Consider the following 181,285-nt stretch of genomic DNA (forward strand, 5'->3'; position numbering starts at 1 on the left):
CGACCGTCCACAGGCTTGGCCCCGTTCAAGGCCCCGCGAGCGGCGATGCTGTGACATAAATATGCCATCCCTTGCAAACGTAAACACATTCAGCCAACGATCGCGGCGCTTTGTGAGCGGTCGTCAAGCTCACCAGAGGAATCGCAATGACAGTTTCACTTCACGTCAGGAAAAGCCTCCAGAAGGGTATTCTGGCCCTCGGGGTCGCCCTGCCCCTCGCGACGGGCGCCGCCCTCGCCCAGACCGGCACTCCGGCTCCGGCGACGCCCGCGGCCCCGGCTGCGCCCGCCGCCGCGCCAGCCGACCCGGCCAAGGTCATCGCCCGGGTCAACGGCATCGCCATCACGGAGGGCGACCTGGCGGTCGCGGCCGCCGATCCGGCCCTGCAGCTCCCCAACATTCCGGAAGCCCAGAAGCGCGACATGCTGACCGGCTACCTCATCGACCTGAAGCTCGGCGCCAAGGCGGCCGAGGCCGCCAAGGTCGGCGACAGCGCGGATTTCGCCCGCAAGCTCGCCTACAACCGGGACAAGGCCCTGCTCGACCAGTACCTGGAGCAGGAGGCCCAGAAGGCCGTCACCCCGGAGGCCGCCCGCAAGCTCTATGACGAGACCGCCAAGAGCGTGACGCCCGAGGAGGAGGTGCGCGCCCGCCACATCCTCGTCGACAGCGAGGAAGAGGCCAAGAAGGCTGCAGCCCGCGTAAAGGGCGGCGAGGACTTCGCCAAGGTGGCCGGCGAGCTCTCCAAGGACCCGGGCTCCAAGACCGATGGCGGCGATCTCGGCTTCTTCACCAGGGACCGGATGGTCGAGCCCTTCGCGGAGGCCGCCTTCAAGCTCCAGCCCGGCCAGGTCTCCGACCCGGTGAAGTCCCAGTTCGGCTGGCACGTCATCAAGGTCGAGGAGAAGCGCACCAAGCCGGTGCCGTCCTTCGACGAGATGAAGGACCAGGTGAACGCCTATCTCGAGCGCAAGGCCCAGCAGGACCTGATCATGGGCCTGCGCAAGGAGGCCAAGATCGAGCGCCTCGACGACAAGGGCAACCTGGTCGAGCAGAAGCCGCAGCAGCAGTAAGGTTCCGCATCAGCGGACACGAAAAGGGCGGCCCGGAGCCGCCCTTTTTGTTGAGTGTCATTCGCGGCGGGAGGTTGCGCAAGCCACCAGAGGGGAAGGGAATCCATCAGAGCCACGCGAGAGGGTGGATCCCCATCCCGCGCCTGACCGCGCCGGGGATGACATCGACTCACCAAGCCGATGTCACTTGTTCGTCCGGCCCATCCGGTTGGGATCGACGCCGCCCTCGCGGGTGGTCTGGTTCTCCACGTCGCCCTGGAAGGTCGAGCCGCCGTCGAGGTCGCGCGGGTCTTCGCCCGTCATGGTGGTGCCCTTGGAGCGGCCGATGCCGGGATCGACGTCGAGGTCGCTGCGCGGACGTTCCTCGGGTTTGGTCTTCGGATGCTTAGCCGTCATGAAAATCTCCGTCGTTGAATGGTGGGTCAACGGAGCCGGGAATCCCTCGTTCCAAGCTTGGGCGGGCATTCCCGGCCATGCGCGGGCTTGACAAAAAGCCTTAAAAAACCACAGGTCGCATTTCCTATCGGCATTCCGACCAGCTCCCCCGGGTTCTCCATGTCCAAGACCGTCTCGCCGCTCGCGCCCAAGGCCTATCCGACGCTGCCGCCCATCGAAGGCGTGAGGATCGCGACCGCGGAGGCCGGCATCCGATACAAGAACCGGACCGACGTTCTCTACGTGACGCTCGCCAAGGACACGACGGTGGCGGGCGTGTTCACCCGCTCCAAATGCCCCTCGGCTCCGGTCGACTGGTGCCGCAAGAACCTCGCGAAGGGCACGGCGCGGGCCCTCGTGGTCAATTCCGGCAACGCCAATGCCTTCACGGGCAAGAAGGGCGCCGAGGCCGTGAAGATGACCGCCGACTTCGCGGCCGCCGCCGCGGGCTGCCGCGCGTCGCAGGTCTTCATCGCCTCGACCGGCGTGATCGGCGAGCCGCTCGACGCCGCGAAGTTCGAGGGCGTGCTGGAGGCCTGCGAGAAGAAGGCCAAGCCCACCGCCTGGGTCGATGCCGCCAAGGCCATCATGACCACCGACACCTTCCCTAAGGTGGCGACCCGCACCGCCACCATCGGCGGCGTCGAGGTGACGATCAACGGCATCGCCAAGGGCGCCGGCATGATCGCGCCCGACATGGCCACGATGTTGTCCTTCATCTTCACCGATGCGCCGATTGCCGCGCCGGTGCTGCAGGCGCTGCTCAAGAAGGGCGCCGACAAGAGCTTCAACTGCGTGACGGTGGACAGCGACACCTCGACCTCCGACACGCTCCTGTTCTTCGCCACCGGCGCGGCCGCCCGGAACGGCGCACCCTCGATCACCCTGCCGAGCGACCGCCGCCTCAAGGAATTCCGCCAGGCTCTGGAGAGCCTGCTCTGCGACCTCGCCCAGCAGGTCGCCCGCGACGGCGAAGGTGCGCGCAAGTTCGTGACCGTGAAGGTGACCGGCGCCACCGGGGCTACCTCGGCGAAGCGCATCGCCATGGCGATCGCCAATTCACCGCTGGTGAAGACCGCAGTGGCCGGCGAGGACGCCAACTGGGGCCGCGTCGTCATGGCGGTCGGCAAGGCCGGCGAACCGGCCGAGCGCGACAAGCTCGCCATTTGGTTCGGCGACATCCGCGTCGCCGTGAAGGGTGCGCGCGACCCCGCGTACGACGAGGCGAAGACCACCGCCTACATGAAGGGCGACGAGATCACCATCCGGGTCGATCTCGGCCTCGGCCGCGGTGAGGCCACCGCGTGGACCTGCGACCTCACCAAGGCCTATGTGGAGATCAACGGCGACTACCGGAGCTGATCCGGTCGGCGCTCACGGGACGACCGTGACCTTGCGCTTGAAGACCACGCGCATCGGGCCGCCATGCCGGCCCGTCCCGATGAACGCGTAGGAGAACTCGTCCGGCCCCTGATAGCCCGGCTTGGCGACGTAGTAGGGCGTGAGCCCCCGGACCCCGGCCATGCCGACCTTCGGCTTCTGGACGATGACGGCCTCGTCGATTGCCCCCTCGATGCCGTTGAGGCCGAAGCCGCAGCCCTTGCCGGCCTTGACCGTCATCTCGCCTTCCACCTCCGAGAGATAGCCGTTGATGTAGGTCGGCGGGACGATGCAGTCGGCGGCATTCGCTTCGCTTCCGGCCAGAAGCCAGGCCGCCAGGCCGGCTCCGACGATGAGACCGATCTTCGTCATGGGACACTCCTTTGCATGGTTCAGCTTGGCGATATCAGTATCGCAACGATGTAACATGTAAAGGAAGTCCGGTCCGGCAATGGACGGGCCTTCATGACCGGGCCGGCCCGTGCTAGAGCGCACATGCTCTCCTGGTCACCGGCAAGGAGCGCCTCGACATTTCCGCCACGCCGAACGGTCAACTGGACGCGCAGACGTGCCCCCTCTCAAGCTCACCCTCGTGGTCGCCGTCGCCTTGGTGGACCAGGACAACCGCATCCTCCTGGCTCAGAGGCCCGAAGGGAAGCAGCTCGCAGGCCTTTGGGAGTTTCCCGGCGGCAAGGTCGAGCCAGGCGAGCGGCCGGAGGAGACTCTCATCCGGGAGCTGCACGAGGAGCTCGGCATCACCGTCAAGGAGCCGTGCCTCGCCCCTCTCACCTTCGCGAGCCACGCCTACGAGAACTTCCACCTCCTCATGCCGCTCTACGTCTGCCGCCGCTGGGACGGGTTCGTGCAGCCGCGCGAGGGACAGGCCCTGAAATGGGTGAAGCCGCAGGAGCTGCGCAGCTATCCCATGCCGCCCGCCGACGAGCCGCTCATCCCGTTCCTTCTCGATCTCCTCGCCTGAGCCCGTCGATGACCACCGCGCAGAGGGAAGCCGCCGCACTTCCCGTGGCCCCGTCCCACGCCTTCCTGGCGACGAATCTCCTCGTCTGCTCGATGCTGTGGTCCACCTCGTTTCTGTTCATCAAGCTGAGCGGCGACATCAACCCGTTCGTGCTCGCGGCCATGCGCGGGCTGGTGGGCGCCACTGTCCTCGCCTCGTGGTTCGCAGTGCAGGGCAAGCAGATCCGCCCTCAAGGCGGCGAGCTGCGGCACTGGATCGTCCTCGGAACCCTGAACGGCTGGCTTCCGAACGTGCTCGTGGCCCATGCGCTCACCCGGATCGGCACGGCGCCCGCGGCCATGATCCAGGCTTCCGGACCGCTGCTCGTCGCGGTGCTGTCGCACCTGCTCTTCGTCGACGAGCGCCTGACCCTCAGACGTTTCGCGGGAGTGCTCGTCGGCTTGGCCGGCATGGGCATCCTCATCGGGCCTGCGGCGCTGCCGGACAGCGGCATCAGCCCCTGGGGCGTCATGCTTATGATGGCGACCGCGCTCAGCTATGCCAGCGCGAACCTCTACGTGCGCACCATCCGGCACGCGGAGCCGGCGCGCCTCGCGCTCGGCCAGCAGATCTGCTCGGGCTTTCCGGCTACGGTGCTGGCGCTGACGCTCGCCGGCCCCGCGGCCTTCGCGGTGGTGCCCGAGAGTGCGGCGCCGCTCCTGGCGCTGGGCATCATCTCGACAGCGCTGCCGATCCTGCTGTTCATGCGCCTCATCCGCCGCGCCGGCCCGACCCGCGCCTCGATGGTCGGCTATCTCCAGCCGGTCTGGACCACGGCCCTGGCGGTCCTGTTCCTCGGCGAGCAGATCGGCGGCCGCGAGATGATCGGCGGCGGCGTGGTACTGACGGGCGTCGCCCTCGTGTCCTTGAGCGGGCGCTTCAGGCGCAAGGCCTGAGCCAAGGCCGCGCCCTTTGGACGCTCCCGCGCCGCCACGCTGGGACGATCCGCGCCTCCGGGCGTTGATGGGGCTGTCGCCAGGAGGCTCTTCATGGATCGCCGGGATTTCAACAATGCGCTGACCGTCGCCGGCTTTGCGGGCGGCGTGGTGGCGCTCGGGGTGCTGATCACCGTGATGCTGGCCTTCGGCTGACGCAAGCCGTTCGGACCTCACGCGAGCGCGCCAAGCGCCGCGCGGATGGTCTCCGGAATCTCGACCGGGCGCTGCGTCGCGCGGTCCACATAGACGTGCACGAAATACCCTTGCGCGGCCGCCTGCTCGTCGCCGGCGCGGAAGATGCCGATCTCGTAACGCACCGAGGAGCGCCCGAGGCGGGAGACCGCGATTCCCGCTTCCAGGGCTTCCGGAAACGAGACGCTTTCGTAATAGGTGCAGCCCGTCTCCACCACGAGCCCGATCACGGGGCTCGCTTGGAAGTCGAGCAGGCCCTTCTCCATGAGCCAGCCGTTCACGGCCGTGTCGAAATACGAGTAGTACTGAACGTTGTTCACGTGCCCATAGGCGTCGTTGTCCATCCAGCGCGTCGCGATAGGGCGAAACAGCCGGAAGGCGGAGCGTGCGAGGCGGGCGGGTCTCTCGGGCATGGAGCTTCCTACCATGCGGCCTCGTAGACCGACCGCGCGTCCTCGAGCGCGAGCGGACGCGGATTGTTCACGAGAAGCCGCGTCTGGCGCATGGCGTCCTCGGCCATCATCGGCAAGGCCTCCTGCGGGATCCCCACGTCGCGCAGCCGCGACGGCAGGCCGAGCCTGGCGCTCAGGGCCGCCAAGGCATCGGCAAACCCCTCCCCTGTGGCCTTACCTTCCATGTCCGGGAAGGCATGCGGCGCGAGTTCCGCATAGTCCGCCTCGCAGGCGCTCGCGTTGAAGCGCAGCACGTGCGGCAGCACGAGCGCGTTGGACAGGCCGTGCGGCACGGCGAAATGGCCGCCGACCGGATAGGCGAGCGCGTGCACCGCCGCCACCGGCGAGTTGGCGAAGGCCTGTCCCGCCAGCATGGAGCCAATGAGCATCGCCTCGCGCGCGTCGCGGTCATCCCCATGATGAACCGCGCGCTCGATGTTGCGGCCGAGAAGCCGCAGCGCCTCCCTGGCCAGAGCGCGCGACACGGGATTGTTGTTGGGGCTCGTCGACGTGTAGGACTCGATCGCATGCACCATCGCGTCGATGCCGGTCGCGGCGGTCACGTGGGGCGGCAGGCCCAGGGTCAGATCGGGATCGAGAAGCGCGATGTCCGGAATGATCAGGGGCGACACCACGCCCTTCTTCTCGTGCGCGCCCGTGGTCACGATGGAGACCGGCGTCACCTCCGATCCGGTGCCGGCGGTGGTGGGCACGGCCAGAAGGGGAAGGCGCGGCCCCTTGGCCACGCCGACACCGTAGACATTGTCGAGGGTCTCGCCGCTCCTCGCGAGCAGCGCCACCAGCTTCGCCACGTCGATGGAGGATCCGCCGCCGAAGCCGATCACCGCATCGGCCCTGAAGGCGCGCGCCCGCTCCACGGCCTCCAGCACCACGTGCTCCGGCGGATCGGCCACGACGCCGTCGAACACGTCGACCGCGAGGCCGGCCTGCGCCAGCGCGTGCAGCGCCGGCGCCACCAGGCCGGCCTTCACGAGACCGGCGTCGGTAACGAACGCGATCCGCGCTCCGAGACGCACCGCGGCGATCTCACCGAGGCGTACGGCCGCGCCCGAGGCGACAATGATGGAAGGAGCGGTGTTGAACGTGAAGGCTGACATGGGTCCTCCTCGGATGCCGAGATTGACCGCTGCGAGCCGGGACGGCAAGCATCCCCGTCGGCGAAGGTGGGGACAGGCGCCGGACTGCGGCGCCTGTCCCGGTCATTTTGTCAGAGCAGGAAGTCGTCCTTCGCCAGAAGGCGGGTCGAGCCCTGGAGGAGGACCTCGAAATCCGCCGTCAGGTTTCCGTCCACATCCGCCTGGACGATGGTGTTGCCGAGACCGTCCAGTTCGAACCGCAGCTGACCGGCCCCCGTGAAGGCCGCCGAACCGATGAACGCGAAGGCCTGATTGCCGTCCACGAGCGTGTTGGCGTCGATGCTGTGCATGTCGATCACGTCGGCGGAGGTGAAATCGCGGATGGTGTCCCGGGTGGCGTCACCCGCGGGGCTCTCTGCAACCGATCGGAAAAGAAACGCGTCATGTCCGCTATCCCCCATGAGGATGTCAGCGCCATTACCGCCGTGAAGGACGTCGTCGCCGTGCCCCCCCTTCAGTGTATCGTTCCCGTCGCGGCCAGAAAGCCTGTTGTCTCCGGATCCGCCGGCAAGATAATTGCCAAGACTGTTGCCGCTTCCACTTAGATCGAGCGTGCTGCTCAGGATTAGTTTCTCCGCACCAGCCATCTCCGCCCGATTGGACAGGCTGAAGCTCACGGTGCTGTAGACGCGGTCGATGCCGCCCGCTTCGCTTGTATCCGTCTCGATGATCCGATCCCGCCGGTCGTCGACCCGGTAGACATCGTTGCCGGCTCCGCCATCCATTCTATCGATGCCGGAAGAACCATCGAGGTAGTCGTTCCCGGCTCCGCCCAGGAGATAATCCGAGCCCGTCTCCCCGAAAAGGCGGTCGGCGCCATCGCCGCCTTGGATGCGATCATTCCCGACGCCGCCATAGACCCGGTCGTTTCCGGCCTGCCCGACGAGGACGTCGTTCACGAACATCTGGTCCAGGCGGTTGAACAGCGGCACCTCGTTGAAGGTCACGCCGTCCGGCAGATGCGCCGCCAGGTTGATGCCGACGGTATGCAGAGCCGAGGCCACGAGGGTGTTGCTGTTGGCGCCCCGGCCGGTGTCGAAGCCGAAGGAATCGACGCCATAGAGGAGATCGGCCTTGTCGACGTTGACGGCGTGCTGAACCATGAGCTGCCATACGGCCTCGGGATCGCGCCCGCCGAGGTTGAGGTCCGTATGATTCCGCTGCTCCGGCGTGGCCGAGCCTCGCGCGTCGGCGGATCTGGCGAGCGGGATGTCGGCCTGCGTGACCAGGGTTGCATCGCCTCCGGCATCGCCGCGGATGACCCGCTCGTCGATGACCCGTCCGGCATCGTCCGTGACGGTCTTCACGAGGTAGAGGTGCTGATAGGGCGTTACGAAGCCGCGCAGGGCCACGGTTTTCGATTCGATTGCGATCGTGGTGGGCAAGGACCTCTCCTAACGTCAAGGCACGGTTTCCGGGTACCTCCAACGAGCAGGACGTGAGTAAGTTCCCATCCACGACGGAGCTCCGGCCCAGGATGCCGGCGCCTTGCCGATCCTCGTCACGTTCCGAGAAGGATGCGCTAGTCGGGGAATTCCTCGATCGCATCGACCTTCGCGGGATAGAAAGCCAAGTGCCCGGCGATCTCGACCACGGCCGGGAAAGGCCGCTCGTAGCTCCAGGCCGCATTCTCCCGCACCAGCCCGCCGGCGGTCGCCGTGAAGTAGGACGCGTCTCCCTTGTAGGGGCAGTGCGTCTGGTGGTCCGTGGGCTCCATCAGGTCCATCCGGACGTCCTTGCGCGGGATGTATTGAACGGGCGGGAGCGTCGCCTCCCTCAGAGTCAGGGCTTCCGTCGTCTCGGCCACGATGAAGCCGCCGAGCACGACCCGGACGCGATGCGGGTTTTTCTCGATCGTGATCGGATGGTTGGGTCCGGGCTCTTTCATGGCGACACCTGCTCAATAGGCATAAACAGAAGATAGAGCGGCATGCCTTTCGCCCAAGAGGAGGTGGCAACCACTACTCCGCCTCCGGCTCCTTCGGGGCCGGGACGGGGGTCTCCGGCACCCCGAGGGCATCGGCGAGGCGCATCTTGGCCGAACCCGGCCGCAGGGGCTTCTGCTGGCTCTCGTGCGGCACCCAGCCGGAGAGCCAGACGATCTCGAAGGTGGCGGGAAGCCGCCCGTCCGGATCGGCGAAGCGCTCGGCATAGATCTGCGCCGCCCGGAGCAGGGTGGTGCGCCGCAAGGGAGTCCTGCGTCGATCGTTGAGGGCATTCGAGAAGCCCATCAGCCGGAGATCCCGCATGAGCGCAAAGGGATCCCCATAGCGCACCCGCACCACCTCCGAATCGGCCACCGGCAGGGCTAAGCCCGCCCGCTGCAGCAGCCCGCCGAGGTCGCGCACGTCCGCGAAGGGAGCCACCCGGGGGCTGACGCCGCCTTCCAGCTCGGACTCGGCCTGGGTGAAGGCCTGGCGCAGCTCCGTGAGGGTCGCCCCGCCGAGCACCGCCCCGAGGAAGAGCCCGTCGGGCTTGAGCGCCCGGCGGATCTGCACGAGGGTGCCAGGCAGGTCGTTGACGCTCTGGAGGGCCAGGAGCGAGACCGCGAGATCGAAGCGCCCGCCGGCGAAAGGCAGGCGCTCCTCGTCACCCAGGATGGCTCCTGGCTCGGGCAGCGATGCCAGACGCACCACCTGCTCCGCCCGGCCGGACCGGCGCAGCGCCTCGGCGACCGCAGGCGTCGGCGTTCCGACGTCGAGGGCGAGCGGGAACGCCCGCAGGACCGTGGAGAGGCGCTCCTCCAGGTCGCCGACCGCGCGCTCGAGCAGGAAATCGGCATAGCCGGCCTTCAGCGCGCGGGCGAGGCGGCGGCGGACGAGGGGACGGTCGAAGACGAGAGGTGCGCTCATGAGCGCCCGATATGGCGTGAAAATGCCCGAGAACCAAGGGCCAATCGTCCTCTCCGAACGGAGAGATGCGGGAGGGCGGGGGCGGCGCTAAGCTCGGCGCATGACAGGATGGCTCGATCGACGCCGGGTGGGCGCCGCCCTCAGCCGGGTCTCCGGCTTCCTGCTCGGCCTCCTCTACCCGCCGACCTGCATCGCCTGCCAGGCGGCCACGGGCGAGCCGCATGCGCTGTGCGCCGCCTGCTGGTCCGGTATCCGCTTCATCGAGCGGCCCTTTTGCGAACGGCTCGGAACGCCCTTCGCGGTCGATCTCGGCCAGCCGCTCCTCTCGCCTGCCGCCATCGCCGATCCGCCGGTCTTCGGCCGCGCCCGGGCGGCGGCGGAATACGACGGCACGGCGAGCCTCCTCGTGCACCGGCTCAAGTACGACGACCGGCCTGAGCTCGCCCGGGCGCTGGGGACCATGATGGCCCGGGCCGGCGCGGAGGTGCTGGCCGACGCCGACGTGATCGTGCCGGTGCCCCTCCACCGCTGGCGCCTGTGGCGGCGGCGGTTCAACCAGGCCATGGCGCTCGCCGCCAGGGTCTCGGCGGCGAGCGGCGTGCCCTGCGACCCGTTCCTGCTCGCCCGCGTGAAGCGAACCCGCCGGCAGGTCGGCCTCACCCGGACCCAGCGGCAGGAGAACCTGCAGGGCGCCTTCCGGGTCCCACCCGAGGCCAAAGCGCGGCTGAAGGGCAAACGCGTCCTCCTCGTTGACGACGTGCTCACCACGGGCGCCACCGCGAACGCCGCCTCGCGCGCGCTCCTGCGCGGCGGTGCGGCCTCAGTGGATATTCTCGCCTTCGCCCGCGTTGTGACAGAGGCCTGACCAATCCTATATGTCACTCTCTTGCCTGACGGAGACCTGTCCGAGATGCCCGACATCACGATCTACACGAAAAGCTGGTGCCCCTACTGCGCCGCCGCCAAGAAGCTGCTCGAGGAGAAAGGCGCCGCCTTCACCGAGATCGACATCGAGGCGAAGCCCGAGAAGCGCGCGGAGATGATCCAGAAGGCCGGCGGCCGCTCCACCGTGCCGCAGATCTTCATCGGCGGCCGGCACGTGGGCGGCTGCGACGACCTCTACGCCATGGATGACAGGGGCCAGCTCGAGCCGCTATTAGAAGCTTGAGACCAACCCGCGAGAACCCGATGACCTCGATCCGCTTCAAAGCCGCCTGCGTCCAGATGCGCTCCGGGCGCGACCCGCTCAAGAACCGCGACGCTGCGGCGGCTCTCGTGCGCGAGGCCGCAGCGCAAGGGGCCGATTTCGTCCAGACGCCGGAGATGACCTCGCTGGTGTGCCGGGACCGGGCCGAGCTGTTCGACAAGGTCGGGCCGGAGGAGCAGGACCCGACACTCGCCGCTCTGCGCGAGGTGGCGCGGGAGCGGGGCGTCGTGGTGCATCTGGGTTCGATCGCCGTGAAGGACGGCGACAAGGTCGCCAACCGCGCCTTCCTGATCGGCCAGGACGGCGGGATCGTCGCCTCCTACGACAAGATTCACCTCTACGACGTGGATCTTCCCAACGGCGAGAGCTGGCGCGAATCGGCCACCTATACGGGCGGCGACCGCGCGGTGCTGGCTGAGACCCCCTGGGGGTGGCTTGGGCTGACGATCTGCTACGACGTGCGCTTCGCGGCGCTCTACAAGGCGCTGGCCGAAAACGGCGCCTCGTTCCTGTCGGCCCCGGCCGCCTTCACGAAGCAGACCGGCGAGGCGCACTGGCACGTGCTGCACCGGGCGCGCGCCATCGAGACCGGCTCCTTCATGATCTCGGCCGCCCAAGGCGGCCTGCACGAGGACGGCCGAGAGACCTACGGCCATTCCCTCATCGTCGATCCCTGGGGCCGGGTGCTGGCGGAGGGCGGCACCGAGCCGGGCGTGATCCTGGCCGAGATCGACACCGGCCTCGTGGCGGAAGCCCGCGGCCGCATCCCGACCCTCAAGAACGCCAGGGGCTTCCAGGTGGAGGCGGTTGCCGCCACGGCGCCCGCGAAGGCCGCATCGGCCTGACGGCGCGGCGACGCCCGCGAACCTTGGCATCACGCGATCCCATTCCCATCTCACAGCCATGATCAAGTACGCCCTGGCCTGCGAGCAGGCCCACGAGTTCGAAAGCTGGTTTCCGTCGAGCGACGCCTATGAGGCGCAGCGCAAGCGCGGCTTCGTGACCTGCCCGTACTGCAACTCTTCCAAGGTGGACAAGCAGATCATGGCTCCCCGGATCGCCCGCACCGACAAGGAGCCTGCTCCCGCGCCGCAGCCGCAGCCCGTGGCGGCCTTCTCCGAGAAGGAGCGGGAACTCCGCGCCATGATCCGGGCTGTGCGCGAGCACGTGATGCAGAACGCCGAGAACGTCGGCCGCGGCTTCGCCGAGGAGGCGCGCAAGATGCATTACGGCGAGGCCGAGGAACGCTCGATCTACGGCGAGGCCGACGGGACCGAGGTCCGCTCCCTGCTGGAGGAGGGAATCGGCATCCTGCCCCTGCCCGTCCTGCCGGACGACCGGAACTAGCCGGCTCGACCTTTTTGCCGGATGCCCCATTTCAACCCGCACGAGCAGGCGGGGCATCTTCCTTGGCGGTCTATTTCACGAGCGACACCCATTTCGGCGATCCGCGCGTGCTGCGCATCGACAAGCGCCCGTTCAAGACGATCTCCGAGCACGACGAGGCGCTGATCGCCCGCTGGAACGAGACCGTCGGGCCCGACGACGAGGTCTGGCACCTCGGCGACTTCGCCCTGCATGTGCGGCCGGAGCGGATCGACGAGTTGCTCGGCCTCCTCCACGGGCGCAAGCACCTGATCACCGGAAACAACGACGGGCCGGCGACGCTGGCGGCGAAGGGCTGGGAAAGCGTGCAGGCCTACGCCGAGGTCAAGGTCGACGACCATGCCCTGGTGCTCTGCCACTACGCCTTCCGCACCTGGAAGAACATGGGCCGCGGCTGGCTCGACCTGCACGGCCACTCCCACGGCAAGCTCAAGCGCCAGACAAGGCAGTTCGACGTGGGCGTCGATGCCTGGGACTACCGGCCGGTCACCTTGGAGCAGCTTCTAAGTTCCTCCCGGATTCGTCATCGGACAGCTCACGCTTGAGCCTTCCGTCCGTGAACCGCGCGCCCTATGACCCGTTCTCTTCTAAAGGAGACGGGAATGGATCAGGGGCGGGGCGAGGCCGGAGCGATCACCAGGACGGGGCGCATCTCGCTGATGCGGCGGTTCTTCGACAGCGAGGCTTCGGGCGGCATGATCCTCATGGGCGTGACGGTGGTGGCGCTCGCCGTCGCCAACTCGCCCGCGGCCGGGCTCTATTTCGGCGTGCTCAAGACCTACGTGCTGGGCCTCTCCATCCTGCACTGGATCAACGACGCCCTCATGGCCGTGTTCTTCCTGCTGGTCGGGCTCGAGATCAAGCGCGAGTTCCTGGACGGACAGCTCTCCACCTGGCCGCGGCGGGTCCTGCCCGGCATCGCGGCCTTCGGCGGCATGCTAGTGCCGGCGCTGGTCTACGTGGCCGTGACCTGGAACGAGCCGACGCTCCTGCGCGGCTGGGCGATTCCCGCCGCCACCGACATCGCCTTCGCGCTCGGCGTCCTGGCGATCCTCGGGACGCGGGTGCCGACCTCCCTCAAGATCTTCCTCACGGCTCTGGCGATCCTCGACGATCTCGGGGCGATCGTGATCATCGCGCTCTTCTATACGGGAGACCTCGCCCTGCCGATGCTGGGGCTCGCCGCCTTGAGCCTCGCGGTGCTCGTCGCCCTCAACCGCTTCGGGGTCACGGCGCTCACGCCCTATCTGGCGGTCGGCGCCCTCCTCTGGTTCTTCGTGCTGAAATCGGGCATCCACGCGACGCTGGCCGGTGTTGCGCTTGCCTTGACGATCCCGCTCCAGGCCGAGCCGAAGAAAACGAGGGCGGAGGATTCCCCGCTCCACGTCCTGGAGCATGCCCTCCAGCCCTGGGTCGCCTACGCGATCATCCCGATCTTCGGCTTCGCCAATGCGGGCGTGTCCTTCGCGGGGCTCTCGGTCGACGCGATCCTGGCTCCTCTGCCCCTCGGCATCGCCCTGGGACTGTTCCTCGGCAAGCAGATCGGCGTCTTTGCCTTCTCGGAGCTCGCCATCCGGCTCGGCCTCGCGGACGTGCCGGCGGGCGCCACGCGCCTGCAATGCTACGGGGTGGCGCTCCTGTGCGGCATCGGCTTCACCATGAGCCTGTTCATCGGGGCGCTCGCCTTCCCCAACAATCCGGATCTGATCGACGCCACCAAGATCGGCGTCCTCACCGGATCCCTGCTCTCGGCGCTGGTCGGCTTCCTGATCCTGCGGGTCGCCCCCCGGGAGCAGACCCCGGCCTATCGGGCGGCAGCCAGCAGCATGTAGTTGACCGCCATGTCGGACGAGAGAGCCCACTCGCCGCGGAGCGGATTGTAGACCACGCCGGTCGTGTCCGCGACCCGGAAGCCCGCCGCCTCGATGGCGGCGGTCAGTTCGTCCGGGGTCACGAACTTGTCCCATTCGTGAGTGCCCTTCGGCAGCCAGCCGAGCACGTACTCAGCCCCCACGATCGCGAGCGCGAAGGAGCGCAGGGTCCGGTTGAGGGTCGCCATAGCGAGCGCGCCGCCGGGCTTCACCGCCTTTACGCAGGCGTCCACGAAGGCCTGCACGTCGGCCACATGCTCCACCACCTCCATGGCGAGCACCATGTCGAAGGTCTCCCCCCGGTCCACCACCGCCTCGACAGTCTCGTTGCGGTAGTCGATGCCGAGGCCGCTGCGTTCCGCGTGGAGCCGGGCGACCGAGACGTTGGTGGGGGCGGGATCGAGCCCCGTCACGGTGGCGCCGAGCCGGGCGAGCGGCTCGGACAGGACGCCGCCGCCGCAGCCCACGTCGAGGATCGTGAGCCCCTCCAGCGACCGGGGCGAGCGCGGGTCGCGCCCGAACCGGCGGCAGGCCTCGTCCCGGACATAGGCCAGCCGGATCGGGTTGAACTTGTGCAGGACCCGCATCGGCCCCTTCGGGTCCCACCACGTCTCGGCGATTCCCTCGAAGCGGGCGACCTCGGCCGGGTCGATGGTGGTCGATGCGCCCTCGGACATCGGATACTCCTGTTGCCCCCTCGCAATGGAGGGGGCGTGTGCAATTCTGCGCGTTGACAGCGCGCGGCCCCGCCGTCATGTATACGCGCCTTTTCGCGCCGCGAAGGGGCAAAATTTCCCTCTTTCACGGCCTTTTCGCCCATGCCCCGTCTCGTCATGAAGTTCGGCGGTACGTCCGTCGCCACGGTTGAACGCATCCGCAATGTGGCGCGGCACGTCAAACGCGAGGTCGAGGCCGGCTACGACGTGGCCGTGGTGGTCTCCGCCATGTCGGGCAAGACCAACGAGCTCGTCGGCTGGGTCAAGGAGGCCTCGGCGCTCTACGATTCGAAGGAATACGACACGGTCGTGGCCTCGGGCGAGCAGGTGACCTCGGGGCTGCTCGCCGTCGCGCTCCAGGAAATGGGCCTCAAGGCCCGCTCGTGGCAGGGCTGGCAGATCCCGATCATGACGTCGGACGCCCACGGCTCCGCCCGGATCGCCGCCATCGACGGCACCGGCATCCTCCAGGGCTTTTCCAAGGATCGCGAGATCGCCGTGGTGTCGGGCTTCCAGGGCGTGCACCAGCCCACGGGGCGCATCACGACGCTCGGCCGCGGCGGCTCGGACACCAGCGCCGTTGCGCTCGCGGCCGCCATCCAGGCGGAGCGCTGCGACATCTATACCGACGTGGACGGCGTCTACACCACCGATCCCCGAATCGTGTCCAAGGCCCGGCGCCTGGATAAGGTATCCTACGAGGAAATGCTGGAAATGGCCTCGCTCGGGGCCAAGGTGCTTCAGGTCCGCTCGGTCGAGCTCGCCATGATGCACCGGGTGCCGACCTACGTGCGCTCCAGCTTCGACGACCCTGCCGACCCGAAGCTCGGCACCCTGATCTGCGACGAGGAAGACATCATGGAACAGCAGGTTGTGACGGGCATCGCCTATTCCCGCGACGAAGCCCAGATCACGTTACGGAACGTCGCGGACAAGCCCGGCATCGCCGCCTCGATCTTCGTGCCGCTGGCCGAAGCCAACGTGAACGTGGACATGATCATCCAGGTCGTGTCGGACGACACCACCACGACGGACATCACCTTCACGGTCCCGGCCGCAGACTACGAGCGGGCCTGTTCGGTGCTCAACCAGCACAAGGACGATATCCAGTTCCGGGACCTCCAGGGCGCCACCGACGTGGTGAAGGTCTCGGCCATCGGGGTCGGCATGAGAAGCCACGCCGGCGTCGCCGCCAAGGCCTTCAAGGCCCTGGCCGACAAGGGCATCAACATCCGGGCCATTACAACTTCCGAGATCAAATTCTCGGTCCTGATCGACTCGGCGTACACGGAGCTTGCCGTGCGCACGCTCCACTCGCTATACGGCCTTGATCAAGCCTGATTGACGTGTCGTCGATGAGGCTGCGACACTGAACGCTCAGCCGGCGGTTGTTCCGCCGGCCACATAGGACGGGAACCGATAAGCTCATGCCTACCGCTCCCGGCGGTCCGCGCCTCCTGCTGCGCCGCCTCCGCGAGATCATGGCGGAGCCGGTCGGCGCGCAAGACCGTCTCGACAAGATCGTCATTCTGATCGCCGCGAACATGGTGGCGGAGGTCTGCTCCGTCTACGTGATGCGCGGCGACGGCGTGCTCGAGCTCTTCGCCACCGAGGGCCTCAACCGCGAGGCGGTGCACCTCACGACCATGCGGGCGGGCGAAGGCCTCGTGGGTCTCATCGCCTCGACCGCCGAGCCGCTCGCCCTCTCGGACGCCCAGAGCCACCCGTCCTTCTCCTACAAGCCTGAGACGGGCGAGGAGATCTACCACGCCTTCCTGGGCGTGCCGCTCCTGCGCGCCGGCAACACGCTGGGCGTCCTGGTCGTCCAGAACCGCACCTACCGGGTCTACACGGAAGAAGAGATCGAGGCGCTCCAGACCACCGCCATGGTGCTGGCCGAGATGCTCGCCTCGGGCGAGCTCCAGGCGCTGGCCCCGGTGGATACGGGAATCGCCCTGCGCCGCCCCGTGCACCAGAAGGGGGTCGCCCTCGCGGACGGCGTCGGCCTCGGCTACGTGGTCCTGCACGAGCCGCGGGTGGTGGTGAAGAACCTGATCGCCGAGAACGTCGAGGCCGAGCTGAGCCGCCTCGAGGAGGCCATCCTGGAGGTGCGCACCTCCATCGACGAGCTGATCGAGCGCGGCGACGTGGCCCATCACGGGGAGCACCGGGAGGTCCTGGAGACCTTTCGCATGTTCGCCCACGACCAGGGCTGGCTGCGGCGCATGCGCGAGGCGGTCGCCTCGGGCCTCACGGCCGAGGCCGCCGTGGAACGGGTGCAGTCCGACAACCGCGCCCGCATGATGCGCCAGACCGACCCGTACCTGCGCGAGCGCCTGCACGACCTCGACGATCTGGCGAACCGCCTGCTCCACCGCCTCGTCGGGCGCAACCTGGTGGTCGGCACCAGCTCCCTGCCCGACAATGCCATCCTGGTCGCCCGCTCCATGGGACCGGCGGCGCTCCTCGATTACGACCGCTCCCGCCTGCGCGGCCTCGTGCTGGAGGAGGGCGGGCCCACCAGCCACATCGCCATCGTGGCGCGGGCGCTGGGCATCCCGGCGGTCGGCGAGATGGAGAACGTCACCGCCCTGACCGAGCAGGGCGACGCCATCATCGTGGACGGCGCCGCGGGCGAGGTGCAGATCCGGCCGAGCCCGGACGTCGAGGCGGCCTATGCCGAGAAGGCGCGCCTGCGGGCCAAGCGCCAGGAGCAGTACCTCAAGCTCCGCGACGTGCCGGCCGTCACCAAGGACGGCGTCGCGGTGAACCTCCAGCTCAATGCCGGCCTTCTGGTCGACCTGCCGCATCTCGCCGAAACCGGCGCCAGCGGGGTCGGCCTGTTCCGGACCGAGCTGCAGTTCATGATCGCCGAGCGCATGCCCTCGGCGAGCGAGCAGCAGGCCCTCTACAGCGCCGTCTTCGCGGCCGCCGAGGAGCGGCCGGTCACCTTCCGGACCCTGGACATCGGCGGCGACAAGATCCTGCCCTACATGCAGGCCGTGGAGGAGGAGAACCCGGCGCTGGGCTGGCGCGCGATCCGCATCGGCCTCGACCGGCCGGGCCTTCTGCGGGCCCAGGTGCGGGCGCTCCTGAAAGCGGCCGGCGGCCGGCCCCTGAAGATCATGTTCCCGATGGTGGCCACCTGCGACGAGTTCGTCCGGGCAAGAAGCCTCGTGGAGCGGGAGCGGGCGCATCTCTCCCATCACGGGCACCCCCTGCCCTCCGACCTGAAGCTCGGGGTGATGCTGGAGGTCCCGTCCCTCCTGTTCCAGCTCAAGGAAATCTGCGCGCTCGCCGACTTCGTCTCCATCGGGTCGAACGACCTGATGCAGTTCCTGTTCGCCATCGACCGGGAGAACCGCCGGGTCGCGGACCGCTTCGACCCCTTGAGCGCCCCCATGCTGCGGGCCCTCAAGATGGTGGCCGACGAGGCGCTGGCCTCCGGCTGCCAGGCGACGATCTGCGGCGAGATCGGCGGCCGTCCCCTGGAGGCCATGGCCCTGATCGGCCTCGGCTTCCGGTCGCTCTCCATGTCCCCGGCTGCCATCGGCCCGGTCAAGGCCATGCTGCTCGAGCTCCATGCCGGCGGCGTCGCCGACCTGATCGCCCAGGAGCTCGAACATGCCGGGGGCGGCGAAACGCTGCGTCCCAAGCTCCTTCGCTTTGCGGAAAGCCATGGTATTCCGGTCTGATGTCGATCGCTCCTCCGTCTGAACGCCTGAACGCCATCCTGGCCCGCCACGAGATCATCACGGCGACCCTCAATGCCGGCCCGGATCCGGAAACCTTCGTGTCCCTGTCCCGGGAGCTCGCCGAGCTCGACGACGTGGTGGCGGCGATCCGGTCCTACCAGTCCGCCGAGGAGAACCTGAAAGGGCTCGAGGCGCTGCTGGAGGATTCGAAGACCGACCCCGAGATGCGGGCCCTGGCCGAGGAGGAGCTTCCCCAGGCCCGCGAGGAGGTCGAGAAGGCCGCGCAGGCCATGCGCATTATCCTGCTGCCCAAGGACGAGGCGGACGAGAAGAGCGCGATCCTCGAGATCCGCGCCGGCACCGGCGGCGACGAGGCCGCCCTCTTCGCCGGCGACCTGCTGCGTATGTACACCCGCTACGCGGACCTGAAGGGCTGGAAGGTCGAGGTCGTGTCCGCGAGCGAGGGCACGGCCGGCGGCTACAAGGAGGTCGTGGCCGAGGTGAAGGGCCGGGGCGTCTTCGCGCGCCTGAAGTTCGAGAGCGGGGTCCACCGGGTGCAGCGCGTGCCGGATACGGAAACGCAAGGGCGCATCCACACCTCCGCCGCCACCGTGGCGGTGCTCCCGGAGGCCGAGGACGTCGACATCGACATCAACGACGCGGACCTGAAGATCGACACGATGCGGGCGCAGGGCGCGGGCGGCCAGCACGTGAACAAGACCGAATCGGCGATCCGCATCACCCACATCCCGACCGGCACGGTGGTCTTCGTCCAGGACGAGCGCTCCCAGCACAAGAACCGCGCCCGGGCGCTCGCCCTCCTGCGCGCCCGCCTCTACGACGCGGAGCGCACCGCCAAGGACGCCGCCCGTGCGGCCGACCGCAAGGCCCAGGTCGGCTCCGGCGACCGCTCCGAGCGCATCCGCACCTACAACTTCCCGCAGGGGCGGGTCACCGACCACCGGATCAACCTGACCCTCTACAAGCTCGAGGAGGTGATCAGCGGCAATGCTCTGGACGAACTGATCGACGCCCTCATCACGGAGCACCAAGCCGCCCAGCTCGCCGCCCAGGACGAGGCCGCATGATCGAGGGGTTGAGCCACATCACCCTCATCACCTGCGACCTCGACCGCATGAGCGCCATCGTGACCCAGGTGCTCGATGGCCGGGAGGTTTATTCCTCGGGCGACGACACCTTCTCGGTCGCGCGGGAAAAATTCTTCCTGGTCGGGGGCCACTGGGTCGCCGTCATGGAGGGCGAGAGCCTGACGACCCGCACCTACAACCATATCGCCTTCAAGATCCCGCCCGGAACGGTGGAGGAATACCGCCGGCGCGCCGAAGCGCTGGGGCTGGACATCCGCGAGTCCCGCCCACGGGTCGAGGGCGAGGGCGAATCCCTCTACTTCTACGACCACGACAACCACCTCTTCGAGCTTCATACCGGCACCCTGGAGGAGCGCCTGGAGCGCTACCGCCGCGGCAGGCTGCCTGAGCGGCCGATGACCACCCGCGAGCAGGCGCTGCGCGACCTTCGCCGGACCCTCACCGAGGCCGGGTTCGAGACGGCCGGGCTCGATGCCCGCCTGCTGCTGATTGCGGCCCTGGGGATTTCCCCGACCGATCTCATCACCCGCCCCGATGCCGCCTTGAGCCCGGCGGAAGCCGGGCGGCTGGCAGAGTTCGCCCGTCGCCGCCTCGCCCACGAGCCGGTGGCCCGGATCGTCGGGGAGAGGGAGTTCTGGGGCCTGCCGTTCCGGCTCTCTCCCGAGACCCTGGTGCCCAGGCCGGACACCGAGACGGTGATCGAGACCGCCCTTGCGCTGATCCCGGACCGGCAGGCGCCGCTCACGATGGCGGATTTCGGCACCGGATCGGGATGCATCCTGACCGCCCTGCTCCACGAGCTGCCCAGCGCCCGGGGGCTCGGGATCGACCGCTCCCTGGACGCCCTGTGGACCGCCCGCCTCAACGCCTACATGAACGGCGTCGGCGACCGCAGCCTCTTCGTGGCCTCGGACTGGGCGAGTGCCGTCCGGGGCCCCTTCGATCTCGTGGCCTCGAACCCGCCCTACATCGCCTCGCCGGAGATTCCGGGGCTCGACCGGGAGGTGCGCGAGCACGATCCCCTGCTCGCCCTCGACGGCGGCCCGGACGGGCTCGATGCCTACCGGATCCTGCTGTCCGAAGCCGGGCGGCTCCTGAAGCCCGGCGGGCTGATGGTGCTGGAAATCGGCTACGACCAGGCCGAGGCCCTGCGGCATCTGGCGCGGGACAGGGGCCTTGAAGTTTTGAGGGTTGCCCACGATCTTTCAGGAAACCCGCGATGCGTCGCGTTGGCCCGCCCTTAAACGGACATGGTTTCAGGGCACAAGGATTCCTCTCCGAGAGTGAGAAAACCTGAAATACCGCTTGTTGGACCAGGCAGAACCCGCTAGATTCGGGTCAGAGATCGTCCTCGGTCTAAAGAAAGCGGTAGCTCCCTTAGCGAGGAGCATGCCGACAGACCAAACGATATCCATCGCGCAGGCAGGGGCTTTTTTGAACAGCCTGGCGCGATCACTTGAACCCGACACTGAAGGATGGCCAAGGCTCGACGGGTCGTGGCCGAACGACAGACGGTTGCCACGCGAACGGTGGGCGGTAAGCCCGTTCGGTGAAAATTAGGCTTGCATCGCGTGGGCTCGAAGAACCAGCGAGGGTCGTAGACCAGAATGAGACCAGGACAGAACAGGCGTATGCGCGGTCGCAGCCGCAACAACAACAAGGGCCCCAACCCTTTGACGCGCAGCTATGAGTCGAACGGCCCGGACGTGAAGATCCGCGGTACGGCTCAACATATTGCCGAGAAGTACAGCCAGCTCGCCCGCGATGCGCAGGCCAGCGGCGACCCGGTTGCGGCCGAGAACTACTTCCAGCACGCCGAACATTACTACCGCATCATTGCGGCCGCCCAGGAGCAGCTGCGCGAGCAGTACGGCTACCAGCAGCGTCCCTTCGACGAGGAAGGCGACGAGGACGGCTTCGGCCAGGGTGACCGGTCCGGCTATGCCGGCGGTGAAGACGGCGATCTCGGCTCCCAGCCGCAGCCCTTCGAGGCGCGGCAGGACGGCGAGCGCCTCGCCCGCTTCGACCGGGGCGACCGGCAGGATCGCCAAGATCGCCAAGACCGTGGCGAGCGGCAGGACCGCGGCGATCGCCAGGATCGTGGGGACCGCCAGGACCGAGGCAACCGTCGCGACCGCTTCGGGCGCGACCGTGACCGCGGCCCGCGTCAGGATTACGGGCGCGACGAGCAGCCCCGTCAGGATTTCGACCGTCCCGACCGTGAGGACCGCCAGGACCGTGGCGAACGCCAGGAGCGTGGTGAGCGCCAGGAGCGCGGCGAGCGTTTCGACCGCGGCGACCGTCCCGAGCGGAACGACCGCCAGGATCGCGGCGGCCGCGGCGAGTTCCGCCGCGAGCGTCGCCGTGACGAGGCCGAGGCTTCCGATGCCGCGGCCCTGCCGGCCTTCCTGACCAATCCGGTCCGGGCCACGCCCGCCCCGGTCGTGGCCGAGGAGCCGGCTCCCGCGCCGGTTCCGCAGGAAGCCGCCAACGACGAGGCCGAGGCTCCGCGCCCCCGCCGCCGTCGCCGCACCCGGCAGGAGATCGAGGCCGCCAACGCCGCCCAGATGGAGGCGAGCTTCGAGCCGGCCGAGGTCAAGACCGACGCGGCCGAGTAAGGCAGAGCGATACCGGAGTCAGAAGGGAGGGCCTCGCCCTCCCTTTTTGCGTTACTAGTAGCTAGTCCAGCGCCAAGGCCGCCTGTTCGGGTTCCAGGCTGTCGTCCAGAGCGAGGGAGCCGCCGGACAGGACTTCCGCGTAGATGCCGCAGTCGAAATGCCCGTAGGCCTCCATTAGGCTCTTTGGGATCTGCAGGTCGCGGATGCCGGTCGCCGGGTCCACGTTGGTGGCGGCGCAGCGCTCGATGCGCTTCGTCACCTTGAGCCGCACGCCCGAGGGCGCGGTCAGGACCTTCCCGACGAGGTCGAACTCCGCCCAAGGAGCGAGCCCTTCTAAATGGACGTTGCCGCGAAACCGCAGGGGATCGACCGGCGCGCCGACCACGTTCTCCAGCGCCCGCACGCTGGCGACGTTGATCAGGGACACGTAGCCCCGCCGGGAATCGGTGAAGCGGAAGCCCTCCGGCGCGGAGAGCACCTTCGGCGGCCCGCGCAACTCCTTCGGCATGAAGCGGCGCAAGAACGCCTCGGTGGCGAGCCGTCCCTCCGGGGTCGAGAGGTCGCCCCGCGCCACTTCGCGCCCGCCCTCCTCGATGAACAGGGTGGTGATCGAATCCACGTAGCGGGTCTTGAGCCGCGCCAAGCTCTCGTTCCGCATCAGCATCAGGAACTTGATCTTGGGCTGGTGCTGCGGGTCGGCCGGATCGAAGCCCGCCGGGCCGTTCTCGACTGCGAAGAGCCGGTCGCCCGGGAAGTAGCCGCCGCGGGTCAGGGCGGCGGTCTCGAGGAACTCGGGCGAGAGGCCCTTGACGGGATAGCGCTGGAGGGAGGCGATGCGGATGCTCATGCCCCATCGATAGAAGCCGGTTGGGCTGCCGGCAAGGGCCAAGCTCTCAAGAGAAAAGCCCCGCCGGCGTCGGCGGGGCTTTTGAAGGGTATCGCCGTCCGGATCAGGAGGCGTCGCCGGAGCGGGCCACCTTGGTGCGCTTGAGCTCGGGCGTGAAATAGCCTTCACGGGCCGGGATGTGATCCTCGTTCGAGCTGTGGTCGCGCATGCCCTCGTTCGCGGTCCGATGCGGCGGGATGTGCGCGCCGGTCTCGGCCTCCTGCTTCATGCGCAGGGCCTTCTCGGCGTTCGCCTTCAGCTCCTCGCGCGCCTTGTCGGCACGGCGCTTCCTGGGGTTGAGGCGGGAGAAGATATCGGAAAGTGCCATTTCTTTTTACTCCTTTGCGCGCGAGAGCACGTCGTCGTCTTCGTCGGGGCTCCGGTGAGTCGGGGGAGCATCGACATGGGCGGGGTCCACGGGGATGTCCCGGGAGGTGGCGATGGTGCCGGTCGAATCGCCGATGTCGCGGCTCGCTTCGGCCTGCTGGTGGGTCTGGTCCATGGGGTTACGCACCCGGGCGTTCTCGGTGGTGTCGCCGAAGGTGTCGCCCTCCAGCCGGGTGCCGAAGGTTCGCGGCCGTGCGGAGGTGTCGTCCGCATCGGCGAGCGTTCCCGTGGGCCGCCGGTAATAGGATTCGGGCGTCTCGGACGGGCGGCCCTCGCCGAAGGTTTCGGGCGTCACGGCGGGCTCGCGCTCGACCGGGCTCTCCGGCACGGCCATGCCGAGCTCGGAATTCCGGGCGAGGTCGGCCCTGGCCTTCTCGTCCTCTGAGCGCGGATCGCGTGGCATGGGAACCTCCTTGAAACTCACCGGGTCAATGCCAGCACGGCGGGCAGGTTCCCCCTCTTGTTGTGGCAGATTGGTGACACCACCTAAGCCTCAGCGGATGCTTCCGAGCGGAGGTCCGACATCACAGGGCTCGCGCGTGCCTCTTGGAGGGCGGGCGGACCCGAGGAGGGATGACAGATGAATTTCGAGAAATACACCGAGCGCGCGCGCGGCTTCGTGCAGGCGGCCCAGAACCTCGCCATGCGCGAAGGCCACCCGCAGCTTGCCCCCGGGCATGTGCTGAAAGTTCTGCTGGACGATCCGGAAGGCCTCTGCGCCGGTCTCATCGACCGCGCCGGCGGCCGCTCGCGCGAGGCGCATGCGGCGGTCGAGCAGTGGCTCGCCAAGCAGCCCAAGGTATCGGGAGCGGCCTCGCAGCCGCAGGCGACCCGCGAGCTGATGCGCTTCTTCGACACTGCCGAAAAGATGGCCGAGAAGGCCGGCGATTCCTACGTCACCGTCGAGCGGATGCTGCTCGCGCTCGCGGTCGAGAAGGACACCGAAGCGGGCAAGATTCTGGCCCAGGCCGGTGTGACGGCCCAAGGTCTGAATGCCGCCGTCAACGCCCTGCGCAAGGGCCGCACCGCCGACAACGCGACGGCGGAGAACGCCTACGACGCGCTCAAGAAATACGCCCGCGACCTGACTGAGGCGGCGCGCGACGGCAAGCTCGACCCGGTCATCGGCCGCGACGAGGAGATCCGCCGCACGATCCAGGTGCTGTCGCGGCGCACCAAGAACAACCCCGTGCTGATCGGCGAGCCCGGCGTCGGCAAGACCGCCATCGTCGAAGGCCTCGCGCTGCGCATCGTCAACGGCGACGTGCCGGAAAGCCTGAAGGACAAGCAGCTGCTCGCCCTCGACATGGGCGCGCTGATCGCCGGCGCGAAGTATCGCGGCGAGTTCGAGGAGCGCCTGAAGGCGGTGCTCAACGAGGTCACGGCGGCCGAGGGCGGCATCATCCTGTTCATCGACGAGATGCACACCCTGGTCGGCGCCGGCAAGGCGGACGGCGCGATGGACGCGTCGAACCTCCTCAAGCCCGCGCTTGCCCGCGGCGAGCTGCACTGCGTCGGCGCGACCACGCTCGACGAGTACCGCAAGCACGTGGAGAAGGACGCGGCGCTCGCCCGCAGATTCCAGCCGGTCTTCGTGAGCGAGCCCACGGTGGAGGACACCGTGTCGATCCTGCGCGGCCTGAAGGAGAAGTACGAGCAGCATCACGGCGTGCGCATCACCGACAGCGCGCTCGTCGCCGCCGCGACCCTGTCGAACCGCTACATCACCGACCGGTTCCTGCCCGACAAGGCGATCGACCTCGTCGACGAGGCCTCGTCGCGCCTGCGCATGCAGGTCGACTCGAAGCCGGAAGAGCTCGACAACATCGACCGCGAGATCGTGCGCCTGAAGATCGAGCAGGAGGCCCTCAAGAAGGAGACCGACTCCGCCTCGAAGGACCGCCTCGCCCGGCTCGAGAAGGAGCTCGCCGACCTCGAGGAGCAGTCCGCCGCCATCACGGCGCGCTGGAAGGCCGAGAAGGACAAGCTCGGCACCGCCGCGGAGCTGAAGAAGAAGCTCGACGAGGCGCGCACGCAACTGGCGAACGCGCAGCGCGCGGGCGACTGGGCCAAGGCGGGCGAGCTCTCCTACGGCATCATTCCGGGCCTGGAGAAGCAGCTCTCCGAAGTGGAGGCGCGCGAGGACGGCGCCGGCGGCATGATGGAGGAGGCGGTGACGCCCGACCACGTGGCGCAGGTCGTGTCGCGCTGGACCGGCGTGCCCGTCGACAAGATGCTGGAAGGCGAGCGCGAGAAGCTGCTCCACATGGAGGAGGAACTCGCCAAGCGCGTCGTCGGCCAGAGCGAAGCGGTGGAAGCGGTCTCGACCGCCGTGCGCCGCGCGCGTGCGGGCCTTCAGGACCCGAACCGGCCCATGGGCTCGTTCATGTTCCTCGGCCCGACAGGCGTCGGCAAGACGGAGCTGACGAAGGCGCTCGCGGGCTTCCTGTTCGACGACGAGACGGCGCTGATCCGCCTCGACATGTCGGAATACATGGAGAAGCACTCGGTCGCCCGGCTCATCGGCGCGCCTCCCGGCTATGTGGGCTACGAGGAGGGCGGCGCGCTGACCGAAGCCGTCCGCCGCCGGCCCTACCAGGTGGTTTTGTTCGACGAGATCGAGAAGGCGCATCCGGACGTGTTCAATGTCCTCTTGCAGGTGCTCGACGACGGACGCCTCACGGATGGCCAAGGCCGCACCGTGGACTTCCGCAACACGCTCATCATCATGACGTCGAATCTCGGGGCCGAATTCCTGGTCAACCAGGGCGAGGGCCACGACACCGACGAGGTGCGCGACGAGGTGATGGCGGTGGTGCGCTCGCACTTCCGGCCCGAGTTCCTCAACCGCGTGGACGAGATCATCCTGTTCCACCGGCTGCAGCGGAGCGAGATGGGCGCCATCGTCGATATCCAGATGAAGCGCCTGCAGAAGCTGCTGGACGAGCGCAAGATCACGCTGCAACTCGACTCGGAGGCGCGCGACTGGCTTAGCCAGAAGGGCTACGACCCGGCCTACGGGGCGCGTCCCTTGAAGCGCGTGATCCAGAAGAACGTGCAGGACCCGCTCGCCGAGATGATCCTCGCCGGCGAGGTCAAGGACGGCGAGACCGTGCCGGTCCATGCCGGCCCCATGGGCCTGATGATCGGCGACGTCGCAGTCGGCAGCGAGCGCCCGCCGCAGGGCGTGCGGTTGAACTGAGGCTGGCTCAGGTCAGTAAGATGAAACGAGCCCCGCGGGAGACCGCGGGGTTTTTATATGGCCAACTCTGTCTTTTGCTTTTCTAACAACGCGGTAATTGTATCTGCCGCCAAGTAGCTAAGCTGCTTCAAATTTGGCTGCTCATCCCAAGCATCACTAACTACATCATTAGGGTCAACATGATTAGCGATAGACGCTCGTAATACGACCAAATCGCGAATGAGACGGACTATAAGCAACGCACAACGAGCTATAAATAAGCCTCGAATTGATAGTTTTACATCCAACTCTTTGACACTTGGAAGCTCAAGCACAAAGCTTTCAAACTTGTCGAGAGAATGAACTATGCCAGATACAGTGCTATGGTTTAGGTCCCGCACCTCCGTATGATGCGCAAAAATATTACGTATACGCCTAACTAAATTAAGGTTTGAATATGTTTCTGGTGAAATCCAATAAAGCATGGCTGCGAACGTAATACGGCTATGAGCCGTCGAGAGCATAGCCGATCCTTCAAATACACTTGCCAACCCACCCTTGATATTAGGGTTAAGAAATTTCTGCAGATAGAAAATCAAAGTGTCGTCCATAAGCGCGAATAGCAATATTGCAGCAGAACGATCGGTCTCAGTTTGAATTTCCTCCAGCACACGAGCAATTTTCCCGTGCTGAATTTCCATGGCTCGAACTTCTTCCCGCACTCGATTTAGCTGCACTCCGTAAATTGCTTTAGCTACTTTTGTTGTGAGTTCTTCGCGCTCTTGCATAGTGCAACTCTAGCCCACTCAGCATATTTCACGAGTCATACACTTACTGGTTCATGAACCACAACTAATACGGCGGTCTGCTCACCGAAATAACAGAAGATTGCATCATTCCCGCCCCACCAGCTCCCGCGGCGGGTTCGTCCACTCGAGCGGCTTCGGCTCGCTCCCGTGGCGGAGGACGTGCCATTGGCCGCTGGCGTCCTGCACCACGCCGTAGAAGAGAAGGCTCTTCACCTCCGGGCGCGGACGCCGCATCGCAAGCGCGATGTCGCGCAGGCCCCGCATCACCAACCACGTCACGCCGAGCAGCATCACCGGAACGGCGATCAGCCACAGCACTTGCACCAACTCCGACGCGGTGTGGAACTTATTCAGCAGGTCGGCCCACACGGAATAGGGCTGGTCCATGGCGAAACCCTCCTCTCCGGTTCGAGCCGCCGGTGAGCACAATAACAAAATACATATTATAGTTGATAAACTTCGTCCGACGAACAGCCCACTTCCCTTGTGCATGGATATGCGCAAGCTCGTCGGACAGAACTTCGCCCGCATCAGGCGCGAAAAGGGGCTTACCCAGGAGCAGATCGAGGAACGCTCCGGGTTCAGCCAGCAATATCTCAGCGGGCTCGAACGGGGCCGTCGCAATCCGACGGTCGTGACTCTCTACGAGCTGGCCCAGGCGCTCGGCGTCAGCCACCTCGATCTTCTGAAACCGGGCAGCACGAATTGAGACGCCGCCCCGCAACGCGGACGACGCCCTCCGTGTCATTCCCGGCCGGAAGCGGCGGAGCCGCTGGAGGGGAAGGGAATCCAGGCACTTGCGGCAGACTGGAGAGTGGATCCCCTTCCCTCGCCGGGGATGACAAGGGCGAGAATCCCTTCCCGCACTTCGTGCGCCGGGGATGACACTGCTACGGCCGCGAACTAGCAGGCCGTGGGGTCGAGGTCGGTCCAGTCGGGGTTCGACCGTTCGATCAGCCTGATCTTCCAGGCCCGGTTCCAGCCCTTCAACTGCTTCTCCCGCGCGATGGCCTCGGTCACATCGGCATAGCGCTCCACGTAGACCAACGTCGTCACGCGGTATCGCCGGGTGAAGCCCGGAACCGCGAGCGCCTTGTGCTGCTCCATGCGCTGCGGGAGGTTGCCGGTCACGCCGATGTAGAGCGTCCCGTTCTTCCGAGACGCCAGGATGTAGACCGCATATCGCTCCTGCATGGCCGCTTGCCCCCAGTGCGGCGGATCATGAGAAGATCCGCGGGTCCGCGCAATCGTGCCGCTGGGGCATGAATCCCTTCCCCCGCCCATGGCTCGCCGAGGATGACACCCGCTTGTCATTCCCGGCCGGAGCGCAGCGAAGGGGAAGGGAAGCCATAACGCCGGGCGGAAGAGTCGATCCCCTTTTCGCGCTGACGCGCGCCGGGGATGACACCGTCGTGCCGGCAATGGGCGGCTGCGACAATGTTCCTGATTTGTTCTTGACACTCGGGCCAAGCTAGGCTATATCGTGTCTGTCCGGTTCACCGAGGGGCGCGCTCGCGAGGCGTCGTGATCTGTGGGACCGGTCACGGTCCCGCGGCAGCCGCGACGCAACGGCTGTCGGCGGGAGGCCCAGGCACCAGCCTCGGGACCGGAGCCGGTCGCAGACCCGGCCGCCCATGGGGCGGCGTTCGTCTGCGGCGCCTCTCGGCCCAGCGCCGCCTGTCCGCCTGAAAAGAACCGTGCGCGAGGGGCCATCCGGCTCTTCCACCTCACCACCACCTTTCGAGCCGGATCGCCTCTCGCGCCCCCTCGATCATCTCAGGCTCGGCGCCAATCGGCCCCGGGCCCGCAGGCGCACGCTCTTTGCCAGCCTCACTCCTGTCATCCCCGGCGCACGAAGTGCGGGAAGGGGATCCACTCTCCCGCTCAGCGCCATGGCTTCCCTTCCCCTCCGCTACGCTCCGGCCGGGAATGACAAGCGGGTGTCATTCCCGGCGCGATCCCACAGTCGCGGCCCTCTACGAGCGGGCGCAGGCGCTCGGCGTCACTCATCGCGATCTGCTGAAACCGGGCAGCTCGACTCAAAAATTCCGCCCACCCTCACAGTCAGGCGCCCTGGCCTCACACCACGTGAAAATCGCTCAACGCGACCTTCGCCTTGTTGGTCAGGACCGCGATCTTGACCTGGGCGGCGGAGCCGGTGCCGTCCGGGTCGTAGTACAGGCTGCCCGTCGCCTTGTCGTAGATGACGCGGTCCTGCCGGTCGGCGGCGTGCTTGCCGAGGTGGAAGGCGTCGGCCTTGAGCCTGCCGTTCGGGCCGATCTTCGTGAAGACCGCGTTGTCGAACCAGAACGTGTCGTCGGCCGACTTGAAGTCGAGGATCCTGTCGGCGTCGGACTTGGACTTCACCGCCGCGTCGAACGCGAAGATGTCCCGGCCGGATCCGCCCGTCATGGTGTCGGCGAGTGCGCCGCCGTGGAGCCGGTCGTTGCCGGGGCCGCCGTTGAGCACGTCCCGTCCGTCCAGCCCGAAGAGCAGGTTCTGACCGGCATTGCCCGTGAGGGACTGGTCGATCTCGTTCCCGGTGAGGTTCAGCGAAGCGCTGCCGTCGGCAATCATGGCCTCGATGCTCGATCCCGCCGAGAGGGTGAAGCCGGAGCTCGTGCGAACGGTGTCGAAGCCGGCGCCGGGAAACTCGAACACCTGATCGGACGCGTCGACGATGTACGTATCGTCGCCGGCCCCGCCCGTCAGCGAGTCCGCGCCGCCGAGGCCGTCGAGCACGTTGCGGCCGGCATTGCCCACCAGGCTGTTGGCGAGCTCGTTGCCGGTAAGGTTGAGGGCGTCGGTTCCCGCATCCGAGGCGGTCCGGAGGACCTCGACCGACTGGCCCGCGCCGAGGGCGAAGCTGACGCTCGTCAGGATCGTGTCGGTGCCTTCGTCCACGGACTCGAGCACCACGTCGCCGGCATTGTCGACTCGATAGACGTCGTTGCCGCCGTGGCCGATCATCCGGTCGGCGCCTCCCTTGCCGTCGAACGAGTCCGGCCCGCCGCTCCCGCGGAGGATGTCGTTGCCGGCATTGCCGTTGATGAAGAAGATCGGCGCGGTGTAGTCGTTGTTGGTCGTATGAGACAGCAGGTAGTCGGCCGTGAGGCTCGCCCCGGACGTCATCGGCACCGCGCTCTGTCCGGTCAGCGAGAAGGTCACACGGGCCAGCGTTTCGAAGCTGCCGCTTGCATTCAGGAGAGACATGCCGGTGATGTTGCCGCCGATGTCGAATGCCCCAACCGGAACCGTGGCGGCCGCAAAGCCCGAGCCGGAGAAGTTGACCTGGTAGGCCTGCGGACCTGGGACGCCCGCGACGAGAGGCTGATAGGCAATGGATCCGAACGTCGGACTGAGACCATATCCATACACGCGAATAGGTCCTTCAGTCCCGGGAAACAGCAGCCCCGTGTCGAGGCCGTTGGGATCGTCGATGGTGATCGTGAAAGTCGACATCGCAGCATGCTCCCTCTGGTGTCGTCGGAAGCCCCGATGGTCTCTTGTCGTGAACGATCCGTCGTCATGTCAGGCGCGGATGTCCCGTTCCTGGCGGGAACAGGCCGACATTATACGCGCGAAGAGAGGTCAAGTACCGGGCGAAAGGGGAGTATCGGCCGAAGAAGCCGTGCGCGACGGGCGCCCCTTGCGATCCCTCGGCCGTCGCAGTATGTCGCGCCGCCGGGCCTTAAAGCCCGACGGCGCGCTTCCGTCGTCCGTCAGTCTGGGTCAGGCTTCCTGCTTCTCGGGCTCGAAGCCCGGATCGTAATGCGGGCCCGCCATGGTGCCGTCGGCGGCCATGCCAACGATGCCGTGCGACATGTCCTTGATGGCGAGGAACATCACGTCCTCGTCCGGCAGGGCCACGGTGGCGTGCACCTTCTCGGCCGGGAAGTAGATGAGCGTGCCGGGCCCGACGATGCGCTCCTCCTCGCCCTCGATGTGCACGCGCAGCCGGCCCTGGAGCACGTAGTTCCACTGCTCGTTCGGGTGCTTGTGCGGACGGGCCCCGGTGCCGCGGGGCTTGAGCATCAGGCCGACCTGGATGCGGTCGCCTTCGATCACCGGGCCGTGCGCCGTGGAATAGCCGGTGCCGGCATCGATCTTGGTCATGTCGGAAAGCGCGAACAGATACCCGTCGTCGCCCGCCCTCACGGCTCCGGCCGTCTTGGTCTTGCCTGTCATGGTCGTTGTCCCCTGGAGAAAGAAAGATGCGGACCGGAGGCGCTCATGAGCCCGCCTCCGGTCCGCCTGCCCCCGCGCCCTCCTCGGGCGCGTCGTCGGCCATGGCAAGGACGGCGCTCAGCAGCGCCTCCACCCGCTCGCGCGTGAGGTTGCGCGTGATGAACACGAGCCGCGTGGTGCGGTCCTCGCCTGGCCATGCCTTCAGCTCCTCGGGCTGGTGCGCGAGGTGCTGCACGAAGTGAACCACTACGGGGCCTTGCCGCCCCGCGACGTTGACGAACCCCTTCACCCGCAGGAGATCCGGCCCGCGCAGGCTCGCCAGCGTGTCGAAGGCGTGCGCGAACACCGTCCACGGCAGCGGCCGGTCGATGGTGATCACGAAGGTCTTGTAGGGCTGCCGGTGCGTCGGTGCAGATGCCGGCGTCTCGCACAGGAAGGCCGAGCGCCGCGCGGCCTCCCGCAGGCCATCGGCCTCGCCGAGCACGAAGGCCGGATCGACCACGCCTGCTTTGGCCTCCTCCACCGGCGCCAGCGGCGCGAGCTCGGCGAGCCGCGCGCGCAGCGCATCGCGCTCCTCCGGCGCCGCGAGATCGGTCTTGGTGAGGACGATCCGGTCGGCGAGGGCCACCTGCTTGGCCCATTCGTCCGCATGCCCCGCGGTGGCGAGCGCGGTCGCGGCGTCCACCACGGTGACGAGTCCTTCGAGCGCGTAGTGGAGATCGAGGGTGCGGTCGGTCGCGAGCGTCTGCAGGATCGGGCTCGGATCGGCGAGGCCCGAGGTCTCGATGATGACGCGCCTGAAGTCGGGGATCGCTCCCCGCATACGTTCCGCGAAGAGATCGCGCAGGGTCATCTGCAGGTCGGTCCCGCTCAGGCAGCACAGGCAGCCGTTGCCGAGCAGCATGGTGCGCTCGCTGCTCTCGCGCAGGAGCGCATCGTCGATGCCGACCTCGCCGAACTCGTTGACGATGAGCGCCGTGCCGGCGCCCTCGGGACTCTCGAGCAGCGCCTTGATCAGGGTGCTCTTGCCCGCCCCGAGAAAGCCCGTGATCACCGTCACCGGCAGCTTGCCGGCGCCGGGGCGGGAGAGCTGGCGCCCGAAGGGCTGGGCGCCATGGCCGAACAGCTGGTCCACGCGCTTAAAATTCCATCTCGAGGATGTAGAGACCGCCCGTGTGCCGGTCCATGGTGTAGACGATGCCGCGTTCGTCGACGAACACATCGTTGAGCTGGATCGTGCCCTTGGGCGCGAGCGCCGGCGCGGCCGGCACGTAATAGCCGATCTCCCGCGGCTGGTACGGATCCGAGATGTCGTAGGCGCGCACGCCCGCATTGAAGAAGGTACCAACGATCACCAGGTCCGAAACCCACGAGGTCGGGAGGGGAATGTTCTCGTGCACATTGTGGGCGCCGAAGCGTCCGCCGCGGCGGCCGAACACGTCGACCGGCGGCGCCGGCAGCGTCGAGATCGGCACCGGGTTCCCCTCGTTGCGGGCGTCCAGCACCCAGACGAGCTTGGGCCAGTCGGCCATGTCGTCGAGCACGCACTCGTCCGTGACGATGTAAAGGTTGCGGTCGAAGAGCGGCAGCAGCGTGTGGGTGAAGCCGAAATAGGGCGGCGAGTTGTCCCAGCGCGACACCATCTTCGGGTTGGCCTTGTCGGAGATATCGAGCACGATCGCGCCCGCGTCGATGTAGCCGATATAGGCCCGGTCCGGCCGTTGCGGATAGACGTTGGTGTTGTGGGCGCGGAAGCCGAAATCCGCCTTCGCCTCGTGGCGCACCGGTGGCGGCTCCGCATCGCCCTCGCGGGTGCCGGGCAGCCACCAGCGCCCGGCCTCCTTGGGGTTCGTCGGGTCGCGCACGTCGAAGATCCGGTAGATCTGGTCGTCGAGCTGGTTGCGCGGCTGGAAGTCGGGCGCACCCGCCGACATGTGGATGTATTCGCCGTCCACGAACCAGAGCTGGTGCACGCCGCGCGAGTAGGGCCCGGAGCAGTCGACGAACGAGAGGGAGCGCGGGTTCTCCGGCACCGAGATGTCGAACAGCTCGAAGCCTGCGCCCTTCTGGCCAGGCTGCTTGGTCTGGTAGGCGACCGCCATGATGTCGCCGACGATTTCCAGGGAGTTGGAGCGCAGGTAAAGCTCGGGCAGCTCGGTCTGCACCACGAGGCGCGGGTTCTTCAGGTCGCTGACGTCGACGCCCGTGAAGTTCTTGGGCGCGTTCTCGTGCGCCATCCACATGATGCGGCGGCCGTCCTTGGTGAGCTGGATCGACATTCCCTCGCCCATGCCCCCGAAGCCTCCAAGCTCGTGGTGGGCGATGAGCTTGAAGTTCCAGGCCATCTCCTGGGACCCGACGGGCTTTACGGCTTTGTTCATGATGTTCTCGTCATTCGGGATGCGGGGATCGGGGATACGGCGCGAAGCGCGTGAGCCTAGCTCGCCAGCGCCATGGCTTCGCGCGCGAGCTGCTCTTCGAGGAATGGGGTGGACCGGACGAGGACGAGGCGCGTCGGCACGCCCTTTTCGGCCTCGAGCTCGTAGCGCGCGCCCTTCGGGATCTCGATGATGCCGCCCGGCGCCACGTCCGCCGTCTCGTTGCCGACAGTCGCTGTGAGGCCGCCTTCGAGGAGATAGATGAAGTGCTCGTGCTCCGCGCCCGCGGATTGCTCGGCATATCCGTTCGGCAGCTCGTAGAAGCCGAAGGCGCAGAGCTGCCCCTCGATCCACTCGCGGCGGCTGCCCGCGCTGAAGGGCTGCTGGAGCGAGGTCAGGATCGGGTAGTAACAGTTCGGCACGCCATCGACGATCATCTCCGACACCGCGTCTGTCTGGCCGCCCTCGCCCTTGCGGTCCTTGATCTCTCCGCGGTCGAACTTCTCGTTCACCTCCTCGACCGACATGGCCTTGTCCGGCCGCGCCTCGTCAGCCGCGATGCCGACCACCGACCAGGTCTGGTCCTTGATGTAGAGATAGGCGCAGGGGCCGTCCTCCGTCGCCTTGAGCGAGTGTCCCACGTTCGGCGGGATGAGGATGAAGGTGCCTGGAGGAACGATCTTCCGGTCCTTGCCGATGACCGCGTTCACGGTTCCGGTGAGCGTGAAGATCAGGAGTTCGTTCGGGTGATAGTGCAGCTCGGAGCCGGTGCCGGCCTTCTTCTGATTCAGGCAGAAGTAAAGGTACTTCCCCTCGATCAGAGGAGCGACGGCGCTCGACAGATGCGGCGTGAGCCGCACGGCTTCGACGGTTTCAAAGCGGTGGAACGGCAAATCTCTGCTCCCTGGCGTTGGTTCTTGTCGGGACCGGGCTCCGTCGAACCCGGCCCTTTGGCGGCTTGCTGGCGCTCATCCCTCTTCCTGGAAGGCGAGATCGCGCTTGGTGCGGATTGCCGGGGCGATCATGACGATCAGCAGCAGGACCGACATGATCAGGAAGGTGAGGCTAATGGCGCGGTCGACGAAGACCACCGGGCTTCCATGCGAGATGAGCAGCGCGCGACGGAGGTTCTCCTCGATCATAGGCCCGAGGATGAAGCCCAGCAGGAGCGGCGCGGGCTCGCATTTCAGCCTGTAGAACACGAAGCCCATGAGCCCGAAGAAGGTCGCGACGATCACGTCGAGCGCGCTGCTCTTGAGGCTGTAGACGCCGATGCAGCAGATCAGGAGGATCGCCGGATAAAGCATTCGGTACGGCACCGAGAGCAGCTTCACCCAGATCCCGATCAGCGGGAGGTTGAGGATGACCAGCATGGCGTTGCCGATCCACATGCTCGCAATCAAGCCCCAGAAGAGCTGGGCGTTGTTGTTGAGGAGCTGCGGTCCGGGCGACAGGCCCTGCATCATGAGGGCGCCGATCATCAGCGCCATGACGGCGCTCGAAGGCAGGCCCAGGGTGAGCATGGGAATGAAGGCCGTCTGAGCGGCGGCGTTGTTGGCGGCCTCGGGCCCGGCCACGCCCTCGATCGCGCCCTTGCCGAACTCGCCCGGCTTGCGCGAGATCTTCTTCTCGAGCGCATATGCCGAGAAGGACGAGAGCACCGGGCCGCCGCCCGGCAGCATGCCGAGGCAGGAGCCGAGCGCGGTGCCGCGAAGGGCGGGCGCCAGAAAGGATCGGATCTCCGCCCAGCTCGGCCACAGGCCGCGCACCTCGCTCAGGACGCCGTTCGTCTCGTCCTTGCGGCTGAGGTTGCCGATCGTCTCGCCGAGGCCGAACATGCCCATGGCGATGACCGCGAAGTCGATTCCGTCCGAGAACTCCGCGACCCCGAACGTGAAGCGCGGCGTGCCGGTGTTCACGTCCGTTCCCATCGTGCCGAGCAGCACCCCGAGAAGGATCATGCCGATCGCCTTGACGACGGAACCGTTGGCTAGGATGACCGCCGCGATCAGGCCGAACACCATGAGCGAGAAGTAGTCGGCGGGCCCGAACTTCAGGGCGACCTCGGCCAGGGCCGGCGCCATGACTGCGATGAGAACCGTCGCGAGCGTGCCGGCGATGAAGGACGACAGCGCTGCGGTGGCAAGCGCGAGGCCGGCCTTGCCGCGACGGGCCATCTGGTAGCCGTCGATCGCCGTCACGACGGACGAACTCTCGCCCGGCAGGTTGACGAGGATTGCGGTCGTCGAACCGCCATAGGCTGCGCCGTAATAGATGCCCGCCAGCATGATGAGGGCGGCTTCGGGCGGCAGCGTGAAGGTGATGGGAAGAAGAATGGAGATCGTCGCGACCGGTCCGAGCCCCGGCAGCACGCCGATCGTCGTACCGAGCAGCACGCCGAGGAACCCGTACATGAGGTTGACGGGCGCGAGGGCGGTTGAGAAGCCGAGGGCGAGATTGTTGAGGAGTTCCATGCCGGCCGTCCTTACCAGAAGCGCGTATGCGGCAGGTTGAGCCCGAGCGCGTAGGCGAACAGGAGAATGCAGGCGGCGACGAGGGTCACGGCCAGCACGGTAACCTCGACGACCTTGAACTCACGGCCGGCCAGCCGTGCCCCGAAGACGAGAACGATGCCGGCGACCGCCAGGCCGAGACTTTCAATCGCGAGGCCGAAGAACAGGGTGCTCGCGAGCACGAGCAGCAGCGGACGCAGGTCGACGATGCCGACGCTCTCGGTCTGCGACAGGAGCGATCGTGCGACCAGGACTGCGCCGAGAATTCCCAGCATGACGCTGACGATCAGGGGAAAGAAGCCCGGCCCCATGCGCGAGGCCGTGCCGAGCGAGTAGCTCGTGCCGATGATGGTTACGGCGCCGATGCTGACTCCGAGAAACAGAATCCCCGTGAGTATGTCGGTCGACATACGAATGTTCATGATTGATCCTCCCGTCACTTCGCCGCCGATTCACGGGGCAGGAATGCATCGCGGGAACGGAGGCGTGCCCCGTTCCCGCAGATCGCTCATCGGATCAGTCGGCCTTGATGCCGGCCTTCTCGATGATGTCGGACCATTGCTGGCTGTCGGCCTTGATGTATTCCATGAACTCCTCCGGAGAGGCGCTGGAGACGGCGATCACGCCCGCGGATGCCATGCGTTCGCGGATGGTGGGGTCCCTCATCGTTTCGACGATCGCCGCATGAACCTTGTCGATTATCGGCTTCGGGGTGCCGGCCGGCGCGAGGACGCCCTGCCATGACGAGCTCGGACGATTGGTCAGGCCCTGCTCCATCATCGTGGGGACTTCCGGGAGGGACGCGACCCGTTCCTTGGTGGTCGCGGCCAAAGCCTTCAGGCGACCCGCCTTGACGTTGTTGATGGCCGTCGCGATCGTCACGAACATGACGTCCACGTGCCCGCCCATCACGTCCGCTGCGGCCGGGCCCGCACCGCCCTTGTAGGGAATGTGCGTCATCTTCAGCCCCTGCGCGTATTGAAGCGCCTCCATCTCGAGCCGGTTCACGCTGCCCGTGCCCGGGGACGCGAAGTTGATCTTACCGGGATTGGCCTTCACGTATTCGACGAATTCCTTCGCGTTCTTGGCCGGGAAATCGGGGCGTGCGATCATCAGGCCGGGCGTGTCGGCGACGATCGAGATCGGGATGAAGTCCTTGAGCGGCTTCACCGTCAGGTTTGGGAACAGGTGCGGGTTGATCGAAACCGTTCCCACGTTTCCGAGATAGAGCGTGTAGCCGTCCGGCTTGGCACGCGCGGCCATCTCCATGCCGATATTGCCTGCGGCGCCGTCGCGGTTGACGACGACGATCTGCTGTCCGAGATGCTCCGACAGCTTGTTCTGCATCAGGCGCGCGGCGAAGTCGGATGCGCCGCCGGGAGCGAACGGAACGACCAGCTGGATCGGCTGGTTCGGGTAGTTCGAGGCATCCTGCGCCGTCGCTGCGCCGGAGAGCGTCAGACCGCTCCCGAGCGCGAGCCCGCCGCAGATCAGACCCAGTACGAATGGGCGTCTTGTAATCATTCCTTCCTCCCTTGGTCATCTCGGTGTTTTGTTTTGCGTGACCTGTGCTTCTTGCTTGTCGGCCGACCGGCCCGAATCGAACTCCCCTTGCGACTTGGATCGACCACTTTTCGACGTCTCCGGTCTTCGCGAGCGGCTCGATCAGCGCTGCGGCTCAGCCCCTCCTTTGAGCGCCGGCCGAGGCGCCTCCGACTTGGCGTTTGTACCGGCTTTCATGATCGATCCGGCATCGGTTGCAGGCGCAAGGTGAGCCGGGCGACGGGCCGGAGATGCCCTGGACTGTGAGCACATCCGCCGGCGAGAAAACGGTAGCCACCTGGATCCATCGAACTCGTCTCCACTTGGACTTTCGAAGCTTGAAAGGCCGTGACGAGGGCTGTTGACTGAACGTAACAGCGGGTCCGAATTTAAAGAAAATAATATCTTTTTCTGCCGGGCATCAGATGACGTAATGCGTCTGTAAGATGCGTCCGGCAACCCTTGGTTGCTTTCGGAGCCTCCGCCCTGCTGCGGCGGAGCCTTCGACAGCCTCGGACGCGTGCGATCCGGCCCGTGGTTCGATCGGACCATATCCCTCTTCAGGGCTAAGCCGCACGATCGGCGGCCGTGCTATGAATTTCCGTGTGCTGGGGCGCACGGCGGCCGGTTCGGATCGGCGTAGAGGTGAAGAAACACGAAATCACCCCAGCAGGGGAACACCGAGGAGGATTGACGATGAAGGCATCGACCCTGAGCTTTCGACTGGCCGTATTGTTCGTGGTTGCCGGCATGGCGATGGGCATCGGCATGGCTGCTTCCCAGGACCATTCCATCATGCCGGCGCATGCGCACCTGAACCTGCTCGGATGGGTGTCGCTGTTCCTGTTCGGCATCTACTACGAGCGCCGTCCCGCACTCGACGCGAGTCGGCTTGCCATGGTCCAGGTCTGGCTGTGGTCGGCCGGGACCGTGCTGCTGACGATCGCCGTCGCGGCGATCCACCTCGGCTACACGGCGGCGGATCCGGTCGCGGCGCTCGCGTCCCTGGTGGTTCTCGCGGCGATGCTGCTGTTCGGCTACATGGTGTTCCGCCTGCCGTCCGTCTCGTCGGAGCCGACGCCTCACATCGCTCCGGCGGAGTGAGGGCATCCCGCCGACGACGGATCCGATCATCGTCCGGTCGGGGCAGGGCTCAGGCGCCCTGCCCTACTCTTTCCGGCCATCCCCTTGCGGCAAGCGGGCCTGCGGCGCCGTCACCGACTGCCTGAGAGCCAGGATCCAGTCGGCCATCGCCTGCCAGCTCTCCCGGGACTTGGCGCGCTCTGCGGCCAGCCGCTTCTCCTCCCGCCGGTCCCTCTCGTCCGTCCATTCGGACGCCGCGTTCAAGACACGGCGGAAGTACGATGCGGGAGCGCCCGCTCCTGCGAGCGCAGGTCCCTGCTCTCCCCGGCTGCGGCCCATCCAGACCCCGAACACGCGCTTTTCCGCAAAGCCGACGAACCAGGCATCCGCGTTTTCGGACGACGTTCCGGTTTTCCCGTAAGCCGGCCAGCGCTTCAGCGCGGCAGCCCGGCCGGTCCCGTTGCGCACGACCTCCCTGAGAAGGACCTGTGCCTGCTCGACGCAGCGTTCCGGAATGATCCGCGTCCGCCATGCGGTGAGAAAATCCGCCCGGATCTCGCCGCGTCCATCGACGACCGCTAGAATGCCGGAGGGCTTCACCTCATAACCGCCATTCGCCACAGCCGCATAGGCGCCCGTCATGGTCATGACGTTGGTGGAGTACGAGCCGAGGACCATGCTGAGATCCGTCTTGGGGCCCGGATCGATTCCGAGCCGCCGGCTGACATCCGCGACTTTGTCCAAGCCGACCTCCTGCGCCAGCTGCACGGCAGCGGCATTGCGCGAGGTCGCGAACGCATCCTTCAGCGCCATCCGGCCGCCGTAACCGAGCGGGCCGTTCGAAGGCCAGTTCCCCGCGACCGGTTGATCGAGCACCCTGCTCTCCGGCGTCTTCCCGCTTTCGCAGGCGGTGATCGCCAACGGCAGCTTGGCCGTGGAGCCCGCCTGGACGCTGGCCTTGACGGCGTTGTTGAACTGCCGCGTGGACCAGTCCACCGATCCGACCATCGCCTCGACGCGTCCGTTGGGAGCCATCATGACGGCGCCGGCGTCGTATTCCGGCGGGACGGCGCCCTCCTTGCGCAGGTCCGCGAGATGGCGCTCGGCGAAGGACTGGAGCCGGGGGTTGAGCGTCACGAAGAAGCGCACCGTCTCGCCCGGCCGCACGTAGTCGGCGCCCCAGCTCTGCACCACCCATTCGGTGAAGGCCTGCGGCTGGATCCTGAACTCCGGCAGCATGCCGGGACGCGCGCCGGCCTGCGCAGCCTGCCGACGTTCCTTCTCGGTGATCTTGCCCTGCTCCGCCATGAGCTTGAGAACGAGCAGCGCCCGTTCATGCGCCCGCTGGCGGGTCTTCTCTTTCAGCGGATTGAACCGGGCCGGCGCCTGCACCATGCCGGCCAGAAGCGCCGCCTCGTAGAGGGTCAGGTCCTTGGGCTCCTTCCGGAAGTAATGCCGGCTCGCCCGGTAGAGCCCGACGATCTCGCGGCCGCCGAACTCGATCTGGTTCAGGTAGCCGGCGAGGAGTTCCTCCTTGCCGATGGCCTCGTCGAAGGGGCCGGCGTGCCAGAGCTCCGCGCCCTTGCGCTCGAGCCGGCTGAGCACGTCGGCCTGCCGGAGGTCGTGGAACACCAGGTTCTTCAGAAGCTGCATCGGGATCGTGCTGCCGCCGCGGCTGAGACCGCCTTTCAGAACCGCCAAGAGCGACACGAGGTCGATGCCGCGATGGTCGAAGTAGCGCTTGTCCTCGACCGCGATGATCGCCTTCTTCATCACGTCGGGGATTTCGGACGGCGTAAGCGCCACCGGGCAGCGGCAATAGGCGTCCCAGCCGGTCGCGGTGCGCGTGACCATCACCTGTGCGGAACTGACGAGGAGGCGGAGGGAGCGAGGCTTGAGGTCCCAGAAGTATTTCGGCTCTTCCGTCTGCGCCTTCGGGGCGTTCGTGCCGACCGCCATGAAGAGCAACGCAAACAGGATAGCAAAGAGGCGGGTCATTTTCGGCCCTATGGCGCGCCGAATCATTCAGCGCAGAGATCTCCAGAAAACAGGAGAATAATGGCCGAATGTAGCGCTTGCGCAGAGACGCGCTTTACTGACGTTCCTTCATGACGGAGGAAGGACCGCCAAAGCTGAGCAGTAAAAATCCGGACTTCTGTTGCCCGATGCTGGACGCGAGCGTTTTCCGACAAAGAAAAAGCCGCGTGCAGTTTTTCCTGCATCTGCGGCTTTTTGCCCGCACAGCCCCCATGTACGGAAGTTACAGCAATTTGTTATTTGGGAAACGGCCAAGCTGCCGCCCCGTTTGTTGAGATGCTCTGTAGACTGATTTGCCGCCCGAACGAATTACGTAGGAATACCTACTGCGCCGCCAAGCTTTGCCAGTGCCGAAGCGCCGCAGGACAGGGACAATGAGCCCAAGAATGCGCATCATGGACTGCCCGCTCTTCCATGGCGGGAGATCTCCGGCGACGGGAGAGTCAAGAGCCTCCTTGCGCCGAGCCGGGGCGGCGCTTGTGTTTCTTAACCAGTTGCTCCCCAATAATGCCGCTCTGTGACCTGCCGGAACAAGAATGACCCACGTTGGAACCTACAACCCCGTTCTTGTTGCCCTTTCGCTGCTGATTGCGACCCTCGCTTCCTATACGGCGCTCGATCTCGCCGGACGCATCCGGGCGTCGGGTGGGCGGGTCAAGCGCGCATGGCTTGCGACGGCGGCCGTGGCGATGGGCGGCGGCATGTGGGCCATGCACTTCATCGCCATGCTGGCCCTGACCTTGCCGGACGTGAAGGTGACCTACGAGATCGGCCCCACGATCCTGTCCTTTCTGCTGCCGATCGTCGTCACCGGCCTCAGCATTCATCTGCTGAGCCGGACCGATGCCGGCCCGGTTCCGCTCGTGCTCAGCGGCATCCTGATGGGGCTTGGCATGGCGGCGATGCATTACACCGGCATGGCCGCCATGGAGATGGGGGTCGACATCAGCTACGAGCGCTTCTGGGTCGCCGTCTCCATCCTGATCGCTGTCGGCGCTTCGACCACCGCGCTCTGGCTCGCCTTCCGCAATGTGGGCTTCGTCCAGAAGCTTCTGGCCGCCCCGGTCATGGGGGTCGCCAGCGCGGGCCTGCACTACTCCGCCATGCAGGGAGCGATCTTCACCACGCAAGGGCCGGTCCGGCCGGATGACGGCCACATCAGCCTCAGTCCGATGGTTCTGGCCCTGGCCGTCTCGGTCACGACGCTGCTGATCCTCTTCCTGGCTCTGATATCGGCCATGTTCGACCGCCGTTTCGCCCAGCTTGCGAAGCGCGAGGCGATGACCCTGCGCGAAAGCGAGGAGCGGTTCCGCAACCTCTACAACAAAACCCCTCTCCCTCTTCACTCGCTCAATTCCCAAGGCGTCATCGAATATGTCAGCGATGCGTGGCTCGAGCTCCTGGGCTATCGCCGGGCCGAGGTAGAGGGCCGCCCCATCACCGATTTCATGACGGCGGACGCGATCAAGAAGCGGGAGACCGTCTGGTCGAACCTGTTCAGGACCGGCGAGGCGAAGGATATCGAGTACCGCCTGGTCACCAAGGACGGCCGCATTCTCGACGTGCTGATGTCCGGCCGGGTGCAGCGCGACGAGGACGGACAGTTTAGCCACGTCTTCGGCGGCGTGATCGACGTCACTGCCCGGAATCAGGCGTCCGAGGCGCTTCGGGCGAGCGAGGAGCGATTGCGCCTCGCCCTTCATGCAGGCCGCATGTTCGCCTGGGAGCACGACCTCGCGACGGATTTCATCACGCGATCCCAGCATTCGATGGATCTGCTCGGCATCGGATCGGGGCCGTTGTCGGACTTCCTCGAAAGAGTGCACCCCGAGGATCAGCCGCTGCGCCAGCGATTCCTCCACCAGATCTACCAGAAGGGTTCGGAAACCGCCGAGTTCCGCTACATCCTGCCTGACGGAAAGGTGCTGTGGCTGGGATCGCGCGCCGAGAAGGCGAGCCCCACCCGCGTGGTCGGCGTGACCTTCGACATCACGGACCGCAAGATGGCGGAGGAGGAGGTCTGGCGGGTCGCCAATCACGACGTGCTCACCAGCCTGCCCAATCGAGCCCTGTTCCAGGAGCGTCTCGCCCAGGCGCTTGCAGACGCCCAGCAAAGCGGAACGAGCGTCAGCCTTCTTCTGATCGACCTGGATGACTTCAAGGACGTCAACGATACCCTGGGCCACGACGCGGGCGATGCCCTGCTGCGGGAAATGGCGCTGCGGCTGGCGGTGCTCGCGGGCGAGCACGACACGGTCGCAAGGATCGGCGGCGATGAGTTCGCCGTGGTGCTGGTTCAGCCTCGGACGCTCGAAGGAGCAACCGCCTTCGCTGAAACGGTGACGGCGCGGCTGCGCCAGCCCTTCGCCTATGCGGGCCGCACGGTCATCAGCAGAGCGAGCGTCGGCGTCGCACGGTACCCGGACCACGACCGGACGCCCGTCGAGCTGATGAAGGATGCCGATATTGCGCTCTATCAGGCCAAGGCCGATGGTCGCAATCGCGTCGTCACCTACTCGCCTAGCCTGAGGACGATGATCGAGCAGCGCGTCTCTCTCGGCAAGGAACTTCGCCAAGCGATTCTTCTGGGCCAGATCGTTCCGTTCTACCAGCCCAAGGTCTGCCTCGCGTCCGGCCGGGTGATCGGCCTGGAGGCTCTCGCCCGCTGGCAGCATCCGAGTCGAGGCCTCCTGACGCCCGGAGGATACTTCGGCGCCTCGTTCGACGATCCGGAGATCGCGGCCGATATCGGGGAGCAGCTGATGTCGGCCGTGGCAGCCGACATGCGCCAGTGGCTCGACAAGGGCCTTCGCGTCGGGCGCGTCGCCGTCAATCTGTCCTCGGCCGAATTCGGTCAGCCGCGCCTCGCCGACCGGATCTCCGACGTTCTCGACCGGCATCGCATTCCGCCGGAAAACTTCGAAGTCGAAGTGACCGAGACGGTCCTTCTAGGGAGAAGCTCCGATGTGGTTGCCGCGACCCTTCGCCAGCTTCACGAGCGGGGCATCCTCGTGGCGCTCGACGATTTCGGAACGGGCTACGCGTCGCTGACCCACCTGAAGCAGTTTCCAGTCGGGCACGTCAAAATCGACCGCAGCTTCATCGTGAACCTCGAGCAGGATGCGGGAGACGAGGCGATCGTCGCCGCCATCATCGCGCTGGGCCGGAATCTCGGGATGCGGATCACCGCGGAGGGCGTGGAAACGGAAGGCCAGGCGAAGCGTCTCCTCGCCTTGGGCTGCGACAACGCGCAAGGCTTTCTTTTCGCGGAGCCTGTCCCCGGATACCGCGCGGCGGAGCTTCTCCCGCTGCGAGAGATTCATCCCGCACTTTGAGAGGCACGCGTCCGGGAAGCGGCACCGGCACTCCGACGCGGATCAGCGCTTGGTCCGTTTGATGCTTCCGGTCGTCGTGACGTCGCCGGTGTTCGCCGCCAGCTTGCTCTTCGATTCAAGGCCGGCCGTGCTCCATGCGGTGTTCACGCCGGGATGCAGATTGGCAACGAGCTTGCGCGTCTCCTTCGACAGGGATTTTCCGGCCTGCGACAGAGGCGTGAAATCCGCAAGCTTGTGACGCTCTCCGGGCTTGCCGGTGAACACCCGCAGCCCATCGGGAAACATCACCATGTCGCCAGGACGCAGGGTGCTGTCGGCCATGAGAGCGGGAACGGGATTGTCGATCTCGCCTGGCGCCTTCGGCTTGTCCGGCATCTTGATGGCGATCGGTTCGGCAGGAGCGGGTTTCGGACGCACAGGCTTCGGCCGGGGCTGGGTGAAGGCCGGCACGGACTCCTCGAAAGGACGGTAGGCTGGCGCCGGTGCGGAGGGCGGGGCGAACAGGCGCAGGAATCCGAAGAGGCCCTCGGCATGGGCCGGCACCGTCACGATCCCAGCTGCAAGGATCATGCCCGCCGATAGGAGACGCCGACGCATCACCTGTCTCAAGATCTTCCGCATCGCTCGTCTCCCGTGTTTTCGAGCAACGTGGCTAAGCTGCGCGGGTTCCCGCCCCTGCACCCCGCAAATTCGGAGTATGTGAACGTGCTGCGGCCAACCCGCCTCCGGCTTTCGGATGACGCCTCGGGCACCCAAGTACGGCGGTGCTTCGGCATGTCGACCGGAAACGATCCGTTTGCTGACAGTGCAGACATCCGCCGGAAAATGCTCGCTCCGAACGGCAGCGCGTCGCGCCGAGCCGAACGGGTACGCCGCCATGCTCCAGGATCCGTCCGGCCTCGCGGACGAACCAAACCTCGCCTGCGAACGTTCGGCTCTCACACTCACGCAGGAGAGAAATCGTCATGTCGCGCCGTCTTGTCGTCGCCGGTCTTGCCGCCGCCATCAGTCTTCCGGCCTTCGCCCAGGGGGTTCAGCAGAACCAGGCCATCCCCTATCAGGTGAATCCACAACCCGCGGAAACGCAGACCAACCAGTCCCTCGGCACCAATGCGCAGCAGCGCGAGCAGCGGACCCAGCAGGGCGGCGCGCCGCAGGATACGCAGACGCCCAATCGCCAGGGCCAGGCCAGCGCGCCGGCGGCGCAAGGCCAGCAGGCCTCGCAGGCCGACCGGCAGTATATCCAGCAGGTTCTGGCGGTGAGCACCGTGTCGCTCCAGCAGGCGAACTTCGCGCTCACCAAGGCGCAGAATCCGCGTGTGAAGCAGTTCGCGGAATTCGAGATCGGCGAGCAGAACACCATCCAGGACGTTCTTCACTCCTTCGCCGACCCTGCAGCGACCGCATCGACCACTCGGGGTGCGCAGCAGGCGGCCTCGACGGCACCCGAACTGCCGCCGCAGGACGCAGCCGCGATGGAGAAGCTGTCCAAGGCTCAGGGCGGCCCCGCATTCGATCGCGACTTCGTGGCCATGCAGATCGAAGGGCACCGGAAGCTGCTCTCGCTTCAGGAGCAGTATCTCAAGGCGAATTCCGGGAATCGGGAATCCGTGAATCTCGCGAAGCTCGCCCGCGGACAGGTCCAGGAACACCTGGCGCTGCTGCAGTCGATCGAGCAGGAGCTTGGCCGATAAGTCATCAGTCCCGGCGCCCCGTTGCAGGCACGCGGCGCCGGAACCCCCTTTCCGGACGAGGCGTTGGCCTTCCGAGTTGCGGGCATCAGGCCCGCCCTACCAAGAGAGGAAACCCGATGGCGCAGGACAAGCGGGGCCGTCCCCCGGAACCCGATGTGGACGAGGTCATGAACGAGGTGCAGGCCGAGGAAACGGGCGACGATTTCGTCGCCGGTCCAACTGCCCGCAACGATGTCGGCAACACCAAGCGTGCTGCCGCCAAGGCCACCGGCATCATGGGCGCCTCGAAGAAGCTCGATCCCGATCTCGACATCAGCCGCATCGACGACGGACGGGTGACGAGCGGATCGGCGGCCGGCATTCACTCCTTCAAGGAGGTCCCGCCCGAGGACGGCGCCGGCGACACCCGCATGACCCTCTCCAACGCGGAGATCGCCGAGGGCGTGCCGACCACCGCCAACAAGAGCCCGGCGCAGCGGGCAGCCCGCACGGATGCTCCCGCCGGCCCGAGCGGCATGAGCGGCGGAGCAGCCTCCCGCGCCCGGGTTCCGGCTCCCGGCAACGCGGTCGACGTTCCCAAGGGCACACTGGTGCGAGGGCATCCGACGGCGAGCCAGTCGGGCGGTAAGTCCACTTCCTCGACCGGCGACGAGAAGCCGCCGAAACGTTCCGCTCGGGCCGGCGGTCCGCAGACAGAGCGGCCGCTGTCGAAAGGCGGCACCGAGGAGCGGTAAGCTCAGATCTTTCCAAGTAACGAGAGCGGGAGGCACGGCGCCTCCCGCTCTGCTTCTCATGCATGCTGCGCATGCGAGCCCGTCCTGGCCAGCATGCCTCCGCCGATCTCCGGATGACACCGGACCACCTCTGCCTTTATGCATCGTTCAGCCGCGTCAACGGCGACGCAACAAAGGTTACGAGGAAACAGCCATGGACAGAAGAAAAGTACTCAAGGGGGCAGGTCTGGCGGCAGCCGCCGGGATGGTCGGCTCGCCCGCCATCGCGCAATCCCAGCCGGAGATCCGCTGGCGCATGGCCTCGGCCTATCCGAAGAGCCTCGACACCCTCTACGGCGCCGGCGAGATGATCTCCAAGCGCGTGGCTGCCGCCACCGACAACAAGTTCCAGATCCAGGTCTTCGCCGCAGGCGAACTCGTCGGCGCGCTCCAGACCCTGGACGCGACGCAGAACGGCACGGTCGAGTGCTCCTACACCCTGTCGAGCTTCTTCATCGGCAAGGACCCGACCTTCATGTTCGACACCTCCGTGCCGTGGGGCATGAACGTGCGCCAGCACAATGCCTGGATGTACTACGGCGGCGGTCTCGACCTCGTTCGCGAGTTCATGAAGGACTACAGCGTCTATCCGATCCCGGCGGGCCAGACCGGCGCCCAGATGGGCGGCTGGTTCCGGAAGGAGATCAAATCCATCGAGGACCTGAAGGGCCTCAAGATGCGTATCGCCGGCATGGGCGGTCAGATCATGGCGAAGCTCGGCGTGGTGCCGCAGGTGCTGGCCGCTGGCGACATCTACCCGGCGCTCGAGCGCGGCACCCTCGACGCGGTCGAGTTCTCCGGCCCGCACGACGACGAGAAGCTCGGCTTCGTGAAGGTCGCCCAATACTACTATTACCCGGGCTTCTGGGAAGGCGGCGCGCAGCCCTCGCTCTATGTGAACATGGACAAGTGGAACTCCCTGCCGGACAACTACAAGGCCATTCTGGAAGCCGCCTGCGCGGAGGCCAACGCCATGTGCGTGGCCAAGTACGACGCGCAGAACGCGGAGGCGATCCGCCGTCTCGTCGGACAGGGCGTGCAACTGCGCCCCTTCCCGAAGGACGTGATGGAGCAGAGCTACAAGGAAGCCTTCCGGCTCTACAGCGAACTCGCCGCTTCGAATCCGAAGTTCAAGAAGGTGTACGATTCCTGGAGCGCGTTCCGCGAGAAGGAGCTGACCTGGTTCCGCATCGCCGAGCTGCCGTTCGACTATTTCGTCAATTCCCAGCCGGTCCAGCGCTGACCGGCACGGAGGCGGCGCGGATCACGCGCCGCCTCTTTCAGCTTGGCCTGGATCGCAGGCCGTCCTGATGCGTTGTCTCTGCGACAGGGGAATGTGGATCCCCGAAACGGAGCACGATATGCAGGACAAGCACAGCAAGCAGGAAAAGGCCCAGGTCAAGTCCGGTAAGAAGGACGAGAAGCTGCCGGAGAATTCCAAGAAGGCCCTCGACGAGAAGCTCGACGAAGGCGTGGAGGAAACCTTCCCGGCCAGCGATCCGGTCTCCGTCAAGATCACCAAGTAAGTGCGCCTCCCTTCGGCAGGCCCCGGAAGCGACGTGCACCGGGGCTCATCCGCTTTCGTCAGCTGCGGCTCGCAACCGCCACCCCGAGCGCCGCCAAGCCCATCCCGATCATCTGCACGAGGTTCAGGGTCTCGCCGAACAGCGCGAAGGCCATAAGCGCGGCGACCGGTGGCACCAGGTAGAGCAGCGTCGCGACGCCCACGACGGCGCCCCGGCGGATCAGGAAGAGCAGCAGCCCGATGGCTCCGATCGACAGGCCGAACACCGCCCAGGCCAGCGCCCCCAGGACGGGCAGCGTGAACTCGATCTCGCCCGTCTCCGTCAGCAGGACGAGCGGCAGCGTGACGGCGGCGGCGCCCATGAACTGCACGGCCGCATTGACCCGCAGGTCGAGCGCGCCGCCGGTGCGTTTCTGCCAGATCGTCCCGAGGGTGATAGACAGCATGCCCAGCAGGCAGATGAAGAGCGCGAACGGCGGCACGCCACCGTCGCCGAGCTTCGGCAGCACCACGAGGGAAGCCCCCATGAAGCCGATGCCGATCCCGGTCCAGCGCCGCACGGACACCGCCTCGCCCAGGAGCGGGCCCGCGAGCAGCCCGGTCACGAGGGGCTGGAGCCCCGCCACGAGGGCGGAGATGCCGGCCGGCAGGCCATGCTTTACGGACCAGAACACGCCGCCGAGATAGAAGCCGTGGAGAAGGACGCCGGCCACAAGCCCGTTTCGCCATTCCTGCCACGTCCGGGGCCAGGGGGCGCGGGCCGCCAGGACGAGAAGGACCAGAACCAGAATGGCGAGCAGATAGCGGACGAAAAGAAAGGTCAGCGGCTCCGCATGGGGCGCCACGATCCGGGCGACGATGAAGCCGGTCGCCCAGATCAGGACGAAGAGCGGCGGCGCAAGACGGGCGAGGAGGGACGCATGGGGCATCGTGAGGATCCGGGTGCCCCACGCGAGTAGCCGACCCGCCTCGCAACTGCAATCGCCGCCGAGGGAAATCGCCGGACGGGGCTTTGAGCTTTGCCGTGCGGCGCCTAGAACTCATGAGGGGCGTCCGGGAACTTCTCTTGTCCAGGTCGGTCTTCGCGCCATCTCCAGCCGCTCGGAGAAATGACTGTTGAACCGTCTGCGCCTCTATCTCGAGATCCTCGCCATCACGGCCAGCCGTTTCGTGCTGCACGACGCCTGGGCGATCGCAAGCCACATCGCGCTGTCGGTCCTCACCTCCATGTTTCCGTTCCTGATCCTGATGACGGCGCTGGCGGGTCTGTTCGGCACCGGATCCCTGGCCGACGAGGCCGCCGACATCATCCTGGAGGCCTGGCCGAAGGAGGTCGCGGGGCCGATCGCCGGCGAGGTCCACCACATCCTGACCGGACGGCGCAGCGACGTCCTGACGATCGGCCTCGTCCTTGCTCTCTACTTCGCGTCGAGCGGCGTCGAGAGCCTTCGGGTGGGCCTCAACCGCGCCTACGGGGTGCGCGAGACGCGGGCCTGGTGGCTGACCCGGCTCGAATCCATCGCCTTCGTGATCGGCGGCGCGCTCGTGATGCTGGCGCTGGCCTTCCTCGTGGTGCTCGGCCCCTTCGTGTGGCGCGGGATCCTCTACTGGGTGCCGGCCCTCGCCCGGTTCGGCAACATCATCGATTTCCTCAGGCTCGCAGTCGCGACCGTCGTCATCGTTGCGGGGCTCCTGATCGCCCACAAGCTCGTGCCCGCCGGCCGAAGAAGCTTCCGCTCGGTGCTGCCCGGGGTCGGCGTGACGCTGCTGCTCTGGCTCCTCGGCGGCGTCGGATTCGGGTGGTATCTCGACTCGTTTCCCGGCGCTTATGCCTCGACCTATGGCGGGCTCGCCACCGCCATGGTGGCGCTCATCTTCCTCTACACCCTCGGGGCGATCTTCCTGTTCGGCGGCGAGCTCAACGGCACGATCATCCTGGCCAAGCGCCGGCGCCTCAACACGGAGCCGAAGCCTCCCCTGACAGACGTGATCGCCATGCCCTGACATGAAGACGGCCGGGCGGATGCCCGGCCGCTCCTCGATCAATCAGGCTGACGTCAGCCCACGATGCGGTACTTCACGAAACCTTCCGGTGCATCGCCCATCTTCTCGACCTTGATCCCGGCCGGCTGGTAGGCGGCGGCGTTCGGACCGGTCGTGAAGGTCGTGGTGACGCTGGCGGGCGGTGTCACGAGGGACCAGGAGCCATCCGCCTTCGGGGCCACTTCCTTGCGCTCGATGATGAAGCGCATGATGGCGTCGCGGGTCAGGTCCGGCGCATCGAGCACGATGGTCGTGCCGTCGTTGCCCGGAAAATTGCCGCCGCCGCCGGCGCGGTAGTTGTTGGTGGCCACGATGAAGACCTGATCGTCCGTCACGGGCTTGCCGTTATAGGTCAGGTCCTTGATGCGGCGCGCATTGGCGTCGACGAGCTTGCCGTCATTGTCGTAGCGCGAGGCCTGCGTCGGGTCGATCTTGTACTGGACGCCCGCGATCACGTCGAAATTGTAAGCCGGGAACTTCGAATTGATCAGCTCCTGCTCGCCGCCCTTGGCCGGATCGATCTGGTTGTAGATGCCCGCCGAGCGCTCGAGCCACTCGCGCACCTGGGCGCCCGTCACCTTCACGGCCCGGATCGTGTTCGGGTAGATGTAGATGTCGGCCATGTCCTTGATGGCGAGCGGACCGGGCTTGATCTCGGTGAAATAGTTCGGGCCGCCGCGGCCGCCCGCCTTGAAGGGCGCCGCCGCCGACAGGAGCGGCAGATCCTTGTACTGGGTGGTCTTGAGGAGATCCGCCACGTACCAGGCCTGCGCCTCGGCCACGAGCTTCACCGACGCGTCGTCGGCGACGAGCGAGTAATAGGAGTGGATCGGCACCGCCGTGCTGCCGACCGGCTCGCGGACGTATTTGAGGGTCGCATCGTGGTCGGCCTGCACGGCCGCCACCACGGCCGCCTCGGATCCGACCTTCGCCACCACCTTGCGGTCGACGCGGTCGTAGATCGGGCGCGCCTCGGTGCGGAAGTTCGCGACCTTCCAGGCGTTGCCTTCCTTGGTGAGCTCAAGGTCGACGATGCCCAGGTGACTGCCCCAGAAGCCGGCCATGACGGCGGGCTTGCCGTGGAGCGTGCCGGCCTTCACGTCGACGCCCTCGATGTTGTTGAACTCCTTGCCGCCCGGGAACACGAAGTGCTGGTGCCCGGTGAGGATCACGTCGATGCCGTCGACCTTGGCGAGATGGAGCGCCGCGTTCTCCTCGCCGCCCTTGCGCTCGCCGCCCGCGATGCCGGAATGGCAGAGCGCCACGACGATGTCGGCGCCCGCCTTCTTGAGCTCCGGCACATGCTTGTTGGCCGCATCCACGATATCGATGGTGGTGACCTTGCCGTCGAGATTGGCCTTGTCCCACTGCACGATCTGCGGCGGCACGAAGCCGATCACGCCGACCTTCAGGGTCTGCTTGGCGCCGCTCTCGTCCGTCACCTCGCGGTCGAGGACCAGCCAGGGCTTCTGAAGCGGAGTGCCGTCGGCCTTGATGGCATTGGCGCAGACGAGCGGGAATTTGGCCGCCCCAAGGGAGTTCTGCAGGAAATCGAGGCCGTAGTTGAACTCGTGGTTGCCCAGGGTGCCGCAATCGTAGTCGAGCACGTTCATGGCGGCCACGATGGGATGAACGTCGCCCTTCTTCATGCCCTTGCGATAGGCCACATAGTCGCCGAGCGGCGAACCCTGGATGATGTCGCCGTTGTCGAAGAGCAGGCTGTTCTTGGCCTCGGACCGCGCCGCCTTCACGAGGGTGGCGGTGCGCGCCAGCCCCACCGTGTCGTCGGCTGCGTCACGGTAGTAGTCGTAGGGCATGATGTTCACGTGGAGATCCGTGGTCTCCATGACGCGCAGCTTGACGACCGGGCCGGCGGCCCATCCGAGCTGAGGCATTCCCGTGAGGGCGGCGGCCGCCACGCCGGTCTGAAGGATCCGGCGGCGGGTGAAGGTCGACGTCATGCTGACATTCCTTGATGTGAAACAGCGTTCGCGTAGCAGAGAACAACACAACTTTTACGATAAGGGAAGATGAGCCGGCTAACCCGCCTTCAGGGCCTCGTCGAGATCCCGGAACAGGTCCTCGACGTCCTCGATTCCGGTAGAGAGGCGCAGCAGGTCCGGCGGGCACGGGGTGCCCGGGCCCTCGATCGAGGCGCGGTGCTCGATGAGGCTCTCGACCCCGCCGAGGGACGTCGCGCGCTTGAAGAGGCGCACCCGCGCCGCCGTGCGGATCGCCGCCGCCTCTCCTTCCATGACTTGGATCGACAGCATGTAGCCGAAGCCGCCCTCCATCTGCCGGGTCGCGATGTCGTGGCCCGGATGCTGCGGCAGGCCGGGATAGAGCACGCGGGCGACCTTCGAATGGGCGGAGAGGCGCTCGGCCAGGGTCATGGCGCTCCTAGCCTGCGCGGCTGCACGCAGGTGCAGGGTCCGCATGCCGCGCATGAGCAGGTAGGCCTCGAAGGGGCCGAGGATGGCGCCCTGCATCTTGCGGATCGACGCGACCTTCTCCCAGAACGCATCCGCCTTGGCGCCCGCGAGCACGCCCGCCACCACGTCCGAATGCCCGTTGAGCACCTTGGTGGCCGCATGCATGACGATGTCGGCCCCGAGCGTCAGGGGCCGGGTGTGGATCGGCGAGGCCGTGGTGGAATCGACCGCGAGCCGTGCGCCTGCCGCGTGGGCGATCTCGGCCGCTGCGGCGATGTCCGTGATGGTCCAGAGCGGGTTCGACGGGGTCTCGACCCAGACCAGCTTGGTGCGGCCCGGGATCACGGCGCCGCGCAGGGCGTCGAGGTCGTCCGTCTCGACGAAGTCGACCGCGAGGCCCCAGCGCACCGCCTCGGTCATGAGCCAGCTGCGCAGGGCCCAGTACATCACCTTGGACGCCACGATGTGGTCGCCCGGGTTGAGGGCCTGGAACACGGCGGTTGCGGCCGCCATGCCGGAGGAGAACAGCAGCGCCCCGGCCCCGGCCTCCTCGAGCATCGCGAGCACGCCCTCGGCCTCGCGGATCGTGGCGTTGTCGGGACGGCCATAGACGTAGCCGGACGAATAGGCGTTGTCCTCGTCGCGGATGTAGGTGGTCGCCACATGGATCGGCGGCACCACCGCCTTCGTGATCGGGTCCACATGGCCCATGGCCTGCGCGGCGAGACTGCGTTTGGACCATTGCAGGCGATCGGACGACATGGGAACCTCCGGGAGCGGGGTGGGTTTGGGATGAGAACAGCGAAGCTCATCCATTAAAGGGAATTGCGGAATGATGCATCCAGGCCAATCGACTTTGGCCGGTCGGCCGACGCCACCTTTACAGCGTTTTCTGATCGCGGTCCTGCCGGTCGTGGCGGTGAGCGTCGCCGGGAGCCTCGTGACCACGCCGAACATCCCGACCTGGTATGCGGGCCTGGCGAAGCCGGGCTTCACGCCGCCGAACTGGCTCTTCGGTCCGGTCTGGACCGCGCTCTACATCATGATGGCCTACGCGGTCTGGCGCATCCTGTCGCTGCCCAAGGAGCGCCCCGGCCGCACGGCCGCCGTCACGGCCTTCTTCGTGCAGCTTGCGCTCAACTGCCTCTGGTCGTTCGCGTTCTTCGGCGCGCACAGCCCGGCGGCAGGGCTCGTCGTCATCGCGGCCCTGATCGTGGCGATCCTGGCGACCATCCGGGCCTTCTGGCCGCTCGACCGGATCGCCGCCTGGCTGCTGGTCCCCTATCTCGCCTGGGTGACCTACGCGACCGCCCTGAATGCGGCGATCTGGCACCTCAACGGATAGGGTTCCGGCCGCGCCCGACCCTTAGGGCTTGTCGAACAGGTCCGGGTCCTGGTTGCCGTGATCGACCACGCCCACGAAGGGCAGCTGGCGGTAGGAATGGGCCACGTCCATGCCGTAGCCGACCACGAACAGGTCCGGGCAGGTGAAGCCGACATAGTCGGCGTGGATGCTCACCGCCCGCTTGCCGGGCTTTTCCAGCAGGACCGCCGTGGAGACGCGCTTGGCACCCCGGGCCATCAGCAGGTCCTTGGCGAAGGTCACGGTGCGGCCCGATTCGAGGATGTCGTCCACGAGCAGCACGTCGCGGCCGCGCACGTCGCTCTCCACGTCCCGCAGGATCGTGACCTGGCCGGACGAGACCGTGCCGTCCAGGTAGCTCGACAGGTGCACGAACTCGACCTGGGGCGCGAGGCCGACGCGGTGCAGCGCCCGGATCAGGTCGGCCGCGAACATGAAGCTGCCCTTCAGGACGGCGACCACGAGAAGATTCTCAGGTCTGGCGTTCGCGATCTGCTGGGCCAGCTCCTCGATACGCTTGGCGATGGTGTTTTCGTCGAAGAGAACCCGGATGCGGGGGTTAGCAGTCATCGTCGGTCCGTCCAGAAAAATGAGCAGGGCTTCGACATGCAGGCCCTGCGAAGTCGTCCCTCTTCACGACCATGCCGCGGACCGGAAGTCAAACGGACTTAACGCCTCTCCGGCCGAATGGCGCGGGAAACGCGCCGTGCCGATTCACTCCCTGATAACCATTCCATAGGATCGTGGGCGCGTCCCGCCGTCGCGGGCTGGCGGCCCGGATTCGTTGGCGCGTCAGGGACGGAGGCGATAAGCATTGCGAATCGAAGCGCGGTGGAACCCGGCCCGCCGCAGGTTTTCACCCCAGCAGGAATGGCTCAGGAGCGCGTGAAGGCGTTTTACGACAGCGAGTTCGACGAGGGCATGGCGCCGTCCGTGCATTTCGAGAATGTGGGCGTGCGCTACGGCATGGGCCCCGAGGTCCTGCGCGACCTCACCTTCTCTATCGAGCCCCACTCGTTTCAGTTCCTCACCGGCCCGTCGGGCGCGGGCAAGACCACCCTGCTGCGCCTGATCCTGCTCTCGGTCAAACCGACCCGCGGCCTGATCTCGCTGTTCGGGGAGGACGTCTCCAAGATCTCGAAGGACGAGCTCACTGACCTGCGCCGCCGCATGGGCGTGGTGTTCCAGGACTTCCGCCTGCTCGACCACCTGACCACCTACGAGAACGTGGCCCTCCCCCTGAGGGTGCAGGGCAAGGAGGAGGCGAGCTACCGCAACGAGGTGGTGGAGCTCCTGCGCTGGGTTGGCCTGGGCGACCGCATGCACATGCTGCCGCCGGTGCTCTCCGGCGGCGAGAAGCAGCGCGCCGCCATCGCCCGCGCGCTGATCGTGCGCCCCGACCTGCTGCTGGCCGACGAGCCGACCGGCAATGTGGACCCGTCGCTGGCCCGCCGGCTCTTGCGGCTCTTCATCGAGCTGAACCGCCTCGGCACCTCGGTGGTGATCGCCACCCACGATTTCAGCCTCATGGACCAGCTCAACGTCCGCCGCCTCGTGCTCGGGGACGGCCGGCTCCACATCGACGAGTGAGCCGATGAGCGACCTTCCCGCACCGCGCTCGTCAAGAGCCCAGGCGCCGGAGCAGGGCCAGCGCGCCCTGCCCGCCTCGCTCCGGCGCAACGCACCCCTGGTGCCGGTGGATTCGGCCGGCGGCCGGGCGCTCGCGGCCGTCATCGCCATCCTGGCCTTCCTGGCGGCGCTCTGCGCCGGCGGCGCGGAGCTGATCGCGACGAGTTCCCAGCAATGGCGCTCGGACATCGCCCGCGAGGTCACGATCCAGGTCAGGCCCAACGCCCAGCGGTCGATCCAGGCCGACGTGGACAAGGCGGTCGCCCTCGCGCGGCAGACGCCGGGGGTCGAGGAGGCGCAGGCCTTCTCCCGCGAGGAATCCGAGCGCCTGCTGGAGCCCTGGCTCGGCACGGGCCTCGACTTCAACGACCTGCCGATCCCCCGCCTGATCGTGCTCAAGCTGCAAAGCGACGCCAAGCCCGATTTCGAGCCCCTGCGCCAGGCCCTGAGGCAGCAGGTGCCGGGCGCGAGCCTCGACGACCACGCCCTCTGGGTGTCCAGGCTCTCGACCATGGCGAACACCATCATCGGCATCGGGATCGGCCTCGTGGTGCTCGTCCTCGTGGCGGCGGGCCTTGCCGTCACCTTCGCGACTCGCGGGGCGATGGCCGGCAACCGGGAGGTGGTGGAGGTGCTCCATTTCGTGGGCGCGAACGACGATTTCATCGCCCGGGAGTTCCAGCGCCGCTTCTTCAAGCTCGGCCTACGCGGCAGCATGGCCGGGGCCGGTGCGGCCCTGGTCCTGACCATCATTCTCGGCTTCGTCACGCGCTCCTGGCGGGCGAGCCCGGCCGGAGACCAGATCGAGGCGCTCTTCGGCTCCTTCAGCATCGGCTGGCGCGGCTACGCGATCGTGGTCCTGATCGCGCTCGCGGTCGCGCTGATCACGGGAATCGTGTCGCGGCTCACGGTGAGACGCTTTCTTAACGGAAATGGTTGAGGATGATGGTTACCGGTGGATAAAACGGGTTGCCTCTCCATTGCCGCATTCTGCATTATCCTCAACCGTGATGACCTCGCGAACGCAGAGTTGGGCGACGCTGAGCGCCAGAGAGACGGGTGAAGCCTTGGGCTGGGGCTGGAGTATGTCGGGATCGACCGCTCCCGCCAGGCGTTCAAGGGTCATGCGTGTGCTCGGTTGGGCGTTCTACACGGCTGCGGCCGGCATCATCCTTGGGTTCCTGGGCTTTCTCTGCTTCGTCTACTCCCTTGACCGCTTCGAGCAGAAGCCGGAAACACGCGCGGACGGCATCGTCGCCATGACGGGCGGCGCCCAGCGGATCGGCGACGCCATCGACCTGCTCGCCAAGGGCTATGCCAAGCGGCTGCTGATTTCCGGCGTGAACGAGAAGACGAGCCGCGAGGAGATCGCCCGCCTCAATCCCGGCCAGCGCCGCCTCTTCGACTGCTGCGTGGACCTGGACTACCGGGCGCGCAACACCATCGGCAATGCCATCGAGACCCGGCGCTGGGCCGAGCGGAACCAGTTCGACGCCCTGATCGTGGTGACGTCGAACTACCACATGCCGCGCACCCTCGTGGAGCTCGAGCACACGCTGCCGAACCTGCAGAAGATCCCCTATCCGGTCGCCGCGACCATCGATCCGCACGACTGGTGGCGCAATGCCTCCACGGCCCGGGTCCTCGGCATCGAGTACCTGAAGTTCCTGGCGGTCTGGGTGCGGACCCGCTTCGAGGACGATCCGGAGCGCTCCCCGGTCGTCCAGATCATGAACCGGCCGATCCAGCACGTGTCCGCCGAGACGCAATGGCGTTGATGACGCCCGCCTGACCGGCGCCTTATCGGATCAGGTCGCTATTTTTGGCGACAAACCGCATTCCCGTCGCTGGAAAATGCTCTACAAGGTTGGCGGCCACGGAGCCTGAAGGCTCCGCTTTTTCCTTTTTTCCATCGAAGCCATGCTCGTTCTCCGTTCCCTGCTGTTCAACGTCGCGTTCTATGTGAACCTGGTCTTCTGGCTGATCATCCTGCTCCCCTGGATGCTGGTGCCGCGCAAAACCTTCCTGGGCGGCGTGAAGCTCTGGGCGCGTTCGTCGCTCTGGCTCCTTAGGGTGATCGCCGGAACGAAGATCGAGGTGCGGGGGCGGGAGAAGATCCCGGCCGGCGGCTTCCTCGCGGCCGCCAAGCACCAGTCGCTCTGGGAGACCTTCGCGCTGGTGCCCTTCTTCGATGACCCGGCCTTCATCCTGAAACGGGAGCTCATGTGGATCCCGTTCTTCGGCTGGTACGCCTGGAAGGGCGGCTCGGTGCCGGTCAACCGCAAGGCGGGCTCGCAGGCCCTAATCCAGATGACGGCCCAAGCCCGGGAAGAGGCCAAGCACGGGCGCCAGATCGTCATTTTCCCCGAAGGGACGCGCCGCCCCGCGGGAGCGCCGCCGGCTTACAAGTTCGGCGTGGCCCACCTCTACCAGAACCTGGGCGTCGCCTGCCTGCCGATCGCCTTGAACTCCGGCCTCTACTGGCCGCGCCGCCGCTTCATCCGCCGTCCCGGCACGATCCGGGTCGAAATCCTGGATCCGATTCCCCCGGGCCTGCCGCGCGACGTCTTCTTCCGACAGATGCAGGACGCCATCGAGACCGCGTCCGACAGGCTGCTGGCCGAGGGCTGCGCCGAACTCGGCCTGGAGATTCGGCCGGAAACCGCTTCCAGCTTGTCCAAAGCCTGACATCACAACAGTTTGACGCGTCCTTGACGTTTTGCCTCAGGCTCCTTACATTAGGAACAAATGGCGAACAAGCGTACCATATCATGGTCGATGGCCATGCGGGATCTCCGTCAAGATCGGACGCGGAGGGCTGACGTGCGTGAGGAAAGTTTGCGGGCCACGGCGGGTCTCCACTCGGCACCGGCCCTGAGTTCATGGCGCGGACGCTCCGGGCGGCGCTACATCGTCGGCATCCATCCCTTTACCGAAACGGAAGTTCTGAGCGTCACCAATGCGGTCATCCTGGCCGTGCGCCGGGACGAGACCGGCACCGCCCAGGTGGTCGACGTGGCGACGGCCGGATCGCACCCGAGCCAGCAGGCGAGAGCCCGCTGGTTCGCCAAGGTCGTGACGCGGGGCGCCACCGAGATGCATGTGCACCGCCTTGCCGACAGCGATACCCGCCGCCAGGCCATCGTCGAGGATCTGCGCGAGGACGAAAGCCGCGCGTCCTAAGACAGCGACGCGGTAATGCGCTCCAGCAGCGGGTCGACAATCCCCATTCCCAATAGATGCTCGTGGGTCGAGCGCACGTAATCGGGATTGGCGCCCGAGACGCCCTGTCCCTGCCGGACGAGCCGCAGGACCTCGTCGAAGGAGAGCCGCCCGGCATATTGCGGATGCTTGCGATCCGCCACATAGGCGAGCGCGCTGACGGTCTCGTCCGCTCCGACCCGCACCGGAAGGCGGCGCTCCAGGTAGACGGCGGTGGCCTGCTCCCGCTCCCTCAGGTAATGGACCGTGGCCTCGATCTCGTGTGCGGCGACCCGGAACGCGACGCCGTGGCAACGCCCGCCGCGATCGAGCCCCAGGACCAGACCCGGATTGTCGGGCGTACCCCGATGAACATGGGAGAAGATGCAGAGCGAGCGGTGGTAGCCGAACAGGTGCGCGTGGCGGCGCTCGAGGTAGGGAAAACCGGGCCGCCACATGAGCGAGCCGTAGCCGAAAACCCACAGATCGTCGGGATTGTCCATATCAGCCCATGCGCCCGAACCTTGCCTGCTTCGGGCGCTAGCAGGTAGCAAGGGCCGACACAACAGGAGAAACATGGATGGATGAAGCCGCACCCGCCGGAACCGCACGCTACAGCCGTTTCTGGCTCTATACGCCCTTCGTCCTGTTGCTCCTGATCGCGGTCGCCTGGAGCGCGGCCTGGTTCGTGATCCGCAGCCGGGCGAGCGAGGCCGTGGATGCCTGGTTCGCGACGGAAGCCCGCGCCGGGCGGCAATGGACCTGCCAGGATCGCAGCATAGGCGGCTACCCGTTCCGGATCGAGTTGATCTGCAACAGCCTCAGCCTGAAGCAGGGCGCCGTGACGGCCTCCCTCGGTCGGGTCGAATCGGTGGCCCAGGTCTATCAGCCGCGCTTCATCATCACGGAGATCGAGGGTCCGCTGAAGGTCACGGACGGGCAGGTCACCGTTCAGGGTTCGTGGGATCTCCTGCAGACGAGCTTCCATGCGGAACAGAACGGCTTCCGGCGCCTGTCCCTGGTGGCCGAGGCGCCGCGCGTCACGGTCTCGGGACTGGCTCCCGGCGAGATCGCGACCTCGGGCCAGCATCTGGAGCTGCATGTGAGGCCCAATCCCTCCCGCAGCGCCGAGAAGGCCTATGATGCGGCCCTTTCGGTCAAGCAGACCACCATTCCGGTGCTCGATGCCCTGGTGGGAGGCTCCGAACGCACGGACATCGATTCCGACCTCACGGTCACGCAGGCGGAGGGCTTTCGCGGACGGCCAATCGCCGAGGAGTTGGAACGCTGGCGCAGCGCCGGCGGCAAGCTCGACGTGCTGATGCTGTCGCTGGCGAAGGGTTCGCGGCGCGCCGAGGCCAAGGGCGAATTGCGGCTCGACGAGATGCACCGGCCGGCCGGTCAGCTCAGCCTCGCGGCAGCGGGCCTCGACGGGCTTCTGGACAACGTGATGGGCCGCCGCAACGGGGCGCTCCTGAGCGCGCTCCTGGGCCAGGGCGGAGGTGCCCCGGGTCAGCAGGCCAACGGCCGCCCCGCCCTCTCGCCCCTCCCGCCGGTCCGGCTGGAGAACGGACGCCTCGCCTTCGGTCCGTTCGTCATTCCCAACATCACCCTGCCGGCGATCTACTGATCGCCGCGGCGGCGCCCGAAATCCGGATCCGGCGCATCCTGGCCTTCCGAGATGATGCCGCGCCGGATCGCCCGGGTGCGGGTGAAGAGCTCGAAGAGCTTGTCGCCCTCGCCCCAGCGGATGGCGCGGGCGAGATACGCGATGTCCTCGTTGAGGCGGCCCAGCATCTCCAGCACCGCCTCCCTGTTGTGGAGGAAGATGTCGCGCCACATCGTCGGGTCGGAGGCGGCGATGCGGGTGAAGTCGCGGAAGCCGCCGGCCGAGAACTTGATCACCTCGGACTGGGTCACGGTTTCCAGGTCGGCGGCCGTTCCGACAATGTTGTAGGCGATCAGGTGCGGCACGTGGCTCGTGATGGCGAGCACGAGGTCGTGGTGCTGCGCGCTCATGATCTCCACGTTCGAGCCCATGGACGCCCAGAACTCGCGCACCCGCTCCACCGCCGCCTCGTCCGCGCCGTCGGGCGGGGTTAGGATGCACCAGCGATTGTGGAACAGGGTCGAGAAGCCCGCGTCCGGCCCCGAATGCTCCGTGCCGGCGACCGGGTGGGCCGGAACGAAATGGACGCCCTCGGGCAGATGCGGCTCGACCTGCGCGAGCACGGATTTCTTCACCGAGCCGACGTCGGAAACAATGGAGCCGGGCTTGAGGCCCGGCCTCATGGCCTCCGCGACGGACCCGCATGCTCCCACCGGAACGCAAAGGATGACGAGATCCGCATCCTTCACGCCGGCCGCGGCATCCGCCGTCACTTCGTCGGCAATGCCGAGTTCTCGCACGCGGGCGAGGGTCTCCTCGCTGCGGTCGACCGCCACGATCGTGCCCGCCAGTTGGAGATGCCTCGCGGCGCGGGCGATCGACGACCCGATCAACCCGAGGCCGATCAGGGCGACGCGCCCGAAGAGCGGCGTCGCCCGCGGTGGACCGAGGCGCTCAGGCATGGGACGTCCGGCCGCTCAGGAAGTCGCGCAGGGCCTCGACCACGAGGCGGTTCGCCTCCTCGTCGCCGATCGTCAGGCGCAAGGCATCCGGCAGGCCGTAGGCATCGATCCGGCGCAGGATCAGGCCGCGGCCGGTCAGGAAGGCGTCCGCCTCCTTCGAGGTTTTGCCGGCTTCATTGGGGAAGTGGATCAGCAGGAAGTTGCCGACGCTCGGGGTGACCTTCAGGCCCAGCGCCTCGATCTCCTTCGTGAGCCAGGCGAGCCACTGCTCGTTGTGGGCGATGGCCCTGCCCACATGGGCGTCGTCCTGGATCGCCGCGATCCCGGCCGCCATGGCCGGGCCGTTGATGTTGAACGGGCCGCGGATGCGGTTGACCGCGTCGATGATGTGGGCCGGTCCCACCATCCAGCCGAGGCGGAGATTGGCGAGGCCGTAGATCTTCGAGAAGGTGCGGGTCATCACCACGTTCTCGGCGGTGGCGACGAGCTCGAGCCCCGACTCGTAGTCGTTGCGGCGGACGTATTCCGCATAGGCCGCGTCCAGCACGAGCACCACGTGAGGTGGCAGCCCCGCATGCAGGCGCTTGACCTCGTTGAACGGCAGGTAGGTGCCGGTCGGGTTGTTGGGATTGGCCAGAAACACGATCTTGGTCTTGGGCGTCACGCGCGCGAGGATCGCGTCCACATCGGCATGGTAGTCCTTCTCGGGCGCCACCACGGGCACGCCGCCCGCCGCCAGGATGGCGATCTTGTAGACGAGGAATCCGTGCTCCGAGAAGAGGCCCTCGTCGCCCGGCCCCACATAGGTGTTGGTGATCAGGGACAGGAGCTCGTCGGAGCCCGCGCCGCAGATGATGCGGGCCGGGTCGAGGCCGTACTTCGCCCCGATCGCCTCGCGCAGGGCGGTGGCGGAACCGTCGGGATAGAGCTCGAAATGGTCCATCGCCCGGACGGCTTCCATCGCCTTCGGCGAGGGGCCGAGGGGGGTCTCGTTGGACGAGAGCTTGTGGATCTTCACGACCCCGGCTCCGGCCTTGCTCTTGCCGGGCACATAGGCCTCGATCTGCATCACGCCGGGACGGGGTTCGGGACGGGCGGCCATATCTCTAAGGTTCCTGCAAAGGGAAGGACATATCGGGAAGGCTCTAGCGCAGCTCGGCGCTCATTTCACGCGGAAACGTTCGGCGTGGATGCCGACTTCGGCCAATTGCGACAGGCTTGCGCCGGCGCCGGTCAGGGCCTCGTGCAGGCGCGCGGCCTCGATGGTGCCGGGCACGGCGATGAGTTCGGAGAGCCCGTTGGCGTCGGCGGCGCTCGCCACCACCTCGCCCCCAAGCGCCGCCACCGCCTCGTTGGCGCCCCGGTGCCAGCGCTCGAACTGAGCCGCATAGAGCACCACGTCGCGCAGCGACGTGTCGGCGAGGGGCTTCGAGATCACGAAGACCGGCGTGCCGGCTGGGTGGTCCGGCCGCTCGATGAAGGGCAGGCGGGCGATGATCTTGGGCCGGTCCCGGTCGGCGAGCGTCCGCCACCAGGCGCCGCTGGTCGCCCCCTGGTCGATGCGGAAGATGCCGAGATCCCCGCGCGACGAGGCCACCGCCTCGATAACGGCTGCGGCGCTCGGGTGCATCAGGTAGGGCACCGTGAAGCCGAAATGGAACCGGGCCGAGTCGCGCATAGGCGCGTCGCCCGCCGAGACGTCCGCATGAACGGAATACGGCGCCTGTACATAGGTGAAGGTCGCGATGATGACGCGCCAGATGCTCTCCACCGTGTCGAGGGGCAGGAGGCCCTGGTGGCGCTCCGCAAGAGCCCTCATCATGGAGGCCTCGCGGCCCGGCCGGAAGGCGGAGCCGGATTCGGAGGTCTTCTTCACCGAGATGAGGCGATCGATGATGGTGCCGCGCTCCATGAGGAGCCGATGCATGGACTCGTCGATACGGTCGATTTCCTGGCGCAGCTCGGCGAGGGACGGAACGGGCGCTTCAGCGGACATGGGCAGCGATCCTGAACAGGGGTGCCCTTCTTTCGCAGCACCCGACCTCTCTGCCAAGTCTTCCGTGAGGCTTTATGTTCGTTGACGGCCCGGCCCGGGCGAACTACCGGTGTTCGGCAGATCGAACGCGTTCGTCAGTTTCCATGTCCAGCATCTCTCTTCCCCCGGAGCCGCGCAGCCAGGTCGACGATCCGTCGAGCCTCGTGGCGCGTTTCGGCGCGGACGAGCCTCTCATGATGGACGCGGGCATTCCGCTCGGACCTTGGCAGATCGCATACCAGACCTACGGCCGGCTCAACGCCGACAAAACCAACGCGGTCCTGATCTGCCATGCTCTCACCGGCGACCAGCACGTGGCGAACGTGAGCCCCGTGACCGGCAAGCCGGGCTGGTGGACCACCATGGTTGGGCCGGGCAAGCCCGTGGACACCGACCGATTCTTCGTGATCTGCGCCAACGTGATCGGCGGCTGCATGGGAACGACGGGCCCGGCCTCCACCGATCCGGCGACCGGCCGGCCCTACGCCCTCGACTTTCCGGTCGTGACCATCCGGGACATGGTGCGGGCCCAGGCCGCGCTCATCGACCGCCTCGGCATCGAGACCCTGTTCTGCGTCGTCGGCGGCTCCATGGGGGGCATGCAGGTGCTCCAATGGGCCGCGAGCTATCCCGACCGGGTGTTCTCCGCCCTGCCGATCGCCACCGCGGCGCGGCACTCGGCGCAGAACATCGCCTTCCACGAAGTCGGACGCCAGGCCGTCATGGCCGATCCCGACTGGCGCGGAGGCCGGTATCTCGTGGAGGGCACACGGCCCGCGAAGGGCCTCGCGGTCGCCCGCATGGGCGCGCACATCACGTATCTGTCCGAGATGGCCCTGCACCGGAAGTTCGGCCGCAACTACCAGGACCGCAATGCCCCGACCTTCTCGTTCGATGCGGATTTCCAGATCGAGAGCTACCTGCGCTACCAGGGGGTCTCGTTCGTGGAGCGCTTCGATGCCAACTCCTACCTCTACGTCACGCGCGCCATGGACTATTTCGACCTGGCGGCCGAGCACGGCGGCAGCCTGGCCAAGGCCTTCAAGGGGTCGGCCACCCGGTTCTGCGTGATCTCCTTCACGTCCGACTGGCTCTTCCCGACCTCCGATTCCCGCGCCATCGTCCATGCGCTCAATGCGGCCGCTGCATCCGTGGGCTTCGTCGAGGTCGAGAGCGACAAGGGCCACGACGCCTTCCTGCTCGACGAACCTGAGATGTTCGCCGCCGCCAAGGGCTTCATCGACGCGGCCGCGCGGGTCCGGGGGATCGCATGACGGCCACCGCCCTCCTCACTCCCACCGAGGATCATGCCGGCCACCGCCTCGACTTCCTGCTCGTCACCGACATGGTGGAGCCGGGCTCCCGCGTGCTCGACGTCGGCTGCGGCGATGGTTCGCTCCTGGCGCTGCTGCGCGATCGCAGGGGGGTCGACGGGCGCGGCATCGAGCTCTCCCGGGAGGGCGTGAACACGTGCCTGGCGAAAGGCCTCCCGGTGATCCAGGGCGACGCGGACACGGACCTTTCCGACTACCCGGACGATGCCTTCGACTACGTCATCCTGTCCCAGACCATCCAGGCGACCCGCCAGCCCAAGGTCGTGCTGGAAAACCTGCTGCGCATCGGCCGGCGCGCCATCGTGTCGTTCCCTAATTTCGGACACTGGAGCGTGCGTCTCGACCTCTTCCTGCGGGGCCGCATGCCGGTGACCCGGAACATGCCCTATTCCTGGTACGACACCCCCAACATCCATTTCTGCACCATCCGCGACTTCGTCGAGCTCTGCGGCGAGGTCGGGGCCGAGATGGAGAAGGCGGTGGCTCTCGACGCGGGCGGAAGCCCCGTGCGGGTGACCCTGCCGTGGTGGGCCTGGAACCTGCTCGGCCAGCAGGGCGTCTTCCTGCTCAAGCGGCGGTAAGCAGCCAGCCGACTCCCTCCGGAAAGGCGCTTGACCTTCCCACCGTAGGAAGGTCCATGAAGGTCGGGACCTGACAGAATGAGGGTACCGACCATGTATGTCATTCACGTTCCCGACATGAAATGCGGCGGCTGTCTTGGTGCCGTGACGCGAGCGATCCGAACCGTCGACGAAGCCGCCCGGGTGGAGGCTGATCTGGAGCGGCGCGAGATCAGGGTGTCGTCCGGCGAGACCGAAGCGGCGATCCTGCAGGTGGTGCGCGAAGCCGGCTATCAGGCCGAGCCGACATCGGCCCCCGCTCTTTAGGAGCGCCGGCCCTTGTTCTCGAAATCCTGGAGAGTTCCGATGACAATTCGCCTTCTGGCCCTCATGGCCGCAATCGCCGCTCCGTCGCTCGCCGCCGCCCAAGGCGCCCACCACGGCGGGCATTCGGGCCATTCCATGCCGGCCCCTTCAGCTCCGGCGGCCGATACGCCGGCTACGAAGGCCTACCGCGATGCGAATGCCAAGATGCACCGCAACATGGACATCCCGTTCTCGAACGACGCCGACGTCGATTTCGTGCGCGGGATGATTCCTCACCATCAAGGAGCCATCGACATGGCGAAGGTGCTCCTGGAGCACGGCAAGGACGAGCAGGCCCGCAAATGGGCCGCCGACGTGATCCGCGAACAGGAGCGGGAAATCGCCGAAATGCAGGCCTGGCTCAAGAAGCGGGGCCTCTGAACCTCTCCCGGCGATCGCCTCAGCGGTCGCCGGACGACAGGGGATGCAGGTCCCGCACCATGCTCTTCAGGCGCTCGTCGAGGACATGGGTATAGATCTGCGTCGTCGAGATGTCGGAATGGCCGAGAAGCTCCTGCACGATGCGCAGGTCCGCGCCGTTCTGGAGCAGATGGCTCGCGAAGGCGTGTCGCAGCACGTGCGGGCTGACCTTGTCGGACCGGAGTCCGGCCGCGCCGGCAACCGCCTTCAGATCCCGGGCAAAGGCCTGGCGCGTCAGGTGGCCGCTCTCGCTGTCGGCCGGAAAGAGCCAGGGCCCCATCGTCTTCCCCTGCTGCTCCAGCGCCGCCAGATAGGCGGCGGCCGCCTCCTTGGCGGCATCCGTCAGCGGAACCAGGCGCTCCTTCGCGCCCTTGCCGCGCACGACGAGGAAGCGCTCCCGGGTCTTGGCCGCGCTGCGGGGCAGCGCGATGAGCTCAGAGACGCGCAGGCCGGTGGCGTAGAGGAGTTCGAGCAGGCAGGCCATTCGCAGGGCCTTGAGGCGCTCGCCCGGCGCGGCCTCCGGATTAGCGGCGCCCTCATGGGCCACCTGGAGGAGCTTGTCGACCTGATCGACCGACAGGACCTTGGGCAGCGCACGGCCCCGCTTCGGCGCCGAGACCGCCGCGGTCGGATCGGCCGGGGCATAGCCTTCCACGTAAAGGAACTTGTGGAACTGGCGCACGGCGGAGAGCCGGCGCGCCGCCGAGGTGGCCTTGAGGCCCCGCTCCTCGAGGCTCGCCATGAAGCCGCGCACCGTCGTGGAGCTCGCCACATCGGGGGAGGCTCCAGCCTCGGTCAGGTAGGCCAGGTAATCCTCGAGATCGCGCCGATAGGCATCGAGCGTGTTCTTCGAGGCGCCGCGCTCGGCGGCGAGCATGTCGAGGAAGAGGCTGGCGTGGCGGGCGCCGCTCATGAGGAGGCGGGCAGGCGATTGCTCGGGATCGGGACCGTGATCTCCCGCGGCTGCGGCTCGACGAGGGTTGCCAAGGCGAACATGGCCGCAAAACCGAGACCGGCCAGAACGGCGACGACGATGAGGAACCGGAAGAGTGTCGGCACTGGGACGGAAGCCTTTCGAAACGCTTCCCGGTACAACCATGCATGGGCCCTGAAGGCAAGCCCTTCCCCAGCGCAAGTTCCGGTGGGTGCTTAGGATAACGCCCTTGTGACACGGCCCCGACGCCATGCTAGGACTGACGCATGAACAATATCAGCCGCTTCAATTCGCTCGATGAAGACGGCGGGCAGGACACAGGAAGCCGTGGCGGCCATCCGATCAGCCGCCGGCTCGGCGTGCGATCCATCGTGCTCGTCGGCCTCATGGGCGCCGGGAAAAGTACCGTGGGCCGCAGGCTTGCGCAGAAACTCGGCCTGCCGTTCCGCGACGCCGACAACGAGATCGAGGCTGCGGCCGGGATGTCGATCCCGGACATTTTCGCGATCCACGGCGAGGCGCATTTCCGGGACGGCGAGCGGCGCGTGATCGCCCGGCTCCTGCAGGAGGGGCCGATGGTGCTCGCCACCGGCGGCGGCGCCTTCATGAACGAGGAGACCCGCGTCCGGGTCGCCGAGAACGGCATCTCGATCTGGCTCCGGGCCGATCTCGACGTGCTGATGCGCCGTGTGCGCAAGCGCGCCACCCGCCCCCTGCTCCAGAACCCGGATCCGGAGGGCACCATGCGCCAGCTCATGGACAAGCGCCATCCGGTCTATGCCCAGGCCAACCTGACGGTGGAGTCCCACGAGGGGCCCCACGACCGGGTCGTGGCCGAGATCATCAAGGCCCTCTCCGAGTGGCTCGACAAAGACGGGAGATCCCCCATTGAACGGCGCAGCGGCCAGAATGCCTGAGGCATCCGCCATCACGGTTCCGGTGCCTCTCGGCGACAGGGCCTACGACATCCATGTCGGGCGTGGCCTCCTGGGCGAGGCGGGACGACGCATCGCGGCGCTCGGCGCCCGCGCGGCCGCCATCGTGACGGACGAGAACGTCGGTCCCCTCTACGCTGCCGCGCTCGCGGCCTCCCTCGAGCAGAACGGGCTGCGCACCGCCACCATCGCCCTGCCGCCGGGCGAGGCGACGAAATCCTACGCCTCCCTCGAACGGGTCTGCGACGCGGTTCTCGCGGCGAAGATCGAGCGGGGTGATCTCGTGGTGGCCCTGGGCGGCGGCGTCGTCGGCGACCTCGCCGGCTTCGCGGCGGCGGTCGTGCGCCGGGGCGTGCGCTTCGTCCAGATCCCCACCACCCTCCTGTCGCAGGTCGACTCTTCCGTTGGCGGCAAGACGGGCATCAATTCCCGCCACGGCAAGAACCTCGTCGGGGCGTTCCACCAGCCGAGCCTTGTCCTCGCCGACACGGGGCTGCTGGACAGCCTGCCCCTTCGCGAGATGCGCGCCGGCTATGCCGAGGTGGTGAAATACGGCCTGATCGACGATCCGGCCTTCTTCGACTGGTGCGAGAAGAACTGGCGTGGCGTCTTCGCCGGCGGCCCCGAGCGGGACGAGGCCGTGGCGCAGAGCTGCCGGTCCAAGGCGGCCGTCGTAGTCCGCGACGAGCGGGAGGACGGGGACCGGGCGCTGCTCAATCTCGGCCATACCTTCGGCCATGCGCTGGAGCGCATCACCCGCTACGACTCCGCGCGCCTCGTTCATGGGGAGGGCGTCGCCATAGGGCTCGCCCAGGCCTTCCGCTTCTCGGCGGCGCTGGGCCTGTGCGACGAGGCGGATGCCCGCCGGGTCGAGGCGCATCTTGCCGCTGTGGGCCTTCCGACACGCCTGAGCCAGGTTCCCGGCGGGTACGGAACCGTCGACGACATTCTTGAAGCCATGGCGCAGGACAAGAAGGTGAAGGGCGGCGCCCTCACCTTCATCCTGGTCCGCGGCATCGGGCAGAGCTTCATCGCCCGCGACGTCCCGGTCGACCGCGTCCGCGCCTTCCTGCAGGATGAGATCACCCCGTCACGACCATGATTGAAGATTCCTCCGCCGATCTCTGGTTTGCCGCTCTCGTGGTGGTCTTCTGCCTGCTCCTGTCTGCCTTCTTCTCGGCCAGCGAGACGGCGTTCACGGGCGCATCCCGCTCCCGCATGCTGGTCCTGGAAAAGGGCGGCGACACCCGCGCAAAGCTGGTGAACCGCCTGCTCCAGATGCGCGAGCGCTTCATCGGCACGGTCCTGATCGGCAACAACATCGTCAATATCGGCGTCTCGGCCTTCGCCACCAGCGTGCTCGTGGCCCTGTTCGGCGACGGAGGCGCGCTCTACGCCACCATCATCATGTCGGTGCTCGTCATCATCTTCGCGGAGGTGATGCCGAAGACGATCGCGATCTCGTCTCCCGATACGGTGTCGCTCGCCATGTCGCGGCCGATGACCTGGGTCGTGGCCGTCATCGGGCCGCTAGCGCTCGCCATCGAGCGGCTCGTGCGCCTCATGCTGCTGCCCTTCGGCATCCGCATCGGCGAGAACACCCCGATCCTCTCGGCCTCGGAGGAGATCCGCGGCCAGCTCGACCTCCTTCACAAGGAAGGCGGCGTCGCCAAGATCGAGCGCGATATGCTCGGCGGCCTCCTCGACCTCGAAGACCTGACCGTCTCCGAGGTGATGGTCCATCGCACCAAGATGCGCACCATCAACGCCGACCTCTCGTCGGAGGAGATCGTGCGCGAGGTCCTGTCCTCGCCCTATACGCGCATGCCGCTCTGGCGCGGCAGCCAGGAGAACATCGTCGGCGTCCTGCACGCCAAGGACCTGCTGCGCGCGCTCGACGCGGTCGGCGGCGACGCCAGCGCCCTGAAGGTCGAGGCCATCGCGCTGGAAACCTGGTTCGTGCCGGACACGACCTCGCTCCGCGACCAGCTGAAGGCGTTCCTCGCCAAGAAGACCCACTTCGCCCTCGTGGTCGACGAGTACGGCGAGGTGATGGGCCTCGTGACCCTCGAGGATATCCTCGAGGAGATCGTCGGCGACATCAAGGACGAGCACGACCTGTCGGTGCAGGGCGTTCGTCCGCAGCCGAACGGGTCGGTGAACGTGGACGGATCGGTGCCGATCCGCGATCTCAACCGGGCCATGGACTGGAACCTGCCCGACGAGGAGGCCACCACCATTGCGGGCCTCGTGATCCATGAGGCGCAGGCCATTCCCGACACGGGCCAGATCTTCACCTTCCACGGCTTCCGGTTCCAGGTGCTGCGCAAGTCGCGCAACCGGATCACGGCGCTCAGGATCACGCCGCTGGCGATCGCCCGGAAGCTGGATGAGGCTCAGCTTTCAGGAAAGCGGCGAGCGCCGCGTTGACGGCCGGCGCCTCCTCGAGCTGCACCCAGTGGGAGGCGCGGTCGAACCCGAGGAACTGACCCTCGTCGCAGAGCGACAGGCTCTCGTCCGCCAGCCCCTTCTCGAGGAAGCGGTCGCGCAGCCCCCAGATGACGAGCGCGGGGACATGCACGCGCGGGTCGTCGAGCTGCGACCTGAGGGGAAGAGCCCGGTACCAGTTGAGCATGGCCGTCAGGGCTCCCGGCTCCGCCCAGGCCTGCCGGTAGCGCTCCAGATCATCCGGCGAGAAGACGTTCTGCTGGCTGCTCCCGGTCAGGGCCTGCCGCATCACCGTATAATCGGCAGCCGACAGAACCGCCTCCGGCATGAAGGGCAGCTGGAAGAAGCCGGCATAGAGGCTGCGCATCATCTGGGTCGGGTGACGGAGCATGTAGGCGCCGACCACTTCGGGGTGGGGCGCATTGATGATGCCGAGCCGCTCCACCCGCTCCGGGTTGCGGCTCGCGGCCTGCCAGGCGACGAGCCCGCCGAAATCGTGCCCGACGAGACGGGTCCGCGTCGACCCGAGGGCCTCGGCCAATGCCAGGACGTCCGTGGCTAGGACGTCGAGATCGTAGGCGCGGGATCCGAGGGGCTTGGCACTGAGGTTGTAGCCGCGCTGGTCCGGCGCGACGACGCGAAAGCCCGCATCCGCCAGCGGGCCGATCTGGTGGCGCCAGCCCCACCAGAAGTCCGGAAAGCCGTGCAGGAGGATGACGAGGGGGGCTTCCTCATCGCCGGCTTCGACATAGTGGATCAGGACGCCGTTCACCTTGCGCTGCGATGCGCTCGCGGATCCCGACCAGCCGGGGATCGACAGTTTCTGGGACGCCTTGGCCATCGGTCACCTCGCGGGACGGGGTTCAGGCCTGCTCGGCAGGCACCAGTGTGGGCTTACGGACCCGTTTGGGCTTCTCCTCCGACGCCATGAACTGCGCCTTCGCGAGCTCCGCGAAACGGCCGCCCCGCGCCACGAGCTCGTCGAAGGTGCCGGTCTCGATGATGCGGCCCTGGTCGAACACGAGGATGCGGTCGGCGTTGCGGATCGTCGCGAGCCGGTGGGCGATCACGAAGGTCGTGCGGCCCTGCATGACCTCGTCGAGAGCCTTCTGGAGCTTCTGTTCCGTCGCAGCGTCGAGCGCGCTCGTCGCCTCGTCGAGGATCAGGATTGGCGGGTTCTTGAGAAGCGCGCGGGCGACGGAAAGGCGCTGGCGTTCGCCGCCGGAGAGGGAACGCCCGCGCTCGCCGATGACCGTGTCGAGCCCGTCCGCCTGCCGGGTGATGAACTCGATCGCTTGGGCGCGTTCGAGCGCCTGGATCATCTCCTCGTCCGTGGCGTCGGGCCGTCCGACCTGGAGGTTCTCCCGGATCGAGCGTGCGAACAGCATCGGCTCCTGGAACACGACGCCGATGTTGCGGCGTAGCGACGAGAGCGTCACGTCGCGGATGTCGTCGCTGTCGATGCGGATGCAGCCCGATTGCGGGTCGAAGGCGCGGTGCAGCAGCCCCAGGGTGGTGGACTTGCCGGAGCCGGTGGAGCCGACGAGCGCCACGTTCTCGCCGGGACGCACCGTGAAGGTCACGTCCTGCACGGCGGAGCGCTTGCCGTCATAGGAGAAGCTGACGTTCTCGAACGCGACGGAGCCGGCGAAGCGCTCGACGTTCTTGGCGTTGGGCTTGTCGTGGACGGCCGGCGCCGTATCGAGGATCTCGAAGAATTCCCGCATCTTCGGCGCCTGCATGAAGAGCTGGTTGATGAAGCTCACGGCCTGCTCCAGCCGCCCGATTAGCATGGTGGCCATGCTCATGAACATCACCACCTCGCCGATGGTGGCGAGCCCGCTGAGGTGGAGCCACGTGCCGACGAGAAAGATTGCCGTGACCGTGATGGTGGCCGAGGCGCGGGACGCCACCGAGGCAAGCGCCCACCAGGACAGGACCGGGTTCTGCGCCTGGAGGAGCTGGTTGATGATGATGCGCAACGAGCGCGTCTCCGCCTCCACGCGGGTGAAGGACTGGATCACCGGCACGTTGCCGAGGGCGTCGGAGGCGTGCTCCGCCAGATTCGAGTGATAGCGCTCCACCGAGCCCTGCAGGCTCTCGGTCTTGCGCAGCACGATGGTGGTCAGGATCGTGAAAACGATGACGAGCGCCACGAGCAGCAGGCCCAGGCGCCAGTTGAGAAAAACGGTCAGCGGCAGCAGCACCACGAGGGCCACCAGGGCCGCCATGTGCTCGCGGAAGAAGCCCAGCCAAAGCCAGGACATGCCGTTCGACCCTTCGAGCATCACCTTCAGGACGCGGCCCGAATGGGTCGAGGTGTGGAACGCGAGCGGCAGCTCGAGCACGTGCTCGAAGTAATTGGCCACCACCGCCAGCCGGCGGCGGTGGGCGAGCCTGTCGGCGTGAAGCGCCACGAGGGCGCCGGCTCCGATCGAGAAGAACCCGAAGGCGATCCAGGCGACGATCAGGGGCGTCAGGGTCCCGAAGGTGATCGGCGGCGCCCCGGGGATCTGCGCCCGGGTCAGAACGTCGATGATGCGCCCGAAAAGGATCGGCTCGGCGAAGGCCGAGATGGCGAGCGCCACGTTGGCGACCGCCAGGATGGCCCCGACGCGAAGATCGGAACCGAGCTGGCCCAGAACGCGGGCATAGAGACGGATCAGCCACATGGGGACGCTTGCCTCGAGACGATATACGGAATAACGGCGCAGCTCGGGTTCCGTTCAGCCGCGCCCGATGCCGCGGGCCCGGTCCATGAGGTCGGCGATGACGTCAAGGGCGCCTCAGCGGTCCGCCGCGACCGCCAGCACCCAGTAGACCTTGTATTTCGAGTTCGGCCGGTAGGCCGTCGCGATCCCAATCCGGGTCGCCCGGGAATCGAGGAGCACCTGGTTGTGCTGAGGGCTCTCCCGCCAGCCGGAAAAGGCTTCCGCCACCGTGTGGTAGCCGGCCGACACATTGGCGGCCGGCGCCTTGAACCCGGCCGAGGCCAGACGCGCCTTGAAGGCATCGGCGGAGCTCGGCCGGTCGGCGGCCGCCATGGCCTTCGCCTCGGCTTCCGCGGCCGCCTGCAGGTCGGGGTCGATCGCGAGCGGCCCCAATCCCTTGTTGCGCCGGTAGACGCTGACCATGTCGCGCGCCGCAGCCGAGTCCACGACCGCGTCGGCGCTCGCCATGGAGAGGTAGAAGCTCGGGGTCTGGCTGACCGCGGGACGGCGGGACTCGCTTTGGCACGCGGCCAGCGCGAGCGCCGGAAGCACAAGGAGGGCATGATGTTTCATGCCGGCGATTTATCCTTGAGAAGGGTTAAGGCTTCGTCCTCACCCTGCTCCGCCGGAGCCGGCTTCTCGGCCGCCTCTTCGGGTTCCCTCGCGGAGGAGGCCGGTTCCGGCGGCGGAGCTCCGATCTTCCGCAGCTTCCGGAAGATCTCGAAATAGAGATCGCTCGACACGCGGCCCGCCGCGTCGATGTCGTCGACGAAGCAGACGAGGTCGAAATCGATCGTGTTCTCGGTGGCCTTCTTGAAGAACACCCGGGGCGTCGGCTCGCTCATGACCTCACGGTGCGCCAGCGCCGCCTTGCGCATGATCTCCGCCACCTGATCCGGATCGGTGGCGCGGGGCACCGGGATCGAGACCAGCACGCGGCCGACCCGGTCGTTGCGGACCCGGTTGCGGACGATGCCGGAGATCAGGTTCGAGTTCGGCACGATGAGGGTCGAGCGGTCGCCGGTCTGGATCTCGGTCGAGCGCACGTTGATCCGTCGCACATAGCCCTCACCGTCGCCCACCACCACGAGGTCGCCCACGCGGATCGGCCGTTCCCAGAGCAGGATGAGGCCGGAGATGAAGTTGTTGACGATTGACTGAAGGCCGAAACCGATACCGACCGACAGGGCGCCGGCCACGATGGTGACCCGCTCCAGGCTCAGGCCCAGATAGGTGAAGGCGATCACCGCGGCCGAGATGATACCCACATAGCCGGCGGCCGTGCGAATCGAGTTGCGCAGGCCCGCATCCAGCTCGGTCGCCGGCAGGAAGGTGTTGTCGAGCCAGCGCTGGATTACCCTTGTCAGGGTAAACCCGGCCGTGAAGAGCAGGGCCGCGATCAGGATCGACGACAGGGAGATCGTGACGTCGCCGACCGTGAACCCGAAGAAGATGGCGCGCAGCGACCCCATGAGGTCGGTCGATTCGATGCCCCAGGGTGCCAGCACCAGCAGGATCGCCATGATGATGAGGCACAGGCGCGCAACGCCGCTCGCCAGCACGCCGATCTGCTCCAGGGAGCGGCGGCGCAGGCCCGTATTGGCCTGAAGGGTCGTGGCGAGCCGGCTCGGCCCGCGCAAGGACCCGCCGATGAACTCGTCCGCCAGGGCGATCGTGAGGATCAGGAGGGCGATGATGATGGAGATCCACACGGCCTGATCGACCATGAAGGAGGCGAGCGCCACGTAGCCGCCGAGCACGCTGCCGACGACGATCGCGACCGCAAGCCAACCGACCGTGCGGATCGGGCCGCCGATATCCACCTCCGGCGCCACGTAGGGCCCGAGGCAGGCCTCCTCCTGGGTCGCCCTAGCGGCGAAACGGCGGAGCAGCTCGGCGAAGAGGAGGGCCGACACTAGGGCAAAGACCGCGCGGGTGATGACCGTGATCGGCAGGGCCGCGGCGATCGCCTGGTTGAACGACTCCAGCACCTTGCCGGCCACCATGATGGTCGCCAGCGTGACGGAGAAATTCATGATGCGGTCGGCGGAGGCGTTCGAGACGGAGATGAGCCGCCATGAGGCGTGGTCCGGGGCCAGGATGGCGTCGATCAGAGCCCGCACGAAGGCGATGAAGGCGATGCCGCGCAGGAGCGCCCCCACCACCAGCTCCAGCCGGGACGGGAAGATGTTGGAGGAATCGAACGCGATCCAGACGATCCAGCTGCCGGCGATGGCCGGAACCGCCCCGAGGAGGAGCACTCCGAGGGCCGCAAGGAGCCGGCTGCGGCGGGCCGGATCGGTCAGCGCCGGATCACGGCGCACCACACGGGGCGCCAGCGAGCGCCGGCCCACATAGAGCGCGATGCCGATGCCGATCGCGAGGCCGAGCACGAGCAGGACGCCGAGCGTCGTGTTGCGCTCCAGCTGACTGAGCGTGTCGGACAGGGTGGTGCGCTGCGCGCGCAGCTCCCGTGGAATGGCCTGGAGAGCATCGAGCCACAGGTCCGGGCTGAGAAGCCCCTCCGTGCGCGCAAAAAGGGCCCGGGTGAAGCCGCTCCGGCGCTGATCGCTGATCTTGGCGATCAGCTGCTCGGCCTGAACGAGCCGGGCGCGGCCGAGGCGCTGCGTCTCGTCGAACTCGGCGACGGCCGCTTCGCGCTCCGCCCGGTCCCGGGCCACGTCGGCGCTTTCCTCCGGCTGCCCGTCCTTGGGTTTCGGGCCCAGCTGGCTGAGACGCGCCTTGCTGGCTTCGAGCTTCGGGGCCTGCTCGTCGATGACGGCGCGGATGTCGGCGATGATCGGCTCGATCTGCTGCCGGAGATTCTGGAGATCCGCATCGGGCAGGACACGGCCTTCGAGCGCCCGCTCCTTCTGGTCGAGATCGGCCTTGTAGCCGTCGAGCTTCGCCCGGGCGGCCTTCGTGTCCGCAGACAACGGTGGCGGCGGAGCCTCGGCGGGCGCCGGCGCCGGTGCGGCGGCCTGGGGAGGCGACGGGGGCGTCTGCGGCTGCGCCTGGGCCGATGGCTGCGCCGGAGCGGGAGCCGGGTTCTGCTGCGCGAGCGCCCATCCGCCCGCCGCCATGCCGACCGAGACCAAGACGGCTCCGAGGAGCCGCCGCATGCCAGTATTCGTCATCCCATCCGCCTTGTTGCCGTTCGTCGAGGGCCGGTTATGCGAATCAATGAGGCGAAAACTCGCCGCCCGCCGGACGCAAGGCAAGAAAAAGCCGGGAGGGATGAACAACATCCTTCCCGGCCTGTCCTTAGGTAAACCGTTGGATCGAGGGACTTACTGCTTCGGAGCGTTCGTCGTGGTGCCCGTGGCCGAGGGATCGGCCGGCACCGGATAGGCCGGATTGGCCGGCGACGTCCGGTCGGTCGGGTTGGAGGAGCCGGACGGGGATCCCGTCACCGCCTCCCGCGAGGCATTCTGGCTTGGGCTATCGGGCGAGGTCGCGCCGACCCAGATCATGTAACCCGCAATGGCGACCGCAAGCAGGGCGAGAGCCCCGATGAGAACGCCGAGAACCGGGCGACCGGACGGCCCCTGCCGGGAGCGATCGTCGGGAATGAGTTTTGCCATCGTGGGCCTCATGAAAAGTGCTGGAGTGAACGAGCCTCGAGGCTCGGCTGTGTGAGGGCAACGCCAGACCGGAAGGCGGGTTCCTGCCGCCGTGCGGAACGATCCCGGACCGGTCCCGCCGATAATTCGCCGTCGGCGCGCCTAGCTTCTGGATCCAACCCCGCTCTTGGCCGTTGTTGCAAAACGGGTCTCATAAACGATGTTCAGGGACGAGCGGCCGATGGTTCGAACGATCCGTCAGGGGCAGGCGCGGCGCGATGATGCAGCCTCGGCATCAGTGCGTTATCCATGGCGTTCAGCCATGTTTTCGCCTTTTTGCACGCCCTTGGGTAATCCCTGATTCAAGGAGTTGTCATGCAAGACAATCGCATCAGTCTGGACGGGACATGGGAATTTTTGCATGTCGCGGACGACCGTCTATCGGGGCCAGCAGAAGTTCGCCAGATCACCGTTCCCAGCCCATGGCAGGCGCAGTTCTCGGATCTGCGCATGCGGGCGGGCATCGGCATCTACCGGCGGACCATCGAGATCGCCGAGGAGTGGCTCCACGACAGCATATGGCTGCGCTTCGGAGCGGTCTTCCACAATTCGCGCGTGTTCATCAACGGCGAGCAGGTCGGGACGAACGAGGGCGGCTTCCTGCCCTTCTCGTTCGACGTCACCTCCTATCTCAAGGCCGGAGCCAACGAGATCAAGGTGCGGGTCGATTCGCCCACTGACAATCCCGCCGAGTTCCCGGATTCGCCCTTCGCCGAGATCCCCTTCGGTAAGCAGAGCTGGTACGGCCCGCTCTCGGGCATCTGGCAGTCGGTGTTCCTCGAGCGGCGCATCTCGGACCATATGAACCGGGTCCGCCTCGTGCCTAAGCGGGACACCGGCGTCGTCACGTCGGGCGTGTTCTTCGCGCGACCCCTCACGGCTGCGACGCAGATCCGCATCGAGGTGCGCGACCCGTCCGGCGAGGTGGTGCTCGACGAGATCCATGAAACGCAGGTCGGCGTGACCAGCATGCCGTTCGAGTTCACGGTCGCCGACGTGCAATCCTGGTCGCCGGACCAGCCGAACCTCTACCGCATCCGCCTGGAACTCATCCGCGACGGCGAAGTGAAGGACGAGATCGGAGACCATTTCGGCTTCCGCACCATCGAGACCCGCAACGGCGCGTTCTACCTGAACGGCGAGCCGCTCTACCTGCGCGCCGCGCTCGACCAGGACTACTACCCTGACACGATCTGCACCGTGCCGTCGGTGGAGTTCCTGGAAGACCAGTTCCGCAAGGCCAAGGAACTCGGCCTCAACTGCCTGCGCTGCCACATCAAGGCGGCCGATCCGCGCTACTACGAGGTGGCCGACCGGATGGGCATGCTGATCTGGACCGAGCTGCCGAACGGCGGGATGACCACCGACCGCTCGCGCGGCCGCAAGGAAAAGCTCCTCAAGGGCATCGTCGACCGCGACTGCAACCATCCGTCGATCATCATCTGGACGATCATCAACGAGAACTGGGGCGTCGACCTCGTCAACGACTCCGACCACCGCGAGTGGCTGAAGCGGACCTTCGCGTGGCTGAAGGCCTATGATCCGACCCGGCTCGTGGTCGACAACTCGCCGCTGGCGCCGAGCTTTCACGTTGAGACGGACATTGCGGACTATCACTTCTACGCCGCCATTCCGGACCATCGCGACGCGTGGGACCGCTTCGTCGACGAATTGTCCGCACGCTCGTCCTGGCTCTACTCGCCGCATGGCGACGCGGTGATCACCGGCCGCGAGCCGCTGATGTGCTCGGAGTTCGGCAATTGGGGCCTGCCTTATCCGAAGGATCTGCGCGACGCGAAGGGCGAGGAGCCCTGGTGGTTCGAGACGGGACACGACTGGGGCGAGGGCGTGATGTACGCCCACGGGGTCGAGAACCGCTTCTCGGACTGGAGCCTGGACCGGGTGTTCGGCGACCTGCGCCGCTTCGTGATCGCCGCGCAGTGGCAACAGTTCCGCGCGCTGAAATACGAGATCGAGGCGATGCGCCGGAAGCCGAACCTGGCCGGCTACGTGATCACGGAGCTGCACGACTGCCACTGGGAGTCGAACGGCCTCCTCGACATGCGACGCAATCCGCGCGTGTTCCACGAGCTCTTCCACATCATCAATTCGGACACGGTGATCGTGCCCAAATGGGAGCGCGTGTCGTACTGGGCCGGCGAGACGGCCGGTCTGCAGCTCTCAGTGGCGCACGGTGCCGGGCCGGTCCTGGAGGATTGCCGCCTCGAGATCTCGCTCTGCAACGAGACGCAGACGTTGTCCCTGCCGCGGATCGAGGCCCCGTTCGTGCTCGATCTCGGGCGGATCGAGCTGAAGATGCCGGAGCTCGACGAGTCTGCCCAGCGCCGGATCAATTTCGACCTGCGCGCCCCGGACGGACGCCTGATCGCCCACAATCACGTGGACGTCGCCATCCATCCGAAGCGGGGCAGGCCCGCGCATGCGCGCCAGATGGTCTGGTCGCCGGACGAGGACATCCGCGAGCGCCTCTCGGCTCTGGGCTATACCCAGGCGAGAGGCCTCGAGGAGGCGACGCTGATCGTGGCGCAGAACCACGACAAGGCGATCGCCGACCGGGTGCGCCAAGGCGCCAATCTTCTGCTCCTGGCAGAGGGCGAGATGAGCCTTTACCCGTTCTTCCCGCACTGGCAGGCCGTGCGCGTGCAGAGCCGCTCGGGCACCCTCTGGGCAGGCGACTGGGCCTCGTCCTTCGCGTGGCTGAGGCGCACCAACAACTTTGCGCGCTTCCCGAGCGGTCCGCTGCTCGACGAGACCATGGACCGCGTCCTGCCCGAGCACGTTATTGCGAACTGCAACCTGCTCGACTTCCAGGCCCGCGTGTTCGCAGGCCTCGTGGTCGGCTGGATCCACAAGCCGGTGGCGCTGGGCGTCGAACGCTCCTATGGGCGCGGCCGCCTCGTCGCCTCGACCTTCCGGCTCTTCCGGGATGAGCCGATGGCCGATCCGACCGCCACGATGCTGCTCGACAGCCTCGTCGAGCTTGCGGTGGAATCCCGCGCCTCGCGTCTGGAAGAGGCCGTGAGGGCTGCGGAAGCCGCAGCCTGACCTTGCCGTCGGCACGAGCAAGACAAAAAAGGGCGGCGAGGAAAACCTCGCCGCCCTTCGCTTATGATCCGGGGTGAACCTACTCGGCCGCCACGCTAAGCGTGTCCTCGGCCGACCAGCTGATCTCGCTGTCGTTGAAGAAGCGGTCGAACGCGCTGTCGAAGGACGGCAGGAGAAGACCGCGCTCGCTGTCGAGCGCCGTGTTGACGATGCCGCCCTCGTCGTTTTGCGTGACGAGATCCGGATCGTAGCCCGCCCGCTCCGCCGCCATCCTGGCGAAATCGTACCAGGAGACCGCTCCCGTATTGGCCAGGTGCCAGAGCCCCGTCGCGCCGTCGATCAGAAGATTGAGCACCTCGTGCACCAGGTCCGGCACGTAAGTCGGCGAGACGAGGTCGGCGCGGGCGTCGACGATGTCGCCTCTCGACAGGGTATTCAGCACGTTCCAGACGAAATTGTATCTGTCCCACGGCCCGAAGAAGGCGCTGGTACGGACCACCAGGGCCCCGTCATGAGCGGACAGGACACGGCGCTCGGCCTCGACCTTGCTGGCTCCGTAGACCCCTGAGGGACTCACGTCGTCGCCTTCGGTGTAGGGTCTGTCGAGAGTGCCGTCGAAGACGAGGTCGGACGAGAACGCCACCAGCGGAATGCCGAACTCCGCGCAGATACGCGCAAGATTCTCCGCGCCGACGGCATTCTCCCGGAAGCAGCGCTCAGGCTCCTCCTCGGCCTGCGCGGGGCGGACATAGCCGGCCGCATTGACGACGGCCCATGGCTTCTCGCAGGCAATCACCTCTCTCACGATAGTGGGGTCGCAGATATCCATATCGTGACGCGACAGGAGAACGTGATCGAGGCCACGGATGTCGCAGATGCGCGAGAAGGCGCGCCCCAGGGTTCCGGTCGCCCCGGTGATGAGGAGCTGCCGCGGCGAACCGACGAGGCGGCAGGCGTTGGAACGCCTGGCCGGCGGACGATAGAAACGGATGTCGCGCTTCCACCAGCCGGCCCGGTCGAGAACCGGATGATCGTAAGCTCCCTGCTTCGCGAGCGCCTCCGCCGCCTGGGCGAGCGCAGTGCGCCGCGGCTCCGGCCCGCGGACGTCGTAGGGCCCGGGTTCGTAGATGCCGTTGCGCTGTGTGAGAAGCGTGTTCCAGTCCACGGTCCCGAACAGGGACCACACCGTGACGGCGCGGATGTCGGCCCCTTCGTTCCGCAGCTGGTTCGCGCCGTTCCAGATCTCGACGAGCCAGCGCAGCTGCTCGTCGCGCGTGCAGCCATGGTGGGCTTCCGTGACGGCGACGGGCCGCCGGTAGCGCTCCCAGGTCTCCCGAAGGCGGGCGACCGGCCCAAGCTCGGCAGCCGGCAGCGGCATGCGGACCGCCTCCGCATCCGCGTAGCGGTCACGGCCGTTGCCGCCCCAGTGGTGTTCCGGATAGCGGTTGAGGTTCTGGTCGAGATACCGCTCGCTGGTCAGGTAGTGGTTGATGCCGATGATGTCCGGCGCCGCATCGGCCTCGAGGAAGAGATTGAGGTTGTCCTCGCTGACGCCGTGGTCGCGGAGGATGCGCCACCAGGGATGATGGCGGTCGACCATCCCGCACAGGAGATCAAAGGTGAGCCACCGGCGCTGGTTCTCGTGCTCGGCTTGATAGGCGAGCGCCGGCGTCGAGAACGTTTTGCCCATGTCGTCCGTCTGGACGAGCTGCGCATCCGGCCGGATGCGCCGGATCGCGCGCATGGCCAGGACCGTCGCCTTGCACTCGTTGACCAAGGCAGTGAGAAACGGGCCGTAACCGGTCCCGTGAGGATACCAATGGCCGTAGAGCCCCGAGAAGCGGGCGGTGGTCAGAGGTTCGTTGACCGGAGTGTAGAGGTCGAGATGCGGATAGCGCTCGGCCACGTTCCGCGCATGGCGGGCGAGCAGCTCCGGCCAAGCCGGATCGAGCATATCGGTATAGCCTGGGCCGCTGCCATGGTGACAGAGGCCAGCGATGGCCCGGATGCCGAGTTGCTGCATCCGGGCGACACGCTCGTCATGCCAGGAGAAATCCGCCTCGTCCGGGGATACGGGAGAGATCGTCTCCCACAGGATCGGATAGCGGAGGGTTCGGATCCCGAGATCCGCGATCCGGTCGAGATCCTCGATCCGGTCGCGGTGTCCCGTTTCCAAGCTTTGGTCCCGGAAGTCGTCGCCGATTCTGGCGACCGTACATTCCAGTCCCCCCCAAAGCTCAAGCGGATGATTCATTCCCAACCCCGTGCTATGTCAACAGACTTACGAGAACTGTACTTAGCGCGGATTTGTTCGATACTTTTTTCAATTATGAAGCCAGAGCGGCCGATGAGGGCATGACTTTGACGTCCGCCGTATCGGCTCCCTGGGGAAGCGCCTCATTGATCCGCCGGAACGTGGCAAGGGCCTGACCGACGATCTGGTCCATGTTGTAGTAGCGATAGGTCGCCAGCCGACCCACGAACCAGACGTCCGGAGTCGACAGAGCCAGGCGCTCGTACTTCTTGAACAGCTCCTGGTTCTCCGGCTTCGGGATCGGGTAGTAGGGATCGCCTTCGGCGGAGGGATACTCGTAGGTCAGGGCGGTCTTTACGTGCTCCTGACCGGTGAGATGCTTGTACTCGGTGACGCGCGTGTAGTCGTTCGTCTGCGGGTAGTTCACCACGCCGACAGGCTGATGCCAGGGCTTTTCGAGCGTGACGTGCTCGAAGCGCAGGGACCGGTACGGCAGCTTCCCGAACCGGAAATCGAAATACTCGTCGATCGGACCCGTATAGATCACACGTCGATGCGGCACCACGTGCCTCACGTCCTCGTAGTCGGTCTGCGTCATCACGTGAATGTTCGGATGGCTCACCATCTTCTCGAACATGCGCGTGTAGCCATGCTTGGGCATGAACTGGAACTCGTCCGTGAAGTAGCGGTCGTCCCGGTTCGTGCGGGTGGGCACGCGCGACGTGACCGACTTGTCGAGCTCCGACGGGTCGAGGCCCCATTGCTTGCGGGTGTAGCCACGGAAGAACTTCTCGTAGAGCTCGCGCCCGACGGTCGAGACCACCACGTCCTCGGAGGTCTTGATCTCCCCGACCTTCTCGGCCCGTGCTGCAAACCAGTCCTGCAGCTCCTCGGAAGTGAGGTTGAGGCCGTAGAGCTTGTTGACGGTGTCGAGGTTGATCGGGATCGGCACCTGCATGCCGTCCACCTCCGCCAGGACCCGGTGCTCATAGAAGCGCCATTCGGTGAAGCGGGAGAGATGGTCGAAGATCTGCTTCGAGTTGGTGTGGAAGATGTGAGGGCCGTATTGGTGGATCAGCAGCCCCTCGTCGTCGTAGCGGTCATAGGCGTTGCCGCCGATATGCGGCCGCCTGTCGATCAGAAGGACGCGTTCGTTGCGCTCGCTCGCCAGACGCTCCGCGAGCACGCTGCCCGCAAAGCCAGCGCCGACAATCATCCAGTCGTACATTCGGTTACTCCGCAGGGGTGGTGGCGTAGATCGGCAGAGCCGACGCGGGACGATCCGTGGCGGCATCGCCGGTCACATCCAGCATAAGCTTGTGCATGGATGCCCAGGTCTTGTCCCAGGACCCTTGCGCCAGGTAGCGATCGACCTTGGCGAGCCAGTTCTCCTTCGGCCGCGACAGTATGAACTCTGCCTTCTCGACGACATCCTGGGCGGTCCGGGCAATTTCCACGAGCCCCTTTTCCCCGTAAGGCCGCACCACGTCGGTGATGGGGGTCGAGATGACGGGCACGCCGGCCGCCAGGAACTCGGGAGTCTTCGTCGGGCTGATGAACTTCGTGGCCTCGTTGAGGGCGAACGGCATGAAGCCGATGGTCCATCCCGACAGGTACTGCGGCAGCTCGTTGTAGGACTTGCCGCCGAGCCAGTGGATGTTGGGCCGCTGCGGCAGCGTCGCCGGATCGATCTTCACCACCGGCCCGATCATCACGAACTGCCAGTCGGGGCGCAGATCGGCCGCCTGGCCGACGAGGTCCACGTCCATCCGCTCGTCGATGACGCCGAAGAAGCCGAGACGCGGGAAGGGAATATGGGCCTGATCCTGCGGATCCTGCTTCACGCCGCGGGCCTTCGAGAAATGCGCGAACTCGATGGATGACGGAAAGGCGTGCACGCTGTGATGACGGTTGCGCTTGGCCTCGTAGAGGCTCATGCCGCCGGTGAAGACGAGATCCGCACGCCCGAACAGGCTCGCCTCAAGATCGAGAAGCTCCTGCGATGCACCGCGGAAGAGCGAAAGCTCGTCCATATTGTCGTAGATGCACATATCGCATTCAAGATCGCTCGTGAAGGCGAGCGCCATCGGCGTGTAGTACCAGAAGACGCGCGGCGAGAGCGCCTCACGGCCGATCAGCGCCTCGATGAGGTCGTGCTGCTCGGCGATGACGTCCTCATGAGAAAGCCCCTCGGGCAGCATCGGCACCGCGATCGTAACGCCCTGCGGCCGATCGCTCACATCCATGTGCGCGCTGATGCCCGGCTTGAAGATCGGCTCCTCGATCACGAGGACGTCGTAGTGGTTTGCTGCACGGCTCAGGAGATGCTGCGGGCGCTGCCAGACGAAATCCCATCGCAAATGGGAGAAACAGACGAGGAGAGGCTTCTTAGAGTCGCCTTTGAAGGGCGAACGTAGGGCATGCGACTGCGTCATCAAACGCTCATGCATAGCGCGATCCTCAGGTACAGATGTGTTGTCACGATCGGACGGAAAACCACGGTCCGGGGCGATGAATTTGATTAGTTTCATGAATCGGACCGGCGAAGGGTCGCGGTCGCAATCGACTATTCAACGCAGAGGATGCAATTTGGTTCCATCTGCGCTCAAGTTCTTGAACGTTTGTTCATCGCCAATAGGCTTGATCACTTCTTTTCCAGCATCAATGTGCCCTGCTTCTGGATGAAGTTCTTTGCCTTTTCGGCAACCATCGCCAAAAGCCACGGCAATTGCACCTCGACCCGCACCTGTTCTTCGAACACTTCGAGATGGCCGTTGACGGTCTGTCCCATAGCGCCGACGCGGAAATCCATCCGGTCTCCGGTCCAGGTCTCGTCCACCGCAGCGACCTTGTCGCCGAACTGGGACTTGAGGCGCGTCACGCCGCCCTGCAGCCGGCGCAAGGCCTCTGCTTTTCCGAGGTTGTGGGGGATGGACACGACAAGGGGTTTCGACATCAGCACCTTCCGCTTCTTGCCGGAACAAGCGAGGCGATGCGGTTCAGGTTCCGCATCAGAGCATCTCGACCTTGATGGCCCGGACCACGATGGTCTCCTGCCGGAAACGGCGCTCGAGCTCAGCCCGATAGTTTTCCCACCAGCCCTGGTCGATTTCCCGGGCCATGACCTCGAAGACGACGATGTCGTCGTGGGATGTGTGCCCGCCCTCCTTCCACACGCCTTCCGCGGGCGCCCGGGTGAAGCTGGTGATGCCGCCGAACCGCTCGGAGAGTTCGGTGCGGACGCGCCCATAGGCTGCGCCGTCGAAGCGGCGTCCGGCATTGTCCGACAGAGGCAGAAGGATTTGAACCAGATGCATGATGTTCGCCCAGCCCGGGACAGACGTCCCTTCTGCTAGGGTTCTAGCGCAGCATGCCGCAACGGCGAGAGGCACAGCGCCGCCCCTATCGAGCGGACGGCCTGGCGCGACCGTTCCTCAGGCGTGCTGGACGGCGAACAGGTCGCGATCCGATGCCGGCAGGCTGTCGTCGACCATGTAACGGCTGGTGGGCTTGGAAATGCGCCAAGGGCGCGCCGTGGAGGCATGGATCGCCTCGGACGGCCGCAGGCGGCGAGCCGTGCCGTCGGCCTGGATCTCGTCGATCACCACGAAGCCGAAAATGGTGAGCCGGGTCGCCATGACCTTCGTGGCTCTGTCCTCCGCCGGGATCGGCAGCGAGCCTGCGGCATAGACCGCATCCATGAGGCTCCGCTGATCGCGGCGCGGCGAAGCCGACGAGCGTGCTCCCGGAAAGCGGATGACGTTCGCCGCTTCAGACGATCTCGATTCCATAATACGCAACCCTTGGTCCCGAATCAGGCCAAGGATCGCGGCAAGGGATTAAGAAGCGCCTAACCCTGACTTTATTTCCTAGTCGAGCTGGTGCAGGGACACGTAAGCCGTCCCGGTCGAGGTCAGGCCCAGCGCCTGGGCCGGGCCCTTGGCGAGGTCGATGATGCGCCGGTGCGCGAAAGGACCGCGGTCATTCACCCGGACCACGACGGAACGCCCGTTGGCCTCGTTGACGACCCGCAGCTTCGTTCCGAACGGCAGGGAGCGATGCGCCGCCGTCATGTCGGACGAGTCGAACCGCTCCCCGCTCGCAGTGCGCCGGCCATGGAAGCCCGGCCCGTACCAGGATGCCGTCCCCCGCTGAAGTTCTTTGCCCGCTGCGAGGCTATTCTGTGAGATGGAACCGGTTTCCGTTGGGTCCGATGTAGTGTTACAGGCAGCAACGAACAGAATAGGCACCACAAGTGATGCCCGGGTGAGGATCTTGTTCAAGGATGTTCTCCCCTTGTCTTGTGCTTGTCAGTCAAGCTGCCTGATAACAAGGCAAGAATAAGGCGGACCGATTTTCTCCTTATTTCATATACTTTTTCGCCAACCGGATAGTCTTACATTTATGGCGGGTTTATTGCCAAGCTTGTACGATAATAGCCTACGGCCAAGTTTGTTCCGTTCGGTCAGAATATTTTCTTCCGAGTCGCTCGGAGAACATACGGCTCTGGTCGTCGGGCGAGACTGATCTAATTCAGACCAGGCAGCGGGTTCGGACCGTCCGAAGCTGCACAAGGGGCCGCCATTTCATGTCTCATCCATCAGCGTCATCAGGGGTCGCGATCGTCGGCGCGGGACCGGGCGGCTTGGCAGCCGCCATGCTTCTGGCGAGGGAGGGCATTCCGGTCACGATCTTCGAGCAGGAGGCCGCGGTCGGCGGACGGACCCGTACGATCACCGCACCGGGCGGCTACAAATTCGACATCGGCCCGACCTTCTTCCTCTACCCGCGCGTCCTGAAGGACATCTTCGAGGCCTGCGGCGAGCGGCTGGAGGATCACGTCGCACTCGAGCGGCTCGACCCTCAGTACCATCTCGTGTTCGAGGGCGGCGGCGAGATCCGGGCCACGGCGGATCTCCCTCGTCTCGAGCAGGAGATCGGTCGTATCGCGCCCGGAGACGCGAAGAACGTCGGGCGCTTCCTCGACGATAACCGGGCCAAGCTCGAATCCTTCCGGCCCGTGCTCGAGCAGGCCTTTTCGAGCCCGGCGGACCTGGTGTCTCCGGCGATGCTGGCGGCCCTGCCGAAGCTGCGCCCCTTCTCGAGCGTGGACGGCGACCTGCGGCGCTACTTCGCCGACCCACGGGTCCGGCTCGCCTTCTCGTTCCAGACGAAGTACCTGGGCATGTCGCCCTTCCAGTGCCCGAGCCTGTTCACGATCCTGTCGTTCCTAGAATATGAGCACGGTGTCTACCACCCGATCGGCGGTTGCGGCGCCGTGTCCGAGGCGATGGCGGCCGTCGCACGCAAGATGGGCGTCGACATCCGCCTGAACACGCCGGTGGATCGCATCCTCTACGAGAACGGCGAAGCGGTCGGGGTCGAGGCCGGGGGCGAGCGCTTCGCGGCAGGCTCGGTGGTGGTGAACGGGGATTTCGGCCACGCCATGCGTCGCCTCGTTCCCGAAGCCATGCGCCCCCGCTGGCGCGACCGCAAGCTCGATGGCGCCAAGCTCTCGTGCTCGACCTTCATGCTCTATCTCGGCATCGAGGGCGATGTCGGGGATCTCGCCCATCACACGATCTTCCTGGCGCGCGATTATGAGCGCAACATCCGGGAAATCACGGAAGGCGTCCTGTCCGAGGAGCCCTCGGTCTACGTGCAGCACGCGGGTGCGACCGATCCGTCCCTGGCGCCGGCCGGCCACACGAGCCTCTACGTTCTGGTGCCGGTGCCGAACCTGCGTTGCAAGATCGACTGGACGCGCGAAGCGCCGCGCTACCGCAGGCTCGTGCTCGATCGCCTAAAGCAGTTTGGTCTTGGCGATATCGAAAGCCGCATCCGCTTCGAACGCATGGTGACGCCTCGGCACTGGCAGGACGAGTTCGCGGTCTTCGAGGGCGCGACCTTCAACCTCGCGCACAACCTCACGCAGATGCTCTACTTCCGTCCGCACAACCGCTTCGGCCGCAACGTCTACCTCGTCGGCGGCGGCACGCATCCCGGCAGCGGCCTGCCGGTGATCTACGAGGGAGCGCGCATCACGACCCGCCTGCTGCTGGAAGACCGGGAGCGCCTCCGCGCCGGCCGCCGCGAGCGCAAGCCGGCCATGTCCCCCGTCGGCGAAGCCACCACCTGAGAAGGACCCAGTCATGAAGCGCCTCCGTCTCGCGGGACTGGCCCTCCTCGCATCGGTGCCTGCTCACGCGGCAACCCTGATCATCAGGGCCGAGGGCGTTCAGTCCTCGGACAACATGATCTATGCCGGCATCTGCGACACGAGCTTCGACGAGGCGACCTGTCCGTACAAGGATCGCGCCGCCGCGCGCCCCGGCACGGTCGAGATGCGCCTGAGGAACGTGAAGCCCGGCGCTTACTCCATCGCGGTGTTCCACGACCGCAACGGGAACGGAAAGCTCGACCGCAACTTCATCGGCCTGCCGAGCGAGCCTTACGGGTTCTCGAACGATGTCGGCCGGCGCGGCCCGCCGAGCTTCGAGGGAGCCCGGATCGTGGTGCACGAGCCCACCACGACGATCGTCATTCCAATCCGCTAGGCGCACCATGCTGTGGCACGCCTATGCCCTCCTGTCCCATGGCGGAGACCGCATCGGGCTTCGCTTCGGCGGGATTCACGGCAGGCCGCGCCTATGCCGCCATCCGGACGACGTGCTCCGGATCTTCGATCAGGCCGACGAAGCGGTCTGGTCGGCCAATGCCCTCTCGGCCTGCGCCGAGAGCGGCCTTGTAGGGCTGCTCGCGGAGGCGCGAAGTCTGGAGGACATCGCCGTCCGGCTCTCCATGCCGCCGCCGCTCGCCCGGAGCCTCGTGGAGATTCTGGAGAGCTTCGGCCTCGTCGTCCGGGAGGACGGCCGCATCCGCGCGGCTCCTGCCCTCCTGCCCTACACGACCCTCGAAGGCGCAAGGGCTTTCCGGGCCGCCCTGCGCGCCCCGCTCCTGCAGGCGGAGGACTTCCGCACCCGCGCTGCAGGGGGCGGATTGGACCTCGAGGGCTGGACCCACACGGATCGGGAAATCATCGAGGCCCAGGGCTCCCTGACGGCCCTGTGGGCCCGTCAGGCCGTCCCGAAGCTGAAATTCCTGCCGGGCCTCGCGGCCCACCTCGACGCGCCCGATGCCGCGCTTCTGGATGTCGGGGCCGGCGCGGCCGGCCTGAGCATCGCCCTGTGCAGGGCCTTCCCCCATCTGACGGCGGTCGCCCTCGAGCCGGCGCCCGCTCCGGCCGCCATCGGCGACGAGCGCATCCGGGATGCGGGCCTGGAGGATCGCATCGCGCTACGCCGCCAGCGGGTCGAGCACCTGGATGATCGTGAATGCTTCGATCTCGCCTTCCTGCCGCAGATGTTCCTGCCGGACGCGATCATGGAGGAGACGGTGAACCGGATCTTCCGCGCCCTGCGTCCGGGAGGCTGGCTTCTGACCGCGGTCCTGACCCGCGACGGGCCCGGGGTCGCGGCCGCCGTCAGCCGTCTCAAGAACCTGCTGTGGGGCGGCAACACGAGGGGTATGGACGAAATGCGAAAACGGCTGCAGGCCGCAGGGTTCGACCCGGTCATCAGGGCGCCGGGCGCCCGCTCCATGCGCATGATCTGCGCCCGCCGCCCGATCGCGGGGACTTCCGCTTGAACTGGACCATGCCTCTCCTACAACCAAATCGAGGAATTCACGCCATGCATCAGGGGACTTGCAAAATGCGCGGACGTCGTCAGGCTGGTCGCATCCGTGGAGGACGTCCGTGAGCGCTCAAGAGACTTCGGTCGCCGTCATCGGCGGAGGTTTGGGGGGATTGGCGGCGGCCTGCGTGGCGGCGGCACGCGGCCATCGGGTGACCCTCTACGATAAGAACCCGTGGCTCGGCGGCAAGGCCGCCGTGCTGCACGAGGACGGCTTCCGCTTCGACATGGGACCGACGATCCTCACCGTCCCGCGCGTCCTCGAACGCATCTTCGCCGAGGCGGGGCGCAACCTGTCCGACTATCTCGACCTCGTGCGGCTCGATCCGCAATGGCGCTGCTTCTTCGACGACGGCACGCGCATCGACCTCCTGGAGAACGTCGACGCCATGGCGGACGCCATGGACCGCTTCGCCCCAGGCAAGAAAGCCGGCGACGGCTACCGGCGCTTCCAGGAATTGTCCGAGAACCTGCACCACATCTCGAACCGCTTCTTCTTCTGGAAGCCGGTCGAGGATCTCTTCGACACGATCAACATCCGCGCCAATATGAACCCTGCGACCTTGAGGGACGTCCTGTCCCTGCGCATGGGCTCGTCCGTGGCGGGCACGATCCGCTCGAAGGTGAAGGACGACCGGCTCGCGCAGATGCTCGACCACTTCACCCAGTATGTGGGGTCGTCGCCCTACGGATCGCCGGCCGTGCTCTGCGCCATCGCGCACATGCAGGCGGCGGACGGCGTCTGGTACCCCATGGGCGGCACCCGCGCGGTGGCCGAGGCGCTGATGAAGCTCGCCACCGAGCTCGGCGCGACCTTCCGGCCGGAAAGCGACGTGCGCTCCCTCAGGATCGAGAACGGCGCCATAACCGGCCTCGTGACGTCCAATGGCGAGGTGGCGAGCTACGACAACGTCATCTCCAACATGGACTCGATCCGCACCTACCAGGAGCTCGTCGGCGGCGAGGTGGGCGAGCACTACGCCAAGAAGGACTTCGAGCCGGCCTGCTCGGGCGTCGTGCTCTATCTCGGCCTCAACAGGCGCTACGACCATCTCCTCCATCACGACTTCGTGTTCTCCCGCGACCCGGAAGAGGAGTTCGACTTCATCTACCGGAAAGGCGAGCCAGCGCCGGACCCGACCTGCTACATCGCGGCGCCCTCGTCGACGGACCCGAGCGTCGCGCCCGAGGGCGGCGAGGCCCTCTACGTCCTCGTGCACACGCCCTATCTGCGCCCGCACCACGACTGGTCGCAGATGTTCCCCGCCTACCGGCAGGTCATCATCGACAAGCTGAAACGCACGGCCGGCATGGAGGACATCGAGAGCCGCATCGTCGTCGAGCGGCATCTCACGCCCCAGGACATCCACGACCGCTACAAGGTGCTGAACGGCGCCATCTACGGGCTCGCGAGCCACGGCAAGTTCATGGGCGCCTTCAAGCCGGGCAACCGCAGTCGCCAGGTGCGCGGCCTCTATCTCGCCGGCGGCGCCGCCCATCCGGGACCCGGCATGCCGATGGTGATGATGTCGGGTTGGATCGCAGCCGACGCTCTGGATCAGGACGCGCGCGGCGAGAACATGCGGAAAGTGTCCTGATGCAGGAACAGGGCAGAGCCGCCGCACGTCACGTGCCTCGGGTGCACGCGGGAGCATCCCCCGTCGCGCGCCGCTCCGCCCTGATCCATCGCTTCATGCTGTCCTATTTCGAGCGCTACTTCACCCGCCACATGAACGCCCTGCGGATTGCGCATTGGGGTATGCCGCCGTCCGTTCCGGGCGGTCCTCTCATCGTCTATTCCAATCATCCGGCCTGGTGGGACGCGGCCGTCTACATCCTCGCGGCCGACCGGTTCTTCCCGGCCTATGAAAGCTATGCGCCGATAGACGCTGCGATGCTCAAGCAATACGGCGTGTTCGGCCGCATCGGCGCCTTCGGAGTCGATCTCGACACGCCCCGCGGCGCAGCCGCCTTCCTGGCCTCGAGCCGCGAGATCCTGGCTTCGCCGAAGCGGGCGCTCTGGATCACCGCGCAGGGCCGGTTCAGCGACGTGCGCGAGCGACCGCTCGGCCTGAAACCCGGGATCGCTCGCCTCGCGGAGCTCGCGCCGGACTGCACGATCGTTCCGCTGGCGATTGAATACGGGTTCTGGGTCGAGCGCGGCGCCGAGGCCTTCATCGGGTTCGGCTCACCGATCGCCGGCCGCACGCTGCTCGACAGCACGCGCCCGGAGCGGCTGGGCCTGCTCGAGCGGAATCTCGCCACGGCTCTCGATCGGCTGAGCGCCGATGTCCGGAGCCGCGAGCCCGGCCTCTTCCGAACCGTGATCGAGGGACGCTCCGGCGTCGGCGGCGTCTACGACGGATGGCGCCGGGCGATGGCCGCCATGCGGGGACGCCGGTTCGATCCCTCCCATGAGGGTCAGCGGACATGACGGTGACGATCATCGGCCTCGTCCTTCTGGCCCTCGCGGCCTTCCCGGCAATCCTCGCCCTGATGAATCTCGCGGTCCTGCGCTCGACGCAACGGCGCCATCCGGACGGTGAAACGCTCGTCTCCATCCTGATCCCGGCCCGCAACGAGGCGGCGAACATCGGTGCGGCCCTCGACTGCGCTCTTGCGAGCATGGGCGTCCCGGTCGAGATCATCGTGATGGACGACGGCTCGACGGACTCAACCGCCGAAATCGTGCGCACCTACGCGGCCCGCGATCCACGCGTGAGGCTGCTCACCGCGCCGCCGCTGGAGGACGGCTGGACCGGGAAGGTCCATGCCTGCCATCATCTCGCGCAGGCCGCCCGCGGCACGCATTTCCTGTTCACCGATGCCGATGTGCGGCTTGCGCCTCAGGCGGCGGCAGCGCTGGCAGGCCACGCGCAGGCGAGCGACGCGAAGCTGGTGAGCGCGGTCCCGCGGCAGGTCATGACCACGCTCGGCGAGATGCTGATCGTGCCGACGATCAATGTTCTGCTCCTCGGCTACCTGCCCATGGGGTTCATGCGCCTGTCACGGGATCCGGGCCTTGGCGCGGCTTGCGGCCAGCTTATCCTGGTCGAAGCCGAGGCCTATCGGGAGACGGGCGGCCATGGGTCGATCCGCGCCCTGATCCATGACGGCATCCAGCTCGCCCGGCTCTTCCGGCGCAAAGGCTTCATGACCGACCTCGTGCCGGGCGAGCGGCTCGCCTCCTGCCGCATGTACGGGAGCTTCGGCGAAGCTTGGGTGGGATTTGCCAAGAACGCCCACGAGGGCATGGCGACGCCGGTGGGGCTTCCGATCTGGACCATCCTGCTGCTCGGCGGGCATGTGCTGCCCTTTGCGCTTCTCCCGTTCGTGCCGACGGTCCCGATCCTTCTCGCTGCCTTCCTCTCACTGTCCACTCGCGCCATCGTGACCGTGTCGACGCGCGAGAATCCGTTGTCCATTCCGCTGCATCCTTTCACCATCCTGGTCGGCCTCGCGATCCAATGGAGCGTCCTCCTGGGGATCGGTACGGCCCGACGGGCCGGATGGAAGGGCCGGCTCTATCCGGTAGGGTGATGCACATGCAGGGGCTCAGCGCACAGGCGACGAAGCGTCCTCAGGACGAGAACTTCCCCGTCGCATCGCTCGTGCTCTCGCGCCGGCACCGGGATGCGGTGCTCTCCTTCTATCGTTTCGCCCGCATGGCCGACGACATCGCCGATGCCCCCGCTATGTCGCCGGCCGAGAAGCTCGCCCGCCTCGATGCGCTCGAGCAGGCGCTCGTGCTGGGCGACGAGACCGTCCCTCAGGCCGCAAGGCTGAATGCGGCCGACGCGCGCCATGGCGCCGGCCTTGCCGAGGCCCGCCAGCTCCTCCGCGCATTCCGGCAGGACGTCGTCAAGGCGCGCTATCTCGACTGGGCCGAGCTCGAGGCCTATTGCACCCTCTCGGCCAATCCGGTCGGGCGTTTCCTGCTCCGCCTCCACGGCGAAAGCGACGCCGCCCATGGTCCGGCCGATGCACTGTGCACCGCGCTCCAGATCCTCAACCACATTCAGGATTGCGCACGCGACAGGACGCAGCTCGACCGCATCTACATTCCCCTCGGATGGCTCGACCCGGCCGGAGGCGAGCACGCCTTCTTCGAGCCGTCGCAGGCGAAGGCCCGCCGCGGCGTTCTCGATGCGATGCTCGACCGGGTCGACGACTGGATCGACCGCGCCCGGGCGCTGCCCGAGCGCCTGCAGGATCGACGCCTGCGCGCGCAAAGCATCGCGACGATCTCCCTCGCGCTCGCCTTGAGCCGGCGGCTGCGCCGGCACGATCCGGTCGAGGCGCGCGTGGCGATCAGCAAGACGGACGCCGCGCGCGCCTTCATCGGCGGATTGGCGAAGGCGCCTCGTCGGCCCATCGATCAGGACGCACGCATCGCGGCGGCGGTCGTCAATCGCTCGGGCTCCTCGTTCTGGCTCGGCATGCAGAGCCTGACGCAGGAGCGCCGCCGCGCGATCCATGCGGTCTATGCCTTCTGCCGCGCGGTCGACGACATCGCCGACGGTGCCGCACCCTCGTTCGAGAAGCGACGTTTCCTGGCCGAATGGAGACGCGAGATCGATCGCCTGCACCGGGCGCCGCAGACGCCGATCGGACGCGAGCTCGCGCGCGCGTCGATCCGCTACAAGCTGCCGCTTTCGGAATGCCACGCGCTCATCGACGGGGTCGAGACCGACTGCGCCGAACGGGTCCGCATCTCGGACGACCGCGCACTGGATCTCTACGCCCGCCGGGTCGCCGGATCGGTGGGCGCCCTGTCGATCCGCATCTTCGGAGCTCCCGCGGCTCATGACTTCGCCATCGGACTCGGACGGACCCTGCAACTCGTCAACATCCTGCGCGATGTGGACGAGGATGCGGCCTGCGAGCGGGTCTACGTTCCGCTCTCCCGACTAGCCCAGGCCGGCCTTCAGGACGCGCCCGCCTCGATCCTGGTCGCCGATCCGCGCTTCGCGGGCCTCTGCGAGGCGCTGGCCGCGGAAGCGCGCGCCGGCTTCGCGGCTGCCGACGACGCCCTGAAGCGGCTCGACCGCGCGGCCCTGAAACCGGCCATCCTGATGATGGAAAGCTATCGCCGCATCCTCGACCACCTCGAGGTGCGAGGCTGGGGCGCACGGCAGGGCAGGCTCCATCTGACGGCGGGAGACCGCTTCCAACTCTTCACCATGGCCATGAGGGCTGCATGATGGCTCGGCGCACGCATATCGTCGGTGCGGGACTTGCAGGACTGAGCGCGGCGCTCGCCGTGACGGCGGCCAGCGGCGAGGCTCTCCTCTACGAGGCTGCGCCGCACGCGGGCGGGCGCTGCCGGACCCTGTCTCCGGCCAAGGGCTTCTGCCACGACAACGGCACCCATGTGCTGTTCACGGCCAACCGGCGCACCATGGCCCTCCTCAACGCGGTCGGCGCGCGGCATCGCTGGGTCGAGCCCGAGCCTGCGGGACTTCCGGTCCACAATGCCCGCACGGGGCAGACCCGGTGCGTCGGGCTGTCCCCGTGGTCATGGCTTGCGCCGTCGCGCCGGCCCGAAGGGTTCAGCCTCCTCGACCTCGGCAGCCTCTTCCGCCTCGCTTTTTCGAAGGCCGACCGACCTGTCGCCGATCTGTTCGACCGGCGACCGATCATGGAGAGCCTGATCGAACCGCTCACGGTCGCCGTCCTCAACACGCCCGTCAGGCTGGCCTCGTCGCAGCGGCTCGGCTGCGCGGTGCGGCGTCTGCTCAGGCCGGGCTCCGGCCACCTTCTCGTGGCCAGGCAGGGACTGAGCGCGGATCTCGTCGAGCCCGCCCTGCGCACGCTTCAGGCGCGGGGAGCTTCCATCCTCAACGGCCAGCGCCTGCGGGCGGTTCTGACCAACCACGGCCGCGCCATCGGCCTCGCCCTGTCCGACCGCACGGTTGCCTTGGGGCCCGAGGACCAGGTGATCCTGGCCTTGCCCCCCTGGGAGGTCGCGCGGCTGCTGCCGGAGCTTCCCGTGCCCGAGCGGTTCGAGGCCATTCTCAACGTGCATTACCGCATCCATGGCCTCGCCGTCCCCCGCTTCATCGGCTGCGTCGGCACGCTCGCACAATGGGTCCTCGTCCGAGACGACCATGTGAGCGTCACCGTGTCGGCGGCCGGCGCCGTGATCGACCGGGACGGCGACGAGCTGGCGGACCGGATCTGGCGCGAGATTGCGCCGATCCTGCGCGCCCTCGGGCTCGATGCCGATGCGGCCCGCCGGCCCGAGACGCGGGTCGTGAAGGAGAAGCGCGCCACGATCCGGCAGGCGGCGCTGCCCCTGCCCCAGCCGCCGCTTCTCCCGCTCGGGAACGTGGCCCTGGCGGGCGACTGGATCGGCTCCCTACCGGCCACCATCGAAAGCGCCGTCGTGTCCGGGGAGCAGGCGGTGGCCGCCCTCGACCACGCCCGGCGTGCGCGCCTGCCGGCGGCGATCCCCCATTCCCTCAAGGTAGAGGATGCGGCATGAACCGCGAACATGCTCCCCTGACGGTGCTGCTGCCGTCGCCTCGCGGCTTCTGCGCCGGCGTCGAGCGGGCGATCCAGGCCGTCGAGGATGCGCTGATCCAAACGGGAAAGCCCGTCTATGTGCGGCACGAGATCGTGCATAACGGCCGCGTCGTCGACAACCTCAAGCGCAAGGGCGCGATCTTCGTGAAGGAGCTGTCGGACATCCCGGACGGCGCGGTCGCGATCTTCAGCGCGCATGGCGTTCCGGAGGCGGTGGAGCACGAGGCGGCGCGCCGCGGACTCGCGGTGCTCGATGCGACATGCCCCCTCGTGCGCCGCGTCCACGTCGAGGGCCAACGCCATGCGAAGGCCGGCCGGGAGGTCATCCTGATCGGGCATCGGGAGCATGTGGAGGTCGTCGGCACCCTGGGCCGCATCGACGGCACCGTCCATGTCATCGCGACGACCGCGGAGGCGCTCTCGATCCGCATTCACGATCCGGACTCCGTCGCATACATCACGCAGACGACCCTGTCGGTGGACGACACCCGCGAGATCATCGCGGTGCTCAAGCAGCGGTTTCCGGCGATCCAGGGCCCCGACACGAAGACGATCTGCTACGCGACCCAGAACCGCCAGCTCGCCGTGCGCGTGATCGCCAAGCGGGCCGAGCGCGTGATCGTCTGTGGCGCGCGCAATTCCTCGAACACGAACCGCCTCTGCGAGGTGGCCGAGAGCGAGGGCCGGCAGGCCCTGCTCATGCAGGACCCGCGCGACCTGACCCTTTCGTTCGTCGACGGCGTTGCGGTGATCGGCCTCACGGCCGGAGCCTCCGCGCCCGAGAGCCTCGTGCAGGAGGCGCTGGTGCAGCTCACCCGCTGGCGGCGCGTCACCGTCGAGGAGGTGCGCGTCACCGAGGAAGGCACCCGCTTCGCGCCCGTCGACCTCTCGCAGATCGTCCCCTGGCTCGCCGACGCATCCTGATCGCTCATCCGCGACGCGACATCCTGCTGCAATGAACAGGACCGGCGCCGGCGAGTTGTCCCGTGCAATGCGGAGACACCATGGCACCCCGGACGAGACGACAGCAGGAACCCGAGGCTCATCCCTCCCACACCATCAGAACCGCGGGCCGGCTGGGCGAGAGCGCACTCGCCATCCTGCGGAAGGCCCGGGAAACCAGGTCCGGAGTTCTGGTCGTCACCGCGAACGAGCGCCGGGCGAACGCCCTGGTACGGATTCTCGGCGATTTCGCGCCGGACCTCGGCGTCCTGCTGCTCCCGGGCTGGGACTGCCTGCCTTATGACCGTGCGTCTCCCTCGCGCCGGGTGATGGGCCGCCGTCTGGCGGTGCTCCGGGCGCTCGCATCGGGTGAGCACCCCTGCCCGATCGTGGTGACGACGGCGGCGGGCCTTCTCCAGCGGGTGCCGCCGAAGGACGGTCTCGCCCGCGCCGAGCTCGTCCTGAAGCCGGGCGACGTCTTCGAGCGGGAGCGGCTCGAGCGCCAGCTCCGTCGAATGGGCTATGTCTTCGACGAACGCGTGGACGAGCCGGGCGAGGCGGCGCTCCGCGGCCAGGTGATCGACCTCTATCCGGCCGGAACGGAGCGGCCGGTCCGGGTCGAGCACGACGACGGGAGGATCGTCGCGCTGCGTCCCTTCGATCCGGCGAGCCAACTCGCCGACGGCGAATGCGCGGACCTGCGGCTCCTCCCTGCTTCGGAGCATTTCAGCCCGGACGATGGCGAGCCTGCGCCGCGCGCTCCCGGATCGGAGCATCGGCTGCCTGATCATTTCGACGCGCTCGACAGCCTCCCTGCCCTGATGGCCCGGTCGGCCGTCCTGCTCGATGCAGGAGCCGAGGCGCGCATGGCGACCTCCTGGGAGCAGATCCGCGACGCGCATGAGAGCCGCACCCGGCTGCGCCCGGAACGGGCGGAAGGCGAGCGGCCGCTCGCGCCCGACAGGCTCTATCTGACGCAGGCCGAATGGGCGGATCATCTCGGCGCCGTCGACGTCACCCGCATCGAAGCCCATCCGGACGATCCCGAACTCGCGCCGCCGCCGGTCTTCGCCACCGGCACCCGCCCGTTCCGGCGCTTCGCCGACTACGTCGCGGAGGAAACCTCCCGGGGCTTCCGGGTCGTTCTGGCCGGCGCAGGCCCGGCCGATCTGCGCCCGCTCCTGCGGGCGCTGGACGAGGAGGCCGCCCCTCCGGTCGAAACCGTTTCCGACTGGAGCCGCGTCGAGGCGGCCGACCGCGGATGCGTCCTGGCCCTCGAGACGGCTCTCGATCGGGGATTTCGCGACATCGATGCCCGGATCACGGTCATCGCGGCCGCGGACGTGTTGGGAAGCCGTGCCCGCACCGCCACGGGCGCAACCGCAAGGCCGGTCGACCTTGCCGGGACCGAGCTCGAATTCCGGGTCGGCGACGTGGTGATCCACCAAGACCACGGCCTGGGCGTCCTCTTAGGGATCGAGACGGTCGAAACCGACGGCGCCACGACGGACCTCCTGCGCCTGTCCTATGCGGAGGACGCAACCCTGATGGTGCCGGTCGACGAGATGGACAGGATCTGGCGCTACGGCGCGTCCGCCGACGCGGTCGGTCTCGACAGGCTCGACGGGGAGGCCTGGGAGAAGCGGCGCGCGAAGGTCGAGGCGGAGGTCGCCGAAAGCGCGGTCTGTCTCGTCGAAACCGTGAGGGCCCGTGAGGTCGCCGAAGCCCCGAAGCTCGTGCCGCCGCGCGCCGCCTATGAACGTTTCGCAGCCCGGTTTCCTTTCACGGAGACGCCTGATCAGGCGTCCGCCATCGCGGCGGTCCTGGCCGATCTCGCCTCGGGGCGGCCCATGAACCGCCTCGTCTGCGGCGATGTGGGCTTCGGCAAGACAGAGGTCGCGCTTCGCGCCGCTGCGGCCGCAGCGCTCTCCGGAGGGCAGGTGGCGGTCGTCGCGCCGACGACGGTGCTGGTGCGCCAGCACGTGCAGACCTTCGAGCGCCGCTTCGAGGGGCTGGGGATCAAGGTCGGCCATCTCTCCCGCCTCGTCTCGCCGGCGGAGGCCAAGGCCGTGAAGGCCGGCCTCGCCGACGGCTCGATCCGTGTCGTCATCGGCACGCATGCTCTGGCCGGGCGGGGCGTGCGCTTCGCCGATCTCGGCCTCGTGGTGATCGACGAGGAGCAGCGCTTCGGTGCGGCCCACAAGGCGAAGCTCAGATCCCTGGCCGAGGAGGCGCACGTCCTCACCCTGACGGCCACGCCGATTCCGCGCACGCTGCAAGCGGCTCTCGTGGGCCTTCAGGATCTCAGCGTGATCGCGACGCCGCCCTCGCAGCGGCAGCCCATCCGCACCTTCACGATCCCGTTCGACGACGCCACCGTGCGCGAAGCCCTCATGCGCGAGAAGGCCCGCGGAGGACAAAGCTTCTTCGTGTGCCCGCGCATCGAGGATATCGCCCCCATGGCCGAGCGCCTGAAGGAACTCGTGCCGGAGCTCGAGACGGTGGTCATCCACGGCGCAATGCCTGCCGACGCCATCGACAAGGCCATGGTGGGCTTCGCGGACGGACAGGGCGACGTGCTGCTCGCCACCAACATCATCGAGAGCGGCCTGGACGTTCCGGGCGCGAACACCATGCTGATCTGGCGCCCCGACCGCTTCGGCCTGGCGCAGCTCCACCAGCTGCGCGGCCGCGTCGGGCGCGGGCGAATCCGGGGCATCGCCTATCTGCTCACGGATCCTGCTCACAAGCTGGCGCGTGGGACACGCAAGCGCCTCGAAACCCTGGAGAGCCTCGACCGCCTGGGTGCGGGCTTCGCGATCAGCGCCCGCGACCTCGACCAGCGCGGCGCGGGCGATCTCTTCGGCGAGGAGCAGGCCGGGCACATGAAGCTGATCGGCGTCTCGCTCTATCAGCACCTCCTGACGCGCGCGCTGGCGGCAGCCCGCGGCGAGGCGCAGGCTGAGCAGGCCCCGCCCGAGATCAACATCGACGCGCCGGGGCATATCCCGGCCGACTACGTCCCGGAGCCGGAGGTGCGGATCAATCTCTATGCGCGTCTCGCGCGCCTGGAGGACGAGGAGGAGGTCGACGCCATCGAGGAGGAGATCCGCAACCGGTTCGGCCCCCCTCCGCCGCCGGTCGATCGCCTCGTGGCTCTCGCGCGGCTGCGCGAGCAATGCCGGGCTCAAGCGGTCGCCCGCATCGATGCCGGCCCGCAGGCCATCGCCCTGAGCTTCACGGGCGAGGCCGACCGAAGCTCCGTCGAGCGCGCCGTCGCCCGCTCGGACGGCGCGCTCGAATGGCGGAAGGACCGCCTCGTCTGGAGCAAGACCTCAGGCTCGCCGGAGGAGCGGCTGGAGCAGGCGTCCAAGCTCCTGCGGTTCCTTGCGAAGGCCGAGCGCCCCCGCTGAAGCCCTCAGGCTTCGGCCGGCAGCGACACGAGGCCGAGACGCTCGCGGCGCAGCCAGCGCCAGAGCATCAGGGCCGCCACGACGCCGAGGCCCGTGGCGAGGCCGATCCAGATGCCGACGCCGCGCAGGCTCGTGCCGAACGCGAGCGCGACGCCGAGCGGGAGGCCGACGCCCCAATAGCCGAAGGCGGCGTAGATCATCGGCACGCGGGTGTCCTGAAGGCCGCGCAGCATGCCCGCGCCCACCGCCTGGGCCCCGTCGGCGAGCTGGAAGATCGCCGCCATCACCAGGAACGACAGGGCGAACTGGACGACCGGCGCGTTCTTAGGGTCGCTCAGGTCAAGGAAAGCGCCCAGCAGCAGGTGCGGGGCGAACAGCATCAGCAGCGCCGTGAACCCCATGAAGCCGACGCCGAGGGCGAAGGCCGTCCACCCGGCGCGGGCGACGCCCTCGGGATCCTGCGCCCCGAAGGCGCGGCCGACCCGCACGGTCACCGCCTGGCTGAAGCCGAACGGGACCATGAAGCAGAAGGAGGCGATCTGCAGGGCGATGGCGTGCGCCGCGAGTTCGTTCGCCCCGATGCGCCCCATGAAGAGGGCCGCCGCATTGAAGATCGTGACCTCGAAGGCGAGCGTCAGGCCGATCGGGACGCCGATGCGCCACAGGGTGCGGTAGCGCGGCCAGTCGGCCCGCCAGAAACGCCCGAACAGGTGATAGCGCCTGAGCTGCCGGTCGAGGCTGATCACGACGGCGAGGCTCAGGAACATGAACGTGCTGGAGATCACCGTGCCGTAGCCGGCGCCTACGAGCCCGAGGCGCGGCAGGCCGAACGTGCCGAACATCAGGCAATAGGCCGCCCCGAGATTGACCGGCACCGCCAGCACGCCGATCACCAGCGCCCAGCCGGGCCGCTCCAGGGCCGAGAGGAACGAGCGCAGGACGAGGTAGAACAGGAAGGGCAGCAGGCTCCATTGCAAGGCGCGCATGTACTCGCCCGCATCCCGCGCCAGGTTCGGCTCCTGCCCCATCGCAAGCAGGAGCGCGCCGCCGTTCCAGGACACGATCCAGATCGGGATCGCCACCGTGATGGCCGCCCAGAACCCCTGCCGGACGGTGCGGCGCACCTCGCGCACGGAATGGCGCCGGCGACCCAGCTCCTCGGCGATCAGCGGCGAGGTGGCGCTCACCAGGCCGATGCCGAAGATCAGGAAGGCGAAGTAGAGATTCGTCCCCAGGGCGCCGGCCGCGAGCGCGTCCGAGCCGAGCCAGCCCATCAGGATGACGTCGGACGTCATCAGGGCGTTCTGCGCCACGTTGGTGAGGATCAGAGGCCAGCCGAGGGCCAGGGTGGCGCGCAGTTCGGCGGCCCAGGCGGCGCGTTCGGTCGAGGAGGTGTTCGCGATCATGGTGCCGGGCTTTTATCCCGAAGCGCGCCCCGAAGGCCACACCTGCGCGCCCAAGTTGCACAGCATTGCGCCCATGCGGAACTTGGCCGGGGCGCGTTTGTTCATCAGAACACGCGCGTTTCGGAGATCCTCATGGCGCAACTTGCGCTTCCCACCTCAATCGAGTTCGCCATGCCGCCCGTCCTGCACAACGGGCAGGACCGCATGCGCACGGTCGGCATCGAGGTGGAGTTCGTGGGGCCGACAGCAGAGCAGACGATTCTCGCCCTCCAGGAAAAGCTGGGAGGCCAGATCACCGAGGACGATCCCCATTCCTTCGTGTTGCAGGACTCGACGCTCGGCGACATGAGCGTCGAGCTGGACAGCCGCATCCTGCATCCCGGCAAGGGCGACAAGAGCCACGGCCGGGTTCTGCCGCGCATCGCCGCCTGGTTCGGCTTCGCGGCCCGGCATCTAGTGCCGTGCGAGCTCGTCTCGGCGCCGGTTCCGCTCGACCGGCTGCACGAGCTCGACCGGGTGCTGACGGTCCTGCGGGAGCTGGGCGCGAAGGGGACGCAGGACGGGCCGTTCTATGCCTTCGGGCTCCACTTCAACCCCGAGATCCCGCGCCAGGACGCCGAGACAGTCACGGCCTTCATGAAGAGCTTCGTGCTGCTCAATCCCTGGCTCCGCCGCGAGGTCGCGCCCGATGCCACCCGGGACCTCCTCGGCTTCGCCGACCCGTTCCCGCCCGACTACGTCCGCAAGGTCGCCTCGCCGGACTACTGGCCTGACGTCGCCACCTTCATCGACGATTACCTGGCGGCCAACCCCACCCGGAACCGGGATCTCGATCTCCTGCCCCTGCTGCATCACCTCGATGCCGCGCGGGTGCGGGCGGCGCTGCCGCACGAGAAGATCAACGGGCGCCCGACCTTCCATTACCGGCTGCCCGACGCCCGCGTGAGCGATCCCGGCTGGAGCATCGCGCCCGAATGGAACCGCTGGGTCGCGGTCGAAAGGCTCGCGGCCGACCGGGAGCGCCTCGATGCGGTCGGGGCCGCCTATCTTGCCTTCGAGGGCGAGGACAAGAGCTGGGCCAACGTGGTCGAGCAGGTCGTGCAGTCATGACCAGACCCCTGATCGGCGTCACCACCTCCCGGCGCGGCGGATGGCGGAGCTATCTCATGCACCGCCTGGCCCTGATGCGGGCGGGCGCGCGCAGCGTGCGGCTCACGCCGGGCGATCCTCTGCCGAAGGAGCCGCTGCAGGGGCTCGTCATCGGCGGAGGGGACGATATCGGGGCGGAGATCTATGGCGGGCAGGTCCTGCCGGACGTGCGGATCGATCCGGACCGGGACAAGCTAGAGCTCGGCCTGCTGCGCGCAGCGCTCCCCATGGGGCTGCCGGTGCTGGGCATCTGCCGCGGCTCCCAGATGATCAACGTGGCGCTCGGCGGCACCCTGCACACGGACATCTACGAGGTCTATGTCCAGGCGCCGAAGATGCGCACCGTCCTCCCGCGCAAGAGCGTGTCGATCATGCCGGATACGGCGCTCGACAGGATCCTGCGCTGCAATCCCTGCCAGGTGAATGCGCTCCATCACCAATCCGTCGACAGGCTCGGAGAGGGCCTGCGGATCGCCGCCCAGGACGAAATCGGCATCGTGCAGGCGGTCGAAAGCGAAACGGCGCCGTTCCTGCTCGGCGTGCAGTGGCATCCGGAGCTGCTGGTCTGGAAGAAGCCGCAGCAGCGCCTGTTCGCGGCCCTGGCTGAGGCCTCGCGAGAGGCTCATGCTCCCCTCGAGGCGGCCCTCATCTGACGCGGATCAGGACGATTGCCGGGACAGGCGCGGGAAGAGCGGCACGACGTTGCTCTCGTGCCCCGCAGGCTTCAGGTGGCGCTGGATCGCCGCATGGAGGTCGCGGCTGACGATCGGCTTCTGAAGGAGCGGATATTCCCCCTCGGCCTCGCTCACGGCCGGGTTGCCGGTGATCAGCAGCACGGGCAGGTCCGGGAAGATCTGACGGATCTCGCGGGCCAGCATGGGGCCGTTCATGGTGCCCGGCATGGAGACGTCGGTCAGGACGAGGGCCGGCCTGCGGGCCTGGAGGCTCTTCATGGCCTGCTTGGCGTTGGTCGCCACGCGGGTCACGTAGCCGGTCTCCTCGAGCATGGCCTGGAGGGCCAGCGCCACCTCGACCTCGTCGTCGACCACGAGGACCTCCGTGTCCCGGCGCACCGCCTCGCTCTCGTCGTCCGCTTCGGGCAGCGCGCCCGGCACGACCGCGGCGAGGGTCTGCGCCCGCGGCAGGTAGAGGGCGATGGCGGTTCCGGTCTCGGTGTTGCGCACCTCGGCCGCGCCGCCCAGGGGCTTCAGGAACTGCAGGCTCCGGCTCAGCCGCTGCCAGGAGGACAGGTCCATGTCCGAGAGGCTGAAGGCCTGCTCGGTGTTGATGCCGGGGCGATGGGCCGTCCCGTCGGGAGCCGCGCTGGCGATCACGAGCTTGACGAAGTCCCCTCCGAGATTGATGTCGGTGAGCGACCCCTTCGGCACCTGCACGTTGTGCGCCTCGAGGGTGATGACCCCACCCTGCTCCAGGCTGTCCCGCGCGTAGGCGCTGAGGCTGACGATAGCGGTCTCGAGCTCGTTCTGTCCCGTCTCCACAGGCCACAGGCCCTCTTCCAGCGAGAGGCGCAGCTCCACGGTGTCGCGCAAGAGCGAGCGGCTCATCAGGCCCGCGATGGAGCCGAGCCGCTCCGCGAGGTCGATCGGCTCGACCCGCGCATGGTCGCGGGCGAAGGCGGCCGAACGGGCGATCAGCTCGGCCGCCTGATCGGACGCCACCAGGGCCGACAGGAGCTTGCGCTGCAGGGCCGGCTGGTCCTTCATCTGCCGCGCCACGGAATCCACGTTGGCGCTGATCACCATGAGCTTGTTGTTGAGGTCGTGCACGATGCCGTCGCGCAGCCGCTCGAAGGCCTCGAGCTTCTGAGTCCGGCGCAGGTCCTGCTCGTCCGCCGCAGGATCGGCCTCACGGGCGGGGGCCGGCCCGGGAAACTCGGCCCCGGTCGGTGCCTGCTGGCCGGCGGGTTTCGCGAACCGGAGGTAGCGGCGATCGCGCTTCGGGTGCTGGTCGCGCAGATGCTGGGCGGTCTGCCAGGCGCCGAACAGGAAGCACCCGACGGCGACGCAGCCGAACAGGATGGCCGAGCCCAGGATCAGGTCCGCCCGCCGGCTGAACGCCGCTCCCGCCAGGGCAAGGCCCGCCAGGAACAGGATTCCGGCCGAAGCCGCGAGGGAGAATTTCAATGGAAACGGCAGGCGCTGCATCGTGCTCTTCGAACAATCGGTTGACCTGGCGCCCTCGAGACGCCACTTCCCACCCCTGTTCTGTGTAGCACGATCAAGGCCGAAACGAGATCCGGCCGCGATAAAGTTTTCGTGCCGGTTGAGGAGATGATGGTGCGGCTTTCTTGTCTTTCGGGTGTGGGACCCCTGTCCCTGGCGTGCGGATTGTTCTTCGGCGGCCTCACGGCAGCGGGTGCGCAGGCCGACGTGGAGCGCCGGGTCGAGGACCTCCTGTCCCGCATGACTCTGGAGGAGAAGCTCGGGCAGCTGAACCTGATCTCCCATGGCCCCCCGCTGCGCTGGGAGGACATCGCCGAGGGCAAGGCCGGAGCCCTGCTCAACTTCAACAGCGCCCAGGACGTGGCCCGCGCCCAGGCCCTGGCGCGCCAGTCCCGCCTGAAGATCCCGCCGATCTTCGGCCTCGACGTGCTGCACGGCTTCAGGACGCAGTTCCCGATCCCGCTCGGGGAGGCGGCTGCCTTCAACCCGGACCTGTCGCGCCTCGCCTCCGAATGGGCCGCCAAGGAGGCCTCCTACGTGGGCGTGCAATGGACCTTCGCACCCATGGCCGACCTCTCGCGCGACAGCCGCTGGGGCCGCATGGTCGAGGGCTTCGGCGAGGATCCCTATCTCGGATCGGTGCTGACGGCCGCCAGGGTGGAGGGCTTCCGCACGGGAGGCCTGGCCACCGCCACCAAGCATTTCGCCGGTTACGGCGCGCCGCAGGGCGGGCGCGACTACGACACCACGTACATTCCGCCGGCCGAGATGTACGACACCTATCTGCCGCCTTTCCGGGCGGCCGTGAAGGCGGGTTCCGTGAGCTTCATGGCGGCCTTCAACGCCCTCAACGGCACGCCCTCCACCGCGAGCCCCTGGCTTCAGACAGACGTGCTGCGCAATCAATGGGGCTTCGACGGCTTCGTCACCTCCGACTGGGCCGGCATCCATGAGCTGATCGGCCACGGGGTGGCGGCCGACGGCGCGGAAGCGGCCCGCAAGGCGATCCTGGCCGGCGTCGACATGGACATGATGGGCCAGCTCTACATCAAGCACCTCCCCGACGAGGTGCGCGCCGGCCGGGTTCCCGAGCAGGTGGTGACCGAGGCGGCGCGGCGGGTCCTGCGAACCAAGATGCGCCTGGGGCTCTTCGACCAGCCCGACATCGACCCGACCCACGTCGATTCCGTGTTCCCGTCGCCTGAATCGCGCAAGGCGGCCCGCGAAGTCGCCCAGGACACCCTGGTGCTGCTCCAGAACCGGGACAACGTGCTGCCGGTCGCGCCGGGCGTTCGCACGATCGCCGTGGTCGGACCCCTGGCCGATTCTCCGCGCGACCAGCTCGGCCCCCATGCGGCGCGCGGCCATGACTCGGACAGCGTGACGATCCTGCAGGGGCTGCGCCAGCGGGCGGAAGCCGCCGGACTCCGGGTCGAGCATGCACCCGCCTGCGACCAGTTCTGCCGCAACACGGACAAGCTCCCGGCAGCCCTGGAGGCCGCCCGCAAGTCCGATCTCGTGGTCGCGGTGTTCGGCGAACCGCAGGAGCTCTCGGGCGAGGCCGCCTCTCGCACCAACCTCGCGCTGAACGGCCGGCAGGCCGAGGTGCTGGAGGCGCTCGCCGCCACCGGCAAGCCGGTCGCCCTCGTGATCATCGGCGGCCGACCGCTGGTGCTGGGCACGCTCGCGGAGAAAATCCCGTCCATCGTCATGGCCTGGTATCCCGGCACCGAGGGCGGCACGGCGGTGGCCGACGTGCTGTTCGGCGACGCCAATCCGAGCGCGAAGCTGCCCGTGACCTGGCCCCGCGCCACCGGCCAGGTGCCGATCTACTACAACCGCCTGCCCACGGGCCGGCCGACGCTCCCCAACAACCGCTTCACGCTGCAATACATCGACGAGGCGATCACGCCGCTTTACCCGTTCGGCTGGGGCCTCAGCTACACGACATTCGCGTACAAGGACCCGGCCATCGCCGGCACGCGGCTGTCGCCCGGCGACAACCTCGACGTCTCGGTGACGGTCACCAACACGGGCACGCGCCCGGGCAAGGAGGTGGTGCAGCTCTACATGCGCGATCCGGTGGCGAGCCGCAGCCGGCCGCTGCGCCAGCTGAAGGCCTTCGAGAAGGTCGCCCTTGATGCGGGCGAATCGCGGCAGGTCAGGCTGAGGGTTCCGGTCGAGGAGCTCGGCTTCCATCTCGACGACGGCACCTACGTGGTCGAAGCCGGCGACATCGAGGTGTTCGTGGGCGGCAATTCGCTCGCTCCCTCCGTCGGCAAGGTCGTGGTCGCAGAGCCGATCCGCATCCCGCCCACGGAGCAGCGCGCCTCTGCCTCGCCGGGCGTGGTGCGCTGATCGGCCGGCGCTTCAACGGAACGCAAGAACCGCGGCGGCGCACAGGCCGAGCACGCCGAGCGCCGCCACCAGGAATATGACGTCCGCTCCCGCGAAGCCCGGTGCGTTCATCACCGTGCGCGGCCCGCGGGGCGAGAGGCCGCGCGCCTCCAGCGCGATGGCCGTGCGGCCCGCACGACGAACCGCGAAGGCGAGCAACGGAATCACGAGACCGACGATCTCGCCTGGTCCGGGCACCCGCCGGAGCCGACGTCCCGCTTTCATGGCGCGGGCAAACCGCATCTGCTGTGCCTCGGACGCGAGATCCGGCACGAGCTGCAAGGCTGCGAACAGCGAATAGCCGATCCGCGGCGGCAGCCGTGCATGGACCATCAGGGCGCGGATGAACGCCCCTGGGTCGGTGGTGAGCGTGAAGAAGGCCGAAATCATCCCGCATGCGAGGGCGCGCAGGAACAGGGTGAGCCCCGCCGACAATGCCGACGTGCTGAAGAGGGCCTCCCCAGCCATGCGGGAGGCGAACTCGCTTTCCTGCCGGAACAGCAGGCTGGTGGTCAGAAAGCCCATCCCGAACAGGCAGAACGGGACCATCAGAGCCAGCAGGAGAAGTGGCGACGTGCGGTTGAGGGCAACGAGCACGGCGGCGATCACGACGATCAGGGCGATCTGGAAGCGCGCATCGAAGACCAGGATCGATGCCGCGAGCCAGACGGCGCAGGCGACGAGCTTGCTGAGCGGATTGAGGGCCTTCAGCATGCCGCCGCCCGTCGAAGCCAGCGCATGGCCGGTGCGCAGGAGGGTTCGGCGAGGCCGGCGCGCGCGAGAAGCGGCGCATCGCTCATCAGCTCTCCGGTCGGTGCATCGGCCAGGATCGCGCCTTCGCCGACGACGATCGCACGTGGGCAGAGGCGCAGGGCGAGATCCATGTCGTGCGTGATCACCGCGATGGCGCGCCCCTTCCGGCTCAGCGCCCCCACCCTCTCCACCAGGTCCGAGGCGCTGCGGGCGTCGAGCCCGGCGGTCGGCTCGTCCAGGACGAGGAGCGGCCAGCGGTCCGATGCGGTCAGCGACGCGAGCGCCAGCCTCCGCTTCTGGCCCTGGGACAGTTCGAACGGATGCCGGTTCTCGAACCCAGCGAGATCCCACGACGCCAAGATATCGGCCACCCGAGGTGACGACCGGTCGGCGCCTGACTTCGGAAGGGCCGCCAGGATCTCGTCGCGCACCGTTCCGGCGGTGAACTGGTTTTCCGGCCGCTGGAACGCATAGCCGCCGGGCGCGCCGGTTCTCCGTCCCGATTTCAGCGGCAGCAGGCCCGACAGGCAGAGGCCGAGCGTCGACTTTCCGGCACCGTTCGCACCGAGGATGCCGACGACCTCGCCGGCGCGGATTGCCAGGTCGATTCCGCGCAGGACCGTGGGCCCGAGGAACGGCGCGCAATCGGCCTTCATGAGCCGTGCGACGACGGGCGGGTCGTGCGCGGCCGCCACGGCAGGCGCAGCACATGCCACCACGAAGGCTTTGACGGACGGCCGGGCTTTTCGGACATCGTCCTGGTTTGCCGTGTCGGGGTCCACATGCGCCAGGGCTTCCTCCACGGAGAGCGGCGCGACCGGCGGCGCCATGCCGGCCTCGGCCAGGCGCGCGTCGAGCAGGCTCGCGGCAGGACGCCAGATACCGAGCTCCGCAAGATGCTCGCGCTTCTCGCGAAAGATCGTTCGCGGTTCGCCATCGGCGATGACCGTGCCGCTGCGGTCCAGCACGACCATGCGGTCGATGGCCTGGATGAGGCCGTCGAGACGATGATCGACGATGAGGACGCTGCGGCTGCCGTCGTGCTCCGTCAGCAGCGCATGCAGGCGGTTTGCGGCCTGCGGCGCAAGATGGGCCGTGGGCTCGTCCGCGATGAACAGAGGCGGATTCTGCACCAGGGTGGCCGCGAGAGCGACAAGCTGCTTCTCGCCCCCGGACAGGCTGGACGACGGGCGACTGCGCCAGCCCTCGGGGATGCCGACGCGCTGCATCGCGTCGGCGATGCGCTCTGCGATGCCGTCCTCCGGCAGGGCCTGGTTCTCAAGCGCGAAGCCGATCTCGTCCTCCACGCGCATGCCGCAGAGCGTCTGGTCCGCATCCTGGAAGTACTGCGCCACCTCCGGCGCCCAGCCCCAGGGCTTTCGGGTCGCGACATCTGCCCCGAAGAGGCGGACGTCGCCTTCGACGACGGCCGGGATGCTCTCCGGGATGAGGCCGGTCAGGGTGAGAAGCAGCGTGGACTTTCCAGAGCCGGAGGGCCCGAGGAGGAGGACGCGCTCCCCGGGACGGACCGACAGGCTGGCAGGCCCGACCGCGGCGCTCCTGACGAAGGGGTAGCGAACCGAAACCCCACGCCATTCCGCCGCTTCAGGCAAGTGCGGAGCGCTTCTCATGATCGATGGCGAGTCCCGCGAGCGCGCCGGTCCTGTAGAGCGCCTCGACGATCAGTTGACCGAGCCATCCGCCGAGCAGAGCGCCGCTCAGGCAGCGCAGGACGAACATGGCGACGAGGATGCCGGGCTGAAGCGAGCCGTAATCGAAGCGGATCCACGTATACGCGAAGGAGAAGAGCGCGGCGCCGATGCCCGCCGCCATCAGCACCGGCAGGGAGTAGTTGCGCCACCGGGTTGTAGCGAAGACGAGCTCCGCGCCCGCACCCTGAACCGCGCCGGTCACGAGGAGCAGAAGGCCCGCCGGGCTGCCGAGAAGGATCTGCACGCCTGCGGTCAGCACTTCCGCCGCGAACGCGACGCCGGGCTTGCGGACGATGGCGGCGGCCACGATGGAGGCGACGAACCAGAAGCCCATCACCACGTCCATCGTCAGCGAACCGAAGACCGCCTGGGCGATCAGCCAGACCTGCACCCAGCCGAGATAGAGAACGCCGAAAACGGCGCCGAGAACGGTGACGATGAGGGTCTCCCTCAATGTCCAGCCACGGGTGTCGGACATGTATGCCTCCATGATGAGGAGTTGCGATCGGAAAAGGTCAGAGAGCGGTCGGGCTATTGGCCGAAACCTTGAGATCGAGGGCGACATGGCCCTGGGGTGCGCCGAAGCGCAGGAAGGCTTCGCTCAGCGTTGCGAAGACGGGACCGGCATCGCCGCGCAGCTTGGTGCAGAAGTTCTTCGACCGGTCGAAGACGCCGGATTTCTTCAGGAATTCGATGCAGCCGTAGATCTCGTCCATGTGGTGGCCGCTGCCGAGCGGATAGAGCGAGAACTGGGCGGCGACGATCCGGCCGGTGCGGGGCGCAGCCTCGACATGCGCGACGGCCGCAGCCACTCGCTCCTCGAGCGGTCGATCATGCCTGGAATCGGCAATGGGCGTGCAGATCGGATCGTCCGGTTCGCCGGGACAGCCGCGAGAGACGGTGGCGGCCAGTACGCAGTGAACGCCGCGACCGGCGGCCGCCACGAAGAGATCGCGCATGGCCGGGAAGAGCTGATCGGGCGGGCCCACGATCAGCGTCGAGACGTCGTCGGTCTCGATCCGGAAATTGGGTCGATAGGGATCGAGCGCGCCGATGGCGCTGAGGATAATGCCGACGAAATCGTCGGACATGGGATAAAGGGAAACCTGTGCGCCGGAAAACATCGTGTCCTCGCTCCGCTGGCATTACCCAGATCAGCTTGAGGGTCCGACGGCTTCGCGCCGTCATCTCAGCCCCGGCAATACGGAGCACCCCTGTCGATGCGGAAATCTCTAGCACCTCTCCATAGGTCAACGCAACAGCACCCGGCGCGCATCGCGCCGGGCGTTGTCGATCATCCTCGTCACGTGCGGCTCGGGATCTTGAGCCCGCGCTGCACCGCCGGGCGGGCAAGGCCGCGTTCGAGCCAGGCCGGCACATGGGTGAGGCTGTCGAACGCCACCAGCTCGCGTGCCTCGTAGAAGCCGATCAGGTTGCGCACCCAACCGAGCATCGAGATGTCCGCGATCGTGTATTCGTCGCCCATGATCCATTCGCGGTCGGCGAGACGTCCTTCGATCACGCCGAGCAGGCGCTGCGACTCCGCGCGGAAGCGTTCGAGCGGACGCTTGTCCTCGATCTCGCGGCCGGCGAACTTGTGGAAGAAGCCCACCTGCCCGAACATCGGCCCCATGGCGGCCGTCTGGAAGATCAGCCACTGGAGGGTCTCGTAGCGCCGCGCCGGATCCGACGGCAGCAGCTTGCCGGTCTTCTCCGCCAGATAGAGCAGGATCGCACTCGATTCGAACAGCGCGAGGGGCGTGCCGCCCGGCCCGTCCGGATCGAGGATCGCCGGGATCTTACCGTTCGGGTTCAGCGACAGGAATTCCGGCGTCCAGCTCTCGTTCTTGCCGATGTCGACCAGGTGCGGCTCATAGGGCAGTCCGGTCTCCTCGAGCATGATCGACACCTTGACCCCGTTCGGGGTCGGCAGGGAGTAGAGTTGGAGCCGGTCCGGATGCTGCGCGGGCCAGCGGGTCGTGATCGGAAAGGCCGAGAGGTCGGGCATGGATCGTCCTGCCATGGGATGAGGAATGGCACTCTGGCCCGCGGGGCCCAAGAGCGCAACCGGCCGAGCAGCACCGGCGCGCCTGCGCGGGGCATGGATCCGAGGAGAAAGCAGAAAGCTGGCGATCCCGGGAAGACTCGAACTTCCGACCTTCGGTTTAGGAAACCGCTGCTCTGTCCTGCTGAGCTACGGGACCGCTCGGAGTGAGGAGTATCATATTTCGCCGGGAGGTAAATGGGTGACGGAGCCGCGTCTCTCGACCGGGCATGGCGGTTTGCGTCTTTATGGCTATGCTTCCGGCTCCGGAGGGCCTGGGCGATGGGACATGGGGGCGCGGTCTGGCTGGCTTTCATCTTGATGATCATGCCGGCAGCCGGCCAGGAGGGGCCGCGCCCGCCGGCGCCGTGCACCGGTGCGACGGCCATGGGGGCCGACCGGCTCCGGGAGGTCACGCCCGAGGGTGACCTCGTACTCGAGACGGCGGGGCGGGCGAGGCTCGCCGGTGTGCGCCTTCCGGACGATGGCTCGCTCCGAGCCGAAGCCTTCGCGCTGCTGCGATCGGCGGCCGGTCGTCCGGTCGTCGTGGAGGGGCGGCCGGAGCGCGACCGCTGGTCCCGGATTCCGGTCGTGATTCGCCCCGACGAGCCCTCCCCCTCGGCCGATTTCGCCTACGCTCTCGTCGAGGCCGGGCTCGCCGTCGTCGACCCTGCCTCCTCCATCCCCTTCTGCCGCACGGATTTGCTGCTCTTGGAGCAGGAGGCGCGAAAGCGAAGCCTTGGTGTCTGGGGGGATGACCGGTATAAGCCAATCGAGGCCGGAGACGCCGAACGCCTGCGGACCTCGGTCGGCAGGTTCGTTCTGGTGGAAGGACGCGTCCGCAGCATTGGCGAGCGGTCACAGCGAGTTTATTTGAATTTTGGGGAGCATTGGGCAGAGGATTTCACGATCGTCATACCAAGGCAAACATGGAAGCTGATGGGGGAGCGCGGCCTCGACGCGGCGGCGCTGAAAGGGCAACGGATCCGGGCCCGAGGCATTTTGGAGCCTTGGCAAGGAACGTCCCTCACTCTTCTCATGCCTGAGATGATCGAACGCCTCGCAGGCTCACGCCTGCCACGCTGAGAGAGCATGAGCGAAACACGTCACTCCATCGGGTCTCGAATCGTCGGCAGCGTCCTTCTCGCGTCCCTGCTGTCGGGCTGCGCCGCCCTCGGTCTCGGAACGGCCTCCCTGCCGCCCGACGCCCCGCGGGTGCTCGGCCCCGACCGGGGCCGCGACCGCGACCACGAGCGCCTCGTCGCCGCCTTCGGGGGCGAGATCCGGGCTCCCCAGGCGCAGCGCCTGCTGACCGAAATCACCAACCGCCTCGTCATGGCGACCGACAGGCCCGACGAGTCGTACCAGGTCACGATCCTCAACTCCCCGCTGGTGAACGCCTTCGCGCTGCCGAACGGGCGCCTCTACGTCACCCGCGGCCTGCTGGCTCTTGCCAACGACAGCTCCGAGGTGGCGGCGGTGCTCTCGCACGAGATCGCCCACGTCACCTTGCGTCATGCCTCCCAGCGCAACGAGCTCCAGGCCCGCTCGGCCCTGATCAAGCGGGTGACCGAGAACGTGCTGAACGACGCCGAGCAGGCGGCCGTGGTGCAGGACCAGGCCCGCTCCTCGCTGGCGAGCTTCTCGCGCTCGCAGGAGCTCGAGGCCGACCAGACCGGCGTCAAGGTGCTGGCCCGGGCCGGGTTCGACCCCTATGGGGCTCCGCGCTTCCTCACGGCCCTGGACAAGGCCTCCAGCGGCCCCAGGACGGACGGCGCCGAGATGACGGCCTCCCATCCCAGCACGGGCGAACGGGTCTCGCGGGCCCTGCAGGCGGCACGCCGCGCCGCGGCGCCGGGCACCGAGGACCGGGGTCGGCTCGCCTATATGTCGATCATCGACGGCATCCCTTATGGGGACGATCCGGCCGACGGCGTGGTGAAGGGCCGCCGCTTCAGCCATGCGCGCCTCGGCGTCGCCTTCGAGGCCCCCGAAGGTTTCACTCTGGAGAACACGTCCCAAGCGGTTCTCGGCTCATCCGCCGACGGCGGACGGCGGCTCCTGTTCGACGCGGCCGACACCCCCAACGGCCAGAGCCTGGAAGAGGTGCTGCGCTCGACCTGGAGCGACACGATCGAGCCCGGCAGCCTGGAGACCACCACCGTCAACGGATTGCCCGTCGCCACGGCCACGTCCATCGGGAAGGAATGGTCGTTCCGCCTTTCGGCCATCCGGATCGGCAACACGACCTACCGGCTGATCATGGCGGTGCGCAGCGGCTCCGGGGATCTGGAGAGCATGTTCCAGCGCACCCTCGCGACGGTGCGGCAGGTCCAGCCGGACGAGGCGCGCCGGATCCGGCCGCTCAAGCTTCAGGTGGTGACAGCGCAGGAAGGCGACACGCCGCAGCGCCTCGCCGAGCGCATGCCGATCGACCGGGCGCTCGACCGCTTCCTGCTGCTCAACGGTCTGGAACGGAACGCCCCCTTGAAGGTCGGGGAGCGCTACAAGATCGTGGTGGAATAGGCGGCTACGAGCCGCCTACACGAATGCTCCCGAAGCCTGAGGGTACTTCTCCATCAGGGCGCGCTTGAGCTTTTCCAGGGCGCGGTTCTCGATCTGGCGCACGCGCTCCTTGGAGATGCCGAGCCGGTCGCCGAGGAATTCGAGAGTCACTTGCTCCTCGTCCAGCCGGCGCGCGCGCAGGATGCGCAATTCACGCTCGTTGAGGACCTCGAGGGCCTGCTTGAGCCAGAGGACCCGGCGCTCCGTGTCGATCACGTCGCTGACGCTCTCGTCCGGCAGGGGGCTGTTGTCCACGAGGAATTCGACACGCTCGGCCGAGTTCGACGAGTCCGCATCGAGGACCGGGGCATTGAGGGAGGTGTCCGGCGCCGAGAGGCGGGCGTCCATGAGGGCTACGTCGGCGCTGGAGACGCCGATCGCTTCGGCGATCTTCGCATGCACGTCCGATGCAATCCGCTCCTCGCCGCCGCGGGTCAGGCGGGCGCGCAGGCGCCGCAGGTTGAAGAAAAGCGCCTTCTGGGCGGAACTCGTGCCGCCGCGGACGATTGACCAGTTGCGAAGGATATAGTCCTGAACCGAGGCGCGGATCCACCAGGTCGCATAGGTCGAGAAGCGCACTTCGCGTTCCGGCTCGAAGCGGGCGGCGGCCTCGAGAAGCCCCACATGGCCTTCCTGGACCAGATCCGCCATCGGCAGACCGTAGTGACGGAACCGGGCCGCCAGCGCGATCACGAGACGCATGTGCGCGGCCGTCAATTGGTGAAGCGCAGTCTCGTCCCGTTGTTCTTTCCAGCGCACGGCAAGCAGATGCTCTTCTTCCCTTTCGAGAAAAGGAGCATTCATGGCGGCGCGAACGAACCGGCGACGAACCCCTGAGATTTCTCCCATCGTGTCCTCCCTTGGCAGAGACACAACGAGCGACGCCGGAAAAAGTTCAGCCGGGGACTGCTAAGTTCGCAAAAATAGATTCGAGCCCGTTGATGACAAGGCCCTGATTAAGAAAAAAGCCCGGCGCAGGGCCGGGCTTTTTTGAAGGAATTCCGATGGCCCGGGATCAGGCGGCCTCTTCCTGGAGGTCCTCGCCGTCCGTCTCGCCTTCCCCATCGGCACCCTTGGCGCGGCGCGGCGACTTGGCGAGGCTCTGCTCGATGAGCTTCAGGGCTTCCGTGTCGGTGATCTTGTTGACGGCCGCGATCTCGCGAACCACCCGGTCGAGGGCGGACTCGTAGAGCTGGCGCTCGCTGTAGGACTGCTCTGGCTGGGCCTCGGAGCGGTACAGGTCGCGCACGACCTCGGTCACGGCGATCAGGTCGCCGGAATTGATCTTGGCTTCATATTCCTGCGCGCGGCGCGACCACATGGTGCGCTTGATGCGGGCGCGACCGGTCAGAACGTCCAGGGCCTTCTGCACCAGCGCCGGCTCGGCGAGCTTGCGCATGCCCACGCTCGAGGCTTTCGCGGTCGGAACGCGCAGGACCATCTTGTCCTTGTCGAAGGAGACCACGAAAAGCTCGAGTTTAAAGCCCGCGATTTCCTGCTCTTCCACGGCGGTGATGCGGCCGACGCCGTGAGCGGGATAGACGATAGCTTCGCCGGCTTTGAAACCCAGGCGCTGGGTGGACTTCTTGGCGGTCGTCATGCGAGAGAGGCCTCCTTGCATGGTCCTCGCGGGAAGCGAGGGCGCTTTGGATTCCATCGGGCAGGGCCCCGGAGGAACAAAATGAACAGTGACGGAACTTGACTGTTCCGCTCGACTCCCTGATTAAGTCAGTAGCTAGCAAACGCCCACAACCCATGACATAAGGCAGTTGCCTAACCTTAAGTCATCGGTTGCATGTCATTGTTTCATCGTGTGATCAGCCTACCTGCGAGGTCGGCGCACGGAACGGGCGCATGCGACGGCATTGACGAGACCCTATCACAGTCGCGCCCGAAAAGCAAAAATATTTCAGAAATCAATGTTAAGAAGGTGAAATCCTGCTCAAGCTCGCAGGATCAATCACCCTCGCCCGGGTTGGGGGTGAAGAACTTCTCGTACTTGCCGGGCACGCCGTCGAACTCCTTGGCGTCCGGCGGAGCATCCTTCTTCTGCGTGATGTTCGGCCAGCTGCGCGCCATGTCGGCATTGAGCTTCAGCCACTGCTCGAGCCCCGGCTCGGCATCGGGCTTGATGGCCTCGGCCGGGCATTCGGGCTCGCACACGCCGCAGTCGATGCACTCGTCGGGATGGATGACGAGCATGTTCTCGCCCTCGTAGAAACAGTCGACCGGACAGACTTCGACGCAGTCCATGTATTTGCACTTGATGCAATTTTCCGTGACGACGTAGGTCATGAACGGTCCTTTGAGAGGGTCGGTTCTAAAAACAAAAAGGCCTAAAGTCGCTCTAGCGACTGTCGTCGCCGCTGACAAGCGTCTCCACCCCCGGCTCGAGGCTCATGTAGAGCAGCCTTGCTTCCGGCGCAGGGCCCCGGCGTTCGCCGAGCGCCTCGACGCGGACCACGAGGGTGGACCGGGCGAGCGCCAGCGTGATCACGTCACCCACCGCGATGGCCTTGGCGGCATTCTCGGCGCGCTGTCCGTTGACCCTGACGAAGCCGCTCGCGACGAGCTTCGCCGCGAGCGTGCGGGACTTCGCGAAGCGCGCGAACCAGAGCCACTTGTCGAGCCGCTGCCGGTCCTCACGCATCGCAGGTCATCGCCTCACTTCTTGCTGTCCTCGAGCTGGGCCTTGAGGGCCATGAGCTTGGCGAAGGGCGAGTTCGGATCGGGCTGCTTCTCGCGCCGCTCGTGACCGCCGTCGCGGCGGCCTTCGTGGCGCTTGTCCGGGCGGGGGCCGCGACGCTCGTCGTGGCGTCCCGGACGGGGTCCGCGGTCCTGCTGCGGACGGCCGCCCTCTCCCTGCGCCTCGCGACGGTGGTCGGGCCGGCGATCCGGACGGGGCCCCTGGCGGTTGGGGCGCTCGCCCGCCTCGCCCTGAGCCTCGCCGCGGGGACGGCGGTCCTGGCGCTCGCCTCGGTGGGGACGGCCGCGGCCGTGACGGGCCTGCCCGCCCTCGTGGTGACGCCGACCCTGGCGCCAGACCTCGATCGTCTCGGGCTCCGCCGGAGCCTCATCGGAAGAAACCTCTGCTGCTGCCTCCTGACCCTCCGCCGGAGCGGCGCCCTCGTGCGCGACCTCCACGGCCTCGTTGACCGTGGCGGTGCCTTCGGGCGCCTCCGCGGCCACGGCCCCGACCTCCTGGGTCAGGACGGGCGCCTCGGGAGCCGCGCCGGCAGGCGCCTCCGAAGCAGCCTCGGCCTCAACGGGAGCGGCCTCGCCGGGTTCGGAATCCGCGGCCGGAGCCTCGGGCGCCGGAGCCGCCGCCTCCGTCGGAGCGGCGGCCGCGAGCGGCACCGTGATGGCCGGGCCTGGACGGCGATCGGCCACGTAGCCGAGCGACTTGAGGATCATGGCGAAATCCTCGCCGGCGCAGCCGACGAGCGACGTCATGGCGACCGTGGGGACGAAGCCCTCCCCGTCGGCGGCGCCGGCAGGCGGCTCGCCGGGGGTCACGCCCGGACGGTAGGTGATGGCGGGACGGATCAGGTCTGCGAGGCGCTCCAGGATGTCGACGCGCACGGCCCTGCCGCCGCAGACCCGGAAGCCGGCGGCGCGGTAGAGGCCGGAGGCGATCTCGGCATCGACCGGGATCGAGGTGCGTCCCGACTGGGCCAGATGGGCGATCTCGTCGATGCCCTTCTGGTCGAGGCCGCCGTTCTGCAGCGCCCAGAGCTGCGCCGCGAGGGTGCGAGGCGCGGGCTTCAGTAGGGCCGGGAGATAGAGGTGATAGGCGCCAAAGCGGACGCCGGCCTTGCGCAGGGCCGCGCGGGCATCCTGATCGAGGCTGCGCACGTCGTTGAGGACCTTGGAGCGCTCGAGCACGCCCAGCGACTCGCCGATCTGGAACGCGATACCGCGGGCGAGCCCCGCGAGCTCCTGGCTTTCCTCGAGCTGCATCAGCGGGCCGAGCAGGCGCACGATGTAGGCCTTGAGCCAGGCGCGCAGGCGGCTCTCCACCTTGTCGCGGGCGGGACCCGTCAGCTGCTCGTCCGAGAGGATGCGCAGGCGCGGCTCGAAGAGCTTGTCGCCAGGCTCCAGCTTGGCGACCGGATCGCCCATCCACCGGATGGTGCCGTCGTTCGAGAGCACGAGGGAGGCGTCCGGCGTCTCGGCGAAGCGGTCGGCCCGCGCCTCGATCTCGCCGGCCAGCGCCTTGCTGGCTGCATTCCGCAGGGTCTTGGCCTCCGCCGTATCGGCCTGAGGGTCGGGCACGAAATGGAATCCGTGCAGGTGGCCGATGTGCTGACCCTCGACAGTGACGTCGCCGGTGGTCGTAATTTCCGCTTCGAGCATCGTGTTCTCTCTCAAGCGCCGCATGAGAACGCTGGTTCGCCTGTCGACAAAGCGCTGGGCGAGACGTTCATGGAGCGCGTCCGATAGCTTGTCCTCTACCTGACGCGCAACACCCTGCCAATGCTCCGGGTCCTTCAACCAGTCGGGACGGTTAGCGACGAAGGACCAGGTCCGGACCTGGGCGATCCGGTTGGACAGGGTGTCGATGTCGCCATCCGTGCGGTCCATAGCCGATAAATGGCGGGAAAACCAATCCGCCGGGACCGCTCCGTCCTTCATGAGGAAACGATAGAGCTGCCCGACCAGATCCGCATGGGTCTGCGGGGACACTTTTCTGTAATCGGGCACCTGGCAGACCTGCCACAGCCGCTCCACGGCCACCTTGGACCGCCCGAAAGCCTGGATGTCGTCGTCCCGGGCCAGCACCTCCAGGGCCGCCACGTCCTCGCCCATGGGCGCCCTGACGAGCCCGTATTCCCGCGGCTGCTCGGCGAGGGAGTCGCGCAGGCGCCCCAGGGACGAGAAGTCGAGGTCCGGGTTGCGCCATTGCAGGATGCGCAGGGGGTCGAAGGTGTGGTTTTCCAGGGCCTCGACGGTTTCCGCATCGAACGATGGGCAGCGGCCCGTCGTCCCGAAGGTGCCGTCGCGCATGTGGCGGCCGGCGCGGCCGGCGATCTGGGCCAGCTCCGGGTTGTAGAGCTTCCGGAAGCGGAAGCCGTCGTATTTCTTGTCGGACGCGAAGGCGACGTGATCGACGTCGAGATTGAGGCCCATCCCGACCGCGTCGGTCGCCACGAGATATTCCACGTCGCCGGACTGGTAGAGCTCCACCTGGGCGTTGCGGGTCCGGGGCGAGAGGGCGCCGAGAACCACGGCCGCGCCGCCGCGCTGGCGCCGGATCAGCTCGGCGATGGCGTAGACCTCCTCGGCCGAGAAGGCCACGATGGCCGAGCGCCGGGGCAGGCGCGAGACCTTCTTCTCGCCCGCGAAGGTGAGCTTCGACAGGCGCGGCCGGGTGATCACGTGCACGCCCGGGATCAGCGCCTCGATCAGTGGCCGCATGGTGTTGGACCCGATGAGCAGGGTCTCCTCGCGCCCGCGCTGGTTCAGGAGCCGGTCCGTGAAGACGTGCCCCCGGTCGAGGTCGCTCGCGAGCTGGATCTCGTCCACGGCCACGAAGGCGAGATCGAGGTCCCGGGGCATGGCCTCGACGGTGGAGATCCAGTAGCGCGGCCGATCGGGCTTGATCTTCTCCTCGCCGGTCACCAGGGCGACGTTGTGGACGCCGGCCTTCTCGACGACCCGCTGGTAGACCTCCCGCGCGAGCAGGCGTAGGGGCAGGCCGATCATGCCGCTCTCGTGCCCGAGCATGCGCTCGATGGCGAGATGGGTCTTGCCGGTATTGGTGGGCCCGAGCACGGCCGTGACGCCGCGCGCGCGGATTTGCGGGGGAAGGGAACGGCGGGGCATGCCTGGGTACGACAGTGCGGGTGGGTCCCGAATAAACACGCGAGAGGCGACCCGATCGTTTGCAGGCTCAGGCCGCCGTCTCAGAACGCAGCCCGACCCATGGGCCCAACTGCAGGCTGACCCCTTATATGGTGTTTCATTCCGAGATCGCCAGCGGAGAAGCGGATTCTTCCTGCTGAAAACACAAGCTTTCCGGGCTCAGGGCCGAGCCGCGGTCGGAATGATCTTGGCGTCGCCCTCGACCGAGAAGCTCGCCGCCTCGACCACGCTCATGCCGATCATGGTGCGCACGGCGACGCGGACCGGGAACAGCAGGCGCTGCCCCTCGACGGGGGCGAGCCAGACCGACATGTCCTTGTTGTCCTCCATGAACTTCGTGGAGGGCCGCAGGGCGCGGTGGCCGGAAATCGGCACGTAGCGGGCGTTGCAGACCAGGACCGGGCCCGAATAGCCCGGCAGGGCGGCCGTCTTGGTCTCCGCATAGGAGAGGACCACGTTGAAGCGCGCGGCGCCGTCGAAGACCGGGATGGTGCGGTTGCAGTTGGCCGCGTCGGTCAGGCTGCCCGAGGCGACGGCCGGCATCAGGAGGGCGCTCACGGGATCGATGACGCCCTTCTTGTGGTCCTCCTTGACCGGCACCCGGTCCGCCTTCTCCTCGATGGGCGGCACGATCTCCACCGCCGCCACGTTGCCGCCCGTCAGGCCCATGCGGACCGTCCGCTGGTCGCTGGACGAGCGGGAGGTCACCGCGAAGGAGCTCGGCTGCGGCTGCGGCCCCACAATGGTGCCGGACGCCGTGGCGGCCCCCTTGCCTCCGGTGAGCATCTTGGCCAGGCCCGACAGCTTCACGCCGGCCTGCATCTTGTACTTCGAGCCGTCGAAGGTCGAGGCGAGGTCGGCCTTCCCGAGGGAGAGGCCCATCAGGGTGACGTCGTATTCGGCCTTGAGGGTCTGCGCCTGGCCGGGCGCGGCGCTCGCGGCTAAGGCCAAGGTCGTGAGAACGGAGGCGATGAGGCGCATAGGGCTTTCCTGGAAGCTGTCCCGGAGATCTTTTTAGGTTTCATCTCACGGGAATCAGCTTATATCGTGACGACGTTGCTGCAAAAAATCGAGATGCGACACCCTGCTATTCTTGACGCGGGGGAGCGTTTCGGCCTATAGGCACGCACTCTTCCAAGGACTTCTGGTGTCCGGCCGCGCGGGATCTGCGTTGAAGCAAACCCGCGAAACTCAAGGTCGAGACCCCTCGATACGATAGGATTGAAACCATGTCGCGCCGTTGCGAACTGACCGGCAAGGCCGTGCTGAGTGGCCATCTGGTGAGCCACTCGAACCGCAAGACGAAGCGGAAGTTCCTGCCGAACCTCTGCAACGTCACGCTCGTTTCCGACACGCTGCAGCGCTCCGTGCGCCTGCGCGTTTCCGCCCATGCGCTCCGCTCGGTCGAGCATCGCGGCGGTCTCGACGCCTTCCTGGCCAAGGCCAAGGCTGACGAGCTGTCGTCGGGCGCTCTCACGATCAAGCGCGAGATCGAGAAGAAGCTCGCCGCTGCGAGCTAAGCTCGGTCTCTCTCGAGACAATTTTGCATTCGGGCGGCCTCGCAGCCGCCCGTTTTGCGTTGGATCGGCCCTGAGCTCGGCCGATCCTGGCCGGCAGGGGAATGGAGCAACCATGACCGCATTCGACCGTCGCGATTTCCTGATCGCCCTCGCGGGAATGACCCTGGTCGTGCTCGCCTCGAACATCCTGGTCCAGTACCCGTTCCACCACATGGGACTAGGCGACTACCTGACCTGGGGCGCCTTCACCTATCCGTTCTCCTTCCTGGTCACGGACCTGTCGAACCGCCGTTTCGGGCCGCAGGGTGCCCGCCGCGTCGTCTACGCCGGCTTCGTCCTGGCCGTCGTCCTGTCGGTGATCCTGGCCACGCCCCGCATCGCCATGGCGTCGGGCATGGCGTTCCTGACCGCGCAGCTTCTCGACATCCGGATCTTCGCCAGCCTGCGCCGCAAGGCCTGGTGGCTGCCCCCCTTCGTGTCCTCGGTGATCTCGTCCGCCCTCGACACGGCGATCTTCTTCTCGTTCGCGTTCTACTGCGGCCCCCTGCCCGGCTTCGGCCTGACCGTCAGCGACGGGTTCGCGGCCTTCGGCCTGGCGGACGAGTGCGTGGCGCTGCCCTGGGTCAGCCTGGCGGTCGCCGACTACAGCGTGAAGCTGGCGCTGGCCGCCTTGTCGATCGCCCCCTACGGGGCCATCCTGACCCTCATGCGCTCCCGGTCCCGGCAGGCCGCCTGAGCAGGCCCTCGGAGGTCAGCCGGAAAGGACGCGACGGCATCACCCGGCGAGGGAAAACTCGAGCAGGATCGTGCGCTGGAACGGACTGAAATTGTCGTCGGAGATCAGGGTCAGGACGGTGTCCGGGCCCTCCCGGTGGACCGACAGGCCCTCCATGATGTCGATCTGCTGCGTGGCGTCGCTCTCGTAGAGGACCGGGCCGTCGACCAGCGCGCCCGGCCGGACGGCACGTCCGTCGATGCACCGCAGGCGAATGGAAAAGCCGCCGAGGAGCGAGAAACGTCGGTCGAGCAGCAGGAGATGACCGTCCGGCAGGAAGGCGAGGTCGGCGATCTCGTAATCGTCCGACCGGGCGACGTAGAACGTGCCGCGATGCCGGCCCGTGAGGATGAAGCCCTTCGTGGGCGTCGCGCTTCCGCGCTCGTCCCGCTCCGCAACCGCCACCAGGGAGCCGGCGAGCGCCGACCCGCGCGGCGCAACCGCCATGGCTTCGAGCCCGCGGTTGTTCGGGAGGTCCTTGACCTCCTCCGGGACCGGAATGGGGCGCCCGCGCACCAGGAGGCCGGCCGGATCCCAATCGAACCGGATCACGTCCTGGCTGCGCTCGACGCCGATGAAGGCGGTCCGGCCCGCGATGGCCAGGCTTTCCGTGTCGAAGAAGCGCGACTTGGCGAGGGGCTTGCCGGTTTCGAGCAGCAGCGGCGCCAGGACGGTGTCGCCAAGCCCGGAGAGGCGCCCTTCGGACGTCTCGACCCGGGCGCGCAGCCAATGGGCGTTGTCCGAGACGGCGACAAGTCTTTCGCCATCGGCCGAGCGCCACAGGGCCGAGAAGCCGCCGAAGCCCGACACGGGGGATTTCAGCACCAAGCCGGACCGGAACAGGAGGCTCCCGAATCTTGTCCGGTCCGGATCGGACACGGACAGGCGATCGATGGGAACCGCCGTGACCGACACGGCCGTGTCCTGCGCGAGCGGCCGGGGCCGGGGGACGAGGACGTCGGTGAAGCCGCCCGCGAGGGTTGCCGTTGCGAGTGCGCCGCCGCCGATCAGGAACGATCGCCGGCTGAGCCTCACGCGACCGCCCTGCGCCGCGGCGCCCGCGACACCGGGGGCGGGTTCTCCTCGAAGAGTTCCGCGAGCTTCTCGGTCATCACTCCGCCGAGCTCCTCCGCGTCCACGATGGTGACGGCGCGGCGGTAGTAGCGGGTCACGTCATGACCGATGCCGATGGCGATGAGCTCCACGGGCGAGCGGGTCTCGATCTCGTCGATGATGAAGCGCAGGTGGCGCTCGAGATAATTGCCCGGATTGACCGACAGGGTCGAGTCGTCGACCGGCGCGCCGTCGGAGATCACCATCAGGATGCGGCGCTGCTCGGGACGTCCGAGCAGGCGCTTGTGCGCCCAGTCGAGCGCCTCGCCGTCGATGTTCTCCTTGAGCAGCCCCTCGCGCATCATCAGGCCGAGATTCTTGCGGGCCCGGCGCCAGGGCGCGTCCGCCGACTTGTAGACGATGTGGCGCAGGTCGTTGAGCCGGCCCGGATTGGCGGGCTTGCCGCTCTGGAGCCAGGACTCGCGCGCCTGGCCGCCCTTCCAGGCCCGGGTCGTGAAGCCGAGGATCTCGACCTTCACGCCGCAGCGCTCGAGCGTCCGGGCCAGGATGTCGGCGCAGGTCGCCGCCACCGTGATGGGACGGCCGCGCATGGAGCCGGAATTGTCCAGGAGCAGGGTCACCACCGTGTCGCGGAAGTTCGTGTCCTGCTCCTGCTTGAAGCTCAGGGGCTGGAACGGGTCCATGACCACGCGCGGCAGGCGCGCCGGATCGAGGGTGCCCTCCTCGAGGTCGAACTCCCAGGACCGGTTCTGCTGCGCCATCAGGCGGCGCTGCAGCCGGTTCGCGAGACGCCCGACCACCCCCTGCAGGTGCGCGAGCTGCTTGTCGAGATAGGCGCGCAGGCGCGTCAGCTCGTCCGAGTCGCAGAGGTCCTCCGCATGGATGACCTCGTCGAACTTGGTCGTGAAGGGCTTGTAGTCGGGACCGCGGGCCTCGTTGTGCCGGGACGGCGGACGCCAGGATTCGGCCGCATCCTCGGAATCGGCCTCGTCGGCCTCCTCGGGCAGCTCGCCGGAAGGCCCATCCGCGTCTTCGGTGGCGCCGTCCTCCATTTCGTCGCTGGCGTCCTCGCTGACCTCGACCTCGGCCCGGTCTCCTTGCGATTCCTGCTCCGACTCGCCCTCGCCCTGCTGCTGGTCCTGGTCGGATTCGTTCTCCTCCTCGTTCTCATCGTCCTCGGGGTTGAGGGCGGCCTCGTCGGCCATGTCGAGGGAGGCGAGCAGGTCGCGGATCGAGCGCGCGAAATCGCGCTGGCTTTCGATGTTCTTGAGCAGGCCGTCGAGGTCGCGGCCGGCGCGGTCCTCGACGAAGTCGCGCCAGAGCTCCACGATCTTGGCGGCCGCCGCCGGCGGCCTCTCGCCCGTGAGGCGCTCGCGCACCATGAGGGCGACCGCATCCTCGAGCGGCGCATCGGCCCGGTCGGTGATGTCCTCGTACTTGCCGCCGCGATGGTAGCGGTCTTCGAGCATCGCCGTGATGTTGGACGCGACGCCCCTCATGCGGCGCGAGCCGATGGACTCGACGCGAGCCTGCTCGACCGCGTCGAACACGGCGCGGGCGGCCTGCCCCTCGGGAGCGAGGCGGCGGTGCAGGGTGGCGTCGTGGCAGGCGAGCCGCAGGGCCATGGCGTCCGCATTGCCGCGCAGGATCGCCACGTCGTGCGAGGTAAGCCGCCGCGGCGGCTCCGGCAGGCGGGCCTTGTCGCCCATGAGGGCCGGCCGGTCGGACGCGAAGGTCACCTCGAGGTCCGGCTTGCGGGCGATGGCCTTCATGGCACCGGCGATGGAGCGCTTCAGCGGCTCCGCCGGCGCTTCCTTCTTCTCACCTGGCTTGCGGTTCGAGATGGACATCTCATTCCTTTACCCGTCATCCCGGCCGAAAGCGTAGCGACGAGCCGGGATCGCCTCAACCAGCGAAGCTCCCATACGATCCCGGATCGCGCCCCGCGGGCGCGTCCGGGACGACACTTTACGACAGCGCCACGTTCACGGCGCTCTCCGGCAGGTCCTTGCCGAAGGAGCGCTGGTAGAACTCGGCCACCAGGGCGCGCTCGAGCTCGTCGCACTTGTTCAGGAAGGTGACCCGGAACGCGAAGCCCGTGTCGCCGAAGATCTCGGCGTTCTCGGCCCAGGTGATCACCGTGCGCGGGCTCATGACCGTCGAGAGATCGCCGTTCATGAAGGCGCTGCGGGTGAGATCCGCCACGCGCACCATCTTGTTGACGATGTCCCGCCCCTCGGCGCTGTCCTGGTAGTGCTTCGCCTTGGAGAGGACGATGTCCACCTCCTTGTCGTGCGGCAGGTAATTCAGGGTGGTGACGATCGACCAGCGGTCCATCTGGCCCTGGTTGATCTGTTGCGTGCCATGGTACAGGCCGGACGTGTCGCCGAGGCCCACCGTGTTGGCGGTGGCGAAGAGGCGGAAGGCCGGGTGAGGCCGGATGACCCGCTTCTGGTCCAGGAGCGTGAGCTTGCCCGACTGCTCCAGCACGCGCTGGATCACGAACATCACGTCCGGACGGCCCGCGTCGTACTCGTCGAAGACCAGCGCCACGTTGTTCTGCAGGGCCCAGGGCAGGATGCCGTCCTGGAAGGCGGTGATCTGCTTGCCCTCCTGGAGCACGATGGCGTCCTTGCCGACGAGATCGATGCGCGACACGTGGCTGTCGAGGTTCACGCGCACGCAGGGCCAGTTGAGGCGGGCCGCCACCTGCTCGATATGGGTCGACTTGCCGGTGCCGTGATAGCCCGTGATCATGACACGGCGGTTGCGCGCGAAGCCTGCCAGGATCGCCAGGGTGGTCTCGCGGTCGAACAGGTAGTCCGGATCGAGATCCGGCACATGCTCCTCGCTCTGGGAAAAGGCCGGAACCTCCAGATCCGAGTCGATGCCGAAGACCTGTCGCACGGACACCTTCATGTCCGGGATGTTGGTCGGTGTCTCGGTGAGTGCGGTCATTGGGGCCTCGCGGTCGGATCTGGAGTGGTTCATTTCAAGGAATGCCAAGGACTTCTTATCGCCCGCGGCAGGATGGCGCAATTTCCCATACGCCTAACAGGGTTGCATGAACGGGGCCGTTCAGCACAAGCCGGCGGTTTTCAGGACGTCATGCGCCTTGATGATGTCGCGTAAGCGGTCCTCGAAGGAGCGGTCGCCGCCGTTGGCGTCCGGGTGAAACTGTTTCACCAGGGCCTTGTACTGGGCCTTGATGGCCGGCCCCTCGGCCGTTTCGTCGAGGCCGAGCACGTCGAGGGCGCGGCGCACGGCGCCCGTGTAGCGGGGCTTCTTGGGCTCCGCCGCCTGCTGCCGGCGCTGGCGCCCCTGCCTGAAATCCTCGCCCCGCAGGATGCCGAGCGGATCGAAATAGCCCCAGTCCCGTTCGCCGCCTGTCCCGGTGCCTTCGCTCTTGCCGGCAGCGTTGACCCCCATGGCCCAGGTCGGCCGGTGGCCGATGGTGGCGTCCTTCTGGAAGGCCGCGACGGCGGTGTCGGACATGCCGGCGAAGTAGTTGTAGGAGGCGTTGTACTCGCGCACGTGCTCGAGGCAGAAGCGCCAGTACTGCCCTTCTTGGTCCCGCCCCTTCGGCGCCCGGTACTGTCCCTCCGCCTTGCAGGCCGGATGTTCGCAGACGGGCCCCTTGGTCTCCCGGGGCTCGTCGCATGAAGGCTTGATGCGGATACGGTCGAAAAGAGGCGAATTGAGATCCATGATACAGCGATTATGAGTGGCTTGAGGCCGGGAGCCAAGGCCTCAGCGCTTTTCGCCGCAGACCCGTTCAAAAAGGTTTACCACAGCATGACCCTTGCCGCCTGGATCACGCAGGAACTGCAGAACCGCCTGAACCCCTCAGCGCTGACCGTCATCGACGAATCGGAGCAGCATCACGGCCATGCCGGATGGCGCGAAGGAGGCGAGACTCACTTCCGAATTAATATCGTGTCGGAGGCCTTCAGCGGCAAGAGCCGGGTCGACCGCCACCGCCTCGTCAACGAGGTGCTTCAAGGCGCCTTCGACCGGGGCCTGCACGCCCTCGCCATCCAGGCGAAGGCGCCGGGGGAGTAAGCCGCCCCAAGCGGCTTACTTGATCCGCTCGAGCACGCTCACGTAGTTGGCGACAGCCGCGCCGCCCATGTTGAAGATGCCGCCGAGCGTCGGGTTCTTCACCTGGATGCCGCCGGCCTCCTCGCAGAGCTGCATGGCCGAGAGCGCATGCATGGATACGCCCGTCGCGCCGATCGGATGGCCCTTGGCCTTGAGGCCGCCGGAGGGGTTCACCGGCAGCTTGCCGTCCCGGTTGGTCCAGCCTTCCTTGACGGCGATGGCGCCCTGACCGGGAGGAGTCAGGCCCATGGCCTCGTACTCGATCAGCTCGGCGATCGTGAAGCAGTCGTGCGTCTCCACGAAGGAGAGGTCGGAGAGCTGGATGCCGGCCTGGTCGAGCGCCCGCCGCCAGGCTTCGGCACAGCCCTCGAACGCGATGATGTCGCGCTTCGACATCGGCAGGAAATCCTGGGCGTGCGCCGTGGCCCGGAACGCCACCGCGCGCGGCATGCGAAGCGCCGTCTCCGTGTCGGCCAGGACGAGCGCCGCGGCGCCGTCGGAGACGAGCGAGCAGTCGGTGCGCTTCAGGGGGCCTGCCACGAACGGGTTCTTGTCGCTCTCGGCGCGGCAGAACTCGAAGCCGAGATCCTTGCGCATCTGGGCATAAGGATTGTCGACGCCGTTCTTGTGGTTCTTGGCCGCGATGCCGGCGAGCGCGTCCGACTGGTCGCCGTAGCGCTGGAAGTAGCGGCCGGCGATCTGCCCGAAGACGCCCGCGAAGCCGCCCTTGGTCTCGCCGTCCTCCGGCAGGTACGAGGCCTTCAGGAGGATATTGCCGATCTCGGGGCCCGGCGTGCGGGTCATCTGCTCGACGCCGACCACCAGAACGGTCTTGGCCCGACGCGCCTCGATGGTCTTGATCGCTTGGTGCACGGCCGCGGAGCCCGTGGCGCACGCGTTCTCCACCCGGGTGGCCGGCTTGAAGCGGAACTTGTCGCTCGCCTGGAACACCAGGGAGGCGGTGAAGTCCTGGGGCGAGAACCCGCCGTTGAAATGGCCGAGCACCACCTCGTCGATGTCCTCGGGGCCGAGGCCTGCATGCTCCAGCGCCTCGTTGGTGACGCGCACGATCAGGCTCTCGACCGTTTCGTTGTCGAGCTTGCCGAAGGGCGTATGGGCCCAGCCGACGATGCAGGCTGTCATGGGGTTTCCTCGCGAATCCGTTTGCTTGAAAGGGAAGATGGGGCCATTCGGGAACCGCAGCAAGGGACGCTGCCGTAAGGGGCGAAAAGAAGTTCGGGGGCCGCCCTTCCGTCTTGCCTGACCTCTGGTCCTTATGGTCCATAGAGGCCCTTCGGATGAGGTCTTCCATGCGCTTATGTGTCTTTTGCGGCTCCAATGCGGGCTCCGATTCGTCCTATCTCGAGGCGGCGCGCGGCCTGGGCGAGGCGCTCGCGCGGGAAAGGATCGGGCTCGTCTACGGCGGCGCGTCGGTCGGCCTGATGGGCGCCGTCGCGGATGCCGTGATGGCCGGGGGCGGAGAGGTCATCGGCGTGATGCCCCAGTCGCTTGTCGACAAGGAGATCGCCCACAAGAACCTGCCCGATCTGAGGATCGTCGGCTCCATGCACGAGCGCAAGGCGCTCATGGCCGAGCTTGCGGACGGCTTCGTGGCTCTTCCCGGGGGCTTGGGCACCTTCGAGGAGCTGTTCGAGGTCTGGACCTGGGCCCAGCTCGGCTACCATCGCAAGCCCTGCTCGCTTCTGAACGTGAGCGGCTTCTACGACAAGCTGACGGGTTTCCTCGACGATGTGGTGGAGCGCGGCTTCGTCAAGCCGGTCCATCGGTCCATGCTGATCGTGGAGCAGGAGCCCGACGCGCTCATCCGGGCCTTGCGGGCCTACGAGCCGCCGGCCGTGACCAAGTGGATCAAGGCGGGCGAGCGGTGATCGACATCGTGACGGCCCTGATCCGCGACGAGCGCGGGCACGTGCTCCTCGTGCGCAAACGGGGCACCGTGGCCCTCATGCAGCCGGGCGGAAAGCGCGAGCCGGGCGAGAGCGACCTCCAGTCCCTGGAGCGGGAGCTGCATGAGGAGCTCGGCTGCCGGATCGCGGCGGAGTCGGCGCAGGCTCTCGGGGTCTTCGAGGCCCCGGCCGCGAACGAGCCGGGGCAGCGGGTGCGGGCGTCGGTCTACGGGGTCCGCATATCGGGCCCGTTCGGCCCGCGCGCGGAGATCGCCGAGCACGCCTGGATCGATCCGCACGAGCCCGGCGACAGGGTTCTGGCACCGCTCACCCGAGATGTGGTGCTGCCCCTCGCCCGGTCCCTGAACGAGGCGGCTCAGGCCCGGTAGGCGCCGACATCGTCGCCGAGCTTGGCATTGTTCGCCTCCCGGATCCGGGCGGCGGCATCGTCGTACAGGAACGGCAGGAAGGCGAAGCGCCGCCCGGCGGTGACCTTCGAGACCGCGTGAAGCAGTGAGCAGGAGAACACCACGGCCCCGCCCGGAGGCGCCTTGTAGCTCCGCGGCCCGTATTCCGGGAAGCTCACCTCGCCGCCGTCGAAATCGGCATTGAGGTTGATCGAGACGGCGAAGCGGCGGTGTGCCGTGCCGCTGGTGGTGTTGTCCCGGTGGGCCCGGAAATGGCCGCCGTCCTCGGCGGCGTAGCAGGAGACGATGTACCGCTCCATGCGGGTGGGTCTGAAGAAGTGAACCTTCTCGATCTCCGGATTGACCCGGCGCACGATACGGCCCTGGATCTGCCGGATCAGGTTCTCGTCGGCGATCGTGTAATCCTTGCGCCGCTTGTGGTCCGGGTTGTGGACCGCAACGGTCTTGCCGTCGATCTCGCGCATGAAGCCCGATTCCTCGCCGCCGTGGGCCTCATAGAGCCCGATCAGGTGACGGCAGAAGGCAGGCTCGAACACGTCCGGGATGATGAGGACCGGAGCCTGAACCTCGAAGCCCGCGAAACGCTCGACGGGCGGCAGGTTTCGAAGGTAGGCGGCGACCTCTTCCCGGTCGCTGCCATCCTCCCTGAACGGGAAGACGGCCCGCACGCGCAGGGTCGGGTTGAGCACCATCCAGAATCGCCGCATCGGCGCACCGCCCTCGGGTGCCTCCTGGGGCAAGGCGCCGTAGAGCCGGCTGATCCGGCCGTCGAAGTCCCAGAACTGGCGGATGCCCGGGAGATTCTCGCGGACCCGGCCCTCCTGCTCGTCGGCCGGATCGATGCTCACGCCGAAGACCGCGATGTTGGTATCGTCGAAGAGGCTGCGGCACGGGCCGTTCAGCGCCTCGAGGGCCGCGCGACCGGCCGGATCGGAAGCGGTTCCGAAGAAGCACAGCACCACGTAGCGGCCCGCCGCCGTGTCGAAAGCGTAGTTCGGGTTGCTCGTGCTCCTCTGATGAAACCAGGGAGCCGGATCGCCGGCCGCGAGAGCACGGTAGGTCGGTTGGCCGGCAGCGGTCATCGGCTCGTCTCCCCTAGAGAAAAACAATGTTTCAATAGGAATATCTTGGACGGGCCGTCGAGCGCAACCGTCGCGCCTAGTGCTGGGACAGCAGCAGGAAGGCGACGCCGCCGAGGATGAGCGCCATGCCGACGAGTTCCCGGCGGGTCGTGGTCTGGGCCATGAAGCGGTGGGAGACAGCCTGCGCCATCAGAACCTCGACCAACGCCAAGGTCCGGACATTGGCGGCGGTCGTCAGGGCAAAGCCGATGAACCAGAACTGGGACGCGAGCGCACCCAGGAAGCCGGCCCCCAGCGACGGCCTCCAGGCCGCGAAGCTCGCCAGCAGGGCCCGGCGGTCGAACAGGCCGAGCCAGACGAGCAGGATGGCGGTCTGAAGCCCCAGGCCCCAGGCCAACGTCGTCGTGGCCCGGATCACGAAGGAGCCCTCGGGCAGCGACAGGATCGCCCCGCGAAACCCGATGGCCGCGAGGGCAAAGAAGGCGCCGGCCGCGACGCCGGCCGCAACGGGCCTGACGCCGGCCGAGGTCAGGCTCGTGCCCGGCTTGACGGACATCAGCACCACGCCCGCCGTGGCGACCAGGATCGCCAGGGCGACCGGCGGGGTCAGCGGGTCTCCGAGAAGCACGAGTCCGAAGAGCGCCACCTGGACCGGCTCGGTCTTGGTGTAGGCTGTCACCACCGAGAAGGCGCGCTCCCGCATGGCCGAGAGCATGAGAGCCGTGGCAAGGATCTGGGTGGCGGCTCCGCCCAGGACGTAGAGCAGGAACGTCGCGTTCGGAGCCGGGACACCTTCGCCGGACACGAGGCGCACGCCGGCCAAGGCTAGGAGCGCGAAAGGAAAACCGTAAAGAAAGCGGACCTGCGTCGCCCCCACCGTGCCGATCTGCTCAGTCAAACGGCGCTGCGTCGCATTTCTGCCGGTCTGAGCGGCCGCAGCGGCCAAGGTCACGGGAATCCAGAGAAGGGATAAATTCATCGATTGTTCTTCAAAGCGCGCCGCTCTTGCCACTCTCTTGCCACGGAATCCCTTAGAAAGGGTGGATACTCATCAACAATAAGCACCGGTGTCTCTGGCTATTCCAGGGCTTCGGGACTAAAAATAGCCGAGCTGGCACAAGCGGGACCGTCGGATTTCCCCTTTGACCATAGCCTTCATGGAGCCGTTCCGGATGAACGCAAGACGAGTTATTCGTGTCGCAGCCTTTGCCCTTGCCGCCCTGGTCGGCGGTCCGGTTCTGGCTGGGAATCCGGCTCTCGTCGTCGAAGTCGAGTCCGGCCGCGTCCTGCATGCGGAGCGGGCAACAGATCCCTGGTACCCGGCTTCCGTCACGAAGCTGATGACGACCTACGTGACCCTCGACCTGGTCCGGAAGGGCCAGCTGAGCATGGACACGCTCCTGACCGTGTCGGATTCGGCAGCCGCGCAGCCTCCGTCGAAGATGGGCTTCAAGCCCGGCACCCAGATCCGGGTCGACAACGCGCTCAAGATCCTCATGGTCAAGTCGGCGAACGACGTCGCCGCGACCATCGCGGAGAACATCGGCGGCTCGATCGATGGCTTCGCCGAGCGGATGAACGCGGAAGCCCAGCGCCTCGGCATGCGGGACAGCCATTTCGCAAACCCTCATGGGCTGCCCGACGAGCGCAACCAGACAACCGCGCGCGACATGGCGGTGCTCGCCCGCGCGCTCCTGCTCGAGTTCCCTGACCATCAGGACCTGTTCCACATCGGGGCCATCCAGTTCGGGCGGCGGATCATGCGCAACACCAACGGCCTGATCGGACGCTATCCCGGGGCCGACGGCATGAAGACGGGCTTCATCTGTTCCTCCGGCTTCAACGTCGTGGCGAGCGCGACCCGAAACGGGCGGCACCTGATCACCGTGGTGTTCGGGGCGCCCTCCGCCAACGAGCGCACCATGATCGCCGCGGACCTGTTCGACCGCGGCTTCAACAGCACCGTGAACTTCACCAATCCCCTGCTGACCGCCCTTCCGGCCTCGGCCACCCACACGCCGCCCGACATGCGGTCGGTCATCTGCGACCGGCGCGGTCCGATGCCGAAGGAAGAGGACAGCCCGACGACCGTGGCGGATGACGACACGCCGACGGTGCCGAACCTCTTCTCGTCCGACGTGATGGCCTTCGCGGGCGGCACCCCGAAGCCCATGCGCACGACCCTGGGCCCCCGCACCGCCGTCCAGCCGGAGCGCATCTGGGTCGGCCTGACGCCTCCGTCCGAGAGCGAGATTGCCGCCGAGGCCGCGAAGGAGAAGGCTGCCGAGGACGCCGCCCAGAAGACGAAGTCCAAGAAAGCCGCCACGGCCAAGAAAGGCGCCAAGAAGGAGGCCGCCAAGGACGATGCGGCCGATGAATCCGACAGCGAGGACACCCCGACCAAGGCTCAGGCCAAGGCCAAGGGCAAGGGCGACTCGCGGGCGACGATGAGCTTCAAGCCGGTCAACAACGACAGCAAGAGCGACGCCAAGGGCGCCTCCAAGGCCAGCGCCAAGACGACCGCCAAGCCCCAGGCCTCGGCCGAGGACAAAGCCAAGCCGAAGGCGGAGGCCGGAAAGTCCAAGCCGTCCCAGAACTGAGGCGCCGGCTCCCCGAATCCGAACCGGGCAGGATCCTTCTCCTGCCCGGTTTCTTTTTGCGCGGGGGAGCCGCCGAGGCGGTCTCCGGCCCCGCCGCCCTTGCAATCGGCCGCAATTCGCGCGAACGGTGCTGGCCCTCAACCCGACCGCCGCCATGTCTCACCCCACCTCCTCGCCTGCCAGCGGAATGCTGTTCGCTCTCGTCTCGGCGAGCTTCTACGGCCTGAACATCGTCTACGCCCGCATGGCTGCGTTCGCCGGCGCGAGCGGGTCGGCGATCGTGGTCTACCGGGTTCTCCTGATGCTGATCCTGGTCGGGATCGCGGCCGTCGCGATGCGAAAGTCCCTGGCCATGGCACGGGAGGAGCGCGGCATCATGCTGCTCCTTGGCGTCGCGACCGCCCTCGTGGGCGTCTGCTATCTGTCCTCCGTGGCCTTCATCCCGGTCACGGTGGCGGCGGTGGTGTTCTACACCTTTCCGATTTTCATCGTGCTGGCGAGTCCCTTCGTCGAAGGCACGAAGCTGACTCCGACGCTTCTCGGAGTCGCGGCGGCCGCGACGATCGGGGTCGTCATGGTGGTCGGGCCTGCCTTCGGCGGCCTCGACTGGCGCGGCCTCGTCCTCGCCCTCGCTGCAAGCATCGCCACCGCCACCCAGTTCTTCGCAGCGGCCCGCTGCCGCAAGACCGGCGTGGTTGCGAAGGTCTTCTGGATCCATGTCCTCGTGCTGCCGACCGCAGCCCTCATCGGCCTTGCGGCGGGACAGCTCTCCCCGCCCTCGACCCTCCTGGCGGCACCGCTTGCGGTCGGCATGACGATCGGAGGCTACGTGTTCGGCTTCATGCTCCAGTTCCTGGCGCTGGGCCGGATCACGGCGGTCGCGGCCGGGATCATCTACTGCACCGAGCCGGTCGTGGCGGCCGTATCGTCCGCTCTGCTCCTGGGCGAGACACTGAGTCCCCTTCAAATGGCGGGCGGCGCCCTGGTCTTGTCGGCGATCGTCGCCAATGTGTTGCTGGAGCAGCGCCGCCTGAGAGGCGCTCCCCTCGTCCCCATCGCGGATTGACCCTATGACGGACACGCCCCTGACCCCTCCTGCCCCGATCCCGCTCACCGTTCTCACGGGATTTCTCGGCGCCGGGAAGACCACGCTCCTCAACCGGCTCCTCCAAGACCCGGCGCTTCGGGACACGGTGGTCATCATCAACGAGTTCGGCGAGATCGGCCTCGACCACCTGCTCGTGGAGAAGGTCGACGAGGGCATGGTGCTGCTCTCGGCGGGCTGCCTCTGCTGCACGGTGCGGGGCGACCTGATCGCCACCCTGGAAGACCTGCTGCGCAAGCGCGACAACGGGCGGATCGAACCGTTCCGGCGCGTCGTGATCGAGACCACCGGGCTCGCGGATCCGGCCCCGATCCTGCACGCGGTGCTCTATCATCCGTATCTCTCCATGCGCTACGCGGTCGAAGGCGTGGTGACGGTGATCGATGCGGTGAACGGCGAGGCCACGCTCGACGCCCATCGGGAGGCGGTGAAGCAGGCGGCCGTCGCCGAGCGGATCGTGCTGAGCAAGACCGACCTGGTGCAGGACGAGACCAGGTTGGCTCGGTTGCGCGAGAGACTGCGTCAGCTCAATCCGGGCGCTGCCCTGCTGCCGGCGGATGCGCCCGCCGAGGCCATTGTCGCAGGGGGGCTCTTCGGCCTCGACGGCAAGATCGCCGACGTGCGCGAATGGCTGAAGGCGGAGGCCGTCGAGGAGGCCGAGCGGGAAAGCCACGCGCATCAGCACGGGCACCATCACCACGGGCATCACCATCACGGTCATCACCACGACGTGAACCGGCACGACGAGCGCATCCGCGCCTTCTGCCTGACGAGCGACCAGCCGATCCGGCAGGGCACCCTCGACATGTTCCTCGATCTCCTGCGCTCCTCGCAAGGCGCCAAGCTCCTGCGCGTGAAGGGGCTGGTGGCGCTTGCCGAGGATCCGGAGCATCCGGTGGTGATCCACGGGGTCCAGCACGTGATCCACGTGCCGGCCGTGCTTCCGCGGTGGCCGAGCGAGGATCGGCGCAGCCGCCTCGTCTTCATCGTGGACGACCTCGACCGCAGCGTGATCGACAAGCTCTGGAACGCGTTCCTGGGCAGGCCCAGCATCGACGAGCCCGACGCCGCCGCCCTGTCCGACAACCCGCTTTCGCTCAGGCGCTAGGCTTCAAGCGTTCGCCATCTGCGATCGCTGGGCCCAGCCGGTCGTCGACTGTTCGACGAAGGCGGTGATCATGTACATGACGACGCCGAGCACCGCGAGGACCACGAGGGCCGCCCACACTAGGGGGACCTCAAACGCGGCCGAGGCGCGGGTCAGCAGGTTGCCGATGCCGACATTCGACGCGTTCTGCTCGCCGATCACCGAGCCCACATAGGCGAGCGTGATGGCCACTTTGAGCGAGCCGAAGAAATAGGGCATCGCGCGCGGCAGCCCCACTTTCAGGATGATGTCGCGCTTGGAGGCGCCGAGCGCGCGCAGCACGTCCTCCATCTCCGGCTCCACCGTCGAGATGCCGGTCGCGACGTTCACGACGATCGGGAAGAACGAGATCAGGAAGGCGGTCATCACCGGCGGCACCCAGCCGACGCCGAACCAGAACACCAGGATCGGCACCACCGCGACCTTGGGGATGGAGTTGAAGCCGACGAGCAGCGGATAGGTACCCGCATTGATGAGCCGCGAAGCGCCGAGCGCCACGCCGAGCAGCAGCCCGAACACCACCGCGAGCCCGAATCCGGCAAGCGTCATCCAGAGCGTGTGCATGGCGTGATAGGCGAGCTGGTTCCGGTACTCCCAGGTCGCCGCCATGATGGTAGAGGGCGCCGGCAGGATGAAGCTCGAGATTCCGAAGCCGCGGCAGATGATCTCCCAGATGGCGAAGAACCCGATCGTGAAGATCCAGGGCGCGAGGACGAGCTGGCGTTTGACGGTCATGGACATTCTCAAGCGGCCTTGCGCGCCTGCGCGATGTGGCCGCGCAGTTCGTGGACGAGATCGGAGAATTCGGGCGTGTAGGTGATCTCGAGGTCGCGCGGCCGTGGGAATGCGACCTCGCGCTCGGCCACGATCCGCCCGGGGCGCGCGCTCATGCAGAAGATGCGGTCCGCCAGGAAGGCCGCCTCGCGCAGATCGTGCGTCACGAGGATCACGGTCACACCCTGTGCTGCGTGCAGGTCGCGGATCACGCACCACAGCTCCTCGCGGGTGAACGAGTCGAGCGCCCCGAAGGGCTCGTCGAGCATGAGCAGCTTGGGCTCGTGGATGAGGGCCCGGCACAGGGAGGCGCGCTGCTGCATGCCGCCCGAGAGCTGCCAGGGGAAGCGGTGCCCCTGACCCTTGAGGCCGACCTGGGCAAGCAGCGCCTCGGCCTTGGCGACGTACTCCGCCTTGTGCCTGCGCAGGCGCGAGCGGTGCGGCTCCACGATCTCCAGCGGCAGCAGGATGTTGTCGAGGGTCGTACGCCAAGGAAGCATGGTCGGGTTCTGGAACGCCATGCCGGCGAGCTTCACGGGCGCACCGACCTGCCGGCCGTCCACGACCACGGTGCCCTTCTTCGGGAATTGCAGGCCCGTGGCCAGCTTCATGAGGGTGGACTTGCCGCAGCCCGAGGGGCCGACGATGGCCGCGAACTCCCCCTCCTGGATCTTGATGTTGAGGCGCTCGACGGCCGGCAGCCCGTCCTCGGCGCGCGCATAGACGTGGGTCACGTCGTGGATGTCGACGAAGGTTCTCATGGAGTTCGACCGCCTGAAAGGAAAGAGGGCCCGGTCGTGCGGTGACCGGGCCCTGGATCAGTTCACTTTCCTCTGGTCGGCCGGAGGCAGGAACTCCTCGCTGAACACGTCCTCGACCTTGGGCTTGGCCTTGTAGTTGAAGGTCAGGCCGATCTGGTCCAGCGACTTGGCGAAGCGGTCCTTGTCGATGCCGCCGAAGCCGTTCTCCTTCACCCAAGGGGTGACCATGTTCTGCTCGAGCACCATCTTCAGGCGCTCCAGCTCCACGTCCTTCTTGGCGACGTCGTTGCGCTTGATGACAGAATCGACCGCGCTCGCCGGATCTTTCACGGTGTCCTGGACGCCCTTCATGATCGCCCGGAGCAGCCCCTTCACGGCTTCCGGCTTCTCCTTGGCGAACTTCTCCGACACGATGATGGTGTTGCCGTAGAGATCGACGCCGTAGTCGCTCATGAGCATGACGACAATGTCGTCGGCCGGGACGCCGCGGGACTTCAGGTTGATGAAGGACGACATGGAGAAGCCGAAGACCGCATCGACCTCGCCCTGCGCCAGCATGGGCTCGCGGACCGGGAAGCCCACGTTCTCGAACTTCATGGTCGAGTCGTCGATCTTGTTGACCGACTTGAAGATCGGCCACTGCGCATAGGCGCCGTCGGCCGTGGGAGCGCCGAACTTCTTGCCCTGGAGGCTGGCGACATCCTTCGAGATGCCGCGGCTCTTGCGGCCGATGATGGCGAAGGGCGGCCGGTCGTAGATCACCATCACGGCCTTGATGCCCGATTCCGGATTCTCGTCCCGGAAGCGCACCAGGGAGTTCACGTCCCCGAAACCGACGTCGTAGGTGCCGGACGCCACCCGCGAGATCGGCTCGCGGGAGCCCGCCGCCGGATCGATCGTCACGTCCAGGCCCTCGGCCTTGAAGTAGCCCTTGTCGAGGGCGACCGCGAAGGGAGCCGCCGGGCCTTCCCAGCGCCAGTCGAGGCTGAAGCGCACGGGCGTCTGCGCCTGCGCGGCGGCCGAACCGATCAGCAGGGCCGCACCGGCCAGAACTCCCCTGAACCACCACCCAACCCGCGTCGAACGCTCGGACACCATCACCGCCACCTCTGTTCTTGCCTGGCCTCGTCGAAGGCCCCGGGCGTCCCCGGGCATCCGTGTGCCAGATTTCCTAAGTCCCGTTCATGCAAGCAGAAACGACATGAACGTCAAGGCATGGCCTGAACAAGAAAACGACATCGGCTGCTCAAGAAGGGGTCTTGACGCTCGAAGGAGCGCTTCCTACGTGCCTTGTATCGGCGGCCGGGCCCCTCTGGCGGGACGCGACACGCGCCCGTGATGTCGGAGCCGATGCTTGGAAACAAAGCAATCATAGGTCCGGTTATGCCAGAATTCCTGCTCATGGAATGGCTGGGAAAGCCCGTCTGGATGTGGACGGCTTTCTTGAGCCTTGTCGTTTTTCTCCTCGCCTTCGATCTCGGCGTCCTGAACCGAAAGGACAAGGAGCTCGGCGTAAAGGAGAGTCTCCTCCTGTCCGCCTTCTACATCGGCATCGCGACCGCCTTCGGCGCCTACATCTGGTGGTCGTATGAATCCGGCCTTCTCGTCACCGAAGACGGAAGCCACGCGGGCATCGCCTATTTCACGGGCTTCTTCATCGAGAAGTCCCTGTCGATCGACAACGTCTTCGTGATCTCGCTGATCTTCAGCTATTTCGCGATTCCCCGGAAATACCAGTATCGCGCCCTCGTCTGGGGCATCATCGGCGTCATCGTGCTGCGCGGCATCATGATCGCGCTCGGCGCGGCCCTGGTGCAGGAATACGACTGGGTGCTCTACATCTTCGGCGCCTTCCTGATCATCACGGGCATCAAGATGCTGGTGGTGACCGAGAGCGACCCCGACATCGCCAAGAACCCGATCGTGCGCTTCCTCAGGAAGCATATGCGGGTATCGGACCGCCTCCACTCGCAGCACTTCTTCGTGCGGGAGCCGGACCCGAAGACCGGTCGGATCGTCACCTGGGCGACGCCCCTGTTCCTGGCGCTCGTGGTGATCAACATCGCCGACCTGATCTTCGCGGTCGACTCGGTGCCGGCGATCTTCGCCATCACCACGGACACCTTCGTGGTCTACACGGCGAACATCATGGCGATCCTAGGCCTGCGGGCACTCTACTTCGCGCTGGCCGCGATGGTGCACCGCTTCCACTACCTGAAATACGCGCTGGCGATGGTGCTCGTCTTCATCGGCGGCAAGATCTTCTGGAACCAGCTCGTGGGCAAGCTCGACCCGACGATCTCGCTCGGCGTGACCCTCGCGCTGATCGGCGGCGGCGTGGTCTTCTCCCTGTGGAAGACCAAGAACGAGCAGACCGCGATCTCCGGGTAAGACGAAGCGAAAGGGCGGCGCGAGCCGCCCTTTTCTTTCTAGACCGGCAGGAGGCCGTCGCTCTTGACCTCCTCCATAACCGCATAGGTGCGGGTCTCCTTGACGCCCGGAAGCGCCAGCAGGATCTCGCCGAGAAAGTGGCGGTACGCCGCCATGTCGGCGACCCTGGTCTTGACCAGATAATCGAATCCGCCCGCCACCATGTGGCACTCCAGGACTTCCGGAGCCCGGCGCACGGCGGCGGCGAATTTTTCGAACACGTCCGGCGTCGTCTTGTCGAGGGAGACCTCGACGAAGACCAGGAGCTCCAGCCCGAGCCGGTGCGGATCGAGCCGTGCCCCGAAACCCGCGATGTAGCCCTCCCGCTGCAGGCGCTTCATGCGCTCGCTCGTGGAGGTCGGCGACAGGCCGACCTTCTCGGCCAGGTCGACGGTCGCGATCCGCCCATCCGCCTGCAGGCACTTCAGGATCTTGCGATCGATCCGGTCGATATCCGTCATTTTCACGGTCCTATGGCCCTCTTGCCGCAAAAGCTACGGCAGGAAGGCCAAGATTGCCATCGTATCACGGCAGGCGCCCTCTTATATTTCCCAAAATTTCGGAGGATCCCATGACGTCGAGCCCCACCAGCCCCCTGCCCTTCAACCCGCCCTACGCGGAAGACGACAAGGCCATCGCGGCCCGGCTCCTCGCCGGCTCGCACCTGTCGGCCGAGCGGGAGGCCTGGATCGACCAGCGCGCCACCCGCCTGATCGAGGCGATCCGCGCCAAGGGCGGCGGCCTCGGCGGGGTCGAGGAGATGCTGCGGGAATACGCCCTCTCCACCAAGGAGGGGCTGGCCCTGATGGTGCTGGCCGAGGCGCTGCTGCGGGTGCCGGACGCCGCCACGGCCGACCGGCTGATCGAGGACAAGCTCGGCCAGGGCAACTTCGCCGACCACGAGGCGAAATCCGAAGCGTTCCTGGTCTCGGCCTCCGCCTGGGCGCTCGGAATCACGGCCCGGATCATCCAGCCGGGCGAGACGCCGGAGGGCATCCTGCGCCAGCTCACCAAGCGCCTCGGCCTGCCGGCGGTCCGCACCGCGACCCGTCAGGCGATGCGCGTCATGGGCAACCATTTCGTGCTGGGGCAGACCATCGACGAAGCCCTGAAGCGGGCGGGCTCGGCCAAGGGCCGCGTCTACCGCTACTCCTTCGACATGCTCGGCGAAGGCGCGCGCACGGCGGAGGACGCCCGCCGCTATTACGATTCCTACGCTTCGGCCATCGACGCCATTGGTCGCTCGGCCGGGAACGAGCCGCTGCCGAACCGTCCCGGCATCTCGGTCAAGCTATCCGCCCTTCATCCGCGCTACGAGGCGACGAGCCGCGAGCGGGTCATGCGCGAACTGGTGCCGCTCGTGATCGAGCTGGCCCGGAAGGCGAAATCCTATGAGCTCAACTTCACGGTGGATGCCGAGGAGGCGGATCGGCTGGAACTCTCGCTCCAGGTGATCGACGCAGTCCTCGCCGATCCGTCGCTCGCCGGCTGGAGCGGGTTCGGCCTTGCCATCCAGGGCTACCAGAAGCGTGCGGGCGCCGTGATCGATGCCATTGCCGCCATGGCCGAGCGCTACGACCGCCAGATGATGGTGCGCCTCGTCAAGGGCGCGTACTGGGACACGGAAGTGAAGCGCGCCCAGGAGCGCGGGCTCGACGACTATCCGGTCTTCACCCGCAAGGCGATGACCGACCTCAACTACATGGCCTGCGCCGAGAAGCTGCTGGCCCTGCGCCCTCGCATCTATCCGCAATTCGCCACGCATAATGCGCTCACGGTCGCATCAATCATCGAGCGGGCCGGCGGCGTCGACGGCTACGAGTTCCAGCGCCTGCACGGCATGGGTGAGGCGCTCTACGGCCGCCTGCTCGAGGACGAGCCGGGGCTCGCCTGCCGCGCATACGCGCCGGTCGGCGGCCATCGGGACCTCCTCGCCTATCTGGTGCGGCGCCTGCTCGAGAACGGCGCGAACTCGTCCTTCGTGTCCGTGGCGGCCGACCCCGACGTGCCGGTTCAATCGCTCCTGAAGCGGCCGGCCGACATCATCGTGTCGCCGGACAAGGCGCGGCACCCGAAGCTGCCGCTGCCGCGCGATCTCTACGGCAAGGATCGTGCGAATTCGAGGGGCGTCGAGTTCGGCCACCAGGCCTCCCTCGATTTATTGCTGGCCGAGATTCGGCAGGGCGCGCAGCAATCCTACCGGGCCGAGCCGCTGATCGACGGCAGGGCTGCGCCGGGACAGGCCCGTTCGGTGATCAGTCCCATCGACGGCACCACGTCGGTCGGCCAGGTGACCGAGGCGTCGCCCGAGACGGCCGACCGCGCCATGGCGGCTGCGCGCGCTGGCTTCCCGGCGTGGAGCCGCACGGAAGCCAATGTCAGGGCCGCCGCCCTGATGCGCGCCGCCGACCTCCTGGAGCAGCGCCGGGGCGCCCTTCTGCACCTCCTGCAGACGGAAGCGGGCAAGACCCTCGACGACGCCTTGTCCGAGGTCCGCGAGGCGGTCGATTTCTGCCGCTACTATGCGGCTCAAGGAAAGTCGCTGTTTGGCGCGGGCGAAGCGATGCCGGGGCCGACCGGCGAAAGCAATGTGCTGCGCCTGCGCGGGCGCGGCGTGTTCGTGGCCATCTCGCCTTGGAACTTCCCGCTCGCCATCTTCCTCGGCCAGGTCGGTGCGGCGCTCATGGCCGGCAACGCCGTGGTGGCGAAGCCCGCCGAGCAGACGCCGCTGATCGCGGATCTTGCCGTCCGCATCCTGCACGAGGCGGGCGTGCCGAAGACGGCGCTCCATCTGATTCCCGGCGACGGGCGCATCGGGGCGCGGCTTGTTGAGAACAAGGACGTGGCCGGCGTGGTCTTCACGGGCTCGACGGAAGTTGCCCGCATCATCAACCGGACCCTCGCCGCCAAGGACGCCGCCATCGTGCCGCTGATCGCGGAGACCGGCGGCATCAACGCCATGGTGGTCGACGCCACCGCCCTGCCGGAGCAGGTGGCGGACGATGTGGTGATGTCGGCGTTCCGGTCTGCCGGTCAGCGGTGTTCGGCGCTGCGTCTCCTCTGCGTGCAGGAGGATGTGGCCGAACGCATGATCGAAATGATCGCCGGCAGCGCGCGGGAACTCAAGCTTGCGGATCCGCGCGAGGTGTCGACCCATATCGGTCCGGTGATCGACCGCGAAGCGAAGGAGAAGCTCGACGCGCATGTCGCCGCGATGAAGCGTTCCGCGAAAGTGCATTATGCGGGCGAGGCGCCCGCGGCCGGCACCTATGTGGCCCCTCACATCTTCGAGCTGAACCGGCCGCGCGATCTGGCCGAGGAGGTGTTCGGCCCGATCCTGCACGTGGTGCGCTACAAGGCCGACGGTCTCACGAACGTGCTGGAGGCGATCGACGCCTCGGGCTACGGGCTGACGCTGGGCGTTCACTCCCGCATCGACGCAACTGTGGAGCAGGTGGTGGAGCGGCTCTCGGTCGGCAACGTCTATGTGAACAGGAACATGATCGGCGCGGTCGTGGGCGTTCAGCCCTTCGGCGGCCACGGTCTGTCCGGTACGGGGCCGAAAGCGGGCGGACCGCACTACCTCCTGCGCTTCGCGACCGAGCAGACGGTGACGATCAACACGGCCGCAGCGGGCGGCAACGCGAACCTCATCGCGATGGGCGAGTAGGGAACGGGGCCTATGACGTCCCCGGCTCGCGTCGGGGAGGTTTCGGTCCGAAAGGGAAACTCGCGGCCTTTTCCCAAGGGCCGCCGCGGTAGCGCCACAGATCGAGTCCCGTTCCGGTGATCCTGAAGGGCACGAAGCTGGCGGAGAGATCCGCCAGCAGCCGTCGCGCTTCCTCCGGCTCGACCTTGTTCTGGACCGTGACATGAGGCTGGTGCTTCTGCCGGTCCTGCAGCGTGAGCCAGAGCGCCCATCGCTTCGCGAGGGAGAAGCGCAGTTCCGTCAGTGCAGGCGATGCGAGCGTATAGGCGACGCCGCGTCCGAGGGATCTCAGCCCGGTCACGTCGAGCTCGATGGGTGCCGGCCGGTCGGCTGCGTCGCGGAGGTTCGTGACGAGCGATGGTTCGTGCTCGGCGGGAAGCTTGTGGAAGAGGGTGAGATGCGCCGGGATGAAGTTCCGTTCCGGCGGAAAGTGGCGCCGCCTCTGCTCGTCGAAGAACCGGAACGATCGCTCGTCGAGGGAGAGCGTGAGGATGAATGGCGCGTCCGCTGTCATGGCAAAGAAAAACCCGGCCGGAGCCGGGTTGTTTCAGGATTTAGAAGTTCAGCGCCGCCTTGGCTTCGCGCAGCTGGGCGACCGCCGCCTCTGCCGCATGCTTGGCGGCCGGATCGTTGGTGGCGTCGTAGTGCATCTCGGCCTGGAGGATCTCGCGGTCCAGGATGTCCTGGGTCAGCTCCTCGGCCGGAAGCGCCCGCTCGGCCAGGACGGTGATGCCGTTCTGGTTGATGTCGGCGAAGCCGCCGCGAATCAGGACCCGCTTGCCGTTGCCGGGAGAGTCGGTGATGACGAGGAAGCCCGTCTTGAGGGTGGTCATCGTCGGGGCATGGCCGGCGAGAACCGTCATCTCGCCCTCGGTGGCGGGCAGGATCACCGCATCGACGGCGCCTGAGAACAGCACACGCTCAGGGGAGACGAGTTCGAAGGTGAAGGTCGCCATCTTAGCTCTTCGTCATCCGGTCGGCCGCAGGAGGCGGCGCGGGATTGGTTGAGGAATTGGGTACTCGGGAGGATCCGGGGCGCGGGCTGCGCCCCGGACGAAGAACGGAGTTCTTAGGCCGCTTCGGCCGCGAGGCGCTGGGCCTTCTCGACCGCCTCATCGATGGTGCCGACCATGTAGAAGGCAGCCTCCGGCAGGTGGTCGTACTGACCCTCGACGAGGCCCTTGAAGCCCTTGATCGTGTCCTCGAGGGCGACGAGCTTGCCGGGCGAGCCGGTGAAGACCTCGGCCACGTGGAACGGCTGCGAGAGGAAGCGCTCGATCTTGCGGGCGCGGGCCACGGTGAGCTTGTCCTCTTCGGAGAGCTCGTCCATGCCCAGGATCGCGATGATGTCCTGGAGCGCCTTGTAGCGCTGGAGCACCTGCTGCACCTGGCGGGCGACGTTGTAGTGCTCCTCGCCGACGATGGCGGCCGAGAGCATGCGCGAGGTCGAGTCGAGCGGGTCCACGGCCGGGTAGATGCCCTTTTCGGCGATCGAGCGCGACAGCACGGTGGTGGCGTCGAGGTGGGCGAAGGAGGTGGCCGGGGCCGGGTCGGTCAGGTCGTCGGCCGGCACGTAGATGGCCTGCACCGAGGTGATCGAACCCTTGTTGGTGGTGGTGATGCGCTCCTGCAGGGTGCCCATGTCGGTAGCAAGCGTCGGCTGATAGCCCACCGCCGACGGGATGCGGCCGAGAAGCGCCGACACCTCGGAACCCGCCTGGGTGAAGCGGAAGATGTTGTCGACGAAGAACAGCACGTCCTGACCCTGGTCGCGGAAGTTCTCGGCGACCGTGAGGCCGGTGAGGGCGACGCGGGCGCGGGCGCCCGGAGGCTCGTTCATCTGGCCGTACACCAGGGCGCACTTGGAGCCGGCGGCCGATCCGGCCTCGCGGGGATCCACGTTCACCTTCGACTCAATCATCTCGTGATAGAGATCGTTGCCCTCGCGGGTGCGCTCGCCGACGCCGGCGAACACGGAGTAGCCGCCGTGCGCCTTCGCGACGTTGTTGATGAGCTCCATGATCAGCACGGTCTTGCCGACGCCGGCGCCGCCGAAGAGGCCGATCTTGCCGCCTTTGGCGTAGGGAGCGAGCAGGTCGACGACCTTGATGCCGGTGACGAGGATCTGGGCCTCGGTGGACTGCTCGGCGTAGGAAGGCGCCGGCTGATGGATGGCGCGGGAGCCTTCGCCCACAATCGGGCCGGCCTCGTCCACGGGCTCGCCGATGACGTTCATGATACGGCCGAGCGTGGCGGCGCCGACCGGCACCGAGATCGGCGCGCCGGTGTCGACGACCTCCTGGCCGCGGACTAGCCCCTCGGAGGTGTCCATGGCGATGCAGCGGACGGTGCTTTCGCCGAGCTGCTGCGCCACCTCGAGCACGAGGCGGTTGCCCTGGTTCGTGGTCTCGAGGGCGTTCAGGATCTCCGGCAGATGGCCGTCGAACTGCACGTCGACGACGGCGCCGATGACCTGCGTGATGCGGCCGGTCTTGCCGGCGGTGGTAGCGGTATTGGCCATGAGTGGCTCCTCTCGGATGTCGTCAGAGCGCCTCGGCGCCCGAGATGATTTCGATCAGTTCCTTGGTGATCATCGCCTGACGCGACCGGTTGTAGGTCATCGTCTGCTTCTTGATCATTTCGCCGGCGTTGCGGGTGGCGTTGTCCATGGCGCTCATGCGGGCGCCCTGCTCCGAAGCGGCGTTCTCAAGCAGCGCGCGGAAGATCTGCACGGTAAGGTTCCGCGGCAGGAGCGTCGCCAGGATCTCGCCTTCCTCGGGCTCGTAATCGTACACGGCGTCCGACGAGGTGGCGCCGGTCTCGATCTGAGCCGGGATGATCTGCTGCGCGGTCGGGATCTGGGCGATCACCGAGCGGAAGCGCGAGTAGAACAGGGTCGCCACGTCGAACTCGCCCTGCTCGAACAGCGCGAGGATCTTCTGGGCGATCATGTCACCCTGCTCGAAGCCGATCGAACGCACGGAACGCAAGTCGACGAAGTCGATGATCTGCTCGGCGAACTGGCGACGCAGGATGTCGTAGCCCTTCTTGCCGACGCAGATGATCTTGACGGTCTTGCCCTCGGCCAGGAGCCGGTTGGCGTGATCGCGGGCAAGGCGCGCGATCGAGGAGTTGAATGCGCCGCAGAGACCACGCTCCGCGGTGCAGACGATCAGGAGATGCACGCGATCGGAGCCGGTGCCGGCGAGGAGACGCGGCGTCTCAGGTCCGACGGTGATGCCGGACGCGAGGTTGCCGAGCACCACGGCCATCCGCTCCGCATAGGGGCGGGCGGCCTCCGCCGCGGTCTGCGCCCGGCGCAGCTTAGCGGCGGCCACCATCTGCATGGCCTTGGTGATCTTCTGCGTCGCCTTGACGGAGGCGATGCGGTTACGAAGGTCTTTCAAGCTCGGCATCGAGCGGCCCTACCTCTCCGGTAACCCGGTTCGATCTTACGAGAACGACTTGGCGAAGGACTGGACGGTGTCCTTGAGCTTCGCTTCGGTATCGCTCGACAGGTCCTTGGAGGCGCGGATCGACTCCAGGATGTCGGCGTGCTTGGTGCGGAGAAGCCCCAGCAGGCCGTCCTCGAACGCGCGCACCCGGTTGAGGGGCAGCTGGTCGAGGTAGCCGTTCACGCCGGCGTAGATCACCGCCACCTGCTCTTCCATCTTCAGCGGCGAGAACTGCGGCTGCTTCAGGAGCTCGGTGAGGCGCGAGCCGCGGTTCAGCAGGCGCTGGGTCGTGGCGTCGAGGTCGGAGCCGAACTGCGCGAAGGCCGCCATCTCGCGGTACTGAGCGAGCTCGCCCTTGATCTTGCCGGCGACCTTCTTCATCGCCTTCGTCTGGGCCGAGGAGCCCACACGCGACACGGAGAGGCCGACGTTCACGGCCGGGCGGATGCCCTGGTAGAACAGGTCCGTCTCAAGGAAGATCTGGCCGTCGGTGATCGAGATCACGTTGGTCGGGATGTAGGCCGACACGTCGTTGGCCTGCGTCTCGATGACCGGCAGAGCGGTGAGCGAGCCGGCGCCCTGGCTGTCGTTGAGCTTCGCGGCGCGCTCCAGCAGGCGGGAGTGCAGGTAGAACACGTCGCCCGGGTAAGCCTCGCGGCCCGGCGGACGGCGGAGCAGAAGCGACATCTGACGGTAGGCGACGGCCTGCTTGGAGAGGTCGTCGTACACGATCACGGCGTGCATGCCGTTGTCGCGGAAGAACTCGCCCATGGCGCAGCCCGAGAAGGGCGCCAGGAACTGCATCGGGGCCGGGTCGGACGCGGTCGCCGCGATGATGATCGAGTACTCGAGGGCGCCGTTCTCCTCCAGCGCCTTCACGAACTGGGCGACCGTGGAGCGCTTCTGACCGACCGCGACGTAGACGCAGTACAGCTTCTGCGACTCGTCATTGCCCTGGTTCAGGGGCTTCTGGTTCAGGATCGTGTCGAGGGCGATGGCGGTCTTGCCGGTCTGGCGGTCGCCGATGATCAGCTCGCGCTGGCCGCGGCCGACCGGGATGAGGGCGTCGATGGCCTTGAGGCCGGTCGCCATCGGCTCGTGCACCGACTTGCGCGGAATGATGCCCGGAGCCTTCACGTCGACGCGGCGACGCTCGGTCGACTGGATCGGGCCCTTGCCGTCGATCGGGTTGCCGAGCGCGTCGACGACGCGGCCGAGCAGGCCCTTGCCGACCGGCACGTCCACGATGGCGCCCGTGCGCTTCACGGTCTGGCCCTCGGCGATCTCACGGTCGGAGCCGAAGATCACGACGCCGACGTTGTCGGTCTCGAGGTTGAGGGCCATGCCGCGCACGCCGCTCTCGAATTCGACCATCTCGCCGGCCTGGACGTTGTCGAGGCCGTAGCAACGGGCGATGCCGTCGCCGACGGACAGGACCTGACCGACTTCGGTGACTTCGGCCTCGGTGCCGAAGTTCTTGATCTGCTCTTTGAGGATCGCGGAGATCTCAGCGGCTCGAATGTCCATCAGCGGACCTCTTTCATCGCTAGACGAATGGAATTGAGTTTGGTGCGCACCGAGGCATCCACCATGCGGGACCCCATCTTCACGATGAGACCGCCGATGAGGCTCGGGTCGATTTTGACGTCGACGGAGACGTCAGCCTTGGCGACGTCGCGCAGCGCCGCCTTGATTTCGTTGAGCACCGCGTCAGACGGCGCTTCCGCCAGTATCACCTGGGCCCGAACGATGCCCTTCGCGTCCGACACCAGATCCTGGTAGGCGCGGATCATGTCGGGGAGGGCAAAGAGGCGGCGCTTGGAGGCGACGAGGCGGATGAAGTTGCCGGCGAGGCCCGAGATGCCGGCCCGGTCGAGAATGGCCGCGACGGCGGCGATCTGGTCCTCTGCCGTGAAGATTGGGTTTCGGATCAGGCGCTGCAGGTCTTCGCTGCCCTGGATCAGCTCATTGAAGCGGCCGAGATCGCCGGCGACGGCGTCCACGGCGTTGGCTTCCCGAGCGAGGTCGAACAGGGCCGTGGCGTAGCGTAAGGCTACGCCCGACAGGAGAGGTCCTTCATTGGAACCGCTTTGCGCCACGTTATTCGTCTCTCTCAAATCTTAAGGGCCTCGGACCGGCGGCCTCTGCGAAGGCTGTCGGGAAACCCGTCAGGTCGGTGGAAGTGAGCCAAAGCGGGACGTCTCTCCGCCCGTCAGGCGGGGGTGCACTAGCATGGGTTTTTCGCAGGCGCAAGGCGAAGGCTGGCAAGAGTCCGCGATCCACGCCTCGGCCGGCCCGAGCAAGCGCAGCCGGCTCAGAGTTCCAGGACCGCCACCTCGCAGTTTCGCAGCTGCTGCCCGGTGAGGTGATAGAAGAAAGTTCCGTGGCCGACGACCGCGATCAGCCGCTCCGGCCGGGCCGCGAGCCAGTCGCGGAACCCGCTCACCCGCTCGGTCAGAATCGCAGCCGGCTCGTTGGCGAATCCGCGCTCGTCGGGCTCGCCGTCGCTGTGCCACCAGACCTCGTCGAGATGCCCGAAGGCGAGGTTCGGGAAGTCCTGCGCCAGGAGGGTCGGCGCCCGTCCGACGTCGCAGCTGCTCTCCAGGAATTCCCGGTGCAGGCATTCCACATGGATCGGCGGGGCGGCCGGATGGTCGCCGAAGAGGCCCAGGGTGGTCTGGATCGCCCGCGTCAGGGGCGAGGTCACGACGAGCTCGTAGGCGTAGGGCCTCAGCTCCGGCGCCCGCTCGGCCACCTGACGGTGCCCGAGTTCCGTCAGCGGTGCGTCGGGATGCATCGGGTCGAGCCCGGTTTCGGCATAATGGGCGTTGAAGGTGGATTGGCCGTGCCGGATGCAGTGGATGATCTTGGTCATGGGTCTGAAGGTCACGCTTTGTTGATCACAGGAAGCTCTGGGGGTCGACATCGATGGAGACGCGGGTGTTGCCGCGGATCTTGGGACAGCGGGCGAGCCAGTCGCGCAGATACGCCTGGAGGTCCACCTCGCGCTCCGTCTTCACGAGCAGTCGGTAGCGGTACCGGCCCCGGATGAGGGCGAGCGGGGCCTCGGCGGGGCCGAGGACGGTCACGCCGGGCGGGGGCTGGGCGACGAGCGCCATCGCGCGAGCATGGGCCTCGGCCGACTCACGTTCCTCGGCCGAGACGATGAGGGAGGCGAGCCGGCCGAAGGGCGGCAGGCCCGCCATCTCCCGGACCCGCGTCTCCTCCTCGTAGAAACGCTCGGCATCCCCCGACACGAGAGCGGCAATGACCGGATGGTCGGGCTGCCAGGTCTGGACCAGAGCCCGACCTGGCTTCTCGCCACGCCCGGCGCGGCCGGTGACCTGCTGGAGGAGTTGGAAGGTCCGCTCGGCTGCCCGGGGATCGCCCGAGGTCAGGCCGATATCGGCATCGAGCACCACGACCAGGGTCATGAGCGGGAAGTTGTGGCCCTTCGCGACAAGCTGGGTGCCGACCACGATGTCGACCTCTCCGGCCGCGATGGCGGCGAGCTCCTGGCGCAGCCGCTCGGTGCCGCCGGGCATGTCGCTCGAGAGGACGATGGAGCGCTTATCGGGATAGGTCTCGGCCACCTCCTCGGCGATCCGCTCCACGCCCGGACCGCAGGGGACGAGCGAATCGACGCTGCCGCAGGACACGCAGGCATGCGGGGTGCGCTCCACGTGGCCGCAATGGTGGCACACCAGGGACCGACGGAAGCGGTGCTCCACCAGCCATGCCGAGCAGTTCGGGCATTCGTAGCGGTGGGCGCATGCCCGGCAGAGGGTGAGCGGCGCATAGCCCCGGCGGTTGAGGAAGAGCAGCACCTGCTCGCCCCGCTCCAGGGTCTCGCCGATGGCGAGGTTCAGGGCCGGCGACAGCCAGCGGCCTTTCGCGATGGTCTCGCGCCTGAGGTCCACGGCCCGGATCTGCGGCATCTGCCGACCGCCGAAGCGTTCGGGAAGCTGGACGTGGCGGTAGCGACCGCGTTGCACGTTGACCCGGCTCTCGATGGAGGGCGTCGCGGAGGCGAGCACCACCGGCGCGTTCTCGATCCGCCCGCGGACCACCGCCATGTCGCGGGCGTGGTAGTGGACCCCGTCATCCTGCTTATAGGCGGTCTCGTGCTCCTCATCGACCACGATGAGGCCGAGGTCCTTGTAGGGTAGGAACAGGGCCGAGCGGGCCCCGGCCGTCACCTTGACCTCCCCGGACGCGATTCCCGCATAGAGGCGCTCGCGCTTGCGGCCTGTGACGCCCGAATGCCAGCACGCGGGCTTCGCGCCGAAACGGGCCGCGAACCGGTCGAGGAACTGGGCCGTGAGGGCGATCTCCGGCATGAGGATCAGGGCCTGCCGGCCCTGGCGCACGGCCTCGGCCACGGCCTCGAAGTAGACCTCCGTCTTGCCGGAGCCCGTAACGCCTTCGAGCAGGGTCACGGGCGGATGCTCCTCGTGCATCGAGGCGACGAGCGCATCGGCGGCGGCCTGCTGCCCGTCCGACAGGCCAGCCTTGCGGAAGTCGGGGTTCGGGATTTCGGCCACAGGCTCCTGCAGCAGGGCCACGGTCTCCAGCGTCCCCTCGTCGATCAGGCCATCGATCACCCCGGCGCTCACGCCCGCCAGATGCGCAAGCTCGCTCTTGAGGCGCACGACGCCGTCCTGGGCCGCCTCCACGACCCGCTGGCGCGCCGGCGTCATCCGCTTCGGCAGGCGGCCGGCGAGCTTGACCCCGATGCGCACCACCTCCGGGCGGTCGCCGTCCACCAGCTTCAGCCCCATGGCGAGGGCGGAGCCCTTGGGCGCCAGGGTGTACCAGGCGATCCAGTCGAGGAACTTGCGCATTTTCGGCGGCAGGCTCGGGCTGTCGACGACCCCCGTCACCTTCTTGAAGTTGCCGCCCGGACCCTCCCGCAGTCCCCACACCACGCCGACCACCTCCCGGGTGGCGAGCGGCACCTGCACCACGTCGCCCTCCTTGAGGGCGAGGCCGTCCGGCACCGCGTAGCTGTAGGTCGAGTCCAGCGCGAGCGGGATGAGGACATCGGCGACGTGGCTTGTCATTCGGAGGAGGTTAACCTGTTCTCGTTAGACTGCCTGACCTTGCACAAAGCGGGAACATGTCAAGCGACGAATCGAAAAACGCCCTCGATCTGGTCCTTCCCGGGGCGTCCGATACTCGCCAGGAGGTGATGACCTGGCTGGCTTCGCTCGCCAAGGAGCGGCGGCTCTCGCCGAAGACCGTGGAGGCCTATGCCCGCGACCTGAGGCAGTTCCTGACCTTCCTGACTGGACATCTCGGCGAGGCACCCAGCGTCAGGGCGATCCTGGGGCTCAAGCCGCTCGATATCCGCTCCTTCCTGGCCGCCCGACGCATGGAGACGGTCGGGAGCCGGTCGCTCATGCGCCAGCTTGCCGCGCTCCGCTCCTTTGCGCGTCACCTGGAGCGGGAGGGGCATGGCACCGCCTCGGCTTTCGCGGCGATTCGCACCCCGAAGGTCGACAAGAACCTGCCGCGCCCGCTCTCCGCCGCCTCGGCCGTAGCCGTCACGGACACGGAGCTGCGGTCAGGCGAAAACCGAAAAGCCTGGGTGCTCGCCCGCGACGCGGCGGTGCTGGCTCTTCTCTACGGGGCGGGCCTGCGCATCTCGGAAGCGCTCGGGCTTCAGCGGCGGGATGCGCCGATCCACGGCACTGATTCGATCACCGTCACGGGCAAGGGCGGCAAGATGCGCAGCGTACCGGTGATCCCGGCGATCCAGGAGGCGGTCGAGGAATACCTGCACCTGTGTCCCTATGTGCTGCCCCCTGAGGGGCCGCTCTTCGTCGGCGCCAGGGGCGGACCGCTCTCGCCCCGCATCATCCAGCTTGCGGTCGAGGAATTGAGGGGCGCTCTCGGGCTGCCGGACAGCGCGACCCCGCACGCCCTGCGCCATTCCTTCGCCACCCACCTGCTCGCCCGCGGCGGCGATCTGCGGGGGATCCAGGAGCTCCTGGGCCACGCCTCGCTCTCGACGACCCAGCTCTACACGAAGGTGGATGCGGCACGGCTGATGGACGCCTTCGACTCCGCCCATCCGAGGGCCCGGGCGAAGGGCTGAAGAGCCCTACTCCGCCGCGACCGGCCGGGCCAGCAGCTGCCGGGCGGCGGGGCCGATGTCGCCCTTCGTCCAGTGCGGGCGGCAGACGGAGACGTAGCGCCCCTCGCCCCCGATCTCGATCACCTCGCCCGAGCGTACGGCCTCGCCGTTGCGGTCGTATTTGAGGATCATCGTAGCCTTGCGGCCGCAATGGCAGAGCTGCTTGATTTCCTGGAAGTCGTCCGCGAGCGCCATCATGGTGGAAATCGCATCGCTGAACAGCGTCCCGAAGACGTTGTTCTTCAGCCCATAGGCCATGACGGGCACATGCAGCTCGTCCACGATCCAGGCGAGCTGGCGGACCTGCTCGGCCGTCATGAACTGGACCTCGTCGATCAAAACGGCCGTCACCGGCCGTTTCGCGTGCTCGTCCGCCACGATGGTCCCGATAGCGTCTTCCTTCCTCAGCGGAATGGCGTCGGCCTCGAGGCCGAGGCGCGACCGCACCTTGCCGACGCCGAACCGGTCATCGATCAGGCTCGTGAACAGCAGCACGTGGCCGCCGTTCTCGATGTAGTTGTGGCGAACCTGCAGGAGATGTGTGGTCTTTCCTGCATTCATCACCGAGTAGAGGAAGTGGAGCTTTGCCATCGCGACGATCCTACATGTGGATCGCGCGCTTCTCCACCGCGAGCGCCGCTTCCTTCACAGCTTCCGCGAGCGTCGGGTGGGCATGGCAGGTGCGGGCCATGTCCTCGGACGAGGCGCCGAACTCCATGGCGATCGCCGCCTCGTGGATGAGGTTGCCGGCCTCGGGGCCGATGATGTGGACGCCCAGCACCTTGTCAGTGGTGGCGTCGGCCAGGATCTTCACGAAGCCGTCCGTGGTGCGGTTCACCTTGGCGCGACCGTTGGCCGTGAAGGGGAACTTGCCGGCATTATAGGCGACGCCCGCGCTCTTGAGCTCCTCCTCGGTCTTTCCGACGGAAGCGACCTCCGGAAACGTGTAGACCACGCTCGGGATCACGTCGTAGTTCACGTGACCGGCCTTGCCGGCCAGGATCTCGGCCACCGCGACGCCCTCGTCCTCGGCCTTGTGGGCCAGCATCGGGCCGGCGATCACGTCGCCGATGGCGTAGATGCCGGTGACGTTGGTGGCGAAATGCGCATCCGTGAGGATGCGGCCGCGGTTGTCGAGCTGGACGCCCACGTGATCGAGGCCGAGGCCCTGGGTGTAGGGCACGCGGCCGATGGCCACGAGCACCACGTCGGCCTCGATGGTTTCAGGATTGCCGCCGGCGGCGGGCTCGAAGGTGAGCGTCGCGCCCTTTCCGGACTTCTCGACCTTGGTGACCTTGGCGCCGAGCTTGAACTGAAAGCCCTGCTTTGACAGGATGCGCTGGAACTGCTTGGCGACCTCGGCGTCCATGCCCGGCAGGATGCGGTCGAGATACTCGACCACGGTCACCTCGGCGCCGAGGCGGCGCCAGACCGACCCGAGCTCCAGGCCGATCACGCCCGCGCCGATCACCACGAGGCGCTTCGGCACGCTCTCCAGTTCGAGCGCCCCAGTGGATGAGACCACCACCTTCTCGTCGATCTCGATGCCCGGCAGGCGGGTGACGTCCGAGCCCGTGGCGATGACGATGTTCTTGGTCTCCAGGACCTGGTTCGAGCCGTCTTCGCCCTTCACCTCGACCTGACCGGCGGCAGCGATGCGTGCGGTGCCGAAGAACGCGTCGATCTTGTTCTTCTTGAGCAGGAACTCGACGCCCTTGGTGTTGCCGTCGACGCCTTCCTGCTTGAAGGCCTGCATCCTCTTGAGGTCGAGCGCAGGCGCGCTGACGCCGATTCCGAGATCGGCGAAGTGGTCGCGCGCGTCCTCGAACATGTGCGAGGCGTGCAGCAGGGCTTTGGACGGGATGCAGCCCACGTTGAGGCAGGTGCCGCCATGGGTCTTGCGCTTTTCGACGACGGCGGTCTTGAGACCGAGCTGCGCGGCCCGGATGGCGCAGACATAGCCGCCGGGCCCGGTGCCGATAACGACGAGATCGTAGGACATTTCTTGTCTCCACCTAACGTCATGCCCGGACTTGATCCGGGCATCCACGTCTTTGGCTCTGGGATTGAGGTCGTGGCTGGCCGGGACTGGCCCGGCCAAGACGCTGAATCGATGCTTGGCTTAGAGGTCGAGGACGAGGCGCGCCGGATCCTCGAGGGCCTCCTTGACGCGCACCAGGAAGGTCACGGCCTCCTTGCCGTCGACGATCCGGTGATCGTAGGAAAGCGCGAGGTACATCATCGGGCGCACGACGACCTGGCCGTTGCGGACCACCGGGCGCTCCTCGATGCGGTGCATGCCGAGAATGCCCGACTGCGGTGCGTTGAGGATCGGGGTCGAGAGCAGCGAGCCGTAGATGCCGCCATTGGTGATCGTGAAGGTGCCGCCCTGCATCTCGTCGATGGAGAGCTTGCCGTCGCGGGCGCGGCGGCCGAAATCGGCGATCTTCTTCTCGATGCCGGCGACCGAGAGATCGTCCGCATCGCGCACCACCGGGACCACGAGGCCCTTCTCGGTGCCGACCGCGATGCCGATATGGTAGTAGTTCTTGAAGACGATGTCCTGGCCGTCGATCTCGGCATTCACCGCCGGAACGTCCTTGAGGGCCTGAATCACGGCCTTGGTGAAGAAGCCCATGAAGCCGAGCTTCGTTCCGTGCTTCTTCTCGAAGACGTCCTTGTACTGGCTGCGCAGGTTCATCACCGCGCTCATGTCCACGTCATTGAACGTGGTGAGCATGGCGGCGGTGTTCTGCGCGTCCTTGAGGCGGCGGGCGATGGTCTGCCGCAGCTTAGTCATCTTCACGCGTTCTTCACGCTCGGCATCGACGGGCGCCGAAGGAGCGCGCATCTGGGCCGGAGCCGCCGCGGGGGCGGCCGCAGCGCCGCCGGCGATGGCCGCGAGCATGTCGCCCTTGGTCACCCGACCGTCCTTGCCGGTGCCGGCGACGCGGGAGGCGTCGATGCCGCTCTCGGCCGCGATGCGGGAGACCGCGGGGCCGTTGTCGCGAGCGGCGGCGGGCTTGGCCGGAGCGGCAGCCGGCGCCGGAGCGGCGGCCGGAGCCGGAGCAGCCTTCGGGGCCTCGGCCTTGGGAGCGGACGCCGCAGCGGCGCCGCCTTCCACGATCGAGCCGAGCACGGCGCCAGGGGAGACCGTCTCGCCGTCCTTGGCCAGGATGTCGCCGAGGGTGCCGCTCGCGGGAGCGTTGACCTCGAGCGTCACCTTGTCGGTCTCGAGCTCCAGGACGGGCTCGTCGGCCTTCACCGCATCGCCGGGTTTCTTGAACCAGCGGCCGATGGTGGCCTCTGACACGGATTCGCCAAGAGTGGGTACGCGGATTTCAGTTGCCATGGTTACGCCTTCGGGACGGCCCCTCTCAGAGAGGATCAGGTTGTTGGTTCTTCCGCAGGATGGCCTGCGGGATGGGATGGATCTCGTATCGGAAGCCACGTCCGGAGAGGATGACAGGATCCTGCTCCGTCAAGGCTGAGGCTGCTGCAGCGTCACTGACCTCGACTATGGCGACACCCCAGACACCGGCAGGGTCCAGGACAGGGCCTACAATCAGGGCATTACCCCGATCGGCCACTCTTTGCCAATAGACTGCATGCTCCTGCATCAGGCCAGCCTCCTCCGCCGTGATGTCGGCGGGGAAGGTCGGCCTTGGCGGCAGGAGCCTGCAGAGGTGAAACGGCATGCCTCGGTTCTCCGTTCGATCAGGCCGCGAACGCCTCGTCGAGGAAAGCCTGGAGCTGGGCCTGGTGCTTCGACATCAGGCCCGTGGCGGTGGCGGCGGAAGCGGCGCGGCCCACGTAGCGGGGACGATCCACCTTGGCGCCTGCCGTCTTGAGGACCCACTCGAGATAAGGCTCGACGAAGGTCCAGGAGCCCATGTTCTTCGGCTCCTCCTGGCACCACACCACGTCGGCCTTCTTGAAGCGGGAGAGCTCCGCCGCCAGCGACTTCGCCGGGAACGGATAGAGCTGCTCGACGCGCATCAGGTAGACGTCGTCGATGCCCCGCTTCTCGCGCTCCTCCAGCAGGTCGTAGTAGACCTTGCCGGTGCAGATCACGACGCGACGGATCTTGTCGTCCTTCACCAGCTTGATCCCGTCGGCGCCGCGCTGGGCATCGTCCTGCAGCACGCGGTGGAAGGACGTGCCCTCGGAGATGTCGGCGAGGGCCGAGACGCAGCGCTTGTGGCGCAGCAGGGACTTGGGCGTCATGAGGATCAGCGGCTTGCGGAACTCGCGCTTCAGCTGACGGCGCAGGATGTGGAAATAGTTCGACGGGGTCGAGCAGTACGCCACCTGCATGTTGTCCTCGGCGCACATTTGCAGCCAACGCTCGAGGCGGGCGGAGGAGTGCTCCGGACCCTGCCCCTCGTAGCCGTGCGGCAGCAGGCAGACGAGGCCCGACATGCGCAGCCACTTGCGCTCGCCTGACGAGATGAACTGGTCGAACACCACCTGGGCGCCGTTGGCGAAGTCGCCGAACTGCGCCTCCCACAAGGTCAGCGCGTTGGGCTCGGAGAGGGTGTAGCCGTACTCGAAGCCGAGCACCGCCTCCTCCGAGAGCATCGAGTTGATGACCTCGTAGCGGGCTTGGGTTTCGCGGATGTGGTTGAGGGGCGTGTAGCGCTCCTCGTTCTCCTGATCGGTCAGCACCGAGTGGCGCTGCGAGAAGGTGCCGCGCTCCACGTCCTGGCCGGAGAGGCGCACGCGGTGGCCTTCGAGCAGGAGCGAACCGAAGGCGAGCGCCTCGGCCATGGCCCAGTCGATCCCCTCGCCGGTCTCCATCATCTTCTTGCGGTTGTCGAGGAAGCGCTGGATCGTGCGGTGGACGTGGAAGCCCTCGGGCACGGAGGTCAGCGCCTTGGCGATGTCCTTCAGGGTCTCGGCCGAGACGCCGGTCTGGCCGCGGCGCGGATCGTCGGCGTCCTCACGGACGGCCTTGAGCCCGGCCCAGCGGCCGTCGAGCCAGTCGGCCTTGTTGGGCTTGTAGCTCGTGGCGATGTCGAACTCGGTGTCGAGCTTGGAGCGCCAGGCGCTCTTCATCTCGTCGATGTCGGCCTCGGTGACCGCGCCCTCGGCCAGGAGCTTCTTGGAGTAGAGCTCCAGGATCGACGGATGCGACCGGATCTTGCGGTACATGAGGGGCTGGGTGAAGGCCGGCTCGTCGCCCTCATTGTGGCCGAAGCGGCGGTAGCAGAACATGTCGATCACGACTGGCTTCTGGAACTTCTGCCGGTACTCGGTCGCAACCTTCGCGGCGAAGACCACCGCCTCCGGATCGTCGCCGTTCACGTGGAAGATCGGCGCCTCGACCATCTTGGCGACGTCGGATGGATAGGGCGAGGAGCGCGAGAAGCGCGGATCGGTGGTGAAGCCGATCTGGTTGTTGATGATGACGTGGATCGAGCCGCCGGTGCGGTGGCCGCGCAGGCCCGAGAGGCCGAGGCACTCCGCCACCACGCCCTGGCCCGCGAAGGCGGCGTCGCCGTGGATGAGGAGCGGCATGACGGCGGTGCGGTTGTCCGGGGTGCAGCCGTGCTGATCCTGCTTGGCGCGCACCTTGCCGAGCACCACGGGATCGACGATCTCGAGGTGGGACGGGTTGGCGGTCAGCGACAGGTGGACGTTGTTGCCGTCGAAGGTGCGGTCGGAGGACGCGCCGAGATGGTACTTCACGTCGCCCGAGCCCTCCACGTCGTCGGGCGCGAAGGAGCCGCCCTTGAACTCGTGGAAGAGCGCCCGGTGAGGCTTGCCCATCACCTGCGTCAGCACGTTGAGGCGGCCGCGATGGGCCATGCCGAACACGATCTCCTTGCAGCCGAGATTGCCGCCCCGCTTGATGATCTGCTCGAGCGCCGGGATGAGCGACTCGCCGCCATCGAGGCCGAAGCGCTTGGTGCCCGTGTATTTCAGGTCGAGGAACTTTTCGAAGCCTTCGGCCTCGACGAGCTTGTTGAGGATGGCGCGCTTGCCCTCGCGGGTGAAGGTGATTTCCTTGTCGGGCCCCTCGATGCGCTCCTGGATCCAGGCCTTCTCGGTCGGATCGGAGATGTGCATGAACTCGACGCCGAGCGTCTGGCAGTAGGTGCGCTCGAGGATCGCGACGATCTCGCGGATCGTGCCGAATTCGAGGCCGAGCACGTTGTCGAGGAAGATCTTGCGGTCCCAATCGGCTTCCGTGAAGCCGTAATGGGAGGGGTGCAGCTCCTGGTCGTTCGGGCGCGGATTGATGCCGAGCGGATCGAGATTGGCGTGCAGGTGGCCGCGCACCCGGTAGGCGCGGATGAGCATGATGGCGCGGACGGAATCGCGGGTCGCCTGGAGGACCTGCTCCTGGCTGATCTCCGCGCCCTTCCCTTGAGCCTTCGCCTTGATCTTGTCGCCGACGGCCTTCTCGACCTGGGCCCAGTTGCCGTCGAGGGCAGAGACGAGGTCGCCATTGGCATGGATCGGCCAGTTCGGCTTCTTCCAGGAGGCGCCGCGGGCGTTCTGCTCCACCGCCTGCTTGTCGTCCCTCAAGGCGCCGAAGAAGGCCTGCCACTCGGCGTCGACCGATGCGGGATCCTGCTCGTACCGGGCGTAGAGGTCCTCGATGTACGGCGCATTCGCCCCATAGAGGAAGGCAGTGTTGAGAAAGGTTTCGTTGGCGTCTTGGCGTGCCATGGCAATGCTCGATCCAAATCTGCGGAACGGCCGCCCCGGTTGAGGGGGCGGCCTCGTGTGCTTATTGGCCCTTCAGAACCTCGACGAGGGTCTTGCCGAGGCGAGCCGGGGACGGGGACACGCGGATGCCCGCGGCCTCCATGGCGGCGATCTTGTCTTCCGCGCCGCCCTTGCCGCCGGAGATGATGGCGCCGGCATGGCCCATGCGGCGTCCGGGAGGAGCCGTGCGGCCGGCGATGAACCCGACCATCGGCTTCTTGCGGCCCTTCTTGGCCTCGCGGGCGATGAACTCGGCCGCCTCTTCCTCGGCCGATCCGCCGATCTCGCCGATCATGACGATCGACTCGGTCTTCGGATCCGACAGGAACATGTCGAGCATCTCGATGAACTCGGTGCCCTTGACCGGGTCGCCGCCGATGCCGACCGCCGTCGTCTGGCCGAGGCCCTCGTTGGTGGTCTGGAACACGGCCTCGTAGGTGAGCGTGCCGGAGCGCGACACGATGCCGACGGAGCCGGGCTTGAAGATGTTGGCCGGCATGATGCCGATCTTCGATTCACCGGCCGTCACGATGCCCGGGCAGTTCGGTCCGATGAGGCGCGACTTGGAGCCTTCGAGCGCACGCTTCACCCGCACCATGTCGAGCACCGGGATGCCTTCGGTGATGCAGACGATCAGCGGGATCTCGGCCTGGATCGCCTCGCAGATGGCATCGGCAGCGCCCGGAGGCGGCACGTAGACCACCGAGGCGTCGGCCCCGGTCTTCTCGCGCGCTTCCATGACCGTGTCGAAGACGGGCAGGTTGAGGTGAGTGGAGCCGCCTTTGCCGGGCGACGTGCCGCCGACCATCTTGGTGCCGTAGGCGATGGCCTGCTCGGAGTGGAAGGTGCCGTTCTTGCCGGTGAAGCCCTGGCAGATCACCTTGGTGTTCTTGTCGATCAGGATGGACATCAGCTCGAAACCTTACTTCCCGCCGCGCACGGCGTTGACGATCTTCTGGGCGGCGTCGTCGAGGTCGTCCGCCGGGATGACGTTGAGGCCGGACTCGCGGATGATCTGCTTGCCCTCCTCGACGTTCGTGCCCTCGAGGCGAACCACCAGCGGAACCTGCAGGCCGACCGCCTTCACGGCCGCGATCACGCCGCGGGCGATGACGTCGCACTTCATGATGCCGCCGAAGATGTTGACCAGGATGCCCTTCACGTTCGGGTCGGCCGTGATGATCTTGAACGCCGCCGTGACCTTCTCCTCGGATGCACCGCCGCCGACATCGAGGAAGTTCGCCGGCTCCTCGCCGTAGAGCTTGATGATGTCGAGCGTCGCCATGGCGAGGCCGGCGCCGTTGACCATGCAGCCGATGGTGCCGTCGAGGGCGATGTAGGCGAGGTCGTACTTGGACGCCTCGATCTCCTTCTCGTCTTCCTCGGTGATGTCGCGCAGCTCCATCACCTCAGGGTGACGGTAGAGAGCGTTCGAGTCGAACGAGATCTTCGCGTCGAGGCACTTGAGGTGCTGATCCTTCGTGACGATCAGCGGGTTGATCTCGAGCATCGACATGTCCTTGGCGACGAAGGCCGCGTAGAGCTTCGTCACAAGGTCCTCGGCTTCCTTCGCGAGCGGACCTTTCAGGCCCAGCGCCTTCGCGACCGTGCGGCCGTGATGGGGCATCACGCCGGTCGCGGGATCGACCGAGAAGGTGAGGATCTTCTCAGGGGTGTCGTGGGCGACCTGCTCGATGTCCATGCCGCCTTCGGTCGAGACCACATAGGCGATGCGACCGGTCTCGCGGTCGACCAGCATCGACAGGTAGAACTCGGTCTCGATGTCCGAACCGTCCTCGATGTACAGGCGGTTGACCTGCTTGCCGGCTTCGCCCGTCTGGATGGTCACGAGGGTGCGGCCCAGCATCTGCTGCGCGAACTGCTTCACCTCGTCGACCGACTTGGCGAGGCGAACGCCGCCCTTCTCGCCGGCCTCGGCCTCCTTGAACTTGCCCTTGCCGCGGCCGCCCGCGTGGATCTGGGACTTTACGACCCAAAGCGGGCCGCCCAGCTCCTTTGCGGCAGCCTCCGCCTCGTCGGGCGAGAAGATGGCCTTGCCGCGGGAGACCGGCAGACCGAACTCCTTCAGGAGGGCCTTGCCCTGGTATTCATGGATGTTCATTCGTTTCTCTCCGGGTCATCCCCGGCATCCCGCCCGGGATCCACGCCGCAGCGGCGTGGCGGTTGAATAAGCGTGATGGCCGGGATGGGCCCGGCCACCATTGGTTCCGGCTTACGCCAGGGTCGCGTTGATCTGCTTGCAGGCGTCGATGAGGCCCTGCACCGACGCGACGGACTTCTCGAACATCGCCTTCTCGTCGGCCGAGAACTCGACCTCGACGATGCGCTCGACGCCGTTCTCGCCGATCACGATCGGCACGCCGACGAACATGCCGTTCACGCCGTACTGGCCGGAGAGATAGGCCGCGCAGGGGAGGACGCGCTTCTGGTCCTTGAGATAGCTCTCGGCCATCGCGATCGCGGAGGCCGCCGGGGCGTAGAAGGCGGAGCCGGTCTTGAGCAGGTTGACGATCTCGCCGCCGCCCTTGCGGGTGCGCTCGACCATGGCGTCGAGCTTCTCCTGCGTGGTCCAGCCCATCTTGACGAGGTCGGGCAGCGGGACGCCCGCGACCGTGGAGTAGCGCACCAGCGGGACCATGTCGTCGCCGTGGCCGCCGAGCACGAAGGCGGTCACGTCCTTGACCGACACATTGAACTCTTCGGCCAGGAAGTGGCGGAAGCGGGCGGAGTCGAGCACGCCGGCCATGCCGACGATCTTCTCAGGCTTGAGGCCGGAGAACTTCTGCAGCGCCCACACCATGGCGTCGAGCGGGTTGGTGATGCAGATCACGAAGGCGTTCGGGGCATATTGCTTGATGCCGTTGCCGACCGCTTCCATGACCTTCAGGTTGATGCCGATCAGGTCGTCGCGGCTCATGCCGGGCTTGCGCGGCACGCCCGCCGTCACGATGATCACGTCGGCGCCTTCGATGGCCGAATAGTCGTTCGCGCCCTTGTACTTGGCATCGAAGCCGTCCACCGGGGCGGACTCGGCGATGTCGAGGCCCTTGCCCTGAGGGATGCCTTCCGCGATGTCGAAGAGAACGACGTCGCCGAGTTCCTTCAAGCCGGCGAGATGGGCGAGAGTACCGCCGATCTGGCCAGCACCGATGAGCGCGATCTTATGACGGGCCATGGATATGTCCTTGCTGAGGGGGAAGGCGAGAGCCTTTTCGAGTGGCCGCTGTTTGACTCAGAAATGGGTCTGCTTCAAGCCAGCAAAAGGTTAATGCGTAACACCCTGCGTCCGTCGACCCGGGATTATCATCCTGCCAAGGACGGTTCCGTGAGGTTTTTCAGCGGGTTAGGGATCGCAACCAACTTCGAAATTTGATGTTACATTTTCTAAAAAATGTAATTTACGTCACACAATTCCGTTGGCGAGAGCCCGCTGAACGACCCTGATCATCACCCCGAGCCGATGATCGAGGATGTCCTTCGGCACCTCCGCATCGAGACGTACAGCCAAAGGATTAATGAACCGGTAGGCCGCGTCGCTGATAAAGCCGAGGGCGCGCTCCCGGTCCCGGGGCTCGAATTTTCCCGTCGCTATCCCCTCGTCAACTACCCGCTCGATCAGCTGCCGCATCCGGGTGCGGTGCTTGCGGACGAGAGCCCGCGAGGTCTCCGTGGCGGCGCAATAGACGTCGAAGAGATGACGGTCCTCGACCAGCAGGTCGCGATGGGTCTGCGCCCAGGCCTGGATCAGGCGCTCCAGTTTGTCGTCGGCCGGGTCCGGTGCGTCGGCGATATCGGCGACGATGGTTTCCAGCCGCTTGAGCCATTGCCCGGCGACTGCGTCGATGAGGGCCGCTTTCGACGGGAAGTAGCGGTAGACGTTGGCATGCGTCATGCCGGCCGCGTCGGCGATGTCGACGACCGTGATCTGGCGCGGCCCGAAGCGCTTCAGGTGGTCGGCCGCGATGGCGAGAAGGCGGCTGTCGGGCGGAACGGCGCTGTCCGAGAACCGGGACGGGCCACTCCTGGGTCGCTTCATGTCTCGACGAGCCCCGTCGACTGGCCGGAATCGGCGGAATCGGGCCGGCCGTGCGGGAGCGCGAGGTATTCCTCGGAGCGCATCTCGATGAGGCGCGAGACAGTGCGGTCGAACTCGAAGACCTCGCGGCCGGTCTCGGCCGAGTAGAGCTCCGGCGCCTCGGCCTCGGCCGACGCCAGCAGCTTCACGTGGGCGTCGTAGAGCGCGTCGATGAGCATGATGAACCGCTTCGCCTCGTTGCGGCGGTCGAAATTCATGCGCGGGATGTCCTCGAGGATGATCGTGTGGAACTCCTCGGCGAGCATCAGGTAGTCGGCGGCCCCGAGCGGCTTCGAGCAGAGATCCGCGAAGGTGAAGCGCGCAACGCCGCCGGCGGCCTGCGGCACCTCGACCGGATGGCCCTTGACGGTGAGGGTGACACGCTCGCCGTGAGACTTGCCCGTGAGCCTGCGGAAGGACTGGCTCAGCGCCTCGTGCGAACGGGCATCGGCCGGGGTGTAGAAGACCGGGCTGCCTGCCAGCTTCTCGAGACGGAAATCGGTGCGGGCATCGAGCCGGACGATGCTCATGCGCTCCTTCAGGAGACCGATGAAGGGCAGGAACAGGGTGCGGTTCAGCCCGCCCTCGTAGAGGCGGTCGGGTTCCACGTTTGAGGTGGCGACTACCACGACTCCGTGGGCGAAGAGCGCGGTGAAGAGGCGCCCGAGGATCATCGCGTCAGCGATGTCCGTGACGGTGAACTCGTCGAAGCAGAGCACCCACGCCTCGCCGGCGAGGGCTTCGGCAACGGGCGCGATGGGATCGTCCCCCCTCACCTCCCCGGCCTTCAGCTTCTGACGCCAGGCGTGGATCCGCTCGTGCACGTCGGACATGAAGGCATGGAAGTGGACCCGGCGCTTGCGCCTGACCGGCAGCGCCTCGAAGAACAGGTCCATCAGCATGGTCTTGCCGCGACCGACGGAACCCCAGACATAGAGGCCCTTCGGGGGCGCCGGGCTCTTGCGCTTGCCGAAGATCCATCCGAGGGCGCTGGTCTTGCGGGCGAGGCGCAGCTCGCCGAGGCTTTCGGCAAGAGCTTCCAGGTGCCGCAGGAGCGCGACCTGCGCGGGATCCCGCTCGATGGCGCCCGCCGCTACGAGAGCATCATAACGGGCCGTGATGGAGCGCGGGGATGAGGGATGAATGTCGTTCACGGGACGACCGATACTGCGGCCATCGCTTCAGCGCAAACGCCTTATCGTCCCATGGAAAGAGGCGCGCCGGACTTGGCGAGCACGCCGTTGAGCGAGCCGGACGAACCGCGCAGGCGCGCCGCCACGGAGCCGCCGGTCTGGTAGAGGTAGACCTCCCCGTCGCGATAGTCCCAGGCGTTGACGCGCGAGAGGTCCTGGTTGGAGCAGCCGGAGGCCGAGGCCCGATAGAGGTCGAGCGCCGGGGTGCTGGAGAGCTGCACCCGGCAGGTGCCGCCGGATGCGTCGCGCGCGGTCCAGTTTCCGACCATGGCGGTGCGGCTCGTCGCGGCCGGAGCCGGCGCGGGTGCGGCGGCGGGTGGCAGGCCGGCGACTTCGGTTCCGGAGGGGGAGCCTGGCGCCCCGGCGACGGGCGGCAGGGGCTGGCCGTCGATGGGCGGCAGCGGCGACGAGGTCACGGGCCCGGACGGAACGGCCTCCACGGGTTCCTGCGCCAGCGGTGCAGGGGCGGCGGCGGCGCTGCGGACGGGAGAGGAGCCGAAGCCTCCAAGCCTGGCTGAGGAGCATGCGCCGAGCGCCAGGACGGTGCACAGGGTGGCAGCGACGGCAAGAACGTGACGACTCATCTGATCCTCTTTCCTTGCGGACCCAATCCTCAGGTCCGCTGTCCTAACAGGGAACCGTGAAATGGCAACAGTCACGGCCGAGTCAAGCCGAGCCGCACATGGAGCGCGCGCAGGCAGCCGATCTGAAGGTCCGTAGGCTCGCCATCCACCGCGGCGATCCGGGACGCCATGTCGTAGAGATCCGCCCGTTCTGCGGGCTGCAGATGGCCGATCCAGAGCTTCGAGAAGCGGAGCGAAAGGTCGCCCGGGTCATGAACATGATCGGCGACCCACCGGGCGAAGACGAACACATCCTCGACATTGGGCACCGCCATGACGCTTTCCATCTGGGCCTTGATGGCGGCCTCGGCGTCCGGCGTGAGCGATCCCCGGGAGGCCGCGAGGGAAATCAGGAAGGCCGTGGCGGCCGCCGCGGGATCGTCAACGGCCGCGACCGGAGAGCTTTCGGCCTTGTTGCGGAAGCGTTTGCGGCGGTAAGCGCCGCGAAGGTGCTGGGCGGCATCTCCGACCTCGGAGAGGGCCTGTCCGGCGGCGCGCATACGGTAGAACCAGAAAGCGGCAGCGCCTAGGATCGACAGGATTGCGGCCACGATATGCATGAAGATCTCCGGACATAGACCGTTCGCCCATATCCGGAGAGATACAATATTGCAATATTGGTCAGCTAGGCCGACCTTCGCCTTATACGACTCGGGCGATCATCATCTTCTTGATTTCGGCGATGGCCTTCGCCGGGTTCAGGCCCTTCGGGCAGGTGTTGGCGCAGTTCATGATCGTATGGCAGCGATAGAGCCGGAACGGATCGTGCAGGTTGTCCAGGCGTTCTCCGGTGGACTCGTCGCGGGAATCGATGAGCCAGCGATAGGCCTGGAGCAGCGCCGCGGGACCCAAGAACCGGTCGCCGTTCCACCAGTAGCTCGGGCAGGACGTGGTGCAGCAGGCGCAGAGAATGCACTCGTAGAGGCCGTCGAGCTTGGAGCGCTCCTCCGGGGTCTGCCGCCACTCCGTCTCGGGCTCCGCCGTCTGCGTCTGCAGCCAGGGCTCGATGGAGGCGTGCTGGGCGAAGAAGCTCGTCAGGTCCGGCACCAGATCCTTCAGCACCGGCATGTGCGGCAGCGGATAGATCTTGATCGTATCGCCGTCGCAGTCGTCCATGCCGAGGGTGCAGGCGAGCGTGTTCTGCCCCATGATGTTCATGGCGCAGGAACCGCAGATGCCTTCGCGGCAGGACCGGCGGAAGGTCAGGGTCGAGTCGACGTTGTTCTTGATCCAGATGAGCGCATCGAGGACCATCGGGCCGCAATCGTCCCGGTCGACATAGTAGGTGTCGATGCGCGGATTGGCGCCGTCGTCCGGATTCCAGCGATAGATGCGGAATTCCTTGACGTTGCTCGCCCCCGACGGCTTCGGCCACGCCTTGCCTTCGGTGTACTTGGAGTTCTTGGGTAACGTGAACTGAGCCATTTGACGTTCTTCCTTAGTACACGCGAGCCTTGGGCTCGATGTACTGGATGTCGTTCGACATGGTGTAGGTGTGCACGGGACGGTAATCGAGCGTCACCTTGTGGGAGGTGTCGTCGAGCCACGCGAGGGTGTGCTTCATCCAGTTCTTGTCGTCGCGCTCGGAGAAGTCCTCGCGGGCATGGGCGCCGCGGGATTCCTGACGGTTGAGCGCACCCTCCATGGTGACGACCGCCTGTCCGATCAGGTTGTCGAACTCGAGCGTCTCGAGGAGGTCCGTGTTCCAGATCAGCGAGCGGTCCGTGACCTTGATGTCGGCGGCGCCGTTCCAGACCTGATGGATGAGCTTCTGGCCCTCGGCCAGCACCTCGCCGGTGCGGAACACCGCGCAGTTGTTCTGCATGGTCTTCTGCATCTGGAGGCGCAGCTCGGCGGTGGGCGTCGAGCCGTTGGCGTAGCGGAATTTGTCGAGGCGCGACAGCGCGAGCTCGTCGGCGCTCTTCGGCAGGTCCGCGTGGCGAGCGTTCGGCTCCAGAACTTCGGCGCAGCGCAGGCCGGCCGCGCGGCCGAACACCACGAGGTCGATGAGCGAGTTCGAGCCGAGGCGGTTCGCGCCGTGCACGGACACGCACGCTGCCTCGCCCAGAGCCATCAGGCCCGGCACCACCGTGTCCGGGTTGCCGTTCTTCAGGGTGAGAACCTCGCCGTGATAGTTCGTCGGGATGCCGCCCATGTTGTAGTGGACGGTCGGCAGGACCGGGATCGGCTCCTTGGTCACGTCGACGCCCGCGAAGATCTTCGCGCTCTCCGAGATGCCCGGCAGGCGCTCGTGCAGGATCTTCGGGTCGAGGTGGTCGAGGTGGAGGTAGATGTGGTCCTTGTTCTTGCCCACGCCGCGGCCGGCGCGGATCTCCATGGTCATGGCGCGGGAGACCACGTCGCGGGACGCGAGGTCCTTCGCGGAGGGCGCATAGCGCTCCATGAAGCGCTCGCCCTCGGAGTTCGTGAGGTATCCGCCCTCGCCCCGCGCGCCTTCCGTGATGAGGCAGCCGGCGCCGTAGATGCCGGTCGGGTGGAACTGTACGAACTCCATGTCCTGCAGCGGCAGGCCGGCGCGCAGCACCATGGCGTTGCCGTCGCCGGTGCAGGTATGGGCGGAGGTGGCCGAGAAGTAGGCCCGTCCGTAGCCGCCCGTGGCCAGGATGGTCATGTGGGCGCGGAAGCGATGGATCTCGCCGGTCGACTGGTCGAGGGCGACGACGCCGATGCAGCGGCCGTCGCTGTCCATCATCAGATCGAGGGCGAAATACTCGATGAAGAAGTTGGTCTGATTGCGGACCGCCTGCCCGTAGAGCGTGTGCAGGATCGCGTGACCGGTGCGGTCGGCCGCCGCGCAGGTGCGCTGGGCGGTGCCCTTGCCGTAATCGGTGGTCATGCCGCCGAAGGGGCGCTGGTAGATCTTGCCCTCTTCCGTGCGGGAGAAGGGCACGCCCCAGTGCTCCAGCTCGTAGACGGCGGCCGGCGCGTTGCGGCAGAGATACTCGATGGCGTCCTGGTCGCCGAGCCAGTCCGACCCCTTTACGGTGTCGTACATGTGCCAGCGCCAGTCGTCGGGACCCATGTTGCCGAGCGAGGCCGAGATGCCGCCCTGGGCGGCGACGGTGTGCGAGCGGGTCGGGAAAACCTTCGTGATGCAGGCGGTGCGAAGGCCGGCCTGGGAGCAGCCGACGGTGGCGCGCAGGCCCGCGCCGCCGGCGCCGACCACCACCACGTCGAAGGTATGGTCGACGATGTTGTAGGCCTTGCCGTTGATGGCGGCGCCGTTCGTTCCTTGAGCCATGGATCTGTTCCTTACACGAGGATGCGGCCGAGGCTGACCTTCAGGATCGCATAGAGGCATGCGACCGCGATGATCACGGCGTAGAAGTTGTTGGCGATGACGGCGGCGATCTTGTAGCCCTTGTCGTGGACGTAGTCCTCGATGACGATCTGCATGCCGAGGCGCATGTGGTTCGTGACCGAGATCACCGCGAGGATCAGGATGATCGCCACGAACGGATGGGAGATGATGTTGATCGCCTGCGCATAGTCGCTGCCGGCGAGCGCCGCCACGATGATCACGAAGGACACGATCAGCGGAATGTTCGACACCGCGGTGACGCGGTGGATCCACCAATGCTCCACCCCGTGCCCGGAGGCGCCGAGGCCCTTCACGCGGGCGAGCGGAGTGCGCATGGAAACGCGGGTGTCAGCCCTGTTGTCGGCCATGGTCCGGTCTCCTTAGAAAGCGATGAAGGCGATGAGCCAGATCAGCACGGTGAGCGCGATCGAGCCGATGAGGGTGAAGCGGGCCATGTTCATGCGCTGGCCGGGCTCCATGCCGTGGCCGAAGTCCCACACCAGGTGGCGGATGCCGCCCAGCATGTGGTGCATGAGCACCCAGGTGTAGCCGAACAGGATCAGGATCCCGAGCGGCGAGCCGAAGAACCACTGCACGCTCTCGAAGGCGGAGGGACCGGCGGCCAGGGCCACGAGCCAGATCGCCAGGAGGGCGATGCCGGCATAGAGCGCGATGCCGGTCGCGCGGTGGAACACGGACATGGCCATGGTCCAGGTCACGCGGTAAATCTGAAGATGCGGGGATAAGGGCCTCGGGGCCACTTTCGCCTCAGCCATGAGGTTCGCTCCTGATCGGGACGCGGGTCGCGCCTAGTTTGGAATGGTTCGTATCTGAAGCGCGGCAACACCGCAATGCGCCTTCCGCGATCATCCGATACACGGGGCACACTTCGTCAGCCGCGAAGTGTGCTTTATGCTCGCGTGGTGCACAATTTGTAATTATTCTCACCTACCTTCGCGAAAGACGAAGGAAGCCCATGCAGTTCGACCTCACGGACCTCAGTCTCTTCCGCCATGTGGTGGAAGCCGGCAGCATCACCCACGGGGCGGAGCGGGCCCATCTGGCCCTGGCGGCGGCCAGCACCCGCATCCGCAACATGGAGAAATCCCTCGGGGCTCCCCTCCTCCTGCGCAATCGCCAAGGCGTGGCGCCGACGCCCGCCGGACGGACCCTGCTCCAGCACGCCCGCACGCTCCTGGCCCAAGCCGACCGTCTGCGCGAGGACCTGGGCACCTACACGGGCGGGCTCGCCGGGCAGATCCGCATCCTGTCCAACACCAACGCGCTGACCGAGTTCCTGCCGGAGGCGCTCGGCGCCTTCCTGGCCGAGCACCCCCAGGTCAGCATCGACCTGGAGGAGCGCCTCAGCGACGAGATCGTCGGGCTGATCGCGGAGGGCGTGGGCGACCTCGGCATCGTGGCCGGCACCGTCGATACCGGGCGCCTCGAGACCTATCCGTTCCGCAGCGACCGCTTCGTCCTGGCGACACCGAAGACCCATCCCTTGGCCGGGAGGGCGTCCGTCGCCTTCGCGGAGGTGCTGGACCACGATTTCGTCGGCCTCGACCGGGCGAGCGCCCTGCAGCGGTTCCTGGCCGGCAAGGCGGCGCGCATCGGACGTCCTTTGCGCCTGCGGGTGCAGTTGCGCAGCTTCGACGCCGTGTGCCGCATGGTGGAGGCGGGCGTGGGCCTCGGCATCGTGCCGCAGACGACCGCGCAGCGGGCCGGCCGGACCATGGCCATCGCCACGGTCGAACTGGACGATGCCTGGGCCGCCCGCGACCTGACGCTCTGCATCCGGTCGCTCAAGGACTTGCCGCCGTCCGCCCGGCAGCTGGTGGAGCACTTGCGGAAGGGAGCGTGATCAGGCAGCCGGGGCGAAGTCCACCGCCGGCATCGGCAGGCCGCGCCGGATGCAGGCCGCCTGGAGGGTGTTGCGCAGGAGGCACGCGATCGTCATTGGGCCGACGCCGCCGGGAACCGGCGTGATGGCGGAGGCCCGCTCGGCCGCCTCTGCATAGGCCACATCGCCCACGACCCGGGTCTTGCCCTCGCCTGCCGCCAGGTTCGGCACCCGGTTGATGCCGACGTCGATCACGATGGCGCCAGGCTTCACCCAATCGCCCCGGACCATCTCGGGCCGGCCGACTGCCGCCACGAGGATGTCGGCGCGCCGGCAGACCTCCGGGAGGTCCCTGGTCTTGGAATGGGCGACGGTGACGGTGCAGCTCTGGCCGATCAGGAGCTGGGCCATCGGCTTGCCGACGATGTTGGAGCGCCCGATCACCACCGCGTCGAGCCCGGCGATGTCCTTGCGGACCGACTGGATCAGCAGCAGGCAGCCCAGCGGCGTGCAGGAGACGAAGCCTGGCACGCCGGTCATCAGCTTGCCGGCATTGACCGGGTGGAAGCCATCCACGTCCTTGGCCGGGTCGATGGCCTCGATCACCTTCTGGGCGTCGATCTGCTTCGGCAGGGGCAGCTGGACCAGGATCCCGTCCACCGCCGGATCGGCATTGAGCTGCGCCACGAGGCCCAAGAGCTCCGCCTCGCTGGTGGAGGCCGGCAGCACGTGCTCGAAGGAGCGCATGCCCACCTCGACCGTCTGACGCGCCTTGTTCTTGACGTAGATCTGGCTGGCCGGATCCTCGCCGACGATCACGACGGCGAGCCCCGGCGTCGCACCCTGACGGGCCATGTCGGCCACCGCCTCGGCGATCCGCGTCCGCAGGCCAGCCGCATAGGCTTTTCCGTCGATGATGGTGGCGCTCATGAATCCTGTCCCGTCAAATGGGCGAGCAGGCCGGAGAGGGCCTGGGCGTCGCCCGCGATGAAAAACGTCTTCAGCCGGGCCGTGGCGCCGGCCTCCAGGGTCACGGCCGAGGCCGGCACCCGCAGGGCCTTGGCCAGGAGGCGCCGGACGCCCTCGTTGGCCGCCCCGTCCTCCGGTGCGACCCTTACCCGAACCTTCAGGACCCGCTTTCCGTCCGACAGGGTATCGACCCCGTCGATGGCATCCCGCCCGCCGCGCGGTGTGACGCGAACCCGCAGTTCCAGACCGTCGGGGCGCGCCCTCCAGGGCACGGCGCCCGCCCTTAGAAGGCGACCGGCAGGAGATAGTCCACGATCAGTTTCTGGATGAAGATGATGAGCAAAATCAGGATGATCGGCGAGATATCGACGCCGCCGAGATTGGGCAGGAGCCGGCGGATCGGCCGCAGGACGGGTTCCGTCACCGCATCCAGGAAGGACCAGATCGAGCGGACGAAATCGTTGCGGGTGTTGACGACGTTGAAGGCGACCAGCCAGCTCAGGATCGCCGAGGCGACGATCAGGTAGACATAGAGCTGTAGGGCCAGCAGGATGACTTCGAGCAGAGCGCGCATGGGAAACCTGTCAGGAGCGGACCGTGCTCATGTAGCGTTCCCGGCAGTTTCGAACAACCCGCCAGAGAGGCCGAACCGTCCCGCTTGGAAAAGAATGGCGGCCAAAGCGCATTCCGATTGACAGACCCGAGCCCTCAGGCCTAAAACGCCGCCGCTTGGTCGCGTACAACCGGCCGGGGCTGTAGCTCAGATGGGAGAGCGCTGCAATCGCACTGCAGAGGTCAGGGGTTCGAATCCCCTCAGCTCCACCAAGCGTCAAAGTGCTGAAAAGCTTTATGTTTCAGCTCTGACGCCAAGGTAATCCCGACAGCCAGATAAGCCAATCCGTCACAGCATTGTCACAGCTAGACGGAAAATGAACATGGCGACCATCCGCAAGCGCGGCTCATCCTGGCAAGCTCAAGTCCGGCGAGAAGGCTACCCACCTCTTTCTAAATCCTTCAAAACTAAAGCTGACGCGGCGGCGTGGGCTAGGGATAAAGAGCGTTCAATAGATCGTGCAGAGTTACCGACCACAGCCCGAGGGCTTAGGGGCGTAACAGTAGGCGACCTACTGCGCCGCTATTGCGAGACAGTTACTCAATCCAAGCGTGGTGCAGAACCAGAGCGATACCGGATTAGGAACCTTTTGCGTCACGGCTTAGCCGAAACAGGAATGGATAAGCTTACTCCTGCTGCAGTCGCCCAATACCGAGATGATCGTCTCAAGCTCGTTCAACCAGGAACAGTGAGACGTGAGCTTGCGATAATCCAGCATTGCTTAGAGGTTGCGAGGCGAGAGTGGGGAGTTCCGATCACCGCTAATCCGGTTCAGCAAATCGCAATACCCGATGCCCAGAGGCCGCGAGAACGGCGTTTGGAGGATGATGAGGATAACCGCCTTGCATCAGCCGCCGCAGGTTCAGCTTGGTATCTCCGTCCCCTCATATCCCTCGCTATAGAGACCGGGATGCGACGGGGTGAACTCCTCTCAGTCCGATGGAAGGACGTTGATATGACTGCTCCAACCATCCGCATCCTTAAGACTAAGAACGGGCATCCTCGCACAATCCCGCTTACCCCTAAGGCGGTTGAGATATTGGACTCGTTAGAGAGGAATGACGAGCTGGTATTCCCCGTAACGCCAAATGCTGTGCGCCTTGCGTGGGAAAGGCTGAGGAAGAGAGCTGGACTTGAGAACTTACGGCTGCATGACCTCAGGCATGAGGCTGTGTCCCGCTTCTTTGAGTATGGCCTGACCGTGCCTGAGGTAGCTTTAATCAGTGGTCATCGCGATCCACGCATGTTGAGCCGATACACGCACCTGCGGCCGGAGAAAGTGGCTGAGAAGTTGGCGAAGGTACTCGCCTAAGGTGCGCCTCGGCACAGCCTCGCTAACCCATCTTGTTTAGGTGGGGTTATTCCCTCCCTGAACTCTCATACGCCCCATCAGGTACATTACCTTGGTGGGGCTTCTTTTGAGCCGTACGACTCTGTGGGCGGAGTTCCGAGTACAACACCCCAACCACCGCCGCTTGGTGCCGGCTAGGGCACCATCACCTTTCAGGCGGTACGGCTTAAAGCTGAAAAAGAGCAACAAAGCCAAAGCTTAAGGTCATCAAGGCTAGCCAGAGCAAAGCCGCCTTGCAAGTCTGAGTTTGTAGCCCATTTTGTACCTGCACTAACCGTGCTGTGGATACCGAGTGGGCGGGACTGGCTCGTCAATCAGCGACAGCGCACAATGACTCCTTTGTCTTTTCCATCTTAGACACGGCTAACTTGCGATGCTGACTGACGAAGAGTTGCATAACCTTCCAAGCGACCCAGTTGAAGCTTTTATACAGTACGAACGATTACTGTGGAAGTATACCCAACTTGAGATTGAGCAATCCCCCAATGGTTGGTATTGGGAGCGTCGTTATGTTCAATCTTTAATCATATTTGAGCAGACCCACGAACTAAGATTGCTTTTCCGTTTCTATGACATGCCTCGTGACGACAGTGCTTTTAAAATATATTTCCACGACTTCCGCGATTACATCCAAAATGAAACTTTGCGATTGCGTCTTGAGAAAGCAAAGGCTGCTAAGTCTGGTATCGTAACAGTCCTCTCACTCAATCCAAGCCACAAGGAAAAGGTCCGGTTTCATATTGAGAAGATTAGGTCCCTATTAGAAAGCGTTGATATACCAGAGAGAAAGCGCGAGTCGCTCTTTAAGAAGCTGAACGCCTTTGCTGCTGATGTAGACCAGAATCTCACAAAGCTCGATGCCTTGATGTCCCTCATGTTAGAAGTATCTTCAACAGCAGGCAAAGTAGCAGACAATCTTAAGCCAGTGCGCGATCTACTTGACCCACTATTCAATTGGCTTGGCAAGGCTAAAGAGGAAAATGAAGCCCTTCCATCACCAGAGCGTAAGCCGCAGATTGAAGGACCAAGGAAACAGCTTCCCGCTCCTGAACAGGATGGGAGCGATCCAATTGATCTTTAGCCCATTGTTTGAGCACGTCACAAATTGTGGGCAGTGCGTACGGTAGTCTCTGCTAGTTTGAGGCAGGAGTGGTTACGCCGAAGGTCTCTAGCGAGCACAAAGGGAGCAAACTCTATATCTCAGGGTATGGCTGGGTCATTCAGTATGAAAAACCAACATGGCGACAATGACTTAGGTTTTGACGTTGTAGATTTAGATAAAATGCAGGCCGAGCAGCCTCACCTAGCTAGCTATTACGCTTATGTGAAAGAGCTAAGAAATGAGAGCCCAAGAGGGCAGGTCCTAATTGCTTCAAGTGTAATAGAGGATCAGCTAGGAGCTATGCTGAGCGCTCATCTTATAGAAGGAGCGGTTGCAAAGAGCCTCATTGATGACCCGCGCGGTCCACTGGCAACATTCTCGGCCCGATCAAGCTTAGCCTATACATTAGGGCTAATTTCTCATGAGGAACATAAATCTTGCGAGATAATCAGGAAAATCAGGAACGAGTTTGCTCATAATTTAAGGGTTGATCGTTATACTAATAAGATAGTTGATCTTTGCAATAATTTCACTTTAGCAGTTAATGAACTTCCAGACGATCATAAACCTAAGGGTTTTGATAGGCTTACTATGGTAGCTTGCGTACTAATAATTAGGTTTAGCTACAGGGCGAGCAACATCGCGGAGAAACGAGCCGCGTATCAAGATTGGCCTGTATGATGTTACTCTCGCTGACTTAGGTCGGACCCTTCGAAAATTGCGCAAAAATATTTCAGCCTATCTCCTAGGGCGTTGATGGCGACATACCCTCGTATGGGTAGGGGCTCGTCCTCCCTACCCTGCACAACCGCATATCTGAGATTGCTGACGGGTCGCTCCCACTGGATGGCGCTACCCGCTACTACATCAGGGCCAACCTCGTCTTCCAGTGGGTTGAAACGGGGAGCGGAGCCGAGGCTCGCCAGCTTGAGAGCCGGTTACAACGTGGTGAGGCAGAGTGCGGGAAGCCGTTGTTGAACCCGGCTTAGCACTCACAGCGGAAACATGAACTGAGGACGTCTACCTGACCCACTCACCTGAGGCGATGTCTCCGACTTGGGACGGGATGGGAAAACATCAGTGCCAGCGCAGTCAGTACGCTTGCGACCATCGGGATACAGAGAAGGGCGAACCCCGGATTGTAGAACCACAGCGCCACGATAACGGCTGCTCCGGCTAGAAGACCACCTGTAGTGAACGCAACTCGCATAGTTCGGGCCTCCCGGCCAGTACTGATTGGGAATCCTAGACACGCAGAGGAGCATTAGAGCCGACTTCAAGAAGGCTCATATCGTTGGACGCCGTGAGGCATCTGGTACGCCGGTGGTAGTTAAAGCTAAGCACATATTGGTTAACAATGTATCTCTGCATCAGCAGGGTGATCGTAGAGAAAAGATAATTCAGCACTCTGGTAATAGCTAAGCTTATGACTCTTCCTTACGGCTGAGCCTCCGCTATTCTACCGCCCATATGCAAATTAGAAGACCAAACTGTGTGGAGCCGTCGAAACACGGTGGGTTGGGTATTCCTCCTACCGTTAGCAAATACCGGCTAACCCACTGTTGCTCATTTGGTGACACAGGGCCTTCTGCCAGACATGGGCATTAGTGCCACCAACAGAAGGGCTAAACAGGATTGGCACTCTGTGACTGCTCCTGCTGGCTGAACAAACCAATTACCCGCACCGTAAGCAGGACCAGAACCTGACCCGCCTCATTGGGGGGTGAGGCTAAGACTGATCCGATCGCTAAGTCAGATAATTCTTCGACCGTAAGCAAAGTAAAGGCCGGGCTACTCGCTCCACCGGCAACATAGGGCCTGTCACTAGACTTTCTTATTGGAGCTACCAATAGGAGCGTTAAACAGGATTGGGACTCCGTGACTGCTCTTGCTGACCAGACCAACCAATTACTGCCACCGTTAGCAAAACCAAAACCTGAACACCTCATTGAGTGTGAATGAGGCACTGACTGATCCAGACGCTAAGTCAGCGCATTACCCCCTACGTCAGAAGGACAGAACCTGCTGGGCGGCTCTTCTGGTCGTCCGGCTAGGTGAAAGTCATACGGCAGAATACCGGCTCAAACCTGTTCAACCTTATCCTCAGCCACATCACCAACAAACAGACTGATCACTAGTAGGTGGTCTGTTTCTGCCAAACCAGGGTTTGACCTTAGGTCAATCCTACTCAAACCCAGAGGATATGAACGTGTCTCAACGTACCTCTATCTGAATATATTACCCATGACCGTAACTGGTCAAAATAAGTCACCTTTCACCAGCCCGTCAGGATCACCCTCGGCGGGTTTTGTTTTTCGTTATCGACACAATGCACTACACGACAGAAATATTAGACCGCACTACAGGAGAGTTGAAGGAAGTTAGCCTAGGACACTGGATCACCGTCACAGAGCTTGGTGAGCAGTATGGCGTAGGAAGCAAAAAGGTACGCTCAATCCTTCACCACATGGGCCTTCTTCAGAGTGAAGGACAACATGGGCGCTACCGCCTGACTCCCCATGCCGTGCAACAGGGGCTTGGAAAGCGCATCGAAAAATCTAAGCGGTCACAGTGGCCCTTTGATGTGATTAGCCCTGAGGGTCAGAAGCAGATTGCATCTGTTTGGAGTCAGACTGTTACTGACCTTGAACACGACCGAATGAGTGATCCTCTCGTTCAATCCGCTGAGGCCGCTTTACAGGCGTTTAACGCGAGACGGTCTACCGATATGGAGACACAGCAAGAGGTTTGTTGGCTCTTGGACCATTATGCGGACTTGACGCTACAACAGATTGCAAGCCTCCTAGGAGTAGAGCGACCGCTCGTCAGCCGCTATGCGATCCTTCGCAAGAAGCAACGCGAGTTCATGAAGACTCAGGCATCTTCAGGCTGAGCAGGATTCACAATTCTGGAAGGAGGATCGGCTATCCAATTCAGAGCCATTCTCCAACCGAAACTCATCAACGAAAAGAGATTGCAAATGACCATTCATCAGAATGAGCAGGCCATTGTCTATACGGATGGAGCCTGTCTCGGAAATCCTGGCCCTGGCGGTTACGCCGCCGTACTCACTATTGCCGGAGAGGAGCAGATTATCGTCGGGCGTGACCCTTCAACCACGAACAACAAGATGGAGATGACCGCAGCTATCAAGGCGCTTGAGGCTGTTCCTCATTCCCTCCCGATCATCATTCACAGCGACAGCCAGTATGTCATCAAGGGTGCTACTCAATGGCTTCGCGGCTGGAAGGCTAAGGGCTGGCGTAAGGCTGATGGTAAGCCTGTGTTGAACCAAGACCTCTGGATGCAACTGGATGGGCTAATCAGCGGTCGCAAGATCACTTGGCAATGGGTCAAGGGTCATGCCGGACATGAGCAGAACGAGCGGGTTGATGGGCTAGCTAACACTGAGGCTCAGATGGCGGCTATGGCGGTTGGGTTTGTTGGAAGGGTAAGATAGCGGCTCGCCTAACGCTTAACACTCACCCTCTCGGAAGCTAAACGCAGCAACTGAGAGGGTACGCTGACCTGAGTTTGTCAGGGTATTTTATGAAGATGCGAGACAGGCGCCACAGAGTTTAAATGTGATGAGCATACCGAGGCAACGCGATTGGTCTGCTTGCAAGTCTCCCCTAGACATATATCACCAACCTGAGGCCGAAAAGGGGCTGCACAGACACTTCCGCAGGACAACTGGCGACTGAAATACACTGTGCATATGTCAGCCTGCCACCCATGCTGCCTATTGATGCAGCCCTTAGCACTTGACAATCATAGGCATATTTACATCCTCCAAGACCGAAGATGCCCTCCAACTAAAGTTGCCTCTCACAATGCGTATAAAGCGGGTTCACCTGTTCTACTGGCTCGGCATCTGCGTTACCATTATTATCACCCTCTTAAGCAATGACCTAAGCAAGAAAGATGACATTTATAATGTGCTTTCTTTTGCATTAACATTTTCCTCTCTTATACTAGCAATCATTGCGATTATTCAGACCCTTGTCGCAAACAATAGCTCAGCCGCCGTTTTAACCGCCATACAAGGCGCGGCGGATCAAACCCACTCAGCATCAAATCAAATCCGGTTCACTGCCAATGAGTTAAGAAAGCAAGTTCAAGAAATTCCTTCCCGTCTTGACGAAATCTCGGGCAAAGTAGATCGGACCCATAGTGCAATAGATGCCTTCGCAACATCCCGCCTGCCGAAGGAGGATGAAGCCGACAAAACCGCTCCCGACGGAGATCAACTGGAAGACGCAAAGAAGTATCTCCGGCGCTGCACAGTAGGGGGAGTGGTCGCGTGGTATGCTATTAACAAATCCCTGGAACTAGATGTAGAAGTAGACATCTTTTCACTTCTAGATGACGAAAAGTTGAATAACTATTTAGCTGGCTGCATAGCAATTTACCGCGCTCATAACGCCGTAGAGTACGACAAAAAGGGCTCAAAAATCAAAGTAACTAAAATTAATCACGACTTTGGCGGTCAGCTTTATGTTGCCCTTTCAGCTACTTTTGATGCTGCTGAGAAGAAAGGCGACACAAAGCTTCTTACAATATCTAAGGGTCAAATTGATCGCTCGCTAGGTCTAAGCACACCTAGGGAAGTCCCGGACGACGAAGAGACTGACGAATAAAAATAAGTCTGTGAAGGCCTGATGGCATAATGGCTTACGTATTTACCGACTATGACGTTGTTGTTTAGGTCGTGTCAGCATGAACGGTTAAACACGCGCTTTAAGATGATCTGAATGATCACAGCATTGCTTGTGAGCCAAACTTCACCGCCTCCCCCTCAGAGCTGACAAAAAGCCGACAATGCTCCTGAAGCTATCCTTAGCTTTTCGGGCGAGGTAGTCAGTGGCTTGGTATGAGTGTTCAGCAACGTCATTAGAACCGCTTACGTTGTCACCTCAACATTGCAGGGAAGGAACCATACAGCGGCGACGGCTTAGCCAAAAGAAAAGAGGCCCCCGTAAGGAACCCCCGAGTTTGAGGAGGATGAGCGATCTCCCCCAGCCGTTTTCAGTCTCGGCCCACCCGTTCAGCAGTTCAAATCAAGTATGATTACAGGTCATGAAAGGAGCGGCGTCCTAGCGCCGGAAACTAGGTTCGAAGTTTTGTTGCAAAAATCTGTGAGCCTATCGCTCAATATACGTTCGGCCGTTCACCCCCCGGTGGGGTGGTTCCAGTTTGTCACAGCAACTGTCACACTAAATGTGACAGAATGAATGGACATCTGGCTTCAGAACAGGCGTTCAACCCACTTGTGCCACGCTGCAAAGCTGATAGCTTGGCGAGTGTAACAGATTGGTTTTCTTGCTGTTTCGGCTACCGCCGCTTGGTCGCGTACAACCGGCCGGGGCTGTAGCTCAGATGGGAGAGCGCTGCAATCGCACTGCAGAGGTCAGGGGTTCGAATCCCCTCAGCTCCACCAAGT

Annotated in this window: 169 protein-coding genes, 3 tRNA genes, 1 pseudogene and 1 riboswitch; of the genes and pseudogenes, 74 read left to right on the forward strand and 99 right to left on the reverse strand. The window is 66.4% G+C overall.

The window, feature by feature from the left end; translation table 11 throughout:
* Positions 1 to 146 precede the first annotated feature (146 nt).
* Entirely contained in the window at positions 147 to 1,073 is a 927-nt protein-coding gene (locus DES45_RS00485) for a peptidylprolyl isomerase (protein ID WP_114768018.1), read from the forward strand.
* Positions 1,074 to 1,256: 183 nt separating this feature from the next.
* On the opposite strand, the gene DES45_RS00490 is transcribed toward DES45_RS00485, so the two are convergent.
* Positions 1,257 to 1,469 (reverse strand): hypothetical protein, encoded by a 213-nt coding sequence (locus tag DES45_RS00490; RefSeq protein WP_114768019.1) that lies wholly within the window; start codon positions 1,467 to 1,469, stop codon positions 1,257 to 1,259.
* A gap of 159 nt (positions 1,470 to 1,628) precedes the next feature.
* On the opposite strand from DES45_RS00490, the gene argJ reads away from it, so the two are divergent.
* Positions 1,629 to 2,870, forward strand: a complete 1,242-nt coding sequence (gene argJ / locus DES45_RS00495) for a bifunctional glutamate N-acetyltransferase/amino-acid acetyltransferase ArgJ (protein ID WP_114768020.1) — start codon at positions 1,629 to 1,631, stop codon at positions 2,868 to 2,870.
* Between the two features lie 12 nt (positions 2,871 to 2,882).
* On the opposite strand, the gene DES45_RS00500 is transcribed toward argJ, so the two are convergent.
* Complete coding sequence (locus DES45_RS00500; RefSeq protein WP_114768021.1) at positions 2,883 to 3,260, reverse strand: hypothetical protein; 378 nt, start codon at positions 3,258 to 3,260, stop codon at positions 2,883 to 2,885.
* 196 nt (positions 3,261 to 3,456) lie between these two features.
* Between DES45_RS00500 and DES45_RS00505 the strand changes: the two genes are divergently transcribed.
* Together DES45_RS00505 and DES45_RS00510 are read left to right on the forward strand one after the other, a co-directional pair.
* The gene (locus DES45_RS00505) at positions 3,457 to 3,867 is read left to right on the forward strand and encodes a (deoxy)nucleoside triphosphate pyrophosphohydrolase (protein ID WP_114768022.1); all 411 of its coding nucleotides are present in this window, start codon (positions 3,457 to 3,459) and stop codon (positions 3,865 to 3,867) included.
* 8 nt (positions 3,868 to 3,875) lie between these two features.
* Positions 3,876 to 4,802: a DMT family transporter gene (locus tag DES45_RS00510; protein ID WP_170151342.1), complete on the forward strand. Its 927-nt coding sequence runs from the start codon at positions 3,876 to 3,878 to the stop codon at positions 4,800 to 4,802.
* 212 nt (positions 4,803 to 5,014) lie between these two features.
* Here the strand turns inward: DES45_RS00510 and DES45_RS00515 are convergent, their stop codons facing one another.
* The 5 genes from DES45_RS00515 to DES45_RS00535 all read right to left on the reverse strand — a co-directional run bounded on the left by DES45_RS00515 (position 5,015) and on the right by DES45_RS00535 (position 9,497).
* Entirely contained in the window at positions 5,015 to 5,449 is a 435-nt protein-coding gene (locus DES45_RS00515; RefSeq protein WP_114768783.1) for an acyl-CoA thioesterase, read from the reverse strand.
* A gap of 8 nt (positions 5,450 to 5,457) precedes the next feature.
* Entirely contained in the window at positions 5,458 to 6,606 is a 1,149-nt protein-coding gene (locus tag DES45_RS00520; protein WP_114768024.1) for an iron-containing alcohol dehydrogenase, read from the reverse strand.
* Between the two features lie 110 nt (positions 6,607 to 6,716).
* On the reverse strand, positions 6,717 to 8,030 hold the full coding sequence (locus DES45_RS00525; RefSeq protein WP_114768025.1) for a calcium-binding protein: 1,314 nt from the start codon (positions 8,028 to 8,030) through the stop codon (positions 6,717 to 6,719).
* Between the two features lie 137 nt (positions 8,031 to 8,167).
* Positions 8,168 to 8,533: a DUF427 domain-containing protein gene (locus tag DES45_RS00530; protein ID WP_114768026.1), complete on the reverse strand. Its 366-nt coding sequence runs from the start codon at positions 8,531 to 8,533 to the stop codon at positions 8,168 to 8,170.
* A 73-nt stretch (positions 8,534 to 8,606) separates the two neighbouring features.
* Positions 8,607 to 9,497 carry a methyltransferase domain-containing protein gene (locus DES45_RS00535; protein WP_114768027.1) on the reverse strand — a complete coding sequence of 297 codons (891 nt, stop codon included), beginning with the start codon at positions 9,495 to 9,497 and terminating at the stop codon, positions 8,607 to 8,609.
* A gap of 100 nt (positions 9,498 to 9,597) precedes the next feature.
* Here DES45_RS00535 and DES45_RS00540 point away from each other — a divergent pair, with 100 nt between their 5' ends.
* The 6 genes from DES45_RS00540 (at position 9,598) to nhaA (ending at position 13,922) form a co-directional block, all read left to right on the forward strand.
* Positions 9,598 to 10,362: a ComF family protein gene (locus DES45_RS00540; protein WP_114768028.1), complete on the forward strand. Its 765-nt coding sequence runs from the start codon at positions 9,598 to 9,600 to the stop codon at positions 10,360 to 10,362.
* 45 nt (positions 10,363 to 10,407) lie between these two features.
* The gene (gene grxC / locus DES45_RS00545) at positions 10,408 to 10,665 is read left to right on the forward strand and encodes a glutaredoxin 3 (RefSeq protein ID WP_114768029.1); all 258 of its coding nucleotides are present in this window, start codon (positions 10,408 to 10,410) and stop codon (positions 10,663 to 10,665) included.
* A gap of 20 nt (positions 10,666 to 10,685) precedes the next feature.
* A complete protein-coding gene (locus DES45_RS00550; protein ID WP_114768030.1) occupies positions 10,686 to 11,549 on the forward strand; it encodes a carbon-nitrogen hydrolase family protein in 864 nt (287 codons plus the stop codon).
* A 58-nt stretch (positions 11,550 to 11,607) separates the two neighbouring features.
* Entirely contained in the window at positions 11,608 to 12,051 is a 444-nt protein-coding gene (locus DES45_RS00555; RefSeq protein WP_114768031.1) for a DUF1178 family protein, read from the forward strand.
* 62 nt (positions 12,052 to 12,113) lie between these two features.
* Positions 12,114 to 12,635, forward strand: a complete 522-nt coding sequence (locus DES45_RS00560; RefSeq protein WP_114768032.1) for a metallophosphoesterase family protein — start codon at positions 12,114 to 12,116, stop codon at positions 12,633 to 12,635.
* 57 nt (positions 12,636 to 12,692) lie between these two features.
* Positions 12,693 to 13,922, forward strand: a complete 1,230-nt coding sequence (gene nhaA / locus DES45_RS00565) for a Na+/H+ antiporter NhaA (protein WP_114768033.1) — start codon at positions 12,693 to 12,695, stop codon at positions 13,920 to 13,922.
* Here nhaA and ubiG read toward each other — a convergent pair.
* Entirely contained in the window at positions 13,895 to 14,638 is a 744-nt protein-coding gene (gene ubiG / locus DES45_RS00570) for a bifunctional 2-polyprenyl-6-hydroxyphenol methylase/3-demethylubiquinol 3-O-methyltransferase UbiG (RefSeq protein WP_114768034.1), read from the reverse strand. The two genes, nhaA and ubiG, sit on opposite strands and share 28 nt — an antisense overlap.
* Positions 14,639 to 14,779: 141 nt before the next feature.
* Here ubiG and DES45_RS00575 point away from each other — a divergent pair, with 141 nt between their 5' ends.
* From DES45_RS00575 to DES45_RS00595, 6 genes and pseudogenes are all read left to right on the forward strand, one after another.
* Positions 14,780 to 16,018 (forward strand): aspartate kinase, encoded by a 1,239-nt coding sequence (locus DES45_RS00575; protein ID WP_114768035.1) that lies wholly within the window; start codon positions 14,780 to 14,782, stop codon positions 16,016 to 16,018.
* Positions 16,019 to 16,104: 86 nt separating this feature from the next.
* On the forward strand, positions 16,105 to 18,372 hold the full coding sequence (gene ptsP / locus DES45_RS00580; RefSeq protein WP_114768036.1) for a phosphoenolpyruvate--protein phosphotransferase: 2,268 nt from the start codon (positions 16,105 to 16,107) through the stop codon (positions 18,370 to 18,372).
* Positions 18,372 to 19,460, forward strand: coding sequence for a peptide chain release factor 1 (gene prfA, locus DES45_RS00585; protein ID WP_114768037.1), 1,089 nt, complete (start codon positions 18,372 to 18,374; stop codon positions 19,458 to 19,460). Before ptsP ends, prfA begins: the two co-directional genes overlap by 1 nt.
* Positions 19,457 to 19,882: pseudogene (gene fosX / locus DES45_RS26270) on the forward strand (FosX/FosE/FosI family fosfomycin resistance hydrolase); the annotation flags it as partial. The gene prfA and the pseudogene fosX, both read left to right, overlap by 4 nt.
* On the forward strand, positions 19,877 to 20,725 hold the full coding sequence (gene prmC / locus DES45_RS00590; protein WP_170151382.1) for a peptide chain release factor N(5)-glutamine methyltransferase: 849 nt from the start codon (positions 19,877 to 19,879) through the stop codon (positions 20,723 to 20,725). The pseudogene fosX and the gene prmC, both read left to right, overlap by 6 nt.
* A gap of 387 nt (positions 20,726 to 21,112) precedes the next feature.
* Complete coding sequence (locus DES45_RS00595; RefSeq protein WP_114768039.1) at positions 21,113 to 22,099, forward strand: DUF4167 domain-containing protein; 987 nt, start codon at positions 21,113 to 21,115, stop codon at positions 22,097 to 22,099.
* Positions 22,100 to 22,160: 61 nt separating this feature from the next.
* Here DES45_RS00595 and DES45_RS00600 read toward each other — a convergent pair whose 3' ends face one another.
* From DES45_RS00600 to DES45_RS00610, 3 genes are all read right to left on the reverse strand, one after another.
* Positions 22,161 to 22,946 (reverse strand): MOSC domain-containing protein, encoded by a 786-nt coding sequence (locus DES45_RS00600; RefSeq protein ID WP_114768784.1) that lies wholly within the window; start codon positions 22,944 to 22,946, stop codon positions 22,161 to 22,163.
* Between the two features lie 103 nt (positions 22,947 to 23,049).
* On the reverse strand, positions 23,050 to 23,313 hold the full coding sequence (locus DES45_RS00605) for a hypothetical protein (protein ID WP_114768040.1): 264 nt from the start codon (positions 23,311 to 23,313) through the stop codon (positions 23,050 to 23,052).
* 6 nt (positions 23,314 to 23,319) lie between these two features.
* Positions 23,320 to 23,775: a hypothetical protein gene (locus DES45_RS00610; RefSeq protein WP_114768041.1), complete on the reverse strand. Its 456-nt coding sequence runs from the start codon at positions 23,773 to 23,775 to the stop codon at positions 23,320 to 23,322.
* 177 nt (positions 23,776 to 23,952) lie between these two features.
* Between DES45_RS00610 and clpB the strand changes: the two genes are divergently transcribed.
* Positions 23,953 to 26,574: an ATP-dependent chaperone ClpB gene (gene clpB, locus DES45_RS00615; RefSeq protein ID WP_114768042.1), complete on the forward strand. Its 2,622-nt coding sequence runs from the start codon at positions 23,953 to 23,955 to the stop codon at positions 26,572 to 26,574.
* 53 nt (positions 26,575 to 26,627) lie between these two features.
* Here clpB and DES45_RS24680 read toward each other — a convergent pair whose 3' ends face one another.
* Positions 26,628 to 27,341, reverse strand: a complete 714-nt coding sequence (locus DES45_RS24680) for a hypothetical protein (RefSeq protein WP_147282321.1) — start codon at positions 27,339 to 27,341, stop codon at positions 26,628 to 26,630.
* A 105-nt stretch (positions 27,342 to 27,446) separates the two neighbouring features.
* Positions 27,447 to 27,749 carry a hypothetical protein gene (locus DES45_RS00620; protein ID WP_114768043.1) on the reverse strand — a complete coding sequence of 101 codons (303 nt, stop codon included), beginning with the start codon at positions 27,747 to 27,749 and terminating at the stop codon, positions 27,447 to 27,449.
* Positions 27,750 to 27,852: 103 nt separating this feature from the next.
* On the opposite strand from DES45_RS00620, the gene DES45_RS00625 reads away from it, so the two are divergent.
* Positions 27,853 to 28,071, forward strand: coding sequence for a helix-turn-helix domain-containing protein (locus DES45_RS00625; protein WP_114768044.1), 219 nt, complete (start codon positions 27,853 to 27,855; stop codon positions 28,069 to 28,071).
* Between the two features lie 194 nt (positions 28,072 to 28,265).
* On the opposite strand, the gene DES45_RS00630 is transcribed toward DES45_RS00625, so the two are convergent.
* The 9 genes from DES45_RS00630 to DES45_RS00670 all read right to left on the reverse strand — a co-directional run bounded on the left by DES45_RS00630 (position 28,266) and on the right by DES45_RS00670 (position 37,965).
* Positions 28,266 to 28,556, reverse strand: a complete 291-nt coding sequence (locus DES45_RS00630; protein WP_114768045.1) for a GIY-YIG nuclease family protein — start codon at positions 28,554 to 28,556, stop codon at positions 28,266 to 28,268.
* Between the two features lie 885 nt (positions 28,557 to 29,441).
* Positions 29,442 to 30,824: a calcium-binding protein gene (locus tag DES45_RS00635; RefSeq protein ID WP_114768046.1), complete on the reverse strand. Its 1,383-nt coding sequence runs from the start codon at positions 30,822 to 30,824 to the stop codon at positions 29,442 to 29,444.
* Positions 30,825 to 31,094: 270 nt separating this feature from the next.
* The gene (locus tag DES45_RS00640; RefSeq protein ID WP_114768047.1) at positions 31,095 to 31,550 is read right to left on the reverse strand and encodes a cupin domain-containing protein; all 456 of its coding nucleotides are present in this window, start codon (positions 31,548 to 31,550) and stop codon (positions 31,095 to 31,097) included.
* A 43-nt stretch (positions 31,551 to 31,593) separates the two neighbouring features.
* Entirely contained in the window at positions 31,594 to 32,685 is a 1,092-nt protein-coding gene (locus tag DES45_RS00645; RefSeq protein WP_170151343.1) for a CobW family GTP-binding protein, read from the reverse strand.
* 4 nt (positions 32,686 to 32,689) lie between these two features.
* A complete protein-coding gene (locus tag DES45_RS00650) occupies positions 32,690 to 33,931 on the reverse strand; it encodes an LVIVD repeat-containing protein (protein WP_114768049.1) in 1,242 nt (413 codons plus the stop codon).
* 56 nt (positions 33,932 to 33,987) lie between these two features.
* Entirely contained in the window at positions 33,988 to 34,821 is an 834-nt protein-coding gene (locus tag DES45_RS00655; protein WP_114768050.1) for a cupin domain-containing protein, read from the reverse strand.
* Positions 34,822 to 34,896: 75 nt separating this feature from the next.
* Positions 34,897 to 36,402: a tripartite tricarboxylate transporter permease gene (locus DES45_RS00660; protein WP_114768051.1), complete on the reverse strand. Its 1,506-nt coding sequence runs from the start codon at positions 36,400 to 36,402 to the stop codon at positions 34,897 to 34,899.
* Between the two features lie 11 nt (positions 36,403 to 36,413).
* The gene (locus DES45_RS00665) at positions 36,414 to 36,863 is read right to left on the reverse strand and encodes a tripartite tricarboxylate transporter TctB family protein (protein ID WP_114768052.1); all 450 of its coding nucleotides are present in this window, start codon (positions 36,861 to 36,863) and stop codon (positions 36,414 to 36,416) included.
* 94 nt (positions 36,864 to 36,957) lie between these two features.
* Positions 36,958 to 37,965 carry a Bug family tripartite tricarboxylate transporter substrate binding protein gene (locus DES45_RS00670; RefSeq protein ID WP_114768053.1) on the reverse strand — a complete coding sequence of 336 codons (1,008 nt, stop codon included), beginning with the start codon at positions 37,963 to 37,965 and terminating at the stop codon, positions 36,958 to 36,960.
* Positions 37,966 to 38,679: 714 nt separating this feature from the next.
* On the opposite strand from DES45_RS00670, the gene DES45_RS00675 reads away from it, so the two are divergent.
* Positions 38,680 to 39,087 carry a hypothetical protein gene (locus tag DES45_RS00675; protein WP_114768054.1) on the forward strand — a complete coding sequence of 136 codons (408 nt, stop codon included), beginning with the start codon at positions 38,680 to 38,682 and terminating at the stop codon, positions 39,085 to 39,087.
* 63 nt (positions 39,088 to 39,150) lie between these two features.
* Here the strand turns inward: DES45_RS00675 and DES45_RS00680 are convergent, their stop codons facing one another.
* Positions 39,151 to 41,064, reverse strand: a complete 1,914-nt coding sequence (locus DES45_RS00680) for a transglycosylase domain-containing protein (RefSeq protein WP_245429676.1) — start codon at positions 41,062 to 41,064, stop codon at positions 39,151 to 39,153.
* Positions 41,065 to 41,639: 575 nt separating this feature from the next.
* Here DES45_RS00680 and DES45_RS00685 point away from each other — a divergent pair.
* Positions 41,640 to 44,438 (forward strand): bifunctional diguanylate cyclase/phosphodiesterase, encoded by a 2,799-nt coding sequence (locus DES45_RS00685; RefSeq protein ID WP_114768055.1) that lies wholly within the window; start codon positions 41,640 to 41,642, stop codon positions 44,436 to 44,438.
* A 42-nt stretch (positions 44,439 to 44,480) separates the two neighbouring features.
* Here the strand turns inward: DES45_RS00685 and DES45_RS00690 are convergent, their stop codons facing one another.
* Positions 44,481 to 45,035: a hypothetical protein gene (locus DES45_RS00690; RefSeq protein WP_147282322.1), complete on the reverse strand. Its 555-nt coding sequence runs from the start codon at positions 45,033 to 45,035 to the stop codon at positions 44,481 to 44,483.
* Positions 45,036 to 45,403: 368 nt separating this feature from the next.
* Here DES45_RS00690 and DES45_RS00695 point away from each other — a divergent pair, with 368 nt between their 5' ends.
* The 4 genes from DES45_RS00695 (at position 45,404) to DES45_RS24950 (ending at position 48,431) form a co-directional block, all read left to right on the forward strand.
* The gene (locus DES45_RS00695) at positions 45,404 to 46,132 is read left to right on the forward strand and encodes a DUF4142 domain-containing protein (protein WP_114768057.1); all 729 of its coding nucleotides are present in this window, start codon (positions 45,404 to 45,406) and stop codon (positions 46,130 to 46,132) included.
* A gap of 116 nt (positions 46,133 to 46,248) precedes the next feature.
* Positions 46,249 to 46,866, forward strand: a complete 618-nt coding sequence (locus tag DES45_RS00700; protein ID WP_114768058.1) for a hypothetical protein — start codon at positions 46,249 to 46,251, stop codon at positions 46,864 to 46,866.
* A gap of 193 nt (positions 46,867 to 47,059) precedes the next feature.
* Complete coding sequence (locus tag DES45_RS00705) at positions 47,060 to 48,148, forward strand: TRAP transporter substrate-binding protein (RefSeq protein WP_114768059.1); 1,089 nt, start codon at positions 47,060 to 47,062, stop codon at positions 48,146 to 48,148.
* Between the two features lie 118 nt (positions 48,149 to 48,266).
* Positions 48,267 to 48,431, forward strand: coding sequence for a hypothetical protein (locus DES45_RS24950; RefSeq protein WP_170151344.1), 165 nt, complete (start codon positions 48,267 to 48,269; stop codon positions 48,429 to 48,431).
* A 58-nt stretch (positions 48,432 to 48,489) separates the two neighbouring features.
* On the opposite strand, the gene DES45_RS00710 is transcribed toward DES45_RS24950, so the two are convergent.
* Positions 48,490 to 49,359, reverse strand: a complete 870-nt coding sequence (locus DES45_RS00710) for a DMT family transporter (protein WP_114768060.1) — start codon at positions 49,357 to 49,359, stop codon at positions 48,490 to 48,492.
* A gap of 187 nt (positions 49,360 to 49,546) precedes the next feature.
* Here DES45_RS00710 and DES45_RS00715 point away from each other — a divergent pair, with 187 nt between their 5' ends.
* Positions 49,547 to 50,434: a YihY/virulence factor BrkB family protein gene (locus DES45_RS00715; RefSeq protein ID WP_114768061.1), complete on the forward strand. Its 888-nt coding sequence runs from the start codon at positions 49,547 to 49,549 to the stop codon at positions 50,432 to 50,434.
* 53 nt (positions 50,435 to 50,487) lie between these two features.
* On the opposite strand, the gene DES45_RS00720 is transcribed toward DES45_RS00715, so the two are convergent.
* Entirely contained in the window at positions 50,488 to 52,434 is a 1,947-nt protein-coding gene (locus tag DES45_RS00720) for a bifunctional 2',3'-cyclic-nucleotide 2'-phosphodiesterase/3'-nucleotidase (protein ID WP_114768062.1), read from the reverse strand.
* A gap of 78 nt (positions 52,435 to 52,512) precedes the next feature.
* The gene (locus DES45_RS00725; protein WP_114768063.1) at positions 52,513 to 53,667 is read right to left on the reverse strand and encodes a trans-sulfuration enzyme family protein; all 1,155 of its coding nucleotides are present in this window, start codon (positions 53,665 to 53,667) and stop codon (positions 52,513 to 52,515) included.
* 73 nt (positions 53,668 to 53,740) lie between these two features.
* Here DES45_RS00725 and DES45_RS00730 point away from each other — a divergent pair, with 73 nt between their 5' ends.
* Positions 53,741 to 54,250, forward strand: a complete 510-nt coding sequence (locus DES45_RS00730; protein ID WP_114768785.1) for a TspO/MBR family protein — start codon at positions 53,741 to 53,743, stop codon at positions 54,248 to 54,250.
* Positions 54,251 to 54,271: 21 nt separating this feature from the next.
* Here DES45_RS00730 and hpt read toward each other — a convergent pair whose 3' ends face one another.
* The gene (hpt, locus tag DES45_RS00735; protein ID WP_114768064.1) at positions 54,272 to 54,838 is read right to left on the reverse strand and encodes a hypoxanthine phosphoribosyltransferase; all 567 of its coding nucleotides are present in this window, start codon (positions 54,836 to 54,838) and stop codon (positions 54,272 to 54,274) included.
* A gap of 351 nt (positions 54,839 to 55,189) precedes the next feature.
* On the opposite strand from hpt, the gene ftsE reads away from it, so the two are divergent.
* Positions 55,190 to 55,858 (forward strand): cell division ATP-binding protein FtsE, encoded by a 669-nt coding sequence (gene ftsE / locus DES45_RS00740; RefSeq protein ID WP_114768786.1) that lies wholly within the window; start codon positions 55,190 to 55,192, stop codon positions 55,856 to 55,858.
* Positions 55,859 to 55,862: 4 nt separating this feature from the next.
* Complete coding sequence (locus DES45_RS00745) at positions 55,863 to 56,837, forward strand: cell division protein FtsX (RefSeq protein WP_114768065.1); 975 nt, start codon at positions 55,863 to 55,865, stop codon at positions 56,835 to 56,837.
* Positions 56,838 to 56,846: 9 nt separating this feature from the next.
* On the opposite strand, the gene DES45_RS25490 is transcribed toward DES45_RS00745, so the two are convergent.
* The gene (locus DES45_RS25490; protein WP_245429677.1) at positions 56,847 to 57,023 is read right to left on the reverse strand and encodes a hypothetical protein; all 177 of its coding nucleotides are present in this window, start codon (positions 57,021 to 57,023) and stop codon (positions 56,847 to 56,849) included.
* Here DES45_RS25490 and DES45_RS00750 point away from each other — a divergent pair.
* From DES45_RS00750 to DES45_RS00760, 3 genes are all read left to right on the forward strand, one after another.
* Positions 57,022 to 57,675 carry a YdcF family protein gene (locus DES45_RS00750; protein ID WP_245429678.1) on the forward strand — a complete coding sequence of 218 codons (654 nt, stop codon included), beginning with the start codon at positions 57,022 to 57,024 and terminating at the stop codon, positions 57,673 to 57,675. The genes DES45_RS25490 and DES45_RS00750 overlap by 2 nt on opposite strands.
* 142 nt (positions 57,676 to 57,817) lie before the next feature.
* Positions 57,818 to 58,585 (forward strand): lysophospholipid acyltransferase family protein, encoded by a 768-nt coding sequence (locus tag DES45_RS00755; protein ID WP_114768067.1) that lies wholly within the window; start codon positions 57,818 to 57,820, stop codon positions 58,583 to 58,585.
* A gap of 135 nt (positions 58,586 to 58,720) precedes the next feature.
* Positions 58,721 to 59,080: a hypothetical protein gene (locus tag DES45_RS00760; RefSeq protein ID WP_342633495.1), complete on the forward strand. Its 360-nt coding sequence runs from the start codon at positions 58,721 to 58,723 to the stop codon at positions 59,078 to 59,080.
* On the opposite strand, the gene DES45_RS00765 is transcribed toward DES45_RS00760, so the two are convergent.
* Entirely contained in the window at positions 59,077 to 59,601 is a 525-nt protein-coding gene (locus DES45_RS00765; protein ID WP_173949841.1) for a gamma-glutamylcyclotransferase, read from the reverse strand. The two genes, DES45_RS00760 and DES45_RS00765, sit on opposite strands and share 4 nt — an antisense overlap.
* Positions 59,602 to 59,678: 77 nt before the next feature.
* Here DES45_RS00765 and DES45_RS00770 point away from each other — a divergent pair, with 77 nt between their 5' ends.
* Complete coding sequence (locus tag DES45_RS00770; RefSeq protein WP_114768070.1) at positions 59,679 to 60,728, forward strand: DUF2125 domain-containing protein; 1,050 nt, start codon at positions 59,679 to 59,681, stop codon at positions 60,726 to 60,728.
* Here DES45_RS00770 and DES45_RS00775 read toward each other — a convergent pair.
* From DES45_RS00775 to DES45_RS00785, 3 genes are read right to left on the reverse strand one after another with little or no spacing between them, the layout of a single operon-like run.
* A complete protein-coding gene (locus DES45_RS00775; protein WP_114768071.1) occupies positions 60,722 to 61,669 on the reverse strand; it encodes a prephenate/arogenate dehydrogenase family protein in 948 nt (315 codons plus the stop codon). The genes DES45_RS00770 and DES45_RS00775 overlap by 7 nt on opposite strands.
* Positions 61,662 to 62,771, reverse strand: coding sequence for a histidinol-phosphate transaminase (gene hisC / locus DES45_RS00780; protein WP_114768072.1), 1,110 nt, complete (start codon positions 62,769 to 62,771; stop codon positions 61,662 to 61,664). The genes DES45_RS00775 and hisC overlap by 8 nt, the downstream gene beginning before the upstream one ends.
* A 60-nt stretch (positions 62,772 to 62,831) precedes the next feature.
* Positions 62,832 to 63,665: a chorismate mutase gene (locus DES45_RS00785; RefSeq protein ID WP_114768073.1), complete on the reverse strand. Its 834-nt coding sequence runs from the start codon at positions 63,663 to 63,665 to the stop codon at positions 62,832 to 62,834.
* A gap of 143 nt (positions 63,666 to 63,808) precedes the next feature.
* On the opposite strand from DES45_RS00785, the gene metX reads away from it, so the two are divergent.
* From metX to copM, 4 genes are all read left to right on the forward strand, one after another.
* Positions 63,809 to 64,978 (forward strand): homoserine O-acetyltransferase MetX, encoded by a 1,170-nt coding sequence (gene metX, locus DES45_RS00790; protein WP_114768074.1) that lies wholly within the window; start codon positions 63,809 to 63,811, stop codon positions 64,976 to 64,978.
* Positions 64,975 to 65,619 carry a methionine biosynthesis protein MetW gene (gene metW / locus DES45_RS00795; RefSeq protein WP_114768075.1) on the forward strand — a complete coding sequence of 215 codons (645 nt, stop codon included), beginning with the start codon at positions 64,975 to 64,977 and terminating at the stop codon, positions 65,617 to 65,619. The genes metX and metW overlap by 4 nt, the downstream gene beginning before the upstream one ends.
* A gap of 93 nt (positions 65,620 to 65,712) precedes the next feature.
* On the forward strand, positions 65,713 to 65,925 hold the full coding sequence (locus tag DES45_RS00800; RefSeq protein ID WP_114768076.1) for a heavy-metal-associated domain-containing protein: 213 nt from the start codon (positions 65,713 to 65,715) through the stop codon (positions 65,923 to 65,925).
* A 39-nt stretch (positions 65,926 to 65,964) separates the two neighbouring features.
* Positions 65,965 to 66,345 (forward strand): CopM family metallochaperone, encoded by a 381-nt coding sequence (gene copM, locus DES45_RS00805; RefSeq protein WP_114768077.1) that lies wholly within the window; start codon positions 65,965 to 65,967, stop codon positions 66,343 to 66,345.
* Between the two features lie 19 nt (positions 66,346 to 66,364).
* Here the strand turns inward: copM and xerD are convergent, their stop codons facing one another.
* On the reverse strand, positions 66,365 to 67,297 hold the full coding sequence (gene xerD / locus DES45_RS00810; RefSeq protein ID WP_114768078.1) for a site-specific tyrosine recombinase XerD: 933 nt from the start codon (positions 67,295 to 67,297) through the stop codon (positions 66,365 to 66,367).
* Complete coding sequence (locus tag DES45_RS00815; protein WP_114768079.1) at positions 67,294 to 67,443, reverse strand: histidine kinase; 150 nt, start codon at positions 67,441 to 67,443, stop codon at positions 67,294 to 67,296. The genes xerD and DES45_RS00815 overlap by 4 nt, the downstream gene beginning before the upstream one ends.
* Positions 67,444 to 67,584: 141 nt before the next feature.
* Between DES45_RS00815 and DES45_RS00820 the strand changes: the two genes are divergently transcribed.
* From DES45_RS00820 to DES45_RS00830, 3 genes are read left to right on the forward strand one after another with little or no spacing between them, the layout of a single operon-like run.
* Entirely contained in the window at positions 67,585 to 68,235 is a 651-nt protein-coding gene (locus DES45_RS00820; RefSeq protein WP_114768080.1) for a shikimate kinase, read from the forward strand.
* Positions 68,228 to 69,355 carry a 3-dehydroquinate synthase gene (gene aroB / locus DES45_RS00825; protein WP_114768081.1) on the forward strand — a complete coding sequence of 376 codons (1,128 nt, stop codon included), beginning with the start codon at positions 68,228 to 68,230 and terminating at the stop codon, positions 69,353 to 69,355. Before DES45_RS00820 ends, aroB begins: the two co-directional genes overlap by 8 nt.
* The gene (locus DES45_RS00830) at positions 69,352 to 70,683 is read left to right on the forward strand and encodes an HlyC/CorC family transporter (RefSeq protein ID WP_114768082.1); all 1,332 of its coding nucleotides are present in this window, start codon (positions 69,352 to 69,354) and stop codon (positions 70,681 to 70,683) included. Before aroB ends, DES45_RS00830 begins: the two co-directional genes overlap by 4 nt.
* Here DES45_RS00830 and DES45_RS00835 read toward each other — a convergent pair.
* From DES45_RS00835 to DES45_RS00855, 5 genes are all read right to left on the reverse strand, one after another.
* On the reverse strand, positions 70,613 to 71,542 hold the full coding sequence (locus DES45_RS00835; protein ID WP_114768083.1) for an alpha/beta fold hydrolase: 930 nt from the start codon (positions 71,540 to 71,542) through the stop codon (positions 70,613 to 70,615). The genes DES45_RS00830 and DES45_RS00835 overlap by 71 nt on opposite strands.
* A 22-nt stretch (positions 71,543 to 71,564) precedes the next feature.
* Positions 71,565 to 73,373: a glucan ABC transporter ATP-binding protein/ permease gene (locus DES45_RS00840; RefSeq protein WP_114768084.1), complete on the reverse strand. Its 1,809-nt coding sequence runs from the start codon at positions 73,371 to 73,373 to the stop codon at positions 71,565 to 71,567.
* Between the two features lie 114 nt (positions 73,374 to 73,487).
* Positions 73,488 to 73,985 (reverse strand): CAP domain-containing protein, encoded by a 498-nt coding sequence (locus DES45_RS00845; RefSeq protein WP_114768085.1) that lies wholly within the window; start codon positions 73,983 to 73,985, stop codon positions 73,488 to 73,490.
* Entirely contained in the window at positions 73,982 to 76,549 is a 2,568-nt protein-coding gene (locus tag DES45_RS00850) for a DUF3772 domain-containing protein (protein WP_245429679.1), read from the reverse strand. Before DES45_RS00850 ends, DES45_RS00845 begins: the two co-directional genes overlap by 4 nt.
* Positions 76,550 to 76,702: 153 nt before the next feature.
* Positions 76,703 to 76,996 (reverse strand): hypothetical protein, encoded by a 294-nt coding sequence (locus DES45_RS00855; protein WP_114768087.1) that lies wholly within the window; start codon positions 76,994 to 76,996, stop codon positions 76,703 to 76,705.
* Positions 76,997 to 77,350: 354 nt separating this feature from the next.
* On the opposite strand from DES45_RS00855, the gene DES45_RS00860 reads away from it, so the two are divergent.
* Positions 77,351 to 80,101, forward strand: a complete 2,751-nt coding sequence (locus tag DES45_RS00860) for a glycoside hydrolase family 2 protein (protein WP_114768088.1) — start codon at positions 77,351 to 77,353, stop codon at positions 80,099 to 80,101.
* 79 nt (positions 80,102 to 80,180) lie between these two features.
* On the opposite strand, the gene DES45_RS00865 is transcribed toward DES45_RS00860, so the two are convergent.
* The 7 genes from DES45_RS00865 to DES45_RS00895 form a co-directional block, all read right to left on the reverse strand.
* Positions 80,181 to 82,355: a family 1 glycosylhydrolase gene (locus tag DES45_RS00865; RefSeq protein WP_114768089.1), complete on the reverse strand. Its 2,175-nt coding sequence runs from the start codon at positions 82,353 to 82,355 to the stop codon at positions 80,181 to 80,183.
* A gap of 73 nt (positions 82,356 to 82,428) precedes the next feature.
* On the reverse strand, positions 82,429 to 83,583 hold the full coding sequence (gene glf, locus DES45_RS00870; protein ID WP_114768090.1) for a UDP-galactopyranose mutase: 1,155 nt from the start codon (positions 83,581 to 83,583) through the stop codon (positions 82,429 to 82,431).
* A 4-nt stretch (positions 83,584 to 83,587) separates the two neighbouring features.
* Positions 83,588 to 84,790 carry a glycosyltransferase gene (locus DES45_RS00875; protein ID WP_245429680.1) on the reverse strand — a complete coding sequence of 401 codons (1,203 nt, stop codon included), beginning with the start codon at positions 84,788 to 84,790 and terminating at the stop codon, positions 83,588 to 83,590.
* A 209-nt stretch (positions 84,791 to 84,999) separates the two neighbouring features.
* Complete coding sequence (locus DES45_RS00880; RefSeq protein WP_114768092.1) at positions 85,000 to 85,311, reverse strand: polyhydroxyalkanoic acid system family protein; 312 nt, start codon at positions 85,309 to 85,311, stop codon at positions 85,000 to 85,002.
* Between the two features lie 55 nt (positions 85,312 to 85,366).
* Positions 85,367 to 85,672, reverse strand: coding sequence for a hypothetical protein (locus DES45_RS00885; protein ID WP_114768093.1), 306 nt, complete (start codon positions 85,670 to 85,672; stop codon positions 85,367 to 85,369).
* Between the two features lie 117 nt (positions 85,673 to 85,789).
* A complete protein-coding gene (locus DES45_RS00890; RefSeq protein ID WP_114768094.1) occupies positions 85,790 to 86,146 on the reverse strand; it encodes a hypothetical protein in 357 nt (118 codons plus the stop codon).
* 78 nt (positions 86,147 to 86,224) lie between these two features.
* Entirely contained in the window at positions 86,225 to 86,638 is a 414-nt protein-coding gene (locus DES45_RS00895) for a septal ring lytic transglycosylase RlpA family protein (RefSeq protein ID WP_114768095.1), read from the reverse strand.
* A gap of 305 nt (positions 86,639 to 86,943) precedes the next feature.
* Between DES45_RS00895 and crtI the strand changes: the two genes are divergently transcribed.
* The 10 genes from crtI to DES45_RS00945 all read left to right on the forward strand — a co-directional run bounded on the left by crtI (position 86,944) and on the right by DES45_RS00945 (position 100,932).
* On the forward strand, positions 86,944 to 88,494 hold the full coding sequence (crtI, locus tag DES45_RS00900) for a phytoene desaturase family protein (protein WP_114768096.1): 1,551 nt from the start codon (positions 86,944 to 86,946) through the stop codon (positions 88,492 to 88,494).
* Between the two features lie 13 nt (positions 88,495 to 88,507).
* On the forward strand, positions 88,508 to 88,912 hold the full coding sequence (locus DES45_RS00905) for a DUF2141 domain-containing protein (protein ID WP_114768097.1): 405 nt from the start codon (positions 88,508 to 88,510) through the stop codon (positions 88,910 to 88,912).
* Between the two features lie 7 nt (positions 88,913 to 88,919).
* The gene (locus tag DES45_RS00910) at positions 88,920 to 90,002 is read left to right on the forward strand and encodes an SAM-dependent methyltransferase (RefSeq protein WP_170151345.1); all 1,083 of its coding nucleotides are present in this window, start codon (positions 88,920 to 88,922) and stop codon (positions 90,000 to 90,002) included.
* A gap of 109 nt (positions 90,003 to 90,111) precedes the next feature.
* On the forward strand, positions 90,112 to 91,647 hold the full coding sequence (locus DES45_RS00915) for a phytoene desaturase family protein (RefSeq protein ID WP_114768099.1): 1,536 nt from the start codon (positions 90,112 to 90,114) through the stop codon (positions 91,645 to 91,647).
* 95 nt (positions 91,648 to 91,742) lie between these two features.
* Positions 91,743 to 92,483 carry a lysophospholipid acyltransferase family protein gene (locus DES45_RS00920; RefSeq protein WP_114768787.1) on the forward strand — a complete coding sequence of 247 codons (741 nt, stop codon included), beginning with the start codon at positions 91,743 to 91,745 and terminating at the stop codon, positions 92,481 to 92,483.
* Positions 92,480 to 93,589, forward strand: a complete 1,110-nt coding sequence (locus tag DES45_RS00925; RefSeq protein ID WP_114768100.1) for a glycosyltransferase family 2 protein — start codon at positions 92,480 to 92,482, stop codon at positions 93,587 to 93,589. The genes DES45_RS00920 and DES45_RS00925 overlap by 4 nt, the downstream gene beginning before the upstream one ends.
* Positions 93,590 to 93,594: 5 nt before the next feature.
* Complete coding sequence (locus tag DES45_RS00930; protein WP_170151346.1) at positions 93,595 to 95,253, forward strand: squalene/phytoene synthase family protein; 1,659 nt, start codon at positions 93,595 to 93,597, stop codon at positions 95,251 to 95,253.
* Complete coding sequence (locus DES45_RS00935; protein WP_114768102.1) at positions 95,250 to 96,536, forward strand: hydroxysqualene dehydroxylase; 1,287 nt, start codon at positions 95,250 to 95,252, stop codon at positions 96,534 to 96,536. Before DES45_RS00930 ends, DES45_RS00935 begins: the two co-directional genes overlap by 4 nt.
* Positions 96,533 to 97,501: a 4-hydroxy-3-methylbut-2-enyl diphosphate reductase gene (ispH, locus tag DES45_RS00940; RefSeq protein WP_114768103.1), complete on the forward strand. Its 969-nt coding sequence runs from the start codon at positions 96,533 to 96,535 to the stop codon at positions 97,499 to 97,501. The genes DES45_RS00935 and ispH overlap by 4 nt, the downstream gene beginning before the upstream one ends.
* Positions 97,502 to 97,581: 80 nt before the next feature.
* Positions 97,582 to 100,932, forward strand: coding sequence for a transcription-repair coupling factor (locus DES45_RS00945; protein WP_114768104.1), 3,351 nt, complete (start codon positions 97,582 to 97,584; stop codon positions 100,930 to 100,932).
* A gap of 5 nt (positions 100,933 to 100,937) precedes the next feature.
* Here the strand turns inward: DES45_RS00945 and DES45_RS00950 are convergent, their stop codons facing one another.
* Positions 100,938 to 102,338: an MATE family efflux transporter gene (locus DES45_RS00950; RefSeq protein ID WP_114768105.1), complete on the reverse strand. Its 1,401-nt coding sequence runs from the start codon at positions 102,336 to 102,338 to the stop codon at positions 100,938 to 100,940.
* A gap of 132 nt (positions 102,339 to 102,470) precedes the next feature.
* On the opposite strand from DES45_RS00950, the gene DES45_RS00955 reads away from it, so the two are divergent.
* Complete coding sequence (locus DES45_RS00955) at positions 102,471 to 103,448, forward strand: amidoligase family protein (RefSeq protein ID WP_114768106.1); 978 nt, start codon at positions 102,471 to 102,473, stop codon at positions 103,446 to 103,448.
* Positions 103,445 to 104,140, forward strand: coding sequence for a gamma-glutamyl-gamma-aminobutyrate hydrolase family protein (locus DES45_RS00960; protein ID WP_114768107.1), 696 nt, complete (start codon positions 103,445 to 103,447; stop codon positions 104,138 to 104,140). The genes DES45_RS00955 and DES45_RS00960 overlap by 4 nt, the downstream gene beginning before the upstream one ends.
* A 6-nt stretch (positions 104,141 to 104,146) precedes the next feature.
* On the opposite strand, the gene DES45_RS00965 is transcribed toward DES45_RS00960, so the two are convergent.
* Positions 104,147 to 105,652, reverse strand: coding sequence for a response regulator (locus DES45_RS00965; protein WP_114768108.1), 1,506 nt, complete (start codon positions 105,650 to 105,652; stop codon positions 104,147 to 104,149).
* A 111-nt stretch (positions 105,653 to 105,763) separates the two neighbouring features.
* Here DES45_RS00965 and bglX point away from each other — a divergent pair, with 111 nt between their 5' ends.
* On the forward strand, positions 105,764 to 108,028 hold the full coding sequence (gene bglX, locus DES45_RS00970) for a beta-glucosidase BglX (protein WP_245429681.1): 2,265 nt from the start codon (positions 105,764 to 105,766) through the stop codon (positions 108,026 to 108,028).
* Positions 108,029 to 108,040: 12 nt separating this feature from the next.
* Here bglX and DES45_RS00975 read toward each other — a convergent pair whose 3' ends face one another.
* From DES45_RS00975 to DES45_RS01000, 6 genes are all read right to left on the reverse strand, one after another.
* Positions 108,041 to 108,781: an energy-coupling factor transporter transmembrane component T family protein gene (locus DES45_RS00975; RefSeq protein WP_114768110.1), complete on the reverse strand. Its 741-nt coding sequence runs from the start codon at positions 108,779 to 108,781 to the stop codon at positions 108,041 to 108,043.
* On the reverse strand, positions 108,775 to 110,433 hold the full coding sequence (locus DES45_RS00980; protein ID WP_170151347.1) for an ABC transporter ATP-binding protein: 1,659 nt from the start codon (positions 110,431 to 110,433) through the stop codon (positions 108,775 to 108,777). The genes DES45_RS00975 and DES45_RS00980 overlap by 7 nt, the downstream gene beginning before the upstream one ends.
* A complete protein-coding gene (locus tag DES45_RS00985) occupies positions 110,426 to 111,010 on the reverse strand; it encodes an ECF transporter S component (RefSeq protein ID WP_114768112.1) in 585 nt (194 codons plus the stop codon). The genes DES45_RS00980 and DES45_RS00985 overlap by 8 nt, the downstream gene beginning before the upstream one ends.
* Before the next feature lie 37 nt (positions 111,011 to 111,047).
* Entirely contained in the window at positions 111,048 to 111,656 is a 609-nt protein-coding gene (locus DES45_RS00990) for a YkoF family thiamine/hydroxymethylpyrimidine-binding protein (RefSeq protein ID WP_114768113.1), read from the reverse strand.
* Positions 111,647 to 111,758, reverse strand: a riboswitch (TPP riboswitch). (Overlaps the previous gene by 10 nt.)
* A gap of 77 nt (positions 111,759 to 111,835) precedes the next feature.
* Positions 111,836 to 112,540, reverse strand: coding sequence for a glutathione S-transferase N-terminal domain-containing protein (locus DES45_RS00995; protein WP_114768114.1), 705 nt, complete (start codon positions 112,538 to 112,540; stop codon positions 111,836 to 111,838).
* A 119-nt stretch (positions 112,541 to 112,659) separates the two neighbouring features.
* Positions 112,660 to 112,736, reverse strand: a tRNA-Arg gene (locus DES45_RS01000).
* A gap of 122 nt (positions 112,737 to 112,858) precedes the next feature.
* On the opposite strand from DES45_RS01000, the gene DES45_RS01005 reads away from it, so the two are divergent.
* Together DES45_RS01005 and DES45_RS01010 are read left to right on the forward strand one after the other, a co-directional pair.
* On the forward strand, positions 112,859 to 113,662 hold the full coding sequence (locus tag DES45_RS01005; protein ID WP_114768115.1) for a thermonuclease family protein: 804 nt from the start codon (positions 112,859 to 112,861) through the stop codon (positions 113,660 to 113,662).
* A gap of 6 nt (positions 113,663 to 113,668) precedes the next feature.
* On the forward strand, positions 113,669 to 115,102 hold the full coding sequence (locus DES45_RS01010; RefSeq protein WP_114768116.1) for a M48 family metalloprotease: 1,434 nt from the start codon (positions 113,669 to 113,671) through the stop codon (positions 115,100 to 115,102).
* A 15-nt stretch (positions 115,103 to 115,117) separates the two neighbouring features.
* On the opposite strand, the gene DES45_RS01015 is transcribed toward DES45_RS01010, so the two are convergent.
* From DES45_RS01015 to DES45_RS01040, 6 genes are all read right to left on the reverse strand, one after another.
* Positions 115,118 to 115,990 (reverse strand): RNA polymerase factor sigma-32, encoded by an 873-nt coding sequence (locus DES45_RS01015; protein ID WP_114768117.1) that lies wholly within the window; start codon positions 115,988 to 115,990, stop codon positions 115,118 to 115,120.
* A gap of 166 nt (positions 115,991 to 116,156) precedes the next feature.
* On the reverse strand, positions 116,157 to 116,741 hold the full coding sequence (locus DES45_RS01020) for a CarD family transcriptional regulator (protein ID WP_114768118.1): 585 nt from the start codon (positions 116,739 to 116,741) through the stop codon (positions 116,157 to 116,159).
* A gap of 356 nt (positions 116,742 to 117,097) precedes the next feature.
* Positions 117,098 to 117,436 carry a ferredoxin FdxA gene (fdxA, locus tag DES45_RS01025; RefSeq protein ID WP_114768119.1) on the reverse strand — a complete coding sequence of 113 codons (339 nt, stop codon included), beginning with the start codon at positions 117,434 to 117,436 and terminating at the stop codon, positions 117,098 to 117,100.
* A 52-nt stretch (positions 117,437 to 117,488) separates the two neighbouring features.
* Entirely contained in the window at positions 117,489 to 117,791 is a 303-nt protein-coding gene (locus DES45_RS01030) for an RNA-binding S4 domain-containing protein (RefSeq protein WP_114768120.1), read from the reverse strand.
* A gap of 14 nt (positions 117,792 to 117,805) precedes the next feature.
* Positions 117,806 to 120,967 (reverse strand): helicase-related protein, encoded by a 3,162-nt coding sequence (locus tag DES45_RS01035; protein WP_114768121.1) that lies wholly within the window; start codon positions 120,965 to 120,967, stop codon positions 117,806 to 117,808.
* A 198-nt stretch (positions 120,968 to 121,165) separates the two neighbouring features.
* The gene (locus DES45_RS01040; RefSeq protein WP_114768122.1) at positions 121,166 to 121,987 is read right to left on the reverse strand and encodes a DUF3108 domain-containing protein; all 822 of its coding nucleotides are present in this window, start codon (positions 121,985 to 121,987) and stop codon (positions 121,166 to 121,168) included.
* Between the two features lie 248 nt (positions 121,988 to 122,235).
* Between DES45_RS01040 and rpmB the strand changes: the two genes are divergently transcribed.
* Positions 122,236 to 122,526, forward strand: a complete 291-nt coding sequence (rpmB, locus tag DES45_RS01045) for a 50S ribosomal protein L28 (protein WP_114768123.1) — start codon at positions 122,236 to 122,238, stop codon at positions 122,524 to 122,526.
* Between the two features lie 112 nt (positions 122,527 to 122,638).
* Positions 122,639 to 123,262 carry a queuosine precursor transporter gene (locus DES45_RS01050; RefSeq protein WP_114768124.1) on the forward strand — a complete coding sequence of 208 codons (624 nt, stop codon included), beginning with the start codon at positions 122,639 to 122,641 and terminating at the stop codon, positions 123,260 to 123,262.
* 39 nt (positions 123,263 to 123,301) lie between these two features.
* Here the strand turns inward: DES45_RS01050 and DES45_RS01055 are convergent, their stop codons facing one another.
* From DES45_RS01055 to DES45_RS01070, 4 genes are all read right to left on the reverse strand, one after another.
* Complete coding sequence (locus tag DES45_RS01055) at positions 123,302 to 124,336, reverse strand: esterase-like activity of phytase family protein (protein ID WP_114768125.1); 1,035 nt, start codon at positions 124,334 to 124,336, stop codon at positions 123,302 to 123,304.
* Positions 124,333 to 126,225 carry a cobaltochelatase subunit CobT gene (gene cobT / locus DES45_RS01060; RefSeq protein WP_114768126.1) on the reverse strand — a complete coding sequence of 631 codons (1,893 nt, stop codon included), beginning with the start codon at positions 126,223 to 126,225 and terminating at the stop codon, positions 124,333 to 124,335. Before cobT ends, DES45_RS01055 begins: the two co-directional genes overlap by 4 nt.
* Before the next feature lie 118 nt (positions 126,226 to 126,343).
* A complete protein-coding gene (cobS, locus tag DES45_RS01065; protein ID WP_114768127.1) occupies positions 126,344 to 127,333 on the reverse strand; it encodes a cobaltochelatase subunit CobS in 990 nt (329 codons plus the stop codon).
* Positions 127,334 to 127,453: 120 nt separating this feature from the next.
* Entirely contained in the window at positions 127,454 to 128,083 is a 630-nt protein-coding gene (locus DES45_RS01070) for a J domain-containing protein (RefSeq protein ID WP_114768128.1), read from the reverse strand.
* An 87-nt stretch (positions 128,084 to 128,170) separates the two neighbouring features.
* On the opposite strand from DES45_RS01070, the gene DES45_RS01075 reads away from it, so the two are divergent.
* Positions 128,171 to 128,437: a BolA family protein gene (locus tag DES45_RS01075; protein WP_114768129.1), complete on the forward strand. Its 267-nt coding sequence runs from the start codon at positions 128,171 to 128,173 to the stop codon at positions 128,435 to 128,437.
* A 15-nt stretch (positions 128,438 to 128,452) separates the two neighbouring features.
* Here DES45_RS01075 and DES45_RS01080 read toward each other — a convergent pair whose 3' ends face one another.
* On the reverse strand, positions 128,453 to 129,619 hold the full coding sequence (locus DES45_RS01080) for an acetyl-CoA acetyltransferase (RefSeq protein ID WP_114768130.1): 1,167 nt from the start codon (positions 129,617 to 129,619) through the stop codon (positions 128,453 to 128,455).
* 167 nt (positions 129,620 to 129,786) lie between these two features.
* Here DES45_RS01080 and DES45_RS01085 point away from each other — a divergent pair, with 167 nt between their 5' ends.
* Both DES45_RS01085 and DES45_RS01090 read left to right on the forward strand, forming a co-directional pair.
* Entirely contained in the window at positions 129,787 to 130,365 is a 579-nt protein-coding gene (locus DES45_RS01085) for an LOG family protein (protein WP_114768131.1), read from the forward strand.
* The gene (locus DES45_RS01090; RefSeq protein ID WP_114768132.1) at positions 130,362 to 130,772 is read left to right on the forward strand and encodes an NUDIX hydrolase; all 411 of its coding nucleotides are present in this window, start codon (positions 130,362 to 130,364) and stop codon (positions 130,770 to 130,772) included. The genes DES45_RS01085 and DES45_RS01090 overlap by 4 nt, the downstream gene beginning before the upstream one ends.
* Here DES45_RS01090 and DES45_RS01095 read toward each other — a convergent pair.
* Positions 130,760 to 131,893 (reverse strand): 2OG-Fe(II) oxygenase, encoded by a 1,134-nt coding sequence (locus tag DES45_RS01095; RefSeq protein WP_114768133.1) that lies wholly within the window; start codon positions 131,891 to 131,893, stop codon positions 130,760 to 130,762. The two genes, DES45_RS01090 and DES45_RS01095, sit on opposite strands and share 13 nt — an antisense overlap.
* 76 nt (positions 131,894 to 131,969) lie before the next feature.
* The gene (locus DES45_RS01100; protein ID WP_114768134.1) at positions 131,970 to 132,872 is read right to left on the reverse strand and encodes an EamA family transporter; all 903 of its coding nucleotides are present in this window, start codon (positions 132,870 to 132,872) and stop codon (positions 131,970 to 131,972) included.
* 193 nt (positions 132,873 to 133,065) lie between these two features.
* Between DES45_RS01100 and DES45_RS01105 the strand changes: the two genes are divergently transcribed.
* The 3 genes from DES45_RS01105 (at position 133,066) to DES45_RS01115 (ending at position 136,706) form a co-directional block, all read left to right on the forward strand.
* Positions 133,066 to 134,493 carry a D-alanyl-D-alanine carboxypeptidase family protein gene (locus tag DES45_RS01105; protein ID WP_245429682.1) on the forward strand — a complete coding sequence of 476 codons (1,428 nt, stop codon included), beginning with the start codon at positions 133,066 to 133,068 and terminating at the stop codon, positions 134,491 to 134,493.
* Positions 134,494 to 134,647: 154 nt separating this feature from the next.
* Entirely contained in the window at positions 134,648 to 135,559 is a 912-nt protein-coding gene (locus DES45_RS01110) for a DMT family transporter (RefSeq protein WP_147282323.1), read from the forward strand.
* Positions 135,560 to 135,563: 4 nt separating this feature from the next.
* The gene (locus tag DES45_RS01115) at positions 135,564 to 136,706 is read left to right on the forward strand and encodes a CobW family GTP-binding protein (protein ID WP_114768137.1); all 1,143 of its coding nucleotides are present in this window, start codon (positions 135,564 to 135,566) and stop codon (positions 136,704 to 136,706) included.
* A gap of 3 nt (positions 136,707 to 136,709) precedes the next feature.
* Here DES45_RS01115 and DES45_RS01120 read toward each other — a convergent pair whose 3' ends face one another.
* The 3 genes from DES45_RS01120 to DES45_RS01130 are packed head-to-tail and all read right to left on the reverse strand — an operon-like array spanning position 136,710 to position 139,378.
* On the reverse strand, positions 136,710 to 137,480 hold the full coding sequence (locus DES45_RS01120; protein WP_114768138.1) for an ABC transporter permease: 771 nt from the start codon (positions 137,478 to 137,480) through the stop codon (positions 136,710 to 136,712).
* An 8-nt stretch (positions 137,481 to 137,488) separates the two neighbouring features.
* Entirely contained in the window at positions 137,489 to 138,280 is a 792-nt protein-coding gene (locus DES45_RS01125) for an ABC transporter ATP-binding protein (protein ID WP_170151348.1), read from the reverse strand.
* 57 nt (positions 138,281 to 138,337) lie between these two features.
* Positions 138,338 to 139,378, reverse strand: coding sequence for an ABC transporter substrate-binding protein (locus DES45_RS01130; RefSeq protein ID WP_245429683.1), 1,041 nt, complete (start codon positions 139,376 to 139,378; stop codon positions 138,338 to 138,340).
* A gap of 285 nt (positions 139,379 to 139,663) precedes the next feature.
* Here DES45_RS01130 and DES45_RS01135 point away from each other — a divergent pair, with 285 nt between their 5' ends.
* Positions 139,664 to 140,671, forward strand: a complete 1,008-nt coding sequence (locus DES45_RS01135; protein ID WP_114768140.1) for a TerC family protein — start codon at positions 139,664 to 139,666, stop codon at positions 140,669 to 140,671.
* Between the two features lie 38 nt (positions 140,672 to 140,709).
* Here DES45_RS01135 and DES45_RS01140 read toward each other — a convergent pair whose 3' ends face one another.
* Positions 140,710 to 141,171, reverse strand: a complete 462-nt coding sequence (locus DES45_RS01140) for an Lrp/AsnC ligand binding domain-containing protein (RefSeq protein WP_114768141.1) — start codon at positions 141,169 to 141,171, stop codon at positions 140,710 to 140,712.
* Between the two features lie 110 nt (positions 141,172 to 141,281).
* Between DES45_RS01140 and putA the strand changes: the two genes are divergently transcribed.
* Positions 141,282 to 144,380 (forward strand): bifunctional proline dehydrogenase/L-glutamate gamma-semialdehyde dehydrogenase PutA, encoded by a 3,099-nt coding sequence (gene putA / locus DES45_RS01145; protein ID WP_114768142.1) that lies wholly within the window; start codon positions 141,282 to 141,284, stop codon positions 144,378 to 144,380.
* Between the two features lie 10 nt (positions 144,381 to 144,390).
* Here the strand turns inward: putA and DES45_RS01150 are convergent, their stop codons facing one another.
* From DES45_RS01150 to DES45_RS01185, 8 genes are all read right to left on the reverse strand, one after another.
* The gene (locus DES45_RS01150) at positions 144,391 to 144,933 is read right to left on the reverse strand and encodes a 2'-5' RNA ligase family protein (RefSeq protein WP_114768143.1); all 543 of its coding nucleotides are present in this window, start codon (positions 144,931 to 144,933) and stop codon (positions 144,391 to 144,393) included.
* A gap of 40 nt (positions 144,934 to 144,973) precedes the next feature.
* Positions 144,974 to 145,375 carry a F0F1 ATP synthase subunit epsilon gene (locus DES45_RS01155; protein WP_114768144.1) on the reverse strand — a complete coding sequence of 134 codons (402 nt, stop codon included), beginning with the start codon at positions 145,373 to 145,375 and terminating at the stop codon, positions 144,974 to 144,976.
* A 113-nt stretch (positions 145,376 to 145,488) separates the two neighbouring features.
* Complete coding sequence (gene atpD / locus DES45_RS01160) at positions 145,489 to 146,940, reverse strand: F0F1 ATP synthase subunit beta (protein ID WP_114768145.1); 1,452 nt, start codon at positions 146,938 to 146,940, stop codon at positions 145,489 to 145,491.
* 22 nt (positions 146,941 to 146,962) lie between these two features.
* Positions 146,963 to 147,835, reverse strand: a complete 873-nt coding sequence (locus DES45_RS01165) for a F0F1 ATP synthase subunit gamma (protein ID WP_114768146.1) — start codon at positions 147,833 to 147,835, stop codon at positions 146,963 to 146,965.
* A gap of 36 nt (positions 147,836 to 147,871) precedes the next feature.
* The gene (atpA, locus tag DES45_RS01170) at positions 147,872 to 149,401 is read right to left on the reverse strand and encodes a F0F1 ATP synthase subunit alpha (protein WP_114768147.1); all 1,530 of its coding nucleotides are present in this window, start codon (positions 149,399 to 149,401) and stop codon (positions 147,872 to 147,874) included.
* Entirely contained in the window at positions 149,401 to 149,973 is a 573-nt protein-coding gene (locus DES45_RS01175) for a F0F1 ATP synthase subunit delta (protein ID WP_114768148.1), read from the reverse strand. The genes atpA and DES45_RS01175 overlap by 1 nt, the downstream gene beginning before the upstream one ends.
* Positions 149,974 to 150,188: 215 nt before the next feature.
* The gene (locus tag DES45_RS01180) at positions 150,189 to 150,749 is read right to left on the reverse strand and encodes a histidine phosphatase family protein (RefSeq protein WP_114768149.1); all 561 of its coding nucleotides are present in this window, start codon (positions 150,747 to 150,749) and stop codon (positions 150,189 to 150,191) included.
* A gap of 25 nt (positions 150,750 to 150,774) precedes the next feature.
* Positions 150,775 to 152,937 (reverse strand): primosomal protein N', encoded by a 2,163-nt coding sequence (locus DES45_RS01185; RefSeq protein ID WP_114768150.1) that lies wholly within the window; start codon positions 152,935 to 152,937, stop codon positions 150,775 to 150,777.
* Between the two features lie 56 nt (positions 152,938 to 152,993).
* Here DES45_RS01185 and DES45_RS01190 point away from each other — a divergent pair, with 56 nt between their 5' ends.
* A complete protein-coding gene (locus DES45_RS01190; protein ID WP_114768151.1) occupies positions 152,994 to 153,974 on the forward strand; it encodes a tyrosine recombinase XerC in 981 nt (326 codons plus the stop codon).
* Positions 153,975 to 153,980: 6 nt separating this feature from the next.
* Here the strand turns inward: DES45_RS01190 and DES45_RS01195 are convergent, their stop codons facing one another.
* The 16 genes from DES45_RS01195 to sdhC all read right to left on the reverse strand — a co-directional run bounded on the left by DES45_RS01195 (position 153,981) and on the right by sdhC (position 170,740).
* Complete coding sequence (locus DES45_RS01195; protein ID WP_114768152.1) at positions 153,981 to 154,604, reverse strand: thymidine kinase; 624 nt, start codon at positions 154,602 to 154,604, stop codon at positions 153,981 to 153,983.
* A gap of 10 nt (positions 154,605 to 154,614) precedes the next feature.
* On the reverse strand, positions 154,615 to 156,015 hold the full coding sequence (lpdA, locus tag DES45_RS01200; RefSeq protein WP_114768153.1) for a dihydrolipoyl dehydrogenase: 1,401 nt from the start codon (positions 156,013 to 156,015) through the stop codon (positions 154,615 to 154,617).
* A gap of 120 nt (positions 156,016 to 156,135) precedes the next feature.
* Positions 156,136 to 157,365 (reverse strand): 2-oxoglutarate dehydrogenase complex dihydrolipoyllysine-residue succinyltransferase, encoded by a 1,230-nt coding sequence (gene odhB, locus DES45_RS01205; protein WP_114768154.1) that lies wholly within the window; start codon positions 157,363 to 157,365, stop codon positions 156,136 to 156,138.
* Positions 157,366 to 157,390: 25 nt separating this feature from the next.
* Positions 157,391 to 157,711, reverse strand: a complete 321-nt coding sequence (locus DES45_RS01210; protein ID WP_114768155.1) for a YciI family protein — start codon at positions 157,709 to 157,711, stop codon at positions 157,391 to 157,393.
* Positions 157,712 to 157,730: 19 nt separating this feature from the next.
* Positions 157,731 to 160,691, reverse strand: a complete 2,961-nt coding sequence (locus DES45_RS01215; protein ID WP_114768156.1) for a 2-oxoglutarate dehydrogenase E1 component — start codon at positions 160,689 to 160,691, stop codon at positions 157,731 to 157,733.
* A gap of 61 nt (positions 160,692 to 160,752) precedes the next feature.
* Complete coding sequence (gene sucD, locus DES45_RS01220) at positions 160,753 to 161,640, reverse strand: succinate--CoA ligase subunit alpha (protein WP_114768157.1); 888 nt, start codon at positions 161,638 to 161,640, stop codon at positions 160,753 to 160,755.
* A 12-nt stretch (positions 161,641 to 161,652) separates the two neighbouring features.
* Positions 161,653 to 162,852: an ADP-forming succinate--CoA ligase subunit beta gene (sucC, locus tag DES45_RS01225; RefSeq protein WP_114768158.1), complete on the reverse strand. Its 1,200-nt coding sequence runs from the start codon at positions 162,850 to 162,852 to the stop codon at positions 161,653 to 161,655.
* A gap of 111 nt (positions 162,853 to 162,963) precedes the next feature.
* Complete coding sequence (mdh, locus tag DES45_RS01230; protein WP_114768159.1) at positions 162,964 to 163,926, reverse strand: malate dehydrogenase; 963 nt, start codon at positions 163,924 to 163,926, stop codon at positions 162,964 to 162,966.
* Positions 163,927 to 164,154: 228 nt separating this feature from the next.
* A complete protein-coding gene (locus DES45_RS01240; RefSeq protein WP_114768161.1) occupies positions 164,155 to 164,787 on the reverse strand; it encodes a TetR/AcrR family transcriptional regulator in 633 nt (210 codons plus the stop codon).
* Positions 164,784 to 165,980: a cell division protein ZapE gene (zapE, locus tag DES45_RS01245; RefSeq protein ID WP_245429686.1), complete on the reverse strand. Its 1,197-nt coding sequence runs from the start codon at positions 165,978 to 165,980 to the stop codon at positions 164,784 to 164,786. The genes DES45_RS01240 and zapE overlap by 4 nt, the downstream gene beginning before the upstream one ends.
* Positions 165,981 to 166,021: 41 nt before the next feature.
* Positions 166,022 to 166,603 carry an AprI/Inh family metalloprotease inhibitor gene (locus DES45_RS01250; protein WP_114768163.1) on the reverse strand — a complete coding sequence of 194 codons (582 nt, stop codon included), beginning with the start codon at positions 166,601 to 166,603 and terminating at the stop codon, positions 166,022 to 166,024.
* Positions 166,604 to 166,674: 71 nt separating this feature from the next.
* Positions 166,675 to 167,202: a hypothetical protein gene (locus DES45_RS01255; RefSeq protein WP_114768164.1), complete on the reverse strand. Its 528-nt coding sequence runs from the start codon at positions 167,200 to 167,202 to the stop codon at positions 166,675 to 166,677.
* An 82-nt stretch (positions 167,203 to 167,284) separates the two neighbouring features.
* Positions 167,285 to 168,067, reverse strand: coding sequence for a succinate dehydrogenase iron-sulfur subunit (locus DES45_RS01260; protein WP_114768165.1), 783 nt, complete (start codon positions 168,065 to 168,067; stop codon positions 167,285 to 167,287).
* A 13-nt stretch (positions 168,068 to 168,080) separates the two neighbouring features.
* Positions 168,081 to 169,904: a succinate dehydrogenase flavoprotein subunit gene (gene sdhA / locus DES45_RS01265; RefSeq protein WP_114768166.1), complete on the reverse strand. Its 1,824-nt coding sequence runs from the start codon at positions 169,902 to 169,904 to the stop codon at positions 168,081 to 168,083.
* Positions 169,905 to 169,915: 11 nt separating this feature from the next.
* On the reverse strand, positions 169,916 to 170,332 hold the full coding sequence (sdhD, locus tag DES45_RS01270; RefSeq protein ID WP_114768167.1) for a succinate dehydrogenase, hydrophobic membrane anchor protein: 417 nt from the start codon (positions 170,330 to 170,332) through the stop codon (positions 169,916 to 169,918).
* Between the two features lie 12 nt (positions 170,333 to 170,344).
* Positions 170,345 to 170,740, reverse strand: coding sequence for a succinate dehydrogenase, cytochrome b556 subunit (gene sdhC / locus DES45_RS01275; protein WP_114768168.1), 396 nt, complete (start codon positions 170,738 to 170,740; stop codon positions 170,345 to 170,347).
* A gap of 200 nt (positions 170,741 to 170,940) precedes the next feature.
* Between sdhC and DES45_RS01280 the strand changes: the two genes are divergently transcribed.
* Positions 170,941 to 171,828, forward strand: coding sequence for a LysR substrate-binding domain-containing protein (locus DES45_RS01280; protein ID WP_114768169.1), 888 nt, complete (start codon positions 170,941 to 170,943; stop codon positions 171,826 to 171,828).
* Here DES45_RS01280 and folD read toward each other — a convergent pair whose 3' ends face one another.
* Genes folD through DES45_RS01295 form a run of 3 tightly spaced genes read right to left on the reverse strand, consistent with a single transcriptional unit; the run spans position 171,829 to position 173,350 of the window.
* A complete protein-coding gene (folD, locus tag DES45_RS01285; protein WP_114768170.1) occupies positions 171,829 to 172,737 on the reverse strand; it encodes a bifunctional methylenetetrahydrofolate dehydrogenase/methenyltetrahydrofolate cyclohydrolase FolD in 909 nt (302 codons plus the stop codon).
* The gene (locus DES45_RS01290) at positions 172,734 to 173,048 is read right to left on the reverse strand and encodes a DUF167 family protein (RefSeq protein ID WP_114768171.1); all 315 of its coding nucleotides are present in this window, start codon (positions 173,046 to 173,048) and stop codon (positions 172,734 to 172,736) included. Before DES45_RS01290 ends, folD begins: the two co-directional genes overlap by 4 nt.
* Before the next feature lie 11 nt (positions 173,049 to 173,059).
* On the reverse strand, positions 173,060 to 173,350 hold the full coding sequence (locus DES45_RS01295) for a YggT family protein (RefSeq protein ID WP_114768172.1): 291 nt from the start codon (positions 173,348 to 173,350) through the stop codon (positions 173,060 to 173,062).
* Positions 173,351 to 173,525: 175 nt separating this feature from the next.
* Here DES45_RS01295 and DES45_RS01300 point away from each other — a divergent pair.
* The 7 genes from DES45_RS01300 to DES45_RS01325 all read left to right on the forward strand — a co-directional run bounded on the left by DES45_RS01300 (position 173,526) and on the right by DES45_RS01325 (position 181,282).
* Positions 173,526 to 173,601, forward strand: a tRNA-Ala gene (locus DES45_RS01300).
* A 110-nt stretch (positions 173,602 to 173,711) separates the two neighbouring features.
* Entirely contained in the window at positions 173,712 to 174,701 is a 990-nt protein-coding gene (locus DES45_RS01305; RefSeq protein WP_114768173.1) for a tyrosine-type recombinase/integrase, read from the forward strand.
* Positions 174,702 to 175,113: 412 nt separating this feature from the next.
* Positions 175,114 to 175,821 carry a hypothetical protein gene (locus DES45_RS24685; protein ID WP_147282324.1) on the forward strand — a complete coding sequence of 236 codons (708 nt, stop codon included), beginning with the start codon at positions 175,114 to 175,116 and terminating at the stop codon, positions 175,819 to 175,821.
* Between the two features lie 144 nt (positions 175,822 to 175,965).
* The gene (locus DES45_RS01310; protein WP_170151349.1) at positions 175,966 to 176,523 is read left to right on the forward strand and encodes an MltR family transcriptional regulator; all 558 of its coding nucleotides are present in this window, start codon (positions 175,966 to 175,968) and stop codon (positions 176,521 to 176,523) included.
* A gap of 2,299 nt (positions 176,524 to 178,822) precedes the next feature.
* Entirely contained in the window at positions 178,823 to 179,302 is a 480-nt protein-coding gene (rnhA, locus tag DES45_RS01320) for a ribonuclease HI (protein WP_114768176.1), read from the forward strand.
* A gap of 373 nt (positions 179,303 to 179,675) precedes the next feature.
* Entirely contained in the window at positions 179,676 to 180,482 is an 807-nt protein-coding gene (locus DES45_RS24690; RefSeq protein WP_147282326.1) for a hypothetical protein, read from the forward strand.
* Positions 180,483 to 181,206: 724 nt separating this feature from the next.
* Positions 181,207 to 181,282: transfer RNA gene (locus tag DES45_RS01325), tRNA-Ala, on the forward strand.
* Positions 181,283 to 181,285 lie beyond the last annotated feature (3 nt).

The sequence above is a fragment of the Microvirga subterranea genome, assembly GCF_003350535.1.
Taxonomy (GTDB): Bacteria; Pseudomonadota; Alphaproteobacteria; order Rhizobiales; family Beijerinckiaceae; genus Microvirga; species Microvirga subterranea.

Bases quoted from the DNA above. Each gene is read 5' to 3' on its own strand.
- DES45_RS00485 (WP_114768018.1), top strand. From the start codon at position 147: ATGACAGTTTCACTTCACGTCAGGAAAAGCCTCCAGAAGGGTATTCTG.
- DES45_RS00490 (WP_114768019.1), bottom strand. From the start codon at position 1,469: ATGACGGCTAAGCATCCGAAGACCAAACCCGAGGAACGTCCGCGCAGC.
- argJ (WP_114768020.1), top strand. From the start codon at position 1,629: ATGTCCAAGACCGTCTCGCCGCTCGCGCCCAAGGCCTATCCGACGCTG.
- DES45_RS00500 (WP_114768021.1), bottom strand. From the start codon at position 3,260: ATGACGAAGATCGGTCTCATCGTCGGAGCCGGCCTGGCGGCCTGGCTT.
- DES45_RS00510 (WP_170151342.1), top strand. From the start codon at position 3,876: ATGACCACCGCGCAGAGGGAAGCCGCCGCACTTCCCGTGGCCCCGTCC.
- DES45_RS00515 (WP_114768783.1), bottom strand. From the start codon at position 5,449: ATGCCCGAGAGACCCGCCCGCCTCGCACGCTCCGCCTTCCGGCTGTTT.
- DES45_RS00520 (WP_114768024.1), bottom strand. From the start codon at position 6,606: ATGTCAGCCTTCACGTTCAACACCGCTCCTTCCATCATTGTCGCCTCG.
- DES45_RS00530 (WP_114768026.1), bottom strand. From the start codon at position 8,533: ATGAAAGAGCCCGGACCCAACCATCCGATCACGATCGAGAAAAACCCG.
- DES45_RS00535 (WP_114768027.1), bottom strand. From the start codon at position 9,497: ATGAGCGCACCTCTCGTCTTCGACCGTCCCCTCGTCCGCCGCCGCCTC.
- DES45_RS00540 (WP_114768028.1), top strand. From the start codon at position 9,598: ATGACAGGATGGCTCGATCGACGCCGGGTGGGCGCCGCCCTCAGCCGG.
- grxC (WP_114768029.1), top strand. From the start codon at position 10,408: ATGCCCGACATCACGATCTACACGAAAAGCTGGTGCCCCTACTGCGCC.
- DES45_RS00550 (WP_114768030.1), top strand. From the start codon at position 10,686: ATGACCTCGATCCGCTTCAAAGCCGCCTGCGTCCAGATGCGCTCCGGG.
- DES45_RS00555 (WP_114768031.1), top strand. From the start codon at position 11,608: ATGATCAAGTACGCCCTGGCCTGCGAGCAGGCCCACGAGTTCGAAAGC.
- nhaA (WP_114768033.1), top strand. From the start codon at position 12,693: ATGGATCAGGGGCGGGGCGAGGCCGGAGCGATCACCAGGACGGGGCGC.
- ubiG (WP_114768034.1), bottom strand. From the start codon at position 14,638: ATGTCCGAGGGCGCATCGACCACCATCGACCCGGCCGAGGTCGCCCGC.
- DES45_RS00575 (WP_114768035.1), top strand. From the start codon at position 14,780: ATGCCCCGTCTCGTCATGAAGTTCGGCGGTACGTCCGTCGCCACGGTT.
- ptsP (WP_114768036.1), top strand. From the start codon at position 16,105: ATGCCTACCGCTCCCGGCGGTCCGCGCCTCCTGCTGCGCCGCCTCCGC.
- prfA (WP_114768037.1), top strand. From the start codon at position 18,372: ATGTCGATCGCTCCTCCGTCTGAACGCCTGAACGCCATCCTGGCCCGC.
- prmC (WP_170151382.1), top strand. From the start codon at position 19,877: ATGACCACCCGCGAGCAGGCGCTGCGCGACCTTCGCCGGACCCTCACC.
- DES45_RS00595 (WP_114768039.1), top strand. From the start codon at position 21,113: ATGCGCGGTCGCAGCCGCAACAACAACAAGGGCCCCAACCCTTTGACG.
- DES45_RS00600 (WP_114768784.1), bottom strand. From the start codon at position 22,946: ATGAGCATCCGCATCGCCTCCCTCCAGCGCTATCCCGTCAAGGGCCTC.
- DES45_RS00605 (WP_114768040.1), bottom strand. From the start codon at position 23,313: ATGGCACTTTCCGATATCTTCTCCCGCCTCAACCCCAGGAAGCGCCGT.
- DES45_RS00610 (WP_114768041.1), bottom strand. From the start codon at position 23,775: ATGCCACGCGATCCGCGCTCAGAGGACGAGAAGGCCAGGGCCGACCTC.
- clpB (WP_114768042.1), top strand. From the start codon at position 23,953: ATGAATTTCGAGAAATACACCGAGCGCGCGCGCGGCTTCGTGCAGGCG.
- DES45_RS24680 (WP_147282321.1), bottom strand. From the start codon at position 27,341: ATGCAAGAGCGCGAAGAACTCACAACAAAAGTAGCTAAAGCAATTTAC.
- DES45_RS00620 (WP_114768043.1), bottom strand. From the start codon at position 27,749: ATGGACCAGCCCTATTCCGTGTGGGCCGACCTGCTGAATAAGTTCCAC.
- DES45_RS00625 (WP_114768044.1), top strand. From the start codon at position 27,853: ATGGATATGCGCAAGCTCGTCGGACAGAACTTCGCCCGCATCAGGCGC.
- DES45_RS00630 (WP_114768045.1), bottom strand. From the start codon at position 28,556: ATGCAGGAGCGATATGCGGTCTACATCCTGGCGTCTCGGAAGAACGGG.
- DES45_RS00635 (WP_114768046.1), bottom strand. From the start codon at position 30,824: ATGTCGACTTTCACGATCACCATCGACGATCCCAACGGCCTCGACACG.
- DES45_RS00640 (WP_114768047.1), bottom strand. From the start codon at position 31,550: ATGACAGGCAAGACCAAGACGGCCGGAGCCGTGAGGGCGGGCGACGAC.
- DES45_RS00650 (WP_114768049.1), bottom strand. From the start codon at position 33,931: ATGAACAAAGCCGTAAAGCCCGTCGGGTCCCAGGAGATGGCCTGGAAC.
- DES45_RS00660 (WP_114768051.1), bottom strand. From the start codon at position 36,402: ATGGAACTCCTCAACAATCTCGCCCTCGGCTTCTCAACCGCCCTCGCG.
- DES45_RS00665 (WP_114768052.1), bottom strand. From the start codon at position 36,863: ATGAACATTCGTATGTCGACCGACATACTCACGGGGATTCTGTTTCTC.
- DES45_RS00670 (WP_114768053.1), bottom strand. From the start codon at position 37,965: ATGATTACAAGACGCCCATTCGTACTGGGTCTGATCTGCGGCGGGCTC.
- DES45_RS00675 (WP_114768054.1), top strand. From the start codon at position 38,680: ATGAAGGCATCGACCCTGAGCTTTCGACTGGCCGTATTGTTCGTGGTT.
- DES45_RS00680 (WP_245429676.1), bottom strand. From the start codon at position 41,064: ATGACCCGCCTCTTTGCTATCCTGTTTGCGTTGCTCTTCATGGCGGTC.
- DES45_RS00685 (WP_114768055.1), top strand. From the start codon at position 41,640: ATGACCCACGTTGGAACCTACAACCCCGTTCTTGTTGCCCTTTCGCTG.
- DES45_RS00690 (WP_147282322.1), bottom strand. From the start codon at position 45,035: ATGCGTCGGCGTCTCCTATCGGCGGGCATGATCCTTGCAGCTGGGATC.
- DES45_RS00695 (WP_114768057.1), top strand. From the start codon at position 45,404: ATGTCGCGCCGTCTTGTCGTCGCCGGTCTTGCCGCCGCCATCAGTCTT.
- DES45_RS00700 (WP_114768058.1), top strand. From the start codon at position 46,249: ATGGCGCAGGACAAGCGGGGCCGTCCCCCGGAACCCGATGTGGACGAG.
- DES45_RS00705 (WP_114768059.1), top strand. From the start codon at position 47,060: ATGGACAGAAGAAAAGTACTCAAGGGGGCAGGTCTGGCGGCAGCCGCC.
- DES45_RS24950 (WP_170151344.1), top strand. From the start codon at position 48,267: ATGCAGGACAAGCACAGCAAGCAGGAAAAGGCCCAGGTCAAGTCCGGT.
- DES45_RS00710 (WP_114768060.1), bottom strand. From the start codon at position 49,359: ATGCCCCATGCGTCCCTCCTCGCCCGTCTTGCGCCGCCGCTCTTCGTC.
- DES45_RS00720 (WP_114768062.1), bottom strand. From the start codon at position 52,434: ATGACGTCGACCTTCACCCGCCGCCGGATCCTTCAGACCGGCGTGGCG.
- DES45_RS00725 (WP_114768063.1), bottom strand. From the start codon at position 53,667: ATGTCGTCCGATCGCCTGCAATGGTCCAAACGCAGTCTCGCCGCGCAG.
- DES45_RS00730 (WP_114768785.1), top strand. From the start codon at position 53,741: ATGCATCCAGGCCAATCGACTTTGGCCGGTCGGCCGACGCCACCTTTA.
- hpt (WP_114768064.1), bottom strand. From the start codon at position 54,838: ATGACTGCTAACCCCCGCATCCGGGTTCTCTTCGACGAAAACACCATC.
- ftsE (WP_114768786.1), top strand. From the start codon at position 55,190: ATGGCGCCGTCCGTGCATTTCGAGAATGTGGGCGTGCGCTACGGCATG.
- DES45_RS00745 (WP_114768065.1), top strand. From the start codon at position 55,863: ATGAGCGACCTTCCCGCACCGCGCTCGTCAAGAGCCCAGGCGCCGGAG.
- DES45_RS00750 (WP_245429678.1), top strand. From the start codon at position 57,022: ATGCGTGTGCTCGGTTGGGCGTTCTACACGGCTGCGGCCGGCATCATC.
- DES45_RS25490 (WP_245429677.1), bottom strand. From the start codon at position 57,023: ATGACCCTTGAACGCCTGGCGGGAGCGGTCGATCCCGACATACTCCAG.
- DES45_RS00755 (WP_114768067.1), top strand. From the start codon at position 57,818: ATGCTCGTTCTCCGTTCCCTGCTGTTCAACGTCGCGTTCTATGTGAAC.
- DES45_RS00765 (WP_173949841.1), bottom strand. From the start codon at position 59,601: ATGGACAATCCCGACGATCTGTGGGTTTTCGGCTACGGCTCGCTCATG.
- DES45_RS00770 (WP_114768070.1), top strand. From the start codon at position 59,679: ATGGATGAAGCCGCACCCGCCGGAACCGCACGCTACAGCCGTTTCTGG.
- DES45_RS00775 (WP_114768071.1), bottom strand. From the start codon at position 61,669: ATGCCTGAGCGCCTCGGTCCACCGCGGGCGACGCCGCTCTTCGGGCGC.
- hisC (WP_114768072.1), bottom strand. From the start codon at position 62,771: ATGGCCGCCCGTCCCGAACCCCGTCCCGGCGTGATGCAGATCGAGGCC.
- DES45_RS00785 (WP_114768073.1), bottom strand. From the start codon at position 63,665: ATGTCCGCTGAAGCGCCCGTTCCGTCCCTCGCCGAGCTGCGCCAGGAA.
- metX (WP_114768074.1), top strand. From the start codon at position 63,809: ATGTCCAGCATCTCTCTTCCCCCGGAGCCGCGCAGCCAGGTCGACGAT.
- metW (WP_114768075.1), top strand. From the start codon at position 64,975: ATGACGGCCACCGCCCTCCTCACTCCCACCGAGGATCATGCCGGCCAC.
- DES45_RS00800 (WP_114768076.1), top strand. From the start codon at position 65,713: ATGTATGTCATTCACGTTCCCGACATGAAATGCGGCGGCTGTCTTGGT.
- copM (WP_114768077.1), top strand. From the start codon at position 65,965: ATGACAATTCGCCTTCTGGCCCTCATGGCCGCAATCGCCGCTCCGTCG.
- xerD (WP_114768078.1), bottom strand. From the start codon at position 67,297: ATGAGCGGCGCCCGCCACGCCAGCCTCTTCCTCGACATGCTCGCCGCC.
- DES45_RS00820 (WP_114768080.1), top strand. From the start codon at position 67,585: ATGAACAATATCAGCCGCTTCAATTCGCTCGATGAAGACGGCGGGCAG.
- aroB (WP_114768081.1), top strand. From the start codon at position 68,228: ATGCCTGAGGCATCCGCCATCACGGTTCCGGTGCCTCTCGGCGACAGG.
- DES45_RS00830 (WP_114768082.1), top strand. From the start codon at position 69,352: ATGATTGAAGATTCCTCCGCCGATCTCTGGTTTGCCGCTCTCGTGGTG.
- DES45_RS00835 (WP_114768083.1), bottom strand. From the start codon at position 71,542: ATGGCCAAGGCGTCCCAGAAACTGTCGATCCCCGGCTGGTCGGGATCC.
- DES45_RS00840 (WP_114768084.1), bottom strand. From the start codon at position 73,373: ATGTGGCTGATCCGTCTCTATGCCCGCGTTCTGGGCCAGCTCGGTTCC.
- DES45_RS00845 (WP_114768085.1), bottom strand. From the start codon at position 73,985: ATGAAACATCATGCCCTCCTTGTGCTTCCGGCGCTCGCGCTGGCCGCG.
- DES45_RS00850 (WP_245429679.1), bottom strand. From the start codon at position 76,549: ATGACGAATACTGGCATGCGGCGGCTCCTCGGAGCCGTCTTGGTCTCG.
- DES45_RS00855 (WP_114768087.1), bottom strand. From the start codon at position 76,996: ATGGCAAAACTCATTCCCGACGATCGCTCCCGGCAGGGGCCGTCCGGT.
- DES45_RS00860 (WP_114768088.1), top strand. From the start codon at position 77,351: ATGCAAGACAATCGCATCAGTCTGGACGGGACATGGGAATTTTTGCAT.
- DES45_RS00865 (WP_114768089.1), bottom strand. From the start codon at position 82,355: ATGAATCATCCGCTTGAGCTTTGGGGGGGACTGGAATGTACGGTCGCC.
- glf (WP_114768090.1), bottom strand. From the start codon at position 83,583: ATGTACGACTGGATGATTGTCGGCGCTGGCTTTGCGGGCAGCGTGCTC.
- DES45_RS00875 (WP_245429680.1), bottom strand. From the start codon at position 84,790: ATGACGCAGTCGCATGCCCTACGTTCGCCCTTCAAAGGCGACTCTAAG.
- DES45_RS00880 (WP_114768092.1), bottom strand. From the start codon at position 85,311: ATGTCGAAACCCCTTGTCGTGTCCATCCCCCACAACCTCGGAAAAGCA.
- DES45_RS00885 (WP_114768093.1), bottom strand. From the start codon at position 85,672: ATGCATCTGGTTCAAATCCTTCTGCCTCTGTCGGACAATGCCGGACGC.
- DES45_RS00890 (WP_114768094.1), bottom strand. From the start codon at position 86,146: ATGGAATCGAGATCGTCTGAAGCGGCGAACGTCATCCGCTTTCCGGGA.
- crtI (WP_114768096.1), top strand. From the start codon at position 86,944: ATGTCTCATCCATCAGCGTCATCAGGGGTCGCGATCGTCGGCGCGGGA.
- DES45_RS00905 (WP_114768097.1), top strand. From the start codon at position 88,508: ATGAAGCGCCTCCGTCTCGCGGGACTGGCCCTCCTCGCATCGGTGCCT.
- DES45_RS00910 (WP_170151345.1), top strand. From the start codon at position 88,920: ATGCTGTGGCACGCCTATGCCCTCCTGTCCCATGGCGGAGACCGCATC.
- DES45_RS00920 (WP_114768787.1), top strand. From the start codon at position 91,743: ATGCTGTCCTATTTCGAGCGCTACTTCACCCGCCACATGAACGCCCTG.
- DES45_RS00925 (WP_114768100.1), top strand. From the start codon at position 92,480: ATGACGGTGACGATCATCGGCCTCGTCCTTCTGGCCCTCGCGGCCTTC.
- DES45_RS00930 (WP_170151346.1), top strand. From the start codon at position 93,595: ATGCAGGGGCTCAGCGCACAGGCGACGAAGCGTCCTCAGGACGAGAAC.
- DES45_RS00935 (WP_114768102.1), top strand. From the start codon at position 95,250: ATGATGGCTCGGCGCACGCATATCGTCGGTGCGGGACTTGCAGGACTG.
- ispH (WP_114768103.1), top strand. From the start codon at position 96,533: ATGAACCGCGAACATGCTCCCCTGACGGTGCTGCTGCCGTCGCCTCGC.
- DES45_RS00945 (WP_114768104.1), top strand. From the start codon at position 97,582: ATGGCACCCCGGACGAGACGACAGCAGGAACCCGAGGCTCATCCCTCC.
- DES45_RS00950 (WP_114768105.1), bottom strand. From the start codon at position 102,338: ATGATCGCGAACACCTCCTCGACCGAACGCGCCGCCTGGGCCGCCGAA.
- DES45_RS00955 (WP_114768106.1), top strand. From the start codon at position 102,471: ATGGCGCAACTTGCGCTTCCCACCTCAATCGAGTTCGCCATGCCGCCC.
- DES45_RS00960 (WP_114768107.1), top strand. From the start codon at position 103,445: ATGACCAGACCCCTGATCGGCGTCACCACCTCCCGGCGCGGCGGATGG.
- DES45_RS00965 (WP_114768108.1), bottom strand. From the start codon at position 105,652: ATGCAGCGCCTGCCGTTTCCATTGAAATTCTCCCTCGCGGCTTCGGCC.
- DES45_RS00975 (WP_114768110.1), bottom strand. From the start codon at position 108,781: ATGCTGAAGGCCCTCAATCCGCTCAGCAAGCTCGTCGCCTGCGCCGTC.
- DES45_RS00985 (WP_114768112.1), bottom strand. From the start codon at position 111,010: ATGTCCGACACCCGTGGCTGGACATTGAGGGAGACCCTCATCGTCACC.
- DES45_RS00990 (WP_114768113.1), bottom strand. From the start codon at position 111,656: ATGTTTTCCGGCGCACAGGTTTCCCTTTATCCCATGTCCGACGATTTC.
- DES45_RS00995 (WP_114768114.1), bottom strand. From the start codon at position 112,540: ATGCCCGACCTCTCGGCCTTTCCGATCACGACCCGCTGGCCCGCGCAG.
- DES45_RS01005 (WP_114768115.1), top strand. From the start codon at position 112,859: ATGGGACATGGGGGCGCGGTCTGGCTGGCTTTCATCTTGATGATCATG.
- DES45_RS01010 (WP_114768116.1), top strand. From the start codon at position 113,669: ATGAGCGAAACACGTCACTCCATCGGGTCTCGAATCGTCGGCAGCGTC.
- DES45_RS01015 (WP_114768117.1), bottom strand. From the start codon at position 115,990: ATGGGAGAAATCTCAGGGGTTCGTCGCCGGTTCGTTCGCGCCGCCATG.
- DES45_RS01020 (WP_114768118.1), bottom strand. From the start codon at position 116,741: ATGACGACCGCCAAGAAGTCCACCCAGCGCCTGGGTTTCAAAGCCGGC.
- fdxA (WP_114768119.1), bottom strand. From the start codon at position 117,436: ATGACCTACGTCGTCACGGAAAATTGCATCAAGTGCAAATACATGGAC.
- DES45_RS01030 (WP_114768120.1), bottom strand. From the start codon at position 117,791: ATGCGTGAGGACCGGCAGCGGCTCGACAAGTGGCTCTGGTTCGCGCGC.
- DES45_RS01035 (WP_114768121.1), bottom strand. From the start codon at position 120,967: ATGCCCCGCCGTTCCCTTCCCCCGCAAATCCGCGCGCGCGGCGTCACG.
- DES45_RS01040 (WP_114768122.1), bottom strand. From the start codon at position 121,987: ATGCGCCTCATCGCCTCCGTTCTCACGACCTTGGCCTTAGCCGCGAGC.
- rpmB (WP_114768123.1), top strand. From the start codon at position 122,236: ATGTCGCGCCGTTGCGAACTGACCGGCAAGGCCGTGCTGAGTGGCCAT.
- DES45_RS01050 (WP_114768124.1), top strand. From the start codon at position 122,639: ATGACCGCATTCGACCGTCGCGATTTCCTGATCGCCCTCGCGGGAATG.
- cobT (WP_114768126.1), bottom strand. From the start codon at position 126,225: ATGTCCATCTCGAACCGCAAGCCAGGTGAGAAGAAGGAAGCGCCGGCG.
- cobS (WP_114768127.1), bottom strand. From the start codon at position 127,333: ATGACCGCACTCACCGAGACACCGACCAACATCCCGGACATGAAGGTG.
- DES45_RS01070 (WP_114768128.1), bottom strand. From the start codon at position 128,083: ATGGATCTCAATTCGCCTCTTTTCGACCGTATCCGCATCAAGCCTTCA.
- DES45_RS01075 (WP_114768129.1), top strand. From the start codon at position 128,171: ATGACCCTTGCCGCCTGGATCACGCAGGAACTGCAGAACCGCCTGAAC.
- DES45_RS01080 (WP_114768130.1), bottom strand. From the start codon at position 129,619: ATGACAGCCTGCATCGTCGGCTGGGCCCATACGCCCTTCGGCAAGCTC.
- DES45_RS01085 (WP_114768131.1), top strand. From the start codon at position 129,787: ATGCGCTTATGTGTCTTTTGCGGCTCCAATGCGGGCTCCGATTCGTCC.
- DES45_RS01095 (WP_114768133.1), bottom strand. From the start codon at position 131,893: ATGACCGCTGCCGGCCAACCGACCTACCGTGCTCTCGCGGCCGGCGAT.
- DES45_RS01100 (WP_114768134.1), bottom strand. From the start codon at position 132,872: ATGAATTTATCCCTTCTCTGGATTCCCGTGACCTTGGCCGCTGCGGCC.
- DES45_RS01105 (WP_245429682.1), top strand. From the start codon at position 133,066: ATGAACGCAAGACGAGTTATTCGTGTCGCAGCCTTTGCCCTTGCCGCC.
- DES45_RS01110 (WP_147282323.1), top strand. From the start codon at position 134,648: ATGTCTCACCCCACCTCCTCGCCTGCCAGCGGAATGCTGTTCGCTCTC.
- DES45_RS01115 (WP_114768137.1), top strand. From the start codon at position 135,564: ATGACGGACACGCCCCTGACCCCTCCTGCCCCGATCCCGCTCACCGTT.
- DES45_RS01120 (WP_114768138.1), bottom strand. From the start codon at position 137,480: ATGACCGTCAAACGCCAGCTCGTCCTCGCGCCCTGGATCTTCACGATC.
- DES45_RS01125 (WP_170151348.1), bottom strand. From the start codon at position 138,280: ATGAGAACCTTCGTCGACATCCACGACGTGACCCACGTCTATGCGCGC.
- DES45_RS01130 (WP_245429683.1), bottom strand. From the start codon at position 139,378: ATGGTGTCCGAGCGTTCGACGCGGGTTGGGTGGTGGTTCAGGGGAGTT.
- DES45_RS01135 (WP_114768140.1), top strand. From the start codon at position 139,664: ATGCCAGAATTCCTGCTCATGGAATGGCTGGGAAAGCCCGTCTGGATG.
- DES45_RS01140 (WP_114768141.1), bottom strand. From the start codon at position 141,171: ATGACGGATATCGACCGGATCGATCGCAAGATCCTGAAGTGCCTGCAG.
- putA (WP_114768142.1), top strand. From the start codon at position 141,282: ATGACGTCGAGCCCCACCAGCCCCCTGCCCTTCAACCCGCCCTACGCG.
- DES45_RS01150 (WP_114768143.1), bottom strand. From the start codon at position 144,933: ATGACAGCGGACGCGCCATTCATCCTCACGCTCTCCCTCGACGAGCGA.
- DES45_RS01155 (WP_114768144.1), bottom strand. From the start codon at position 145,375: ATGGCGACCTTCACCTTCGAACTCGTCTCCCCTGAGCGTGTGCTGTTC.
- atpD (WP_114768145.1), bottom strand. From the start codon at position 146,940: ATGGCCAATACCGCTACCACCGCCGGCAAGACCGGCCGCATCACGCAG.
- DES45_RS01165 (WP_114768146.1), bottom strand. From the start codon at position 147,835: ATGCCGAGCTTGAAAGACCTTCGTAACCGCATCGCCTCCGTCAAGGCG.
- atpA (WP_114768147.1), bottom strand. From the start codon at position 149,401: ATGGACATTCGAGCCGCTGAGATCTCCGCGATCCTCAAAGAGCAGATC.
- DES45_RS01180 (WP_114768149.1), bottom strand. From the start codon at position 150,749: ATGACCAAGATCATCCACTGCATCCGGCACGGCCAATCCACCTTCAAC.
- DES45_RS01185 (WP_114768150.1), bottom strand. From the start codon at position 152,937: ATGACAAGCCACGTCGCCGATGTCCTCATCCCGCTCGCGCTGGACTCG.
- DES45_RS01190 (WP_114768151.1), top strand. From the start codon at position 152,994: ATGTCAAGCGACGAATCGAAAAACGCCCTCGATCTGGTCCTTCCCGGG.
- DES45_RS01195 (WP_114768152.1), bottom strand. From the start codon at position 154,604: ATGGCAAAGCTCCACTTCCTCTACTCGGTGATGAATGCAGGAAAGACC.
- lpdA (WP_114768153.1), bottom strand. From the start codon at position 156,015: ATGTCCTACGATCTCGTCGTTATCGGCACCGGGCCCGGCGGCTATGTC.
- odhB (WP_114768154.1), bottom strand. From the start codon at position 157,365: ATGGCAACTGAAATCCGCGTACCCACTCTTGGCGAATCCGTGTCAGAG.
- DES45_RS01210 (WP_114768155.1), bottom strand. From the start codon at position 157,711: ATGCCGTTTCACCTCTGCAGGCTCCTGCCGCCAAGGCCGACCTTCCCC.
- DES45_RS01215 (WP_114768156.1), bottom strand. From the start codon at position 160,691: ATGGCACGCCAAGACGCCAACGAAACCTTTCTCAACACTGCCTTCCTC.
- sucD (WP_114768157.1), bottom strand. From the start codon at position 161,640: ATGTCCATCCTGATCGACAAGAACACCAAGGTGATCTGCCAGGGCTTC.
- sucC (WP_114768158.1), bottom strand. From the start codon at position 162,852: ATGAACATCCATGAATACCAGGGCAAGGCCCTCCTGAAGGAGTTCGGT.
- mdh (WP_114768159.1), bottom strand. From the start codon at position 163,926: ATGGCCCGTCATAAGATCGCGCTCATCGGTGCTGGCCAGATCGGCGGT.
- DES45_RS01240 (WP_114768161.1), bottom strand. From the start codon at position 164,787: ATGAAGCGACCCAGGAGTGGCCCGTCCCGGTTCTCGGACAGCGCCGTT.
- DES45_RS01250 (WP_114768163.1), bottom strand. From the start codon at position 166,603: ATGAGTCGTCACGTTCTTGCCGTCGCTGCCACCCTGTGCACCGTCCTG.
- DES45_RS01255 (WP_114768164.1), bottom strand. From the start codon at position 167,202: ATGCATATCGTGGCCGCAATCCTGTCGATCCTAGGCGCTGCCGCTTTC.
- DES45_RS01260 (WP_114768165.1), bottom strand. From the start codon at position 168,067: ATGGCTCAGTTCACGTTACCCAAGAACTCCAAGTACACCGAAGGCAAG.
- sdhA (WP_114768166.1), bottom strand. From the start codon at position 169,904: ATGGCTCAAGGAACGAACGGCGCCGCCATCAACGGCAAGGCCTACAAC.
- sdhD (WP_114768167.1), bottom strand. From the start codon at position 170,332: ATGGCCGACAACAGGGCTGACACCCGCGTTTCCATGCGCACTCCGCTC.
- sdhC (WP_114768168.1), bottom strand. From the start codon at position 170,740: ATGGCTGAGGCGAAAGTGGCCCCGAGGCCCTTATCCCCGCATCTTCAG.
- DES45_RS01280 (WP_114768169.1), top strand. From the start codon at position 170,941: ATGCAGTTCGACCTCACGGACCTCAGTCTCTTCCGCCATGTGGTGGAA.
- folD (WP_114768170.1), bottom strand. From the start codon at position 172,737: ATGAGCGCCACCATCATCGACGGAAAAGCCTATGCGGCTGGCCTGCGG.
- DES45_RS01295 (WP_114768172.1), bottom strand. From the start codon at position 173,350: ATGCGCGCTCTGCTCGAAGTCATCCTGCTGGCCCTACAGCTCTATGTC.
- DES45_RS01305 (WP_114768173.1), top strand. From the start codon at position 173,712: ATGGCGACCATCCGCAAGCGCGGCTCATCCTGGCAAGCTCAAGTCCGG.
- DES45_RS24685 (WP_147282324.1), top strand. From the start codon at position 175,114: ATGCTGACTGACGAAGAGTTGCATAACCTTCCAAGCGACCCAGTTGAA.
- DES45_RS01310 (WP_170151349.1), top strand. From the start codon at position 175,966: ATGAAAAACCAACATGGCGACAATGACTTAGGTTTTGACGTTGTAGAT.
- rnhA (WP_114768176.1), top strand. From the start codon at position 178,823: ATGACCATTCATCAGAATGAGCAGGCCATTGTCTATACGGATGGAGCC.
- DES45_RS24690 (WP_147282326.1), top strand. From the start codon at position 179,676: ATGCGTATAAAGCGGGTTCACCTGTTCTACTGGCTCGGCATCTGCGTT.